The following is a 230,686-nucleotide window of genomic DNA, read 5'->3' on the forward strand; positions in this document are numbered from 1 at the left end:
GTTCATCCATAAGCGCTACTTTGGCTGGTAAACAGGGGCCGTCTTTTAGCACTATGCCTTTACGCAAGGGCTCTAAATCAGCATCCTTAGGCGCACCTTCAACTTGCACCCAGTAGGTTTTTGCGGTTTTAGCTTTAGGGTTGGCAAGTTTATGTTGCAGTTTTCCGTCGTTTGTTAACAGCAATAAACCTTCACTATCTCTGTCTAACCGGCCGGCAGCATATACATCGGGAATGTCGACATAGTCTTTTAAGGTAGCTCTACCTTGCCCATCGGTAAACTGGCTAAGTACGTCAAAGGGTTTGTTGAACAGAACTAAACGGCGCGGGCCATTAAGTGGTTTAACTGATTTGGCCTGAGGCTTTCGTTTAAAACGTCGCGACTGTTGGGGTTTTGCAAACTTATTCATGGCGGCAATTGTAACATCTAATGGATGTACCACTAGTAAAACAATGTTAAAGCGTTTGTAAATGGTTTATTATTTTGGCCGAATTATTGGACGGTGAGTAGATAAGTAAACAAACTTTGTAGTTTTTTATTGCTTGCTAACCACCTCGCAGACTCGATCATTTGTATAAAAATGGCAGCCATTGCGAGAGCAACCACAACTTTTAGGGACCGACATGACGTCAAAGATTATTTATACCTTAACGGACGAAGCGCCAGCCTTAGCCACTTACTCACTGTTACCTATTGTACAAGCGTTTACTAATGCTGCTGGTGTTGATGTAGAAACCCGTGATATTTCTTTAGCTGCTCGTATTATTGCTAGCTTTCCTGAATGTTTAACCGAGCAACAACAAATCTCTGATGCCTTAGCCGAGCTAGGCGAATTGGCTAAAAAGCCAGAAGCTAACATTATTAAGCTTCCAAACATCAGCGCCTCGGTTCCGCAATTAAAAGCGGCGATTAAAGAGTTGCAAGCCCAAGGTTACGCTTTACCTGATTACCCAGAAGAGCCAAGTAACGATCAAGAGCGTGACGCCAAAGCCAAATACGATAAAGTAAAAGGCAGCGCGGTAAACCCAGTATTGCGTGAAGGTAACTCTGACCGCCGTGCACCTGGTTCAGTTAAACAATATGCTCGCAACAACCCACACTCTATGGGTGCTTGGTCGAAAGATTCATTAAGCCACGTTGCTAGCATGAGCCAAGGTGATTTTTACGGCAGTGAAGTATCAGCTACTATCCAAGATGCTGGTTCAGTATCAATTCAGTTAAAAACTGTAGCTGGCGAAACCATCACCTTAAAAGAAGCATTCCCTGTACTAGCCGGCGAAGTAATCGACGCGGCTGCGCTAAACGTGGCTGAACTTTCTGCCTTTATAGAAGCAGAAATTGAAGATGCTAAAGCTAAAGGCATTTTGTTCTCGCTACATATGAAAGCCACCATGATGAAGGTGTCTGACCCAATTATCTTTGGCCACGTAGTAAAAGTATTCTTTAAAGATGTATTTGCTAAATATGGCGAGCTATTTGAAGAGCTAGGTGTTGATGTAAGCAACGGCTTAGGTGACGTTTACGCAAAAATTCAACAGTTAGACGCTGCCAAGCAAGAAGAAATTAAAGCTGCAATCGACGCGGTATACGCTCAGCGCCCTGGTTTAGCCATGGTAGATTCAGACAAAGGCATTACTAACTTGCACGTACCAAGCGATGTAATTATTGATGCGTCTATGCCTGCAATGATCCGCGCTTCTGGTCAAATGTGGAATGCAGAAGGCAAGCAACAGGATACTAAAGCGGTGATCCCAGATCGCAGCTACGCAAGCATTTACCAACAAACCATCGATTTCTGTAAAGAGAACGGCGCGTTTAACCCAACAACTATGGGTTCGGTAGCTAACGTTGGTTTAATGGCGCAAAAAGCCGAAGAGTATGGTTCACACGATAAAACCTTTACCGCACCAGCTGCTGGTACGGTAGAAGTAGTTGACCAAAATGGCCAAGTAGTACTTAGCCAAGCGGTTAAGCAAGGCGACATTTTCAGAATGTGCCAAGTAAAAGATGCGCCAATCCGTGATTGGGTAAAACTAGCGGTTAACCGTGCTCGCTTAACCAATACTCCAGCAGTATTCTGGTTAGATGCAAATCGTGCTCACGATGCACAACTCATTAGCAAAGTAGAGCAGTACTTAGGTGAACATGACACTAGCCGTTTAGAAATTAAAATACTTGCACCAAGCGACGCGACTCAGTTCTCTCTAGAGCGTGTTAAGCAAGGCTTAGACACTATTTCTGTTACGGGTAACGTATTACGTGACTACCTAACCGACTTATTCCCAATTCTTGAGCTAGGTACTTCAGCTAAAATGCTGTCAATTGTACCGCTTATGAATGGCGGTGGTTTATTCGAAACTGGTGCCGGCGGTTCTGCACCTAAGCACGTTCAGCAATTCGAAAAAGAAAACCACTTACGTTGGGATTCTTTAGGTGAGTTCTTAGCGCTATCTGCTTCTTTAGAGCACCTAGGGCAAGTAACTAACAACGCTAAAGCTGCGGTACTAGCCAGTACGCTTGATAAAGCTACAGGTACTTTCTTAGATGAAAACAAATCGCCTTCTCGTAAAGTAAAAGAGCTAGATAACCGTGGTAGTCACTTTTACCTATGTTTGTATTGGGCACAGTGCTTAGCAGAGCAAAGCGAAGACCAAGAGCTAAACGCTATTTTTGCTGACGTCGCGCAAAAGCTTGCTAGCCAAGAAGCTCAAATTGTAGAGCAGTTAAACTCAGCTCAGGGACCAGCCGTTGACTTAGTTGGGTACTACCAACCAGACAGTGCTAAAGTGGCCGCAGCAATGCGCCCAAGCCCTTTGTTTAACGCCGTTATCGATAGCCTTCGTTAATTATTTACAAGATGTAAACAAAAGCCGATGCGTGAGCATCGGCTTTTTTGTTTTTAAGGCCTTGCTGAAAAGCGGCCAATAAAAAACCAGTCACGTAGACTGGCTTTTTGTTTAGCTGCTGCAGCGAGCGCTAGTTTTGACTGTCATCGAAAACAATGCTTACTGCGTGGCTACCTTTGGGGCCTTGCTGTGTTTCAAATTGAACTGGCTGACCAGCTTTAAGGGTGCGATACCCTTCCATTTGAATCGTCGAATAGTGAGCGAAGATATCTTCTCCACCTGTATCCGGGCAAATAAAACCAAATCCTTTTGCGTTGTTAAACCACTTAACTGTTCCGCTTGGCATACGACATATCCCTATTAAATTTATCTACCAAACTGACCGAGTTGGTCACTTTTGACGCAACTTTGAGTCAGCTGTTTAACAATTTAGTAAAATATTTACTACAGTCAAGTTTTCAAGGTACTTTTCTACTAGCCTTGTTAACTCAAAGCGGTTATGTTGAGAAACAGAGACGCGTTTTTACTACTATAGTTTTTATGAGCAAATTATCTGATTGGTTAGATGTTGAAGAAATAACCAAACAAGCAAAAAGTGAGACAGCACCGCCACCAATGTATAAGGTGGTTTTAAATAATGATGACTATACTCCTATGGAGTTCGTTATTGAGGTGTTGCAGTTGTATTTTAATATGGATTTGGACAAAGCAACCCAAATAATGCTTACCATTCACTACAAAGGTAAAGGAGTTTGTGGGGTTTTCACGGCCGAAGTAGCTGAAACCAAAGCTGCACAAGTAAATAGTTATGCTAAACAAAATGACCATCCCTTGATGTGCACTATGGAGAAAGCATAGCTAAGTAGTATTGATTGTCTTTAGGGGGCCTATGCATGCTAAATAAAGAGTTGGAACAAACTTTAAACCAGGCGTTTAAAGAAGCAAGACAGCAACAACACGAATTCATGACGGTAGAGCACTTGTTGTTGGGTTTATTAGAAAACTCTGCCGCCAAGGAAGCTCTAGTCGCTTGTGGGGCTAACCTCAACCAGCTTAACCAAGAGTTAAGCAGTTTCATTGAACAAACCACCCCTGTTATCCCAGAGGACGATGGAGAGCGCGAGACGCAACCTACTCTTGGTTTTCAACGGGTTCTCCAACGTGCAGTTTTCCATGTTCAATCTTCTGGCAATAGTGAAGTAAGTGGCGCCAATGTATTGGTAGCTATATTTAGCGAACAAGAAAGCCAAGCCGTTTATTTCCTCAAAAAAGCAGATATTAGCCGTTTAGACGTGGTTAACTTCATCTCTCATGGCATTCGTAAAGATGAAGAACCTAGTGCTGAGCAAGGCCCTGCTGAAACAGAAGCTCAATCTGAAGAGACTAAGCAGCTAGAAAGCTTTGCTAGCAACCTTAATCATTTGGTGCTTAAAGGCAAAATTGACCCGCTTATTGGCCGAGATAAAGAGTTGTCTCGCACCATTCAAGTATTGTGTCGTCGCCGCAAAAACAATCCATTGTTAGTAGGTGAAGCCGGCGTGGGTAAAACTGCAATAGCCGAAGGTTTGGCTTACCGTATTGTGCACGAAGATGTGCCAGATGTGATTAAAGACGCCACTATCTACTCTTTAGATATTGGCTCGTTGCTAGCGGGAACCAAATACCGTGGTGACTTTGAGAAACGTTTCAAATCTTTATTAAAGCAGCTTGAAAACGCCGAGAATGCGATTTTGTTTATCGATGAAATCCACACCATTATTGGCGCAGGCGCGGCTTCTGGTGGTCAACTAGATGCGGCCAACCTAATTAAACCTTTACTAAGTAATGGTTTATTGCGCTGCGTAGGCTCTACAACCTATCAAGAATACAATCAAATATTCGAGAAAGACCGTGCTTTGGCTCGTCGTTTCCAAAAAATTGATGTAGTAGAGCCAACGGTTGAAGATACCACCAAGATTTTGTTGGGCTTGAAAAGCCGGTACGAAGCGCACCACGACGTTCGTTACACCAAACAAGCAATGCGCAGTGCGGCAGAGCTTGCAGCTAAGTACATTAACGAGCGCCACCTTCCCGATAAAGCGATTGATGTAATTGACGAAGCTGGCGCCAGTATGCGCATGTTGCCAGTGAGTCGTCGCAAAAAAACTATTGGGGCAGGGGATATTGAAGCGATTGTTGCAAAAATTGCTCGTATTCCAGAGGCGAAAGTATCTTCTTCAGACAGAGAAACACTGCGCAGCTTAAATGAAATATTGAAGATGGTGGTATTTGGCCAAGATCCAGCCATTGATGTATTGGTTGATGCCATTCGTTTAAACCGCTCTGGCTTGGGTGCAGAGGAAAAACCGGTTGGTTCATTCCTATTTGCTGGCCCTACGGGTGTAGGTAAAACCGAGGTAACCCAGCAGTTAGCTAAGGCCTTAGGTGTTGAACTTATTCGTTTTGACATGTCTGAATACATGGAGCGCCATGCCGTTTCACGCTTGATTGGTGCGCCTCCAGGCTATGTAGGTTTTGACCAAGGTGGCTTACTGACTGATGCAGTGCTTAAGCACCCGCATTGTGTGGTATTGCTCGATGAGATTGAAAAAGCCCATGAAGATGTATTTAACTTGTTATTGCAAGTGATGGATCACGGCACGCTAACCGATAACAACGGTCGCCATGCTGATTTTCGTAATGTGATATTGGTTATGACTAGTAACGCAGGGGTTAAAGAGACCGAGCGCTCTGCCATTGGCTTTAAAGAGCAGGATATGAGCTTTGATGCAATGGATGAGATTAAGCGCATATTTGCCCCCGAATTTAGAAACCGCTTGGACAACATCATTTGGTTTAACCATTTAGATGAAAACATTATTGAACAGGTGGTCGATAAATTTATTGTGGAGCTGCAAGCTCAGCTTGACGCTAATGGCGTGTCTATGGAGGTCAATACAGAAGCGCGCTTATGGTTGTCTGAACAGGGTTATGACAAAGCAATGGGCGCAAGGCCAATGTCTCGAGTCATTCGTGAGCAACTTCGTAAGCCACTGGCTAACGAAATTCTATTTGGCCGCCTAAATGATGGTGGGCACGTAGATGTTGGAATTAAAGACGGCAAGTTAGATTTTCAATACGAAGATGAAGTTGCTGAAGTGTAATTACTAATGCTAAATACGATCAAAAAAGCCAGCTACTAGCTGGCTTTTTTTAAATTGTTTTAAAACAATTGCGGATTAGCGCGCGCGGAAAACAATGCGCCCTTTTGACAAGTCGTACGGTGTTAATTGAACCGTAACTTTATCCCCGGTTAAAATGCGGATGTAGTTTTTACGCATTTTTCCAGAAATGTGGGCAGTAACAACATGTCCGTTTTCTAGTTCTACACGGAACATTGTGTTAGGCAAGGTGTCTAACACTGTGCCTTGCATTTCAATATTGTCTTCTTTCGCCATTGAGTCCTCTGTTTGACACGCACTTATAAAAACGCAGGGAGAATGCCAGATTTACTGCCTTGTGTAAAGTTTATCCTCTAAATCTATTGCCATTTACTGTTAATAAATCGTTGATGTGGCAAATAGTTCCGTTTGTAGTTCATTTTTCTGCACTCATCCACCTGATAACCCAAATATAACCAGTCCTTGCCTTGCTGTTTGGCTTGGTTAATTTGCATTAACACTGCCAAATTTCCCAATGAAAATTTATCTAAGTCTGGGTCGAAGAATGTGTAAACAGCGCTAAATGACTTTGAGAAAACGTCAGTAACGCACACCGCGACTAATTGTTCATCATCAAATAGCTTTAGGTATTGGGTGCTAGACCAATGACACTGCAAAAACTCAAAGAAAGCTTTTTCATTAGGAGGATACATGCTGCCATCTTTGTGTCGCGCTTCGATGTAGCGGGCATAAAGTAGATAGTCGTCTTGGTCTGGTTGATGATGCCAACGAAATTTAAGCTGCTTAGTTTTGTTAAGAATCCGTTTTTGCGATTTGCTAGGGCTAAAGTCTGCCACCTTAACTCTTAATGATTGGCATTGATTACAAGCGCTGCAAGCTGGGCGGTATATCTCACTGCCGCTGCGGCGAAAACCGAGCTCCAATAACTGTGAGTAGTAGGCTGACTTTTGTTCGTTATTACACAATAAAAAACACAGTTGCTCTTGTTGGTCTTCTAAATATGGACAAGTATTTACTTGGCTTAAACCCAGCGGCAACTGCATTAAAAAATAACCTGCTGTTGCCAACAGTTCGTATCGACTTTGTTGTCTTTGTGTTTGTTAAGCAGATTTAAAAAGCTCGTTCTTTCAATCGCTTCCATTCCTAAGCTCAACAAGTGAGGGTTCTCAACTTGCCCATCGATGTATACGCCACCATGTTGTTTAAAGTGCTGGCAAAAGCGGTGAAAAGCGAGCTTTGATGCGTTAGTTTCGGTATGAAACATCGACTCACCACAAAAGATTTCCCCAACCAGAACACCGTAAAGCCCGCCTACTAATTCCTCGCTCTTCCATACCTCTACCGAGTGAGCTCGGCCTAGTTGATGTAAGGCCATATAGGCTTTAATCATGTCTTGATTTATCCATGTTTCATCGGTGCGCAAGGCTGCGCAACGTTTAATAACCTTTGAAAAATCATGATTCACCGTAACCTTTAAGGTGGTTTTACGCATAAATTTTTGCATGCTTTTGTTTACGGTATGCACGCTTAGGTCTAAGCCGATTCTAGGGTTGGGGCTCCACCATAAAACCGGTTGGTCATCACTAAACCAAGGAAAAATGCCATTGTCATAGGCTGCGATTAACCTTCGCGGACTAAGATCTGCGCCAATTGCTAACAAACCATTAGGCTCGTCTAAGGCATTATTTGGAGAGGGGAATGGGCGATTGAATTCTAAGAATACTGGATGCACTGGCACTTATAGCTTTTACAATATCTCTAACAAGTATATCAATAATAAACGAATTGTAGGCATAAAAAAGCCGGTTATTAAACCGGCTTATAAGATGCTTAGTCGTTTATGCTATCTAAGTATCGCTCTGCGTCTAGCGCTGCCATACAACCTGCACCAGCTGAGGTGATGGCTTGACGGTAAATGTGGTCTGCCACATCGCCCGCTGCATAAATACCAGGGATGCTGGTTTGAGTTGCATTGCCTTCAGTACCCGATTGAATAGTGAGGTAACCATCTTTCATCTCTAACTGGCCTTCAAAGATGCCGGTGTTAGGTTGGTGACCAATGGCAATAAAGGCACCCATTACTTCAATATCTTGGCTAGTAGCATCTTGAACGTTCTTAATACGTACTCCAGTTACACCCATTTCATCACCTAACACTTCATCAAGGGTTTGGTTTAAGTGCAGCACAATATTACCGTTAGCGACTTTATCCATTAAGCGTTTAGTTAAGATCTTTTCGCTTCGAAACTCTTCGCGGCGGTGAATTAGGTGCACTTCAGATGCAATATTCGATAAGTACAAGGCCTCTTCAACGGCAGTGTTTCCACCACCAACAACCGCAACTTTTTGGTTACGGTAGAAGAAACCATCACAAGTAGCACAAGCAGAAACACCTTTACCTTTGAATGCTTCTTCCGAAGGTAGGCCCAAGTACTTAGCCGATGCACCTGTGGCAATAATCAGCGCGTCACAAGTGTACTCGCCGCTATCACCTTTCAGTTTGTATGGCTTCTCTTTGAAGTCAACTTCGTTAATATGGTCGAATACGATCTCAGTTTCAAATTTTTCGGCATGAGCTTGCATACGTTCCATTAGGGCAGGGCCCGTTAAACCTTCAGCATCACCCGGCCAGTTTTCAACTTCAGTAGTGGTGGTTAATTGACCACCTTGCTGAATGCCAGTGATAAGCACTGGGTTTAAGTTGGCGCGTGCCGCATATACTGCTGCAGTGTAACCCGCTGGGCCGGAGCCTAGAATAATTAGTTTGTGGTGTTTTGCATTGCTCATGATTGCTAAAATTCCTTAAAGTTCTTGCTTGATATATGAGGGTACAAAATCCGAAATCAAGCACTATAAAGCGAAATAATTGTGCTTTATACAAAGTAGAAGTTTGTTGGACACAGCATAATAGGCTTCGTTATTCCTACCAAATAATAAAACTTTATATGGATATGCGTATTTATCTAGCCTTTAATTCGGCTTTTTACTTGATAGTCCGTGCATTTTGTGGAATAAATAATGCCTAGGGATAAGACAAAAGTTTAAAAAAGTCTGTTGGCTTGGGTTTTAGCTCTGCATCTCGCTTGGAATGACTTATTTATGTGTGAAAGGACATCCACATAATTTATGCAAAGACTACAAGTATTAATGCATAAAAAGTCAGCACAACTTGGTGTACTTAGGGACAACAATCGTATCACCATTAATGGAAGCAAAAGGTCGACCAATGAAGGAACTGGATCGTATTGATCGCAACATACTTAATGAGTTGCAAAAAGATGGCCGCATATCGAATGTGGAACTTTCAAAACGTGTAGGCCTTAGCCCTACACCTTGTCTAGAAAGGGTTAGACGTTTAGAGCGCCAAGGTTACATTACTGGTTACACTGCTATTCTAAACCCTCAATACTTAGACGCTTCGCTACTGGTTTTTGTTGAAATCACGTTGAATCGCGGTGCTCCTGACGTATTCGAACAATTTAATCATGCTGTGCAACAGCTTGAAGAAATTCAAGAATGTCATTTAGTGTCAGGTGATTTTGATTATCTATTAAAGACTCGCGTAGCAGATATGTCTGCTTACCGTAAGTTATTAGGTGAAACCTTGTTACGCCTACCTGGTGTTAACGACACCCGTACTTACGTAGTGATGGAAGAAGTGAAGCAGAGTAATCGACTAGTTATCAAAAACTAACGGAGTCGTTTCCCCCTCCAATTCATTTTTGATAAAGTTAAACAAGCGGCTATAGCCGCTTGTTTTGTTTTTAGCCAAACAGAATAATTATTGGATATTTTTAGTTCAAGGGAACGCTTGTGACAGATACTACAGACAGCAAATTGTCTGGCTTTGCTCGAATTGCGGAAGTTGGTGCCATCGCAATGGGCGCTTTAGGTGTTTACCTAATGGTAGCCTTATTAAGTTTTAATCCGAGCGATCCTAGTTGGTCGCAAACTGCTGGCCAGCAAAGCATTGCTAACGCTGCGGGAAGCTCCGGTGCTTGGTTCGCTGACTTATTGTTGTTTAGCTTTGGCTTTATGGCTTATAGCATGCCGTTTATTTGTGGTTTGTTGGCTTGGGCCTTGTTTTGGCGACCCTGCCCAATTGCCCAAGTCAACTTCTTCACTTTAGGTCTTAGGCTTATTGGCTTTGTTTTCACCTTCGTTAGCTTAACCACGCTAGCGAGCATTCATATTGACGATTTCCATTTCTTTTCTTCAGGAGGCTTAGTGGGAGATATCTTCACTCAGCTAATGATTCCGGTGTTTGGATTACTCGGCACCAGCATTATTTTATTAGCCGTGTTTGCCGGCGGTATTACTTTGTTTACCGGCCAATCTTGGGTTCAATTTGTAGAGCAGCTCGGTGGTGGGCTTAATTCTACCTATCGCGCAGTTGTTGGTTTTCCAGAGCGTTTACGAAATAAAAAACAGCATGAGTTAGAGCAAGATGTATTAATGCGAGACTTTGCGGCAGAGCCCGCTCAGCAAGCATCGGAGCAAAGCCCGCTTAGTGAGGGAGACGCAGAGCTTCAAACTGATTTTGTTGAAGAGCAAAATACATATCAAGAGCCAACGCTCGATCAAATTGTTTACTCAGAGCCAGAAACCTCTGTTGCTGCTGAGCTTAGTTTCTCTATGGACAGTCACTTTGAGGCAGAGTTGTCACAGGCAAAAGAAGATATTGAATTTGCTTACGAAGACGAAGCGATTGATCCACCGAGTGTGATTATCGATGATACCGCTCCTGAGCCCATGCCAGATATTCCCTTTGGCGGTGAAACTGTTGCAGTGGCTAAACCGCCTGCAGCTAAACCCGCAGCGCCGGTAAAACCCGCTCAACCAAGGTTAAGCCGTTTACCTGATATGAATTTGTTAGATAGGCCCGACAAAAAAGCTAACCCAATTTCACCAGAAGAATTAGAGCAAGTTTCTCGTTTGGTTGAAGCAAAGCTACTTGATTTTAATATTCAAGCATCGGTAGTTGCCGTTCATCCAGGACCAGTAATTACCCGTTTTGAGCTCGATTTAGCGCCAGGGGTTAAAGTTAGCAAAATTACTAACTTGTCTAAAGATTTAGCACGCGCGCTGTCTGCTATTAGTGTGCGGGTAGTGGAAGTGATACCTGGTAAGTCTGTGATTGGATTAGAATTACCTAACCGTTATCGTGAGATTGTTTATCTTAGCGAAGTGATTGATAGCAGCGTCTTCCATCAATCTAAATCGCCTTTGGCGATGGTATTAGGTAAAGACATTGCTGGCCAGCCAGTGGTGGCTGATTTAGCTAAAATGCCTCACTTATTGGTTGCCGGTACTACGGGTTCGGGTAAGTCTGTTGGCGTAAACGTAATGATTGTCAGTCTTCTGTATAAATCCACGCCAGAAGACGTTCGGATGATTATGATTGACCCCAAAATGTTGGAGCTGTCGGTCTACGAGGGCATTCCTCATCTATTGTCTGAAGTTGTTACCGACATGAAGGAAGCCGCCAATGCACTTCGTTGGTGTGTTGGAGAAATGGAAAGGCGTTATAAGCTTATGTCTGCCATGGGCGTGAGAAACCTTAAAGGCTTCAATCAAAAAGTGGTCGATGCTATTGAGTCAGGCAACCCTATTGTTGACCCATTGTGGAAGCCTGAAGACAGCATGGCTGAAACAGCCCCTACCTTAGAAAAACTGCCTCACATTGTGGTTATCATCGACGAATTTGCCGACATGATGATGATTGTGGGTAAAAAGGTTGAAGAGTTAATTGCGCGTATCGCTCAGAAAGCTCGCGCCGCTGGTATTCATTTGGTGCTTGCTACACAGCGTCCATCGGTAGATGTTATTACCGGCTTGATTAAGGCGAATATTCCTACACGGATGGCCTTCCAAGTATCTAGCCGTATTGATTCACGTACTATTCTTGACCAGCAGGGTGCAGAAACCCTATTGGGCATGGGTGACATGCTTTACCTGCCAGCGGGAACGGGTGTACCAACACGTGTTCACGGAGCATTTGTTGATGACCACGAAGTACACGCTGTAGTATCGGCTTGGAAAGAACGTGGTGAACCAGATTACATTGATGAAATTCTAAATGGCGAAGCGGGGCCAGATGCGATGTTGCCGGGTGAAGTGGCAGAGTCTGATGAAGAGCTCGATGCTTTGTTCGATCAAGCTGTTATGCATGTTACCGAAACCCGACGTGGTTCTGTATCTGGAGTACAACGTAAGTTTAAAATTGGTTATAACCGCGCCGCTCGTATTGTTGAGCAAATGGAAGCTCAGGGCATTGTTAGTGCACCAGGTCATAACGGTAACCGGGAAGTTATCGCTCCACCGCCGGTGAAAATTGATTAAGAGAAAAGATGAAAAAATTACTGAGTATAAGTTTTGCTGCTTTGTTGTCTGCCCAAGCGTTTGCTAATGAGGCGGCCGACGAGTTACGCACCCATCTTGCAGATTTAAAGGGGTTTCAGGCACAGTTTAAGCAAACGGTGATAGATGCCGATGGTGTAAGCATTCACCAAGCCGAAGGAAAGCTAAGCTTAGCTAGGCCTGCAAAGTTAAACTGGCAACAGGTAATACCCGAACAAGACATGATAGTGTCTGATGGGTCAACCATTTGGTACTACAGCCCGTTTGTTGAGCAAGTGACCATTATGGATGCGAGTGAGGCAATCAACCAATCCCCCTTTATTTTGCTTGCCGATGATCGCAGCGAGAGCTGGCAAAATTATCAGGTTGAAAAACAACAGCAGGGCTTTTTAGTAAAGTCGAAAGACGATCCTCTGCAAGCTGCCTTTTGGGTAAAGCTTAATTCAGATAACAGCATTTCTCGTTTTGATATCATCGAAAGCACTGGCCAACGTAGCCAGTTCGACCTAGAGGGGTTTAAAGCTAACCCAAGCTTTAGCGATAAGTTGTTTAGCTTTGAAATCCCCAAAAACACCATGATTGATGACCAGCGCTAATGAGCCTTGAGCTAAACTTTGAGGCCGACTTTCGGCCTCTTGCTGCGAGAATGCGGCCCAGCAAACTAGAGCATTATGTCGGCCAGCAACATATTTTGGCCGCAGATAAACCTCTGCATAAAGCCATTTCATCTGGGCAGTTGCACTCGATGATTCTTTGGGGGCCTCCTGGTACAGGAAAAACCACCATTGCAGAATTAGCCGCCTTGTATGCCGATGCGGAAGTAGAAAAGATCTCAGCCGTAACCGGGGGGATAAAAGAAGTACGCGCCGCTATTGAGCGCGCTCTGCAAAACAAACAGGTTAGTCGTCGCACCATTTTGTTTGTTGATGAGGTTCATCGCTTTAACAAAAGCCAACAAGATGCGTTTTTACCGTATGTTGAGAACGGCACTGTTATCTTTATTGGCGCAACTACCGAAAATCCGTCTTTCGAACTTAATAACGCCTTATTATCACGGGCCAAAACTTATGTATTACGCGCTTTAGACTGCGAGGCTATTCAACAACTGTTGAATCGGGCTATTAACGAAGATGAGTTGCTAAAGCAACACACACTAAATTTTGAAGAAGGTGTATTAGAAGCGCTTTCCACATTAGTGAGTGGGGATGCACGCCGCGCCTTAAACTTGTTAGAGATGATGAGTGAATTGGCTGAGGGCGAAGGTCAGCAGAAACAGCTAAGTTTTGATCTTCTCAAGCAAGTTGCCGGAGAACGCTATAGTCATATAGATAAAGGCGGCGATAAGTTTTACGATTTGTTATCAGCCCTACATAAATCTATCCGTGGTTCATCGCCGGATGCGGCATTGTTCTGGTACTGTCGAATTTTAGAAGCTAGTGGTGACCCTCTATCGGTTGCGCGACGATGTTTGGCTATTGCCTCTGAAGACGTGGGTAATGCCGATCCCCGCGCGATGCAAATTGCTGTAAGCGCCTGGGACTGCTTTACCCGAGTTGGCGCCGCCGAAGGGGAGCGGGCGATAGCTCAAGCTGTGGTTTATTTGGCCTGTGCGCCTAAAAGTAACGCGGTGTATACCGCTTTTAAAGCGGCTAGGCTTGCAGCAAAAGAGTTCGGCGATGCCGAGGTGCCGGTACACTTGAGAAATGCGCCAACTAAGTTAATGGCAGAACTAGGTTATGGTGCAGAATACCGCTATTCTCACGATGAACCTAATGCATACTCTGCTGGTCAGCAATACCTGCCAGACCCTTTATTAGGCCATCAGTTCTATCATCCTGAGCCCCGTGGTTTAGAAAAGCAGATTGCTGAAAAGCTTGAATACTTGCGTAACTTAGACCAACAAGCGCAATAGCCAACAATAAACAACACTATTTTCAGTTTATTACTCAATCCAGCCTACAGCCCGATTGTGTCTGTAAGTAGTTGCTTTATAATAAGCGAGTTTTGGAAACCAAATAATTAGCAAAGCTTATTTTGCCTTCACTACAGTAGGTTAAATTGGAGCTTTGCCTTTAATTAACGACAAGAATTGGAAGTAGGTTATTGAATGTTAGACGCTAATTTGTTGCGCGGCGAAATAGAAACCACCGCAGAGCGCTTAAAGACTCGTGGATTTGAACTAGATGTAGCACGATTGACAGAGCTAGAGAGTCGTCGTAAAGAGCTGCAAGTTCGTACCCAAGAACTACAAAATGAGCGTAATACCCGTTCCAAATCTATCGGCCAAGCTAAAGGTCGTGGTGAAGATATAGCGCCACTTTTGGCAGAAGTAGGGCAGCTTGGCGAAAAGCTAGACGCTGCTAAAGCCGAACTCAATGACCTGCTAGAAGAAATTAAAGATTACGCTTTAACTTTACCTAATCTTCCTCATCCGAGTGCACCTATTGGTAAAGACGAAGAAGAAAACGTTGAATTACATACTTGGGGCGAGCTGCCAAGCTTTGATTTTGAGGTTAAAGACCACGTAGATGTAGGTAGTGACTTACAAGGGCTAGATTTTGCTAATGCAGTTAAAATTAGTGGTTCACGCTTCATTGTAATGAAAGGCAAGATTGCCAAGTTACACCGTGCAATCGCTCAGTTTATGTTAGATACGCATACCGAGGAGCATGGTTATCAAGAAATGTACGTGCCTTACTTGGTTAACTCAGACTCTTTATATGGTACTGGTCAAATGCCTAAATTTGGCAAGGATTTGTTCCATACTCAGCCAGCGACCGAAGAAGGCATTGGTATGAGCTTAATACCAACTGCTGAAGTACCGCTAACAAACATGTTACGTGACAGCATTGTGGAAGAGGCTGAATTGCCGATTCGAATGACTGCCCATACGCCGTGTTTTCGCAGTGAAGCAGGCTCTTACGGCCGTGATACCCGTGGTTTGATCCGCCAACACCAGTTCGACAAAGTGGAAATGGTGCAACTGGTTCAACCAGAGAAGTCTTACGAAGCATTAGAAGAGATGCGCCAACATGCTGAAAATATCCTTCAAAAGCTTAAACTTCCTTACCGCGTTGTAACGCTGTGTACAGGTGACATGGGCTTTGGTGCAACAAAAACCTACGATTTGGAAGTGTGGGTTCCGGCTCAGAAGGCTTACCGCGAAATCTCTTCAGTATCTAACTGTGAAGATTTCCAGGCTCGTCGCATGCAAGCACGTTTTCGTGCTGCTGGCGCTAAAAAGCCTGAGTTACTGCACTCACTAAATGGTTCTGGTTTGGCAGTAGGCCGTACTTTGGTGGCAATATTAGAGAACTACCAAAACGCCGATGGCAGCATCAAGGTTCCAGAAGTATTGCAGTCTTATATGGGCGGTTTAGAAACCATTACGGTTTAAGTAATGCTTAAAAGAAAAAAGCGCCTTTAGGCGCTTTTTTTATATGTAAATCAAGTGCTAAATACACTTTACTGGTTTAGGCAACCCGGCTACTTTAGTGGCTTGTTTTGCTGGGCCTTGCGGAAATAGTTTATACAAGTAACGGCTATTACCTTTTTCTGGACCAAACTTTTTGGCCATCGCTTTAACTAAGGCTCGCATGGCCGGGGAAGTATTAAACTCTAAGTAGAAGTTGCGAACAAACCTTACAACCTCCCAATGAGCCTCACTCATTTCAATCTCTTCAAGTTTGGCGATATGGGCTGCCAAATCTTCTGACCAACTGTCTATGTTGATCAAGTAGCCGTTTTTATCGGTTTCGTATTGCTGACCGTTAAATTCAATCATTATATCTTTCGTATCTATCTTTAACTTGTGCCTAGTCTACCACTTACCATTTACTAGTAGTTGACGAATTTTCTTTAAGTCTTTGCCGATTAACTGCAGTTGGTAAGCAATCAATAGCTCGTTGCCGACTAACTGGGGAAGAAGTTGGTTAATTGCTCGGGTAAATGCATCATTGTTTGCTTGCACTATGGGTCGGTTTGGCCCTTTAAGTAATAAGTAATCGTGCATTAACTGCAATTCGTCTTGAATTAGCTCACCTAAACTAGCCAAGCGCTCAGCCGCTTGATTTGATTGCAGTTGGGTGCGGTGAGTTGACAGTGCGGAGAGATGCGATAACAAGTGATGGCTTAAGCCAACGAGCTGATATAAGTCTGGTGATAAGCGTTGCTTGCGGCTGGGCTCTGCAAGCATGTATTGCCAATGTCGAACTAGTTCAGCCTCGCTTTGATAAGCGTGGTAGCGACTCAGCCTAAAATCAGTGGTCTCTTCAACATCAGCATTAAAATACTGGTTGAAAATAGCGGTTTGGTAGTTAGCTATATTAGCAAACAACTGACTGATAATTTTGCGGCTTTGCTTGTGTTGCCAATCTGGCCACAAATAGCGAAGCGCCGCCATTGCCATTAGAGCACCTATCACTGTGACTAAGGCTCGAACTACCAAGGCTTCGTTAGCGGGGTACCCTTGAAGGTCGAGAGATATGGCAACAAACACCGTAATCATCGCCACCGATATTGCGTAATTAAAGTGAAAGAACAAAAAGAATAGCATGACAAGGCCGGGTATCAGTGAGGTAAGAGCGATGTCGGGCAGTTGCAGGTAACTTAGTGCGGCTGCAACACCAACCCCAGCAATAGTGCCATATACCCTTTTATCGACGCGCTTTTTGGTGTCGTGATAATTAGGTTTCACCACAAGCAAACAACTTAACATTAGCCAATATGCATGTTCGTCGCCCGATAGTTGAATGAGGCCGTAGGCGAGCAGCATAAGCGTAGCCATTCGTAAGGCGTGGCGATTAACGCTCATGCTGAGATCGACGGCTTGTGACAGGTATTGTTTAACTGATATTCGAGTAAAAGGTGAAAAGCTTTGTTCAGGCTCGGGGAAATGTTGTTCGTGAAAACACAGGGCTACTACCTTATGTAGGTTTTTTAGCATGTAGGCAAAACGTGGTGGTACATCTTTAAGGTTTGCACGCGCTGTTTCTAAACTATCTACCGCGGTAATTAACTCTTGTTCTGCACTTTGATCAAGATGTTTTGCGCCAATCATCCGCGCTATTCGAACTAAAACTGCGCGCGTGTCAGCGAGTAAAGTTCTTGGTAATACGCGTTGCAAACGTTGGTAGTCTAGGTGTGAAGAGCTTAAACGTTCATGCAGTAGTTGAGCTTTGAAGAATCGGTCCATTTGGCTGGACCCCACATGCTGTTTGTTGCGCTGTTGGTAAACATAAAGACCATGGCGAATCACACCTAATTGCTCAGCAATATCGGCGCTTTGAGCTGTTAACTTTACTTGTATGTCAGTGATGTTGGCTTCACGTTGAAACAAGCGGGTTTTAGTTAATTGATAAAGACTAATTTGTTTAAATACTTGGTCTAGTTGTTTGTCTAGCCAACGCGTTGGGTAAAGTGCATTGATTAACAGCGAGAGTAGGGCGTAGCTTAATGCGCCAACCACTAACCAAAACGGTTGTAACCAAGGGTTGTCGTAGGTGTTGTACCCCAGCATGGTGTAAATAGCGATGATTAACGAACAGAGGGAAATGGCACCGTACTTTTGCCCTAGTACCGGCATTCGCATAAACAAATAGGTAGAGCAAAATAAACCTATGGCGAACAGCCAAGGCCAGGGAAATAACAAGGTAACTGAGATACTGGCTAGGGAAAAGCTACCCATCATCAATAGCGTGCTTTGAACGCGATGTTGATAAAAATCTGGGCTGTCGGCTAAGCCTGCAGCAACTACGCCAAGTGTTGCAGTTAAGGCAATATCTAAATTAAACACTAAGCCCAAGCTAAGAATAAACATAGCTAAGCCAGCTGCTTTGCAGGCTATGGTCCAATTAAGTTTGGAAGGGTCTAGTTTAAGATTAAGTACCATAAATAAAAACGCCCTGTAAGAACAGGGCGTGATAGTCCTTTAGCAGTATCGCTTAGTCGTCGTTTAAGAAACCTAAGATATGTAATAAGTTTACGAAAATATTAAATACATTCAAGTACATAGAGATAGTTGCTCGAATATAGTTGGTTTCGGTACCGTTTAGGATATTGCTGGTATCATAAAGAATAAATCCAGAAAACAGCATTACTGCTGCACCACTAATAGCTAGGCTAAACATTGGTATTTGTAAGAACAAGTTAAGTAACATGCTCACTACAACCACAATTAGACCTGCCATTAAAAAGCCGCTCATAAAAGAGAAGTCTTTTTTGGTGGTGAGTACATAGCCTGACAAACCGAAGAAAATAAGACCGGTCATGCCTAAGGCTTGCATTACAATTGCACCACCTTGAGGGAACTGCAGGTAATGGCTAAGGATAGGTCCTAGAGAGCCACCCATTAAGGTTGTAAATACAAAAGTCCAAACCAAACCCATTGATGAGTTAATGCTTTTAGGTAGAACGAAGAATACGATTACCATGGCGGCAACCATCATACCAATAGATGCTAAGTGGCCAATTCCGGCTACTACTGCAAAGAATGCTGCAATGGCACTGGTAAACAAGGTCATCGAAAGTAAGGCGTAGGTGTTACGCAATACCTTATTTGTTTCCAGTTTCGATGCAGCGCTATAGTTTATCGTGCTCGGCTGATTCATTATTTCACTCCGTTTTGACTGAGTTAATTCGTTAAGTTATGTAAAACGAAATTCTAGTATAACGAGTTTTTTAACAAATAAAATCAAATCTGCCATCTAAAAGTGCGTTTAGCCTCACCAAATCATCATCAAATAATTTCCTAAGACGCTCAACTACTTAACAAAATTGCCTTGGCTAAGTGAAAAAATCAATCGCCTTAAAACCTCGGTAGTATTGCACTCCGAATCACATATCCCTATGATCAGCGTATTAACAGGGCAGTTTGCCTAAACCATTCAGCGAATAAGAGAGACGGATAACAGATGTTAGTTTTAGGACATACTAATCCAGACTGCGACAGTATTGCGGGTGCAATATCGTTAGCAGAATTATTAACCAAGCAAGGCACACCAGCAACAGCGATTGCTCAAGGTGAGCCTAACCCTGAAGCCAAATTTCTCTTAGACAAAATTGGTTTTGCTGCACCTGAAGTGCGTAACGAAATTGCCGGCGAAGATGTATGGCTAATTGACTACTCTGATTGGGGGCAAGCGCCCAAAGACGCGAAAAAAGCTAACATTCGCGGAATTGTCGATCACCATAAGCTAGGTGATATCACTACTGCTGAGCCTTTAGAGTGTTGGATCCGCCCAGTAGGATGTAGCTGTACAATTGTTTATAGCATGTACCAAGCGTCTAACATCACGCCAAGTAAAGAAGCTGCAACCTTAATGTTAGGTGCTATCTTAAGTGATACGGTCAAGTTTAATTCTCCTACATTTACTCCAGTAGATCGCGAAGCGGCAGAAGCGTTGGCCAAGTTAGCCGGTGTTGCTGACATCGAAGCATTTGCCGACGAGCAATTTGCGGCTAAATCAGACGTTGCGTCTGTACCCGCAGATGAGTTGGTACTTAGAGACCAAAAAGTCTATGAGATTAACGGTAAGCAATTTGCTATTGCTCAACTAGAACTTACTTCAGTTAAGCCAGTGCTTGCGCGTTTGGATGAACTAGAAGCAGCCTTAGTGGCGCTTAAGCAAGCAAATAACTACCATACAGCTCTGGTACTGTTAACTGACATTACTAGCCTAAACTCTACGGGCTTAATCTGTAGTGACGAAGCCGCTCTAGTTGCGTCTACCTTAGGTGGGACTATAGAAGGTTCGGTTATTGATTTACCTGGCGTAGTAAGCCGTAAGAAACAGGTTATGCCACCGCTTCAACGTGAGTTTGATGTAGTCTAAAAGCTATTTAACTCGCTAAAAGCCAGCGTCTATCGCTGGCTTTTTTGTAAGTAAATGTAGGTGGGCTTAATTTTGTAACTCTCGGTAGCGTTTTCAGTAACAAGACATCTCATTTTGGTTTACGAATTACGTTATTTTATTACACTTAGTTCTACTCAGCGAAAATTTATCAAGGGATAGTGAATTTTTCTGCACTATTTGTGAGAAAAAACGCGCTTTTTTAGTCTGTTACGCATTTTTGTAAAAAAAAATCGTGTTTAATTTCAAGTCAAGTCTGAAATTCAATTTATATCTGTGGTAGCATTTCCTTTACTTTCGTGACGAATGGACTAGCTCCTGCGTTATTGAATGCTGTTGTTTTGGAGGTTTAAAGAATAATTATCTGTGAAAGGTAGTTGTTCACACATCATCGATAGATGATGGGGCTCCTCTTTAAATGAAAATACTATTGATGTCTAAGGTCCTGTCGGTCTGAATAACATTAATATAGCAGTAAATAGGAATTACTGGATGACAAACATAACTCAACACAATAAGAGCCTTTATAGGCCAGAATTCGAACACGATAGCTGTGGTATCGGATTCGTTGCCCATTTAAAAGGGCGTAAAAGTCATGATGTGATCGAAAACGCATTAACCATGCTTACTTGCATGGAGCATCGTGGTGGTACTGGTTGTGACGTAGATAGTGGAGACGGCGCCGGTATTCTCATTCAGCTTCCTCATGAGTTTTTTAACGAAGAAGTAACAAAATTGGGCTTCAGCTTACCTAAACCAGGTGAGTATGGCGTGGGTATGGTTTACTTCCCTGCTGGTGAAGCTATTCGTCGCGAATGTCGCGAGATACTAAACCGTAACATTGAAAAACTAGGCCTAACCTTATTAGGTTACCGCGTAGTTCCAAAAGACAACTCTAGTCTAGGTCAAGCATCTCTAGATAATGAGCCGCAAATTGAACAAGTTTTCATTGCGCGTCCAGCTGACTTAGACCAGCAAGTTTTCGAACGTAAGCTATTTGTTTTACGTAAATACACTCTGCACATCGCTGACGCGACTGTTGCCGGTGTAGACGAAGATTTCTATATGGCGTCTATGTCGTCACGTACCATTGTGTATAAGGGTCAGTTAACTACGGCTCAAGTTCGCAAGTATTACTTAGATCTTCAAGACTCTCGTGTGGTTTCGGCAATTGCCATGTTCCACTCGCGTTTCTCTACTAACACCTTCCCAGCATGGCGCTTAGCACAGCCGTTCCGTTACATTGCACATAATGGTGAAATTAACACTGTTAAAGGTAACGTAAACTGGATGCGCGCACGTGAGTCTTTGCTTGCGAGTGTAAACTTCAGCAAAGAAGAACTGGATATGATCAATCCAGTTTGTGATATCTCTCGCTCAGACTCTGCAAACCTAGACATGTGTGTAGAGCTACTTGTATTAAGTGGTCGTCCGCTTGAACAAGTAATGATGATGGTTGTGCCAGAAGCATGGCAAACTCAAGATGACATGGACCCGGTGAAGCGTGCCTTCTACGAGTACTACTCTTGCATCATGGAACCATGGGATGGCCCAGCTTCAATTTCATTTACCGATGGTAAAGTAATTGGCGCAACACTTGACCGTAACGGCTTACGTCCTTCTCGTTACCTAGTAACCGATGATGGTTTAGTGGTAATGGGCTCTGAAACCGGTGCATTGGTTGTAGATCAATCTAAAGTGGTTCAAAAAGGCCGCTTGCAACCAGGTAAAATCTTCATCGCCGATCTTGAACAAGGTCGCATTGTTGCTGATGATGAAGTTAAACACACAGTGTGTTCTAGCCAGCCTTATGGCAAATGGGTAGAAGAAAACAAGATTGTTTTAGATGATCTTCCTTTACCAGAAGGTTACGACCGTTTTGCTACGCAGCACAGCCTAGAGAAACGTCAAAAAGCATTTGGCTACAGCCAAGAAGATATTAACGCGGTATTAAAGCCGATGGTTGGTACTTCTAAAGAACCACTTGGTGCAATGGGAACAGATACGCCGCTAGCGATTTTATCTGATAAAAACCCACACTTATCGCATTACTTTAAGCAATTGTTTGCTCAGGTAACTAACCCGCCAATCGACCCAATTCGTGAAGAAATGGTAATGTCACTACGTACATACGTAGGTGCGGACTTAAACTTACTTGAAGAAACGCCGCTGCATTGTCGTAAAGTTGAGATTAAGCAACCAGTATTAACTAACGACCAGTTAGCTAAGCTACGTAGCATTGATCACAATCACTTCCAAGCTGCGACTATTCATACTACTTTCCACGCCTCTGGTGCAGAAAATGAGTTAGAAAAAGCGCTTGAGCGTATTTGTCGTCATGCTAAAGATGCGGTAGATGATGGTTTCTCAATTCTAATCTTGAGTGACCGTAAAGTAGATAGTGACCACGCCGCAGTGCCGTCAGTACTTGCTACAGCAGCAGTTCACCACTACTTAATTCGTGAAGGCATTCGTGCTCACGCAGACCTCATTGTTGAGTCTGGCGATATTCGCGAAACCCACCATTTAGCAACTGTATTAGGTTATGGCGCAGCAGCGGTTAACCCATACCTAGCAATTGAAACGCTTCTTGATATGCGCGACCAAGCAATTATCGAAAGCAGCCTAAGTAACGATGAAGTTGTTGAGCGCTACACTAAAGCAGTGAATAGCGGTTTGCTAAAAATCTTCTCGAAGATGGGTATTTCTACACTTCAGTCTTACCAAGGTGCGCAAATCTTTGAAGCGCTAGGTATTAACTCTGAAGTAGTGAAAAAATACTTCACCGGTACAGTGACCCGTATCGAAGGTTTAAGCTTAGACGGCATCGCTACAGAAGCACTAAACCGTCACCGTGAAGGTTTCCCTGCAGACGACAACCCATTCAGTGATCTAATCCTGAAAACGGGTGGTGAGTACGCTTGGCGTAAAGAGGGTGAACGTCACCTATTTAACCCAACAACGATTCGTTTGCTACAAAATGCTTCGTCGACTAACGACTACAAGGTGTTTAAAGAATACGCTGCAAACGTAGATAACCAAGCTAAAGAAGCGTTCACGCTACGTGGTTTACTGAAGTTTAAATCAGACCGTGAAAGTGTACCGCTAAGCGAAGTTGAATCAGCAGAAACAATTCTTAAGCGTTTTGCTACTGGTGCAATGAGCTTTGGTTCTATTTCTTGGGAAGCACACACCACACTAGCAATTGCTATGAACCGCATTGGCGGTAAGAGTAACTCTGGTGAGGGCGGTGAAGACCCAATTCGCTTTAAGCCTATGGAAAATGGCGACTCAATGATCTCTAAGATCAAACAGGTTGCTTCTGGTCGCTTTGGTGTAACTAGCCATTACTTGGCCAATGCTGAAGAGCTTCAGATCAAGATGGCGCAGGGTGCTAAACCAGGCGAGGGTGGTCAGTTACCAGGTGATAAAGTTGATGCTTGGATCGGTAAAACTCGTGGTTCAACGCCAGGTGTTGGTCTAATTTCACCACCTCCACACCACGATATTTACTCAATCGAAGATTTAGCCCAGCTAATCTACGATTTGAAAAATGCTAACCGCGATGCACGTATTAACGTTAAGTTAGTATCAGAAGCGGGTGTAGGTACAATTGCTTCTGGTGTATGTAAAGGCTACGCCGACGTAGTACTTATCGCAGGTTATGACGGTGGTACTGGTGCTTCTCCACTTAGCTCAATTAAACACGCGGGTCTACCGTGGGAGTTAGGTCTAGCAGAAACGCATCAAACGCTAATTCAAAATAAACTACGTAGCCGTATTACTGTACAGGCCGATGGTCAACTTAAAACACCACGCGATTTAGCTGTAGCAACTTTGCTAGGTGCTGAAGAGTGGGGCGTTGCAACTGCAGCTCTAGTAGTAGAAGGTTGTACCATGATGCGTAAGTGTCACTTGAACACTTGTCCGGTAGGTATTGCTACTCAGGACCGTCGTTTACGCGAGCGTTACGCAGGTCAAGTTGACCACGTTGTTAACTTCTTCAAGATGATGGTTGAAGGCTTACGTGAGATTATGGCTGAGCTAGGCTTCCGCTCAATTAATGAGATGGTAGGTCAAAGCCAATGTCTAACGCCACGTACCGATGTAGACCATTGGAAATACAAAGGTGTGGACTTATCGCCAATCCTTTATAAAGCTGATGATAGCGGTAACGAAACACTTTACTGCAGCCAAGAGCAGAAACACTTAATTCACGACATCGTGGATCGTCAATTGATTAAAGACGCTGCTAAGGCGCTTGAGAGTGGCGAAGAAGTATCTCTGAAATCAGAGATCATCAATACCAACCGTAGTGTTGGTACTATGTTGTCGAACGAAATATCTAAGCGTTATGGCGCTGAAGGCCTACCAGAAGACACGATTAAAGTGAAATTCAACGGTAGTGCAGGTCAAAGCTTCGGTACTTTTGCCGCTAAAGGTATTAAGTTTGAACTTGAAGGCGATGCCAACGATTACTTCGGTAAAGGTTTATCTGGCGCCAAATTAGTGGTTTATCCAGATGCAAGCGCACCGTTCGAAGCACGTAAAAACATCATTGTTGGTAACGTAGCCTTCTTTGGTGGTACTTCTGGTGAAGCTTATATTCGCGGTATAGCTGGCGAGCGTTTCTGTGTTCGTAACTCTGGTGTAACAGCTATTGTTGAAGGCGTAGGTGACCACGGTTGTGAATACATGACCGGTGGTAAAGCGGTAATTCTTGGTGAAACGGGTCGTAACTTCGCAGCTGGTATGTCTGGCGGTGTAGCGTACGTATTAGACCGTAACAAGCAATTTGCCTCACGTTGTAACATGGAAATGGTTAAGCTAGGCGGCGTTGAAGACGGAGCTGAAGCAGCCGAGCTAAAAGCATTAATCGAGAATCACTTAGAGCAAACTGGCTCTGATGTAGCAAAAGAATTGCTAGGTGATTGGGATAACGCACTTAGCATGTTCGTTCGTGTAATGCCTACCGATTACGAGCGTATGCAGAACTACATGAAAGAAGCTAAAGCTACTGGTGAGCATGAAACGGATTACGATGTAGCTGTAGCTGCATTCGATATGCACCTTGATAGCGTAGCGCAAGCGAAAAAAGCCAAGGCTGAACAAGCCAAACAAAAAGCTGAAGCGGTTTAGGAGAGAGACATGGCAAATCCAACGGGATTTATGGAAATAGACAGGAAGCTATCGACAGACCGCGACCCAGCAGAGCGTTTGATAGATTGGCTAGAAGTTAAAACGCCTATGAGCGAAGAAGCGGTTAAAGACCAAGCTTCTCGCTGTATGGATTGTGGTATTCCTTTTTGTCATTCTGGTGACTCAGACTACGCACCACGCGTAGCTGGGTGTCCAATTAACAACTTGATTCCAGAGTGGAATGACCTGGTATACCGTGGTCGCTGGAAGGATGCGATTGACCGTTTACACAAAACCAATAACTTCCCGGAGTTTACTGGGCGAGTATGTCCAGCTCCATGTGAAGACTCTTGTGTACTAGGTATTAATGCTCCACCAGTAACCATTAAGAGCCAAGAAGTTAACATTATTGAGCGTGCATTTAAGGAAGGTTGGGTTAAACCTAACATTCCAGCTAAACGCAGCGGCAAAACAGTCGCCATTGTAGGCTCTGGCCCTGCTGGCTTAGCAGCGGCTGCTCAGTTAAATTCTGCTGGTCATAAAGTAACAGTGTTTGAACGTGCTGACCGAGTTGGTGGCTTATTAATGTACGGTATTCCGAACATGAAGCTGCAAAAAGAAATCGTTGAGCGTCGTATCGAAATCATGCGTGAAGAAGGCATCGTATTTAAAACCTCAGTAGAAGTGGGTAAAGACATTTCTATTAACCGTTTGAACGAAGACTTCGATGCATTATTGCTAGCTACTGGCGCAACGGTTCCACGTGACCTGCCTGTAGAGGGTCGCCAGTTAAACGGCGTTCACTTTGCGATGGAGTTCTTAGGTAAAAATACTAAGAGCTTGCTAGATAGCAACCTAGAAGACGGCCGTTACATTAGCGCCAAAGATAAGCACGTTGTGGTTATTGGTGGTGGTGATACAGGTACTGACTGTGTGGGTACTTCACTGCGTCACGGTTGTAAGAACGTCATGCAGCTTGAGATTATGCCTCAGCCTCCGCAAGAACGTGCTCAAGACAACCCTTGGCCAGAATTTAAGCGCACCTTAAAGCGTGACTACGGTCAAGACGAAGCGATTGCCATTCAAGGTGAAGATCCGCGTCGTTACCTAGTTATGACCCAGAAAATGGTGGGTGATGAGCAAGGTAACGTGACGGAAGTTCATACTACCAAGATCAACTGGACGAAAAACGCTAACGGCCAAATGATTCCTGAACCAGTGAAAGGCAGTGAAGAAGTCATTAAAGCAGACTTAGTGTTGCTAGCTATGGGCTTCATGGGACCAGAAGCAGGTATTATTGACGAACTAGGTGTTGAAAAAGACGCTCGTTCAAATGCTAAAGCAACCTACGGTGAATACGCCACAAATGTTAAAGGTGTGTTTGCAGCTGGTGATGCGCGTCGTGGTCAAAGTTTGATTGTTTGGGCAATCAACGAAGGTCGTGGTGCAGCACAAGCCGTTGATACCTTCTTAATGGGTAAGAGCTACTTACCTAAGTAAGTTAGCGACAAACTGCTAAAAAGCCCGGCTTATGCTGGGCTTTTTTATAGCCAAAATTTGCCTAGCATTTAGTCAATTGTTAGACATTTCCAAAAAATTCAAAGATGACGGTTTACAAGCTGAAAAATGCTAGGTAATATGCGCCCCGTTGCTGCGGAGGGGTGGCAGAGTGGTCGAATGCACCGGTCTTGAAAACCGGCAAGGGTTAATAGCCCTTCGAGAGTTCAAATCTCTCCTCCTCCGCCATTATTTAGAAAAACGCCAGCATTACGCTGGCGTTTTTCGTTTCTGCATTCCCATAATTCTAATCTTGATAAATTGCTAGTTTATTGCACAAACTGCCAATAATCTTAGTTCTACTCTAAACTTATATCGCTTAATCCTTTAAATTATTATCCTGATGGGATATAAAGTTTGCTGCGCAGACGATGCAAGGTCTGGCAACCCGCCCAATTAGTAGATTGATGTTTTAGTTACAGCGGAGAAAACGCTTGATAAACGTATTTCTGGTTGATGATCATGAACTAGTGCGTACAGGGATCCGTCGCATTTTAGAAGACGTTCGAGGATTTAAAGTGGTTGGTGAAGCCGAGAGCGGAGAGAAAGCCGTTCAGTGGTGCAGAAACAACCAAGCCAACGTAATCTTAATGGATATGAATATGCCTGGAATCGGCGGCTTAGAGGCTACCCGCAAGATATTGCGCTACGATCCAGATGCTAAGATTATCGTATTAACCATTCATACCGAAAATCCATTTCCTACCAAGGTTATGCAGGCTGGTGCGTGTGGCTATTTAACGAAAAGCGCCGGCCCAGACGAAATGCTACAAGCGATTCGTGCGGTGAATGTAGGCCAGCGTTACCTATCGCCAGAAATCGCCCAACAAATGGCCTTGAGTCAGTTTAATCCTGCTGAAGATAATCCGTTTCAAAGTCTCTCAGAGCGTGAGCTACAGATAATGTTAATGATTACCAAAGGCGAAAAGGTTACCGACATTTCTGATCAGTTAAGCTTAAGTCCTAAAACGGTTAACTCTTATCGTTACCGCTTGTTCAGCAAGCTTAATATTAGCGGTGATGTAGAGTTAACTCACTTAGCCATTCGCCACGGCATGATTGATACCGACAAGCTGTAATTTTGCTCGACGATAGCGCTCCATTCGATAGTAAAAAATTCCTAAGCCAGGTTACTGAAGCTAGCGGCATATACATGATGTATAACGCCGCTAATGAAGTGATCTATGTAGGCAAAGCTAAATCGCTAAAAAAGCGTTTAAGCAGCTATTTTCGTAAAAACGTAGATAGCAATAAAACCCGCGCCCTGGTTTCAAACATCGCCAATGTTGAGGTCACGGTTACTCACACCGAAACCGAAGCGCTGATTCTTGAACACAACCTGATCAAAAAACACCTGCCTAAATACAATGTGTTGCTGCGTGACGATAAGTCTTATCCCTACATTTTACTTAGTAAACACAAGCATCCGCGGATATCGATGCACCGCGGCGCTAAACGCAATAAAGGTGATTACTTTGGCCCTTACCCTAATGGCAATGCGGTACGAGAAAGCCTGCATTTGATGCAGAAGTTATTTCCTATTCGCCAGTGTAGCGATAGTGAATACGCCAACCGTCAACGCCCTTGTTTGCAATATCAACTTAAGCGTTGTTCCGGCCCATGTGTGAATTTGATTAGTGATGAGGACTACCAGCAACAAGTAGACCTTGCCAGCATGTTCCTAAAAGGCAAAAGCCAACAGGTAATCAATCAACTAGCCGAAAAAATGACCAAGGCTAGCGATAGCTTAGATTTTGAAGCCGCCGCGGGTTTTAGAGACCAAATTCAAGCCTTACGTAAGGTTCAAGAGCAACAGTTTGTGAGTGGCAATACCGAGCATAGTGACGTATTGGGTTTTGCTTTTAGAAATGGCATTGCCGTTATTCATTTGTTGCTGATCCGTGATGGTCAAGTACTAGGTAGTCGTTCGTATTACCCTAAAGTGCCTAAACAGGCCGATTTACCTGAAGTACTGCGCAGTTTTGTGATGCAGTATTACCTGTCTGAACAACGTAAGGGCAACCAACCTAATGAAGTGCTGTTGCCCGATATCGAAGGCGATTGGCCAGAGATAGAAGCTGCAATCGAAAGTGAACTCGATTGCAAGGTGAAACTTTCCCAACCTAAACGTGGAGAGAAACTGCGGTTTGTGGCGCTAGCAAATACCAATGCAGAAAATGCCCTGTTAACCAAACTAAACCAAGAAGCCACCATTCACCATCGGGTCACCGAACTTGAAGCGCTGCTCAAGCAAGAACAGCCAATTAAGCGCATGGAGTGTTTTGATATCAGCCATACCCAAGGCGAGCGCACGGTGGCTTCATGCGTGGTGTTTGACAGGCAAGGGCCAAACAAATCTGAGTATCGTCGCTTTAACATCGATGGCATTACCGGTGGCGATGACTATGCCGCAATGGCGCAAGCGTTAACGCGGCGCTATCAAAAAGCCCAATTAGCAGAAAAAATTCCAGACGTACTGTTTATTGACGGCGGTAAAGGGCAATTGTCCGCGGCTTTTTCTAGCATAGAACCGCTTAACCTATCGCCAATGCCGCTGTTGGTTGGGGTAGCTAAAGGCACAACTCGTAAGCCAGGTTTAGAAACACTGCTTATCGGTAAAGCAATGACAGAGATACACCTGCCTAGTGACTCCCCAGCATTACACTTGATTCAACACATTCGGGACGAAAGTCACCGCTTTGCCATTACCGGTCATCGTAATCGACGAGACAAGGCGCGTAAGACCAGTGTACTGGAAGATATTGATGGAGTAGGGGCAAAACGGCGTCAAGCATTGCTAACGCATTTAGGTGGAATGCAACAGCTCAAAAGCGCTAGTGTTGACGAAATTAAAAAAGTTCCCGGAATTAGCCCTACTTTAGCGCAAAAAATTTATGATTCGTTGCATCACTAGGCAAGATTAGGCAACATAGCCGCAGTAGTTTTATAAATGAAAAATAATGATAAATATTCCAAATATACTAACCGCGTTTAGAATTGTATTAATTCCGTTTTTCTTAATAGCTTTTTACCTTCCCGTAGAGTGGGGCATGCTAGCGGCTGCTTTCATTTTTGGTTTAGCCGCTGCAACAGATTATCTAGACGGATATCTTGCTCGCCGTTTAGGTCAAACTACGCCATTTGGCGCTTTTTTGGACCCCGTAGCGGACAAAGCGATGGTGGTGGCTGCGCTGGTATTATTGGTAGAGCATTATCAAACATTCTGGATAACCGTACCTGCAGTAATAATGATCTCTCGTGAAATTATCATTTCAGCGCTCAGAGAGTGGATGGCTGAATTAGGCAAGCGCTCGAGTGTAGCGGTATCTTGGATCGGTAAATATAAAACCGCAGCTCAAATGGCGGCGATTACAGGTTTAACCGCACAAATAGACCCTTTGGTAACACAAGCTAGTTATGGTTTATTTTATGTAGCTACCATTTTAACGCTGTGGTCCATGGTGAGTTACCTAGCTTTAGCTTGGCCAGAATTAAAGCAGAATGACAAATAAATAGCGGCTTTAGCCTAAAAATCCAACGAACAGTTAGAAACTTACCAAAAGACAGTTGACGTAGGGATTTTGGCCGCTAAAATGCACAGCACATTCAGCGGCAACGCTGAAGTGTTAAAGGAAATACAGCAGCACTAGCTTAGTGTGGATATAAAATGTAGCGCAACCTAGTTGACTATCTATCCACGTTAGAAAGTAAAGCGTATGAAGCAGCACTAGTTCAGTGTGGGTATCAAGAGTAGCGCAACCTTGTTGTCTATTTGTCCATACTAGAAAGTAAAGCGTATGAAGCGGCACTAGCTCAGTTGGTAGAGCGCAACCTTGCCAAGGTTGAGGTCATCAGTTCGAACCTGATGTGCCGCTCCAATTTAACACATATAGTATGGCGGGTTGGCAGAGTGGCTATGCAGCGGATTGCAAATCCGTGGACCTCGGTTCGACTCCGGGACCCGCCTCCATACTATAAAAATTGTGTCGCCCGGGTGGTGAAATTGGTAGACACAAGGGATTTAAAATCCCTCGTCTGAAAGGACGTGCCGGTTCAAGTCCGGCCCCGGGCACCAACTCTTCTTTTTAGTCTTAGTTCCAATCTCCCTAATAAACATAAACTCACTGTTATTAAATTATTCTGTTTAGCTACCTAAGCTGTTTACCATCTAATCAATCCTGTCTTTATATTTGGCATATTTATAGCTGGAATCGACGTTGTTTAAACCGCTAACAGAGTGAAAAGGCAGCTGCTAGATCGCTTTTTAAGCACTTGAATCAACTCCCTTAAAAAATCCGTTGACTCATTTCTGTAATACGTTAAAGTACAACTCGTTTTCAGGGGCTAGCCTCTAGATAACAGCAAAACGTGTCGCCCGGGTGGTGAAATTGGTAGACACAAGGGATTTAAAATCCCTCGTCTGAAAGGACGTGCCGGTTCAAGTCCGGCCCCGGGCACCAATTTGTTTGAAGATTTAAGCAGCACTAGCTTAGTGTGAGTATATAGAGTAGCGCAACCTAGTTGTTAACTCGCACACACTAAATAGTGATAAAGAATTAAGCGGCACTAGCTCAGTGTGGATATATAGAGTAGCGCAACCTAGTTGTTAACTCGCATACACTAAATAGTGATAAAGAATTAAGCGGCACTAGCTCAGTGTGGATATATAGAGTAGCGCAACCTAGTTGTTAACTCGCATACACTAAATAGTGATAAAGAATTAAGCGGCACTAGCTCAGTGTGGATATATAGAGTAGCGCAACCTAGTTGTTAACTCGCATACACTAAATGGTGATAAAGAATTAAGCGGCACTAGCTCAGTGTGGGTATAAAGAGTAGCGCAACCTAGTTGTTTACTCACATGCACTAAATAGTGATAAAGAATAAAGCGGCACTAGCTCAGTTGGTAGAGCGCAACCTTGCCAAGGTTGAGGTCATCGGTTCGAACCCGATGTGCCGCTCCAAAATTTGTAATGCCTTTTGGCGGGTTGGCAGAGTGGCTATGCAGCGGATTGCAAATCCGTGGACCTCGGTTCGACTCCGGGACCCGCCTCCATTACAAAGAAGAGTTTTGCCCGGGTGGTGAAATTGGTAGACACAAGGGATTTAAAATCCCTCGTTTGAAAGGACGTGCCGGTTCAAGTCCGGCCCCGGGCACCAATTAGAAAAGCCAGTAGCATTTGCTACTGGCTTTTTTGTTTACAAAACCTAAAACACCCTATTAGTCAGCCATATCTTTAGAAATATTGTAGTAATGTGAAATCACATGGTGCATTGGTTCGCCTTAATCAGTTACTGTATTTGCAAGCATTTGAATCGTCATAGGAAAGTCGCTTGTCCACCATTAAAGATGTTTGTAGGCTGGCTAAGGTTTCAAAGTCCACCGTTTCTCGCGTACTCAATGATCATCCTCGTGTTGCCAAAGCTACTAAAGAGAGAGTGCTAGAGGTAATAGAAGCAATCGGCTACAAGCCTAACTCCTCCGCACAAGCGCTTGCTTCAAAACGAACTAATAGCATTGGAATGCTAGTAGGTACACTTGCAGGCCCCTATTTTTCCTCCTTGGTGAGTTCAACTGAAGAAACTGTCCGAAAAAAAGGCGTTCATCTAATTGCCACCAGTGGGCAAGGCACAAAAGACAACGAGTTAGACGCTATACAGTTTCTTATGTCAAAACAGGTTGATGGTCTAATTATTCATGCAGGGGCTCTGTCGGAAGAAGATTTACTCGAGATTGTGAATAAAGCACCAGCAAGCATCATTTTGAATCAGCATATATCGGCAATCGCCGACCATTGTATAGGGCTAGATGACCGTCTAGGAGGGTACTTAGCAACTAAACACATTATTGAGCAGGGCCATTCTAATATCGCTTGTATCACAGGGCCTAAACATCAGTTTGCAAGCCAAGACCGTTTACGAGGATATCTACAAGCTCTCGAAGAGTTTGGTATTGAATATAATAGTGATTTTGTAATTGAAGGCCGTTTTGATCTAAAAGAAAACCGTAAAGCACCGCAACAATTGTTGACTCAACACCCTCAAGTAACAGCAGTGTTTTGCTTTAGTGATCATATTGCCTTAGGCCTGTACGAAGAAATTAGAGCACAAGGCCTAATAGTCGGGGAGGATATTTCGGTGGTCGGCTTTGATAACAGCTTACCAAGCGAGCATGTTACGCCAAAACTCACTAGCGTTAACTTCCCAACAATAAAAATGGGGACTTTGGCCGCTAACAAAGTGTTGTCTTTGATTAACGGTACCGATTTTCCAACTCCTCAGTTGCTTACACCAGATCTGGTCATTAGAGGATCGGTTAAGAAGCTCAACTAACAGTAATATTGCAACACTCTCAATAAGCTTCCTATTTTGGTTGTTACTCCGATTACTGCCTATCGTGAGTTAAGGCGATTAAGTTTGCTGAGCCTAATTGATCACTTAGTTTGTGGGAGCGGTTTCATTAATGGGATTTTGATCTCGTTAAACAGTAGCTAATCAGTATTAAAATCGTTGTGAAAACAAAACTAATAACACGTTTTTAACAGTCGCTATCGTTCAGCTTATTTAAATTTCTCTATAGTGATTTTGATTCACTTAAATGTGGGAGCGGTTCCATAGCTTGAGCCATCTATTTAACCCTATTTGTGTTGAATGGGTTGCTGATGTCTCTCTAGCCACCGCTTTTTTAACTATTTGAAATATTGAAAAATTGAACAGGATTAATATATGTATCTCAAGAAAACAGCGATATCTTGCTTAGTTGCAGCTGCTTTCCTATCAGCTTGTAATAGCTCTAGCGATCTCGTTACAAGGCCTGAGGTGTCAACATCGTTGCCATACTTTGCAGAGTGGCCACAAATTAACAGTGCAGTCTTAAAAGATGAGGCAATAGAAGCAGAAGTGGTTGCGATTCTTGCGCAAATGACTCTGGAAGAAAAAGTAGGGCAAATGATTCAGCCCAATTTATTAGAAGTAACACCCGCAGAAGCGAAACAGTATAAGCTTGGTTCCTTGCTTAACGGTGGGGGAGCATGGCCAAACAATAACAAACATTCGACTGCCCAAGATTGGGTAAATGCTGCAGATGATTATTGGAAAGCGTTAGAAGAAGCGTATGAAGGACGAGGGTTTAGAATTCCGTTTATGTGGGCAACTGATGCAGTTCACGGGCATAATAACGTCTACCGCGCGACGGTGTTCCCCCACAACATTGGTCTGGGAGCAGCCAATAACCCCGAGTTAATTAAACGAATTGGTCAAGCCACTGCCGAAGAAGTCTCGGTCACCGGATTAGATTGGACCTTTGCGCCTACTGTTGCGTCTCCTCGCGATTATCGTTGGGGCAGGGTTTACGAAGGCTACTCGGAAGATCCAGAAATTATTTATTCGTTCGCAGGAAAAATGGTTGAGGGCTTACAAGGTGGGAGCACTGGCCTAAAAGGGCAGCGCAACGTTATATCTAATGTTAAGCACTGGGTAGGCGATGGTGGAACCTTAGAAGGGGAAGATCGCGGAGAAAATCATTACTCAGAAGAGTACTTACGTAACATTCATGCGACAGGTTATTTTTCTGGGTTAGATGCCGGTGCTCAAGTGGTGATGAGTTCGTTTAACTCATGGCATGACGAAGCCAATTACGACCTGAACGAAGACAGTGGCGCAGCGGTTTACAACTATAAACTACATGGCAGCAAATACCTGCTTAACGATATTCTAAAAGACAGAATGGGCTTTGATGGCTTAATCGTTACCGACTGGAATGGGCAAGGAGAGCTTGATGGATGTACTGCCGCTAACTGCCCAGAAGCGGTTAATGCGGGTAACGATGTCTTCATGGTAACTTCGCGTAGTGATTGGCAAGCGTTTTACCATAACGTTATTAGCCAAGTGAATAATGGCACCATATCGATGGCGCGTATCGACGATGCGGTCACGCGTATCTTGCGGGTTAAAATGCGCGCGAATCTTTGGGAAAAACCCAAACCTTCTATGCGAGAGCTAGCGGGTAACGACAGCATCTTGGGTTCAGATGCTCACCGAGCGATTGCCAGACAAGCGGTGAGCGAGTCCTTGGTATTACTAAAAAATGAAGAGGGCATATTACCCTTAAGTAACAATAAGTCCTACCTGGTCCTTGGAAGCGCAGCTAATAGCATTCAAAAGCAAACCGGTGGTTGGAGTTTAACTTGGCAAGGTGATGGAAACACCATCGGCGCCGACTTTCCAGGTGCTAGCACCTTCCTGATGGCGATAAGAGAGCAAGTTGGTACAGAAAATGTTTACACCGACGCCTCATCTGCACCTGATGATACCATTGCTATTGTTGTGATTGGTGAAGATCCTTATGCCGAAATGTTTGGCGATATAAAAGCAAACCAGACCTTAGAGTTCGCATCCTTAAAGTCATCTTATGCCAGTGACTCTTCGATAGTTCAAACCATGAAAAATGCAGGGCGAGAAGTTGTTACTATCTTCTATTCAGGTCGCCCTTTGTATGTAAACGAAGAAATCAATAACTCCAACGCCTTTGTTGCAGCTTGGCTACCAGGTACAGAGGCTGGCGGTATAACCGATGTTCTATTTGCAAAATCTGGTGCTGATTTTAAAGGGCGCTTGTCTTACTCTTGGCCAATGAAGAAGTGTTCAACCACAATTAACCGACATGCTCCTAATATTGAAGGCTATGTTACACCTGCAATGGAACAAGACATCGAAGGCGAACATAAGCCTTTGTTCCCCTACGGCTATGGTTTGGCTTACTTATCTAGTGATACACAAGGAGTTGAATATAACCTTGATGACCTACCTTTAGATGAGCGCAATTTAGGCTGCGGTGTTGATGAACCGGACACTGGTGTAGCAGCCATCAACTTAGAAATATTTGGACCATCGGAGAGTGGTGAGTTTGACCCACGTATTGCAGGTGAGGCTAATAATTGGACGGCTTTTGAAGTAGACCGTGGTTCAGTAACATCTATTGATGCTCTCACGGTTACACCAATTAACTACTTACATCAGCAAGATGCTGTAAAGCTTGAGTTTGGTAATTCTTTGGCAGAAATCTTTTTTGAAACAATTGATGGCGGCCCAAGTGATCAAAACGCTTATCTAAATGCTGATTCGACACTGCAATTTGATATTCAATTACTGTCTGCAGCGCCAAGCTCTATGCGCTTAAGAGCAGATTGTGAGTATCCATGTACTGGTGAAGTTGATATCTCAACTGCCTTACCAAGCGTAAGGGTTGAGGGAGATGCAGAGTGGGATACCATAAAAGTGCCCCTTAGCTGTCTGGCTGAAAATGGCACCGAGTTCTCATTAGTCGATAAAGTTTTTCTGTTACAAAGCGCGGATCCTGTCAGCTTAAATCTAGGTAACGTCCGTTATGTTCCGCGTTCTTTAGATGAGGCAGCTGACGCATTATCTTGTGAGGATATTTAAGTCTAATAGGCTTAACGAGTACCTTTAACTAACCAAGAGCCACTACCTTGTAGATGGCTCTTGTTTTTATAGTGTACTCTTTTTACCGTATGTTGTAGAAACTCAAAGTTATTTAACTTAGCTTACAGTTGATACTTATTAACTATCTGCTGCAACTTATCTACTTCTTGTCCAATGCTGCCACTGGCTTGGCTCGCTTCATCTGCAAGAAGCAGCGCGGCATTGGCACCATCAGATATTTGCACGATATTGAGTTCCACTTCGTCCATTACTTTACTTTGTTCTTCAATCGCGCTGGCGATGTTAGTGTTCAAATCAACAACTTCGTCTACACGTTGAGTAATATTGGTAAAAGAGCCACCAGCTTCTTCGGCTTGTTCAACACCGCTAAGTGCGCGGCTGCTAGCATTTGCCATGGCATTAACTGAACTCGACGATCCAGATTGTAAACCTTCGATCATTTTCTGAATTTCATCAGTTGAGGTTTGGGTTCTGTTGGCAAGGGTTCTCACTTCATCAGCAACCACCGCAAAGCCACGACCTTGTTCTCCAGCTCGAGCCGCTTCAATAGCTGCGTTTAATGCTAAAAGATTGGTTTGTTCGGCGATGTTCCTAATGACATCGATAACACCACCTATTGCGCTTGTTTGCTCTTGTAGCTGATTGAGTGAGGTAGAGGTGGTAAGTACTTCTTCATTTATTAGACCAATCGTTGAAATGGTTTCGCTGACAATCGTTTGGCCGTTAACAACTGCTTGTTGGGAGGCTAGGGTAGAGTCTGCGGCTTTATTCGCATCTTCAGCCATGTTGTTAACAGTGGCATTCATTTCTGCAACAGCAGTGGCTACTTGCTGTGTTTCTAGTTGCTGCTGATTAATCGCATCCCTCACTTCTTGCGATTTGCCATCAATTTGTTGGGTAGCAATTAACATTTCTTGGGAGCCGCTCTTAACTTGTTCTAACAACGATCGTAAGGCTTCTAAGGTGGTTTTATAGTCATGGGCAATGTCAGCAAGTTCGTCAGAACCATATACCGTTAAATCTTGGCTTAGGTCACCTTGATTAACCCTACCTGCTACATAGCGAATTTGTTTAACGGTGCGTCTAATGGATAGATAAGCACCAATCATGAAATAGCAACATGCTAGTAGCACCCCGAGTAGGGCAAACAGCATAACGGCTCGTTTTTGTTCGGCATTGGCTTTACGCTTACCTAACTCTTCGCCAAAGTAGCTAAGCGAGGCAGCGGTAAAATCTTCGATTTGGCTTAAGCTGTTATTGGCAAACTGAAAAACAGTATCGGTATTGGTTTTAACTTGTTGGTCTTTAAGAATTTCATCGCGAATCAAATTAACGATTTGCTTTATGCTTTCGGTAGTTTGCTGTGCTTGTTTACCCAGTTTATTTTCAAATTGTTTATCGTAAGATACCAGTTGTGCCAAGGCTTTATCCATATCGTTAAGCACTTCGATGGCATTATCGGTTCTAAACTGAAGATCAGCATTACCTTCAGCGTCGAGAATGCCAAAGTCAGCAATGTCGCCTCCTTTATCTCTTAGCCTAGCTATGTTGCTTTGTAATATAGGTAAACGGGCGGTAGCTATGTCTATTAGGTAATAACTGCTTACTTCTGGATCTCTAGTTAATCCACTATTTGCGGCTACGCTATAGGTGATGGCTCTAACTTGTCTAAGGAAGGCTTCATGCTCAATGAGCAGCTTACCTAAAGAGCTTTTACTTTCAGCCAGGGCCTGCCAGCTCTGTTGGGCTTGTTCCATCGACGTTTTATTATCGCCAGAAAGTTGTGAGCTTAGTTGTTGCAGGGTGCTGTTTAAATCTTGCTGAATAGAGCTGAGTTCATCTTTGTCGTAATCTGCGCCCATCGTTCTTAGCGTGTTTAAATGCTGGTGCCTCACTACCGAATTGGAGATACCGGGCAGTTGGCTAACAATCTCGTATCCTGCTAACTCATTCCCGGTAAATGTTATTTCTTTATTCATGGTGAGGATTATTGACCCAAAACCATAAACGATTGGCATTAAAAACAAGCAAGTCCACATTATGAACTTGTATTTAAAACCTACTCTGTCACTTAAATAAACGGCAGGGGAAAAAATACTACTCATGCATAACTCCTTTTTGCTGAGTGCCAATCAAGAACGCTTAATTCATCACGCTAATGTAATTAGTTATTCGAGTATAAATATAAAAAATCAAATAGGTATAGCCAAAAGCAATAAGTGATCTACTTAGGCCTAGTTAGTTTCACTTGTTAACTTAAGTTGTTGATGAATATAAGTCTTTGAAACATCTCAGTAGATTGCTCGTTGCTTATCTTTATATTGTAGCCACAATATTGTTTTCTTCTCACACGGCGTAACACGCCCTTGTTTTATTAAGTTTTGGTGCAAAAATCACATATTTGCACCGTTGTGGTGCTTTAGGGTGGCAATTGCTGGGGCTTCATTTAGTGATTTATACCTAAATGGAGGGATGTGTTAGCGTTGGCATAGCCATTGCTACTTTAACTATGCGACATGAGAGATGTATGGCTCTGCCTCATCAAGAGCCGCTTAAAATTTGCAATAGACATCTAGGGTTCCGGCTGCAACGCAGTGTCTGGACCGAGAGTTGTCAACCTCATAGAGGTTACACGGAGGGATAAAAGCCCGGGAGATGACAATAAATACGTCTCTCATGTTTTTATTTTAAAGTGCATAACCACATTGAGGTGACCATGTTAAAACTAATTAAATCTCCACTCCGTACTTTGGCCGTAGCAGCCACCATCGTTAGCGCCAGCGCGCTTAGTATTGTATCTGCACAAGCAGACGATAAACCAACTTATAAACTCGCTTGGACTATCTATGTTGGTTGGATGCCATGGGATTATGGTGCAGCCTCGGGCATTGTTGATAAATGGGCCGACAAATACGATATCAATATCGAAGTAGTGCAGGTGAATGACTACATCGAGTCAATTAACCAATACACCGCCGGTGGTTTTGATGCCACAGTAATGACCAACATGGACGCACTAACTATTCCTGCTGCCAGTGGCGTGGATTCAACAGCGCTAATTGTTGGTGACTTTTCAAATGGTAACGACGGTGTAGTACTTAAAGGTGATAAAGCTCTTGCCGACATTAAAGGCGAAAAAGTTAACTTAGTAGAGTTAAGTGTTTCGCATTATTTGTTAGCTCGCGCCTTAGAATCAGTAGACTTGAAAGAGCGTGATATCAAAGTTGAAAACACCTCCGACGCCGATTTAGTTGCCGCATTCACTACCAAAGATGTAACAGCTGTTACCACTTGGAACCCGCTACTAAGCGAAATTGTGGCAATGCCAGATACCAACATGGTGTTCGATTCATCTAAGATCCCTGGTGAAATCATCGACTTGCTAGTAGTGAATACCGATACGCTTAAGCAAGACCCTAAGCTAGGTAAAGCCCTAACCGGCGCATGGTACGAGATTATGGCAACTATGTCGGGTGATGATGAAGCAGCAATGAAAGCTCGTGCATTTATGGCTGAAGCATCAGGTACCGATTTGGCCGGGTATGATGCGCAATTGGCGTCTACTAAAATGTTCTACCAACCTCAAGACGCGGTTGATTTTACCAATAGCGCAACCCTTAAAAGCACCATGGCTAAAGTAGCCGAGTTTTCGCACCATCACGGTTTGTTAGGTGAAGGCGCACCAGATGCTAGCTTTATCGGTATCGAAACTCCATCAGGTGTTTATGGCGATTCAAGCAACGTAAAACTTCGCTTTACAGCCGAGTACATGGATATGGCTGCTGAAGGCAAATTATAAGGCTCTGCCTATGACTCGCATAATTAATAAAAAACCTAGCCGCTTTGTGCGGCTGATGTTGGGCCTACTACCGTTTTTGCTGCTAATTGCTTTATACATGGCTGCATCACAGACGCGTTTAGCAGACAATCCAAACGATAAGTTATTGCCTGCTATGTCGAGTTTTGTGGAAGCAATTAACCGCATGGCGTTTGAGCCTAGCAAGCGTAGCGGCGAATACTTAATGCTGGCAGATACGGTAGCTAGCTTAACTCGCTTGGCGCTTGGGGTAGGGATCAGCGCCTTAGTGGCCTTAATGGTGGGAGTTGCTAATGGCATGGTGCCATTTGTACGTGCACCTCTATCGCCATTGGTTACTGCCATCTCGCTCATTCCGCCCATGGCAATTTTGCCGATTCTGTTCATTGTGTTTGGCTTGGGGGAGTTATCTAAAGTGATGCTGATCATCATTGGGATCTGCCCAATTATGATTAGAGACCTGCAGCTGCGTACCGATGCACTGCCTAATGAACAGATCTTAAAAGCGCAAACTTTAGGTGCGTCTAGTTGGCAGACCATTATTGCGGTAGTCATTCCGCAAATTCTGCCAAAGCTAATCGAAGCGGTTCGTTTAACCTTGGGCAGTGCTTGGCTATTTTTGATTGCTGCAGAGGCAATTGCTGCCACAGAAGGCTTGGGTTATCGCATCTTCCTTATTCGCCGGTATTTGGCGATGGACGTGATTTTACCTTACGTGCTGTGGATTAGTGTGTTGGCCTTTGTAATGGATTGGCTGCTGCGCAAGTTGTCGGTGCATGCTTTTTCTTGGTATCACAAAACACAAGGAGACGCATAATGAGCACTCCAATCATTCAAGCCATAGACGTTTGGAAAGAGTACGGCGACAACGTAGTGCTAGAGCGCTTAAACCTAAGTGTTGAAGAAGGCGAGTTTGTTAGCATTGTAGGCGCCTCTGGCTGCGGTAAATCTACTTTTCTCAACTTGCTACTAGGGAATGAAACTGCCAGCCGTGGCAAGCTTTTGTTAAATGGCGAACCGTTGCCTAATGAACCAGGGCCAGAGCGTGGCATTGTGTTTCAAAAGTACTCAGTGTTTCCCCACTTAACGGCAGTGCAAAACGTTATGCTAAGTGATGTATTTGCTAAAGCACCAGTGCTTGCGAGTCTATTTGGTAAAGCCAAGCAACAGGCATACAGCCAAGCAATGGCAATGTTAGATAAAGTAGGTTTAACGGAAGCCGCGCATAAATACCCAACAGAGATGTCTGGTGGTATGCAGCAACGCTTGGCAATTGCTCAAGCCTTGATGAAAAAGCCAAAGATATTGCTACTAGACGAACCCTTTGGCGCGCTTGATCCCGGCATTCGTAAAGACATGCACAAGCTAGTTCATCAGTTGTGGCAAGAGCACAAACTTACCATTTTTATGATTACCCACGATCTCTCCGAAGGTTTTAGCTTAGGCAATCGCCTATGGGTGTTTGACAAGCATCGTCATGATGCACAGCACCCCGAGCGCTTTGGCGCGCAAGTCACCTTCGATATTCCTATTAGCAAAGACAGCGATGCTGCTCGCTTTAGTGAAGAGATGAAGCCGATTATTGATAAGTCGGTGGCCTAATAAGGACAATCTATGAACTCTACTATTTCCCAAGAACCTATTTACCAAGAAGTGATAAACGGTGCCGCGCATTGGTCGGTAACGGTACCCGCCGGCAAAACCTTGCGTTTTACTAACCCAGAAGGGGCTTCTAACGTGAGCCTATTGTTTTATAACCCAAAGGATTTGTTAGAGCGTTATAACGCGCCCGATACCCTTAAATGTCAGCACACCTTTAAACTAACCAAAGGTAATTGTTTGTACTCCGATATGGGGCGAGTGTTTTGCTCTATTACCCGAGACGATACCGGCTGGATAGACAGCGTAGGTGGCTTAGCAAACAAACATAAGGTCGCCGAGAAATGGGGCGAGCGTAGCTATCAAACTCAAGGTAATTTGTGGTTACAAAATGGCTACGACGCCATGCTGGTTGAATTAGCTAAATATGGTTTAGGCAAGCGAGATATGGCAGCTAACATTAACCTATTTAGTAAAGTAGCCGCCGATGCAGAAGGCAATTTGCAGTTTGAGCAAAACGCCAGTAAAGCAGGAGATGTAATCGAACTGCGTTTTGAAATGGACACCTTAGTGCTGATGACAACTTGCCCTCATCCAATGAACCCTGCTAGTGAATACCCCAACCATGGTGTTGAAGTTGCGATGGTGGAAGCTGATCCCGTGAGCGAAGACGACTACTGTCGAAACTTTAGACCAGAGAATGGTCGTGGCTTCGAAAATACCGAACGCTACCGTTGTGTTAGCCAAGCTAGCACTTGTTGTGAAGCTTAGTTGTAAGCGCTAAACAAGGAATAATATTCATGATCAAAGAAAGTGATTTACAAGCAGAACAAGCCAGCCAGCGAGAAGTGGTTCCAGCCGGAGACTACTACATGCAGGAGCTAAAAGCCGGTCAAACGCTGCGAATTTTAGACTTAGAAGGTAACCAAGCAGCAGACACATTGTTTTACAGTGCAGCCGATCCCAGCGAGCGATACAGTGCAATGGATACCATTCGTGAACAAGGCAATGTTTACTTAACCGCTGGTACAAAACTGTTATCCAACCTAGGTCGCGAAATGCTCACCATTACTGCCGATACCTGTGGTCGCCACGATACTTTAGGCGGTGCCTGTGCCACCGAAAGCAACACAGTGCGTTATTCATTGGATAAAAAATGCATGCACGCTTGTCGTGATAGTTGGTTGTTGGCGGTTGCCGAGAACGAACAGTACGGCTTAACCAAGCGCGATATTACCCACAACATTAACTTCTTTATGAACGTGCCAATTACCGCAGCCGGTGGTTTAACCTTTGAAGACGGCATTAGCGGTGCTGGAAAATATGTAGAAATGCGCGCCGAGATGGACGTGATTGTTCTAATGTCTAACTGCCCGCAGTTAAACAACCCTTGTAATGGCTACAACCCAACCCCAGTAGAAATGTTGATTTGGGATGCAGCTTAAGCACAAGTAATAACTCTTTAGATTAAGGCTAGGGACGACCCTAAACACGCCTTGTTATTAGCCGGGACGACCCGCAGCTCTCAGGTGACACTATGTTCGATAAAGTATTGATAGCCAACCGTGGCGCGATAGCTTGCCGGATCATTCGAACCCTTAACAAAATGAACATTGCCAGCGTGGCTATTTACAGCGACGCCGACGCAGATAGCCTGCACATTAGCCAAGCCAGCGAAGCCTATAGCTTGGGTGAAGGTTCAGCCAGTCAAACTTACTTAAACATCGACAAGATCTTTGCCATTGCCAAACAAACTGGCGCGCAAGCCATTCATCCTGGTTATGGTTTTTTAAGTGAAAACCAAGACTTTGCCAAACGTTGTGAGCAACAAGGTTTAGTGTTTTTAGGCCCCACGGCAGAGCAAATGAATGCCTTTGGCCTTAAACATTGTGCTCGTGAGTTAGCCGAACAAGCGCAAGTGCCTTTATTACCGGGCAGTGGTCTATTAGAAGATCAACAACAAGCCTTAAGCTGCGCCGAACAACTGGGTTACCCGGTTATGCTAAAAAGCACTGCTGGTGGCGGCGGTATTGGTATGCAACGTTGCGACACCGCAGAGCAGTTGAGCCAAGCCTTTGATAGTGTAAAACGCCTTAGTGAAAACAACTTTAGCAATGCGGGCTTATTCCTCGAGAAGTTTATTACCCAAGCTCGCCACATCGAAGTACAAGTATTTGGTAATGGTGCTGGTGAGGTATTAACCTTAGGCGAGCGTGATTGTTCAGCGCAGCGCCGCAATCAAAAAGTGATTGAAGAAACCCCAGCACCCAACTTAAGCCCAGCGATTCGTCAGCAATTACAACAAACCGCTAAGCAGCTTACCGAAAGTGTTAATTACCGCAGTGCAGGCACCGTAGAGTTTGTATTTGATCAGCAAAGCCAAGCTTTTTATTTTTTAGAAGTGAATACCCGTTTACAGGTGGAACACGGCGTAACCGAGATGGTGTTTGGCGTCGATTTAGTGCAATGGATGGTAGAGCTGGGCTATGCACAGTTCTCTCAACAAACGTATCCATTGGTTGATAAAGCCAGCAATTTACAGGCTTTTGGTCACGCTATTCAAGTCCGTTTATATGCCGAAGATCCTAACAAAGATTTCCAACCAAACGCTGGTTTACTTAGCCATGTTGCATGGCCAACCGAAGCCGAACTGGCTTTGCCAACAGCTGAGCAACTACGTATCGACCATTGGATAGAAAGTGGGGTAGAAGTCTCTCCGTTTTTCGACCCGATGCTGGCTAAAGTGCAATACCACGCAGCAGATAGAGACTCTGCCATTGCCGGTTTAGCCAAGGCGCTGCAGGCTTGCCAAGTGTATGGTATCGAGCATAACCTAGCCTACCTTAAACAGTTGCTTACTTTGCCTGCCTTAGAGCAAGGCACCTTGCTAACTTCAAGTTTAAATAGTTTTGCTTACCGCCCAAGTACTATGGATGTACTAAGCGCCGGCACACAAACTACTATTCAAGATTACCCGGCACGAAAGGGCTACTGGGATATTGGCGTTCCTCCTTCTGGGCCAATGGATGCACAAAGTTTTCAGCTTCTTAATCAGCTATTAGGTAATCCAAGTGATGCCGCTGGTTTAGAGATTACCCTGCAAGGGCCAACCCTCAAGTTTAATCAAGACAGCTTGGTAGCAGTAGGTGGCGCAGATATAGAGATTAACTTAGATGGTCAAAGCCGCGCGATGTGGCAAGTATTTAAAGTAAGCGCCGGCCAAAGCTTAGCATTAGGCAAAGTGAGCGATGCCGGTGCTCGCGCTTATTTAGCGGTAGGTGGCGGCATTCAATGTCCTGAGTATTTAGGCAGTAAATCTACCTTCACTTTAGGTCAGTTTGGCGGCCACGCAGGGCGTGCGCTAAGAACCGGCGATGTGTTGCAACTGCCAGATGCAAAACAAGTAAATGCCATTGACGATTTCTTACTAGGCCGAGAGTTACAGCAAAAGCCGCAAATTACTCAACAGTGGAATATTCACGTTATCTACGGCCCGCATGGTGCGCCAGACTTTTTTACCGACCAAGACATCGAGCAGTTTTTTGCAGCAACTTGGAAAGTGCATTTTAATTCTAGCCGAACCGGCGTGCGCCTTATTGGGCCAAAGCCTGAGTGGGCACGTAGTGATGGCGGCGAAGCGGGTTTGCACCCATCTAACATTCACGATAACGCTTACGCTGTAGGCAGTATCGATTTTACTGGCGATATGCCAGTGATCCTTGGCCCAGATGGCCCAAGTTTAGGCGGCTTTGTTTGCCCAGCAACCATTATTAAAGCCGACCTATGGAAAATGGGACAGCTTAAAGCGGGCGATGAAATTAACTTTATTCCAGTAAGTATTAAGCAAGCAGAGCAGGCAGAGCGAGAGCAATTAGCAAGCTTAGCGCTAGGCAACGCCTACAATAGCGAAATTAGCGCTGCGCCCATTACTACGCCAATTGTAAAAACCTTAGCGGGTGATGTTTATGGTGAAAAGGTGGTATATCGCCCAGCGGGTGAAGACTATTTGTTAATTGAGTATGGTCCGCAGCGTTTAGACATTGCGCTGCGCTTTAGAGTGCATGCCTTAATGCTTAACTTGCAAGCGCAAAACATTGCCGGCATTGAAGAGCTTACTCCGGGTATTCGTTCACTACAGGTTCACTACAACAACCTAGAGCTACCGCTAGAGCGTTTATTGGCAATACTAGAGCAAGCAGAAGCAAGCCTTGGTGATATTGACCAACTTAGTGTGCCAGCACGAGTTGTGCATCTACCGCTATCTTGGGACGATGAAGCCACTCGTTTAGCTATTCAAAAGTATAACGATGTAGTGCGCAAAGACGCGCCATGGTGCCCCGATAATATCGAGTTTATTCGCCGCATTAACGGCTTAGACACCGCTGAGCAAGTGAAAGACATTGTGTTTAACGCTAACTATTTAGTGATGGGCTTAGGCGATGTGTACTTAGGCGCACCGGTTGCTACACCTATAGACCCTCGCCATCGTTTAGTCACCACTAAATACAACCCAGCACGTACCTGGACACCAGAAAATGCTGTAGGCATTGGCGGCGCTTACTTATGTGTGTATGGCATGGAAGGGCCGGGTGGTTATCAGTTTGTAGGCCGTACTCTACAGATGTGGAATCGCTACCGTAGCACTACAGAGTTTACTAAACCTTGGTTATTGCGCTTTTTTGATCAAATTAAATTTTACCCAGTGAGTGCGGAAGAGCTTAAGCAAATCCGTAAAGAGTTCCCTCGTGGAGATTACCCGCTAAAAATTGAGCAAACCGAATTCAGCTTAAAAGGCTATCAAGCTCTGTTAGACGAGCAACAAGAGAGCATTCAAACTTTTAAGCTTAAGCAACAACAAGCCTTCGAAGCCGAGCGCCAACGCTGGGAAGAAAGCGGCCAAGCCCACTTCTCGGTAGAAGAGCAAAGCCAACAAAGCGCTACTGAAGACGCTTTAGCAGATTCAGAACTGGCGATAGAAAGCCACGTAGCCGGCAACCTTTGGCAAGTAATGGTAGAGCCGGGGCAAAGCGTTAAATCTGGCCAGGTGGTGGCAGTGTTAGAAGCAATGAAAATGGAATTAGAAGTGACTGCGCCTTCAAACGGAGTAATAAAACAGTTGAACCAAATTCAAGGCTCCCAAGTTCACGCAGGGCAGCGCCTAATGGTTATGGAGACCGAATAACATGACAACAAGTACCTACACTATTTCGCAGTTGCGCGAAGCTTACCTAAGCAAACAGTTTAGCGCTAAGCAATATTTAGAGCAGCAGTTAGCAGCAGTGAAAAGCGACATCAACAACTGTTGGATATCTACAATTAGTGAGCAACAATTAGCCGACTATTTGGCCGCGCTAGAGCAGCAAGGTATTGCCGAGCTACCTTTGTATGGCGTGCCTTTTGCGATTAAAGACAATATTGATCTAGCAGCATTGCCAACTACCGCAGGCTGTAAGGAATACAGCTACCAACCCAGTGACAGCGCCTTTGTGGTGAAACAACTTATTGCAGCTGGTGCGGTGCCTTTGGGTAAAACCAACTTAGACCAGTTTGCTACAGGTTTAGTGGGTACTCGCAGCCCTTGGGGAGCAGTTAAAAACAGCTTTGATCCAAGCATGATTTCTGGTGGCTCTAGCTCAGGCAGTGCGGTAAGTGTTGCCTTGGGCCAAGTGTGTTTCTCTTTGGGGACCGATACCGCAGGCTCTGGCCGAGTGCCCGCAGCGCTTAATAATATTCTTGGCTTAAAAGCCACCAAAGGTTTGCTTAGTTGCAGCGGTGTAGTACCAGCCTGTAAAAGCCTCGATTGTGTCACCTTGTTCGCCCATACCAGTGATGATTTAAACTTGCTGCTGGACGTAGCTGGCCAATACGACGCCGATGATTGCTACGCAAGGCCAAACCAACAAGCTAATCAAAGCCAGTACTATCAGCCTTTGCAGGAGTTAACTTCACTTAAAATTGGTGTGCCCAAAGCTAGTAACCTAGCGTTTTTTGATAACCCAGAAACAGAAAAGTTGTTTGGGCAAAGTCTCAAACAGATACAGCGCTTAGGCGCAGAGTTAGTAGAGATTGATTTTGAACCATTCTTAGCAGCCGCTAAATTACTTTACGAAGGCCCATGGGTGGCCGAGCGTTATGCCGCTATTCAAGAATTTTTTGAAAAAGACTCAAGCCAATGTTTACCAGTTATTCAAACCATTATTGGCGGCGCTACAAAACACAATGCGGTAGATGCCTTTAAGGCCTTTTATCAACTGCAAGCCTATAAAGTGGTCTGTGACGAGCTAGTTAAACAAGTAGATGCAATTGTTACCCCAACAGCGGGCAGTAGTTATAGCTTTGCCCAATTACAAGAAGATCCCATTCAACTTAACTCCAACATGGGCTACTACACTAACTTTATGAACCTGCTGGACTACAGCGCGATATCGGTACCTGCCGGTTTCTACCAAAACAAGCAAGGTAATACTCAAAGCTTTGGTATTACCCTGTTTAGCGATGCTTATAATGACAGAAAGATCCTCAGCATGGCTGCGCTTGTCCAACAAGATAATGGCTTTAACTTAGGTGCAAGCAAACAAGCCTTACCGGCACTGCAAACCTCAGAAAGCATAGATGATGATTATATGGAGCTGGCAGTGTGTGGTGCTCACTTGTCAGGCTTACCTCTTAACTTTCAGCTTACCGAGCGAGCAGGGCAATTAGTTAAAGCGACTCAAAGCGCCAGCGCCTACAAGTTATATGCCTTAGCTGGTGGTCCGCCCGCGCGCCCCGGTATGATTCGTGATGAAGAATATGGCGTAGCGATAGAAGTAGAAGTATGGCGCTTACCCAAACAACACCTGGGTAGCTTCTTGCAAGGCATTCCGCACCCTCTAGGTTTAGGCAAAATTGAGTTAGCCGATGGAAGCTGGGTAAATAGCTTTATCTGCGAAGGCTACGCAACGACCACAGCCAAAGATGTTAGCGAATTTGGCGGCTGGCGAGCGTACATGGCTAGCTTGTAATAAGCAGTAGTTAAAACGCTCAACCAACAAAAAAGCACTGGCTACTCACCCAGTGCTTTTTACTTTCCTTCTTTCCCCAACTGCTTGCATACTTTCGTCATGAGTTTTTTATCAATGTGTTGGCTAGTTTACTGAATTGAGTAGGGTTTAGTGATAATCTTCATTGCAATGAATGTGTGATAAAAGGAAAAATTCCTTGTTTAAACAAGGAATTTTTCCTTTTAATAAGATGTTAGATTTTTCAAGGAAGATTTGTGAAGCTTTCACATAAACATCATTATGTACCAGAGTGGTACCAAAAAAGATTCATGCTTGAAGAGCAGAAGGCTTATTTCAGACTTGATCTCTTTCCTGAAATCATCAAAAGACCCGACGGTAAAATTATAAAAAAAGGAGAAATCCTGACTAAAGGTCCGGGAAAATTTTTTTATGAAATTGATCTATATACGACTAATTATTTTGGGCATAAAAATGATGATATCGAGCGCCACCTCTTTGGCAAAATAGATACTGAAGGAGCAGCCGCTATTTCTGCAATGGCTTCTCCTGATTGGATGCGCTTAATTCACCCTCACATATTAAAGTATTTTGAATATTTAGATGCTCAAAGGTTAAGAACACCTAAAGGTCTAAACTGGCTCGTAAAAGTGACGAAACCAAAAAGTTACAATGATCTTTTAATGAAGATGCAGGAAGTCAGAAGGATGCATTGCACTATGTGGGCAGAAGCATCAATGGAGGTTGTGAGCGCAAATAACTCAGGTACTAAATTTATTGTAAGTGATTCACCCGTAACATTTTATAACTCTGTATTTTACCCTGCCAATGCTAAATGCGTATTCCCATCTGATCCAGAAATTTACTTAAAGGGTACTAGAACAATTTTTCCCTTAGATATGAATCATTGTGCAATTTTAACAAACGTTGAGTACGCGAGAAGTCCAGGTAAGTTAAAAGCCCCTAAACCAAGAACAAACCCACGATATTTTGATGAAACAATCATTAACTATAGCGATATCATTAGGGAGCGGGAGTTAACTGAGCAACAAGTACTCTCGATCAACTATATTCTTAAAAAACGAGCTACTAAATATATTGCGGCGGCTAAGAAAGATTGGTTATTTCCTGAAAATTACCTAAGAAAAACAGATTGGAGATCACTTGACTCTGTATTTGTTTCCAATAGTACTAAGCTTTTTGGTATTAACAGAGAAACATTTATTGGCGGTAAAGACGGTAAGTTAATCGCAACTCAAGATGAATTTGGTCGTAAGCCTAAATCTAAAGAAGAATGGTTAGAGAAAGAAAAACAATCTAAAGCCATGCAAGAGCATGTTATGAAGTTATTAGCTAAAGAAAAATCTAACAAGTCATTTCAGCAGGACAAATAACAGTTGGCTTTGCTCCTGCTTCGCTATTTTAGCCAACAATTATTTGCCTCTGAATGAGGCGTTATAACTCAAAACGAATATGAAGAGACAACTAAAAAATTTCACTTTTGCACTTATAGGTTTTTCAGTGTTTTTCTTGGCTATATACTTTAAAGCTACGTCACAAGGTGCGGAATCTTTTTCGGAAAGTGATATGCCATTTTGGAAATCTGTACTTGGTGTTACTATTGCCATTACCTACTTTTCGGTGTGGCTCACTTTATTAATTCATTGTTTTAAAACTAATTACATTAAAAAAAGAGCCGGCTGGGTTTTATCTTTATTTTTTCTACAATGGTTAGCTGCAATACCATACATTTTAGCGGTCTACATCCCCAGTCTTAGAGACCAAAAGAATGTGTTATAACAAGTGGGTAATATGACTCCAAAAAGCTGCGCTTTTTTCCGCATATTACTCAAGCGTTAAGTTTCAAGGAGAGATAATGAGTAGCTTCCTAAATCCCACTTTTCAATGGAATGAGTTTTTCTGGGAAACAGAAGTAAGCTTACCTGATTGGGCTGGTTTCCAAGAGCGGAATGGACCTTATGGAGCCTTATCATCAATCAAACCTTCAATTGGTAAGACCAAAATAGTTTTCGCTCCAGAAGGTCGCGATGAAAGCCCAATCAATCCTGAAGAAATGGAACTAATAAATTGGTTTCTTTCTAATCAAAGCGCTGTCATTGAATCTATAATAAATACTTTGTTTTCAAACTACTCATCTATCAGAGACAACACCATAAAAGAGCTTGGTGAGGAGATGTCCGAGTTTTTTCCACCTGTAAAAACACCTGATGATATAAAAGGTGTTGTTGGCGTTGTATCAGTAAATATTCATCAAGTGGCTAAAAACAGCATACCGTTTATCGGGGTTGAAATGGGATGCAACTGGGAAGAAGAACACGGATTTGGTTTTCTATTACATGGCAACAGAATTGTTGAAATAGGTGGTGCCGATACAGCGATTCTTCTCTGGTTAGCGAATCAACATGCAAATGAAACTTAACAAATTGAAGCACCCGCCCCTACCGGGCTATGGACAAAAAACTAACTGGCGTTCATTTTTTTGCCGGTGTTCAAAGACGTTATGTTTTTGAGCATAAGTAAAAGCGTGATCTATGAAAATTGATGTCCGGAAAGAAATCTCTGCTGAAAAGGAATGGCGAACACTAGCTTTGGCATTTTATTCATTGGCCCATAACGATCAAAGTGAATGGGATAACTTGCCAAGTAACCTAAAGCAAAGTGACATAGGTCAGTTGTGTCAAAAATACATTGATACAAAAGATAGCAAATATATTGAAGAGGCAGGAGTGGCGCTAGCAGGCAAACATTGGCATGTCGCGTTAGGGCGAACATTCTAGCCAAAACATAACAATCACAGGCAGTTGACGCTATAAAGCCCGCGCCACTACCACAAACGTTACAGAACAAAGGTAATTATCCAGATCTAATATCAATAGTGCATTTAGGTTCAAAGTGTTTTTCTTAACCATTTGATAGATTTGTATTTCAATGTGCATGGGGGATTGAAAATGGGAATGATAATAGGTTTGGTTATTCTGGCTGCTATAGATTGGTATCTTGTTCGTAAGACAGGGCTACATATTCCTCAATTGATTACTAAGTATCTGGCGGATAGGGAAAACAATAAATAGTATTCGCTTAAATTATAGACCAAACTTGGCATTAAATTCGCAATGAAACAGTGGGTTAGTTTTCGCTTCGCCACTCATTATAATCCACTATTTTAGTCCGCTTATTGCGGTGTTATCTATCAGTCGTGTTCTGCTATTTCGGGCGAAACTACAAGGTTAAAAATGAAATCTACACAAGAGCAAGACGAGCAAATAGCCAACATGGTCTTTTCAAAAATCTATCCTCTTTACCTTACCAAGGTTGAGAAAAAAGCGCGTACAAGTAACGAACTTAATCAGGTTATTAGCTGGCTTACCGGCTATAGCGAGGCTGTTCTTCAAAAGCATATTAATGGCTCTGCCACATTCAAAGAGTTCTTCGCTGACGCCACTATTAACCCAAACGCTAAGTTAATAACCGGAAAGATTTGTGGCTATAAAGTGGAAGAAATTGACAACCCTTTGACCCAACAAGTTCGCTACCTTGATAAGTTAGTTGATGAACTTGCAAAAGGGCATGAATTGAAAAAGATCTTTAGAGGCGCTTAAGCTAATCAGATAACAAGCTAAACATGCTTTTAAAGAAGCTGAGAGCGTGGTGACTAAAAGGCCAAAGCAAGGTTTGCTTTGGCCTTTTAGGTTCTTGGAGCTAAGTTTTAAGGCTTAAGCCTTAGTAGCCTGTTTGTCGGCAGTGATCTGCTGGTTAAGTTGCTCGCCAACATGGCCTGGAGAGTGAGTTGAGCGCGCTAATAGCTGATACATTGCTGGTATCACCAGTAAGCTAACAACCGACGCAAAGGCCATGCCGAACAATACCACTGTACCTACTGAGATACGGCTTTCTGCTCCCGCGCCAGTAGAGACAATTAAGGGGATTGCTCCGGCTACCGTGGTAAAGGCTGTCATGGTAATTGGGCGTAAGCGCCTTGATGCTGCTTGCACAATCGCTTGGTTAAACTCAATACCTCGGTCGCGAAGTTGGTTGGCGTACTCAACAATGAGAATGCCATTTTTGGTTACCATGCCAATGAGCATGATCATGGCTATTTGGCTGTAAATATTGAGGCTTTCGCCCATTAAATACATGCCTGCTAGGCCACCAAATATTCCCATCGGTACGGTAAGCATCACCACCATTGGGTTGATAAAGCTTTCAAATTGGGCGGCAAGCACTAAATAAGCAACTAATATGGCTAAGCAGAAAATAATAAAGGTACTGCTTTGATTTTCTTTGTAGTCTTTTGATTCTCCACTGTAGGCAATAGATATGTCGCTAGGCAGCTGCTCAATGGCAAACTGTTCTAGGTAATCTAGTGCTTCTCCCATAGTATGGCCTTGATTAAGCGTACCCGAAACAGTCACCGCTCGCTGTTTGTCTAAGCGGCTTAGTCGGCTGGCAGAGGCTATTTCTTCTAGTTGGGTTACGCTATCTAGCGTTACCAAACTACCGTTTGCTGCACGTAGGTAAATTTTGCTTAAATCGCTGGCGCTGTTAAAGCCTTCTTCGCCTCCACGTAGGTAAACGTCGTACTCTTCGCCTCTGTCTACAAAGGTTGTTTCGCTGCGACCTCCTAACATTACCTCTAATGTGTCGGAAATGTCGCTCACACTTACGCCTAATTCAGCGGCGCGTTGGCGGTCAATTTTTACAATAAGCTCTGGGGTTTTTTCAGAATAGTTAATATCTACCGTACTAATCGCAGGATGTGCTTCGGCGGCTTGCATAACTACTTGGCCCCAATGATTTAGCTCCTCAAAGCTTGAACCCGCCAATACAAATTGAATAGGGTCGTTTGATTTTCCTCTAAAGCCTGGCTGCATGGGTCGAATAGAAATGTCGGCAATATTAGACAGTGTTTTACGCAGTAGGTTAACCACGTCGCCAGCGTTTTGTTCACGCTCTGCCCAGTCTTCTAGTTGAACAATGATAAAGGCAGTATTGTCGCCGGCGCGGCCACCAAAGGCTGGCGTTTGCATGTTGAATGACTTAATCACGCCATTGCCAACCAAGGGCATAATTTGCTGCTCTACTTGGTCCATGTTGGTGGTCATACGATCATAGCTAGTACCTTCGGCACCCTTGATCATGATGAATACCACACCTCTGTCTTCAACCGGCGCAAGTTGCGAGGGGATAGCTTGCATAAACGCAACACTGCCAAGCACACACAATACAATGGCGGTAGGCCCGGCAGTGCGAGTAGCAGTAATCTTGTTTAGCAGAGTTTGATAAGCAGGGATCAGTTTTGCGAATGCTGCGTCCATCATTTTGCTTATACGGCTAGGTTTAGCATTGTGGCGTAACAGTTTGCTGCTGAGCACGGGGGTAAGAGTTAGTGCAATAAACGAAGAGAAAATAACGGCTACCGATAGCAATACCGAAAACTCGGTAAACATCTTACCTACCATGCCGTCCATGTAGGCAATGGGCAAAAACACCATAACTAAAACCAAAGTGGTTGCAATAACGGCAAAACCAACTTCACGGGTACCGCGATAAGCTGCTAGCAAGGGCGGGGTGCCTTGCTCGATGTGGTGGTAAATATTTTCTACTACCACAATTGCATCATCCACCACTAAACCAATAGCAAGAATAAGCGCCATTAAAGTAATTAGGTTGATGGAAAAGCCAAAGCTTTGTGCGGCGATAAAGGTGGCAATTAGCGATACGGGAACGGTAATCGCCGGAATAATGGTTACTCGTGCTTGGCCTAGGAAAATATATAGCACTAACACAACTAAGCCACCGGTGATCATTAAGGTTTGGTAGACCTCGTCGATGGCTTGGTCGATAAATACCGTGGCATCGTAATCTACTTTTAGCTCGGTGCCCTCGGGTACAAAACGTTGTAAACGCTCAACCTCGTTTGCAACCATGGTGGCTACATTAAGTGGGTTAGCATCTAATTGCGTAACTATGCCTAGGCTTAGGTTTAAGATGCCATCACTTTTAAAGGTGGAGTTTTCGTTCTCGGCACCAACAAATACGCTGGCGACATCTTTTAGATAAACGTGAGTGCCGTCTTCACTGGTTCGAATTCGCAGGTAGTCAAAATCTTCAGGCTCGGCATAGAGTCGCTCGGTGCGTACCGACATCACCGTGGTATCGTTTCTTATTTCACCGCCGGGTAACTCGAGGTTTTCACTTTTTAATGCAGTAACAATGTCGCTAGGAGTAACTTGTCGGCCGGCCATTAAGGTGGGGTCGAGTTTTACATACATTACTTTGTATAATGCACCGGTAAGTTCTACCGAGCTTACTCCGCTAATAAGGTTAAAACGATCTACCAATACGCGCTCTGCGTAGTCGGTTAGCTCGGTGCGATCCATCTTATTGGAGTTTAGGTTGATATAGATAGAGGCTTCGCCGCTGCCGTTATCTTTAGACACAACTGGATCAGTAATATCATCGGGCAAACTACGCTTGGCTCGCTCTACGGCATCACGCACATCGCTTACACCCTCGGTTAAGGACCAACCCAGTAAAAATGTTACGGTTACCCGCGACATACCATTTCGGGACACGGAATCAATTTGATCAATACCACTAATACCCGATAATTGGTCTTCAATTACCGAGGTTATTTGGCTGTCGATTATGGTGGCAGACACGCCCTCGTAGCGGGTGCTAATGGTAACAACTGGGTTTTCTACATCTGGCATTTCTCGCACAGCCAATTGGCTAAACGAAGCAATACCAAAAACACACAGCAACAAGCTTAATACAATGGCAACAACAGGGCGTTTTACCGAAATGTCAGACAGCAGCATTAAATTGGCTCCTGAGTGGCTTTTTCATCGGCGAGTTGTTTCGATTTGGCGACTTTGGTGTCTACTTGTTTAATCCGAGCGCCGTCGCGAATATTCACCAGGCCTTGTACTACGATGTTGTCGTTTAATGCTAAACCTTGGTCGATTAGCACGTAGTTATTGATACGTGCACCTAGATGAACTTCGGTGCGATGAGCAATATTGTTTTCTCCAACCACATACACAAACCGTTTGGTGCCAGAGTATTCAATAGCCTGCACAGGGATCATTGCTTGAGTGGCTGCTGGTAAGGTGAGCTTAGCGCGCATCATCATGCCCGGTTTTAGTTGTTTACTGGTGTTGTCGAAGTTAACTCGCACAGTGAGGTTAAGGGTATTGCTGTCTACTCGTGGGTCTATGGCGTCGATGGTGCCTTCAAAGATCTGCTGTGGCCAAGCCGGGGTTGTGGCTTGTATAGGCATGCCTTTGGATAATAGAGACAAATATTGGTCGGGCACATTTAGGTCGAGTTGCAGACTTGATAGGTTGTCTAAGCTGAGTAGCGATTGATTTGCGTTAATCAGTTCACCGTTACTGATATTGATTAATCCAGTAACCCCAGTAAAAGGCGCGGTAAGAGTGTGATCATCAAACTCGGATTGCGCTGACTGCAATCGTGCTTTGGCAATCGTTACGCTGGCCAGTTGTGCATCAAAACTGGTTTGCGAAACAGCTTTACGTTTTAGCAGTTGTTCAAATTCATACAGTTTTCGTTGCTCGTCGGCCAAGTAAGCTTTTGCTTCGGCTAATGCTGCACTGGCTTTTAAATCGTTTAGCTTAACTAATACGTCGCCTGCTTGAACTCGTTGATTAGAACGCACATTGATTTGATTAATCTTGCCGCTGACTTCTGCTGCAATAGCCACCGACTGTTCGGCATCTAGGGTGCCAATTAAGCTTAGGTTTTGAGCTAGGCTATGTTGTTGCACTTGCTCTGTTGTTACCAAAGTGGGGGCAAGGCTACGCGCTGGGTTGCCATTTGTAGACTGCTGATTGATCACTATTAGAGCGATCATGCAAATAATGAGAACTGGCGGTAAAACATAACGTAAGTACATGGGAGTCCATCGAGCTTAAAAATGAATAGCTATTTTACGTTGTTTAGGTTTCTGTTTAGGTAAACTAATGTAAAGATATGCAAAGGTTTTCCTTTCTATGTGCTGTGTAATTAACGCGGCTTATTTATTTATGCTTTAGTGTTGATGTAATGTAGATTTTTACGTGGCAATGTGAGCTTAAACTAGTGAGTAAGCTTAAGTGATTTGGAGGAACAATGATGAAAGCAAGCAAGATTAAGTGATTTGGAGGAACAATGATGAAAGCAAGCAAGATGGGTTATAACCCAGAGTACCAAGAAGAAGCGCCTAGCAGCGAGGATTTAGCAGCATTAAGTGGATATGCAGTATTAGAGTTTGGTGCGCCTTGGTGTGGCCATTGTAAAGCTGCTGCCAGTGCGGTTGAGTCGGTGTTATCTTCAAAAAATTTACCACACATCAAAGTGTTTGACGGCAAAGGTAAGCGCTTAGGGCGAGCATTTCAGGTTAAGCTTTGGCCAACTTTAATATTGCTTGAGTCCGGTAAGGAAGTGGCACGAGTTGTAAGGCCAGTTGCTGTCGGCGATGTACAGGCGCTATTCGCAACACTAGAAAACTAAGCTTTTACTACAGCTTTACAGTTAACTTAAGTAAAATGCTCAAGCTAATTTTTAGCCAGGCTATTTTGATAAGCCAACACCCTATAGGCTTATAGTCGCTTTGGTGTTAATCCTCCTCCCAATTATTAAGTGTTGTTATGCAAGCTTTTAAAACGCAGTTTACGCTGTCACGCCAATACCTCGCCGAATGTTTTGATCAAACATCGCCCTTTGAAAAGAAGTCCGCTATAAAGAAGTGGTTTCCTGCTTTATTGCTATTAGTAGGCTTAGCGCTGTTGATGTTTACCGAGCAGCCCAAAGTAGCGGGTAGCATGCTAATTGGTTTGGCGGTATTAGAGTTAATTCATATTCGCTTTAAACGTGCGTGGTGGCTCACTCGACAAATGTGGGGGCGCAGCGCTAATAGTGAGATAAAACTTAGCATTAACAATGAAGGTATAGAGACACAAAATCCTTACACCAAAACCAGCCTAGCTTGGGACAATGTAGAGACGGTTATTGAAACGGAGCTTGGCATTATTTTGGTGGCTAAAACAGGCGGTAGACAGTATTTGTCGAAGTCTTTGTTTCCAGAAGAGCTGGTGGCAGAAATAATTGTTAAGTTTAAAGCGGTTGAAGAAGACTAGTTGTTTGTGCAAGGTAGTTAGTTTTAGTTGAGTGATTTAGTAGCGGTTTGCGAATAATAGAGAGTAAACAGTAAGATCATTCTATATCTTGGTTGCTTGGAATTTTAAGCTGATTGCAGTTTGTTTTATAAACTAAAGGGCAAAGTATGTTTAGCCACGTAATGATTGGTACCAACGATTTAGCACGTTCAAAAGCATTTTATGACCAGATTATGCAAGTGCTTGGGTATAACGAAGGTGTGATGGATGCTAAAGGTCGCTGTATGTATGCCACTGCATCGGGAGTGTTGGGCTTAACTAAGCCAATTAATGGTGAAGACGCCACTAATGGCAATGGGATGACAGTGGGGTTTTTAGCTAGCAACCCAGAGATGGTGGATACGTGGCACGCGGTGGGGCTTGCTAATGGTGGAACTGGAATCGAAGAGCCACCAGGCATAAGAGGTAAAGCGCCACGAAAACTTTATATGGCTTATTTGCGCGACCCCGATGGCAATAAGATATGCGCAACCCATTTTGTGCTCGATTAGCGTTATGCACTTAACGAAATAAAAACCAGCGACTTTAGCCGCTGGTTTTTTTGTTTAGGCCGGGTTAAAAACACACTTTAGTGTATTCGCTAAATAGCGGGTTATCGCCCGACACGTAAGCACAGCCTTGCTTAGTATCAAAAATCATTGATTCAACAGTAACAAAGTCTTTGTCGTAAAGGGTAATGTTGATTGGCTTTTGCTTAAGAATGTATTTCATCCCTTGCACTGTTTTTTCTTTACTAAAGTCTACGAAGTTTTGCGCTGCTTGTTCGCGAGCAAAGCTATCGACAAAAGTTTCGTTTGCCTCTGTCATGCTCATGGTTTCAAGCATTGTTTGTTTCATTTTTGCATTGTGGTTAGCGTGGCCAATGCCACCGTCCCCACGTACTAGAACAGTAGCATCTACCGACATTTCTATAGCACCATGGTCGCCAGAATCATCAGCAACGGTAAAGTTCATGGCTACCGGTGTGGTGTAATGCTTAAGTTTGTTAAAGGCATCTTCAACACTGGTTGATGAAGTAATCGCTGCAAACACAGCATCTATGGTTACAATATTTTTGGTGTTTATATCTGCTGTGGTGCCGCTAGGCTCGCCCATAATATTTAGCACCACGCCAACGTGTTTACCCATTCCTTGAAAATGACTCCCGTCGGTGGGTATAAAGATAGTATCGTCGGTCTTGATCACACGGGTAGGGTAGTTAAGTAAGTGGTCGATCCCTAGGTCATTGTTTTGCGCAACAATGCCGGTATCTGCAAAGGCAAGTGTTGTGCAACCGCGCATTTTAGTGGCTGCGTCAGAAAGAGTTTGCTTAGTGCTGGCCTGCATAATCGACTTGTTTACTGACCAGTCCATTTGCAATGCTGCGGCATATAACTCGTGTACTTCTACTCCTCGAATCTCTGCTTGGCGTTCCATCATAGCGGCATACTTAGGGGCTATTGCTTGGTTGTTTGCTACTGCATTTTTAGCTAGCGTGAGTACTTCGGCATCCGGCGTTAGGCGGTCAAACTTAGCAAGTGTTTGTGCTAAGGCTTCTGCGCTTTGGCCGCTTAAGTCGATAAGCTCTGCGCCGTTTTGATGGGCTGCACGTTGAGGCTGGTAATAATCTAACTTATCGCCAGCTTTCATGTCGGCTAAAGCATGCGTTGAGAGCAATGCGAGTGTAACAACAGTTAATATAGATTTTTTCATAGTTCGCACCAAGTGGTTAAGAATGTTTGGTGAGATCAGATTATCAACTGCTGCTTCTAAAGTTTGTAACGATAAAGTACCAGTATTCCAATATTTGGAAAGCCCATGAATTGAATATCTTGGAAAATTTAGCGTCGACTAGTTATGGTCATTTACCCGTAGTCGCTTACCTTTTGCTGCTAGCGCGCAGAATACCGTACAAGCCACGCCAAACAGAGCAATGATTAAGAGTGGTAAGCTCCAAGTCCCCGTTGAGGTATGGATAAAACCTATAAGCGAAGGGCCGGTTGCCGCTAAAGCATAACCAAAGCTTTGCGACATGCCCGACAGTGCGGCTGCTTGTTGAGTATTTGTTGTTTTATGGCCAATAAAACTTAGCGCTACAATAAACGTAGCGCAGTTGCTTAGGCCAAATAATCCTACCCATAATATGGCTAAACCGGGTGCTAATATCATCCCCAGCAAACTAAATACTACGCTAGATGCACACAGTGTTATTAGCAAAGTATGGTTTCTTAGCTTGGCCAAAATGGGCATCAACACTAGGCCTGGCACCATGGTAGAAAACTGCAAAAATCCATATATATAACCAGCATCTAATTCGCTGTAGCCAACATCGTTCAGTATTTTTGGCAGCCATCCAGCAAAGGCGTAAAAGGTAAAAGAGTTGATGCCAAGTGCTAAGGTAACAAACCAAGCTACCGGTAAACGCAGCAGTGAAGTAATGGACACAGACTCGCTATGTTGCTCTGCTTGGTGCTGCTGTCTCGATTTTGTTGTAAGTTTTGGTAGCCAGAATAGTAGGGCGGCTAAGGGAAAGATAAGGTTAAAGGCTAGCGCAAATTGCCAACCAAATAGCTGTTCTGGCGCTTGTTGCGATAAGGGCACCATCACACTTGCCGCCAAGGTTGAACCCACACCCATTACAAAAATGTACAGCGATGAAACCTCAGAAATACGCTCTGGGAAAAACTTTTTAACTACCGCTGGCAATAGTACATTACCAAAAGCGATGCCTGCGCCCATTACAACGGTACCCAAATATAAGGGCGAAACTAAACCCATCGAGCGAACCGCTACACCTAGGGCCACGCAAAATAACGAAATTACCAAGGCTTTTTCTAAGCCAAGGTTTTGCGCTAGTTTAGGCGCTAAAGATGAAAAAACCGCCAAGGATATTAACGGAAGCGCAGTCACAAACCCCGCCTGAGCAGCAGACAGTGAAAGGCTTTCCATAATTTGCTCTAGCACTGGGGCTAAGCTGGTAAACGGTGCTCTTAAATTAAGGGCCACTAAAAACACGCCTAACAGCGTGAGCAGTGTAACGGGTGATAAGCGAGGCATCTTGAGTACTACTAAGATAAAACTAGATTTTACATCAAACTAGCGAATTTGTATTACATATTTGTGGCTTACGAAATAGTAAAGTTTTGTTGGAGCTTAAGCTTGGCGATTGCTAAAAGCTGGGTGTAGAGTAAATAACAGATTAATAGATTACATTGTTGGTTTCAGCTAAGCCTTGGAGAGGTGTATGTCTTACGAAATATTAGTGGGTTTGCAAGTAATAGATGATGCTAAGTACGCAGAGTATCGAGCTGCAATGAAGCCAATATTGGCTGATTATCAGGGCCACTTTGTTTATGACTTTAAAGTGTCGGAGGTGCTCAAGACCGAGCAGCTAGATTCGCTCGAACAAAGTAACATTAATCGCGTTTTCACCATTAACTTTAGTAGCGAAGAAAATAAGGACAGTTTTTTTGCCGACCCAAATTATCAGCTAGTTAAAGATCAGTATTTTGTTAGTTCTGTAGCAAGCACAACGATTATCTCTGCCTACCATAAAGCTGATTAGACTAATGTAAATGTATAAAGCTCGCAGCGTGTGCGAGCTTTATATTTTTAGCACCTACTTGAAAGTGAACTGTTGATTGTCGCCGTTGTAACACGCCCACTGTAATAGACGAGTTCCATTAGCGGTTGATTTGCCTTCTGCGTCTAGGCATTTATCACTTTTCCTTGCGATTAACTCAAAATTACCATTGTCTTTGGGGTTAATCTTCCAATGTTGATTCTGATTATTGGGCATGCACGTCCATTGATGAACAGTTGTACCATCGGCCGTGGAACCATTGTTTAAATCAACACACTTTTCGCTGCGTTGCGACTGAATTAGGTACCAACCATCATTTGATGTAGTTGTTCTCACTAGGTAACCAATTAAAAAAAGCGCCACTCAGGGGAAGTGGCGCTTTTGCTTACGGTCTTGGTGCTAGGGCCAAGAACTTGCTAAGGCATTAGCGTTGTGGCGGGGCGGAGAAGTCCCAAACCACTATGCTGGCAACCGTTAGCTCACCGTTATGTTTGAAATCAACATCTACGGTGTTGTTAGTAGAGAGGTACTCTACCGGTACAGGAATTTCTAACGTTGCGAAGTAACGGTCAGAAGAGTACTTAGCGGGACCGCGCCAATCGATAGGTGTAGTTACGTCGTTACCATTAACCGTTAGTGAGTTAATAGTAAGCAATCCGCCTTCTTTATCATCTTGGTCTGGGAACAAGGCTACAGTTAAACGTAGCATTGCTTCTGCAGCGCCATTTGGTACTACAAGGTTGTTAACCTTAACGGTTTTAGCACCACCATTTACACTTATGCGATGTGGTACCGAGCCGCCACTAACACTTTCGCCAAAGTATTTGTGTTCAGTTACTTTTTGGTTAACGGCAACGTTGTTGCTTAAGGTGTAGCGCAGAACTGCGGTTCCATCAGCTGCTAAGGTTAGGCTAGAAGGAAGCTGTTTCTTATGGCGGCGTTCAAGCTTAGTATGCTCTACACCGTCAAAGTACATTTGACGTAGTTCAACATTGCTAACATTTAGGCCAGTTAAACCTGCAACGTTTAGGTTAACGGTAGTGTCGTAATCTTCTAGGTTGTTGATGATTACAAACAACTCTTTTCCGTCTACATAAGCATTAACTTGAACATCTGGATCGCTTGAGTGAGCGTCAACACGTGTTCCATCTACGTCTGCCCAAAGTTCAAAGAACTTAATGTAAGAAGACCACTGCCAATCACCGTTATTTAGCTCTGACTCCATCATCATTGAGTAGTGGTAAGGTGCAGTACAGTTAACAGTTGCATCGTAACCACAACCTGCAGGCTTGTAGCCCCACAATGGTTTAGCTGGCGTAAACGGCATAGACTTAATCACGTAGTCTGGACGTTGTAAGAACTGCATTAACATGCCGTTAAAGGCTTTTAAGTTCTCGATGTCGTAACGTTCTTCGTGAGGAAGTTCGTCCCAAGCACCTTGTACAGCGCCGTACTCAGACATAACAATTGGTTTACGGTTTTCTAAACCACCAAGGTTAACGTCAGACCACTCCATCATGTCTAACATGGCTTGCACATGGCCGCCACGGCGAACCGTACCAGCTTGTCCATTTAGGTCTTTACTTGGCCAGTCGTAGATATGTACAGCGTAGAAGTCCATATCTGCACCCGCTTCTTCCATAAAGCCACGCCACATAACATCCCACTGATACCAATCGCTTTCGCGAGTATCGTCTACTGTGGTTTGCATTGCTTCGGTGAACATTGCACAGGCTTCTTCGTCTACCCAAGCACATAGGTAGTCGTCTTGGTGACGAGAGATACCATCACGACGATAGAAGTCGTGTTGACCCCAGGTCATACCGCCAATCATCGGTGCTTCGTCACCCAGTGCTTGTCTGATTTCTTGAGCAACCAAAGAGTGGTAACGCCAAATGTCTTCTTGGTTGGTAACCATGAATTGACCGGTTTTCATCAACATGTCTGGTTCGTTAATTACTTCCCAGAACTTAGGCATTGGCTCACCAACATTTCCGTTTTGAGAGTTAGCGTAGTAGTTGGCTAGGTAATGACCCATCCATTTTGCTGAGGTCTCAATAGTTTTTGGCTGCCAACCGGTAGATGTCATACCGTTGTCGTACCAGCTTAAGGTGGGGTAGGTAGGGTGCGGGTTAGTACCAGCAATTAACTCGGTTTTTTCTGGCGCAAAACGCTTGTAGAACTCGTTGTTAGCGTAATCTTCGCGCAGTACTTTACCGCGATTAACCATCCAGTCCATATCTGGCGTATTAGCAACATTTGGATCTTGAGCGGTTTCTTTGAAGCGCCAAGTTGCTGTTCCGTTGTCACGGCCCATGTATACGTCTAGGGTATTTAGGATGTAGTTCAAACGGTCGCTGTGGCCATTCCAATCTTGCTCAAAGATGGTACTGTGCATTGTCATATGGCGGCTACGGCCAAAGTCAGATACACCGTTCACTTCATGCATGATATTGGCGTTTACACTTACTGATACAGTTTCGCCGTTGCTTAGTTGCGAACTTGAGCAACCTTCTGCGTTAGCAAACTCGTCGATAGGTGTATTGGGGCAAATATCCACACTGTCGGCTACGCCATCTTCGTCGGCATCACTGCCTGCAACGGGACAACCTGTTGGTGTTACATTTTGACCAAATGGTGTGTTTGGACATTGATCAATGGTGTTTGGTACTCCATCAAAATCATCGTCGTCGCCGCCAGTGCTAGTACAGCCAATGTCATCTACAAAGGCGCCTGGTGGTGTGTTAGGGCATTGATCTATGCGATCATTGATGCCGTCTTCGTCGCTATCTTTTTGTGATGGCGTACAACCGTTTGCATCTGCAACTTCGTCACTAGGGCTGCTAGCACAAAGGTCATCTACGTCGGGAACACCGTCATTGTCACCGTCGATAGCTAGGTCAACATTGCCTACTCGGCTAAAGCTAATGCTATCGATGTTGAACTGAAAGTCAGCTGAACCAGCGCCGTAAATGCGGATAGTGTTAGTGCCACTAAAGATGTTGAATCTACCATTACCTGGTTGGGTGTAGAACACGTCCCAGTCGCCGCCAACACTATTAACGGTTGTTACATTTTTAACTGCTAATTGGCCATTGTGATCAGTAAGCATTAGGCCTACCGCTGTATCACTTAAAGTGCCTGTGGCAACTCGGTAACTGGCGTCGTATAAACCACCGGTTTCAAGTTTGACGTAAAACTCTAAGTAATCACCAGAGTTGAAGTAATTAACGGCTTTACCGTTATTGATATCATAAATACCAACTTCGCCACCTACTGCTTGGTAGTTTTCTGCTTCTAAAGTGAAGCTTCCTTCTATTTCAACAGGGTCGGTGCCATTGCTTGGTGGTATCACTACAGGCGGATCGGTTGGGTCTGCAGGATCGGTTGGGTCCGTAGGATCAGTTGGGTCTGTAGGATCGGTTGGGTCTGTAGGATCAGTTGGGTCCGTAGGATCAGTTGGCTCTGTATAATCACCTTCACGTAATAAGGCGAAGCTGGCTAAATTCCACTGCCAGTCATTGGTCCCTGAAGCATTTAAGCGCAATTGCACTGAACCACTAGGAATCGACAATAAATAACTTGGTTTGAGAGACTGGAAGTTGTCCCAGCCACCTGCAGCCACCGAAGACTTACCTACAGACGCCCAACCGTTACCAGTATTTAGCAATACTTCAATTTCTACGCCTGCATCTAGCGCTGTAGCAATTAAGTATTCAATGCTGTAATCACCAGACTCTGCAATGTTTAGGTCGAAATCTACGTAGTCGCCCTTGTTAATGTAATTAATCGCGCCTACACCATTAGCGGTATAAGTACTTACAGGAGAAGGTTGACCATCGGCAAAAGTACCACCGCTACCTGTAAAGCTGGTGGCTTGGGTAATCAGTGCTGCTGGTGGCAACACCACTGGCGGTTCAGGATCTACCGGTTCATCGCCAACTTTTTGCAGCGTGAAGTAGTCTAAGTTCCATTGCCAGTCATTGACGCCAGAGGCGGCAATTCTTATATCCACCTGGCCACTCGGTAGCTCTACGGTATGAGTAGGGGCGAGTAATTGAAAATTGTCCCAGCCAGCTGCTGGCACTGTCGTTCTTCCTTGAGAAACCCAAGCGGCACCACTTTTTACTAATACTTCAATTTCTGCACCGTTTGCTATATCGGTGCCAATTAAGTATTCAATGTTGTAGGTACCGGCTTCAGCGATGTTTACCTGATAGTCTAGGTAGTCGCCTTTGTTTACAAAGTTTATTGCAGTCGCACCATTTACTGTATAGGTGCTTACTGCTGCAATTTGGCCGTCATCGAAGGTTCCGCCAATCATCACGAAATCTTCGGCCTCTACTCGTATTGCTTCGCCAGCTGCTGCTGAACATACACCTATGCTCAGTATTGAACTGACAGCAAAGCAGAGCGGAGCCATTTTCTTTGCCTTGATAGTCATAAAACTTCCTATGTTTATATCCTAGTTATGTATTTGCGTTTGTTACTTCTCGATTATCTAAACGCGATATGCTCAAAATTTGGTATACCAATTTTGGTTGCCTTAATAAGTTGTTCTGTGCTTAAACGAATGAAGTGGTTTACTTGGTAGTACTTGATAGCACCCAAGTACTCAAGCCGTTGAGCTTAAATAATATGATTGCGCTATTTTTGATACTGACCACTTGTTGCCACTCCCTTGGTTAAGCGATTCAAGAAATACCGACCTCCTTGTGGTTAATTGGTTTCCCTAAATAACGCCAATAGGTTGACCAGTAATTGGGTTGGTAGGCAAATAAATAGCATTATTGGTTATCCAAAATTTAGAGCTTGATCACAATTGGTTGATCAATATTTATTTCGAGAGGGTGAATAAATACTTGCTTTGGTGATTTGTGCGGCAGCTCAAAAATTGTACTGATGTTGTTTCATGGCAGGATTTAACTAAAAGTCGTGCGCTATACTGGTCGGATTTGTCTTTCTTTTAACTCATTGTTTCATATTATTTAAATGTATCTTATTGATAGTGGTAGCGATAAAATTAACAGTGTGTCCACTAATGACTAAATTATTTTATTGTTCGATATTTATACTTACCGCCATTGTTGATTCATTTAAAAGTATGCAGTTGGTTTGCATGGGGAGTTTGATATTTAACCAGTGTTTTTAAAGGCTTATCAACAAGCTTGTTAATGATTTAAACTATGCAGCGGCGACACTGCATAGGTGTAAGGTAGAGAAAAAGGAGAGAAGTAGGGTGACTATTGTATTTCGAGTGGTTTTGGCCACGTTTCTCTTGGTAAGCCTATTTTCTTGCTCAAATCGCACTGCGCAATACCCTAATCAAACGATGCAGGGTTACTGGATATACGGCTTCGAAACCTCTTTGTTCGAAAACTGCCAAGGTGAACTGTTTTGGATGTGGTCTAGTGCTGATGTACAAGGCCAATACCAGCTCGACGGGTACCGAAACCCAGTAGTTGTTCAGGGCTACGTTTTACCACCCAGCCCAGAGCAAAACATGCAGTCCTATTTACCAGAATTTAAGGTAGTTAAAATGCAGTTGCTCGAGCAGGTTTGCGATTAGCTCTGTTTAACTATTTTTGCCAGTGAAGCGGATTTTTTCAGCTTGGATTAACGCATCATGGAAGCCTTTAGTGGTAAAGCTAGCATTGTTAAAGCTTACTGTTTTTAGGCGGTTAAACGAGGAGTTTACAATTGCCTTATCTTTAATCTTTTTAGGGATTAATGAACAGTGCTTGTTATGTTGCTTTAACTCAAAAGTGACCAACTTACCGGCCACATGATGTTGCTGTTGGGTGCTGGTACAACTGCCATTAATGGTGCTAGATATAATAACGCCGCCATCAGCGAAGCTAAACTCTGCGATGTAACCTTGATCTTGGCTTAATACAGCGGCGTTGTTGTTGCTAGCTACTTGCCAATGTTCAGCTAAGTTTTCAATGTTGGCAAAAGCGCTGGTTGATACTAGCAGGCCAATAATGGCTAATTGATATCTGTTCATCTTAATCACGCTCGCAGTTAAAGATTTTGCCTGTATCGGTATCTTGTAGGCACTCATATTCAATACCATCTTTGTAGATGTCGATTTCTACGATATGTGCACTAGCAGTTTGGCTAAGCATTAAGGTGCAAATAAACGCAGATAGTAAGGCTGTTTTATAGGTTTTCATGGTGATTGTCTCGCTGCTAATAGGTAATGAGACAATTTTGCGGTGAAGGCTAAAATATAGCCAATTAGCACCTTTAAGTTTACCTAATAGCAAACGCAATACAGATGTGTGATGTCGAAAATCTTCAATAATTGGAAGTAAGGTTTAATTAAGCTGGCTTTTCATTATTGAAGAGAGGTTAAGCATGACTAAAGTTAATTACTTTGCAGAAGCACCAAAGGCTATGCAAATTTTGTTCGAGCAAGAAGAGTATCTAAAAAGCCAGTTTGCAGAGCAGCAAGCGCTTGGCATGAAGCTATTCGAGCTGGTTAAGTTGCGGGTATCACAAATTAACCAATGCGCATTTTGTATTGATATGCATAGTAAAGATGCCGAGAGTGCAGGCGAAAGTTGGCAGCGTTTAATTAGCTTAAGTGCATGGCGAGAAGCCCCGTATTACTCGGTAAATGAACGGCTGGCTTTAGAATGTGCCGAACGCTTAACGGCATGTACAGAGTTAGACGATGAGCTTTACCAAAAAGCGCTAAACGCCTTTGGCGCAAAGGCATTGGTGGATTTAAGCATTGCAATTAATGCCATCAACAGTTGGAATAGAATTGCAATCACCTTTAAACCCGAGGTAGGCAGTTATAAACCCAGCTAAGCAAATTATTCACCAGTTAGAGCAACAGTTTCTGTTTAGTTTATTTAAGCCAAAAGGACAGTTAGCTCAAGCCATACAAGGCCTGTGGTCTGCTTCCGTTGAGGCGCAGCAGCGAGCACCGCTTACCCGTTGGCTGCATGCCGACGGCTGTAGCGGGGTGCTGTTTAACTTAGGCCCACCAATAAGGCTTGAAGATAAGTCTTATCCTTCTGGGGTGATTGTGCTGCCAGTGAACACCACTGCGCGAAGCATCACCTTGTCAGCGGATACCCAGCTAGCGGGTTTTCGCTTTAATCCTGGTGTAAGTGTTGGGTTCTTTGGCAAACTAGTTAAACGTGACGCCGAGGATATCGACGCTTCATTGCTGAAAAAATTGCAGCAACTACATCAAAGCTTGATGACAACTAGCGGCCATAACGCACGGATAGTATTAATGTATAAGTGGTTACAGCAGCACCTCGGCATACATAATTGCCCACCACAATTGTTTAAAGACGCCATTGAGTTGGTAGAAGATGCTCAAGAGATCGGCTTGGTGTCTGATGAATTGGCGCTTAGCCAGCGGCAACTAGAACGTCAGTTTAAAGCGTTAACCGGTATGACACCGAAACAATGGCAGCGAACCATGAGAGTAAGAAATACTTTTATGGCTTTAAAAACGCAGCCAGATATCGAGCTGGCTGCGCTTGCTGTTAATCAGGGCTTTTCCGACCAAGCGCATATGACACGAGAGTGTAAAACCATTGGCAAAATCACCCCAAAACAGTATCTAAAACTGTTGTAAAAAATGCTTATTAAGGCGTAATGATCCCACGTTCTTCAAAAACTTGTTTTGCGACTAACATGCCGTTAATCGCGGCTGGAAACCCAGCATATACTGCCATTTGTAAAATCACTTCAGTTACCTCTTTTGGGCTACAGCCTACATTAAGAGCGCCATGGATATGTACCGCCAGTTGGGGGGCACAATTGCCCATTGCGGTTAGTGCTGATACCGTTGCTATCTCTCGTGATTTAAGGTCTAGATCCTCGCGGCTGTATATGTCGCCAAAGGGAAACTCTATGATGAATTTGGCCAGATCTGGGCAAATACTGGCGAGGCTATCGATCACATTGTGGCCTGCTTCGCCGTCTATCTCGCTTAGCTTATCAAAGCCACGTTGGTATCTTGTTTGTTCCATTGATCACTCCATTAATCTAAGGCTAAGTCTCAAGCCTAGACCTTGGAGCTAGCTCCAAGTCAAGCCGTAACTTACAAGTTTAACCGAGGTTTAATAAAATCAATGAATGCGGTGATACGTCGGGCGACTTTAGATGAACGGTAGTAAACAGCATTAATTTGTCGCTGGTTAGTTTCTTCCACCAACAAGGCCGGGAACAAACTCACTAGCGTTCCTTGCTCGATATCGTGATTAACCATAAATCCCGACAAACACGCAATGCCGTTGCCACTTAACGCTAATTGGCGAATGGTTTCTCCGCTACTAGCAGTAATAGCAGGTTTCATCGATTTAAACCCTTTTAATGGCCAATGGTTTAGCACCTTAGCTCCGCTAAAGCCGATTAACTCATGTTCGTGTAATTGCGCAACGTGCCGGGGCGCGCCGCGTTTATCGAGATAAGCTGGAGAGGCGACAATATACAAATTACTCACGCCGATGGGCCGAGCATGCAGGGTGGAGTCTGCTAATGTGCCTATGCGGATCGCTAAATCGGTTTTCTTCTCCAGTAAGTCTACAAAGCCGTCGTTGGTATTTAGCTCTAGTTCTATATTGGGGAAGGCGAGTTTAAAATCATTTATCAGGGGAACGAGTTGATGAATTACAAACGGGCTTGCCGCATCAACTCGCAGCCTACCTTGAGGCAATTCACCCTTACTAATAATATCTTCTTCAGCTTGTTGAATTTGGCTTAAACCTACACGTACTGCTTCTATAAACTGGCGGCCTTCGTCGGTTTGTACCACCCGTCTGGTGGTTCGGTTAAGGATTGTAATGCCTAGTTGCTTTTCTATTTTGCTAACCGCTCTAGATACCTTAGCAACTTGTATATCTAAGGCGTCTGCGGCAGCTGAGAAGCCTCCGCTATCAACTACAGCCAACAAAATTTCAAGATCATCAGAACGATTTTTTAGGTTAAACATCAGCAACTCTTTGCGAAGAAATCAACAAAAGTGAATGCTTAATACTAGTGTTTATTACAAAAGTTTTCTTAGATTTGTTGCTTTTTTACTTACATTTTCTACAAAAGAATTTTGTTGATACTGCTATTTCTGACAAAAGTTAATTAACTAATAATGCTTGCCATCAACTGTTGCGCAGTGCAACAACCTAATCGATGACGAGAGATTACTGTTATGCCTTTAGCTCTATTTGCACTTACTTTAAGTGCCTTTGCCATTGGAACCACCGAGTTTGTGATAGTGGGGTTGATTCCTACTATGGCCCAAGACTTAGCGGTTTCTTTACCTTCTGCAGGATTGTTAGTGAGCTTGTATGCCTTAGGTGTTGCGGTGGGCGCGCCCGTGTTAACCGCCTTAACTGGTAAGTGGCCACGCAAACAAGTGCTGCTTGCGGTGATGAGTTTATTTGTCGCGGGCAACTTATTAGCTTGGCAGGCCCCGAGTTACGAAACCCTAGTGGGTGCGCGAATTCTTACAGGTTTAGCCCATGGAGTGTTCTTTTCTATAGGTTCGACCATCGCAACGGGTTTAGTAGCAAAAGAAAAAGCCGCTAGCGCAATAGCCATAATGTTTACCGGACTAACGGTAGCGCTTGTTACCGGTGTGCCTTTGGGTACCTACATTGGCCAACATTTTGGTTGGGAAACCACATTTTTAGTAGTAGCGATTTTAGGCTTAATTGCACTTATTGGCAGCGCTGTTTTGGTACCTAGTAATTTAAAGCAAGCGCCAGCCACCAAAATATCAGAGCAAGTTAAAGTATTAACAGAGCCTCGATTGTTGTTGGTATATGCAATAACCGCTATAGGTTACGGTGGTTCGTTTACTGCGTTTACCTTTTTAGCGTCTATTTTGCAGGACGTAAGTGGATTTAACGCCAGCGCTATTAGCTTGATTATGTTGGTGTATGGTGTGTCGGTCGCCTTTGGCAACATCTGGGGTGGCAAAATGGCTGACCGTTTAGGCCCAACTAAAGCACTAAGTTGGATATTCTTAGGTTTAGCCTCGGTACTGTTGGTATTCAACTTTACCGCGGTTAACCCTATTACCGCTGTATTAACCATTCTAGTGTGGGGGGCTTTTGCTTTTGGTAATGTACCGGGCTTACAGGTTTATGTGGTGAAGTTAGCCGAGCAATATACGCCCAATGCGGTGGATGTAGCCTCCGGTTTAAACATTGCCGCATTTAACGTAGGCATTGCTATAGGCGCTTGGGGCGGCGGAATGATAGTTGCCAATGCTGGGGTAGAACACACTCCTTGGGCTGGTGCATTGATTGTTGTTGGCGCCTTATTACTAACCCGTTTAAGTGCAGCCTTGGATAACAAACAAAAGCAATCTACTAAATCTCGGCTTTGCCAAGCGGCATAAGCCATTTTTGAATCCTAAGGAGCCTATTGGCTCCTTTTTTTGTTGTTTCACCCGGTGGTTTTGACTAGCCATTGTGTAGGGGAAAAGCTTTAAGCAAAACTGATAGGTGCTAATTCTATTTGTTAACGATAGCGGTTTACCATAAGCAAACAAGGATGACTAACCAATTGCAAAAACGCTAAGGACAAAACAACGAATAAGGGCAAAACATGAAAATAAGACTAGTTAGTTTGTTATTGGCCAGTGTATTTATCAGTGCTTGCGACTCATCTAACACATCAGACGCTAAGCCAAGTCAAACCACTGCTACTGTTGCCGTAGATCTCGCCAATGCTGCTCAACAGCAACTTACCTTTGAAGAAGTGTACACAACCACAGTATTGGCAAATGAAGAAGTAAGGGTGATATCCAGAGTTACCTCAACCTTACTTGATAAGCATTTTCAAGCTGGGGATTTTGTCGAACAAGGCCAATTATTATTTAGTCTAGACCCCTTGGAATTTGAGCTTAACCTAGCCAGTTTGCAAGCTAATTTGGTTAACGTTTCCGCTAAATACAATTCTGCCCTTAAAAGCCTACAACGCGCTAAGCAACTAGGCGATGCCATTTCCAAGCAAGAACTAGAAGATATCGAAACTAAATTTTTGGTTAATCAAGCCAGCCTTAAAGCCATTGCAAAGCAAGTAGACGATGCAGAGCTTTTGTTAAGCAGAACCGAGATTAAAGCTACGCGATCTGGGCGGATTAGCCAAACTCAATTTAGCCCTGGCGATACGGTTGGGGTAGGCCAAGTGTTAGCTTCTATCGTTGATGACAGTAACTTTAAAGTCACTGTGAGTATTGATGAGAAAACAGTTTTAAAAGCTATTCAGCAATACCGCGATGGTAGCTCCCAGTTTGAAGTGTTGGCGAGATTTTTAGATGGCAGCAAATACCCATTAGCTGGTGAACTTGATTTTATCGACAATCAAATTAACCCGGCTACTGGCGCACTAGCAGTAGGTTTTAAATTTGCCAATGACGACAGTGTATTTGTTGGGCAATTTGTTGAAGTGGTATTGCGTGAAATGAAACAAGCGATTGTGATCCCCAGCAGAGCATTAGTGCAGACCGCTAACGGGCCTGCTGTCTATAAGGTAAGCGGAGGCAAGGCAAAACTTCAATCAGTAGAGCTGGGCTTTCAGTTGGGTAATCAAACTGAAGTATTAACGGGCTTAGAAGATGGCAATGTTGTGGTCTCTAGAGGCCAACAAAAGCTAAGTGATGGCAGCCTAGTAAGACAGCGAGGTTAGTATGGTTAAGTTCTTTATTTCGCGCCCTAAAACCGCCATCGTTCTATCGGTGATCATGAGCGTGTTAGGCGCCTTAGCGGCTTACACCATGCCGGTAGGGCAGTATCCCGATGTTGCACCGCCTATGATCAACGTATTCACCCAATACAACGGCGCTAATTCTAGTGTTGTGAACGATACCGTTGCCTCGGTAATAGAGAAAGAAGTGAACGGGGTTGAAGGAATGATTTACATGAAATCAACTTCTTCCAATGACGGTTCATACAATTTGAACGTAACCTTTGAGACTGGTTTTGACGCAGACAGAGCGGCTACCTTGGTACAAAATCGGGTAAATGCAGCTCAGCCTTTACTACCCGATGAGGTTAAGCGCAGTGGTATTTATGTTGAAAAGCTGAGCCCTTCGATGCTAATGATAGCAAGCCTAAACTCTCAGACCGGTGCTCACAACACCTTAGAGTTAAGCTATTACTTAACTGGCATTGTGCGTGAAACTTTATCCAGAATTAAAGGCGTAAGTAAAGTAACGCCTCTAGGTGAAAAAGAATATGCTATGCGAGTATGGCTTGAGCCAGAGCGTTTACAGGCTTTAGATTTAACTGTTAATGATATTTCTGCTGCTATTGCCGACCAAAATGCTGTGCGTGGCGCGGGCAGTGTAGGCGCCGAGCCGGTAACAGGAAATAATGATTGGCAATACACTGTGCAAGTTCGAGGGCGACTAGCTAATGAACAAGCCTTTGGTAACATTCGAGTTAAAGCCTATCCCGATGGCACTTTAGTACGCTTAAAAGATGTTGCTCGTATTGAGCTGGGCGCACAAAAGTATTTGGTCGATACCTATCTAAACAACCAAGAGTCGGTTGCTATGATGATCTACCAAGATCCAACTGCCAACGCCATGCAAGTAGCCGAAGATGTACGAGCCGCAATGGCTAAACTTGAGCAAAGTTTGCCAAATGGCATGGTGTTTTCCTTGCCTTATGATGCTACCGAATTTATCGATGTTTCCATCTACAACGTACAAGAAACACTGGTTATTGCTTTAATCCTAGTGACCTTGGTGACCTATTTATTCTTGCAAACTTGGCAAGCTACATTGATTCCTGCGATTGCCATTCCTGTTTCCCTTATAGCAACGTTTGCAGTGATGAAAGCATTTGGCTCAACCATCAACACCATTAGCTTATTTGGTTTAGTGTTAGCCATTGGTGTGGTGGTTGACGCTGCCATTGTGGTGATTGAAAACGTAGAGCGCCTGCTGCACGAAACCACTAAACCAGTTAAAGAGTGTGTAGAAATAGCCATGAAAGAAGTGATTGGTCCATGTATTGCCGCAGCTGCTGTGCTGTTAGCGGTGTTTGGCCCAACGCTTGTAATGCCTGGCATGGTGGGGATTATTTATGCTGAATTTGGCATCGCCATTTCAGTCTCTGTAGTTATCTCCACCCTGGTTGCGATGACCTTAACGCCAGCACTATGCGTGATGCTAATGAATCGCGATCTTAAACCAAATCGTTTCTTTCAAGCATTTAACCGCGGTTTTGAACGTTTTACCGAATTGTTTGGCAAAGGCGTAACAGTGTTGTGTCACCGAATAGGTATTGCGGTGTTGTTGTTCTCGGTGTTTTTGGGGGCTAGCGCTTATTTAGGTGCTAGTTTACCCGGGGGCTTCTTGCCCGATGAAGACCAAGGAACCTTTTTTGCGGTGGTTGATTTACCGGAAGGGGCTGCGCTTAATCGCACGCGCGACATGACAAAATTGTTGGTGGAGTCATTAGCAGATGATCCCGATATTGAGATGGCGTTTTCTGCCGCTGGTTACAGCTTATTAAACGAGTCGAGTAACTCAAACTCTGCTTTGTTGGTGTTCAGTCTAAAACACTGGGACCAGCGCTCAGATATACAACAACATCAAGATCAGGTTATTGCACGAGTACAAGCTGCCATAGATGCTTTACCGGAAGGTGTGGGTTTTGCATTTGGCTTACCGGCCATTCCTGCACTAGGTATGGTAAATGGTTTTGAGTTTGTGCTTAAAGATGAAATGGGCAAGGGACCAGAAAAAACTGCTGAGGTACTCGAACAGTTACTCGAAAAAGCTAATCAGCGTGAAGAGATTGCCTCGGCCTTTTCTACTTTTAGCATCAGTATGCCTAACTTGTACCTCGACATTAACGAAGAGCGGGCTGCTGCTATGGGTGTTGCCTTTGGTGACATAGTAAATACCCTTAACGTGCAATACGGTGGAAGTTATATTAACGACTTTACAAAAGGTGGAAGAAACTACCGAGTAATGCTGCAGGCCGAAGCAGACTCTAGACAACAAATCGATGATTTATCGAATCTTTATGTTCGCTCTAGCCAAGGTGAAATGGTGCGATTAAGCAACTTGGTATCGGTTCGTACGGTGCTTAACCCTAGTTCTTTGGTTCGCTACAACGTATCAGGCAGCACCACAATTAATGGTATTACCATGCCGGGCTATAGTTCAGGTCAAGCCATTGCAGCAATGGAACAGCTTGCTAATGAGGTTTTACCTACAGGGTTTAGCTATGAATGGACCGGTTTAACTTTACAAGAACAGCAAGCAGGTAACGCTAGCCTCATTGCGTTTGCTTTTGCCATGTTATTCACTTACTTGTTTTTGGTTGCTCAGTATGAATCTTGGTTAACGCCGTTAGCTATATTACTAGCGGTGCCCACTGCGGTATTTGGTGTTTTGTCAGCGGTGTTACTTAGCGGCACAACCATCAACCTGTACTCGCAAATCGCCATTATGCTGCTTATAGGTATGGCAAGCCGTAACGCTATTCTTATTGTGGAGTTTGCTAAGCAATTACGAGAACAAAAAGGTTATAGCATTGTAGAAGCTGGCGTTGCAGCAGCTAAATTGCGTTTTCGTGCTGTGTTGATGACAGCATTCTCTTTCATACTAGGAGTAGTGCCGTTAATGCTTGCATCTTCTGCAGGGGCTGCGGCGATGCAAGCAATTGGTATGGCGTCGTTTGGTGGAATGCTGGCAGCTACGGTGCTTGGTTGTTTGTTTGTTCCAGCATTTTTTGTGTTGTTCCAAACTTTACGCGAGCGTTTTTCTAGCAAAAAACAACCAGAGCCTGAATTATTAATTGCTACTTTCTCAGCAAGCAATGACTAGTTAAAACTGCAGACTGTTATATACATTTGCCCAACTATTGAAAAATAGTTGGGCTTTGCTGAAATGGAAGCTAGTGAAGGTAGGTCTTTGATTGGCAAGAACAAGCACTAAGGTGCTTAATTCGACTACGCTTAAACAAGATCCTAAATCATGGAGTTAGCTTTGAAAAAGCACATCCCACTCATTCTATCTATTTACGTCGCCTTTGTATTTTTACAATCTCTGTTCTTTAAGTTTGCTGGTTGGTTTGGCAGCCCTGCAGATATTACCGTGTACATATTTGATACCGTGGGACAGTGGTTACGAGATGGTTTAGGACTTAATCTTATTGGCGACCTGTTTGGCCAATACGGCGAAACAGTGATTGGATTAGCAGAGTTAGTGGCAAGCATTTTAATTTTGCGTAAAGCTACTCGTTTCTATGGCGCATTAATTGGCTTAGGGGTTATGTCTGGCGCGATATTTTTTCACATTTTCACCCCGCTTGGGCTATTTCCTTACACCGATTTAAGCTGCTTACAGGATGGTTGCCCCAGAGAATACCCACTGTTTTTTATGGCCATAGGAGTGTGGTTAAGTTGCACATATTTGTTGTATCGAGACAGAAGCAAAATACTTGGCTAAACGGAATAATATCCAGTTATAAAAAAGGCACCTTGTTAGGTGCCTTTTTAGTTAACGGGTGTAACCGTTAAATTCTTTTTCGTGCCCAATGCTCGACATGGGGCCATGTCCGGGTAAAAACTGATAGGCATCATCTAGCGTATAAAGCTGAGTTTTGATGGCATTGATCAGAGTAGGGTGATCGCCTTTGGGGAAATCGGTTCGTCCAATCGAACCGTTAAACAATACGTCTCCCACAATAGCCAATTGATTGTCGTGGTCGACAAACACCACGTGACCAGGCGTATGGCCAGGACAATGGCGTACTTCTAACTTTAATTCACCAACTTCAATCACATCACCATGCTCTAACCATCGGTCAGGGGTAAAGCTAGCAACCTCAGGAAAGCCGAACATTTGGCATTGCATTGCCATTTTGCTGATCCAGAAATCATCATCTTTATGTGGACCAATCAGCGGTACCTGATAGCGCTGCTGAATAATGCTGCTAGCGCCTACGTGGTCTAGGTGGCCATGGGTGAGCAAGATTTTGGTGACCTCCACGCCAGCTTTCTCTACCGCTGCTTGAATCAATTGTGGGTCACCGCCTGGATCGACAATCGCAGCTTGTTTGCTCTTATCACACCAGATAAGGGTGCAATTTTGTTGAAATGGAGTAACGGGAATTATTTGGTAAGCCATCTTTGTTAACTCTTATTAATTACAAGCCTAGGGGCTATTTGTCTTTCGCGGTTAAAATCAGCTCGAAAGATGAATAGCCCTAGTGTACGGATGTAGATGAAATTTTCTATAGTTTGTAATAACTAAGCCACCAATTAAAGTGGCTTATGTTTATAATGGAATTAAGCCCAACAGATTGGAGAATCACTTGAATATCAAAGATATTATGCAAACTCGAGTTGTTACCGTAGGCATGGATCAGCGGCTATTCGATATAAAGGACATTTTTGATAATGTGAGTTTTCATCACTTGGTGGTACTTGATGATGAAGACGCCGTGGTTGGCGTTCTTACTGAATCAGATTTGTTAGCCTCACTCAGCCCTTATTTGGGAAAAGCAGCTGAAAGCCAACGTGACGTGCATACCTTAACCCAGCGAGTTCACCATGTGATGACTCGCCAACCTTTGTGTTGTGACGCAAATACCAGCATTAGCGATGCCGGTCGTAACTTAGTGGATAAAGGCATTAGCTGTTTGCCGGTGATTGATGAGCACAATAAGTTGCTGGGGCTTGTGACTTGGCGTGATGTATTAGCCTGTTTGCTAGTGAACAACGATAACTAATGCAAAACACTACCATGAACCAGTCTCCAATCATGTTTATGGGCTGCACCAGCGATGCGGGTAAATCCTTGGTATGCGCACTGGTTTGTCGCCATTTAACTAATCTTGGTAGCAACGTTGCGCCTTTTAAAGCACAAAACATGAGTAACAATGCCGCGGTGACTCAAGAAGGCGGAGAAATTGGCCGCGCCCAATATCTACAGGCGATAGCTGCAAAGCAGACGCCCAGCATAGATATGAACCCGGTGTTGTTAAAACCACATAGCGAAAAAGGCGCTCAGGTGGTGGTGAATGGCGAAGTAAGCCATGAGCTGTTAGCGAAAGATTGGCACCAACGAAAATCGGTACTTTGGCCTGCAGTAACCGCTAGCTTGGCTCGCTTGCAACAGGGTTTCTCTCAACTTGTTATTGAAGGAGCTGGAAGTCCTGCTGAAGTTAATTTGCGTAAAAGTGATATTGTAAATATGGAAGTGGCCTTGCATTGTAAGGCATCGGTTTATCTTATTGCTGATATCGACCGCGGCGGAGCTTACGCGCACCTACTAGGAACATGGATGTGTTTAAGCGCAGAAGAGCAGAGCCTTGTTAAAGGTTTTGTGCTAAACAAGTTTCGAGGTGAACAGGCTTTATTACACGATGCCAATGTGTGGTTAGAAGAAAATACCGGCATACCAATAGTGGCAGTGATCCCATGGACTGAGCATCAATTACCGGAAGAAGACAACTTTTTTCATCGAAGCGTTTGGCAAGCCAATTGTTTGAACATTGCCTTAATTGTTTATCCCTATGCCAGCAACCTAGATGAGTTTGACCCTTTGGTGTATCAACCCGGGGTTAATGTTGTGCCAATGCGTGACAACCAGGACCTAAGCCATTTTGACGCCATTGTCTTACCTGGTTCTAAACACGTGGCTGCTAGCCGAAAGCATTTAGCAAAAACAGGTTTAGACAAGCAAATTGTTAATGCGGCTAAACAAGGCGTTCGGGTAACTGGCATTTGTGGTGGTTTACAGATTTTGGGTGAGCGCAACCTCGATCCTAGTTCTGTAGAAGGAGAAACGTTTGATGGTTTAGCCTTACTGCCACTAACCACTGTTTATTCAAATGTAAAAACGACAATTCAACGAAGCATTAACTACTGTGATGAAACAATAGCTTGTTATGAAATTCATCATGGGCAAACCCAATGTTCAGTTCAGGTAGATAGCTTTGTTGAACAAGCAACGGGGTGGCAGCTAAATAACATCCAAGGCTCTTATCTGCATGATTTGTTTACTAATCGAAAGTTGTGCCAAGACTGGCTAGAAAGCCTTGGTTGGCAAGGGCAATGCGAAGACTGGAATCTGGTAGTAGACAATGAATTAGATAGGCTATGTGGCAAGTTGGACTTGCCACTTAGCCAGATATCGGAGCATGCTGGGATAACTAAGGCTTAGTTTACCCAACCTTGTTCACGATAATAACGTAGCGCGCCAGGGTGAAGTGGTGCACTTAAGTTGGTATTGATCATTTGCTCTACGTTCAGCTCTAAAAGAGCGGGGTGCAGAGAGCGCAGGGTATTTAAGTTTTCAAATATCGCTGCAACAAAGTTATAAACCGTTTGCTCCGAGAGTTGTTTATCGGCCACTAGCGTTGCACTTACGCCAATTGACGATACATCGTTTGGGTTTCCGTGGTAGGTTCCACCTTTAATGGTTACTGGGGAGAAGTATTCGTACTTTTCTGCCAGCGCCATAATAGTCTTTTTCGACAAACTTAATAAGTTTGACTCACACATAGTGGTAGCACGGGTTATCGAAGTATTTGGGTGGCCAACAACATAAAAAATGGCATCGGTTTTCTTTCCACATAAGGCGCGACTTTGCTCGTCTGGTTTAAGATTGGTAATTTTAGAGAAGTCGGACTCTTGCCAGTTTAACTGCTGCATAACCACCTGCATGGTGGAATATTGACCAGAACCCACCGGACCAAGGTTTAGAGCATGGCCTTTAAGCTCATCAATTTGGCTAACATTTAGATCGGCGTTAACCAATACAGTTAAGGCTTCTGAGTAGAGTGAGAGCAGTGAACGTAATTCACTATAAGCACCTTCTTCAGTGAATTCACCAGCACCTTGGTAGGCTTGCCAATGAACGTCGGATTGAACAATGGCTAAATCAATGTCGCCGGCTTTTAGCGCTTCAATGTTATCACTAGAACCACCCGAGCTTTCGGCGGTACAACTTAATTTTCGGTGTTCGTTGCTTTGTTCAAGAAGTCGGCATAATGCATTGCCAGTTGGGTAGTAAACACCACTTACGTTGCCAGTGCCTACAAATAAGTATTCATTGCTATGCGCTAAATTTGCGTTGATCGCCAATGCAGCAGTCAACAAATATAGAGAAAATCGTGTCATTGTTTCACCCGAAAATGTTTTCTTTCCTTAGAATAACTTAGCCAATATACACAGTTATTTAGTAAAACGCTTGTTTGGGCGACTAAGTTGTGAGCTGGAAAACCTTCGATTTTTCTGGCTGTTAATCTATTCAGGGGTAAAAGTGACTGGCATTAGAGTAAAAGCACAGTTATTTTGGCTGATTATTTTTGATCTAGTTAAACAAAGCGCCGTTTATGTTTCGCATAGTGACTCGTTGCTAAACAATAATCCGTTATAATCAAACCAGTATTTTTTTAAGTGGTTAGCTGTTTGGTTTCTTCAGACTCTTCTGGTTATACGCTGGAAATTTGTTGTTATAGTGAAAATGACATTATTAGTGCCATCAAAGGTGGTGCTACGCGCATAGAGTTATGTGCAGGACAGCGTGATGGAGGTACTACACCGAGTTACGGCGCATTGCTGCAAGCCCGCCAATATCTACCAAAAATTGACATTGTGGTAATGATTCGTCCACGTGGTGGAGACTTTTGTTATAGCCACAGTGAACTACAACAAATGGTCGAAGACATTAAGTTTGTTAAGCAGCTAGGGTTTAACGGAGTGGTGTTTGGTGCGTTAACTCACCAAGCTGCGGTTGATCTTGATGCCTGCAAGCGGCTTATTGCAGCTTCTACTAATTTAGCTAGCACTTTTCATCGCGCTTTTGACTGCATTGCTAATCCTAAAGTTGCAGCGACGCAACTTAGCGAATTAGGCATAAATAGGGTGTTGAGTTCAGGACAACAGAATTACATCGAGCAGGGATTATCATTGCTAATAGCCTTACAGCAACAACATCAAAATATCGAATGGATAGTGGCTGGGGGCGTTCGTGCTCACAACTTAGCTATGCTAAAAAAGCAGGGAATAGAGCATTTTCATAGTGCCGCCTCGGAGCCTTTGTTAAGCCAGTTTGATTCTCGTTATGTTTTAGCAATGGCTGCTGATAAGGATCCAAAATTAGAACTACAACGCGCCCAAGTTTCTCAACGAGAAGTGAGCTCCATGGCCTTAGCTCTAGAGCGTAATTAGTATGTTGCCAAACTTACTGCATCGTATTCGCCATTTTGTTTATTACTTGGCGAGCTCATTAAAGAATCGCGGCATAGCCATGTTTGGTGCTTACCTACTGGTGCAAGCTAGCTGGCTTGCTATATTTGCGCCTTTGTCGATAGTGGTGAGTGAAGCGTTGATGTCTTGGTATGGGCTAAAGGGAGTTGCCAATCAAGAGCTATTGGCTTTCTTCTTATCGCCCAGCGGCTACTTGTTCGCTATATGGCTAGTCGCGATGGCCTTATTCAACTTCTTCTTGCAGCAGGGTGCTTTAACCTTATTGCTTGCGCAGCACGAAGTGAACAAACGTTCGGTGTCGCAGGCGATTCGTTTACTGGTTAATCGTGCTTGGACAATCGCTAGGTTAGCGTTTTTGCAATCTGCTTTGCTGATTAGCATTAGCTGTACGCTGTTGTTTATTGGCCGTTGGCTGTTTGGCTTAATGTTAGCCGACTGGGATATTAACTATTATTTAGACCAGCAACGAAATCAGCTTTGGTTTTATTTTGCCGCCTTAAGTATTGGCGGCTTACCCTTAGCTGTTTGGCTTGGCGCTAAATGGCTTAACTGGTGGTTTGCCTTGCCATTTTGCATGTTGCAGAAAAAGCCGCTGCTGGCTCAGCTCAAGGATTCCACCCAATTAAGCATTGGCCAACGTAAGTTAATTTTGTGTTTGAACCTTGCTTGGTTTGCATTACGCACCTCTGTATTTATTGCTGTGATCGCTGGCTTTATTTGGTTACTTCGCATTAGTTTAAATTGGTGGGCGCCTGAAGACGTCACTCCCTTAGTATTATTTCTTTTCAGTGCAACAGTGCTGGCGGGTGGCTCTGTTCTTAGCTTTTTAGACACTTGGCTGTACGCAAGTATTCAGTTCTATCTATTTAAGGTACTGCTAAAACAACACAAAGAAAGCGTAAGCAAACAGCACCAACAGGTTCTTAATGAAAATCACCGTGTTCACTTAGGCTTACGCCTGATGTTTATTGCTGTTTTGTTGTTGGGCGCTAGTGAAATGAAAGAGGAAATTGGCGCCTTTAGTCAGCGTTTTAGCGAGCCAAGCTCAATGCTGGTGATGGGGCATCGGGCTGGAGGCTGGTTGGCTTTAGAAAACAGTTTAGAAGGTTTACAAAAGTCGATAAACCTGGAATTGCCGGTGACCGAGGTTGATGTGCAGTTAACGGCTGATGGTCAAATTGCTGTGGTTCACGATCGCGATTTACGTCGCTTAACGGGTAGCGATTTAGTGGTGCCAGAAAGCTCCTTTGCGCAGATCCAACAGGCCTTTGTTGACGCTGGGTTTAGCCAACCGCAGGCCTTACCTTATTGGTTAGAAAAGAGCGCCAACAAGATTACTTTAAACATTGAGCTTAAACGCTACAACAATTCTCTAGCCTTGGTTCCGGCGCTACTAGAGTCTTTAAAAGAATATCCATACCCGGTCATCATAAGTAGTTTAGACATTGAACTGCTTGAAGAACTAAAGCTGCAAATAAGCGGTACCGAATTGGCAAATAGGATTAGCACTGCCTTTATAGCTGCAGCCAGTTTTGGTGAGTCGGCGGTTCAACAAAATGTTGATATGTTGATTGTGAACCAGCAATGGGTGAACGCTTGGCGACTTTTTAGCGCCCAGCAGCGTGGCCAAGAAGTACATGTTTGGACAGTTAACAATGCTGCAGACGTTGAGCGACTTTATTATTTACGGGTAAATGGGGTGGTTACTGACTCGCCAATAATGGCTTTAGAAACCCTAGAACGATTAAACGGTTTAAGCGACGTTGATCATATAGTAAATAGTTTGCGCTATTGGTTAGCACTCTAACTTCTGCTTACTTAGGAGCTAGGCCCAGTTCGTCCAGCTTGAACAAAATCTCAGTTTTATGCTGTTGTTTAATCTCTTGCCAATGGCGATCTTCTCTTGCGCCGATTATCGCGTAGATAGAGTTTAAACCAGTGCCTTTTACTTGTGCTTTTAAACGCCCGTAGAGTTGGTAAGGATCGATGGCCATAAAATCTTCGACGGAGTGAATATCTACCTCTGCCAATATTTCTTCGCTGCGTGGACCAAAGCCTTTTAAGTCCCTTAGTCGCTTTGGATTAGCTGGTGATCTGCTCATAATGGGTAGTCTTTTAGCTGACTTAGTTGAAGAAGTTTTCAAAGGCTAGCCAGCGCTGTCGTTGTTCCTCAGCACTGCTTAAGTAAAAGCTTATGCTTTGCTTTGGATGCCGCTGATTTAAAGCAAATAAGTCTAGCCGAGAGATACAACCCAATTTGGGGTAACCACCAATGGTTTGCCTATCAACAGACAGTATTATTGGTAAGCCGTTAGGCGGGATTTGCACAGCACCTAAAGCTATTGCCTCTGATTCTTTAGTTCGGGGAACATTGTCTAATGCAATGCCTTTCAATCTAACCCCCATGCGGTCGCTTAACTCGCTGAGTTGATATTCCTGTTGCAAAATTTGCTGCCGTTGTTGAGTACTAAATGCATGGAATTGATAACCGGGAATAAGCGCGAGTTTTAAGTGTTCTTTATAGTTTGGAATAAACTGATACGGTGTTTGTTGCACTGGAGTGGAGGCAAGCTGCTTAGCACTTTTTATACAATAATGGAGTTTGTCATTTTGCTGTAAAGCCCGCCCATTGAAGGGACCTAAAGCCTGTTTCGGTGAACTGCTTACACTATTTAGCTCGCTGTCGAGTAAAAAGCCGCCTTGTATCGCCAAATAAGCTCTTAGTCCTGAGCGACTAGCGCCTATGCTCAAAGTTTGACCGGCTTCCACATCAATACTTTGCCAAGTAGTAATTGGTTTGTTGTTTGCTTTATTTATTTCAAAGGTAAGCGGCACCTCAGCGCCACATACTGCAATCTGGCAGGCTTGCTCAAAATGCAGCTTAGCGCCACCAAAGGTGATTTCTAGGGCAGGGCTGTTAACGTGATTTGCTAGCAAGCGGTTAGCCCAATTAAAGGCATGCTTGTCTGCAGGACCACCTGGGCTAACGCCAATGTGCTGAAAGCCAATACGCCCTTGATCAACAACTAACATCTGCGGACCGCTACGAAGTACCGTGAGTGAGGCTGCTTTAGTCACTGCTGTCTCCGTAGCTGAGAAATTCTTCATAACTGAGCTCTATAAAACGCACTTGATCACCTACCGTTAACGGGCACATAAGATCGAGGTGTTTATCAAATAGCTTTATGGGGCTTTGGCCAATGATGTGCCAGCCACCAGGGCTATCGCTGGGATATACTGCGCTCATCTCTTCGGCAATTGCTAGGCTGCCAGCTGGTACTTTGCTTACGGGAGTGGACTTGCGAGGCAGTTTTAGTTGCGGGTTTAGTCCGCTTAAGTAAGTAAAGCCAGGCATAAAGCCAATCATCTTTACTTTATAAACACTTTGTTTATGCAGCTCAATAACTTGATTAACACTGAGCTGTAGTTGCTGAGCGACTGCTGTTAAATCGGGCGCTAACTGTTCTGCATAGCAAACTGGAATATCAAATACTTGGTGACTAGTACGTTTACTTAATTGCACTTCAAACTGCTGAACTGCAATGCTTATCGATTCGAACTGCGTTTGGCTATTGCCGATGCAAAGTAAAGTATCGCTGGCCACGATAATATCAGTGATGTTAGTAAGCTGGTGTTTCAGAAAATTTGCTAAATCAGGCAGTGCTTGGCAGTGGACTGCTGATTGGCTGCTTACTAGTACGCTATCCTCGTTAACATAGTCGATGCAGTACATACTGACTAATCTTTCTTTGAGCGTTGGATTTGCTGCTTGATGGCTTGCACCAGCTTAACGGCTGCTTGATTGTCGCCATGAACACACAGGGTATCGGCCTCTACACCCAATAAGCTGCCGTCAGCGCAGCGTAAGCTTTGTTGCGTGAGTAACAAATCTACTTGTTCTAATATGTGCTCTTTAGTGGAGAGTACCGCTCCAGTTTGACTGCGTGCTTGTAAACTCCCATCACTTAAGTAGCGTCTATCACAAAAGGCTTCTTTAATTAGCGATAGTTGGTATTTTTCTGCTAGTTCGCTGATAAAGCCATGGCATTGGGTGGCATGTACCATTAGCTGAGGAGCCTTATTGAGGCCGGCTAGCGCTTTGCATACTGCTTCGAATATTGCCGGCTGTTTATGCATGTCGTTATATAAAGCGCCATGTGGTTTTACATAACTTAAGTTAAGCTCATGAAACTGGCATAAAGCATCTAAAGCGCCTATTTGCGTGAGCAGTAGGTGGGTGAGCTCATCAGCTTGATATGGGATAGAACGCCGGCCAAAGCCAGCTATGTCTGCGTAACTTGGATGCGCGCCTATTGTGACAGCATGTTGCTTGGCTAGCGCTAAGGTACGACTCATTACATTGGGATCAGAAGCATGCCCACCACAAGCAATATTAGCGAGATCAATATGGGGCATGAGCTGCTCATCAACCCCCATTTCCCATACGCCGAAACTTTCTCCCATATCGCAATTTAGTAACATCTACCTTCCTTAACGTAGCGTTTTACAATGTTGAATCAGCAGCTTTGAAAAATGCTGGCCGGCTGGGCCTAGCAGTTCTGGGCGTGGCACTACTAGGTAGGTAACCAATGACTTGGCCGCACCGCCACTTACATTAAGTTCAACCAGACTGTCATCTTCGAAATGCGGTTGAGCGATATGTAGCGGCAGCCATGCAAAGCCTAAACCCTGCTTAAGTACTTCTACTACGCGATGAAAACTACTAAAGGTCCAGCGCTGTTCGGCGCGTAACCAACCTCTGTCTTGTTGAGGGTTTTTACCTGTATCACGGATCACCAGTTGAACGTGTTGTATCACTTCGTCTATCGAGACTGGCTGTGGCATTTTGGCCAAAGGGTGATTGCGATGAACAACTGGGACTAAGGTGACAACACCGAGGCGTTCACCCAAAACACCCTTAGGCAAGTGAGCGGTGATCACCAAGTCGAATTCACCTTCAGCTATTGCATCATCAGCGCCACTTACTACGGTATCAATAACTTCGACTCGAGTGCCTCTACTTTCCGGTAAAAAAGCTTTAAGTGCTTTAATAACAGGAGCCTGAGGCTGAATGATTTCACAAGCTAAGCTTAATTGTGGTTCCCAACCTTGCTCTAGACTTGCAGCGAGTAATTCTAGCTCTTGGATATTTTGGCTAAGCAATTTACTGCGTCTTAGCATTACTTCGCCCATTGGGGTTAAGTAGGCTTTGCGACCTTTCACTTCAAGCAGCTGAATGCCAAGTAAGTTTTGTAACTTACTGACAGCGTGGTTCAGTGAGGATTGGCTTTTGTTTAGCTGACTGGCGGCTTGTGCGTAGCCACCATAATCCACAACGGCCTGAAAAATTCGCCACTGCTCTAAGGTGCTTTTGGCGCGAAATGGCTTGCTCATCGTTCGCTATCCTAACTAGTTACTTAGGTTGCGCATCTAAGCTAGTGCCTGTTACCCCAATGCTAGCGTCACTCATTAGGTATAAGTAATTAGGCATAATATCGAGCGGGGTTTTTAGTGTTTTTGGATCTTCGCCGGGATATGCGGTTGCGCGCATTAAAGTACGGGTTGCACCTGGGTTTATACAATTACTGCGTAAACCGGTTTTATCAAATTCGTCTGCAATGACCTGCGACATACCTTCTATCGCAAATTTAGACACCGAATAACCACCCCAATAAGCACGGCCTTTTTTACCGACACTTGAAGAAGTGAAAACCAAAGAGGCATGGTCACTTTTAAGCATTAACGGAACTAAAGCTTGGCTAAGTAAGAACTGTGATTTTACATTTACCTGAATAAGTTGATCCCAAAGATCTTCTTCTATTTGCACGTATTGGCTTAACACCCCCAAATGCGCCGCATTAAGAAGGGCGCCATCTAATCTGCCAAATTGGTTTTCGATGGTGGCCGCCATATCAAGATAGTTTTGTTGAGTCGCACCTTTTAAATCAAGGGGAATAATGGCTGGTTGTGGTGCGCCCAAGGCTTCAATTTCATCATATACAGCTTCAAGCTTTTTAACTGTTCTTCCTAGCAAGATCACTGTTGCACCGCATTGTGCAAAGGATAGAGCGGCTTGGCGGCCAATGCCGTCGCCTGCTCCAGTTACTAGGATGACTTTGTTTTGTAGCTCATCACTAGCTGCTTGGAAGTGTTGAGGAGAGGTTTCCGTGCTCATTTTTCGTTCCTGTAGATGTGCGTTGGTGCACAAATATTTGATTAACAATTAAACAAGTGTTTAACGCCTGGTTAGACCTGTTGCAAAAATGTAAACAAATGTTTAAGGTTTCTTTGAAGAAACATACTATAAAAAAAGGAATTAGCTAATATGCGTCTGTCCCGAATAGCTACAGCAGTCACTCTATTTGCATCAGTTACTATAGCGGGTTGTGGTAGTAGCAACTCGCCATTTGATTTTGGTAATGATATCACGCCAAATGAGCCAAACTCAGTAAAAATTCGCTTCAATCCTCTTACTGGTGATGTATCTACACCAAATAACTTGTTGTTTAACGGTAGCTTAGACGGGACGATTAACCTACCAAGTGAAGCCGCTATTGCGCTTACTCAGCAGTATCAAGATATCACCAACGTATTAGGAGCCTTAGACGGTTGGCAAACCAGTGTGCCGTTTTCAATTCCTTTAGCCTACGGCGATGATGACGCGGAATACAATGAAGAAATTGATACAAAGTTAGATGCAAGTTCTTTCCCAGCTGGCGTGTTGTTATATAAAGTTCGCGCTTCCGGTTTTACAGATACTTGTGCTGACGTTACCGAAAATGGTGGCAGTTTTGTGGCAGGGCAAACTTGCCGCGTTGATGAGCAGCTTGTTTACGGTGAAGACTACATTGCTACCTTTAGCGATGGCAGCTTAATTGTTACTCCTTTAGTACCGTTTGCTCCTGCTACGTCTTATATGGTGGCAATTACAGATCAACTATTAGATGAAAATGGTCGAGGTGTTGCCGCCGGTGAGGCCTACCAGTTATTGAGTTCTCCAATCACTGCTGATGATGATGCTACGTTGCAAAGCCTGAAAGGCTTAACAGCGTTTAATAATGGCTTGTTGGCCGCTGAAGGTGTAACTGCAAATGTTAGCTACTCTGCAGTGTTTACCACTCAATCGGTAGGAAGCGTGTTAACTACTTTGCAGCAGATTTATGGTGGTATGGCACTAAATAGCTTATTACCAATGAGTGCACTTGTTGATACGGGCACTACAGCGCAAGACGTTGCCAATGCTGCTCTTGGTACTAGCCAACCAGGCTTTGTAGCCGCTAAATACTTTAAGTCTACCTTGGCAGTACCTTATTATTTATCAGACCTTGATAATCCTGATCTTACAGGTGCGGATGTAAATAAATGGGCACAAGCTAAGACAGATAGCCCGGTAGCTATTTTGCAATTGCTGCAAACCAATGCGGATTTTGCTGACCAAGGCAGTGCAACAAGTTTTTGGGCCCAGGCCGGCGCAAAAGGTTTTGACGTTGCTACATTTGGTGGCTTAGTGGCAGGCGGTGATAAAACAACCGCTGGACAAATGCTTGCTCAGGCAGATTTAGCAGGACTTACCTATATGCAAGACGGTGAAGCGATGCCAGTTGACTCACATCGCCATCTTACGGCTTATAACCCTGTTCCAGAAACAAAAAGCACCGCGTTTTTAGACTTAGATATTTATTTACCTGATGAAACCTTAACTGGCAATGCCATGCCGGCCGAAGGCTGGCCAGTAGTGATCTTCCAACATGGTATTGGGTCCGTTAAAGAAACCGCAGCGGCTATTGCCGCTAGCTATGCAGCGCAAGGTTACGCAGTTTTGGCTATGGACTTGCCTTATCACGGTAGTCGAGGTTTGGATTTGACCGGTGATGGTAATGCAGAAATCAGTGCCAATGACGATCCTCAAGTATTCGCTAACTTGGGTAGCTTTTTAAGCATTCGAGAAAACCTACGTCAATCAACAGCCGATTTACTTGCGGTGCGGGCTGCCTTACAAGCTGCTGGTGCGCCTGCTGAACTGGACGGCAGTAAAGTACATTATGCAGGTCAGTCATTAGGAGCAATTGTCGGTGTTGGTCCAGCATCGGTTGCTGATACAGTAAACGTAAGCGGTTTTGATATTGATTACAGCCTACAAAGTGTTTCGCTTAGCGCACCTGCTGGCGGTTTAGCTGGAGTATTCCAGTACTCACCTAGTTTTGGCCCAACCGTAGAAGCAGGGTTAAAATCTAATCCTGGTTACTTAGCGCTGGTTGCTGCTGGCCTTGGCTTTGAAGACAATGACACTGCAACAGCCTTAGAGCAGTTTGCAGTATATCAAGCCACTTACCCAGAAGCAGCACAGCTGGTGATTGACTCTAATTATCCTGCATTTGCGTCAATTTTTGGGTCGTTAGCGCAAACAGTGGTAGATGGAGTAGACCCACTTAACTATGCGCAATCCGGTTTTGCTATGCCAGTACTAGTGCATGAGATTGTGGGTGACGGTAGTGAAGGTAGCGGTGATCAAGTTATTCCAAATAGCCTTGCAACGTTGCCGCTAGTTGGCACCGAGCCGCTGATTGCTTCAATGGGTCTAGAGGGTACCGAAGTTACCTCAGCAGGTAGTTATGCGGTGCGCTTTAGCCAAGGCTCGCATAGCTCACTGATTTCGCCTGCGGCTAGTTTGGCTGCTACGGTTGAAATGCAAACCCAGTTTGTTAGTTATGCAGTAAGTGCAGATGCTGGTAATGCTAGTGTTGTGGTGAGTGATAGTTCGGTAATCGCCTCGGCTCAATAAGCACTAAGTTATCGGTTCTAAGGCCTGCATCGCGCAGGCCTTTTTTGTTACTTGGTTCGGTGTACAAGCTATGGTACTAATAGCAGCTCGAAAATATGAGGGCAGAAGTTTGGATTTTTTGATTGAGTTTGGATTGTTTTTTGCGAAGGCCTTAACGATTGTTATCGCTATTATTGCTGTAGTTGTGGTTGTGATTGCCGCTTCTTCTAAGACTAAACACAAAAGTGGCGAGCTTGAAGTCACGGATTTAAGTGAGCAACACAATGAGGTTGAGGAAAAGCTTAATCATAACCTCATGAGCAAAGAGCAACTTAAACAGCATAAGAAGCAACTAAAGCAACAACAAAAAGAAGAGAAGAAAAAAGGCGAAGAACAAACTAAACCACGATTGTTTGTTATCGACTTTAAAGGCAGCATCGACGCCAAAGAAGTAGCCAGTTTACGTGAAGAAGTTTCTGCGGTACTTATCGCAGCGAAGCCAAAAGATGAAGTATTAGTTCGTTTAGAAAGCGGCGGCGGCATGGTTCACGGATATGGTTTAGCGGCTTCTCAGTTAAAACGGATTAAAGCAAAAGGTATCACACTTACTATCGCAGTTGATAAAGTTGCCGCAAGTGGTGGTTATATGATGGCTTGTATCGCTGATAAGATTATCGCAGCACCGTTTTCCATCGTTGGTTCAATTGGCGTGATTGCCCAGTTGCCAAACTTTAATAAAGTATTGAAGAAAAACGACATCGATTTTGAACAGGTAACTGCCGGTGAGTTTAAACGCACCCTGACTATGTTTGGCGAAAACACCGATGAAGCACGCAAGAAGTTTCAATCTGAACTAGAAGAGACTCACGTTCTATTTAAAGAGTTTGTTCAAGAGTTTCGTCCGCAATTGGATATTGCAAAAGTAGCCACTGGTGAGCATTGGTACGGCACTCAAGCATTTGCTTTGGAATTGGTTGATGAAGTATCTACCAGTGACGATTACTTGATGCAGCAATTTGAGGAAAAACAAGTTATCCAGTTCAAGTACCATACTAAGAAGAAATTAGCAGAAAAGCTCAGCCAAGCGGCAAGCATTGGAGTGGAGCGTGGCGTAATGAAAATTATGCAGTCTCAATCTTGGGATTGGACCAAGTAATATCAAGCTAACAAACAGCAACGGAAAGCCTGACCTTAGTCAGGCTTTTTAATCTGCTCAGTTAAGCTTGTTGGAAAGGGTAAACAGACCCTAAGTGTAAGATTTGGGTTAGCTCATCCAATGCGGTATTCACTTCGGTGATTAACTGAGGGTCACGTAAATCATCAAAAACCAAGCTATCTCTGTAGTGCTTATCAACCCACTGGTTTAGCGTGCTAAATAGTTGTTCATTCATGATAGTGTGTTGGTTTACTGCAGCTAATTCCATGTCGTTTAATGCCACTCGTAAGCGCAAGCAAGCTGGGCCACCACCGTTGCTCATACTCTGCTTAACATCAAAGTAATGCACTTGCTTAATCGGAGTATTTCGGCTTACTAAGTCTTCTAAATAAGCACTCACTTGGGCCGATTCTTGACAGTTTGTTGGTGCAATAATAGCCATTTCACCAGGTGTAGTGGTAACGATCTGGGTATTGAATAAATAGGTTTTAACTGCTTCAGAAACACTCACTTCATTGTCGCTAACTTCTATGAAATGTAGCTTATTATCGCCGAAACGCTGCTGAATATGCTGAAGTTGCTGCTGAGTGTTTAAAAAAGCTTGTTGATGATAAAACAGCACATTTTGGTTGCCCACCGCTATCACATCGTTATGGAAAACCCCTTGGTCAATTACTCCAGGGTTTTGCTGAATGAAAATCGCGGTATCTTGGTCTAAACCATGTAAGCGAGCTACGGCTTGGCTCGCTTCTAGGGTTTGCCTTGCGGGAAATTTTTTAGGAGCAATTACGCTGGCATCTGCAGCTGAGCGGCCATAAACAAATAGTTCTAAGCCAGCTTCGCCGTAATTTGAACACAATCGGGTATGGTTAGCCGCACCTTCGTCGCCATAGTAGTCGTTTTCTGGCAAGTGTTGATGGTGTTCAAAATATTTACTATCGGAAAATACCGCCTTCAAAATATTACCGGTAACTTGTGGCTCAATAGAGCGATGCAGCTTATTAGTTAAGTTTGCTGGGGTGAAATGTACTTTGCCATTTTCGGTGTCTGCGCTAGGCGATACGGTGGCTGCATTAGCAGTCCACATGCTTGATGCCGAATAACTAGCGAGTAGGGCATCAGGCGCTTTTTTTGCCGCTTGTTGTAAAACTTGACTATCGTTACCGGTAAAACCGATACGACGAAGAAGATTGAGATCGGGACGTTGTTGCGGCGCCAACACGCCTTGAGTAAGCCCTAGGTCGTGCAAGGCTTTCATTTTTAATAAGCCTTGCTTGGCGGCTTCTTTGGGGTTTGAGGCATTTTGGGCATTGGATAAAGAGGCAACGTTGCCAAATGAAAGACCCGCATAATTGTGGGTTGGGCCAACTAAGCCGTCGAAGTTGACTTCAAAATGTTTCATAGTCTTCCTTTTACTACGCTCACTTAAAAAATGAGTTATCTTTTATTGAAAAATTTGACACCAATGGTTATTTATATTGGCAGAAAAAGAAAATCAAGCGTATAACACTACGCTTTACTGGGATTTTCAGATGTTATCAGTTTGTATCTTGGTGGTCGAGTGCTTAATTATTCGCCCAATAAACCAAAGATGCAAAAAAGTTATTGACCTATGCTAAGTCTCGAGCAATATAAAAAAGAACAAATATCTATTACTTTCCGTCAATAGGCCAAGTTGGTGGACACAATGGTAAAAAGAAAAATATGAGCAAATCCCTGGTAATTGTAGAGTCACCAGCAAAAGCAAAAACGATTAATAAGTACTTGGGTCGCCAATATGTGGTGAAATCAAGTGTCGGTCATATTCGTGATCTGCCTAGCAGTGGTAGTGCAACTAATAAAAAGAAAGCTGCGCCTGTATCAACTAAAGGATTAAGCGCAGAAGAAAAAGCCAAACTTAAGAAGGCTAAAGATAAAAAAGCGCTAGTAGCTCGAATGGGAGTGGATCCCGAGAAGGACTGGAAAGCGAATTACCAAATTCTTCCTGGCAAGGAAAAAGTAGTTAACGAGCTTAAAACTCTTGCAGAAAATGCCGACACCATCTATCTCGCAACCGATTTGGACCGCGAAGGAGAGGCCATTGCTTGGCACTTAAAAGAAATTATTGGCGGCGATGACAGTCGTTTTAAGCGAGTAGTATTTAACGAGATTACTAAATCAGCAATTAAAGACGCGTTCTCGCAGCCAAGCGAATTAAACATGGCTCGAGTGAATGCTCAGCAAGCCCGTCGATTCTTAGACCGAGTTGTGGGTTACATGGTATCGCCACTGCTTTGGAAAAAAATTGCTCGCGGATTGTCTGCTGGACGAGTTCAATCAGTAGCGGTTCGACTAGTGGTTGAAAAAGAGCGAGAAATTAAAGCTTTTGTGCCTGAAGAGTACTGGGATATTCATGCTGATCTTGCAACACAATTAGGCGAAGGCTTTCGCTTAGAAGTTGCTAAAGAAAACGGTCAGGCCTTTAAGCCTGTTAACAAACAACAATCAGAAGCGGCGGTAGCGACTTTAAAAAGCGCCAACTATCAAGTTGTTAAACGTGAAGATAAACCGACACGCTCAAAGCCAAAAGCACCTTATATTACTTCTACCTTGCAGCAAGCAGCTAGCACCCGTTTAAGTTTTGGCGTTAAACGCACCATGATGTTAGCTCAAAGGCTCTATGAAGCAGGCTACATCACCTATATGCGTACTGACTCAACAAACTTGAGTAACGACGCTGTAGAGGCTGCTAGAGGCTATATCGGCGACAATTTTGGTGATAAGTATCTACCAGACAACCCTTTACGTTATTCAAGCAAAGAAGGTGCACAAGAAGCGCACGAAGCTATTCGACCTTCAGACGTTAATGTAACCAGCACACAATTAGCCGGTGTAGATGCTGATGCGGCTAGGTTATACGATTTGATTTGGCGCCAGTTTGTGGCCTGTCAAATGACCGATGCGCAATACGATGCCACTACCGTAACGGTAAGCGCCGCTCAATTTGAATTACGCGCTAAAGGTAAAATTTTACGTTTTGATGGTTGGACAAAAGTACAACCAGTGGGTAAAGCAAGTAAAGCCGACGATGGCGTACTGCCTGCCGTTAGCCAAGGTGACAAACTTAACTTGGTTGAGCTTGATGCTAAGCAGCACTTTACCAAGCCACCGGCACGATTCAATGAAGCGTCTTTAGTTCGTGAGCTAGAGAAACGTGGCATTGGTCGTCCGTCTACTTATGCATCAATCATTTCAACCATTCAGGATCGCGGATATGTTCGCACTGAAAGCCGTCGTTTCTACGCGGAGAAGATGGGTGAAATTGTTGCTGAGCGTTTAACTGAAAGCTTCCAAGACTTAATGAACTATGACTTCACCGCCGAGATGGAAGAGCGGCTCGATGAAGTAGCTGATGGCAACATTGAGTGGAAGCAAACACTTAACGAGTTCTATAAAAACTTTAAGAAGCAGTTAACGGTTGCCGATGATGACGAAAAGGGGATGCGTAGCAATACTCCTGTTCTGACTAACATCGAGTGTCCAGATTGTGGCCGACCAATGGGTATCCGTACTGCGAGTACTGGTGTATTCCTTGGTTGTTCAGGTTATGCCTTACCACCGAAAGAACGTTGTAAGTGCACCATTAACTTGATTCCAGGTGAAGAAGCTGTAGCTGCCGATGCCGAAGAGCAAGAAACCGAAGCATTACGCGCTAAAGAACGTTGCCCAGTCTGTGGTACTGCCATGGACAGCTACCTTATTGACGAAACCCGCAAGCTGCACGTGTGTGGTAATAACCCCGATTGTGAAGGGTATGTGGTTGAGCAAGGTAGCTTTAAGATTAAAGGCTACGATGGGCCTATCGTTGAGTGTGAAAAGTGTGGCAGTGATATGCAGCTACGCACTGGCCGTTTTGGCAAGTATATGGCTTGTACTGGCGAAGACTGTAGCAACACCCGCAAGATTCTGAAAAATGGTGAAGTGGCTCCGCCGCGAGAAGATCCGGTTCACTTACCGGAATTGCCTTGTGTAAATAGCGATGCCTATTTTGTGCTTCGCGATGGTGCTTCTGGCATCTTTATGGCAGCGAGTAATTTCCCACGTTCACGTGAGACGCGAGCGCCTTTAGTGGAAGAATTGAAGCGCTTCAGAGACCGCTTACCAGAGAAGTTTTATTACTTAGCTGATGGACCAACAGAAGACCCTGATGGAGTTAAATCTTTGGTTCGATACAGCCGTAAGACTAAAGAGCAATACTTAAGCACTGAAGTTGACGGTAAACCTACCGGTTGGAGAGCGTACTTTGGCGATGGTAAATGGACCATTGAAGATAAGCGCAAAAAGCCTAAAGCCAAGAAAAAGGCTTAAGTAGATAGAACTAAAAAAAGGAAGCACTTAGCTTCCTTTTTTATTGGCTATTTTTCGATGATTAGCTGTTTAATTGTAACTGAGCCAGCTTTTTGTCCATGGTGGCTTTTAGTAGCTTATACAGCAAAATAGCGGCATCAATTTCTTCTTTACGATTGGTAAGGCTTTCTATGTTTAGCCCTAAGGGGATCCCAAGTGGCAAAACGGCTTCTAAAATCTGCACTAAGTTGTTGTAACAAATTAGGATTGATTCTTTTAGAGGTTTGTCTGCATTGAGAATGCGTAGGCTAGTAGCTTCTGGTACTGATATTCCCAGCCATTCAATAAATTCTAAGGTTTTAGCACTACCACATGGCGAGAATGTAAGAATGATGCGTTGAGGCTGTTGATTGTTTTCAGTACACTCGTGTGCGTATCGAGTTAGCATGTCGATAGTGGCTTGTGCGTTGTAAACTGCTTGGGTAACAAAGTACTGACAACCTTGAGTGGTTTTGTGAATCAACCTAGCGTGTTCATCACCTTTTTTAGCATGGCGCTCAGCGATGGTGACGCCACCTAAATAAAACTCTGGTGCATGATTTTCGATGGCTTTATAGGCATCAGCCAAACTGAGCTTAATATCGTTAGTGGCTGCTGGGCTGCCAACTAAAACTAGATCTCGGATCTCAAATTGATGCCAAGCTTCTTTTAGCCAGGCGACAAAATCTTGTTCGTTTCTTTGTGAAACACTTTTGTAAGTAATGACCGAACGTTCGCTTTTATGCATTAGTAGCTGCGCATACAAGCGTGGATCATGGGTCTGCATATAGGGAAATGGACGCGGTTTGTCGATCCGGCTGCTCTCGTCTTGAATGTCGTAAACAATTAGACCGTCGTACTCAATTTCATCTAAACGAGACAGTAATTTGTCAGCTATATCACTAACTTTTTCAATGTCGGTATTTTGTTTTGGTGGGGTGGTACCTATGAAATAAACCCCATGGAAGGGGTCGCTAGAAATCTGCTCAAGTGTTTTACGCATGTTGTGTTTGCTTTATTTATTTAGTTAGCGATATTTTCGCATAGCTTTGAGTCGCAGGTCTAACTTTCTACTTAGGCCGCGAGTTCAAAACAAATCAGTTTATGAAGGGTTTTACCACTTTTTCTTGGGCTGAAACAATACATCCAATTCGTCAGTTTCTTTCTCGGCAAGATCTTCGGCTTCTTGCTTACTAGCAGATTTGAGTTTATCGCTCATTTCTTGGTTCATACGACGCATGTCTTGTAGTTTTTGCTCTAGGTAGGCGTCACGGTCTGAAATATTGCTTAAGGCTGAGATACCTTTATTAAGCAATTGGCGAGCCGTGCCCCATTGGCGCAGCGCTTGTGCTTCTACGGCGCGTTTAAGTGCATTTTCAATGTTCACTTTTAGCTGCATTAATTCCAGTCGACGATCTTCTAGTACAAACACTTGGGTATTCAAGCGGCCTTTGGCGTGCTCTGAACGCACTACTGCGCGTATTTTTTTTATGATCTGCAACATTTGCAAAGCATCTTTATCTGTATCAGGCGCTCGAAAGGCACTGTCGCTGATGTCGCTGGCATTTTTTATCTGGGTGAGCTGGCCTTTGGTAGCGCGAATACGGTTATTTAATCCTTTAACGCTAGGATCGGTGGTTCTAATTTGATTGAGGGCCTCTAACATACGTTTGTGCAGAAGCTCTACCAATTCTTTGCTATAGGGCAAAATAGAGGAATGCAGCAGCAACTCTTCCGTTTCGTTAATAATTGCCTTTTGTTTGGCAATTGCTAAACGGCGTTCGGTTTCTTGCTTTTGTTTAAATTGTTGAACCATGTTGTAAGCGATTACTAAAAACAATAACGCGCCTACGCCAAGCAATACTAAAGTAAATACCATACTTAAACCGAAAAAATATCCTAAGTGTTTGTGCTACGGGAGATATAAACTAAAACGGCTACCACCTAAAGAGCTGCCATTTTCTAGTTTTATTTTACCTTCCTTGCCCGAATTTATATGTGCTTTAGCGATCAATTTTGCGAAAAATAAACCTAAACCGCTACGATTTTTAACAAAATTTATTTGCGAAGCTACTTCTATATTTGCCAAGTCGATAATGTCTTGTGGAAATCCATCACCATCATCATCAATTTGGATGCATAAATAGTTATCGGCTTGTTTTGCAGATATTTTAATTTGTTTTTTTGAATAGCGAAGTGCATTCACCACAATATCATTAAGTAGGTAGTCCACAAGTACGCCATCAAAGTACCAACTTAATGAAGATTCTACATCTATTTCAACATTCATTTCTGCTTGTTCGATGAATGTTTGGTTCTTGAAATAGATATCGTTGAGCAAGTCTTCTAGGTATTGCTCTTCAATGGTCATTGGCATTTGTTCTTTTTCGAAACGATAAAGCGCCAATAACTGCATCAAGCTTCCGTTTAAGCGTGACACTTCGTAATGCAAGCGCGACAGTTCTTCACTGTCTTCTCTGCCCATTTGCTTAGAGCGTAAGGCGATGGATTCTGTTGACTGAGTCAGCATACACAGCGAATTTTTCATATCGTGAACTGCAGTGGCTAAAACTGATGAAAAATCTAGCTTGTCGTTTACTGGCATGTGAAGTCCTTATAAGCACGTTGTTGCAGTGTAACCGAAGCCCAGCTTTGTCGCAAAATCAACTACTTCCAAAATACTATTAAGATTACATCGTGAGCTGGTAATAAATCTGTCATGGCATTTTGCTAGTTGTAACTTGCCAATTATAGCAAGCGAGGACGCGATGCAAGGCCTGAGTGAATTCCCGGAGATGGATCAACTGCTGAGCATCATTAAGCAGTTTCCAAATAAGCTAAAAGTAGAGTTGCTGTGCGAAGTTAAAGGCAACACAGATGCCTCTTATCCAGTTCATGCAATTAGTCTAGGTAAAGCTTCAATTGATAAACCTGGAGTGCTGTTTGTAGGTGGGGTTCACGGCGTTGAACGTATTGGTAGCCAAGTGGTATTGTCTTTTTTAGCTAGCTTGTTAAACCGTCTTGATTGGGATCTGCAATTGCAGCAGCTACTTGATGAATGCTATTTAGCTTTTATCCCAATTGTTAACCCCGGTGGCATGGTCATGCAGCGAAGATCCAATGCTAAGGGGGTTGATTTAATGCGTAACTCACCAAGTATCGCAAAAGATGGTGCGAGCTTTATGGTTGGTGGGCAACAGATAAGCAGCAAGCTACCTTGGTTTCGTGGTAACAAAGGTGAAGCCATGGAAACGGAAAACAGGGCGCTTGTAGAGTTTGTAAAAACCAAGTTGTTTCCCAGGCCCTTTAGTTTAGTGCTTGATTGCCATAGTGGCTTTGGTCACAGTGACCGCCTTTGGTTTCCTTATGCAAACTCCGCCTCACAAGCAATAGTTGATCTTGGTGTGGTCTATCGCTTACGTAAGGCTTTTTTTACTGGCTTCCCACATCAAAACTACTTGTTTGAGCCACAAACCAAACACTATGTTTGTCATGGCGACCTTTGGGACTACTGTTACGATCAATCACTAAATCATTCGGGTACTTTTGTCCCTTTAACGCTGGAGATGGGCTCGTGGCGTTGGTTAAAGAAAAACCCGCTGCAAGTGTTCAATAGCTTAGGTTTATATCATCCGATGAAACCGCACCGAGTACAGCGCGTATTAAGGCGGCATTTGGTATTAATGGAATTTTTAATGGACGCGACTTATTCATGGCAAACCTTGTTCAATGATCCACAATTGGAATTAGATAAATTGGCAGCCATTAAAAAGTGGTATTCATGAAAAAAGCTCAAAGGCCAATTGTACTGATTCGTGGTTTAGTCAGGGAGCAACGCCATTGGGGGGACTTTTCTAAGTGTCTCGAGCAAGCATTCCCAGAGCGCTCAATATTGAGTTTTGATACCCCGGGTAATGGTCAATTGTGTCACTTAAGTAGTGCCGACACGATTGCCGAAATGCGGCAAAGCTTACGCATTCAACTTAGGCTCAAAAACGCTAACATTGATTCGGTTGATATTGTTGCTATATCTTTAGGTGGCATGCTGGCGTTAGATTGGGCAACAAATTTTAGTCGTGAAGTTAATTCTTTGGTATTGATCAACTCTTCCAATGCGCAGTTCTCGCCGTTCTATAAACGCTTAAATTGGCGTATTTATCCGCATTTTTTCAGTGCAGTTTGGTCTAGAACATCCATTGAGCGTCAAACAAAAATTTTGCAATTAACCAGTAGCTTCCCTTTAAAGCACCAGCGCGTGCTGGACTCTTGGTTTAAGTGGGCAGAGCAATGCCCTGTGAGCTTAAAAAATGCTTACTTACAGCTTAAAGCTGCTGCGGCTTTTAGAGCACCAAATAAGCCCAAACAAGCTTTGCTGATTCTAAATAGCCGTAGAGACAAATTAGTGGATGCCAGTTGCAGTACCGAGCTCGCAAGACGCTGGCAAGCAGATTTTAAGCAGCATCCCACAGCAGGGCACGATCTCCCCTTAGATGCGCCACTATGGACAGTGAAGCAAATTCAGCAATGGCTTGGTGCATAAAGCTGCTAATCTTAAAATCGTAATTGGGGTTTTGGTATTTACTTAAAGGTGGATGTTTATGGCTAAATGGCTGTTTATTTTGAGCTTGTTTTCATGCTCTACGCTAGCGAATCAATTGGCCATTGAAGTTATCGAAGGCGCTTATCCAAAGCTTACTTTTCGCATAGAAGCACTTGAACAGCTTGAACTTAGGGCGCAAAACAAAGCCAGTAAAAATGACCAAGACCAGGTGTTACAGATAACTTTACCTTCAAGCTCTGCATGTATCGCTGATAACTTACAGTTGCTAAAAGGCCGCTTAATTGCTTTAGAGTTTGCTTGGGACCCAAGCATTCAGCAGCAAGTCTCTATATTAAGCCAAGGTCAATTATGGAAAGATTTACCCTATCGAGTACTTATAGCCAGTTCTAGCCCTAGCTGTAAGTTGCCAAATATTGAGCTCGACCTTCCCAGTTTGTCAGTGTTTAACGAAGGTTGGGGTAGGGTAAATGTTAGCGAGGTATCAGGCGTCGACTCTCATAACTTTTTTGTGGTGCAGCAAATTGGCAATAGTTATCAGTTTAATTTAGTTAGCCCCAATCACACTAAAGCGCAGCACTACTGGTTAAAGTTCTACGCTCAATAGCGCTGCTTTCAGCGTTTCATCAAATTGTCATATTAAATTGTGAACACTATGTTTCAATATACAACCAAAATTGCTTAGGTAGCTTTGTTTGAACCAACCGCTAATTCAAGAGCCCATCGCCAAACTAAAGAAGTTAAAACGTTATCAATATGAACGTTATGCGGTGTTGTGTCGCTTAGCTTATCCTTCGGCCATGGAAGGCATGACAGAACAACTTGATAAGTATTTGTATAAGGATGTGTTTGATCGTTGGGGACGTTCTACTACGCGCGTTCTTTGGAAGGAAAACAAAGACGAAGTAATAGTGGTGTTTCGCGGTTCAATGAATATCTTTGATTGGCTGGTGAATTTAGCCTTTATTCCACGTAAGTATCGAGTAGGGAAAGAGCATTACCATGTACATTGGGGCTATTTGCAGCTTCTCGAGCAATTAAGTTGCGATCCCAATCGAAGCAAACACAAATATACGGTTTATCAGCGTCTTGAATCTATATTGTTGCCATTGATGGAGCAGGGCAAGCGCATCTCCCTTACGGGTCATTCTTCGGGCGGTTGTATGGCAGTGCTGGTGGCCGATAGGTTAGAGAGGCAATACCCTAAAAAGGTAAAACGGGTTGTAACTTTTGGCCAGCCCGCTACGGGCCTGTGGAATTTTAAGAAACATTACAAATTACACCGTAAAACTTACCGGATATGCTGTGACTTAGATATTGTAACTTTCCTACCACCTCTGCCATTTGTATATTGGCATGTGGGCAGAATGCTGTGGTTACATGATGAAAAAATTTACGAAAACACGCCTACTTGGTATCGCTTGAGTAAATCGTTGGTAAGTTGGTTATTACTGCCGTTTACCTATCACTACATGCGTAAATATATTCGCAATAAAGATTACTTCGACGAACACTAAAGCGGGTTAATTAAGAGCCAGCGGCACTGCGATAAGACTGAACGGCGCGAATGCCTTTTTTACTCACGTTAACCACTTCTGTTCTTGGCCAGCGTCCACAGAGCAGAGTGATAAACTGCTCGTCTTCTTTGTAGTAAACATAGCGCTGACCTTGACCCAAGCTGCAGCACACGGGTTTGTCATCTAAATAACTAATGCTAACAAAACCACCTTGTGAACTGACATTGGGACACCAATCTTTTGTGGTACCACCATGGTGATTAGGTTGTTGGGCACGCAATACGGAGAGTACGTCTACGGTGTTGGCTGGGTGTGTAGAAAACCAGTTAAGGTAATCTGAAAAGCTCAAATCTTTGTCGTAAAACTTTGCCAAGGTTACCTTTTGCATTTGCAATATCGCTAAAATCATAACTAACAAAGCGATGATGAAAGGAAAAAGTATTCTATAGAACAAAGTTTGAAACATTGTGCCTGCCGTAAGTTTTGTGACCGCGGACGATTCTAACAAAAATGTGATGTATGTCTAATTATATATGTGAACAACAAAGATTCTTTATAAGCGACGGTACTAGCTTATAGACAAACTGAATTTGCAGAAGACCTTTAGTTAGTTACAGTTTTGCTAACTGGAGAGCGCAGATGTTACGCAAAATTTTGTTAATAGTTATTGTTCTAAGTCTACTAATCGCATGGTTTAGCCATGACTTAGTCCGAGCGGTATTCGAAGCAACGGCATTTGTAGCAGTGCTTGTCATGTTGGGGTGTTCCTTATTTGGAAAAGACCAAGATACTCAAAACTAAAAACTCGAGCTTAATTTCATCTAGGCCTTCTAGTAGAAAGCTTTAATGATAAGCAATGAACCTATGGCAATGCAGATCCAGAGGCTCACACCAAGTAACAATGGTTTACAACCAGCTTGCTGCAAATTTTTAGCGGTTAAGCCATAACCAATCAAAAATAAACACACACCCAACAATTGCTTCGAAATCTCAAATAAGCCTTTATATACAGCTTCAAACATTGGCACATAGTTGCTGATGAGCATGGCTATTATGTAAAAGAGAATGAAGTAGGGTATCGAAATCTTGCCATCTTTCTCTTTGAATATTACCGCGCTTAATAACGCAACGGGTATAATCCATAGAGCTCTAGCAAGCTTTACAGTAGTCGCTACACTTAGCGCTTCATCGCCATAACTAGCTGCTGCGCCCACCACTGAAGAAGTGTCATGAATAGCGATGGCTGCCCAGTAGCCAAATTGACTTTGGCTTAAATCAAATAAGTGACCGAGTAGTGGGAAAATAAAGAGGCCGCAAGCATTTAAAATGAACACAGTGGCTAAAGCCAAAGAGATTTGTTTGCTGCTGGCTTTAATCGCTGGTGAAACTGCGGCAATAGCACTACCGCCACAAATGGCGGTACCTACCGAGATTAAATAACCAGTTTTGCGCTCAATACCCAGAAGCTTAGTAGCGACTAAGCCGAGAATTAGAGTGAAAGCGATAGAACCAACGATTAAACCAAAACCATGCTGGGTGTATTCTATGGCTTGAGTGATAGAGATGCCAAAACCTAAGCCTACAACGGATATTGCCAATAAACGTTTAGTGAGCGCGCCTACATCTATGCTTTTTGGTGTTAAACCAAAGCTGGCTAAGCAAGCACCAATCACCAGCGCGCCCGGACCATTAATCAGTGGCGTGATGATGATTGAACAGAAGACAATGCACAATACATCGGCTTTGCTCATTTGTTTTAGTTTTTCTAACATTCTAAGCCCTCGGCAACTGGAGTAAGTATACGCCTTGAAAGGACTCGCTGCATGGTGATTATTTGGCGACTAAAATTAAACTTATGCCATTATCTTATTGTTTTATAGATACTATTAATTCTTATATAACTAATATTGATTATTTTAATCGATAATATTCATCAGCCTGAAAAGGCAAATTATCGGTAAAACAACTCTTCTTCTATCTGTGGTCTCATCAGTACTGTCACTCTTTTCCCTTCGGCTATCGCTTCCTCGGCGCGATGAAAATCCATGATCCCTATGTCTCCCAGTTTAGGAGAGAGCAAAATATCGGGTGGATCACCCGCCATTCGAGTCCGGGTTAAACGTTCTTGCATAATGTTAATCGAGGTAGACATTACCCCAATCATACCTGGGGAGCGATTATTGTTTGGTTGCTTAAGGTTACTAAGCATTGAATTAAGGAAATCTTTGCCGCCACCTAATAAGCGCCAAAATGGTTGCTCGTTAGCGTTGCTATCTTGCTCATTCAATTCTAACGGATGGTCTGTTAGCGCTATTCTTGATTTATCATTATTAAGGTTTACCGCAATAACGATGTCGGCACCCATTGCTCGACACAGCGAAACCGGTACCGGATTGACCACTGCGCCATCTACCAGCCATTGGTCTTTCAATCGATAGGGAGCCATTAGCCCCGGCATAGCGCACGAAGCTCTTACTGCGTCACGAACCTTGCCTTTTTGCAGCCATATCTCTTTACCTGACTCTAGCTCGGTAGCAACCGCACCAAAGGGGATAGTAAGTTGTTCAATCATATCGCTACCGATGTATTTTTCTGCGGCGTTAAACACTTTTTCTCCGGTGAGCAAACCGCCACGATAGAGGGAAAAGTCCATCAAGTTAAAAACCTGCCAACTGGAAAGGCTTAAGGCCCATTCATGTAATTTGTCTATTCGTTGGCAAGCATACGCAGCGCCAACCAATGCGCCGATGGAGCAGCCAGACACAATATGGGGGCGGATCCCCATATCTTGCAGTGCCATAATCACACCGAGGTGTGACCAACCTCTTGCTGCGCCACTTCCAAGCGCTAAACCAATTTTTAACTCACTTTTGCCAGTCATTAGCACTCCGTTCGAAGAACCTTATTTGATTAGCATTGTTGCTTAAACTTATTCAAGATCCTAGAGACTTCTAAGCTCAAATTGAGGAAGTTATCATTTTATTGATATTGCTATCTTAAAGTACATTAAGCCAAATAATAATTGCTGGTAAGTCGCTGTTTGTATTGTAAATCAAGGTAAAATTCATTGAAAACTAGCTAGTGAAGAATTTAACTAGGCGCAGCAAACTCAGTTATGTCTTATTATTAATTCTACATCTGATGAATAATTCAAAAGTTTATGAGCCCAAAGAACCCTGTTGGACGACCAAAAGGCGATAGTAAAGCCAGAGAAAAGTTGCTGGAAGCGGCAACCCAGCTCTTCGCAAAACTTGATTACGACAAAGTATCGATACGCATGATAGCTAATAAAGCGGCAGTTGATGCTGCGCTAATTCGTTATTACTTTGGCTCTAAAGCCCAGTTATTTGGAGAGATGTTAAAAAATGTCTCTAATCCGGTGTTTAATGCTTTACAGCAGGGCAAGCAAAATACCGATATAAGTGATTTAGGCAAGGTAATGCGCGGCTACTACACCACCATGGTGGAAAACCCATATTTTCCTAAACTCATATACAAATTGTCGGGCTTACCTAGAGAGCACGAAAGTGCTCAGCAACTAGAACTTATGATAAGCAACATGGGGCGGTTTAAAAGCAAAGCATTGTTTGAACAGTTGGTAAACAAAAAGGCTTTAATAGAAGGCATAGACCCAGAGATGGCGCAAATTAGCTTTCTTAGTTTGATGGTGTTTCCATTCTTAATGCCTGAGCGTTTATTGGAAGCTAATCAAATTGAATTATCGAAACAAAAATTTTTAAAACTTGCCGATCACAACGTTCAGTTGCTTGAGCGTGGATTGTTTAAATCAAAGGAACAACGTAATGCAGCTCAATAAACCTTGGTTGATTTTCCCAGGCATTGCTATTGGTATTTTTTTTCTAGTTCTCGCCATTACGACTAAAGAAGTGGCGCCATTAAATGCTCAGCATCAGTCGTCTCGATTGGTTGAAGTGACGGAACTAAAGCAACAAGCTGCAGCACCTTTGGCCATTGCTTACGGTAGAGTGGAGCCTAAAACGAGCTGGGAAGCTGTTGCAGAAGTGAGTGGCAACCTAGTTTATCGCCATCCCTTGTTAGAAGAAGGGAGATTTTTACCCAAGGGTACGCTGTTACTTAAAATTGACCCTCTTGAGTACAGCTTAAAAATGGTGCAAGCAGAGGCCAATTTAAACGCAAGCATGACTCAGCTGGCTCGTTTAACTCAAGAAGAAACCAACTTAAAAACCAGCTTAGATATTGAGCGCCAACGCGCTTTGTTGGTAGATGAAGAGTTCAAACGTAAACAAAAGCTTAAGGATCAGAACCTGATTTCTAGCTCGGAGCTAGAAAACCAAAAGCAAAATGTATTAATTCAAAATAACGTGGTTCAAGAGCTTGAGAATGCCTTGCAACTCATCCCCGATGATAAGCGAGTTGCTGAAGCACAACTCGCAGTAGAAAAAGCCAAGTTTGAAGATGCCCAGCGTCAACTTAGTAAAACGGAGATTGTGCTGCCTTTTGACGCCAAAATTGCTGAAGTAAATATTGAAACCGAACAAGTAGTTAATTTGCAATCGGTAATGGTGGTAGCGCAAAAGCTGGATGTGATGGTGGCAGACGTGCAGTTGTCACTCAATGATATGCGCCATCTAGTGAGCAGTGTACAGCATTATCAAAACGCCTTGGGCTTGCCATCTATTGACGAATTAGAATTTGAAGCATCGATAAGCCTAGTGGCTTCGGGAATAGAATATCGTTGGCCAGCCAAAGTAACCCGTGTAGCTGAGTCAGTAAGTGTTGAACAAGCCACCGTTGGCATGTTCTTAGAAGTCGCACAAGACATTGCCAGCATGGATTTAGCTCAACAAATCCCATTGACTAAGGGCATGTATGTACAAGCGACGATAAAGGGCTATCCGCAGCAACACTTTGTGGTGCCAGAAAGAGCGTTGCACGGCAGCAATATTTACCTGATGGACAGCGAAGACAAGCTGAACATTGTTCCAGTGACTGTGATATTTAGAACTGAGCAGGGTGTGGCAATCAGCGGAGATATTAGCAGTGGTGAGCAGCTGATTCTTAATGATCTTATTCCAGCGGTAGAGGGGATGAGCCTGCGAGTAGAGGAAGCGCCAAATGCTTAATTTCTTTATTCGCCATCCTACCTTAGCAAACTTGGTTATGGTGAGTTTTCTGCTGCTTGGCTTCAGTAGTTTAGGCACCTTGAAGCGAGAAACCTTTCCTGAATTTACTAACCCTTTCATTATCGCAACTGTGGTTTATCCCGGCGCTTCACCCAGTGAAGTAGAGGAAAGCTTATGTATGCGTATGGAAGATGCTGTAGATGGTTTATCGAGCATCGAAGAAACCCGTTGTGAAGCGGTTGAAGGGCTAGGCTCACTAGTAGTGAAACTTGACGGTAACGCCGACGTTGGCCGAATGTTGGTGGATATTCAAACTGAAATCAACGCCATTAAGGATTTTCCTGAGCAAATTGAACCGCCAGTGGTTAAAGAAATGGACTGGGCGGAACCCGTTGTAGATATTGCCATTAGCGCGCCAGCGTCTTGGCCTGATTTGAAAGCCTACGCCGAAGAGCTTAAACAAAGCCTAAAGGTAGATTACGGCGTGGCCATGGTGAGCGTGAGTGGTTTCTCAGATCATCAGTTGCGGGTTGAATTAGATCAAACAGCGCTGCGCAGGTTAAACCTAAGCGTTAATGACGTTGCCAATACCATTAGCCAGCAAAACATTAATTTGCCGGCCGGGACCATAGAGCTTACAGATAAAAACTTATTGATTCGTTTTGATCAACGTAAGCGTGATCCTCTTGCCTTAGCTAAAACGGTAATTGCATCAGATAACAATGGCAGCGTGGTGTACTTGGGAGATATCGCCAGCATCAGCGACAGGTTTGAATTAGATGAAGAGAAAATACTGTTCAACAACCTTCCTTCTGCAGTACTCAAAATTAGCAAAAATAAAGCCGATGATGCCTTGCGCATCAAACAATCGGTACAGCAGTTTGTCGACGACCAAAGGCTTATTAGCCCTGAGGGGGTGAGCTTAACCCTCACCAATGACATGTCTTCGCTATTAAGCGATCGCTTAAACATGATGCTTAAGAATGGTTGGCAAGGGATTATCTTGGTGTTTTTGAGTATGTGGCTGTTTTTCTCGTTGCGATACTCGTTCTGGATAGCTGCAGGCTTACCGGTTGCCTTTATGGGTGGTTTGTTCCTGATGTCGGTATTTGGGCTGTCGATAAATATTATGACGCTGGTAGGCCTACTTATGGCTATTGGCATCATGATGGATGATGCGATTGTTATTGCGGAATCGATTGCCGCTCACCTAGAGCGAGGGCTAAGCGCCGACCAAGCAGTGGTTAAAGGGGTTAAAAAAGCTGCGCCTGGGGTTATCTCGTCGTTCTTCACCACAATTTTTGTATTGGGTAGTTTAATGTGGTTAGACGGGCAAATGGGTGCAGTATTAAGCGTGGTGCCCATGGCTTTGTTATTAGTACTTTGCATTAGCTTGGTAGAAGCGTTTTTGATCCTGCCTAACCACCTTCGTCATACCTTGCAGCATCAGGGTATTGAAAGGCCCACAAGTGGCTTTAAAGCAAAATTTCTAAATGCTTTCGAAAGTTTTCGACTAAATAAACTTGTTCCAGCCGTTACCTTCATAGTGAAGTGGCGTTACATTTCACTTGGTGCAACTTTGGGCTTGTTGCTGTTGTCGTTCTCTTTGGTGATTAGCGGATTGGTAAAATTCACCGCCTTTCCAGAATTAGACGGTGACATCGCAGAAGCCAGAATTATTCTGCCGCCAGGCTCAAGTTTAAGCCAAACCGAAGCCTTAGTGACGGAAATTGTTAATGCAGCGCAGCTGGTTGGGAAAGAGTTCACCAACAATAACAACGAGCCGCAAACGCTGATCCACGATATAACCGCGCAATACAATTTTAATGCTGATGCCGGAGAGTCAGGCCCTCACGTGGCTACCGTGCGCCTAGATCTGCTTTCTGCAGAGGTCCGCAATAGTTACATAGAAGATTTCATTGCTGCTTGGCGGGAACAGGTAGGTGATCAAGCATTACCTTTAGCTTTAGCTTTTACCCAACCGACAATGGGCCCAGCTGGGCGGGCGATTGAAGTGCGTTTACAACACTCCAATCTTGATACTTTAAAATCTGCATCGGTTGAGCTGCAGGCTTACCTAGGTAAGTTCCAAGGTGTGAACAGCATTCTAGATGACATGCGCCCTGGTAAAGAAGAGGTAGTGATTTCACTTCGAGGAGGGGCGGAGTCGTTTATGGTTAACGGCCAAATGGTGGCGGAACAACTTCGTGCTTCTTACCAAGGTACCATAGCTGATGAGTTTCAGATTGGCCCAGAGAATATGCAAATTGATGTAAGGTTAAACAAGCAACAGTCCGGAAGCTTACAAGCATTAGCTAACTTTCCGATTGTGCTGGCCGATGGCCAACAAGTACCTTTATCGTCCATCGCAAACATTGAGTATCAACGGGCTTATGTGCGTATCCAGCGCATTAATAGCTTGCGTACAGTAACGGTAATGGCTGATGTCGATACCCGGGTAGCGAATACCAATGAAGTGATGCAATTGGTACAAGGGAGTTATCTGCCTGAGCTTCAGAAGCAGTTTCCTGGTTTGCGTGTTGATTTTGAAGGAGAGGCTAAAGAAAGTGCCAAAGTAGGGGCTTCATTAAGTAAAAGTTTTGCCATTGGTATTTTTGGGGTTTTTGCTATTTTGAGCTTCCAGTTTAGAAGTTATTTAGAGCCAGTGGTGGTGCTTACGGTTATTCCCATGGCCTTAATAGGCGTATTGTGGGGCCACTTTTTGTTAGGCCATAACTTAAGCATGCCGTCTATTTTGGGCTTTATTTCCTTAGCGGGCATTGTAACAAATGACTCTATATTGCTGGTGCAGTATATCCGGCACCACTTGGATGAAGGGGATGACGTTTATCAGGCTGTTGTTAACGCAAGCAAAGAGCGTTTTAGAGCGGTGTTTTTAACCTCCTTAACCACTGCTGCCGGCTTGCTTCCGCTTTTACTCGAAACCAGCTTACAGGCTCAAGTTGTGCAGCCTATCGTGGTGTCGATAGTGTTTGGTATTATTGCTTCTACCATGATGGTGTTGTTTATTATTCCAGCAGCCTATGCGGTACTGGCCGATTGGAATTTAGTACACAAACATCAATCGTTGTAGAGGGACTAAGGCTTAAAACGGGTGAGCTATTAATAAGCTGTTTGCAGCCAATTGTTAGCGAATTCTCAGACAAATTAACTGTAAAAGACTGGATGTATATCCAGTCTTTAGGTTAAGCTAAGCGCAGTTAGTTTAGGAGTCTATGCAGTGATCGCTACCATTAAAGGTACCTTAGAAGAAAAAGTCCCACCGTTTGTTTTAATTGACGTAGCCGGAGTAGGCTACGAGATTCAATTACCCATGAACTGTTTTTATCAATTACCTGAACTGGGTGAGTCTGTGCGCTTGTTAACTCACTTTATTGTGCGAGAAGATGCCCAGTTGCTTTATGGTTTTCATGATAAGGCTTCTCGCTCCTTATTTAGAGAATTGATCAAGGTAAATGGTATTGGTCCTAAAGTAGCCTTAGCCATACTATCGGGCTTAAGTTGTGAGCAGTTTGTGTTTGCCGTTAAACATGAAGACTTATCAAGCTTAGTAAAAGTGCCTGGCATCGGTAAGAAAACTGCTGAACGCTTGCTAGTCGAAATGAAAGACCGCTTGAAAAACTGGAACGTAGAACTTCCAGAAACGCCAATAAGTGATAGCCTAAGTAGCCATGGAGATTTACCCTTACACGCAAGTGTAGATCCTAAAGATGAAGCTACCGCAGCGCTAGAGTCTTTGGGTTACAAAGGTAACCAAGCAGATAAGTTGGTTAAACTAGTGTGGACCAATGGCATGAGCAGTGAAGAGCTGATCAGAGAAGCCTTAAAAGCGGCACTGTAACAAAGGTATTTTAGATGATTGAAGCTGACCGTTTAGTAGCAGCCACGCCAATAGTAGAAGAAGAAACAGTTGATCGCGCGATTAGGCCCAAAAAGCTTGAAGATTACACTGGTCAACAAGCGGTTGTAGAACAGTTAGAAATATTTATTGAAGCCGCTCGCCGTCGTGATGATGCCCTAGACCATTTACTTATATTTGGCCCGCCCGGCTTAGGTAAAACTACTTTGGCTAACATTGTGGCCAACGAGCTAGACGTAAATATTAAAACTACTTCTGGACCGGTGTTAGAAAAAGCCGGTGATTTAGCGGCGCTACTAACCAATCTAGAACCAGGCGATGTATTGTTTATTGATGAGATCCACCGTTTAAGTGCCGTGGTAGAAGAAGTGCTTTACCCTGCCATGGAAGATTATCAGTTGGATATTATGATAGGCGAGGGCCCTGCGGCGCGGTCAATTAAGCTAGACTTACCACCGTTTACCCTTATCGGTGCAACCACCCGCGCAGGTATGCTTACTTCTCCTTTACGTGACCGTTTTGGCATTGTGCAACGCTTAGAGTTTTACAAAACTAAGGACTTAGCCGATATCGTTAAACGAAGTGCCCATTATCTTAATTTAGACTTAGATGAAGAAGGCGCTTGGGAAGTAGCAAAACGTTCCCGAGGCACTCCTCGTATTGCAAATCGTTTGTTACGTAGGGTACGCGATTTTGCAGATGTTAAGTTCGACGGAAAGGTGACTCAGAAGATTGCAGCCCAAGCTCTTGATTTGCTTAGTGTAGACAGTGCAGGCTTTGACTACATGGATACCAAGTTGCTTAAAGCGATTACCGAGACTTTTGCTGGTGGCCCGGTGGGTTTAGACAACTTGGCAGCTGCAATTGGCGAAGATAAAGAAACCATAGAAGATGTGCTTGAACCATTCTTAATTCAACAGGGTTTTTTGCAACGCACTCCTCGTGGGCGTATCGCTAGTGATAAAGCCTATTTACACCTCGGTTTAGACCTTCCTAAACGATAAAAACGCTGTCGTTTAATAACGACAGCATTGCTAAAAAATAGGCTTAAAGTGTTTAATTTTAAGCCGTTATCTCAGTTTTCTTTGTCAATTATCTAAATTAAGTGTTTAGAGTCTTAACCTTGGGCACCAGCCTGTGTATAGTAATTTGTAATTATATATTTGGGATAGATGTAATGTCGGTTTTAGCTGTTCGGGTTTACTACGAAGATACCGATGCTGGCGGGGTTGTTTATCATGCCAACCACATAAAGTACTTCGAACGGGGCCGTACAGAGTGGCTTCGTGACTTAGGCTATGATCAAGACGTACTAATGAAACAAGATTTATGTTTTGTGGTGCGTTCGCTAAATATTGACTACAAACTTCCTGCTTTATTCAATCAAATGCTCTCGGTGGAAACCACCATCGAAAAAATGAAGAGAGCCAGTTTGGTGTTTGAACAAACCATTAGAAATGCTGATCAACAAGTCATCGCCCACGGAACGGTCACTGTAGCTTGTGTCACATTGTCATCAATGAAGGCCACGGCCATTCCTGAAACATTAAAAGAGGATTTACTCGGTGCACTCTGATATGTCATTTATCGGCTTGTTTTGGCAGGCGAGTCTATTAGTTAAGTTTGTAATGTTATTGCTAGTGAGTATGTCTGTTTATTCGTGGGCAATGATCATTAACCGTAATCGAGTATTAAAAGCAGCTAAAACCGCCAGTGATGCTTTTGAACAAAAGTTTTGGTCCGGTGTCGACCTTAACAAGCTTTATCAAGAGAGCAATGCCCGCGCAGACCACCTGCAAGGAATGGAGCAAATTTTCCATTCAGGCTTTCGTGAGTATGTGCGTTTACATAAAACCAGTGGCCGCAGCGCCGACGCGGTAATGGATGGTACGTATCGTAGTATGCGTGTGTCGCTATCTCGCGAAGTTGAATCCTTAGAAAACCAATTGCCTATGCTGGCCACCATTGGTTCGATTAGCCCATACATTGGCTTATTTGGTACCGTATGGGGGATTATGAATGCCTTTATCGCTCTAGGTGAAGTGCAGCAGGCCAGCTTAAACATGGTTGCTCCAGGTATTGCAGAAGCCTTAATTGCAACAGCGATGGGATTATTTGCAGCTATTCCAGCGGTAATTGCCTTTAACCGCTTTTCAACGGGTGTTGCTAAGCTTGAGCATGGTTACGCCAACTTCATGGAAGAATTCTCTAGCATTTTACACCGCCAAACTCATAGCGGTAGTAACTAAGAGGAGCTAGCGTGAATCATTATCAACGTCCTAAACGACGTTTAGTTGCCGAGATTAACGTAGTACCGTACATCGATGTGATGTTGGTATTGCTGATCATATTTATGGTAACAGCGCCGCTTATTACCCAAGGGGTAAAAGTTGACCTTCCGCAAGCCAGCGCAGAAGCAATGCCAGAAGACAGTAAACCGCCTTTAGTTGCCACCGTGACAGAAAGTGGCCAGTACTATCTAGATACTGGCGAAGATAACAACTCTACTAATCAATCTCTTTCGGGTGATGACTTAAAAGCAGTGGTGATGGCGCATTTGCAATTAGATCCAGACTTACCGGTGGTTGTGCGTGGTGATAAAAACGTGCGCTACGAGCAAGTGATTAACTTGATGGTATTACTGCAAAGTGCCGGTGTGCCTTCTGTGGGTTTAATGACTCAGCCAGACGAAAATTAAAATAGGAATAGCATTGAAGTCGCCTTTTAGCTTATCCATTGTAATTTCAATACTGTTGCATGCAGTGCTATTTGTCGCCTTGGTTTGGTCGGTTGATTTTGAGCGCGTTAAATTAGAACCAACTCCTAGTGCTCCTATTATCAATGCTACTGCTGTAGATATTAACCAGGTGACAAAGCAAGTTGAACGGATTAAACAGCAACAGAAAGATAAAGCCAAACAAGAACAACAACGGATTGCTAAAGCTGAAAAAGAAGCCGAGCAAGCACGCAAAAAGCGTTTAGCTGAAGAGAAGCGCATTAAGCAGTTAGAGCTAGAAAAACGTCAACAAGAAGATGCTAAACGTAAAGCCGATGAACAAGCGCGCCGAGCTAAAGAAAAACAAAAGCTTGAGCAACAAAAAGCCGCTAAAGCCGAAGCAGAACGTATAAAGAAAGAAGAACAACGCAAAGTAGCGGAAGCTGCTGCAGTGGCTGCTGAAGCTGAGCGAGTACGTAAACTTGAAGAGCAACGCAAAGCAGAGCAAGCGGCTAAAGAAGCCGAAGAAGCTGCTCGTAAGGCTGAAGAGCTACGTAAACGTAAAGAAGAAGAAGCCCGAATTGCAAAAGAGAAAGCAGCCAAAGCGGAAGCAGAGCGCAAACGCCAAGCTGAAATTGCTCGCCAAGAGGCTGAGTTTGAACGCTCAATGCAGGCAGAAATGGCAGCAGAAGCAAACTCTCGTCATCAACGCCAAGTGCTAAGTGAAGTTGATAAATATCGAGCCTTGATTATGTCGACAATTCAACGAAACTGGTTGATAGAACCAAGTATGCTTGGTAAACAGTGCCAAATACAATTAACCTTGGCATCTAGTGGATTTGTTACCAATATTGGCAATGGTAAAGGGGACGCAGCCGTTTGTGACTCGGCACGCAGAGCAATCAAAAAGGCTGTATCTTTACCCGTTTCAAAAGATCCTGATGTATTCGAAAAAATGAAAAATATTACTTTAACTCTTAAACCGGAATAGCTGTGATGATTAAAAAATTCTTAGTGAGTGTGGGCTTATTGTTTGCATTTATGAATGTTGCTCAAGCTAACCTAGAAATTGTAATCACGGAAGGCGTAGATAGTGCACGGCCTGTTGGTGTTGTGCCATTTGTTTGGAAGGGACATGGAAACGTTCCGCTAGATTTAGCAAAAGTGGTGGCTGATGACTTACGTCGTTCGGGTAAATTTAACCCGGTGACCGTTAGCGAGATGCCGCAAACACCTCAAACAGCCGAACAAGTAGATTATGAAGCTTGGGCTGCCTTAGGTGTAGAAGCCGTGTTACTTGGCAATGTAGAAGCTTTAGATGGCGGAAAGTATAAAGTCAGCTATTCACTTGTAGATGTGCTGCGCGGTCAGGTAACTGCGGGCAACAAGCAAGAGTTAAAAGACGGCCAGTTAGTCACTAGCCAAGATCATGTGCTGTTAGACCGTTTTAAAAGTGTCGCTAAAGCGCAGCTTCGTCAAATGGCGCACTTAATCTCGGACGGTGTTTATCAAGCTTTAACTGGTGAGCGTGGTGCATTTTTAACCCGTATTGCTTATGTAGTGGTTAATAACGAAGCCAATTACCCTTATCAATTAAGAATTGCAGACTACGATGGGCATAATGAAAAAACCTTGCTACGTTCACAAGAGCCATTAATGTCGCCTTCTTGGTCGCCAGATGGTCGCCAACTAGCTTACGTAAGTTTTGAAAACCGCACAGCAGAGATTTACATACAAGATATTTATACGTCGCAGCGAACAAAGCTAACTTCATTTACTGGTATTAACGGCGCTCCTGAGTGGTCTCCTGACGGTAAACGTATCGCTTTAGTGTTGTCTAAAGACGGTCAACCTGACATTTACGTAATCGATGTAGAAACTAAAAAGTTACAACGCATTACCAAAAATCGCCGTATTGATACCGAGCCAACGTGGTTGCCAAATGGTAACAATGAGCTGTTATTCTCTTCGGAGCGCGGTGGTAAACCACAAATTTACAAAGTGAATATCGATACCAATAAAGTTAACCGAGTAACCTGGGAAGGGGAAATGAACTTGGGTGGCTCTGTCACCCCCGATGGTTCGGCCTTGGTAATGGTTAGCAGAGTTAATGGGCAATACCGAATTGCTCGACAAGATTTTGATACTGGCTACGTGCAAGTATTGACTAGGACTCAACTGGACGAGTCTCCTACTATTGCACCCAATGGCAGTATGATTATGTACAGTACGGTAGCAGGTGGGCGCCAAGTTTTAGCATTGGTATCCATGGATGGAAGATTTAAAGCGACTTTACCAGCTAAAGAGGGCAGTGTAAGAGCCCCTGCTTGGTCACCCTTCTTAAACTAACAAAAACTATGTGATCATAAGGAATCCATAATGCAATTCGAAAGAGTAGTAAAAACCGTATTTTTAGGACTAGCGTTTGCAGGCTTAGCCGCTTGTAGTTCAAACAACACCAGCGATAGTGATGTGAGCGAGCAAGATAAAGCAGGCGGTGTTGTTATTGAAGATAGCACCACTGGCGAAGGCCAAACAAATGGCGGTGTTGAAGTGGGTGCAGTAGACCCTGTACTAAGTGCTGAAGAAGAAGAGCGTCAGAAAGCCGCTGAACTTCGTCAAAGCCAAGTGGTTTACTTCGAATTCGACCGTTCAGACATTCGTGATGAGTTTGCTGAAATTTTAGAAGCGCATGCGAGTTACTTACGTGACAACCCATCAGTTACAGTACTTATCGAAGGCCATACCGATGAAAAAGGCACGCCTGAGTACAACATCGCTTTGGGTGAGCGTCGTGGTAAAGCTGTATCAAAGTACCTACAAAGTTTAGGTGTGTTGGCGTCGCAGATTTCTATTGTTAGCTACGGTGAAGAAAAGCCAGTAGATAACTCTCATACCGACGCAGCTATGGCTAAGAATCGTCGCGCTGTGTTAGTTTATTAATACGCTTGATTGTGTAGAGTAATTTATGAAACTTAATATGATTACGGCTACTTCTGTAGCCGTTTTATTTTCAGCCCAAATCCACGCCGCTGCGCCAGTAGAAGAAGCGGGTGCAAGCTCCGCTAACACCGTTGCAAACAACTCTGTGGCTCTGTCTTCGAGTAATCTTACTATGGAGCAGCGCATAGAGCGTTTAGAACGTATGTTACAGGCGCGTAACCAGGTTCAATTAGACTTGCAAAACCAGGTTGAAGATATGTCGGATAGCATGTCGACAATGGTAGGGCAGTTAGAGCAAAGTAATTATCAGATAGAGCAGTTGATCGAGCGTCAGCGTGAAATTTACCAAGAGTTAGATCGTCGCTTTGCCCAACTGCAAGCTTCACCAATTACTGCTAAAGCCGCCACTGAGGCTGCTCCTGTGGCAGCAGGTGAAGACCAAGCCTACGATGCGGCTGTTGCATTAGTGATGCAAGATAAAGACTACGATGCAGCTATTCCTGCATTTCAAAGCTTCATCAAGGATTATCCAAAATCTAGTTACGCACCAAATGCGCATTATTGGCTAGGCCAGCTACAATATACTCGTGGACAGCGTGATCAAGCGTCTGAGCAGTTTAATAAAGTTGTTAACGATTATCCCGATTCTAATAAGGTGGCTGAGTCATTGTTAAAATTAGGTATCATTGCCCAATTTCAAAATAACAATGCTGAAGCAAAATCACTGTTTACTCGGGTAGTTAAAGAGCATCCAAACACTGCAGCTGCGGGTTTGGCGCAAACGCGTTTAGCTAAGTTGTAGTCTAAGTTTTAGCAAATAAAGTTCAGTAAATTCAAAATTCTGTACAAACAAGAAGCTGGTTGCTTATTTGCTGAACGCTTAGAAAAAAAGATTCAAATTACTGTTGCACAACAGTCTTAAATCCGTATCATAGGCCGCCGTTGAGTCAGGCCAATTACGCAAGAAAATTGAAGCGGATTTGACAGAAGTTCAGAGCGGGTTGTTAGCTCAGTTGGTAGAGCAGTTGACTTTTAATCAATTGGTCGAAGGTTCAAATCCTTCACAACCCACCACTTTGATACTTCGCTGTAATAGAATTTATGGGTTGTTAGCTCAGTTGGTAGAGCAGTTGACTTTTAATCAATTGGTCGAAGGTTCAAATCCTTCACAACCCACCACTTCTATTACCACTTTAGTGGGTCGTTAGCTCAGTTGGTAGAGCAGTTGACTTTTAATCAATTGGTCGAAGGTTCAAATCCTTCACGACCCACCACTATTTTGAAATGTTATGGGTTGTTAGCTCAGTTGGTAGAGCAGTTGACTTTTAATCAATTGGTCGAAGGTTCAAATCCTTCACAACCCACCACTTCTTCGTTTCAAAATAAGCATTAACAGTAATGGGTTGTTAGCTCAGTTGGTAGAGCAGTTGACTTTTAATCAATTGGTCGAAGGTTCAAATCCTTCACAACCCACCACTGCTGTTGTTGCGAATCTTATCTACGGGTTGTTAGCTCAGTTGGTAGAGCAGTTGACTTTTAATCAATTGGTCGAAGGTTCAAATCCTTCACAACCCACCATTTTCTGTTGTTGTTCGCTAATATCTCATCTAATTCTTTAGTCCAATAGCTGCCATTAGCCTACATCGCAGTGTATAATACTCGAACTATTTTTATCTCAGATGTAGTTATGCAACAGCTCGAATATTTTAACGAATCAATTTACCCATTTCCTCCTAAGCCTGCTCCACTTGATGCTAAGCAGCGCGCGGTGCATAAAGAGCGCATTAAGCAGTTGCTAATAGAGCAGGACGCGGTGTTGGTTGCTCATTATTATACTGATCCTGAGATCCAAGCTCTGGCAGAAGAGACAGGAGGCTGTGTAGCCGATTCTTTAGAAATGGCTCGCTTTGGTAATAACCATCCTGCTAAGACTCTGCTAGTAGCTGGTGTGCGCTTTATGGGCGAAACCGCTAAGATCTTAACCCCAGAAAAAAAGGTCATTATGCCTACACTGGAAGCGACCTGTTCGCTAGACCTAGGCTGTCCTGAAAAAGAGTTTTCTGAGTTTTGTGATGCTCACCCTGACCACACTGTTGTGGTTTATGCCAACACTTCAGCAGCAGTTAAAGCCAGAGCTGACTGGGTGGTAACCTCGAGCATTGCGGTAGATGTGGTAGAGCATTTAGATGCCGAAGGTCATAAAATAATCTGGGCTCCAGATAAGCACCTAGGTGGTTATGTGGCGAAACAAACTGGTGCCGATATGTTGTTGTGGCAGGGGGCTTGTATTGTTCACGATGAGTTTAAATCCAAGGCCTTGCAGCAACTTAAACAACAATATCCAGACGCTGCTGTACTGGTTCACCCTGAGTCACCAGAAAGCGTTGTGGCGATGGCTGATGCGGTGGGTTCAACTAGCCAACTAATTGCTTCAGCGCAAAGCCTACCGCATAAAAAGCTAATTGTTGCAACCGACAAAGGCATCTTCTATAAGATGCAGCAAGCTTGCCCGGATAAAGAAATGATTGAAGCACCTACCGGTGGCAATGGCGCTACCTGTCGTTCATGTGCCCATTGCCCGTGGATGGCGATGAATGGTCTAAAGGCTATTGAAGAAGCTTTGGTTGATGCCAGTGGTAAAGAAGTATTTGTAGATGAGGCGCTAGTAGATAAAGCGCTAATACCGCTAAATCGTATGCTTGGTTTTGCCAAGAATAACAAGATAAAGGTTAAAGGCAACGCATAAGCTTTGTCACTATTACTAAAGCCAGCACTTGTTGCTGGTTTTTTTGTGTCTGACAGATACCCATATAAAAATATCTATTAATGTTTTTATCATCAATAATGGTTTGCTATAATCTTTGGGTTTTGTGCCTAATAACTAGCAGAGAAGTAGATGAGAGTTGAAACAGATATAAAGCTGGGTTTTAAAGACGTTTTAATCAAACCCAAGCGCTCTACCTTAAAGAGCCGTTCTCAGGTTGTACTAGATCGGAAGTTTACCTTTAAACACACAGGCAGTCAATGGGAAGGTGTGCCTGTTATTGCGGCTAACATGGATACCGTAGGGACTTTCGGTTTAGCCAAAGCCTTAGCCGAACATCGAATGATGACTGCAGTTCATAAGCATTACACCATTGAGCAATGGGCGCAGTTTTTAGCCAGCATGTCTGCTGATAAGATTAAATACTTGATGGTAAGTTGCGGCACGTCGGATGCGGATTTTGAGAAAACCAAACAAATCTTGGCATTAAATAGTAATTTGCAATTTATATGTGTTGATGTTGCTAATGGATACTCAGAGCACTTTGTTGGTTATGTACGCAAGATGCGTGATACTTTTACCGATAAGGTTATCGTAGCGGGTAACGTTGTAACTGGTGAAATGGTTGAAGAACTTATTCTAAGCGGTGCTGACATTGTTAAAGTAGGCATTGGTCCAGGCAGTGTATGTACTACACGTGTGAAAACGGGTGTTGGTTACCCACAACTTTCTGCGATTATTGAGTGTGCCGATGCTGCTCATGGCCTTGGTGGTCAAATTGTTGGTGACGGTGGCTGTACTCAAGCTGGCGACGTAGCCAAAGCGTTTGGTGGCGGTGCTGATTTCGTTATGCTGGGCGGAATGTTAGCTGCTCACGAAGAAAATGGCGGTGAAGTTGTAGAAGAAAATGGCAGTAAATTCATGAAGTTTTACGGCATGAGTTCACAAACGGCTATGGACAAACACACTGGCGGTGTTGCGGAATACCGTGCGTCGGAAGGTAAAACAGTATTGCTGCCGTATAAAGGCAGCGTACAACTTACCGTTCAAGATATTCTTGGCGGCGTTCGTTCTGCATGTACTTATGTAGGAGCGTCTGAGCTTAAAGAGCTGACTAAGCGCACTACCTTTATCCGTGTGCAAGAGCAAGAAAACCAAGTGTTTGGCATTACTAAAGTGTAGTTCTTAAACGCTGAAAAATTTAAAGCCCTAGGTGTAATGCTTAGGGCTTTTTTGTTAAGTAATGGTTTGCTGTAAGCAATGAGAATGGCTGGGAGCCAGACGGATAGGCGATTGAGTAATGGCCGTTTCTACACAAATAAACTGGCGGTAGTCGCTAACATCATCCATTTGATTGGCTAACTGTTCACCTGGGTTCCAAACAACTACGCTGTCATTACCGCTGTGATGAATGTTTAAGGAATGTTCACCATTAGAGATCAAGTTGCTATTTGCTGACTGTAAATAAATACGATCCGTTTCTTCACTAAGCTTAAAACCATCAGATTCTGTCGAAACTTTTTGGCTTAAAGCATCAAAATATTGGGTTCCAAGTGATCCGATGTGTAGTTTTTTTACATCTGTAATGAAATAACTGTGCAAGGCACCAGTAAATTCAAAATCGTGTTGGCTGTTATTTTGGGTGTCTAAATCTATACAAAGTTCGTTCGTAAAGTTAAACAAGCAAGTCAATATAATGCCTGGAACAGAGCTGTGGTTTAGGCTTAAACGAACGGAGCAGTTATCTTCGCTGGTATTAATTTCATCTAAAGACCAAAGGCTGGTTCTGGCAAAACCGTGCTTAGGAAGGCTTTCATCGCCTAGATTGCCAAAGCGAGGCCAACAGATGGGAACTCCGCCTCTAATAGCTTTTCCTAACGTAAACTGACTATCATCACTTAACCAAAGCGTTTCTTTACCTGGGTTGGGGCGGTAGGAAACAAGATGAGCGCCTTGCTGGGCGATGAGTGCTTTCGCTTTGGGGTGATCAATCCAATAAAATACCATGCCTTCGGCATTGCTAACTTCAAACACTGCGTTATCTATTTGCTTAACAACTTTAAGCTTCAGCTTTTCTAAGATCATGATTTTTACCTATAAAAAAAGCGACCCTAAGGTCGCTTTATTATTCTAGCTAGTAGCTACATATCTTATTTAGAGATGTGAGCGATTAGGTCTAGAACTTTGTTTGAGTAACCGATTTCGTTGTCGTACCAAGATACAACTTTAACGAATTTGTCAGTTAGTGCTACACCAGCTTTTGCATCAAATACAGATGTTTGAGTTTCGCCGATGAAATCTTGAGAAACAACTTGGTCTTCAGTGTAACCAAGTACGCCAGCCATTTCGCCTGCAGAAGCGGCTTTCATAGCAGCACAGATTTCTTCGTAGCTAGCAGCTTCTTTTAGGTTAACGGTTAGGTCAACTACAGAAACGTTAGCAGTAGGTACGCGGAAAGCCATACCAGTTAGTTTGCCGTTTAGCTCAGGAAGTACAACACCTACAGCTTTAGCAGCACCAGTTGAAGAAGGGATGATGTTTTGAGAAGCACCACGACCACCGCGCCAGTCTTTAGCAGAAGGACCGTCAACAGTCTTCTGAGTAGCAGTAGTAGCGTGAACAGTAGTCATAAGACCAGATTCAATGCCCCACTTGTCGTTTAGTACTTTAGCGATAGGCGCTAAACAGTTAGTAGTACAAGAAGCGTTAGAAACGATATCTTGACCCGCGTAAGACTCTTGGTTTACGCCCATAACGAACATAGGAGTAGCGTCTTTAGAAGGACCAGTTAGAACTACTTTTTTCGCGCCAGCAGTGATGTGCTTACGAGCAGTCTCGTCAGTTAGGAAGATACCAGTTGCTTCAGCAACTACATCAACGCCAATTGCGTCCCACTTAAGGTCTTCTGGGTTACGCTCAGCAGTAACGCGTACAACGTTACCGTTTACTACCAAGTTACCGTCAACTACTTCTACGCTGCCGTTGAAGCGACCGTGAGTTGAGTCATACTTAAGCATGTAAGCCATGTATTCAACGTCGATTAAGTCGTTGATGCCTACTACTTCAATGTCGCTGCGCTCAACAGAAGCACGGAATACGAAACGTCCAATACGGCCAAAACCGTTAATACCAACTTTAATTGTCATAGTGATACCTAATGTTCCAAGTGTTAACAGATGTAGAAATTGGTTGTAAACTTACAACATTTTTAAAATTGGTCAAGTTCAATCGCCAATTAATTTGCGCGATATCAATTAATGGTTTAAAAATGAGCAAGCTAACATTTGCAGAAAGAAGTATTAGCTCAGAAGTAAAAAAAAACAATCAATATCACTCAATCTCAGATAAAATTAATTTAGCGAAATTTGTGCTAGATCGATAAATCGAGCGGTAGGATGAGTACAATACACGCGCTAAAAAAACAATAATTAGTTAGATAAAAGCAATAACTCGGGAAATGTTATGTCAGATCAAATCATTGAACAGTTGGTAAAGCTTCGCGGCATTGAAACCAGCTACGTAGATGCTTGGGGAAGTCCGGCGCAAGTCGTACCTGAAAGCAAATCGAAACTGTTAAGAGCGTTAGGTTACCCTGTAGACGATGCAGAGCAACTAGCACAACGCTATGAAGAAGATGTACTAAATTACTGGCAAAAAGTTATGCCAGTAGTAAAAGTAGTACGTGTAGCTTCTGAATATCCATTAGAGATCCGTGTTCCTATCGAGTTAGCTAATAAAGCATTTACTTGGAAGTTAAAAACAGAGCAGGGTGAAGAATTCAAAGGGCAGATTACTCCAGTAGATGGCGAGTTAATCGAAGCCCACGCTATTAATGATGTTGAGTACCAAGCTTACATTGTTAACTTATGCTTAGAGTTACCTATCGGTTACCATAGCTTGAGCATCTCTCTTAAAGGCGGCCGCAAAGTATTAGCAGAAACGCGCTACATTGTTGCTCCTCAAGCTGCTTATATTCAGCCAAAAATTGCTAACGGCAAAAAAGTATGGGGCCCAAGTGTACAGTTATACTGCCTACGTACAGAAACTAACTGGGGTATCGGCGACTTCTCAGACTTACAGGTACTAGTTAAAAACATTGCCGAGCGCGGTGGTGATTTTGTAGGTCTAAACCCGATTCACTCTCTATACCCAGCTAACCCAGAAGCGGCTAGCCCCTACAGCCCGTCTTCACGTCGTTGGTTGAACATTGTTTACATAGATGTTGAAGCTATCACAGAGTTTGCTAACTCAGACGCTGCAGCTTTAGTGGCTAGCGGTGCTTTCCAAAACCGCTTGGAACAGTTACGCAGCAGTGAGTGGGTAGACTACACCGGTGTAACGGAAGCAAAACTTGAAGCACTTAAACTTGTATTCAAGCAGTTCCAAACTATTCAGAAAGGTCGCACTAAACGCGCCAACGCTTTCCGCAGCTTTATTAAAGAGGGCGGTGAAAGCTTACAAGCTCAAGCAACTTACGATGCGCTACAAGCTCACTTGTACGATAGCATTGGTAATGCTTGGGGTTGGCCAGCATGGCCTGACGAGTACAAAGAGTACCACCTACCAGCGGTTGCTGAGTGGGTAAAAGCTAACCAAGACGCTGTAGATTTCTACTTATGGTTACAGTGGATTGCCGACGAGCAACTAGCAGCAGTAGATGCAGTAGCCAAAGAATCTGGTATGGCAATGGGCTTATACCGCGATTTAGCAGTAGGTGTGAGCGAAGGCAGCGTTGAGATTTGGGCAAATGGTGATTTGTATTCTCTTGATGCAAGTGTTGGTGCTCCGCCAGATATTCTAGGTCCACTTGGTCAGAAGTGGGGCTTGCCTCCAATGGACCCTGCAGTGCTAGAAGAGCAACAATACCAACCAATGGTTGATTTGTTCCGTTCTAACATGCGCTCATGTGGTTCTTTACGTATCGACCACGCAATGGCGCTATTGCGCTTATGGCTAGTGCCGGTTGAAGATTCTGCTGATAAAGGTGCTTACCTTTACTACCCAATTCAAGATCTGCTAGGCATTTTGGTGCTAGAAAGTCACCGTAACCAATGTTTAATTATTGGCGAAGACTTGGGTACTGTACCTGACGGCATCTTTGAAGTTCTTCAAGAAAACGGTGTTCACTCTTACCGTATTTTCTTCTTTGAACAAGCTGAAGATGGTGGCTTTATCTCACCAGCGCATTACCCAGAGCAAGCAATGTCTGCGGTAACCACTCACGATATGCCAACCTTACGCGGTTTCTGGCATTGTGATGATTTAGCGCTAGGTCGCGAGTTAGGCATTTATCCAGACGAAGAAGTGCTGCAAAGCCTTTACCAAGATCGTCATGAGAACAAGCAGAAGCTGCTAGATACCTTGCACGGTCACCAAAGTATCCCAGAATACATCTCTCGCGATGTAAACTGGGTAGGAATGGATAAAGGCCTTAATTACGGTATTCAAGTTCACATGGCAAAAGGTAGCTGTAACTTGTTATCTGTTCAGTTAGAAGACTGGATGGAAATGGACAAGCCAGTTAATGTACCTGGTACGTCAAGCGAATATCCAAACTGGCGTCGTAAGTTAACTTGGAACTTAAGTGACTTGTTTAACAACCATGACGTACAGCATTTAATGCACTCACTAACTGATGCTCGCAACAAAGTAAGCAAGTAAATTTGATGCATTTATAAACAAGCGCTCTTCGGAGCGCTTTTTTTTGCCTATGAAAATGTTTTCTATCTCACTTTACTACTGATTAATTGAGAAAAGCTCGAAGAGTTGCGCTAACCTAAGCATTAATGACCAAATCCCCTTATTCTCAGGACGTTAAGGTAAGTAAATAATGAAACAATCTTTGTCTTCTCAGGTTTCTAAATTAGTTCAACAATTGTCCAGCGTGCGTTTAGGTGAACCATTTAATGCTCTAGGTTTAAACGCAAAAGCCAAAGGTAAAGGCTTAGTGTTAAGGGCTTGGCAACCTGATGCAAAAGCGATAACTGTGATGTCGCTAAATGGCGAAGTTTTGGGAACAATGGGCCAGTTATCTCCGCAAGGTCTTTTCGAATTAGAGTTTGATGCTGAAGAACATTTCTCTTACCAGTTAGAAGTTGAATACGCCGACAGCAAACTAACAGTAATAGACCCTTATCAGTTTACCGATGTAGCTTACGATGGCTTAGCCACTATGACTCACGCGCCGCAAAACCTTTATCAGGTATTAGGTGCGCAGGTTAAATCCATAGAAGTGGATGGTGTACAAGTAAAGGGTGTGCGCTTTGGCGTATATGCTCCTAGTGCATCAAGTGTGAGTTTAATTGGTGATTTTAACCATTGGGATGGTCGACGCCTGCCGATGCAGCGTTCTTTGGATGGTCATTGGGTATTATTTGTACCGGGCTTAGATTCGGGCACAAAGTACAAGTATGAGTTAAAAGATCGTCACGGTCATTCCTTACCACATAAAACTGACCCAGTAGGCTTTAGTTCAGAACAATACCCATCTTTTGCCTCAGTGGTTTGGGATCATGACCAATACCACTGGAACGACGAAGAGTGGATACGCTCGCAGAATAACGATAAACGTCATCAACCAATGAGCGTTTATGAAGTGCACTTAGGTTCTTGGCGTCGCAAGATTGAAGACACTGGGAATAACTACCTAAGCTACCGTGAGTTAGCGGTTGAGTTAGTGCAATATGTAAAAGAAATGGGCTATACCCATATAGAAGTATTACCAGTTTCAGAGTTCCCATTTGATGGTTCTTGGGGTTACCAGCCTATCGGTTTGTTCGCGCCTACTAGCAGATTTGGTAATCCTGATGATTTCAAATTCTTAGTCGATCAATGTCACCAGAATGGCATAGGCGTTATTGTTGATTGGGTTCCTGCCCACTTCCCAAGTGACTCTCATGGTTTGGCACAATTCGACGGTACTCATTTATACGAGTATGAAGATCCGCGCCGTGGTTGGCACAACGATTGGAATTCATACATCTATGACTTTGGCCGCGATAATGTACGCCAATTCTTAGTTGCCAGTGCGTTAATCTGGTTAGACAAATTCCACGTTGATGGTTTGCGTGTAGATGCTGTTGCTTCAATGCTCTACTGGGATTACTCACGAGAAGAAGGTGAGTGGGTACCAAACGTAGATGGTGGAAATCATAACTACGAAGCCATTAGTTTACTTAAGTGGTTTAACGAAGAAGTGTATAGACAATATCCTCATGCTATGACCATTGCTGAAGAATCTACGGCATTTGCTGGAGTTTCTCGCCCAACCTTTACTGGCGGCTTAGGTTTTGGTTTTAAGTGGAATATGGGATGGATGCATGACTCATTAGACTATATGCAAAAAGACCCAGCGTTTAGAAAGTACCACCATAACGAAATTACCTTTGCCATGGTTTATAACTATGACGAGAATTTCGTTTTGCCTATCTCTCATGATGAAGTTGTTCACGGAAAAGGTTCGTTACTAGGGAAAATGCCAGGTGATGAATGGCAACAAGCCGCTAACTTGCGCGCTTACACCGCATTTATGTACGCGCACCCAGGCAAAAAACTTAACTTTATGGGGAATGAGATAGCCCAGGCGAGTGAGTGGAATCATGACTCAAGCCTTGAGTGGAACGTATTGGAGTTTCCAAAACACAAAGGGCAGCAGGAGTTAGTTAAACAACTAAACAAAGTGTATCGCGAGCACCCAGCAATGTTTGAAGGTGATTATGATACTCAAGGTTTCGAGTGGATTGATCACGACGACTGGGAAAAAAGCGTGTTGGTATTTCAGCGTAACGCTTTAAATAGTCAACAAAAAGTGATTGTAGTGAGTAACTTTACCCCAGTTCCTCGTAACAATTATCGTTTGGCAGTACCAGAGCAAGGTCGTTACCGAATCATTTTGAACTCAGATTCAGAAATGTACTGGGGCGGTAACTACGATGCTGGTATTGAATTTCAATCTGAGGCTATTGCTAGCCACGGACGCGAAAATTCTGTGATTTTAAACTTGCCACCGCTATCAACATTGTATTTAATCAAAGTAGATTAAATACATTGTTTATAACCCCTCGCTGGAGCGAGGGGTTAATAAGGTTTGCATGTCTACAAAAAGTCAATTAAAGCCTTTGCCTTTTAGCCTGAGCCAATTTCAGGTTTCCCCTGGAAGCGACTATCCTCTCGGCGCTACTCTCGACGAAAACGGATGTAATTTTGCCATTCATGCCAGTGATGCTAAGCATATTGAGTTGTGCTTATTCGACGAACATGAAAATGAAGTTTCACGCCTAGTTTTACCTGGTAAGCAAGGCGGTATCCGATTTGGTTACGTGAAGGGTATCAAGGCCAATCAATATTACGGCTATCGTGTTTTTGGTGCTTATCAACCAGAGCATGGCAGTTGGTTCGATCCAAGAAAACTCATTTTGGACCCCTACGCAAAAGCTATTTCCCGGCCACTGATATGGGATAGCAAAGCCTACCAAGAAGATAATGCAGACTTAATACCTAAGTGTATTGTCTGTGATGATCATTTTGATTGGCAGGGAGTGACTAAACCCAATGTAGACCGCCAAGATATGGTGTTATATGAAACTCACGTTAGAGGGTTTAGTAAGCTAAATACGCAAGTTGCCGAGCAACATCGTGGTAGCTATTTAGGTGTATCAGATTCTGCCAGCATTAAGCACTTAAAAGCCTTAGGCATTACCTCCGTTCAACTGTTGCCTACTGCAGCGTTTATGTCTGAGCCTAGATTGAAGGGCCTAGGTTTAAGTAACTATTGGGGGTATAACCCAATATTATTTATGGCGCCTGAGCCTCGTTACGCAAAATCAAACGCCTTAAAAGAATTCAAAACCATGGTGCGAGAGTTACATCGCAATGGGATTGAAGTGATCTTGGATGTAGTGTTTAACCATACTGCAGAGTCTGGCGATGATGGTCCAACCCTGTGTTATAGAGGGCTCGACAATAAGCACTATTACCTATTCGAACGAATTGGTGATAGCCCTGATTATAGCCAATACGCTAACAATACCGGCTGTGGCAATAGTGTTAGCTTAGATCACCCGGTTAGCTTGAGGTTAGTACTCGACAGTTTACGTTACTGGGTAGAAGAAATGCAGATTGATGGTTTTAGGTTTGACTTAGCCGTAAGCCTTGGCCGTGAGAACAATCATTACACTAACCAAGCAGCATTTTTCAAAGCGGTGGCTCAAGACCCTATTTTGTCGCGGGCGAAGATGATCGCAGAACCATGGGATATTGGGCCTAACGGTTACCAACTAGGTCACTTTCCAGAACGCTGGATGGAATGTAATGACCGGTTTAGAGACACTAGCCGAGGATTTTGGAAAGGTGAGCATGGCTTACTGGGCGAAATGGCGACCCGCATTATGGGTTCACGTGACCTGTTTTTAGCCAGTCGTCGGAGTATCCATACCAGTGTTAACTATATTTGCTATCACGATGGTTTCACTCTAGAAGACCTAGTTAGCTATGAGCAGCGCCATAACAATGCAAATGGTGAAGAGAACCGTGATGGTCATGGACATAATATTTCAGCCAACTACGGTGAAGAAGGGCGAACTAAAGACAAAAAGATTTTAGCTTTACGTCGTAAACAAAAGCGTAATTTACTCGCAACGCTAATGTTATCTCAAGGTGTACCGCATTTTCTGGGTGGTGATGAACTTAGCCGAACTCAGCAAGGCAATAACAATGCATATTGTCAAAACAATGAAATAAGTTGGTTTGACTGGAACCTAGACCGTGATCAGAAACAGTTCTTAAACTTTTGTCAGCAACTTATGGCACTTCGTAAACGTTCTCGTGTTTTTCATTATTTACAGTTAGAAAATGACAGTTACGAGAAATGTCATTCACAGTTGCATGGAGTGCGTTGGTATCGCCACGATGGTGAAAATATGCACCAAGAAGATTGGCATCAATCTCATGGTTGGGCTGTGGCAGTAGAAGTAAGAAATCTTCGAGAAGCTAAAGAACGCTGGTTATGGATTATCAATGCCAGCGCTCATGACATTGATTTTGTCATTCCAACTGTTGAGGGTAAAACAATTTGGTGTCAACAAATGGATACCGCACATGAACAAGCCATATTCGAAAAGAAACTTCGAGGTGTAAGTAGTGTCAAACTTAAAGCAAAATCAATGTTATTGTTGGAACAAGTAAAATCGTGAGTAAGATTGTAAAAGACGAACAAGAATGGCATGCCTTGTTAGGTGAAATGGCCTTCCAAGTAACCCGAAAAGGGGCCACAGAGCGACCATTTTCTGGAACTTTGTTACACAATAAACAGCAAGGTGTTTATCATTGTGTTTGTTGTAATCAGCCGTTGTTTAGCTCTGAATCAAAATTTGACTCGGGCTGTGGCTGGCCGAGTTTCGATAAAATAGCTGAGAGTAGGGTTGTCACCTTTGTAAGAGACCAAAGCCATAATATGGAGCGTATTGAGGTACGCTGTAGCCAATGTGATGCTCATTTAGGGCATGTATTTAATGATGGTCCAACAGAAACTGGCGAGCGCTACTGTATCAATTCAGTAGCGCTTGATTTTACCGCAGAATAAAACTCAATTATAAACGGTATTGTCTTTTTTCTATTTGTTCAAAGATAATACCGGCTTCTTCTTTCAATACCTTTTGTTGCTCTTCCGTTAGCTTTAACTTGTGGTTTAGACCGGAGTAGTCTTGTTTACTGTGGTCTTCAAATAACGCTGCTACTTGAGCCCACAAATAGGCATGGCGGTAATCTTTTAGCGTCATGTATTGAGAAGTAATCGCTTCAGCATATTTAGCAGGTATGGTTTGTTCTTCCTTGAAGAGCTTAAAGGTATTTTGCAGTATGTTGATGGTCTTTTTCGCGTCTTTACCACTGTAGTAAATAGCCAATGTCCACTGTAGGTCCGGATGCTGAAGTTGACCTGAGCCCTCTAAAGCTAGAAAACGTTGTTGAGCTGCTTCGTCTCGAAATTGAGTCCAGTGATACATAGACAAAAAAGGATAGTCCGAATCTTTAGTTTCAGCTTCTAAGCGTTCAAGCTCTTCAATTGAAGTTAACAAACCTATAACGCGTTGAGTTTTACGAGACTTGTCGTATTTGGGTTCTATGCTGGCTGCTAGCTCTATGCAAAAATTGTAGTCTCGGTAGTTTTTAATCAGTTGGTATTGGTTGATTTCACTCACTTCGTTCATTTCATTGAAGCGACTAATGATCACCCCATTACGTTCTTTTTTACACCAGCCATCGCGGTTTAAGTCTTCACACAATTCTGGGTTACTTTTACAAATGCTTTTAACTGAGCGACTACCAAAGCCGAATAAATCAAATCCTGTGTCGCAACCACTTAGTACCAGAGGTAACACTAAAAAAAAGCTATAGCCAAATGGCTTTACTAAAGACAAATCATTTCCCTGAATTCAATTTATACAATGCTTTATACGGCTAAGACTACCATAATTATTTTCCATATAGCTTCTCCTAATTTTCCCGATTAAGCTAAGTGCTCAGAATATAGCTTGGCAGTGTTGTGCCGGTTTGTTAGTGTTTCCATAACATTATAGGAGTGATAAATGGATGTAGATAAATTGTTGGCCGCAATTAGCCCAGAGATATACCAAAATATGCTAACGGCGGTTGAAACGGGGCGCTGGCCTGATGGCAAGCTGGTAAGTGATGAGCAGCGAGACCATACCCAGCAAATGGTTATCTTGTATCAGTCTAAACACAATCATCAGCCCCAACATTTTACCGTGGGAACTGATGGCGAGTTAGTGATGAAATCCAAGCAAGAGTTAAAACGTCAGTACAAAGAGGAGCAAACTATTATTAGTGTTCCCCAAAACGAAAGTTAGATAGTAATCTCGCCTCGAATATCTTGACTCAGCAATTCCCGGATCCGCTGGCTAGGTAGATTTTTACTTAGCAAGTAATGCAATTTAGCCAGTGCTGCTTCGGTTGTCATATCACCTCCACTTACCACTCCAGCTTTTGCTAACGCGTTACCAGTTGCATAACCGCCCATATTTACTTTACCGGTTAAACATTGGCTAAGGTTAATAACGATAATGCCCCTATCACTGGCATTCTGTAACTGCTCTAACATAGTTTGATGTTGCGGAGCATTACCTACACCATAACTCAGCAGTATTAACGCTTTAACGGGTTGAAGTAACAAATTGCCTATTACTTCCGTTGATATACCAGGGTAGAGACTAACCACCCCTACAGGCTGTGGCACGATGGGACTGATTTGCAGTGCGCTTATACCTGTTGGGCGAACTTGTCCGGTGACGACTTCAATGTCAATTCCCGCTTTTAATAGAGGCGGGAAGTTTGGCGACATAAAGGCATCGAAGCCATCCGCATGCGCCTTGGTGCTTCTGTTTCCCCGCAGCAACTTGTTGTTAAAGAACAAGCACACCTCATGAACTGGGTAATAAGCCGCAAGATACAAAGCGTTTAGTAGGTTGGTTTGACCATCTGAACGCAATTCACTGAGTGGTATTTGCGAACCGGTAACAATTACGGGTTTGCTTAAGTTTTCCAGCATAAAGGAAAGGGCTGAGGCTGTGTAAGCCATGGTATCGGTGCCATGTAGTACCACAAAGCCATCGTATTTTTCGTAGTTCGCTTGAATATCCTCAGCAATTAGTTGCCAATGCTGTGGATCCATATCTGCGGAGTCTATAAGAGGAGAAAATTCGTGTACCGTGAATTCTGGCATTTCATCGCGCTTGAACTCAGGCATTGCTTCTAGACAATCGCTCATGAAACCGGCAACGGGAACGTAGCCTCTTTCGCTACGTTGCATACCTATGGTGCCGCCAGTATAGGCGATATATATTGATTTTCGATTCATCAGACTATAATTCAAAGAATTTTTGAAATTATAGTCTGATGTTTCCCTAAAGTAATTAGCCGTTTATCTTTATTTGGTTTTGCTTAGTATTGTTCGCACACCGCACAAAAGCTGTATTGACCAAGTGGATCGTTAAATTTTTCGATTTCTGGTGCTTGTTCCGCGAATTGACTGATTAAATGCCAATTGGGGATATTCTTGGTAAGCGCTGCGTTTAGCTGACTATCAAAAAACTGAGCAATTATGCGCTCCCTCGGGTTAAGCGGTGGGCTTAGAGTTTTAACTTGGTAACTCTCAAGTTGGTTTAGTTCAGCGGCATATTCGATAGCGTCATTCAAATCGCCCAGTTGATCAACTAAGCCATTGTCTAAGGCATCTTGTCCAGTCCAGATTCGACCTTCTGCAATGTTTTCCATTTTAGGCATTTCTATTCCCCGGCCTGCTGAAACTAAAGACAAGAAATCGTGGTAACCGTGCTCTACGTTCAGCTGAATGATTTCTGCCAGTTCCTCAGGTAAAGCTTGAAATGGGCTAATTTCTGCAAGTGGGCTCGTTGCATAGCCATCGCTATTAATTCCTAGTTTTGCTAAGGCATTTTCTAAAGTCGCAAACATGCCAAAAATACCAATTGAACCGGTAATTGTTGTTGGGCTAGCAAAAATTTGATCAGCCGTTGACGATATCCAATAGCCACCACTTGCAGCAACACTGCCCATAGAAACAACGACTGGAATGCCTTTCTCTTGAAGTTGCTGTAATTTGTCACGGATAAGCTCAGAAGCAAATGCGCTACCGCCAGGGCTATCAACACGCATAACTACCGCTTTTATCTGCTCATCGTCAAAAGCTTGATTGAGTTGAGCCAGCACGGTATCGGCAGCAATTACTTTTTCCTGCCCTCTACCACCTACAATGGCGCCTTGTGCCACAATCAATGCAATTTTGTTTTCACTTGTCGGTTCATCTGGCAAGGTGTGTAGGTATTCGGCATAGTGGCGCGCTTGATAGCTGTCACCTTCATCATTGTCACCGAAAGTATCAATTAGTATTTGTTTCGCTTCAGCGCGAGTCGCTAGTTGGTCTACTAAGCCAAACTTTTCTGCATATCTTGCGCCGTCGCCATCAACGGTTTTTAAACGTTCCAGTAAAGCACTAGGCTCTGGCATCAAGTGCTGAGCGGCTAACTGACGGTTATCTGCCACAGTATCGAGATAAGCCGACCAAAGTTGCTCCATCCAGCGAGCTAAATCCTGTTTGGCTTCAGCTGACATGTCGTTACGCAAGTAGGGTTCAACAAAAGACTTGTGAGTGCCTACACGAAATACATGAGTGGTAATGTCTAATTTGTCGATGGCATCTTTAAAGAACAAGCGGCGCGAATTCATGCCGCGCATCAGTACTGCACCTTTGGGGTTCAAAAGCAGCTGATCAGCATAGCTCGCCAAGTAGTATTGGTGTTGATCATAGTAATCTGCATAAGCAATAACTGGCTTGTCACTGTCTTTAAACCTTTCTAATGCTTTACCAATAATTGCTAGCTTGGTCTGACTAGTATTTGGCATTGCACCAAGCTCTAGTACTAAACCTGTGATGTTGCTGTCTATTCTTGCTTCATCTATGGCCTTCACCACATTGTGTAGGTCGATTTCTTTTTCAGTAGTGTTTCCAAGTAGTTCGTTACTTAGCTCTGCCATAGGGTTTACCCGCTGGCGTTGCTCGACTATTTGACCATCTAATACCAGTCTAAGTGCTGCAGCACTTGGTGGTTCCACGGGTTCTTGACTGACACTGCTTAACGCAAAGATGACCATCACAACCATAAACAATAGAAACAAATTAACTAATAGAGAACGTATGAAATTTAACGTACGCCAGAAAAAGCGAAATATGTTTTTAATTAATTTAAACACTGTGGGTCACTTAATAATGTCAACAATAACTAAACGTTACCATAGTCATATAAAACAGGCACCTGCAAATATTTAAACAAATGTTTGAAACAAAGGTTTGGTTTGTATACTCTATTAACAGTTTCATAACATCAACAATGGATTGAGGTTACACAGATGACCAAGTACCCACATTTATTAGCGCCATTAGATCTCGGTTTTACACAACTACAAAGCCGGGTATTAATGGGGTCAATGCATACCGGTTTGGAAGAAGAGAAGGGTGGTTTTGAAAAGCTGGCTGAATTTTATGCTTTAAGAGCAAAAGGTGGGGTTGGGCTAATTGTTACTGGCGGCATTGCGCCAAACTTTAGAGGCCGTTTAGCACCAAATGGTTGCCAGTTAAGCTTTCCTTGGCAAGTAAAAAAGCACCGAACTATTACCGAAGCCGTGCATAAAGAGGGCGGAAAAATTGCGCTACAAATATTGCATGCAGGCCGTTATGGCTACCATCCATTTAATGTTAGTGCCAGTAAAATCAAAGCGCCCATTTCGCCATTTAAACCCAAGGCGATGAGCGAAAGACAAATTAACAACACCATTAAGGATTTTGCTAATAGCGCTAAATTGGCTAAACGCGCTGGTTATGATGGTGTCGAGATCATGGGCTCGGAAGGCTATTTAATTAACCAGTTTATTTGTGCAAGAACTAATCAAAGAACTGACGCCTGGGGTGGTAGTTACCAAAATCGCATTAAACTTCCGCTAGAAATAGTTAAGAAAACGCGCGCCATGGTTGGCGAGGATTTCATCATTGTATTTCGTTTATCGATGTTAGATTTGGTTGAAAAGGGAAGTACTTACGAAGAAGTAGTTACCTTGGCAAAAGCGCTAGAGAAAGCTGGCGTTACAATTCTCAACACCGGTATTGGCTGGCACGAAGCAAGGGTACCTACTATCGCAACCAGCGTTCCACGGGCCGCATTTGCCTGGGTGACTGAACAAATCAAACAACACGTTAGCATCCCTATGGTTGCTGTTAACCGAATAAATACACCGGATGTGGCTGAAAATATCCTGCGCTCAGGTCAAGCAGACATGGTGTCTATGGCGAGACCCTTATTGGCTGACCCAATGTTTGTTGAAAAAGCCAAAAATAACCAAGCTGCCCTTATCAATACTTGTATTGGTTGTAACCAAGCCTGCTTAGATCACGTATTTAAACAGCAGCGAGCTAGCTGTCTAGTTAACCCGCAAGCGTGTTACGAAACAGAGCTCACTTTTGATAAACAGGCAGCAAGCAAAACTATTGCGGTAGTTGGCGCGGGTCCGGCTGGCTTAGCATTCTCTTGTTATGCAGCTGAGCGAGGTCACAAGGTCACTATCTATGATCAAGGCTCACAAATCGGCGGGCAGTTTAACTACGCAAAACAAATACCGGGTAAAGAGGAATTTTACGAAACTCTACGTTATTTTGCTAATCGGATAGAACAATTGGGCATTAGCCTCAAACTAGAAACCAAAGTTGATGCGCCAATGCTGGCAGCATTAGATGTGGAAGAAGTAGTCATAGCTACCGGGATCTCTCCACGAACTCCTCCTATTGAGGGTATTGAGCATAGCAAAGTTTATAATTACTTAGATGTGTTAAGAGATCATAAAGAAGTCGGGGATAAAGTCGCTATTATTGGTGCCGGCGGAATTGGTTTTGATGTTGCTGAGTATTTGGTAGAGCAAAAGCCTTCTTTATCAACCAACGTAGGACGATGGCTCGACAATTGGGGTATTGATAGCAGCATGGCAGAAGCTGGCGGACTAAAAGAGCACAATAATCACCCAGCTATGCGCAAAGTATATTTGTGCCAACGTAAGGCTAGTAAAGTGGGTAAAAACCTAGGTAAAACGACCGGTTGGATCCACCGTGAAACTTTGAAGAAAAACCAAGTAGAAATGCTTGCTGGTGTCGAGTACAAAAAGGTTGATGATCAAGGCTTACATATTTCGGTAAACGGAAAGGATTCAGTTCTTGAAGTAGACCATGTAGTGGTGTGTGCTGGTCAAGAACCACTTCGGGTTTTACATGATGATCTCACCGCGCTTGGGGTAAATTCTCACCTTATCGGCGGCGCAGACGTCGCAGCCGAGTTAGATGCAAAACGAGCGATTCGTCAAGGGGCTGAGCTAGCCGCGCTTATTTAGCCTAAGCCATTGTTGAACTAAAGCTGCTGTTTGCTTGGGGTTTTTCTTAACCCAATCTTGCAGTTGTTTTAGTTGTTGCTGACGTATTTTGCTTAAATGTTGATGCCGCTCTAAAACCATTTCAAAAGCACCTAAACCGACTATTACACTGCTTTACTTTTAACATAAATGGCGCACAATGGCGCTATATTTACGTGGTTAAGGAAAACAATGAAAGCCTTAGATTTATTACTAAATCGTCACTCTTGCGCACGCTTAGCTGCACCTGCACCAGAAGGTGCAGAGTTAGAAACCATTTGGAACGCAGGTCTTAGAGCACCGGATCATGGGGGCTTAAGCCCTTGGCGATTTATACATGTTAGTGGTGAAGGTTTATCGAAACTTGCTGGAATTTTTGAACAAGCAGCCTTAGCAGAAGGCGGTGATGCAGAAAAAGCTAAAATAATGCCGTTTCGCGCTCCCTTAATTACCATTGTTATTGCTTCTCCGAAAACCCATTCAAAAGTACCAGAAATAGAGCAGGTATTATCAGCAGGGTGTGCGGTACATGCGATGCAAATGGCGGCTTACGCCCAGGGATATAACGGTATTTGGCGCACCGGTCCTATGGCTTATAGCTCGATCGTAAATCACGAGTTAGGTCTAGCAGAACACGAGTCTATTGTTGGGTTTTTGTATCTAGGTAGCCCACAAACTAAGGTGAGTAAAACTCGTGAACTACCATTCAAAGACTATGTAAGCTGGTTATAAGACCTTATGGTAGCAGCGCGCTTATACTACGTTCATGACCCAATGTGCTCTTGGTGTTGGGGCTATAAATCTACTTTGATTGAACTTGAGCGCTTGTTGCCTGAGAACATCTCGCTAGTTTATCTTTTGGGTGGCTTGGCTGTAGATTCAGATATAGAAATGCCAGCAGAGATGCAGGCATTTTTGCAGCAAACTTGGCGAAAGATAGCTAATCAGTTGGGGACTCAATTCAATTATCAGTTTTGGGAGCTAAATACACCTAGGCGTTCTACCTATCCCGCCAATCGAGCAGTTCTTGCGGCAAAACAGCAGGGCGCTGAGAAAGCGATGATAAATGCGATTCAACAGGCCTATTACTTAGATGCGAAAAACCCTTCAGATTTATCTGTGTTATGTAACTTGGCTGAAAGCTTACATTTAGATCTGGAAAGATTTACGGCTGATATTGGCAGTGAAAAACTCAATGCTGATTTACTCAACGAAATTCAGTTCTCTCGAAGTATGCCGATCCAAGGATTCCCGTCTTTAGTATTGGAGAAGGGGGGTCACTATTATCCGGTAGGTTTAGATTATAAAAATGCCCAAGCTAGCCTTGAGCATATTCAACAGTTACTGGCTTAAATACCTAGTTCGTCAAGTAAATCTTGATCAATGGTTTGCGCAACGTCTTTAGGCTCTTGCTCTGCTTTCTTCTGCGAGGCGGCTTGCTCAATAAGATCATCCGGGTCAACATCGTCTTCTGTTTCAAACTCATGAAGTTTAATAAATTCGGTTTTATCCATGGCGAGCTCAAGATAGAAGATGTTGTTCTTGGCAGTTGTGAAGGTTACTCGTCTTGCTTGAGGGCGGTCCAAGTTAGTATCAATTGAGATTAATACTTGCTTGTTTAAAGCTAACATTTTGGGTTGGTTTTGAGTAAGCGAGGTTTGTAACTCTTTACCTACAACACCAGTAAAATAACCCACCATCTGATTCATTAATTCACCCATTACATTACCCACTTCGTCGGCGGTATGTTGCTGAGCGAGTTCTGATTCTGGAATGCCCATGTGCAGCATGTAATTACGGTAAATTTCCATTGCAGCATCTGCAGTAAAGTTAATCACCACTAAACCAGAGAAGCCACCATCAAACAGAACAAAACAGCCAATGTCGGGCTTTAAACAGGTCTTGTTTATCTTTTGCACCATGGCAGAGTATTTAATGTCGCTGGCGGTTGCTTTGCTTAATACGTTAGTTACCGAATTACACAATGTAAGCAATACGTCTTCGGTGGTAACAACTTTTAATTTTTTCATGTAAATCCTTTTTAACTACTTCGCGGCAATGCCGTGGTAATGGGCTTAAGTATGGATGAGGAATACAATGCTGTATAGCTTTGATTGCTATGGGATATGCGGTAAAGAGTTCGAGTGTGAGGACGATCGAGAAATAAAAAAGCCTCAATAAATTGAGGCTTTAATTAGTAATTCAACTAAATACTAGTATTCAGCATTCTTCGGCGCACGCGGGAAAGGTATTACGTCACGGATGTTAGTGACACCAGTTACGTAAGACACTAAACGCTCAAAGCCTAAGCCGAAACCAGAGTGAGGTACAGTGCCGTAACGACGTAAGTCGCGGTACCAAGAGTAATCATCTTTATCGAGATCAAGTTCTAGCAAGCGCGCGTCTAATACCTCTAAACGTTCTTCACGTTGACTACCACCGATAATCTCACCAATACCCGGTGCTAATACGTCCATTGCCGCTACGGTTTTACCGTCGTCATTTTGGCGCATGTAGAACGCTTTAATGTCTTTCGGGTAATTTTTAACTACAACAGGTGCTTTAAAGTGTTCTTCAGCTAAGTAACGCTCGTGCTCTGAAGACATATCAATGCCCCATTCAACATCATACTCAAACTTTTTACCGCTATCTTTTAGAATCTGAATAGCATCGGTGTAATCAACTTGAGCAAAGTCAGTACTTACAAAGTTTTCTAAGCGGCTGATTGCTTCTTTGTTAATCCGTTGAGCGAAGAAGTTCATGTCGTCCATGCGCTCATCAAGTACTGCTTTAAATACATACTTCAACATGTCTTCAGCTAATTTAGCTACGTCTTCCAAATCTGCAAAGGCCACTTCAGGTTCAACCATCCAAAATTCAGCCAAGTGGCGGCTAGTATTTGAGTTTTCAGCACGGAAGGTTGGGCCAAAAGTATAGACTTTAGACAATGCACAGGCGTAGGTTTCGGCATTCAACTGGCCAGAAACCGTTAAGAATGTTTCTTTACCAAAGAAGTCTTGCTGGTAGTCAATCTCACCTTTATCACCTAATGGCAGGTTGTTCATGTCTAGGGTTGATACACGGAACATCTCACCCGCGCCTTCGGTGTCGCTACCGGTGATAATTGGCGTGCTTACCCAAACGTATCCCTGCTCGTGATAAAAACGGTGAATAGCTTGAGACAAGCAGTTTCGCACACGGGTAACCGCTCCAATTACGTTGGTACGTGGGCGTAGGTGGGCGTGTTCACGTAAATACTCAATGCTATGGCGTTTTGCTGACATTGGGTAGCTGTCAGGGTTTTCTACCCAACCAACAACTTCAACCTCGGTAGCTTGAATTTCGAATGACTGGCCTTTACCCGGTGATTCAACAACTTCACCAGTGACTACAACCGAACAACCGGCAGTTAGTTTAACGACATCATTCTCATAATTGGCTAGGGTATTAGGTGCCACCGCTTGAACGGCGTCGAAACATGAACCGTCATGAATGGCTAAGAAAGAAAGACCTGCTTTTGAATCGCGACGAGTACGGATCCAACCCTTAATAGTTACTTGTTGACCAACGCTGAACTTACCGCTCATAACGTCTGTCACTGAAGAATGCGTCATAGCAAACAACTGCTCCGATTTGATAGTGCTAATATTGTAAGGTGACCAATGTTACTTCTTAGGGCTAAAGACTCAAGTAAAAATTGATAAAACTCCGGAAATCGATAACTTATGTTAATGAAATGCATGAGTTGGAATAAAGGTGAGTTGCTAAATGCGGCAAAATAGAAAAGAACGTCGAAAAGGGCCAGATGGTTTACAACGCTTATTTGTGATTATTTCTTTGGTGGCCTGGACCATGTTTATTGGTTCTTTGGTGGTGTATCACTACGCAAGGCCAGAAATTGCCTACAGTGCCTTTCAATCGAACGATGGCCAAGGGTATCGAGATCATTGGATTGAAGACTTAAGGCAAGTCTTTGTACTTTTACTCTGGGCTTGTTGCGGCATTACTTTAGCTGGAATTTTTGTTAATTGGAGTCGTTCTCGCCGCAAAACAGACTATTTCAAAATGAATATGGGTCTGTTAGCAGCGATTGTTATAGCGATTTTGTTGTTCTATTACCTTAAGTTGTTCAGCGCTTAGATAGAACGGTGTAAATCGCCTTAGTTAGCTTTTGTAATTGTTCATCGGTGATGGTGTAAGGCGGCATAATATACACCAACTTTCCAAAAGGTCTTATCCATACACCTAAGTCGACAAACTTCGCTTGAATATCAGCTAGATTGACCGGGTTTTTAGTTTCGACTACGCCAATTGCGCCCAACACCCTAACATCAGCGACGGAATCTAATACCAAACATGCTTTAAGTTGGCCCTTAAGTGACTGCTCTATGTTCTGTACCTTAGTTTGCCATTCTGAAGCAATCAGCAAATCTATGCTGGCGTTGGCTACAGCGCAGGCGAGAGGGTTACCCATAAAGGTAGGGCCATGCATAAATACACCAGCTTCACCGCTACAAATGGTGTCCGCTATCGCTTTACTGGTTAATGTAGCGGCTAGGCTCATATAGCCTCCAGTTAGACCTTTGCCTAAGCACAATATATCGGGTTCTATTTCGGCGTGTTCACAGGCAAACAGTTTACCGGTGCGGCCAAATCCAGTAGCAATTTCGTCTGCAATCAACAGTAGCTGATACTTATCACAAAGCTGTCGAAGCTGTTTCAAATACTCTGGGTGATAGATACGCATTCCACCCGCGCCTTGAACAATGGGCTCTATAATTACTGCAGCTATTGATTGGTGGTGTTGTTCAAGCATTTGCTGCATTGGTTTGATATCTTGCGGATCCCAGCTTTGTTCGAAGCGGGATTGCGGCGCATCGCAAAACAAGTGTTCTGGTAAGAATCCTTGATAAAGCTGATGCATTCCTCCATTGGGATCACACACCGACATAGCGCCAAAGGTATCGCCGTGATAACCATTTCTTACCGTGGCAAATTTAGCGCGTTTTTCACCTTTAGCATGCCAGTACTGCAAGGCCATTTTTAGTGCGACCTCTACAGCTACCGAACCAGAGTCACTAATAAATACTTGCTGCAAACTTTTGGGGGTTAAATCAACCAACTTTTTAGCAAGGTTAACGGCAGGTTGGTGAGTTAAGCCACCAAACATCACATGCGACATATTGGCTAACTGCTTGTGAGCGGCATCATCTAGCTCGGCTACCTTATAACCGTGAATACAAGCCCACCAAGATGCCATGCCGTCTACCAAGCGCTTACCGTTTTCAAGAATGATTTCACAGCCTTCAGCAGCTGCAACTGGATAGCAGGGCAATGGGTTAACCGACGAGGTATAAGGGTGCCATAGATGTTGTTGGTCGTAATCTAAATCAATGCTCATTTAATAACCGTTAGTAAAGTTGAGGGTTTTTTAAAGTTGACAGCGGCTCGGCTGTCGCTAGACTAGCGGATTATTATTTCTAAAGAAAGCTTCACAAATGACTCAAACACTCCGCCACGATTGGACCGTACAGGAAGTAAACGATTTGTTTGCTTTGCCGTTTAACGATTTGCTGTTTCAGGCCCAGTGCGCGCATCGCGCTAATTTTGACCCGAATCAAGTACAGGTTTCGACCTTGTTATCGATTAAAACTGGCGCGTGTCCTGAGGATTGCAAGTATTGCCCGCAAAGTGCTCACCATAAAACTGACCTTAAAACAGAGCGTTTGTTAGAAGTTGAGCATGTGCTTACTGAAGCTAAAAAGGCCAAGGAGAATGGCTCAACCCGTTTTTGTATGGGGGCTGCTTGGAAAAATCCTAAACAACGCGATATGCCGTACTTGGTTAAGATGGTTGAAGGCGTGAAAGAAATGGGTATGGAAACTTGTATGACTTTGGGTATGCTTGAGAAGCAGCAAGCCGAAGAGCTCGCAGACGCTGGTTTAGATTATTACAACCATAACCTAGATACTTCGCGTGAGTATTACCAAGAAATTATTACTACTCGTACCTATGACCAACGCTTAGACACTTTAGATAATGTTCGCTCTGCGGGTATGAAGGTTTGTTCTGGCGGTATTATGGGCATGGGCGAAACGGCTACCGACAGAAGTGGCTTGTTGGTTCAACTAGCTAATCTTCCACGTCACCCAGAAAGTGTACCGATTAACATGCTAGTTAAAGTGAAAGGCACTTTACTAGAAGGTGTTGATGATATGGACCAATTTGAGTTTATTCGCTGTATTGCGGTAGCTCGAATCATGATGCCGCGCTCCCACGTGCGTTTATCAGCTGGTCGTGAAGAAATGAATGAACAAGTTCAAGCGCTTTGTTTTATGGCGGGTGCAAACTCTATATTTTATGGATGTAAGCTCTTAACAACGCCTAATCCTGATGAAAACCAAGACATGCAGTTGTTTAAAAAGCTTGGGATACGTCCGGAGCCTGCAGCGCTTAAAAATGGCACCGAAGAACAAGAAGAAGACCTCTATAAAACCTTGGTTAAACAGCAGCAAAAAAACAGCCCATCTCAGTTTTACGATGCTTCATAAATGGCATTTGAGTTTGTAAAGCAGCAAGTCGAACAACGTAAACAGCAGCAGCTGTTTCGTCAGAGGCGCTGTCAATCGAGCGCTCAAGGGCGTTTGATTGAGATTGATAAACAAGGCTTTGTTAATTTTTCAAGTAACGATTACCTTGGTTTATCTCACCATGCAAAAGTAATTGAAGCTTGGAAAAAAGGTGCTGAGCGTTACGGCGTGGGCAGTGGTGGCTCGCCACTAGTTACCGGCTTTCAGCAAGCCCATCATGAGCTTGAAGAAACGCTGTGTGATTGGCAGGGGCGTGACGGAGCTTTGTTGTTTAACAGCGGCTTTTCCGCTAACCAAAGCGTGATCAAGGCTTTGCTCTCCAAAAATGATGTATTAATCCAAGATAAACTTAATCATGCATCTTTAATGGAAGCTGGCGTATTGTGTGATGCCAGCTTCATGCGTTTTAAGCATAACTCGATGCAGCAACTGGCTAAAAAGTTGGTTAGCCAAAATAGTGATAACTGTTTGGTGATCACTGAAGGTGTATTTAGCATGGATGGTGATCAAGCCCCGCTACAATCAATCAGCGACTTATGCAAACAACATCAAGCTTGGTTAATGGTAGATGACGCTCACGGAGTGGGGTGTTTAGGAGATCAAGGCGCTGGTTCGTTAAATCACCAAGGCCTTAGTCCCGATGATGTGCAGATCCAGATGATAACCTTTGGCAAAGCTTTGGGGGTTTCCGGTGCAGCCATTCTGTGTGACCAAGAGCTTAAAGACTACCTTATTAACTTTGATAAAAGCTATGTTTACTCCACTGCAATGCCGGCTGCACAAGCTTGCGCTATCACAGAATCTATTAAGGTGCTGCAAACAGAGCCTGAACTACAACAAAAGCTAGTAAGCAATATAACGTTGTTTAAAGGCTTAGCTAAGGAAAACGGTATAGCGCTCACTGATTCTAATACAGCTATACAACCGATAATTGTTGGTCAGGCTGAAAAAGCCTTGCTAATGGCTCAATCCCTGCAAAACAAGGGCTTTTGGGTGTCAGCTATTCGGCCACCAACGGTACCAGCCAATACTGCTCGGTTACGGGTTACCTTAAGTAGCCATCATCAAGAACAAGATATTGTTGGTCTTATAAAAGCCATTTTTGAAGTAAACAAAGATAACTATGATCATCGATAAACAGCAGGTTGCTCGTCATTTTTCCAAGGCTGCTGACTCATATAATGACTACGCCGAACTACAACGAAACATCGGCCACCAACTGCTGAGATACTTGCCAGCTAAAGACTATTCGTTGGCTGTTGATTTGGGCTGCGGTACTGGATACTTTGCTACAGCCCTAAAAGCTCAAGCGGATAAGGTAATTGCTTTAGACCTGTCTTTGGCGATGGCAAACAAAGCTAAGCATTCTGCCAAACCATTTGCTGCAATGGTGAGTGATGCAGAGCAACTAGCACTAGCAGATTGCAGTGTTGACTTGGTCTATTCAAGCTTGGCTTTACAATGGTGTAACGACCTTACTACCGCCTTGAGGGAAGTTAGACGCGTGCTTAAGCCTAATGGCATTTTGTTATTTTCTACCCTTAATCAAGGCACTTTGTTTGAGCTAGAAGATGCCTGGGCAGATGTAGACAAGCATCGTCATGTAAATCGATTTCTTACCAATGCAGAGATTGAAGAAGCTGCCTATAATGCCGGTTTTACCGATACCGAGTTTTATCAGGAAAAACGAACACTTTGGTATGAGCATGCCTTTCTGTTGTTAGCTGACTTAAAAGGAATTGGCGCTAACTATGTAGTTGGCGGTGAACCCAACGCTACAAATCGCAGTCAACTTAAAACCATGGCTAAAAACTACAAGGCTAAATACAGTTCGGCAGATAGAAACAACTGCATTAGTGCAACATATAAGGTGAGCTACGGAGTATTAATTAATGCTTAAGTCCATTTTTATCACCGGTACAGATACCGAAGTAGGTAAAACTGTAGTGAGTTGTGGCTTGGTGAAGGCCTTGCAAGACAAATTTTCTATAGTCAATGGATATAAACCAATAGCAGCTGGAACCGAAATATTTGCTTTAGGTGAGGGCAACGAAGACGCCTTCGCGCTGATGGGTGTAAATTCTAGTGAACTTAGCTATTCAGACGTTAACCCGGTCATGTTAAAACATGCCATTGCTCCTCACATAGCTGCAAATATAGAAAACACGCCGGTTAATACTGAGCTAATGACCAGTGGCTTACAAAACCTCTCTAGTAAATCTGACTTCGTTGTTGTTGAAGGAGCTGGGGGGTGGCATGTTCCTCTTAACGATAATGGCTTGATGATGTCTAACTGGGTCGCAGATCAAAAGCTGCCGGTTGTGTTGGTGGTTGGTGTTAAGTTGGGATGCCTTAATCATGCCCTGCTTACGGTTGAAGCGATAAAAGCCAGCGGTTGCACGTTGGTTGCTTGGGTTGCTAATAACTTGAATGAAACTTCAGATATATCAAAACTGAATATCAGCTATTTGCAAGCAGCCATTGAGGCGCCTTGTATTGCTGAACTTCCCTATAATACTAGCTTGAATGCGGATACTGCAGCTGAATGCTTTGAGCTTGAAGCGCTAGTCAGCCAAACCTAAAGGGTTTAGTCCTGTTTAGGCCATTGAAAATTGTGAGCTATCCCCCATATATAAGGGTAGTTGGGTTATTCCATCATAATTGAGGAAGACGATGAAACGTATATTGTTGTTTTTAGGCACAAACTTAGCGGTTGTTTTGGTGCTTGGTATAGTAATGAACATAGTGTTCTCTGCCTTGGGGATTTCTACCCAAAGCATTGGCGGTTTGTTGATATTCTGTGCCATTTTCGGCTTTGGTGGCTCTATCATTTCTTTGCTGATTTCTAAATGGATGGCAAAGCGTTCTACCGGCGCACAAGTAATCACTACTCCAAGAAACCAAACTGAAGCTTGGCTAGTAGATACTGTAGCGCGACAAGCTAAAGCGGCTGGTATTGGTATGCCCGAGGTCGCCATTTACAATGCACCAGATATGAATGCTTTTGCCACTGGAGCTAAACGTGACGACGCCTTAGTTGCAGTAAGTACTGGCCTGCTGGATAACATGAGCCGAGATGAAGTAGAAGCAGTACTCGCTCATGAAGTTAGCCATATTGCCAATGGCGACATGGTAACGCTCACCTTAATTCAGGGTGTAGTGAATACTTTTGTGATGTTCCTAGCTCGAATTATCGCTAACCTTATCAGCTCAGCGATGAGCAACAATAACGAAAACGGCCAGGGCATGGGCACCCTTGCTTACATTGCCACAGTGTTTGTACTTGAAATGGTATTTGGCATTCTTGCTAGCATTATTGTTATGTGGTTTTCGCGTCAGCGCGAGTACCGCGCTGATGCGGGTTCTGCCAAGTTAGTTGGCAAAGACAAGATGATTAATGCCCTCCAACGTTTAGGTGGAAGTAGAGAGCCAGAAATGGAAGGTTCTATGATGGCCTTTGGTATTAACGGCAAACGCGCAATGAGCGAGCTGTTTTTAAGCCATCCTCCCTTGGAAAAGCGAATCGCAGCTTTGCGAGCGCGTTAAGTTCGGTCAACCGACCAAAAACTTTAATAAAAGTGCCGCTTTGTCGGCACTTTTTTGATCTTGCGCTTAATTTTTGAGCGTAAACTTTTAAGTTTGTAATATCTACTTAATTTTTTAAACTGTTTGCTTTCTTTTTGCGCCTAGCGCAAGCAGAATGGTTAGCTAGTTTTAGTTGTATGCTCAGGAAGAGTTAAGAACTATCAGGGATATGAAATTTACCTTTTTATCAATCAACGCCAGTAAGATTGGAATACTACTATTTATTAGTAGTGTCTTACTCGCATGTCAAAACCAAACTCAAGCTCTGCGTGTAGCCGTGTCTCCTTGGTTGGGTTTTGAGCCTATATTCCTGTCTAAGCAACTTTCTTTTGAAGGTTCAAACGCCTATATCGTTAATGAACTAACCACGCCCAGCCATGTAATGCACGCACTTAAAAGTGGCCAAGTGGATGCCGGTTTCTTAAGCCTCACCGAAACAATTAGCCTATTAGCTGAGCGAGTCGATCTAACCGTAGTAGCGGTTATCGATCGCAGCGTAGGTGGCGATGCCTTGGTCACACGCCAAGACATCAATAATATTGAACAACTGAAAGGCGAACGCATTGGCTATGAGAGCTTATCAGTAGCTTCTCTTGTTATGGACGACTGGTTACAAGATACCAAGGTTAATGCCGACGATTTTGTTTTAGTGGAAGCCAAGCTTGATGAACAACTGGCGTTATTTCGCAAAGGTGAAATTAGCGCGGTGATGACCTCAGGCCCAATTCAAAGCCGTTTGGTAGATAACCTATCTGCCAACGTACTTTATAAAAGCGCTGCGCAAGGCCAAGCTTATTACCGGGTGATGGTAGTAAGAACTGAGGTCTTACAAGAAAAGCGAAATGGCGTATCGAATCTATTAAAAAACTTTTATAAAGCGAACACTTGGTTAGAAGAGCATTCGAGAGAAGGCTACAAGTTAATCGCTAAGCGAACTCAGCTATACAGTAAAGAAGTTCGCCAAGCTTATGGAAATATTCAAATGCTTAATGCTCAGCAGAGCATTGCACTTTTCACTGGTAATTTTATTTTGGGACTTGCGCAGGAAAAAGCGCAACGTATGGCTGAGTTGGAATTGATCCACCGAGCACCTGATTTGTCGCGAAGTTTTACCAGCGAGTGGTTATTGGAGTTGAACGGTGTATAGGTTTAAGCGGATTTCATTGAGTGTAGTTATACCTATTTTGGCTTTGGTATTGTTAGTTATTGCTCAAAGTTTATTGTTGTTAGGTACGCTGCATGAACAACGCAATAAAATGGCAGAACATACTAGCCAACGTTTGCTGCATATTGGCTATCAGCTTCAACAAAGCCTTTCAGACAGTTTATCTCGTCATCAGTGGGATATTGCCGAACGCCAGTTAACCTTAGTGGCCCTAAATCAACAACTGGATTCACTGCAGGTTATTGATCCTCAAGGTTTGGTTCAAATATCCAACAAACGCGCAGAAAAGAGCCTGTTTGCTGCAGATAATGCAAATTACTTTAATACCGAATTGTTCAATCAGGTAAAAACCAAGCGCTCACCGATATCACAAGTATTGCCCGAACATTGGCAAGTAAACTTGTATTTGCCTTTAGACATGGGGCCAAGAGAAGACAGCTTGCGAAGAGCTGAACAGGGCGCAATATTTGTCAGCTATAACCTACAAAATACGTGGCTAGCTAAGCGTCAGATGATCATAGATGAAGCGATAAAAACCTTCATCTACATGTCGGTGGCTATGTTGCTACTGGTATTAATGCTTAACCGACTATTAGTCGCGCCTATTAATAAGCTTGTAGGGCGCACTAAGCAAATTCAAACCCATCGAAATGCCAATATTGCAGCAAAAAGCCAAGGTGAAATTGGTGCCTTAGAACATGCCATTGGCAAAATGGCTAACGGTATTCATAGTAGCTTCGCCCAACTACAGCGCAGTGAGCAACGCTGGCAGTTTGCCTTAAGTGGCTCTGGAGACGGTATTTGGGATTGGAACCTAATTACTAATACGGTGTATTACTCTCCACAATGGAAAGCCATGTTGGGTTACCAAGAAGGTGGGATAGGTGAAAAGATAGAAGAGTGGGAGTCTAGGATCCATCCTGAAGACTTAGACAAAACTCTCAATGAGCTACGCAAGCACCTTAAAAAGAAAAACAAAGTTTATGAGTCAATGCATCGGGTTAAACATAAAGATGGTCACTATTTGTGGGTATTATCTCGAGGCATGGTGGTAGAGCGCAGTGAGCGAGGTTTACCTTCTCGAGTGATCAGCACCCAGACAAACATATCTGAAGTTCGCTCTGCCCAGGAGTTGGTGCGTTTTCAGTCTTCACATGATGACATTACGCGATTGTCTAATCGTAGAAAACTTCTAGAAAATCTGGATTTGGAAATTGAAAGAGGACGTAAGTCCAACAAAGTTGGTGCGCTAATTTATCTCGATATTGACCACTTTAAAAACGTTAACGACATGCTTGGTCACGCCGCCGGTGATTTATTGCTTCGATTAATCGCTCACCGACTTAGAGAAGGGCGAAGCAGTACTGAAACGGTTGCTCGTCTTGGCGGTGATGAATTCGCCTTGTTAGTACCTAATCTATCTACCGACCGCGAAGAAGCGAAGCAACTTGCTGCCAATATGGCTGAGCATTTAGGGCGGGTTATTCACAAAGAGTTTGTGATCAAGGGTAATCAAATTTCCTTGAACCTCACCACCGGTGTTGCTCTGTTTCCTAATCACGATAGCAATGCCACTGAGATTTTGCGCCAAGCAGATATTGCGCTTTACCACGGTAAAGATAATGAGCGCTCAAGCGTTCATGTTTTCTCTGACCAAATGGCCGATGAGATCCAAGAGCGCCATCAGTTGACGAAGATGATGCGAGAAGCGCTAGAAAACGAAGATATGGTAGCGTACTTCCAGCCTCGTTATAACGCTAACTTTGAGATGGTTGGAGCCGAAACCCTATTGCGTTGGTTTGATACCAAACTTGGTTGGATTTCACCTGGTCGTTTTATTCCATTAGCGGAAGAAACAGGGTTAATTCTTACAATTGGCCAATGGGTAATGCGAAGTGCCTGCGAGACCTTAAAAACTTGGGAAGAGCGCGGCTTACCTGAAAACTTCAAAACCTTGTCGATTAACGTAAGTCCTAACCAGTTCCACCGTGATACCTTTGTCCAAGAGACCTTGGCTACTATCCAACAAGCGGGTTGTGATCCTAAACTTATTGAATTGGAAATTACCGAAGGCGTATTGGTAGATAACGTTCAAGATACGGTCGAGAAAATCCAAGCCTTGAGGGATATCGGGGTTCGTTTCTCAGTGGACGATTTTGGTACGGGTTACTCGTCACTTGCTTATTTAAACAAGTTACCGATTAACTGCTTGAAGATTGATAAGTCTTTTGTGAGCGAGTTACAAAGTGGTGGTAGTGAATGTGCCATTATTACTACCATTATCTCCATGGCTGAGAATTTAGACTTAGAAGTTATTGCAGAAGGTGTGGAGACTGAGTATCAATTAGAATTCTTAAAGTACCGTCGTTGTACTGTGTATCAAGGCTTTTATTTTAGTGAAGCTCTTGAGCCTGAAATCTTTGAGGAACGTTTGTTTATTGGCCAGGCTGAAATAGCCTGACCAATAAGGTTAGTTAAGCTTTTCTCGTCCAAGTGTGGAACTTCTCAAGATAGGATAGGATTTTCTCGGGAGCGTGATTACGCTTCCATTCACCTGCTACATATTTGTTTGCTTCCATCATGGTTGGGTAGGCATGTATGGTTCCTAAGATTTTATTTAAACCTAAGCCATGTTTCATTGCTAAGGTGAACTCTGCTAATAATTCTCCAGCATGCTCACCAACAATGGTTGCACCAAGTATTTTGTCTTTTCCTGGTACGGTAAGCACTTTAATGAAGCCTTTAGTTGCACCTTCAGCAATTGCGCGGTCTAGTTCTTCTAGCTCAAACTTAGTCACTTCGTAACCAATATCCTGTTGCTTAGCTTCTTGCTCATTTAAACCTACACGAGCAACCTCGGGATAGGTGTAGGTTGCGGCTGGAATTACCGAGTAATCGGCTTTAAATTTTTTGAATCGACCAAACAGCGCGTTTACAGCGGCATACCAAGCTTGATGAGCTGCAAAGTGGGTAAATTGATAAGGCCCAGCCACATCGCCAACAGCATAAATATTGGGGAAATTGGTTTGCAAATGTTCATTTACAGCAATCGTGCCGCGCTCTGAGTTTTCAATACCAAGCTCTTCTAATCCAAAGCCCTTAGTATTTGCAACGCGGCCTAATGCGAGTATCACTTTATCAAAAATAACTTCTTTTTCTTGCTCGCCTTTAATCAGTTTTACACTTTGCTGGCCGTTTTGATTATGAAAGCTAACCGCTTTCCAACCCAATAATAGATTGATACCTTCATTGGTAAACTGTTCTTCTAACAACTTACTCACCTCTAGGTCTTCTCGGATTAATAAGTGGTCGGCCATTTCTATTTGGGTCACTTCGGCACCTAATCGAGCAAAACTTTGGGTTAATTCACAACCAATTGGACCACCACCTAACACGAGCAGCTTTTCTGGGAGTTGTTTTAGCTGCCAAAGCGTATCAGAGGTTAAATATTCGACCTCTTGTAAACCGGGGATGCCGGGTACAAGTGGCCGAGCACCAGTAGCAACTACAATGTTTTGGGTAGTCACTGATTTACCGTCTATTTCGACTTCCCAAGGGCTAATGATTTTTGCGGTGCCTTGAACGCAGTTAACCCCTAATTTGGTATAGCGCTCTACCGAGTCATGTGGTTCAACTTGTTGAATAACATCGTGTACTCGTTGCATTACCTTGGCAAAATTTGCTTGTGCATCGACTTTCTCATAACCAAATTTTTCTGCATTACTCGCTTCATAGGCAAACTTTGCGCTGCGTATTAACGCTTTAGAGGGGACACATCCAGTATTTAAACAGTCGCCGCCCATTAGGTGCTTTTCAACTAAGGTGACTTTTGCTTTAACAGCCGCAGCGATGTATGAACTCACTAAGCCACCAGCACCCGCTCCAATAACTAACATGTTGTTATCAAATGAACTTGGCTTTTGGTAGGGGGCGTAGACTTTGCGTTGCTTAATGCCATTTAAGATTGCCTTGCTAATGTAAGGAAGAATACCCAATAGGGTGAAGGCAATAAGAAGAGACGGTGACAATATTCCCGATAAGCTATCTAACTTTGCTAACTCGGTGCCTGCGTTCACATACACTACGGTTGCGGGGAACATGCCTATTTGGCTTACCCAATAAAAGGTTTTAAGAGGCAGTTTGGTTAATGCCATTACAAGGTTGATTAAAAAGAATGGAAAGACTGGTATTAGCCTTAAACTTAAAAGATAAAAAGCACCTTCTTTTTCTATACCTTTGTTAATGCTCTTTAGTTTGTCGGCATAGCGCTGTTCTAAGCTGTCTCTAACTAAGTAGCGAGCTACTATAAACGCTAAACTCGCGCCGATAGTACTGGCAAAAGAAACCATTATTACGCCGTTCACTACACCAAATAATGCGCCGGCCAGCAAAGTAAGAAGGGCGGCGCCTGGTATCGAAAATGCGGTTACAAAAACATACAAAAAGAAATAAGCAACAATAGACACCAAGAAGTGATTTTCTACAGTGCTTTGTAAATCAGCTTGGCTTTGTTTAATGGTTTCGAAGTTAAGCCATTGGCCTAAGTCGAACCACAGGATAAGACCGACAATAACAGCGAGCACTGCTACAACAATCAGTTTATTTGGTTTCATATTTTGTTCTCTAAACAGTAGTGACAGTTTATAGACCGATAAGCTTATGATTCTATTTCACAATTTTTACGTTGTTAGTATAGGCTAATATGAAATCACTGATTAGCTTAGGCTTATTTAAATCTAACAAAGGTAAGTCTGTATTAAGCTTATCAGGGCTAGCCACAGCGATGACGTGCTTGTCATTTGGGAACAGCAAAGGCTTACCAAGATCGCTTCGATGAATTTCTATTTTTGCCACTTCGCTATGTCGATAGCCTTCAACGACCACTAAATCGCATAGTTGCCAGTTTATCCAAGACAACTGTTCGTTTAAGTCGTCATGTTGCTGCTGAAGACTAAAGTGGTAACGTTTATGAGGGCATGAAAGTATCACCTGTTCTGCGCCAGCCTCTGCAAACTTATGGCTGTCTTTACCCGGTTTATCCAGCTCTATTGCGTGATGGCTATGTTTTATAACCGCAACACTTAAACCCCGTGCCTTTAGCAAAGGAATAAGTTGGCTTAGTAAGGTGGTTTTTCCGCTGCCGCTATAGCCAGCCAAGGCGATGATTGGTTTTGGCCAGTTTCTAGTCATTTTATCTCCAAGTTAGTTATTTTTTACCAATTTAACAAAGCCTAAGCAGATAAGTGGTTTTAAACTTACAAAAAAACATTAAACTGAGCGCTTAAAGGATTTTCTAAGGATTTGTGCATTTGTTTTTTCGCTTGTGGCCGATGTTGCTTGTTTTGTTTACCACTTCGGTAGCAGCGATAGATTTTGATTACCAAGGCATTTCTGGTGAGTCAAAAGATAATGTAAAGGTCTACCTAGAAGCGCAAACCTTTCCTGATAACAGCAGTGCCCGCCGTATAATCAGCGCCAGTAGTGAACAAACCAAACGCGCGCTGCGTGCCCTAGGCTATTACCAAAGTGAAATTACCATAACAGAAACCGCTGAGAAAAAGTTCCTGGTAGATGTAGAGCTAGGTGAGCGGCTGCGGGTAAACAAGTTTGAACTGGATTTTGTTGGCGCAGCAACTAAAGACAGTCGTTATACTGGCGCTATAGCTCGCAGTGGCTTAGCAGAAGGACAAGTTTTTACCCATGCCGCCTACGACGGCCTTAAATCAGAATTCGACCGCTTAGCTTCTCGTTATGGCTACTTCGATGCGGTTTACCATAAAGCAGAAGTTCAGATCAGTATTGTAAATAATACCGCCGACATCTATTTGAGTTATGACTCTGGTGAGCGTTATCGTTTTGGCGACATCGTGTTTACAAATCCAGAATTACCCAGAACCATGTTTGCTAATTTGGCTGAGTTTAATAAGCAAGATCGTTACGATTCACAAAAGGTAGGCGAGTTTAACCAACGACTGGGTGAAACGGACTACTTCCAAGTGATTTCTGTACGACCGGATATTGGTAACCGACATGACGGTGAAATTGATTTACTGGTTGGTTTGCAATTAAAGCCGCGTGATACCTTTGAGGTGGGTGGCGGTATCACTACCGATATTGGCCCTAGAGTTAGGTTAAAATGGACCCGACCGTGGGTGAACGAAAACGGCCATAGTATTACTTTTGAGATTGAAGCCGCAGAGCCAAAGCAAAGCGCTCAGTTTGTTTACCGGATCCCCATAGATAATCCAGTAGACGATTACGTGGATATTCAAACCGGTTATATTCGAGAAAAAACCAATGACACTGAAAGTGAAAAGACTATTTTGTCTACCACTCGTCAATGGCGTTTAGATAACGAATGGAAGCCTTCTTTGTTTTTAAAGTGGCAACACGAAGAATACCGCCAGGCTGATCAGTATTCGGTATCTGATTTGGTGTTACCCGGTGCTAACTTCGCTCGTTTGCGTACTCGTGGTGGTCTAGACCCATACTGGGGAGATAACTTACAAGCTAGCTTAGAAGTGGGTCATCCTTATTGGGGTTCAGATGTAGAAATGTTGCGCTTAGCGGGTTTGGGTAAATGGTTACGTTCTTATCAAAATCATCGCATTTTACTTAGGGCCGATCTTGGTGGCATTCTAGTTGATGATATTACCGACGTACCTGCATCTATGCGTTTCTTTGCCGGTGGTGACCAAAGTATTCGTGGATATGATTATAAAACCATTGGCCCAAAAAACGACGACGGCCAATTGATTGGTGGTAAATATCTCACTGTGGGCAGTGTCGAGTATAACTATCAATTTGCTGAAAAGTGGCGCTGGGCTACCTTCGTAGATGCCGGTACCGCAACTAATGATTTTTCTGAGCCTGTTTCTGTTGGTGTTGGTATGGGTATTCGTTGGCTAACGCTAATTGGTCCATTACGTTTAGATGTTGCGAAGGGCTTGCAAAATGAGTCTGATCCGTGGCGTATTCACTTTTCTCTAGGGCCTGATTTATGATTTTTCGGGCTGTTAAATACACGCTAATTTCTTTAAGCGCTTTACTATTTTGTTTGATACTTGCGTTCTCGTATACGCCAAGTACCCAATGGATATTAACTAAGGTTAGTGATTTAGTTGATGGTCTAAGCATCATTGAGCCCGATGGTAATCTGTATAAGGGCATAAAGGCGCAACAGCTGAGCTGGCAGCAAGCTGGCTTGTTGGTTGAGTTAAATGATTTAGAGCTTGCTTTAAACTGGGTGTGTATTAGTCAAACGAAACTCTGTGTCGAAAAACTGGTCAGCTCAACGCTTACTGTTGAGGTAGATACTCAAGCTATGGCCCAAGCCTCAACAAGCGAGCCAGAACCTCTTGAGCAAGAAGAAGACACCGGCCCTTGGCAGCCTCCATTTCCATTTGTGGTTAATCTACTCAATGTGAGTAACGCTTCTATCATCATTGATGGGATAGATATTTCATGGAAAGAAGTAGTTATTCAAGCCCATTGGGCAGAAGACAATATTCGAGTAGAGCAGTTGCATTTAAACAACTGGCAAGTTGCGCTACCAGCAGGTAGTGAGCAAGAAGAGCAAGCCAAGACAAGCAGCGAAGAATCCAAGCCACTATTACCACTGCTCATCGAAGTACCACAGATCACCATGCCATATCGGGTAGATATTGGCGATCTTCAATTAAGTGAAGGTAAGTTAAAGCTTGATACTCAAGAGCTAGAATTTCCTGTAGCTAAATTAAATGGGGTCTTGGGTTTTGTAGAACTAGAGTTAGCGAATCTATACGTAGAAAGCCCATGGGGAAATCTGCAACTTAGTGGTAAGCAGGCATTTCAAAACCGGTATGCGTCTCTGCTAGAAGGTGCTTGGGATATGCCGCTGGCTGACCAACAATTGCGCACTAACTTTCGTTTAAACGGCGATGGCGACGAGCTAAATGCCGAAATTACCACATCCGGATTGATTGAAAGCCAATTAGATAGCCAAATTGCTTGGCTACAAACAAACCTGCCTTTTGAATTAAGATCTGACCTAAACAAAGCATTTACCTTGGTTGATGAACAGCTCACGTTGACCAGTCTAAGTCTTAACACCAGTGGTGACCTAACTGGTTATCAATTACAACTGCAAAGTGACTTAGCCGGTGTTCAAGATCTTTGGTTAAACGCACAACTACAAGGTGACTTGAACGAGCTACAAGCATTTGACATTCAAGGTGAATTACTTGAAAAACTAGTCATAGATGAAAGCAGCGAAGATCAATTGCTCGATCAGAATAAGCTAAATGGTACTGAATTTGATGAGTCAACTCGTAACGTGGTTGGCGGATTTCAATTTAGCGGCGTTGCTGCTTGGGCGCCTACCTTAAGTGCCCAACTGCTTGCAAATATAGATAATTTGCAGCTTAGTCATTGGCTAGATCTCGGCGAAGATATGGCCCTGCCGGACTTAGATGGCAAACTTGTTGCTAGCATCGAAGACCAAGTGTGGTCGCTAGAAAACGCGGATATTACAGGTGAGTGGTTAAAGCTTCCTTTAAGTATTCAGGCATCAGCAAGTGGAGACTTAGCAAAACAAACTAATCAAGTTGATGCATTAATCGCTCTAGCAAATACTCAAATTGATAGCAGTGTGCAGTTAAACGAACAAACCATTTCAGTAAATGCCAATTTAACAGCAACTCAATTAGCAGAGTTACCTTGGTTAGAAAGTGGGGCAGTAACAGCGCAAGTTAAAGTAACTGGCGAGCTCAACCAGCCCGCGGTCAATTGGCAAATTAAAGCCGAGCAGATTGCAAACAAGCAAATAGCACTTGATGAGGTAACCAGTAAAGGAAACCTGAGCTTAGACGAAAGCTTTTCTGGTCAGCTTGATCTTGCTCTAGCTAATCTTAAAGTCGCTGGTGAAACTATAAACGAAGCAACGCTTAAGTATGTGAGTAAGAATCAAAATCAATCGCTGAATCTAGCGGTTGAACAGTCTACTCGTAATCTACATTTGGATTTAACCGGTGGAGGCACCTTTTCTTCTTGGCAAGGTCAGTTATTAAAGGCTGATTTAACTGCAGAATTGGGCACTTGGTACTTATCAAATCCTATCGATCTTGCTTATCAAGATTCGGTAGCAAGTGTTGGGGAGCACTGCTGGTCTCGCGATGACAGTGAGTTGTGTTTGTTGTCGCCATTTTCTACTAATGGCAATAGTAAGCTGGACTTGCGGGTAAAAGACTTTGATTTTCTGGTATTAAATCACCTTCTGCCAGAAGGAACCGAGTTGCAGGGGCAAGCATCTGCAGAAGTTAACGCGAAGTTTAGTCAATGGGTTCCAGAAACAGCAAAAATAAACTTACATCTAAATCCGGGTTCAGTTATACAAAAAACCGAACTCAATGAAGTAACCTTAACTTATCAAGTATTAACCCTAGACGCTGATCTAGAAGGCGAGACATTGCAGTGGCAAGCCTTATTTGAGTCAGAAGAGTTAGGTGCCTTACGCTCATCGGGAGTAACTTCGATTGATAAAGAAGGACAAATAGACGGCAAGTTAGATATCGACAATATTCGTCTCTCACCTTTGCTTCCATTTGTAACGGTTCTCGATAACCTTGAAGGTCGAATAGACGGTGAAGTTGTGGTTAAAGGGCAGGTAATTTCACCTAAGTTAGATGGAGAAATTAATCTAATAGAAGGATATGTATCTGGTCCCGATGTCCCCTTGAGTATTGAACAACTAGAAACGCAAATCTTGCTAGACAACCAGCAAGCCAATATCGCTGGTAAATTTAATAGTGAGGGAAGAACAGCTCAATGGCAGGGCGAATTTGCGTGGCCCAATAATAACTTAGAGGGCGAGTTAGATATTAATGCCAAGTTACTTCCAATTATTGTTGATCCTTACGCTACCTTAGCTGTTTCGCCAGATATTAAAATTAAGTTAATCGACGACCTTATCGACATTGGCGGCACGGTCGCAGTCGAAGAGGGCGCGATTAAAGTTAAATCTTTGCCAGAGTCAGCAGTCTCAGAATCTTCGGATGCGATTGTAATTGAAGAGCAAAGCGAAGCTGTTGCTTCTCAACGTACAAAAATAGATATAACAGTGACCTTAGCCGAGGAGATTACCCTAGAGGCCTTAGGCTTGAATACTAACTTAAAAGGTCATTTAAACTTAAAACAACAACCTAGCGAGCCCTTGCTAGCAGATGGACGCATTGAGTTAGTCGATGGCCGCTTTAGAGCTTACGGGCAAAACCTACTTATTGAGAAAGGTTGGATCATGTTTACTGGTCCTTTAGAGCAACCTTATCTTGATATTCAAGCTGTACGTAATCCAGATACGATTTCAGACGATGTCACCGTTGGGGTGCAAGTTGTTGGTTTAGCCGATGCGCCGCAGGTTAGTTTGTTTTCCGAGCCATCAATGTCGCAAAATGAAATGTTATCTTACCTACTACGGGGGCGGGCATTAAGTGATAGCGAGCAAGATGACAATGCCTTGTCTTCAATGTTACTTAGTGCCGGTCTCGGCAGAGCAGAAGGGCTAGTGGGTAATGTAGGTAATACACTCGGCTTAAATGATTTGTCACTAAGTACTGCTGGTTCTGGCAGCTCCACTCAAGTAGAAGTGAGTGCCTATGTATTACCTGGGGTTCAAGTAAGATATGGCATGGGAGTTTTTGACCCGGTTAATGAACTCACCATTAAATATGAGATCTTGCCCAAATTGTTTATTGAGGCATTCTCTGGCTTAAATAGCGCACTAGATGTTTATTACGAGTTTTACCTAGAATAAACCAGGTGTTTGGTTTGCAATGTATAGATAAGGATCATTATGAATAAACAAATCATAGCAAGAGCTATAGTTGTTGCTGTCATCGTTGGTTCGATCTTAAACCTAATAAACCAATGGGATATTGTTAACGGTGCGAGCCCTAAGTGGGGCGCGATATTATTCACCTACTGTGTTCCGTTTTTAGTATCTTATTTTAGTGGTGCGATGGCTAACGGCAATAAGTCAGCTAGCAATAGCAATGATGAGTTAATCGAACGGCTTAACCAAGAGGTACTAAGTCTAGAATCAACATTAGAACCACTCGCTCCATTACCTTCAAGCACTAAACAAAGCCTGCTTAGCATTAAATCGCTGTTAAAAACTAACGCTTAATTGTCTATAAATAGCCCACTAAGTTTGATTGTTGTTTAACATCTCACTAATTCCACTCGTTACAAAATTACGTTTTAGTGTTTAGTTATATATGTTGCTTATGAGCTATGTCGCATATGATGGATATCGTAAATAAGGTTAACTATAAAATAATAGCCTGGGTAAACTTGTTGAACCAAAATTGTTTCCGAAAAATATAAGATGATTTCGGAGATCAAATGAGCACAATTAACCTAACGGTTAAGGAAAAAGTAGCCTACGGTTTGGGCGACATGGGATGTAATTTTGTTTGGCAAACGGTGATGCTGTTCTTAGCTTACTATTACACCGACGTATATGGCCTATCCCCGGTACACATGGGTACCATGTTTTTGTTAGTTCGTTTTATCGATGCGATAACCGACCCAATAATGGGCTCGTTAGTAGACAGAACACGGACTAAGCATGGTCAATTTAGACCTTATATTTTATGGATGGCCATTCCGTTTGGTATCGCCTGTATGGTGACATTCTATACTCCCGATTTAGGTTCTACTGGCAAGGTAATTTATGCTTATGCTTCATACATTCTGCTAACACTAATGTATACCGCCATAAACGTACCTTATTGTGCGATGGCAAATGCCATGACCAATGATCCTAAACAACGTGTGTCCTTGCAATCTTATCGTTTTGCTTTAAGCACCGCAGGCGGTTTAGTGGTAGCTCTGGTAGCTCTTCCTTTGGTTCAATACATCGGACAAGGTGATGAACAAAAAGGTTATCTTGGTGCGATGGTTGTGATGGGTATTGGCGCAATGTTGTTGTTCTTTTATTGTTTCGCAAATACCAAAGAGCACCATACTGCTGAGCTGAGCCCAAGCAAAAAAGGTTCTACCTTTAGTGATGTGAAGTTACTGTGGAAAAACACCCAGTGGCGGGTATTGTTTATCCTAAATATTGTTTTGCTCACTGGTGTTGTTTTAAAAGCAGCTTCGACCATGTATTACGTAAACACAGTGATGGGGCGCGCCGATCTAGCCACTATGATGATGGTGGCAGGAATGCTGGCTAATATTGTTGGTGCAATGGCGTCTTCGCCAGTTCTTGGCCGTTTTGACAAGATTAAAACCTATAAAGTGCTGATTGGCATTTCTGGAATACTCTCAGCTGCAATGTTTTTTATTGATCCTAGCAATGTGATTTTAGTGTTTGTTGTAATGATAGTGCTAAGCGTTGTGCAAATGAGCACTACGCCTTTGTTATGGAGCATGATGAGCGACGTGGTTGATTATGAACAATCACGCAGCGGTCGTTCGTTAAGTGGCATGGTGTTTTCTACCAACTTGTTTGCAATTAAAGCTGGCATCGCGATTGGTGGCGCCATGGTGGGGTGGATTTTAGCTGGTGCAGGTTATGTTGGTGGTGCAGAACTCCAATCAACCCAGGCAACTACGTGGATTAACCTATTGTACACCTTTATCCCAGGTGTGTTCTTCTTCTCTTTGGTATTTGTAATGCATTTCTATCGCTTAGATGCGAATACTTTAGAGCTGGCAAAACAACAAAGTCCAGAGCAAGCTAACAAGTTAGCTGCCGATGCAGTGTAAGCCAAATAGCATTTAATAAAAAAGCCGACATCATCGATGTTGGCTTTTTTGTATTAGGCTTTAGCTTTACTGCTAGTACAAAAGGCTGAAGTACTTTCTGCGGTACTGAGATGATAAAGGGTCGCCATTTAGTGTGGCTAACATGTCTAAGAAGTTCTTTTTAATCTGGCCGTCTAGGCACTCTAAGTCTTTTTGAAGTATCGCTAGCAGCAGTTCAAGAGCTTCTTGATTACGACCTGCTTGAGAATACTGAATAGCTAAGCTTAAGCGCAGCTCAGCGCTATCTTCAGCTGTGTTCAGTTTGCTTTCAAGTGCTTTAATCTCAGGGCTTTCGGCTGCTGCTTTTAGAAGTTCCAGCTGGCTTTTTAACTCATGAAAATCGGCTTGTTGGTCCTCAAGTGGTAAGCCGTTTAACAGTGTTTCGGCCTCGTCTGCGATTTGGTTATTAAGCAAGGCTCTAATCAATACCAAGATAATGTCGTTACGTTGAGGGGCTAGATTATGAGCTTCACGTATCACGTTTAATGCTTCTACCGATTGGTCTTCTGCTAGTAGCTCTTTAGCTTTTGCTAACAGTTGCTCCTCAGGTGCAGGTAAATGACGAACAATGGTTTCTGTAACTTGCTCCGGAGAAGGAATGTCGGCAAAACCATCAACTGGGCGACCTTCTTTTAGGATTACTACAGCTGGGGCTTGAGCAACACCAAGTTGCTGAGCAAGCGGCGCTAACTCATCCATATTAACCCGAGCTAAAGTAAAGCTTCCGCCAGTTTGTTGATGGATTTGTTGTAGTAAAGAAAACAGTGGCTCGCACTGAGGGCTAGAAGGCGACCAAAAATGCACCACTACTGGCAGGTTCATTGAACCTTCAATTAACACTTGTTGGGCGTTCTCAAAACTAATATCGATAACAGACGTTGTGGGCTGCATAGCGTTTTCCGTTGGTTGTTTAGCCTTAATTTGGTGACTAAAAGCATGTTTTTCAAGTAAGAATGCTAGATTAGCAAATTAGCGATAAAAATGGATAGCTTAAAGCGGTACTATGGACATTCCTATTGTTAGTGAAACAGGATGTTATGGATACACTGTCGTTAGCTGATCTTACGATCTTATTAGTAGAACCTTCAAATATGCAACGCAACATCATTCGTACGCGATTGCATGAAGCGGGTATTGATAATTTTTTAATGGCAGAGAACTGTCAACTGGCCCTGGACCTCGCAATTAAAACTGCACCAGATTTGGTGGTTAGCTCTATGTATTTCAGCGACGGTACTGCTACCGATTTAGTGCAACAGTTACGAGCTAATGATTTAAGCCGTGATGTGGCCTTTATGCTGATTTCTAGTGAAGCCTGTCACCACACCTTAGACGCTATTAAGCAAGCGGGTGTTATTGCTATTTTGCCTAAGCCTTTCGAATTCACACACTTATTGTCTGCGCTGCAAGCAACCATTAGTTATATAGAGCCAGATAGTGAAGTTATCGATAACTTAGATTTTTCTGATAAAACGGTACTGGTTGTAGATGACAGCCAAACGGCTCGCCGTCATATTTCAAAAGTATTAGAAAACATAGGGTTAACTAAACTGATTTTGGCAGAAAATGGTCAGGAAGCTTTATCGTTGATGGTAAACAACCAAGTAGATTTGGTGATTACCGATTACAACATGCCGATAATGGATGGGGCGGCATTAATTGAAGCGTTGCGCCAACATCCAACCTTTTGTGAGATCCCAGCTCTAATGGTGACGTCTGAAAATAATTGCGCCAAGCTTGATGGTGTAAGGCAAAGCGGCGTATCAGCTTTAGTCGACAAGCCGTTTGATATAGACGCGGTTAAACAGGTGCTAACCCGGCTGTTTGATTAGCACCGCTGTTGCTTAATCGAAAATTTGATCACCCATTTGATCAATAAACGTTTTACATTTGTGCATGGCTAGTTCGGCGGCGTCGTCAGAGCTAGCGCATGTATCAGAGCGGATAAACATGTGCTCTTTCAATTCACCATTTACAGTTTTACTGATTTGAGCCGCCACACGGTATTGCCCATTTGCAGATTGTGGCTGAGGGGCAATGGTGAACTCATTGTAAACTTCCGCTGGATAGCTTTTGGGGGTAACTGGCGCAGCTTGGAACATTTTCTTTAAAGCTGAAAAGATACTCATCTTAATGATTTTCCTAAATTTAAGCTAAAACATGTACTACAGCTTTAAGATTGGCGAGCTGCATACTGTATGATGCATGATAACGAGCAATTCAACATAATCGCAATGGATTTACTGTGAACTTAGAGACTATTTTTTCTCAATTTAACCAAATGAGTGCCGCTATTACTTTTTCCTTACTTTTTTTGCTAATTGTAAGCCTGTTAGTAAATAGCATAAAAGGTAGAGCTTTTTCCAAAAAGAGCGATGAGTTTACGCTGTTAAAACAACAGCTAGAAACTGAATTACTAGAGCAAAACCAAGCTAATCAACAATTACAGCAGCAAGGCCACGACAAAGACATCTCACTAGCCGAGTTGCATACCGAACTGCAGCACCTGCGAGAGCTTAAACAAGACTTAGATAGCTGCCAGCAATTGTTACAACGAGAACAGCAACGCTGTGCTTTACTGCAACAAAAAGACATTGCGCTACAAGAACGAATCAGCTATTTAGAAAAAAGCGAAGAGCGAGTCAACAACCAGTTTGAGCTGTTAGCTAATCGAATATTTTCAGAGAAAGGCCTAGAACTACAACAACAAAGTAAACAGAGTATTGAGTCGGTACTACAGCCTTTAAAGCAGCAACTGGATGGTTTTAAGCAGCAGGTTCAACAAAGCTACGAAAACGAAGCCAAGCAGCGCCATTCTTTAAAAGACCAAATTGTTACTTTGCAATCGCTTAATCAGCAGATTAGTGAAGATGCAGTGCGCTTAACTAAAGCGTTAAAAGGCGATAATAAACAACAAGGTGACTGGGGAGAGCTGATATTAGAGCAAATTTTGCAATCTTCAGGTCTTAGAGCAGGGCACGAGTATCAAACTCAGGTAGTAGGGGTTAACCAACATGGTCAAACCATTAAACCCGATGTTGTAGTGAAACTGCCGGACAATAAGTCAGTTATTGTTGACTCAAAAGTAAACCTTGTTGCTTATGAGCGTTATTACAACAGCGAAGATAGTGAAGCTCAGCAAGCTGCGTTAAAAGAGCATGCTAAAAGCTTACGCCAGCAAATTATTGGTTTATCCAAAAAGGATTACCATACCTTGTATCAACTACCATCCTTAGATTATGTATTGCTATTCATCCCAATTGAAGGCGCTTACCTTAGCGCTTTAGAGCAAGATCCTTCGCTAATTAACTTTGCGCTAGAGTCCAATATATTACTGGTGAGCCCAAGTAGTTTGATGGTGGCGCTTAGAACAATTCAGAACTTATGGAAAACTGAGCACCAACAACAAAATGCCCAAGTGATCGCACAACGGGCAGGCAAGTTATTCGATAAGTTTGTTGCGTTCACGGAAGATTTAAAAAGTCATGGTCAACAACTGCAACGTTCAAACGATAGCTATCAGAATGCCATGAATAAACTCAGCACTGGTAAAGGAAACTTGGTAAGGCAAGCCCAGCAACTAAAAGACTTGCAGGTAAACGCTAGCAAGTCTTTAGATGCGAAATTACTGACAGATAGCCAGTATGAGGAATAAGCCTATTGGCTAATTATTACCATGGAAGATTGAGCAGCTAGTGATAGTGCCAATTTTCCATCTGAATCAGCAACCAACTCTTCGCTGCTATCAAATACTTTGTAAGGAACCTTGTCTTGTAGGTGGGCTAGGTTTAAGTCTAGCTCTTGAGACTCTCCTCGGTTAATCACCACAATACTATGTTGCTCTGGAAGCCAACGCATAAACACCCATACGTCGTCATTCTCAAGCAGGCTTATAAGGTCACCTTGCTGTAACTCACTACGCTGTTTGCGCAGCGAAATTAGTTGCTGGTAATGCTTGAGCAAAGCTTGTTTCCATTGCTTCTCATCCCAAGGGAAGCAACGGCGACAGTCTGGATCATTAGCGCCAGTTAAGCCTACTTCATCACCGTAGTAGATTGACGGTACACCGATATATGTGAGCAGCATGGTAGCTGCAATTTTTGCAAGTTCTTCACTTTCGTTCACTAAGTGAGAAAAACGCGGCGTGTCATGGCTATCTAAAAGGTTGTATTGCGCTAACTGATTGGCGAAGGGGATAGAACCGCGCGCTTCGGCCAGCCAGGTGGCTAAATCAGCTGCGTTAAGTTTAAGAGGTACGTAGCGCGGAACATCAACACCCGCCAAGAATGCAACTATGGGTTGGTTAAAACCGTAGTAGTTCATGGCTGCGTCTTCCTGGTCACCTTGCAGCCACTGTGTTGCCTCTGCAAAGTGTTCTCCTATCATGTAGGCTTCGCTGTTTGTTTGCTTGATAGACTCTCTAAACTTAGCCACATAATGGGCATTGTTTTGTGCGCTATTATGTTCACCAAGCATGTGAATGACATCGAAGCGCCAAGCGTCGATAGAGAAGGGCGGCTTTAACCAGTGTTTTAGTACTGATTGCTCGCCTTCATAGATAGCTTGTTGTACCTCTACATTGGCAAAGTTTAACTTGGGTAAGGTTTCAACGCCTTTCCATGACCAATAGTTGCCGCTTTCATCAAAGTGATACCAATCTTTAAACAGTGAATCTTGGTTATGGTAGGCGCCGCCTTGATGCTGCTGATAGTAATCCATCCAGTGATGTTGATTAGACGTATGGTTAACTACCGCATCTAGCATTAGCTTCATACCACGGCCTTTCATATTTTCTGATAGGCTTATTAAAGCCTTGTCTCCACCAAAGTGGGGTTCAACCTTAAAGTAATTGGTACAGTCGTACTTATGGTTACTTGGAGAACAAAAAATGGGATTAAGGTAGAGAGCTGTTATTCCCAGCTCTTGCAGGTAATCTAGCTTCTGTTCAATACCAATTAAATCGCCGCCATAAAACTCTGTAGCGCCGGTACCAGAATGAGATTTAGCGACCGGCTCTCCCCATTGTTTTTGAACAACTTTTCTACCATCTTCTTGGTAACTATAATTGTCTTTGTTTGGCGTCAAACTTGGGTTGCCATTAGCAAAGCGTTCCGGGAATATCTGATAAAAAACTTGCTGCTTCGCCCACTCTGGTGGCTTAGCTTGGCTGTTAATTCTAAAGTGAAAATGTTTTTGTGGTAGACGAGAGGATTCACCTGCTGCATGTAAATAGCATTGGTTGTCTTTGCTTAAAAACTTAAAGCAATAAAGTGTTAGCGAAGAGTGCGGGCTAACAGGAATGTTGATCTGCCACTTAAGCCAATTACCTTCAATGCTCGGCTTAGTCATTTCCATTAACCATTCTTCGTGGTCTGGTTCTACTCGCACAAACACTTTGTGGTAGTTGTGATTAATGGCGGTGTAGAGAGTAATTAAATAGCTGTCTTGCTGCTGTATAACCTGACTTTGTGGATGAAAGCGAAAATCAGTCATGTATTTACCTTTTTGTTTTTTGCTAAGTATCCTAGCAGCAGGGCAAGCATTCAAGTATGAATATTGAATTTCACATTATTTGATTTAGCCTTTGCTTTTTTAACTTTATCTCCAGTTTTAAAGAGCAAAAACGCTTCAGTTGTTTAATAATAGTTTGTATCTAAATAGATTTTAAAGTGCGCAATTGAATTCACGTTTTCTTAAAAACAACATTTCTTGGCAAAAAAAGGCAGGCTTTTGGGCGCTGTTGGTCACCTTATTGTTCGCTGCGGTGCTTTCTCATCGCTACCAAACCATAAAGCATCAAATAGTTGAAGAAGTTGAATTGTCTTTTGGTGGTTTTAAGACAGCTAACAAACACTTAATAAGCCTGTTGTCTCAACGACTGTCACTGTTAACCCGAACGCTAGGCCTACTTAACTACGTTAATGATGAATCTGAGTTAACACTGGTCACGCTCGCTACCGAGTGGCAGCGAATTGCTCGCGATGTGAATTTAGAGGGTAACTTTTACTACGTTCACCGTGATGGGCGCGTAGACCTTGCTCTAAACCAAAGCAAAGAAGGCCACACTTTGGAGTGGAGCTCTGGTATTAACCCAATCATTAAAAACTATTTTAAAGGACTCTCATGGAGAGATGAGGGTGTGATATCCACCAAGGTTATTTACGATAAGTCTAACCAACAAACGTACTATGTTTTGTATATACCGGTATTTGATAAGTGGTCAAAACTGGTGGGTTGGATGGTTAATGAGTACGATCAGCAGGCGATTAATCAAACTGTACACTTCGTTGGTCGCCCGATGTTAGTCGAGCGCGCAGTTATTGTAACTAGCGACGATATCGTCATTGAAGGTGACTTTAGCCAAGATACCTCCAAGAAGTTGTTAAACTTGGTTGGTAAACTAGATTACTCGTCACTTAGTGATTATTTCGATGACAAGCCTTATCGAGATGCTGCTTCGCCCTATGATGTAGGCAGCGGCTTAATGTTTACCTCAGTACTTGATGAATACGAAGATTCGAACCCTAACACTGCCTTCTTGTATATCTCTTATAAAGACTTAGCCACAGACAGCCGACACTGGTTAATATTCATCGCAATTGTCTACCTGGTATCAATTGTTGGATGCTTCTTTGCCGCTTACTTAACTGAGATGATTCGCCGTGAAAAAGCGGTGGTTGAAGAACTAAACGCGCTGCGAGAAGCTGCTTTTGAAGGAGAGTTTTCACAAGTTATTATTAACCCTACGGGGAAGGTAATGCAGGTGAATCAATACTTAGCAAAAAAAGTGGGTGTAGATGCGGAACAAATGATTGGCACTAAGCTTACGGATTTTGGTCAATCTGACCCTGGATTTGATGAAGTACTTAAAATTGCTGCTGAAAAAGGCAGTTGGTTGGGAGAGGTTTCTATACTCGGTAACAATGGCCACAATACTATTCAGCAAATGACAGTAACCGCTGTTTATTGGCAAGGTAAACTACATAACTTTGTTTGCTCTAGTATTGATATTAGCGCTCAGAAAACGCTTGAAGACAAGCTTATGCAGCTGGCCAATACTGATCCTTTAACCGGTGCAGCAAATCGTCGTCATTTTGAAGACAGTGTATTCTTGGAGCAGAGCCGTAGCGATCGCAATGGTTGTCGTTTTTCAATATTGATGATTGATGTGGACCACTTTAAACAGCTCAATGATCAATATGGCCACGATACTGGTGATTTGTGTTTGATTCGTTTAGTAGAAACGATTACTAAGTTAAAACGAGAAACTGACTTACTCGCCCGTTGGGGTGGAGAAGAGTTTATTATGTTACTGCCCGAAACCGACCTTACACAGGCAATAAATTTAGCTGAACGACTGCGTCTTGCCTTCGAGCAAGATAAAGCTGTTCCTAGCTTTACTTGTAGTTTTGGTATTACTCAAAGCGAAAAAGACAGTAGCTTTGCTAAACTATACAAGCAAGCAGATAAGGCTCTGTACACGGCTAAAAATAACGGGCGAAATCAGGTAGTTGAGTATGCATCTATGATGGAAACTGATTAGTTGAAGCTCGCTATTTCTGTTTCTGTTAGCTCTCGATACTCACCAGCTTGTAATTCATTATCTAGCATTACGTCACCAATTTTCTCCCGGTGTAAGGCGATAACTTTATTGCCTATCGCCGCGCACATTCGCTTAACCTGATGGTAACGCCCTTCACTAATACTCAGAATGAACTGCTTTTCATTGATACGTTTAGTTACGGCGGGGAGAGTAGGTTTATCTTCACCTCGCAACAAAAGGCTTTTTTCTAGTAGCTGAAGGTCATTGTCGCTAACCGCATCAGCAAGGCTAACTCTGTAATCCTTAAACTTTTTGCTATTGGGGCTTGTGACTTTATGTGACCATTGGCCATCACTGGTCAAAAGCAATAAACCTGATGTGTCTACATCCAAGCGTCCGGCAGCATGTATTTTAAGTGGTGAGTCTATTAAGGACATGGCGCTGGGGTGGTTAGCTTCAGCTTCAGTGCTTAAATAGCCTATTGGTTTATTTAACATGAAATACTGATGTTCGATTAGCTTCAATTCTTTGCTATCTAAACCAACGTTGTCACTTTCACCAATAGCAAATTGTGCATTTGTTTGAATTTGACTATTCACAGTCACACGTTTGTTTTTGATATACTTTTTAGCATCGCTTCGTGATATGTGCCCAGCTTTAGATAGGAATTTGTCTAATCGGCAAGGGTATTTCATAATGGAGTTCTGTTGCTACTTTGCTGTAGCACAAGTTTACTAAACAATGCCGTTAAAGGCTTTAAGTGGAGAAAAGTTTTTGCAAGTAATCTGTCGCTCATCGGTAGAGATTCTAGGTAACATTGTGTCTAAGGGCATTACCCTACGCTACTTTAGTGATGGCACTGCCATTACCCAGTTTGAAGTGTTGTTCAAGCGAAAGCCTAAAGGAAGTGGAAAGGAGCAAGTAGAAGTATTTCAGCTTAATGCTCGAGGAGAGCAGGCGGAAAGAATTAAACAGTATGCAAAAGCGGGCGATGGAGTGGTGATCAGTGGCCACCTAAAAAACCAAAAAGACAGCAAAGGTGCTATCTCTAGTGCCATTGAGGTTGAACAAGTGAGCTTCGTTGGCGCACCTTCTCAACTCTATTGGAATAAAGTTACTTTGGTTGGTGAAATTGTCGAAAAGTCATCTTTGCGAAAGAGTATAAACAATCAAAGCTATTTAAAGTTGCAAGTTTCTACTGATCAATCTGATCAACAACATGTAGTTAATTGCAATCTGTGGGCTTATCCCGCAGAACTAATTGATAAACAGGCAGAAGTAGGTGATAAGTTAGTACTTGAGGGTTCGCTCAAAAATGCTTTTGCAGAAGACAAAGTAATCTCACCGATCTTGGTAGACGGGCATACATGTCTTCATTTAAAAGCCTAATTTAAAGCTTTAAAATTGCTTGCTTAGAATGGGCTCAATATTTTTTTAACGCGCTGGTGGAGTAGTTATTGGCATCGATGCTTAGGTTAAACTGCTCAGCTTGCTGCTCTAGTTTGTTCTCTGAAGTAGTTAACTCGTTGAGCATAAGAGTATTGTCGTCTAACTCCCAAATTTGACGACTACCTAAATACGAAAACTTAACGATCTCAAAAGCCGTTCCATCTCCTTTATTCATGGCTTTGACTAAAGATGACATTTTGCGATTAATTTTGTTGAGTTCTTGTTTTAAGCGCCAAACATACATGACCTCATAAAACCATTCTCTGTCTTTCAGCGTTAATACCACAGGGACAATGCTAACAACTGCTGCTACCACGCCCAATAGGTTGAGATAGAAATTATCGGAACCCTTTGAAAACAGCGTGATAAATAGGCTCGACCAAAACAGGGTGAACAAAATCAACAAACCAGAAATACCGATATAGGTATAGCGAGAACGTTGTTGATAAACGGTTTTGTCAATTTTTTGAAACTGCATGTTTAAGCCAAAGAGTTTATTTTGGTTTAGATGGTATCAAAATTAGGCTTTTTCGGGAAATAGAAAGCTAGGCAGAGCATAAAGTAAGCTGTTGTTTAATATTTAGAAAAATGTTGGTTAAAAGTCACAGCTTTAGTTCTCATGCTCCCACTTTAGGGCTATGATTAGTTATGGATTACTCGGTACACAAAAATATACAAGGAATGTTTATGAACCGCACACCCGTTGTAGCTCGTGTGGCAAAATCTTTGGGCTTAACACTTGCCTCACTTTCATTATTAAGTGCGTGTGACACTGCACCACCACCTCCGCCGGTTGTTAAAGCAAATGTAAAAGTACTTGAAGTTGCAATGAAAGAAGTAACGCCAAGTAACGATTTTGTTGGCAGAACAGAAGCGACTCAAGACATAAAAATTAAGTCTAAAGTACGTGGCAACTTGTTAAAAACCAACTTTGAAGAAGGTAGCATTGTTGAAAAGGGCGCTTTGCTGTTTGAAATTGACCCGGCTCAGTACGATGCAGCAGTTAAAGCGTCTAAAGCCTTAGTTGCTCAAGCCAAAGCTGCTTACGATACCGCTGTTTTGAACTTCAAGCGTGGTGAAGGCCTTATTAAGGACAACTTCATCAGTCAGTCTGATTATGACAACTTATTGTCTCGTAAACTGCAAACTGCGGCCTCTTTACAAAGCGCTAATGCCGAGCTAGATAACGCAAAACTTGAGCTTGGTTACACTAAGATCTACGCGCCATTTACTGGCCGCATTAGCCGAGCATCGGTATTTACTGGTGATTTAATTTCGCCAGACCAAACCGAACTAGCCGATCTTGTTCAAATGGAGCCGGTGTGGGTTAACTTCCAGCTTCCGGAAAAAGTACTTATTGAAGCACAACGTGCGCATAAGTCTGTTACCACTCCATTTAAGCTTAGTGATTTCCCGGTTAAAATTAAGTTCCCTGATGGCACCATGTTTGAAGAAATTGGCAAAATGGATTTTGTTGATAACCGAGTTGATGCAACAACAGGTACTCTTGCTATTCGTGCAGAGTTTCCAAACGAAGAACATATCATTGTCCCCGGCTTATATGTGACCGTCATTATTGAATCGCCGGAAGTTCAAGAAGTAATGCTAATTCCTCAACGTGCTGTTCAAGAAGACCAACAAGGCCGCTACGTACTTACTGTTGATAAAAAAAACATGGTGGGTCGTAGAAATGTTGAACTTGGTCAGCGTTATGGTATCGACTGGGAAGTAGAAAAAGGTTTAGAAAAAGGCGATTTGGTTATCACCGAAGGTTTACAAAAAGCCCGTGTTGGCGCTGAAGTAGATCACGAAATGGATACCGTTCAACCATTCTCTGATAGCCAATCTTAAGGAGTCGGTGATGATTAGTAAGTTTTTTATTCATCGACCCAAGTTCGCCTTTGTTATTTCAATTGTTTTAACTTTGGCAGGCTTTTTGTCGATACCGGTATTGCCGGTTGCGGAATTTCCAAACATCTCGCCACCTATGGTGTCGGTTACCACAAGTTATCCAGGCGCAAGCGCTGAGGTTGTTGCCGATACCGTAGCTAAAGTTATCGAAGCCGAAGTTAACGGCGTCGAAAACATGATCTACATGGAATCAAAGGGCGCCAATGATGGTAGTTATAGCCTCAATGTCACTTTTGAAGTAGGTAGCGACGTTAATATGGCGCAGGTGAACGTACAAAACCGCGTTCAACAAGCGATGCCTAGGCTTCCTTCTGAAGTTCAGCGAAATGGTGTAAAAGTAGAGAAACAAGACCCAAGTATTTTAATGATGCTTAACCTTGTTTCGCCTAATGAGTCTTTAGATAACTTGTTCCTAAACAACTACATGGGAATCAATATTAAAGATAACCTGGCTAGGGTTAACGGAGTATCTAAAGTAAGCATTATTGGTGGCATGGACTACTCAATGCGTATTTGGCTAAACCCAGACCGCATGGCCAGTTTAGGTGTAACCGTTGATGATGCGATTGCATCTATTCAAGAGCAGAATATTCAAGTTGCTGCAGGACGAATTGGTGCCGCTCCTGTGCCGCGCGATCAGCAGTTCCAATATACCCTGTCTACTAAAGGTCGTTTAAGCCACCCTGAAGAGTTTGAAGAGATTATTATTCGTTCAAACCCTGATGGCAGTGCGGTATACCTGAAAGACATTTCCAGAGTAGAGCTTGGTGCAGCTAGTTATGACGCAGAGGCGATGTTAGATAATAAAGCTTCTGCGTTGTTATTTATCTACCAAGCTAGTGGTGCAAACGCCTTAGAAGTTGCTAAAGGTGTACGTGAAGAGCTATCTCGCTTAGAGGAGCAATTCCCGGAAGATATGGACTACAAAGTGTTGTACGACACTACCCAGTTCGTAGAAACTTCGATTGACGAAATGCTTGAAACACTGCTTATCGCTATCGCGCTGGTAATCTTTGTTGTTTATATCTTCTTGCAAGATGTGAGGCAAACTTTGATTCCTGCTATTGCTATTCCGGTATCCCTTGTAGGAACCTTTGCGTTCTTGCTCGCTACAGGTATGAGCATTAACACGGTATCACTGTTCGCTTTGATTTTAGCGATTGGTATTGTGGTAGATGACGCCATTGTTGTAGTAGAAAACACCACACGTTTAATGCAAGACGAAGGTTTGAATGCTGTTGACGCTACCACCAAGTCGATGCAAGAGGTTACTGGTCCAGTTGTTGCCACCACCTTGGTGCTATTAGCTGTATTTGCGCCTACGGCAGTAATGCCAGGTATTACAGGTCAAATGTATGCTCAGTTCTCTATTACCATTTGTATATCGGTACTTATTTCTTCAATCAATGCACTAACACTAAGTCCAGCTTTGTGTGCATCTCTATTGAAGACACCCAAAGTTCATGAAAAAGGATTTCATGCCTTTTTCAATAAACACTTTGATAAAGTAACCGGTAAGTACACTGGTTTTGTTACCGGAATGGTTAGAAAACTGTCTATCGTAGGCATTGTTTACGTGCTGCTGATCGGCGCTACCGGATACTTAGCTACTTCTTTGCCGTCTGGATTTGTACCAACAGAAGATAAAAAAGCATTCTTTATCGATGTGCAATTGCCAAATGGCGCCTCCATCAACCGCACTAAAGAAGTCGTATCTAGAATGGTTGAAGAGTTAAATGAGCTTGAAGGAGTAACAAATGTTATTTCAGCTAGCGGTTATTCCATTATCTCAGGAGCTGTATCTTCGAATGCCGGCTTGATGGTGGTGATCCTCTCACATTGGGATGAACGTAAAGACCCAGCTCTAGTTGAATCTAATATCGTTCAGCGAGCTAACGGGGTGTTAGCTAGTTATAACGAGGCTCAAGCTGTTGGTTTCTCGCTACCGGCTCTTCCTGGTGTAGGTACAGTAGCAGGTGTTGAATTCTTTATTCAAGACACCCTAGGGCGAACACCAGCTAACCTTGCCAGTGTGATGCGTGCGACTGCAGTGGAAGCCGGTAGTGCACCAGAGTTAGCTGCTGCGTTTAGTACTTATCGTGCTGATGTACCGCAACTGTTTGTAGATGTTGACCGCCAGAAAGCTAAGGTTCAAGGTGTACAATTAAGTAGCATCTTTATGACCTTACAGACTATGTTAGGCTCAATGTATGTGAATGACTTTAACCGCTTTGGTAAAGTTTTCCGGGTAAACATGCAAGCTGAAACTGAGTTTCGTAATTCAGAGCAAGATATTGCTCGATTCTATATTCGAAATAAATTTGATGAAATGGTTCCTCTCAATACTTTAGTTCAAGTAGAGCCAAAGCTAGGTCCAGAGTACATCAACCAGTTCAACTTGTATGGCGCAGTTAAGATGAACGCTTTCCCTGCACCTGGGTTTAGCTCTGGTCAAGCCATTGATGCGGTTAAGCGGATTGCTGAAACCACATTCCCTGCAGGCTATACCTATGAGTGGTCGGGTCAGACATACCAAGAACTGAAAGCGGGTAACTTAGCGCCATTTATTTTTAGTTTGGCTTTAATTTTCACCTATTTGTTCTTGGTTGCTCAGTATGAAAGCTGGACTGTTCCAATTTCAGTAATGTTGGCCGTTCCTATCGCCATCTTAGGTGCGTTTGTATACATTTGGATTATGGGTTCTGACGTAAACTTGTATACCCAAATTGGTTTGGTATTGTTAATTGGCTTGGCCTGTAAGAACGCTATTCTTATCGTGGAATTTGCTAAGCAGTTGCGAGAAGGAGGAATGAGTATTCGCGATGCTGCTGTTAAAGCTGCTCGCTTGCGCTTCCGAGCGGTATTGATGACCGCGTTCTCGTTTATCCTAGGTGTTATACCTTTAGTCATTGCTACTGGTGCTGGTGCTGCTAGTCGTATTTCTTTAGGTTACGCAGTAATGGGTGGAATGATAGCCGCAACTATTGTTGGTACCTGTTTAGTGCCTGTTTTCTACGTGATGCTTCAAGGCTTACGTGAGAAGGTTAAAGGTATTAAGGATGCTGAAGACAAGTAACAATTAGCCTAGTGAAACGAAATAGCCCGATTTATCGGGCTTTTTTATGTCTGTTAATTTAATTTAGCTTATTGTTCTGGGTCGAAAAAGTAGCAACAACGCAATTTAGGGTCAAAGTTCTTCACCAAGGCGGCTGGTACATCTTCCCACTTAACCGTTTTGTTGATTTTTAAGTCTTCTTTATTTAGGTCTAGTAGGTTGGCGTTTGTGAAGTTTTTACCTTTTTCTAGTAGCAGCACTCTAGGTTTTAGTTTTTCCTTAGGGTTACTAGACATCACCATCGCAAAGCCATTGTTGGATAAGCTAACTATAGAACCTGGCGGGTATATACCAAGGGTGTTCATCAATTGTTCTAAGTAGAGCTTGTTAAATTTGGTACCGGCGCTTTTATAAAGAGAAGCGAAGGCTTCTTGAGGTGTCATTCGCTTTTGGTTAGGCAGCGGAGAACACAAATGTTCAAAGGCATCTACAATCGCCAACAATTGTGTAGCCTTGTTCAGATCTTTGGCTTTTAAGCCTTGAGGGTAGCCAGAACCGTCAAGACGTTCATGATGGTTGACCACTATGGGCAATACTTCTTCAGGAAAAGAGCCTGCCTTTTTTATAAGTTCAGCGCCAAATTTAGGGTGAGTCTGATAAAAGTTTTGCTCAGCCTGGCTCCATTCTGTTGGTTTTCTGCGTATTTGCTGAGGAACCTTTAACTCGCCAATATCGTGAATCATCGCCGCAATGCATAAATGCTGGCTTTCCTTCTCAGTAAAACCGAGGTTTTTTGCAACTAAAATAGAGAGCACTGCTACGTTAACGCTATGAAAGAAAATATCTTCATCACTACTCGGTTCCAAACTTACATAAACGCTATGAGCCGAAGAGGACTTAAACATTAATTGTAAGGTGATATTCACTTGCTCAAATATGCTGTAATAAGCTTCTTCGGGCTTACTGGTAAATTTGGTTAAGGCTAAACGGAAATTCTCAGCATTTTGTAAATAGGCTTTGTTTGCTCGTTTTTGTCCATTTCGAAGCTCATCTAGCCATGCTTGGTCTGGATCAATTTCAGCAACCTCAGATTGTTTCTCCTCAGTGCCATCATCTTGGCTGAGCTCGGGCGTAGAGACTTTGGACTTACTGGGAACGACTTCTATTAACTCTAAACCCAGTGACTTTACTACAGTGAGTTGCTCATTGTTTTTTATGAGGAAGTTGTTGCGCATGAAAGGGTGCGCAGTCCAACCCAAGGGAAGGCTGATGTAGTGTCCTACTTGCAAGGACTGTGTAGGTATTTCCGTTTTAGACATAGGCCTAGATTAATTAATCCTTTGAGTAATTGTAGTTAATAGTCACAAATTTATAAATGCTTGATTGTTCATAACAAGTCGCTAAGCACACTTATTGTCGCTACAATCGTGCTTTATGAGTATTGGTTAAGGCCATTTAATCAATTTGTTACTGGTAATAATGGGCGATATGCCAATAAAACTATGAAAAATAAAGATATTACTTTAGCTATTACTGGCGCCTCTGGAGCACCATACGCCCTGTGTCTATTAGAACAGCTGATTAGAAATGAGTTTACTGTACATTTACTGGTATCTAGTGCCGCAAAAGTAGTGTTAGCTACAGAAGTAGAAGAACAATGGCCTAGTAACCCAGAAAAGGCCCAGGTTTTCCTGCAAGAGAGGTTTAATGCTAAGCCAGGACAAATTGTTGTGCCAGGTAAAAACGATTGGTTTTCTCCTGTAGCATCCGGCTCTGCAGCCCCTAAAACGATGGTGGTTTGTCCATGCAGTATGGGCACATTAGCTTCTATTGCTATGGGGCTTTCAGATAACCTTATTGAAAGAGCAGCCGATGTTGTAATTAAAGAGAAAGGTAACTTGATAATGGTGCCTAGAGAAATGCCTTTCTCGGCGATCCATTTAGAAAACATGCTCAAGTTGGCTAAATTAGGTGTAGATATAATGCCAGCTAACCCTGGTTTTTATCATAAGCCAGAGACTATTCAAGATTTAGTTGAACATGTCACCGCACGGATTCTTGATCATATAGGTATTGATAATGACTTAGTAGCGCGTTGGGGATACTCAGGAAAGTAACTAAGGGAAAGCAAATACAGGTGATTAGATCACCTGTATTTATAGAAACTAGTCTTCGCGGCTTTCGCAGTCTGCTTTGGTGCAGTTGCCGTACAAGTACAAGCTATGGTTAGTCAGTTTGATATTGTTTTCTACGGCGATATCTTTTTGTCTTTGCTCAATCATATCGTCATTAAATTCAATCACTTTGCCGCAGTCTAAACACACTAGGTGGTCATGGTGATGTTGGCTATTTAGTTCAAATACCGATTTTCCGCCTTCAAAGTGATGACGAGTAACTATGCCAGCATCATCAAACTGATTAAGTACTCGGTAAACGGTTGCTAAACCAATCTCTTCGCCTTGATCTATTAAGAGCTTGTATAAGTCTTCAGCACTAATGTGCTGGTTAGTAGGCGTTTGCAGCAGCTCTAGAATTTTCATTCTTGGCAAGGTCACTTTAAGGCCCGCTTTTTTTAGAGCTAGATTATTATCAGACATAGGTGAAATTTTTTCCCTTGCTGTTATTCATTCCATAACTGGGCAGTAGTATACGGATTTAGATGACAAACAGAAAGCTTGATAAGAAAACTTGTAGCACAGTTAAATATTTATTAACCTATTCTTAACAAGTCTGACCAGTTGAGCTTATGGATATTTTACTAAAAAAAGCAGCCGTCGCGAAATCTGTCCTTAATCTTTGGCCGCCGTTTTGGGGTTCTGGGATTAAGATCACCCATCTCAGTAAGGATTTTCACCTATGCCAGGTTCGATTAGCATTTAGATGGTGGAATAAAAATGCTAACCGTTCGCAATTTGGCGGAGCCATGTTTGCGATGACCGATCCTATTTATCCACTAATGCTAATGGCGGTTTTAGGTAATCGCTATCATATATGGGATAGCGAAGCGTCAATTAAATTCGTGACCCCAGGGCGTGGCAAAGTGTTTGCTAAGTTTCAACTGGATAAAGCGTTTATTGAAACCATTCTTATTGCTGCTGCTTCCGGTGAAAAGTTTGAACCTGAGGTTACTACCGAAGTATTGGATGAAAAGGGTAAAGTTGTAGCAGTAATTAAACGCAAGTTGTATATCCGTCTTAAGCGGCAGTATCGACCGCAACTAAAGCAGGTAGCCTAGTGAGTTACTGGATGAGGCTTAAGTTTTTCTTATAGCGTTCTATAACTTTAGTAACGTAGTTTTGTGTTTCTTTGTAAGGTGGAATTTTATAGCCATATCGCTTAACTGTGTTTTCACCTGAGTTGTAAGCGGCTAGCGCAAGTTGCAAAGACTCAAACTCGTCTAGTAACCAGCGTAAGTAGCGGCTGCCAGCTTCTATATTTTGCTCTGGTATGAAAGGGTCAGTAACAGAAAAACGCTCTGCAGTGGCGGGCATTAACTGCATTAAGCCCATGGCGCCGGCACGAGATACCGCATTGTGTTTGTAATTTGACTCTGTTGCCACAACAGCGTGTACTAATGCGGGGTCAAGTTTATGACGTTTAGCACTGTCTACAATGAGTTGATGGTAGGGGCGTTCGCTAGGAGAGCGTAGCGGAATAGATTTAGCTTTTGGTGGATCAAGCGATTTAGGCGTTCGCATTAATAAACGCCATTTAGATCCTTTCTTTTCTTGGGCAAAGTGCATGACACCATGTTGGTCTTCATAAAACCAAACATCGGCTCTAGCTATACTTGATATCCCAATAAGAATTAGTAATAAGTATTTAAACAAGTTGTTCTCCCTCTGAACCAAGTTAAGCATAAACTTGGCCAACTATACGAGGGCCAGATACAATAACTGGGCTTTCGCCCAGTTATTTTAGTCGGCTAATTCAGCTAAGCACATTTCTTCGTAAACTTGTTTACACCAGCCTTTAACACGTTCTTGGGTTAACTCTGGTTGGCGGTCTTCATCAATACCTAAACCTACAAAGTGAGCGTCATCAGCTAGTGCTTTAGACTCTTCAAAGTCGTAGCCTTCGGTCGGCCAATGACCCACAACAGTAGCGCCTTTATTTACTACAATGTCGTTGATAGTGCCCATTGCGTCTAAAAAGTACTCAGCGTAGTCTTCTTGATCACCACAGCCAAATATTGCTACCAATTTCTCAGAAAAATCAATTTGTTCTAGGTCTGGGAAAAAGTCATCCCAATCACATTGAGCTTCACCGTAATACCAAGTTGGGATACCTAATAGAATAAGTGAAAAATCATCGATGTCTTCTTTAGAAGACTTGGCAATGTCTTTTACTTCAACTAGTTTTTTACCTAGCTCTTTTTGAATCATTTGCGCAACAGCTTCGGTGTTACCGGTGTCGCTACCAAAAAATATTCCTACACTCGCCATAAATGTTACCTGTAATACAAACTATTGATTTGTTGAAAATTGACTAACTTGTTTGTTTAGCATCTTTTCGATTAACTCACTGCGGCTTATGCCGGACTCAGTAGCCAATTGATTTAACTGTTCGAAGAGAGCCAGCTCTACTTTCAACTCGATTCTTTTAAGACCATTTGCACGATCGCGTTTCAGCTGGTTGCGCTTATTGGTTTTTAACTGATCTTTTCGCTCTAAAGGGTTAGTTCTTGGTCGCCCAACTCTTTTTTCACTGGCGAATAGATCAATAGTGGTTCGATCTGTATTTTGTTTTGCCATTAATTATAAAACAACCGTCTAAGCTAAGCCGCTGCCTTCCCAGGTTAGCTGAATTAGCCCTTTTGCAATAAAGCCTGCACACCCCAAAAATAATACTAGCCATACAATTGCGCGGCCGAAAGGAGGTACATTGCCTTTTTTTAATACGTCTTGAATAGCCATGCCGATAAAGAAAAATAGAACAGCGAAGCCAATATTTAGCGCTAGGCTCTCTATAAGATCTATATGCTTTGCGAACATCACTATCCTTCAGATAAAAATTCGACGCGCACTATACCATAAAGCGCCACCAGGTGTTAAATATGCTTGGCTAAAAACTGCTCAGTTAAACGGTTGAAAATAGCTGGTTTTTCAGCGTGTAACCAATGTCCGGTTCCGGCAATCATTTTCAGCTCAGCTTTAGGAAATTGCTGGCCCACTGATTGCTGATATTTACTCACAATATAGTCTGAGTTTTCACCTTTTATAAACAAACAAGCGTGCTCAAATTGACCAAATTGTTCCCAGCCAATGATGCTGTTGTAGCATAGTGCCAGTTGCTCAATGTTGAATAGCCATTGCCAACCTTGCTTTGTGTTAGCCAATGACTTGAGCAAAAACTGGCGTACGCCAGCTTCTTGAATATGCTCCGCCAATAAGCTTTCTGCGTCTGAACGCGATTTTATGTCTTTTGGATCAAAGCTCTTTAAGCCAGAAAATACCGCCGTGTGGTTGTGTTGATAAGCTACCGGCGCGATGTCGCCAACAACTAAGGCGCTTACTAAATCGGGGTAAAGTTGCGCAGTAGCCATGGCTATTTTTCCACCCATAGAGTGGCCAACAATGGCACATTGTGAAATGTCTAACTTTTCACATAAAGTCTTAACTGCTTTCGCCTGGAGTTGATAGTTCATAGATTCTGACCGTGGCGACAAACCATGATTCAGCGTATCTACACTTATCACCCGATAGGATAAACCAGCCAAGTGTTTAGCTAAAATGCCTAAATTGGATAAGCTTCCAAATAATCCATGAATGAGCAGGATAGGGTAGCCTTGTCCTTGTTCTTTATAATGCAGGTTCAACAATCTGGCTCCACAAATGTCACAAAATTGTTAGTCTGCCTTTGCAGCTCTATTACTACAAGTATTTGAAAGTCATTTCTTTGTTCATAAAATGGCCTTTCAAAAGATCAAATTAGGATTGTTGGTGAGTTATTAGCGCTGCTATGTATAATAAATAGCTATGTTAAGAGCTTTGCAATCCTAGAAAGAAACGATGAAAACGATAGAAATTGAAGAAGATTTGTATTTATACATTGCCAGCCAAACTAAACACATTGGTGAAAGTGCCTCAGATATTCTAAGGCGACTGCTAGAAGTTGATGGTCAAGAATTACCAGAAGAGCAGGCAGTTATTGTTGTTGAGAACAAAGATGAGGACAACATAGAGCAAGAGTTAGTAGTTGAAGCTGCACATACTGCAACTGTAGCAGAAGCCGATGTGTCTGATAGTGACCCTTTAGATTATTTCAATTTTGCCGAAATAACTGAAGCTGGCAGTTCAACAAAACGTTTCTTATCATTGCTGTCAGGCCTTTACGCCATAAGCGGCGAGCAGTTTGCTAAAGCTTGTGTATTAAAAGGAAGTAAACGCGAATACTTCTCGCAAGATAAAGACTTATTACTGGCCTCTGGAAAAACCAGCAAACCTCAAGCTATACCAAATAGTCCTTATTGGGTGATCACCAATACCAACACTGCGCGCAAACGCCATATTCTTCAGCATGTCGCCAGTGAAATGGGTTTACAAGAATTTCAAATTGAACGCTTATGTGAAGCGGTCTAACTATTTATCTTAAACTTAAGCATCGGAGAAGCTATTAATGGCTATTCACCCTTTAGCAGGTACGCCAGCTCAGGCTGAGCATCTTGCAAACATTCCACGATTAGTGGCTGACTATTACTTACTAGAACCAGACGTATCAATTAGAGAGCAGCAAGTTGCATTTGGTACTTCAGGTCACCGTGGTAGTTCTAGCAAAAAAGCGTTTAACGAAAACCACATTTTGGCAGTTAGCCAAGCTATTGCAGAGTATCGTTTAGCTCAAGGTACCACTGGCCCCTTATATATAGGTAAAGATACACACGCTTTATCTGAGCCTGCTTTTTGTTCAGCAATCGAAGTGTTTGCAGCAAATGGGGTAGAGGTTCGTTATCAAGAAGGTCTTGGTTACACGCCAACTCCCGTTATTTCTCACGCAATTTTGGCTTATAACCGCTTGGGTAAAGAACAAGCTGATGGCGTAGTGATTACTCCATCACACAATCCGCCGGAAGACGGTGGCTTTAAATACAACCCACCTAATGGTGGCCCAGCCGATGGCGACGTGACTAAAGTTGTTCAAGATAGAGCCAATGAAATATTAGCTAACGGCTTAAAAGACGTTAAGCGTATTGCATATGATGATGCTATTACTAAACCTTCAATTGTCGCTATTGACTACATTAAGCCTTATGTTGACGATCTAGCAAACGTATTAGATATAGATGCGATTGCTAAAGCCAAAGTAAAAATTGGCGTAGACCCATTAGGCGGCAGTGGTATTGCTTACTGGTCGGTAATTGCAGAAACCTATGGTTTAGACATTGAAGTTGTTAACGATCGTGTTGACCCTACTTTCTCGTTTATGACCTTAGATAAAGACGGCAAGATCCGTATGGACTGTTCATCTCCTTATGCGATGGCCAGCTTAATTGCACTTAAAGACAAATTTGATGTCGCTGTAGCCAATGACCCAGACTATGACCGTCATGGCATTGTTACAAAGAGCAGTGGTCTACTAAATCCAAACCACTACTTGGCAGTGGCGATTAACTACTTGTACTCGCACCGCAGCCAATGGGGCGCAGATGCAGCAATTGGTAAAACATTAGTTTCAAGCTCAATGATTGACCGCGTAGCTACAAGCTTAGGCCGTGAACTAAAGGAAGTACCTGTTGGCTTCAAGTGGTTTGTTGACGGTTTGTTTGATGGAAGTATCGCTTTTGGCGGCGAAGAAAGTGCAGGTGCTTCTTTCCTTCGTAAAGATGGTGGCGTATGGAGTACCGATAAAGACGGTATTATTCTAGCCTTACTTGCAGCGGAAATTATTGCCGTTACTGGCAAAGATCCAGGCGAGCACTACCAAGGGTTTGTTGAGCAGTTTGGCGAGCCTTGCTACAAGCGTATCGATGCGCCAGCAAGCATCGAGCAAAAAGCAGTACTTAGCGCATTGGACCCAGCCATGGTAGAAGCCGAAACCTTAGCTGGTGAGACTATTACAGCCAAACTAACTGCTGCACCAGGCAATGGCGCTGCTATTGGTGGCTTAAAAGTTGTAACCGAAAACGGTTGGTTCGCTGCTCGTCCATCGGGTACTGAAGCTATCTATAAGATTTACATGGAAAGTTTCAAAGGTGAGCAACATTTAGCTCTAATTGAACAAGAAGCTCAAACCATTGTTTCTGCAGCATTGGCAAAAGCTGGTCTATAATCTATAAGCACCGGATGAAGGGTATTGAATAAATACCCTTTTTTTGTGCATAAATTCCGCCTGAAAACGTATGCCAACTGCTTCAAATTGCAAGTTCTGTAATAGTTTTGTTACAAAAGCGCATTACAATGGTATAGGTCTATAATTTGAACGATTTGAATCAAAAGCCCCGTATTAATTGATTCCGATCAAGATTGCTTCCGATTTACTTATGAAAGCATTTTCAAATGCTGGGCTTTTGGCGGGTTTTCTTTACACTTCATTTCGGTTCTTTGAGTGAAAAAGCATTTTTTCCAAAAAATGCATAAAAATTTAGTCTTGAGAGAGGCTTTTTTACCTAAATGTGATGTAGAACGTATATAATATCGTTCCGCATCGGTAACATGAGCTCGGATTTTTGAGCACATACAGTCTTTTGTAGCATTTGTTGTTCGGTTAACCATCGAATGCTACGTTGGAAGATGTCACCACAAAGGTTAGATACAAAGGAAATTCACATGGCCGCTAAAAAGGCAAAAGCAACAAACACAGTAGCGTTATCTAAAGATCAGTTTAAAGATGCTATCGTTAAACATCTTCGTAGTACCTGTGGTACTGACGAAGCTCGCGCTAACAATCAAGCTTGGTGGAAAGCCACTTGTGCAGCAGTAAACGAGTTAGTTTTCGAACGCTTAACTGAAACTTCTAAAGCGAATGCAGATAAAGATTCTCGTGCAGTTCACTACTTATCACTAGAATTCTTGATGGGTCGTTTGACAGTGAACAACATGCACAACGTAGGCGTTTTTGGCGCTGCACGTGATGCATTGGCAGATCTTGGTAAAGACGTTAACGACATCTGTGACGAAGAGCCTGATATGGCACTTGGTAACGGTGGTTTAGGTCGTCTAGCTGCTTGTTTCATCGATTCTTTGGCTACTCTTAACTACCCAGCGGTAGGTTACGGTATCCATTACGAGCATGGTTTATTCCGTCAAGAAATTCAAGGCGGTCGTCAAATCGAGCGTCCTGATAGCTGGCGCGAGTACGGTAACCCTTGGGAAATCTGCCGTCCAGAATCAGTTCAAGAAGTTCCTCTATACGGTTACGTTGAAACTGTATTTGGCGAAGATGGCAAAATGCGCAAAGTTTGGCATGCTGGTCGTCAAATCAAAGGTGTGCCATGGGATATCCCAGTAGTTGGTTACGAAGCTAAAACTGTAAACGTACTACGTTTGTGGGAATCTAAAGCTGCTGACTTCTTTGATTGGGACGTTTTCAATGCCGGTGGTTACATCGATTCTCAATCTGAGAAATCTCAAGCTGAAGCAGTTTCTAAAGTATTGTATCCAAACGACGAGTCAGAAGCTGGTAAAGAGCTTCGTCTAATCCAACAATACTTCTTCTGTGCTTGTTCACTAAAAGATATTATTCGTCGTTACAAGCGTAACCACAGTGACTTCTCTCAGTTCTCTAAGCAAGCTGTTATTCAGTTGAACGATACTCACCCAACTGTTGCTATTCCTGAGTTGATGCGCATTCTTATCGACGAAGAAGGTCTAGTTTGGGATGACGCTTGGAAGATCTGTAAAGAAACTTTCGCTTACACAAACCACACTCTATTGCCAGAAGCACTAGAAAAATGGGCTGTGTACTTGTTCGAGAAAGTACTTCCACGTCACCTAGAAATCATTTATGAAATCAACCGTCGTTTCCTTGAAGACGAAGTTGAAGCTAAATGGCCTGGCAACGATGAAATGAAACGTCACCTTTCTATTATTGAAGAAGGTGAAACTCGCATGGTTCGCATGGCGTTCCTATGTGTTGTTACTTGTTTCAAAACTAACGGTGTTGCAGCAATGCACTCAGAGTTGGTTAAAGAAGATCTGTTCCCTGAGTTCTACGAACTATGGCCAGAGCGTTTCGTAAACGTAACAAACGGTGTAACTCCTCGTCGTTGGTTGCTTGCTTGTAACGAACAGCTAGCTAACATGTACAACGAAACCGTTGGTACTGATTGGCCGCGTAAGTTAGACGAGCTAAAAGGCGCTGCTAAGTTTGCAGACGATGCTAAGTTCCAGAAAAACTTCATGGCGATTAAACGCGAGAAGAAAGTAGAACTAGCTGACAAGATCGAAGAACTATGTGGCATCAAAGTAAGCCCTGATGCAATGTTCAACGTTCTTATTAAGCGTCTACACGAGTACAAGCGTCAACACCTAGCACTGCTACACATCCTAGCACTTTACCGTCGTCTACTTGAAAACCCAGATTACGATATGGGCCCACAAGTATTCATCTTCGGTTCTAAAGCTGCTCCTGGTTACAAGTTAGCTAAAGACATTATCTACGCAATCAACAAAGTTGCAGATAAAGTGAACAACGACCCACGCATTAAAGACAAGCTGAAAGTTGTGTTCATGCCTAACTACCGTGTAACTCTTGCTGAGAAACTATTCCCAGCAGGTGACGTATCTCTACAGATTTCTACTGCAGGTTACGAAGCATCTGGTACTGGTAACATGAAGTTTGCCCTAAACGGTGCACTAACTCTTGGTACTATGGACGGTGCAAACGTAGAAATCCGCGAAGAAGTTGGTGACGAGAACATCTTCATCTTCGGTATGGATTGTGACGAAGTTAAAGCGCTTAAAGCTGCTGGTTACAACCCATGGGATTACTACTACGGAAACCCTGAGCTGAAAGCTGTTCTAGATTGGTTAGAAACAGACTTCTTCACTCCTGGTGCACCTGGTGAGCTAGCTTCAATCAAGCACAGCTTGTTAGAAGGTGGTGACCCGTACCTAGTATTGGCTGACTTCGAGTCCTTCACTACTCAGTACACTGCTGTTGACCTAGCTTACCGCGACCAGAAGAAGTGGGCTAAGATGGCTATCATCAACTCTGCTTCAGTAGGTAAGTTCAACTCAGACCGTTCTATTGAAGATTACGTAGACCGCATCTGGAAACTTGAAAAAGTTATGCCTAACTAAGAACCTTAGTTTTTAGCTAAAAAAGGGAGACAATGTCTCCCTTTTTTTATGCGTGAAAAACTAGCATACTATTGGCCACTTCTAAGATATCTAAGGACAAGATGTGGCGAAAACAGCTTTAATCCAACAGGGTCTGCTAGCGTTCACCTTAAACTCTCCGCAAAACGCCGACACCTTTGAGTTTGAATTAGCTAATAATACCAAGGTGAAGTTATTAGCATCTGGTGTACTGCAATTCGAACCTAAAGAGTCAACATCTAGTCGAGCAATTGTGTTGTCTGCCGGAATACATGGCAACGAAACAGCACCCATTGAATGCTTAGATAAATTAGTTTCTGATATTTTTTCCTTGGAGATAAAGTTAGACCAACCCTTGCTGGTCATTCTTGGTAACCCTCCAGCGATGATTGAGGCTAAAAGAGAGTTAAGTGTAAACTTAAATCGTTTGTTTATAGGTAAGCATAAAAATTACGAGCGCAGCTATGAAGTAGAGCGCGCTAATCAATTGGAAACTCTCTTAGACTGTTTCTACAAAGCCTATCAGCATTTACCCGCCTATCACTTAGATCTACATACTGCGATTAGAAGTTCCAAACACGAAAAGTTTGCTGTTTATCCCTTTACCCATGGTAAGCCATGGAAAAAATCGAGTTTAGCGCTGTTGCAATCTTGTGGAGTGGACTGTGTACTTTTTTCAAACGAGCCAGCATCAACATTTAGCTACCATTCAAGTGCCAAATACGGTGTGGTAGCTTTTACCGTTGAACTAGGCAAAGTACATGCTTTTGGTCAAAACGACTTAAGTAAACTAGATCAACTCACTACCACGCTGAAACAGCTACTTAGCGCTAGCAACCTCAAGTCATTAGACTTTAAGCCTAAGCGAGCAGTCTTGTTTGAAGTGAGTGATGTGGTAGACAAGCATCAAGATGATTTTTGCTTTAGCTTCAATCAAAGCCAAGCCAACTTTACTGAATACCAAACTGGTTATGAGCTCGCCAAAGAGGGTAGTGAACGAGTAGTTATTAGTAACGGTCCTAAAGCCATTGTATTTCCTAATGACAAGGTAGCAATTGGTCAACGAGCAGTATTGTTAGTAAAAAGAATGACTCAATCAGATATTGTCCAAGCAGAAAAAAAACATAGGCTGATATAAGAATATAAAGCTAGTGATTCTAAATTCACGATGCATCACTAGCTTATAATCTGTTATTCAGGTCATTAACTTTGCGTTCACGCTAGCTAGTAAACAAAATGCAGTACAACACATTGTTACAATCAAAGACGTATTGAAGCACTAGATCCCGTGATATAATCCTTCCAATTTTTAATACCTTAGAGTGGGACAACGGATTTATGATCCCTAAGTTAAGCCCTCAGCATTCTCTTGAGGCTCTTTATTTAGATTATTTAGCGAAGCTTGAACAATCGGCTTTTTCTGGTGAAATTCAAACTTCTTACGCCAGTCGTTTAGCGGTCGCTACCGATAATTCTGTTTATCAATATTTGCCACAAGCAGTCGTTTTCCCAAAAACAAGCAACGACATAAGGCAGATCTGCCGTTTAGCGTCCGCTTCAACTTTCCAGTCAATTAAACTTAGCCCTCGAGGCGGTGGTACTGGAACCAATGGCCAGTCTTTAACCGAAGGTATCGTTGTCGATTTATCTAAGTTTATGAACAAGGTCATCGAACTTAATGTTGAAGAGCGTTGGGTTAGGGTGGAAACGGGTATTGTAAAAGACCAACTAAACAGCGTGTTAAAAGAGCACGGTTTGTTTTTCTCCCCCGATTTATCCACCAGTAATCGCGCTACCTTGGGGGGTATGATCAATACCGATGCATCAGGTCAGGGTTCAATGGTCTACGGTAAAACCAGCGACCATGTTATCGGCTTAAAAGCAGTATTAGCTAGCGGTGAAGAAATTGATACCGACCCAGTTCGTGTTGATCAGCTAGATCAGCAGCGTGAGTCGTTAACTGATATTTACACTGCGGTTAAACATGCCTGTGTTGATATGCGCTCGCTGGTTGAAGAGAAATTCCCACAACTTAATCGTTTTCTAACAGGTTATGATCTAAAAAATGCCTATTCACCTGAGCGAGATAGCCTAGATTTAACCCGGATTTTGTGTGGCTCAGAAGGCTCATTGGCGTTTATCACTGAAGCCAAGCTAGATCTTACTCCCATTCCCAAATATCGAACTTTGGTTACGGTTAAGTATGATTCTTTCCAATCGGCCTTACGTCATGCGCCTAGTTTAGTAGACGCTCAGGCTTTATCTGTTGAGACCATTGATTCCAAGGTTCTTAACCTGGCCCAGCAAGACGTCGTTTGGGATAGCGTTAGAGAGTTAATTAGTGATGTACCCGAGCAAGAAATGCAGGGCATTAACATTGTTGAATTTGCTGAAAATGACGAAGCACTTCAACAGCAAAAGATAAACAATCTTGTCGAGATTTTATCGCAGACAGCGGTTACCGAACTCGGTGTTATTGGTTTTCAATGTTGTGATGACTTAACCTGCATTAATGCCATCTACAACATGCGTAAGAAAGCGGTTGGTTTATTAGGCAATACAGCTGGTAGTGCTAAGCCGGTAGCCTTTGCCGAAGACACCTGTGTACCACCAGAGAATTTGGCTGACTTTATCGTAGAGTTTAGAGAGTTACTTGATGGTAAAGGTTTGCATTACGGTATGTTTGGCCATGTAGACTCAGGCGTATTACATGTTCGTCCAGCCTTAGACTTGTGTGACCCTGAACAAGAAATCCTTATGCGCGAGATCTCGGATCAAGTAGTAGCACTTACCGCCAAGTACAAAGGATTAATGTGGGGCGAGCACGGAAAGGGCTTTCGCTCTGAATACGGGCCTGAGTTTTTTGGTCAAGAACTGTTCGCTGAGCTTCGGAAAATAAAAGCTGCTTTCGATCCTTACAACCAAATAAACCCGGGCAAGATTTGCACGCCTTTGCATAGCGAAGAGCAGCTAGTCTCAGTTGATGGCACAAAACGCGGCGCTTATGACCGTGAAATAGCCATTGAGGTACGTGACAGCTTTAAAAATGCCATGGAATGTAATGGCAACGGACTTTGCTTTAACTATGATACCAGTAGTCCAATGTGCCCTTCATTTAAAGCTACCGGAGACCGCAGATACTCACCAAAAGGCCGGGCTGGCTTAATGCGCGAATGGTTACGCCAATTAGCCGCTTTAAAAGTTGACCCACTAGCGCAAGAAGAAAAGTTAAACGCTAGGTTTATTTCACCAGACAGTATTCTGCTTAAAATTAGAAATAGCATTGCTAAGTCTAAAGGCGAGTATGACTATAGCCACGAAGTTTATGATGCGATGCAAACCTGTCTCGCCTGTAAAGCATGTACTACTGGCTGTCCAATTAAAGTAGATGTACCTACCTTCCGCTCACGATTTTTGAATGTGTATCATGGTCGTTATTTACGTCCACTTAAAGATTACTTCGTTGCTTATGTAGAGAGCTATGCGCCATTAATGGCAAAAGCGCCCCGTTTGTTCAATTTTGCTATGTCACCAAACTGGGCAAGCCTAGCCGTAGAGAAAACCATTGGAATGGTAGACATTCCCACTCTTAGTTTCCCGACGCTCGCTCAGCGCATCCCAGAAAGTTTAAGTAGCAAGTATGACTACAATGCTTTGCAAAACTTGAGTGATGAAGAAAAGCAGAACACAGTGTTGGTCGTTCAAGACCCCTTCACTAGCTTTTATGAGGCAGAGTTGGTCGAAGACTTCGTTAAGTTAGCGAAAAAGCTTGGACTAAATCCTGTGCTATTACCGTTTAAACCTAACGGAAAGCCGCAACACATTAAGGGCTTCTTGAGCAAGTTTAATAAGTCTGCTCAAACTAGTGCGGCATTTTTGAATCAGGTGAGTGAGCTTGGAATTAAAATGGTCGGTGTAGAACCCGCACTGGTGCTTTGTTACCGCGACGAATATAAACACGCGCTTGGCGATACTAGGGGCGACTTTAATGTTCTAGTAGTACAGGAGTGGCTTGATTCAATAGATGCTAGTGTTTATGAAGCTCAACAAGTGAGTGATAAACAAGCTTGGTATTTGTTTGGTCACTGCACAGAAAAAGCGCTTAAAGCAGATGCATTCAAGCAGTGGCAGCAGGTATTTAATCGCTTTGGTGCTAATTTGCAGGATGTGGCCGTAGGCTGTTGTGGCATGGCGGGTACTTACGGGCACGACGCCAAGCAATTAGCGACTTCTAAAGCTATCTATGAGTTGAGCTGGAAGCAAAAAATGGCAAGTTTACCTAAAGAGCGCTGTATGGTTACTGGTTACTCATGTAGAAGCCAAGTTAAACGCTTAGAAGGTGAAAAGCCAAAGCACCCATTACAAATTCTGTTGAGCTTAATGTCTTGAGCATCTGGAATTTGCCAATGAGCTTGGCAACCTTAAATAAGATGGGCGAGGGCAATATGCTCGCCTATCTTGATATAGAGTTCACTGAAATCGGCGAAGACTATTTAGTGGCTAAAATGCCGGTAACTGAAAAAGTTAAGCAGCCAATGGGTTTGCTGCATGGTGGAGCAAATGTCGTTCTTGCCGAAAGCTTAGCCAGTTGTGCTGCTTATTGTGTTGCAGGTGATAAATCTATGGTGGTTGGTGTTGAAATTAACGCCAATCATTTAAAAGCAGTTAGGCATGGCGAGGTCACTGCCAAGGCTAGCCCTATTAAGCTGGGTAATTCTCTGCAAGTATGGCAAATCAATATTGAACAAAGCAACGAAATGGTGTGTAGTTCTCGGCTAACCGTGATGGTTAAATCTAAATAGCTGCCAAGTTGTTAAAACTTTCCCTTTTTTTCACTAATTTATTACATCTAACAAACTGAACTTTATAGGATTTCGAAGTCTAATTTAGCGCAAATATTTTGATGATTGGCGGTTATACGTCTAACGTTGAATATGTATTGGTAAATTAACTTAGGGATCCTTATGTCGCGTCAAACCTATCGTGGTCTTGGAATAGTCGCTTTTAGCAGTTTACTGCTATTAGGCTGTAACAAAGACCCTGTTGAATCTGTAAAAACCTACCCCAGACCTGTAAAAGTAGAACTGGTCGAAATCGGAGACGGAACACGAATTAGAACCCTGCCAGGAGAAACCTTTGCATCTGACACTGCCATTCTTTCTTTCCAAGTTGCAGGGCGCTTAGACGAGATCTTGGTTAAACCGGGTGACGCTGTGGTGGCAGGTCAGCCCCTTGCTAACTTAGACCCTGCAATGTACAACCAAGAGCTAGAGGTAGCCGAAGCCAACTACTACTTAGCCAAAGTACTTTTTGACCGAGCTACTCAGTTGGTAGACCGAGGCGTTATCTCTAGAAGCGATTATGACCGCTCCAAAAGCCAATTTTCGATTAGCCAAGCGGCCTTAGATAAGGCAAAAGTTAACTTAAGTTATACCAAACTCTTAGCTCCATACGATGGTTTAATCGCTAGCAAATATGCAGACCAATACGAATATGTATATCAGAAACAGCAAGTACTTAGCTTGCAAACAGAATCAAGCGTAGATGTGAATTTTCAGCTGCCAGAGCGTCTCATCGGTATTTTCCAAGCTTCTCGAATTAATGGCGATGCAGCTCCAAACTTAAGGGTGCAATTTCAAGGGCGTGAGCAATGGTATGATGCCTCGCTAAAAGAGCTGAGCACTGTTGCCGACCCCTCTACAGCCAGCTATACCATTGTGCTTAGTCTACCTATACCAGATGAGCTAAATATCTTTCCGGGTATGGCTACCCAAGTTCAAATTGAGTCAACTACCCAAAGTTCAAGTTCTAGCGTAAAAGCTCCTTTAGGAAGTGTCGTTAATGAGGATAATCAAGATTTTGTATTTGTTTGGGATCCTAATTCAAACAAAGTCATCAAAACCAAAATTGAGCTTGCTAATGGCATGATTACCTCGGGGCTAATCGATGGAGATTGGTTAGTGATAGCTGGCGCTACCGAACTCAACGATGGTCAAGCCGCTGTTAAATGGGTTAAGGAGAGAGGATTATAATGATGCCTTTTAAACAAATACTAATAAGCTCGGTGATGCTCTCTTTGCTAGCTGCTTGTGGTAAAGAGTCAAACATCGTAGAGCAACAGCAAGTTGTAGAAGTGTATAACTTACCAGAAACCAGTAACACAGTAGACCGTGACTTCAACGGTATTGCTCGAGCGCACGACTTAGCCGATTTGTCTTTTAGAGTAGACGGTGAAATTCGCCAAATATTGGTGAATAAAGGCCAAAAAGTAAATAAAGGCGATTTGTTAGCTGAACTTGACAAAAGAGATTATCAAATTGTCGTTAACGATCGTGAAGCGCGCTTAACCTTAACCAAACAGCAATTTGAACGAGCCAAAGCCTTACTTGATCAAAAGCTTCTGTCGCAAAGCGAATACGACAAAATGCGTGCAGAGTATTTAGTTGCATCGGCTGAATATAAAAAAGCCCTACTAATGTTGAAATACACTGAACTACGCGCCCCCTTTGAGGGAATTGTAGGTGATGTATTTGCCGACCCATTTGTAAATGTACAACCTGGATCTGCGGTTCTAAGCATGCACAAGGTGGACTTTGTTGAAGTGGATGTACAGTTACCCGATATGATTATCGCGGTGGCCAAATTAGGCAAAGACCGAATTAACCGCATGGAAATAGACGTAAATTTTGAAGCCTTTCCAGATCGCACATTTCGCGGCATACCTTATGAGCTTAACCTTGAAAAAGACCAATCTACCCGAAGTTATATCGCGACCATATTGGTACCTTTCGACAAGAAATTTGCGGTGTTAGAAGGCATGCAAGCTAAGGTGTCAATTGACCTATCTGATGTGACCTACACCTATAGTCGCGACTTCCTGGTGCCTGTAGCCGCGGTTGTAATGCCGGACGGTTTAAATATAAGCCAGCAGCGGCCGGTTGTTTGGCGTTATAAAGACGATGCCACTGTAGAAAAGCAGGAAGTAACAATTGGTACACTTTCTGGCGACTTTATCGAAATCAATCAGGGTTTAAATGACGGAGACGTGATTGTATCTGTTGGTGCGAATCGTTTAGTTGATGGTCAATCGGTGGTTTTAAAGAAGGATAAGCAATGAGCATTGCAGGATATTTTGTAAAAAATTCAATCATTAGTTGGATGTTTACCCTGATCTTGTTGATTGGCGGAATCCTATCATTTAGCGGATTGGGACAACTAGAAGATCCCCCATTTACTATTAAAGATGCTGTGGTTGTTACCATGTACCCAGGAGCCACCTCTACCGAAGTAGAAGAAGAGGTGACTTACCCAGTAGAGAAAGCGCTTCAAGCGCTTCCTTATGTTGATGATATTGTCTCTCTGAGTACTCCGGGTATGTCTCAGATTACGGTTACCATGAAAAACATTTATGGTCCCGATGAACTACCGCAAATATGGGATGAACTTCGTCGAAAAGTAGGGGACATGACATCGCAATTACCGCCTGGCGTATCAACTCCCTTGGTTAACGATGATTTTGGTGACGTATACGGCATCATGTATATGGTATCTGGTGAAAACTACGACTACAAAGACTTACAAGATTACGTTGACTATGTAAGACGAGAAATTGAGTTGGTGCCAGGAGTCGGTAAAGTAACGCTTGCTGGTGCGCAAACTGAACAAGTTTTTATAGAAATTTCGATTCAGAAACTAGCAACCTTTAACCTCGATCCGGCTTTAATAACCAGTTTGCTCAATTCTCAAAATATGGTGACTTCTGCTGGTAACATCCAGATTGCTGGGGACCAATTAACTATCCGCCCAACCGGTGCATTTAAATCTGTTGCTGAGTTAGGTGATTTAATCATCCCTGGCACAACAGGCGACAAACTAATTTACCTAAAAGACGTTGCTACTATCTCTAGAGGATATGAGGAAATCCCGAGTAACTTGGTTAGCTTTAATCAAAACCAAGCCATTAATATTGGTGTTTCATTTACTAGCGGGGTAAATGTGGTTGAGGTGGGCAAAGCAATAGAACAACGTTTACAGGAAATTGATTACGCCAGACCCGCTGGCATGACTATCGATTCGATGTACAACCAGCCTCAGGAAGTTGACAAGTCGGTAAGTTCTTTTGTGTGGAACTTAATCATGGCTGTGGTGATTGTAATTGTAGTTCTGCTGATATTTATGGGGCTTAAAAGCGGCATACTCATTGGCTTGATACTATTCCTAACCTGTTTAGGCACCTTCATTTTAATGAAGCAGGCGGAGATTGAACTGCAGCGAATCTCTCTAGGCGCGCTTATCATCGCCTTAGGTATGCTTGTTGATAACGCCATTGTGGTGGTTGAAGGGATATTAATGGGCCGCAAAAAAGGCCTAAGTACCTTGGAGTCTGCCCAAGAAATTGTTGGGCAAACCATGTGGCCGTTACTTGGCGCAACCGTAATTGCTATTACTGCGTTTGCTCCAATTGGATTGTCTCCCGATTCTACCGGTGAGTTTGCTGGCTCACTGTTTTGGGTATTGTTGTTTTCACTGTTTTTGTCTTGGATTACAGCAATCACCATTACTCCGTTTTTTGCTCAATTATTTTTTGGCAAAGAGGGCGAAAAACAAGTTGAAGGTGAAGACAACGACCCATATAAAGGCGCATTCTTTAATGCTTACAAAGCCCTATTAGACTTCTGTTTGCGCTTTAAATGGCCAACAGTGATTGTGGTAGTGGCTTTGTTTGCTTTATCTGTTGTGGGTTTTGGTTACGTAAAACAATCATTTTTCCCACCATCTTCTACGCCTATTTTCTTGGTTGATGTTTGGATGCCAGAAGGTACTGACATTCGCGAAACTCAGAAATCGGTACAAGAAATGGAAAACATGGCGCGTGAAACAGACGCTGTAACTTTTGTGTCTTCGTCAGTAGGCAAGGGTTTCCAACGCTTTATGTTAACCTATTCACCAGAGAAAAGTTATGGAGCTTATGCCCAAATAGCAGTGAGAACCACCGATGCCGAGACCTCAGAAGCTGCGATGTCTTCGCTGCGTAAAGGTGTAGAGCAAGGCTTTCCTCAAGCTCAGTTTAAGTTTAAGAAACTAGAAATTGGGCCTTCGACTGACGCCAAAATTGAGGCGAGAATTCAAGGCGCAGATCCCGATGTACTGCGCGCTATTGCTGCCGACATTCAAAAAATATTTAACAATACTCCTGGTACTGTTAATGTGCGCCACGACTGGCGTGACCGCGTTAAATACATTGAACCTAACTTTAATGAAACTCAAGCTCGACGCCTTGGCATTAATAAAGCAGACATAGACCAAACTCTTGAATTTGCCTTCGCCGGTTTAAGTTTGGGTTTGTATCGAGAAGGAACTACGCTACTGCCTATAGTTGGTCGTTTGCCTGAGCAAGAGCGTATTGATATCGATTCTTTAGAAAGCTTGCGCATTTGGAGCCCGAGTTTAAAAAGCTATATTCCAATTCAACAAGTGGTAAATGGTTTCAGTGTTAAGTTCGAAGATCCGATTATTCAACGACGCGACAAAAAGCGTACCCTAACGGTATTTGCCGATGCGGATTTTGAAAACGATATATTACCAGCAGAGTTGTTCGCCAAAGTTAAACCACAAGTTGAGGCTCTGGAACTTCCATCTGGTTATGAGTTGCAATGGGGCGGTGAATACGAGTCGTCAGGTGATGCTCAAGAAGCATTGTTTGCATCATTGCCTATGGGTTACTTAATCATGTTTTTGATTACAGTATTCTTGTTTAACTCAGTTAAAAAGCCCTTGGTTATTTGGTGCTGTGTGCCTTTAGCTATGATAGGTATTACTTCTGGATTGTTGTTCCTAGGCAAACCCTTTGGTTTTATGGCTTTATTAGGAATGCTGAGTTTATCGGGCATGCTGCTTAAAAACGGTATTGTATTACTCGATCAAATCAGTGCTGATATAGCAGCCGGTAAAGAGGTCTACCAAGCGGTATTTGATTCTACCGTTAGTCGTGTTAGACCAGTTTGTATGGCAGCTGTAACTACCATTTTAGGCGTAGCTCCATTGATCTCGGATGTGTTCTTCGAGTCTATGGCTGCGGTGGTGATGTTTGGTTTAGGTGTAGCAACCGTGCTTACTTTGCTAATCGTTCCGGTATTGTACGTTATCTTCTTTAACGTGAAGTATCGAGACTATAAAGAGTTTTAAAGCAATTAGATGTAACATAATAAAGAGTTGCCTTGGCAACTCTTTTTTTAACCGCACAATCCCATCACATATCTAACAAAGGGTTTTGCTTCTTCTAAATCAAAGTAACCATCTTTTTTGCGTGTTGTCCTTAGGTATTGATAAGTGGCAACAATCACCTTCATTACTTTTTCATTTTCTACACTTAAATCGTGTTGCTCTGCTGCCGCTAAAGTAAGTTCAACGGCTTTTTCAAGGGCTTCCATGTCAACCACTTCTGCTTTTCGGTATTGATAGCCTTCACCGGTAGCTAACCATTCTAGTGAACAGTTGGCTTTTTGCGCTATTTGATTAGCTTTAGACAAACTTGGCTCTGAGCCTTTTAGATACTTCCTGATTAAACTTTCGTTCAGCTCTACTTTTCGGGCAAAGCCACTAACACTTTGTTCACCCATTAATTCTTTTAGGCGGTTGGAGAAATCGTTCAATCGAATACCCTTGCTTGCTCGTACCAAAGTACGACAAAATTAGCACTATAGTATTGATTGTGTCCAGCAAACTTGCAGAATACTCACTTCAATTAGTCGAATTAAGGTAAGTAAATGGAAAGCGTGAATGGCAAGGCCGCTATAGTAACAGGTGGTGGCAGTGGTATCGGTTTGGCAATTGCTAAAGCCTTAGCTGAGCAGGGCGCTAGAGTTGTTATTAGCTCTAGAGACTTAGCAAAACTAGAGCATACAGCTAGCCAGCTACAAAAAGAATTTGGCATTAGGGTAGATTGCTATGCTGCTGATATCCGCATCAAACAACAAGTACAGGCGCTAAAAGACTTCGTAATAGCTCAGTTTGGCCGTGTAGATATATTGGTAAACAATAGTGGACTAGGTGTTGGCGAAACTATTGAACACTGTAGTGAAGAAGACTGGGACCTGGTTGTAAACACCTGTACCAAAGGCACCTTTTTGATGAGCCAAGCAGTATTGCCAAGCATGAAATCTAATCAAGGTGGCTTTATCCTTAATATTGCTTCGCAAGCAGCTAAAAATGGCTATGCCAACGCTGGACCATATTGTGCCGCTAAATTTGCGGTACTCGGCCTCGCAGCAGCATTACAAGAAGAAGTAAGAGAGTACGGCATCAGAGTACATAGTTTGTGTCCAGGCTTGGTACAGGTACCCGCACCAACGTGTGCATCCGATATAAAGCCAGGTTGGCTGCAAGTGAGTGATCTAGCTGAGGCAGCAATGTTTGTGCTTAAACAACCAGCAAGAGTTCAATTAGAAAATATTGGCTTGTATGGATTTTAGTTAGGAGTGGCAGCTGTTTAAGCGGCTGCTAGCTTGAACAGAATAGAGAAGAGTAAGAATTGGTTGCGGGAGCCGGATTTGAACCAACGACCTTCGGGTTATGAGCCCGACGAGCTACCAGACTGCTCCATCCCGCGTCCGGTCTTAACTGAATAAGTTAAGTGATTTGAATAGTTACTTGGCTTAGCTATTCGAACTAAGCAATTCTTAAATAAAGAATTGGTTGCGGGAGCCGGATTTGAACCAACGACCTTCGGGTTATGAGCCCGACGAGCTACCAGACTGCTCCATCCCGCGTCCGGTCTTAACTGAATAAGTTAAGTGATTTGAATAGTTACTTGGCTTAGCTATTCGAACTAAGCAATTCTTATATAAAGAATTGGTTGCGGGAGCCGGATTTGAACCAACGACCTTCGGGTTATGAGCCCGACGAGCTACCAGACTGCTCCATCCCGCGTCCGGTCTTAACTGAATAAGTTAAGTGATTTGAATAGTTACTTGGCTTAGCTATTCGAACTAAGCAATTCTTAAATAAAGAATTGGTTGCGGGAGCCGGATTTGAACCAACGACCTTCGGGTTATGAGCCCGACGAGCTACCAGACTGCTCCATCCCGCGTCCGGTCTTAACTGAATAAGTTAAGTGATTTGAATAGTTACTTGGCTTAGCTATTCGAACTAAGCAATTCTTAAATAAAGAATTGGTTGCGGGAGCCGGATTTGAACCAACGACCTTCGGGTTATGAGCCCGACGAGCTACCAGACTGCTCCATCCCGCGTCCGGTCTTAACTGAATAAGTTAAGTGATTTGAATAGTTACTTGGCTTAGCTATTCGAACTAAGCAATTCTTATATAAAGAATTGGTTGCGGGAGCCGGATTTGAACCAACGACCTTCGGGTTATGAGCCCGACGAGCTACCAGACTGCTCCATCCCGCGTCCGTTATTGCGGAGCGCATAGTACGCAGAGAGTAGTGATAATACAAGAGATTATTTGTAATAATCCCTCAAGTGCCGATTATTTATCCGAATGAGGCTTTTACTACTGATCCTTAGCAAAACAGGTATAATCCACGGGTTAAATAAATAGAGTATCGTAATGGCAGATTTTTTCGCTTCGACCGCTAAAGGTTTAGAAAGCTTATGTTTAGATGAATTAAAGGCCTTAGGTGCACATGAGTGCAAACAAACAGTTGCCGGTGTAAGTTTCACCTGTGATTGGCCAACGGCTTATAAGATTTGTATGTGGTCACGCGTTGCATCGCGTATTTTGTTACGTTTGGTTGAAACACAAGCTGACAACGTAGATGAACTCTACCAAGCCGCATATTCGATACCTTGGAATAAGTATTTCAACGTCGATCAAACTTTTTCAGTGCATTGTAGCGGAACCAACCACTATATCGACAATAGTCAATTTGGCGCGTTAAAAGTAAAAGACGCTATAGTTGATCAGTTTAATAAAACAGAGGGCTCTCGTCCTAACGTTGCTAAAACTGATGAAGATGCACGGGTTGTGGTGCGCTTGGCTAGCAAGTATTTAGCTATTTCCATCGATTTATCTGGCGCATCTTTACATCGCCGAGGTTATAGAACAGAACAAGGCGAAGCGCCTGTGCGAGAAAACTTAGCTTCAGCTTTAGTGACCAGAAGTAATTGGCGAGAAAAGTACCTTATCGACCCTATGTGTGGTTCGGGCACTATTCTTATAGAAGCAGCGATGCAAGCAGCTGATATTGCGCCAGGCCTTAATCGTAGTTTTGGTTTTGAACGTTTAAGCAATTTCGCAAAATTTGCTTGGCGAGATATTCAGGCTGATGCAAATACTCGAGCAGAAACAGGCTTGGCAAATTGTAAGCAGCGTTTGATTGGCTACGATATTGACAAGCGCATGGTAGCAGTAGCTAAAGCTAACATTGAACGCGCAGGCTTAAGCGATATTATCTCTGTTCATGTTCATGATGCTGCAAATTTACCGGCCGCACCTAGTGAACCAGGGCTTATTTTGTCTAACCCTCCTTATGGCGAGCGATTAGGTGAACTAACTAAACTCATCGGCTTATTCTTATCCTTTGGTGCTAGCGTACGCGAAAACTATCCTGGCTGGCGCTTGTCGCTGTTTACTGCTGCTCCAGAGTTATTAGACTATCTGCGCTTACGCAGTGACAAGCAGTATAAGTTCCTGAATGGTGCACTTAATTGTGTGCTCAAAATCTACCAAATTGGTGAAGGTGGGCAGGGTACCCAGCGTAAGTATGCTGAAGACTTTGTAAATCGTTTATTAAAGAATAAGAAAAAGCTGCAAAAATGGATTAAACGCGACAACATCACTTGTTACCGCTTATATGATGCAGACTTACCCGAATACAATGTTGCTGTAGATTGCTACGACGACTACGTTATCGTTCAAGAATACCGCGCCCCTAAGAGTATTGAGCCTGCCAAAGCGCGTCGTCGCTTAATGGATCTACTCACCGGACTATTGCAAAGTGATTTGGTTGCTAACGACAAGCTAGTCATTAAGCAGCGTGCTCAACAAAAAGGGCGTCAACAATACGAACGTAATAGCGACGAAAAAGAGCGCTTTGCTGTTCAAGAGTATGGGGCCAAGTTTTACGTTAACCTCACTGATTATCTCGATACAGGGCTGTTTCTAGACCATCGCAACATGCGTCACTATATTCAGCAGAATAGTCACGATAAAAAAATACTTAACCTTTTTGCTTATACGGGGTCTGCGTCGGTGCATGCTGCACTAGGTGGAGCGTCAAAAGTGACCACGGTAGATATGTCTAATACCTATCTAAACTGGGCAAAAGACAACTTTAGATTAAACCAGCTCCCTATAAGTAAACATGAGTTTATCCGAGCCGATTGTATGGCTTGGTTAAAAACTCAGATATCACAACGCTGGGACCTTATCTTTCTTGATCCACCTACTTTTTCTAACTCGAAAAAAATGGATGAAGTATTTGATATTCAAAAAGATCATGTTGATTTGTTAAGCTCAGTTTCACGTTTGCTCAATCCTGGCGGTCAGTTGATTTTCTCAAACAACAAACGCCAATTTAAAATGGATATTGAAGCACTCGATAAACTGGGACTTAAAGTAAAAAATATTTCAAGTCAGTCCTTATCTCCTGACTTTGAGCGTAACAAACAAATTCATAATTGTTGGATGATACACAAGGATTAGTGGTATGACTTGGGTTTTATATAGTACTGATGGTTGTCACCTTTGCGAAGATGCTCGCGCGTTGATTTTAGCTAATCCCAATATTCATGAGCTAAAAGAGCAAGATATAATTGAAGATGAGTCTTTGGTTGAACAATACCGTTACAGTATCCCTGTGTTGTGCCATGAACCCAGCCAACAAAGAATTAACTGGCCCTTTGATGCTAGCCAGTTAGAACAATTTATAGAGAGTTGTACGTGTTAGTAAATCTACAAGACGCTTATTTGGCTTATGGCGATACGCCACTGCTAAACAAAGCCAGTGTACAAATAAATAAAGCCGAACGGGTATGTTTAGTTGGCCGTAATGGCGCAGGAAAAAGTACCTTATTGCAAGTGATAGAAGGTGCTATTCAACTAGATTCTGGGCAACGTCAGCTGGTTAATGATGTGGTAATAACCCGCTTGCAACAAGACCCGCCAGAAGCTAGCGAGCAGCGCATTTTTGATTATGTTGCCGAAGGTAAGCCACACATTGGCAAGTTGCTTAGTGAATTCCATCACCTCACTTCCAACATCAGTGAGCATTCGAGCGAAAAAGAACTGAAAAGAATGCAGCAAATACAGCATGAAATAGATGTTGTAGACGGCTGGAAGTTTGACAACGAAATCCAGCAAGTGCTTACCACCATGAAGCTTGATGGTGACGCTCCTTTACAAGGTTTATCTGGCGGTTGGCTGAGAAAGGTTGCGCTAGCAAAAGCCTTGGCCGGCGACCCAGATATATTGCTGCTTGATGAACCCACCAACCATTTGGATATTACTACCATCAAATGGCTGGAGGAGTTTTTGGTTAACTTTAAAGGCACAATCGTATTTATTAGTCACGATAGGGCCTTCATTCGCAAAATTGCTACCCGAATTATCGATATCGACCGGGGCGTACTTACATCTTGGCCTGGTAACTATGATGCCTACTTAGAAGGTAAGGCAGAATGGTTAAGGGTTGAAGAAGAACAGAATGCTCTGTTTGATAAACGCCTAGCCGAAGAAGAAACCTGGATCCGCCAAGGGATTAAAGCTCGCCGAACCCGTAATGAAGGGCGAGTTAGAGCTTTAAAGGCTATGCGAAATGAACGTAGCGAACGGGTTAATCGTCAAGGCACCAGCAATATGCAAATCGATGATGGTTTGCGTTCAGGTAAAATCGTTTTTGAAGCAGAGCAATTAAGCTTTAGTTACGCAGATGAGGCTTATCCGATTATTTCGCCGCTCGATTTGCTAGTTATGCGAGGGGACAAAATTGCGCTGGTAGGAGGCAATGGTTGTGGTAAATCAACGTTAATTAAACTGCTGCTCGAGCAACTAGAGCCAAGCTCTGGCAAACTCAAAGTCGGCACCAAGCTAAATGTGGCTTACTTTGACCAATACCGCCAAGAGTTGGATCCCGATAAAACACTGCTTGATAACCTTGCTGGCGGCAAACAAGAAATTGAAATCAATGGTAATAAGCGCCATGTAATGGGTTACCTGCAAGACTTCTTGTTTCATCCTAAACGCGCATTTACTCCGGTTAAAGCCTTATCAGGCGGCGAGAAAAATCGCTTAATGCTGGCCAAGTTATTTTTGAAACCAGCCAATTTGTTAGTTCTTGATGAACCAACCAACGATTTGGATGTCGAAACGCTGGAGCTATTAGAAGAGTTGGTAAGCCAATATCCAGGTACCGTGTTATTGGTGAGCCATGATCGAAGCTTTATTGACAATACCGCAAGCCACGTTTGGTTTTTTGATGGCAAAAGCAATGTAGATAGTTATGTCGGTGGATATTCTGAAGTCGCAAGCTACATTGAGAATCGGCAGAAAGCCCCTGCACCAAAACCAATTGAAAAAGCGGAAGAAAATTCACGTGGTCAAAAACAAACTAAGAAGTTGTCATATAAATTGAAACTTGAACTTGACCAGCTACCCGAAAAATTGGAAGCTGCCGAGGCGCAAGTTGAAGAACTACAAAGTAAAGTAAATGAACCAGAGTTCTTTAATTTAGAACAGGATCGAGTTCAAGACACTTTAAATAACTTAGCCGAGGCTGAACAGAAATTAGAAGATCTGTTTATGCGTTGGGAAGAACTGGAAGAACTAAAAAATTCATGAAGAAGTCTATGATGAAACGCTCTTTAGCAATGGCATTCGCGCCTTTAGTATTGTCTGCTAGTTTTGCTCAAGCAGCACAAACCGAATCCTATTATCTTATAGAAGAAATCCCACTAGAAACCAGTAACGGACTTGTCGAAGCTAATGGTGACCTAGTTGTTACTGCCGCAAGTAATGATGGGGAGTATGTAGCGGGTAGTGCTCAAACTTTTAGAAGTGCTTTTCGCTTTTACGATTTTTCCGACAGAACTACTTTTGATTATGGTTGCCAGTACGCTAGTGAAGTATGTGACTTGTTCTTCTACGGAGATAATAGCTTTTACGATACCTATCGTAAACGCTTAAGAGAACAAAGAACCGTTTTGTATCAATCTAATGTGCTCTCTTTCTTAGCCAATCGAAATATTAGTGGCATGCATACCGATGGCAAGAACCTGCCGCCGTTGCCTACTTGGGATACCATTAACGAAAAACTTTATGTTTTCGATGATATTGCTAACAGCGACTACACAACTGATACACGAGTGAATGACGTCAATAGTGAATTGGGTTGGGCTGTAGGCTATGACTCAGCGCCATTTAGCAATCCTGATGGTGGAAATTATACAAGGGACTTTATTCAACGTGGGTTTGCTTTGCGCTTAAGCGACCAAGCTAAAGTTACTTTGCTACCCACAGCCTTTAACAGTAGTGGCGAGCTAGAAGATGATAAAGGTGGCTTATCATCAGGCTTACAAATTATCGAAAAAGATGGCCGTACTCTTGTTATTGGTATAGGTAGTGTCAGTTATTCCAACAGCGACAGTTTTGATGAGTGCCAATTTGGCAACCAGGAAAATTACTACCGTTGTTCGGGCTTTCATACACAGGCTTGGGTTTGGGATATTACTGATGCTGCTGATGGTGATCAAATCTCCGGAGAGCAATTAGTCGATGGCTATGTTCGTTCACGATATGGTAATGCGCCGAACTATAATCTAGTTAAGGACGCAAATAGCGAAATCCTTGTAGGACTTTCTTCTGATGATGTCTATGACAGCACTAACGGTTCACGCGGCCGCGCAACTTACTATACTGATAATGGTGATGGCACTTATAGCTTAAATAAAATCCCAAATATTAGAATTGATGGTGATAACGACAAGTTTGACGATTCGGTATCCCACACTTGGGCAAATGCAATAAACGACGCCAGTTTAATTGTTGGTAATTTGCGATACGTAGAAGTTAAGTCACGTAACCGCCCGGTAGAAGCTTTTGTATATGATGGTGATCAAAATTCAGAAACATACCAAGAAGTAAATTGGCCACTACGTAATAGGCCGTTTTCTGGTGCTAACAGCGAGTTCAGCGATATAAATAATGAAGGATTAATTGTTGGTTGGCGTGACGGAGATGGCGAAGAACACCCCGCTTATAATGGTACAACTCGCCGTCAAACAGGTTTTTTACTTGATTACAACCGCTATTTAGAAGGCAACCCAAACTACACCTGGACGCTTAATCAATTAACCTGTTATGAGCAAGATGGAGCTCCCCAGATCCCACTCTATCGGATTGAGTTCGCTACACATATAAACGATGACGGCGATATATTTGCTAATGGCTATCACTATCAAAGTGCTGAAGAATTTGTTAATGGAGTAAATCCTCGTGCAGTGTTACTAAAATTAGTAAGAAACCCTGCGGTGACAGATATAGATGACTTGGCAATTTGCCCACAAATTGAAGAAGTGAATTATGAGCGTAAAGGGGCTTCTAGCTTGTGGTTAGGCTTACTGCTCTTACCTGTTGTTTTTGTGAGGCGTTTCATAAAAAGATAAAATGTCTTTAAAGTGCAACAAAAATATCAACTAGTTAGCGAATACTTAAAAATTTAGTTTTTGATCTTTTAAAAACGATAGGCGATAGTAGATCAGGAGTCCAAGTGGGCTCCTGATTTGTTTTCTGATCTTGATGAGGAAGAAGTCTATGAAAAGACAAAAACGCGATCGTTTAGAAAGAGCGCATGCCAAAGGTTATCAAGCAGGTTTATCAGGAAGGTCTAAAGAGACCTGTCCGTATGGTGGAGCAGACGCAAGAGGGCATTGGTACGGCGGGTGGCGTGAGGCTGTTGAAGAACGCGTTTCAGGATTAGACAATAACTAATATAAAAAAGCCCTATAAATAGGGCTTTTTAATGTCAGAGTATTAGCAATACTAGAAAGTAGAGGTGTCGGTAAATAAACCCACTTTTAGATCATTGGCAGAATAAATCTGGCGACCATCTACTTCTACTACACCATCAGCAATACCCATAACCAGTTTGCGCATAATTACACGCTTCATCTGAATACGGTAAGTGACTTTCTTTGCTGTTGGCAATACTTGGCCAGTAAACTTAACCTCACCTACACCCAACGCTCGCCCTTTGCCTGGGCCACCGCTCCAACCTAAGAAAAAGCCCACAAGTTGCCACATTGCATCTAAACCTAAGCAACCAGGCATTACTGGGTCGCCAGGGAAATGACAATCAAAAAACCATAAATCAGGAGTAATGTCTAACTCAGCAACGATTTCGCCGTTTCCAAATTCACCACCCTCGTGGGTGATTTTTAGAATGCGGTCCATCATTAGCATGTTTGGCGCCGGTAACTTACTGTTTCCTTCACCAAATAAGAGGCCTTGGCTGCAATCAAGCAATTCTTGGCGTTCATAGCTAGTTTTACCTAGTTCTTTTTGCGAAACCTGAGTCATGGATTATACCTTTAAAAAATTTGCCGATACTTTAGCGAACACGTGTACGCTAAACAAGTCCGATGTCCGAAAAATTCGTTAAAACTTGAATAAGTCAGATATTTTCCTCAAAAGCCAACGAATCAAACTAGGGTCATCGTTGGGTAGATTGATTAATTTGTAGATTTTTCCATAAACGCTCTCTTCGTCGAGCAATTCACCAGCAGGTTGTTTGAACAAATAAGGTATTGCTTGATGAATAGTCGAAACAACAAAAATACTCAGTTGTTTGTTTTCAACGGCGCTTAAAACCTCTTGCGAAAGATTAAGTTGATTTAGGTTAGCCTCTGGGATTACAACAGAAATAGGCTGTTGGCTATTAACAATTCGCGCAACCCTAAAGTAACCCTCAATCTTTTCATTTATTCCACCTACGGCTAATACATTGCCTTTTTGATCTAAAGCGCCTGTTACTGCAGTGTTTTGCTGAATAGGAAGCTTTGAGATAGCACTTAGTAAAGCCAAGGCTGATGCGAGAGAAGCGCTATCGCCGTCTATCTCATGATAAGACTGTTCAAAAACTACGTTGCCGGAGTAGGGGAAATGATGTTCAGTGGCAAACAATTGATTTAGAAAGCCGTGGATGATCATCATCGATTTAGCGTGAACATTTCCTGCTAGCTCCGCCTTTCTTTCTATATCGTTGAAGTCGCCGTCACCCTGAAACACATTTGCTGTTATTCTGATGGGCTCACCAAATGACAAACCTAATCCCGTAAAGTCGATAACCGATAAACCGTTAATTTGACCAACTTGTTCACCGCTTAAGCAAATATTGGTTTGCTTATCTCTATAGGAAAGATCACTAAACTTTTGCTGATTGTTAACGTTGTTGCTTAAAAGCTCCAGTGCTTGATTAAATCCCTGACTATTAGCTTTGAATTGGTTGAGTGCTAGTGACTGGAGTGGGGCAATCAACTCTTGCACATCCAAACTTAAATACTGTTGATGCTCACAAAGCTTAGCCCCATAGTTCAACACGCATTCATAGAGTTCAGCTGTTAAGCTAGATAACTCAAGTTTCTCTAGTTCACCATTAATGTGGCTTAAATATAAATCAATATTGTTTGAAGTAGCTTCTACTTCTAGTGGCAGTTCTGTTTCTAAAAGCCCTAGGCTTCTTATAGCTGGGTCGAGCTCATATAAATCGGCGATAGCATTGGCATTACCAATAAGCACTAACTTTGTGTTTATCGACAAGTTTTGTGGTTGGCTACTTATTTTGTCGCCTTGTAGTTTATCCCAGGAAAGTATTGAAGTAGCTAAACAAGCCTTTAATTCAAACCAAAGCTTCGCTTCTGCAAGAATGTCTTCTGCATTGATTACCAATATCCCGGAAGCCGAGTGATGTATAGCCCCTAAATTTACTTCCACTAACTCTGCGCTATTTGTTGCAGCTTGAGCAAGGTACTGACCAAAAATCGTTGTTCTAGTGAATTCGTGACAATAGTTTAGTGTTGGCTTACTAAGCCATGTTTTATAGAAATTTTGAATGGTCGAAAAAGAAGGCAGCTCAACAAGGTATTCAAATAGCTGTTTGACCAGCGTTAATACCTGCTCTGAAACCTGCGCTTGATTAAGTCTTTCTAGAATTTTGCTTAAAGAGTTAGCTTGAGACTCTTCAATAAACACCAATTCTTCACCGAACTCTTTAGCTAAAAGCTCTGAGCCAAAATCTTTATTTAACAAATCTTCTATCTGCTGCATGGCTTGCTCAAAAGCCTTTTGGCCTTCTTGAGTAAGCTCAACACAATAGGGACGCTGCGCTTGGATAGGGTTGAATATTAAAGCGTAAGCTTGTTGTTCTATATTAAGGTCTTGAGCAAAGTCTGCGAGTACTGAATGCAAGTTGAAAAAGCTAGGGCCCTGGCACACCATGACTTGCTGGTGATTATTGGCTTGAGTAAAGTAGTCAAAACTAGATTTCGCTACAGGTAATAAACTAGACCACTGAATGTCGTTAGTTGGGTTTATGTTCTCTAGCGAAAACTTAGGTTTTAGTTTTTCAATGCTTAGGGCTGATTCAGTCAATTCGTATTCCGGTGTTAAACGTGCAATGTGTAATTAAAACAGTTTGTTAGCTCTATAGAACAATAGCTGCTATCCAACCAAAAACCAACAGTGGTAGGTTGAAGTGCAAAAATGTGGGTACAACGGTGTCCCATATGTGATCATGCTGGCCATCGCTATTTAAGCCGGCAGTAGGGCCTAGTGTAGAGTCTGAAGCTGGCGAGCCTGCATCTCCAAGCGCCGCAGATGTTCCAACCAAGGCAACCGTTGCTAACTCGGAGAAACCGAGGGAGAGAGCTAGTGGAACGTATATAGCGGCAATAATGGGAATGGTTGAAAATGACGAACCTATTCCCATAGTAATTAGTAATCCCATTAGCAACAACATTGCAGCGGCAAAAGCTTTGTTATCACCAAGTATACTTTGTGCGCTATTCACTAACTCTGGAACGCCACCTGTTGCCTTCATAACCCCAGCAAAGCCATTTGCAGCGATCATAATGAATCCAATTAAGGCCATCAACTTAACGCCTTCAACAAACAAGTCTTGGCTATTTTGGGGCTTTAAGCCAGACGCGGTGGTGAGCAGAAGGAATCCTGCTAGAGCGCCCATAATGATTGAGTCAGTATAAACGTTTACTGCTAAGGCAACTAATATAATGGCGATGTTTAAAACGGTCTTTATAGGGCTTAGTTGTAATTGGCTTGTGCTTTGCTCTCTAATAGTAGTTGCTGTTTGGTAAGTTCTTGGCTGCCGATAAGAGAAAAGTATTGCTGTAGCTAGTCCTAATACCATTCCCAGCGCTGGGATAGTCATAGCAATGGGTAACTGGCTTTTATCAATAGTTAAACCCGCTGATGAAATGTTGCCATGTAGTAGTTGGTTTAAGAATATGCTGCCAAAGCCATAGGGTAGCCACATATAAGTAGTGACCAAGCCAAAAGTGATACAGCAAGCTATGATTCGGCGGTCAAGATTAAGCTGATTAAATACCGCCAGCAAAGGAGGGATTAAAATTGGGATAAAGGCTATGTGCACTGGCACCAAGTTTTGCGAACTTACCGCCATCAAAATAATAGCGCCAAGCATTAGCCATTTAACTAATGAAAGATGGTTTTCTTTATGAAGTTTAACCGCGCTTACTATTTTGCCGGCGATAATATCCGTTAAGCCACTTCTGGCAATGGCCACTGCAAAAGCACCTAGCAGAGCATAACTTAGGGCAATTTTTGCTCCATCGCCTAAGCCAGCTTCAAAAGCTGCTATGGTTTCAGTTAAGCTGAGATCAGACAAAAGCCCACCAATAATGCCACTTAGCGATAAAGCTAATACAACGTTTACACGCAGTAAACTTAGTATCAGCATTAAGCACACCGACAATACAACTGGATTAACAATCATCGCTTATTGATTCTCATCTTGGTCTGGTGTTGGTAGCGGCCAACCGCCAAGGGTTTTCCACTTGTTAACGATTAGACAAAACAGTTCTGCTGTTTTTTGCGCGTCGTATAGTGCCGAATGAGCTTCTTCATTGCTAAATTCTAAGCCCGCTTCTTTACATGCCTTGGCTAAAACCGTTTGGCCTAAAGCTAGGGCACTTATGCTGGTAGTATCAAAGCTCACAAAAGGGTGGAATGGATTACGCTTTATATTACAACGTTCTACCGCTGCGTTAAAAAATCCCATGTCAAAGGCCGCATTGTGAGCCACCATTACTGCTCGGTTACAACCATGGGCTTTTAATGCCTTACGTATTGGTTTGAACATCTCTTTCAGCGCAAAGTCTTCGCTTACTGCGCCACGCAAAGGGTTATTTGGATCTATCCCGGTAAACTCTAAGGCGGCTTGTTCTAGGTTAGCGCCTTCGAAAGGCTCAACATTAAACTGTATCGTTTCCAGTACATGCAATTCGCCTTGTTGGTTAAAACTTAGCAAAACGGCTGCAATCTCTAATAAGGCATCTGTTTTAGCGTTAAAGCCAGCTGTTTCTATGTCGATAACTACAGGGTAGTAGCCGCGAAATCGACTAGACATTAATTCGGTCGTGAGTTCAGTAATGGTCATAATGTGGGTAAGTAATATTTGAAGCGCGCATTATTACAAAAGCTGCAAAGAATCGCTAATTTGCTTTAAAGATTATCGCTTAGATGCCGATAATTTATGGAGAAGAGAGGATTTCTGCTAATGAAACATTACTTATTGCTGCCTTTGGCATTAAGCGTCATGTCTGCTCATGCAAACGTGCGCAACTATTCAGCATCGTTAGATGACTCAACTTGGGTGGTATCAAACAAAACACCTATTGAATGTAGAATGGATCATTTCATTCCATCTTTTGGTGTTGCGAGTTTCATTAGTCGCTCTTCGAAAAACGTAAATCTAGATTTTTATTTGGATATGTACAAGATTTCAGCGGAGACTCACCAAGTCTCATTACGCAGTGTTCCGCCCCAATGGAAACCCGGCGCAAGCTCTAAGCGTATTAGCGAGTTGTCTTTCTATCAGCAATTCGACGGTTACGTAAATGCTCAACCAGCTTGGCAGATGCTGAGTGAGCTAGAAGACGGTAATGTCCCTACTTTTTACTTTAACGACTGGTACGCTAGCAATAATACAACTGCGGTTGGGATATCCTCGATTAACTTCAAAACTCAATACAACGACTTTTTAAAGTGCGTAGGGCGCTTATTACCTTATTCTTTTGAAGACATCGCTTTTACAGTTTTAACCTACCAATCAAACAGCAATGAGTTAACAGCTCGCTCGAAGAAACGCTTACAGTTAATTGGAGACTACGTTAAGCATGACCCAGAGATAGATGTAGTGTTGGTAGACGCCTATACCGATAGCTACGGCGGAAAGTGGATTAACCAAGAACTCTCAGAAAAGCGCGCTAACATGGTAAGAGACTACTTTAAGTCTGGCGGCTTAGATGAAAGCGTCATTGAAGTATCCGGTCATGGAGAGCGCAAGCATGTTGCTCGTAACGACAATACCATGGGACGAGAGCGAAACCGAAGAGTGGTGATCTCACTAGGTAAAGACTTGTTATAAAGAAAAAAGGTAGAGCAACTAGCTCTACCTTTTTCATTTATCTTTAGAACGGCGCACTTCTGTCACGCACCCCAGAAGGTATACTCCAACGCTCCCTAGCAGAAACTGGATTTTGTTGCTTGCTGGCATACGGCGTTTGCATTTGGTCGCCATATAACCAAAGCACTATGTTAGAACGTTCACCACTTCGTATTGCTTGTGATGCATGCGCAACGTTGCCCCGATGAATCATTGCTGTACCCGGCTCGAAAGAAAGTCTTTTAACACTTCCGGTAATAGGATCATAAAAATCAACTTCTGAGCCAGTAATCTTTTCATCGGACAAGTTCATATTAATATTCATTGTTACCGACGAAGCATCGGTATGAAGCCTCAACGAAGTGTCCATTCCTGCTTGCCACTGAATAGAAAAACCAAATGTTTGGCTGTCATATCCGTATACTTCTGGGAACAACAGGCGTGCGATTGGACGCATATATTTGTCGAGTAGTTTGCGGTAAAACGCCTTAAAGTTGGGGCAGCAAGGTAGCCTTCAGAGCGTTCGTCAAGCATCGCCCCATGTCTATTTAACACGATTCCATAAGGTGGCTTTAAAGGAATGCCTGCTGTAGCTACGCCATCTAGGTAGTGGCGTAATTCAATAAGCTTTCCTGGTTTTAAAAACTGTGCGGTGTATACACCTGGGGCAGCTTCTTGCCACAAATCTTTAACTTGGTTTTCCGTTGATGGGTCATCCCAAGCTGAATTTACTGCGCTTCATCTATTAGAGTTTTACTAGCCTCTAGTAATCCGCCATTGCTAGAGGCTTCCCACTCTTTCCATGCACTAACTAGTAGTTGTTGGTTACTATTCCAGAAGGTGTTCACAGAAGGGGGAACGTGCAAGCATTTCTTGTCTAGAGGGTAGGGTTAAAGCTTGGGCTTGGGCTTGTTCAAGTTCACTGCTTCGGTTTACTGCTGCATTTTTCATTTATGCTCTCCTGATCTTGTAATCGGGAATTCCCGAGTTGCTTGAGAGCAAATCTATTATGTTTAATTACCTAGATAAATGGGCATTCAATTGAATCAGAATTTATTTTTTATTAAGAGTCGTAGCGGACATTGGCGTAAACAGCAGCTTAAGTGGCTCTCCTGAATTATCTAAGAGACTGATATTTAGCCGATATAACTCAGACACTTCATTTAATCGACTTTATCTTTAAACTCACATAAATCTTCAATAATGCATGAGCCGCAACGCGGCTTACGGGCAACGCAAGTATAGCGACCATGCAAAATTAGCCAGTGATGAACATCTACTTTGAATTCTGCAGGTACTACTTTAAGGAGCTTCTGTTCAACTTCAACGACGTTTTTACCCATGGCAAATTTAGTGCGGTTAGAAACGCGATCTATGTGGGTGTCTACAGCTATGGTTGGCCAACCAAAGGCCGTGTTTAACACAACATTGGCAGTTTTTCTGCCCACGCCAGGCAGTGCTTCTAAGGCTTCTCGGCTTTCTGGAACTTCTCCGCCGTGCTGTTCGATTAAAATTTTGCAGGTTTTTATTAAGTTCTCTGCTTTAGAGTTAAACAAGCCAATAGTTTTTATGTAGCTTTTTAGCTCATCTACCCCTAAATCAAAAATAGCTTGAGGCGTATTCGCAACCGGGTAGAGTTTATCGGTTGCTTTGTTTACCGACACGTCAGTGGCTTGTGCTGATAACAACACCGCAGCGAGCAGTTCAAAAGGGCTGGAGAAGTTTAGCTCAGTTGTTGGGTGAGGGTTGTTGTCTCTTAGACGAGTAAGTATTTCTAAACGTTTTTGTTTGTTCATGCGCTTTGAGTACTATCTGAAAGTGGTTCTGCTGATGCTTGTTTGGCTCGAGCTTTGTTATCAATCACATTTTTTAGGGCAATGATAAAACCCATTACCAAAAATGCGCCAGGAGGAAGAATCGCAACTAAAAAGTGCTCGTTAAAATCGACGATTTGAACATATAAGAAGGATGACCATTCGCCCAGCAGCAGCTCAATTCCGTAAAAAAAACTGCCATTTCCTAGCAACTCACGAATGGCGCCAACTACTACTAGCACAAGTCCAAAGCCAAGCCCCATCATTAGCCCGTCAAACGCGGCTGGCTTAACACTGTTACGTGCTGCAAATGCCTCGGCTCTGCCGATTATGATGCAGTTGGTTACAATGAGAGGAATGAATATCCCGAGGTTTTGATACAAGCCATAAGTATAAGCATTCATCAACAATTGAATGCAGGTAACAAAGGAGGCAATCACCATAACAAATACCGGAATGCGGATTTCTTTAGCTACCCATTTACGAATCAGGGATACCGTTGTGTTTGAGGCAATCAGTACCAGCATGGTGGCAACACCCAATCCAAGCGCATTGGTAACCGTAGAGGTAACCGCAAGAAGAGGGCACAAGCCTAGTAACTGAACTAATCCAGGATTGTTTTTCCAAAGGCCTTGCCAAGCTAATTGTTTATATTCGCTCATCAAATATTCCTTTTAACAATCTGTCGCATTGTCATTAATGTTTTGCTGATTTTTGGTGTGGTAAATCAACACGTTTTTAACTGCTTTTACTACTGCGCGCGGTGTAATTGTTGCGCCGGTAAAGGCGTCAAACTGTCCGCCGTCCTTTTTTACTGCCCAACGAGGATCTTTATCATCCATCAAACGTTGCCCGTTAAACTGGTAAATCCAGTCAGACTTTCTAGTTTCTACTTTATCACCTAAACCCGGTGTTTCATTGTGTTGTACAACGCGCACACCACTAATTGTTGAGTCAGCATTTAAGCCTACTAACAGACGAATTTGACCGCTGTATCCATCTGGAGCAATGGTTTGGTAAACATATGCTGCATTTCTTTGGTTTAACTCAATAAGTCGGATGATTTGGTCTTTATCACTACCTAAAAACTGAGGTTCGTTAACGATTAAACACCGTTGCTGATAATCGCTATCCGCTAATTTGTTTGACAAGACCTCATTGGTTGATCTAATCAATTGTGCTTTAACTTGTTGTTCAATTCTTGGCTCTGTAAAGTAATTAACGATGACCACTAACAAGGTGCATGCAAAGGCGAATAAGGCCAACATCGCCGCGTTTTTAGTCATTGATTGGCGCTTAGTTGTCATTACTATTTCCCTCGCCGTAACCATATACTCGGGGCTTGGTGAAGTGATCTATCATAGGCACAGCCATATTAGCGAGTAATACAGCAAAGGCGATTGCGTCTGGGTAGCCGCCATAATTTCGAATAACAAATACCAATAACGCAACCAAGCTTGCGTAAATAATTCTACCTAGGTTACTCGTTGCTGCACTTACCGGGTCGGTCAAAATGAAAAATGCGCCGAGCATGGTTGCACCAGAAAACAGCTGCAGCAGCAATGGAATTGAATGATCAGGGTTTATAGCGGCTGAAAGTAGACTCAATACAAATAAAGTGCCTAAAAAAGCCAAGGGGATATGCCAGCGAATCACCTTTAAGTAGATTAGCGCCAGACCACCTGCTAAGTAGGCTAAATTAATCCATTGCCAACCGATTCCAGCAAAATTGCTGTAAATTTCATGACTTGATATTTCCGTAGATGTGAAACCTAAAGTGAGTTGAGTTTTCATTTCATCAAGAGGAGTCGCGATGGTGTGTCCATCGATGCTGGCAATTTGTTTTATGCTAAAACCATCTACGGTAAAGCCACTAAAAATTAGCGAAAAGCCATCGATGCTAGACAAGCTTTCAACTAACAAGCTTTGTGGGGGCATCCAGCTTGTCATTGTCACTGGAAAAGATACAAGCAACAGCACGTAAGCAGCCATAGCTGGGTTAAAAATATTGTGCCCAAGGCCACCATACAAATGCTTCACTACAACAATCGCAAAGAAAGTACCGATAAGTGCTATCCACCAGGGGGCATAGGCTGGAAGCGCTAATCCAATTAAAATTCCGGTAACTAGAGCGCTGTTGTCACTTAAGGTTGGCCACACTGGGCGCTTACGTAAGATAAGCACCAAGGTTTCACTAAGTACTGCGACAGTAGATGCCAACATTACTTGTATTAAGGTACCTATTCCAAAATGAAAGCTTTGCACTAGCAAACCTGGCAATAGACAAAGAATCACCCAAAACATTAATGTTTTTGTTTTTAAGGGCTTTCTAACGAAAGGAGAACTTTTTAAGTTAGTGCTAATCATTTGTGTCTTTCTCATCGCGCTGTTGTTCTGCGAGTTTTTTGGCTTTAGCGCGAGCAACCGCCGCCACAACCGCGGGGTTAACTTTTTTGGCTGGCTTTTCTGGAGTTGAAAGCGTGTCGGCTTCGGCATCAGTTATATCAGACGTTTTGGCCGTAGCTGAGGCAAGCGCTGCTGTTGTAGCCTCAGCCTTGTTGTCGTTAGCAAGAGCTACTTCAAGGGCTTCGCTATCACTATCGCTAGCTTCTTTTCCTACTGCTTCAGTTTCAGCTAACGCTGCTTTTTTGGCTTTAGCTCTGGCAATCGCTGCGGCAACAGCAGGGTTTGCTGAAGATTTAGCCGCAGGCTTATTCAATTTGTTATCCGCTTGGTCTACGTTTGCCTCCTGGTTAGCTTGTTTTTTAGCTTTCGCTCGGGCTACCGCAGCGGCCACGGCTGGGTTAGTAGTCGCAGAGGGTTCTGATTGTTGTTGAGCTTCGGCTTTCTTCGCTTTAGCCCTAGCGATGGCTGCAGCCACCGCAGGATTACTTGATTTGCTATTTTCGCCTTCAGCAGCAATGGCTTCAGAATTTTGGTTTTGCTGCTTCTTGGCTTTCGCGCGTTCGATAGCCGCTGCAACCGCAGGGTTTTGGCTCGCTTTGGGCTCGCTTATAGACTCACTATTATCGGTTTGTTTTTTGGCTTTAGCACGCGCAATGGCAGCCGCTACTGCTGGATTAGCGCTAGTTTTACTTTCATTGGCTTTTTCTTGAGCTCTTCGCTCAGCTTTACGAGCCTCACGAGCTGCAATGGCTGCTTGGTTATCTGGCACCCATTCGCCGGTTTCATCTTGTTTGGCCGCTGGATTGGCAGCTTGTTTGTTTTTCACTCTTGCTAATGCTGCAGCAACGGGATCAGGTTTATTTTGCTTAGCACTGTCTTCTGCTTGAGCTTGTCGACGTAAAGCTGCTTGTTGATGTTTCGCTTTGCGTTCTAACTTGTCCTTTTCTAAACGCGCTTGGCGAGCATCAAAGCGTTGTTTGGCTATATCTGCTTCTTTTTGTGCAATGTCTTCGCTGCGTATTTTGGCTTTTGCTGTTCGGTAGTGCTGAACCAATGAAATTTCGCTTGGGCAAACAAAGGCGCAGGCTCCACATTCAATGCAGTCCATCATATTGAAGTCACGCGCTTTGTTCAGTTCATCGCCCTTGGCATACCAATACAACTGCTGAGGTAGTAAGCCCATTGGGCAGGCTTGAGCACATTCGCCACAACGAATACATGGTGATTCATTGTCAGCTGCCATTGGATTATTAACAATTAAGCAGTTGGTTGTTTTAACTACTGGAGCTTGGTTGTTAGGCAGCATGAAGCCCATCATTGAGCCGCCCATGATGGTAGGTGCGTTATGTTCACCCTGCAGCTTTTTACTGATCACATCATTTACTGCTGTGCCAATTGGTACCCAGTAATTGCTCGGGCTTGTTACAAGATCACCTGCGAGTGTGACTATTCGGGATATTAGCGGTTCGCCGAGTGTGACTGCGCGATGTACAGCGTAAGCAGTACCTACATTTTGCACCAGCATGCCCAAGTCAATAGGTAGCTGGTTAGCCTTAACTTCTTTTCCAGTAAGTACTTGGATTAGTTGTTTTTCGCCACCAGAAGGGTATTTGGTGGGAATGCTTCGAATGATGATATCTTGCTTACTAGCTGTTTCTAAGGCTTTAATGGCTTTAGGCTTATCATCTTCGACTGCAACAATGGTAAGCGCTGGCTTGAGTACTTTTTGCAGTAAAGCAACACCACCAATAATTTCAGCGGCATAGTTCTGCATCAAACAATCGTCTGCTGATATATAGGGCTCGCATTCGGCTCCGTTTATAATCAGTACATCCAAAGGTTTGTGCGGTGTAATTTTTAAAGCAGTAGGGAAGCCTGCGCCACCCATACCGGATATTCCTGATAAATGAACGCGTTGACAAATGGCTTCAGGGCTTAACTCTTCACCTAGCAGAGGATTTGGCCATTGGGCATCTTGTTGCTCTGCATCTACGCGGATCACAACACTTAATTCGGGAATGGCTGAAGCATGCGCTGATACTCTTGGCTCAATCGCGATGATCTCTCCGGAAAGCGAGGCGTGAACTGGTGGCGCTTGAAAGAACTGAGATTCAGTCAAGGCTTGCCCACGTAATACCTTATCGCCAACTTCTACGAGTAACTTGCCCGCGCTGCCGATGTGTTGCTGAACGGGTATACTTAACTCTTTAGGCAAGTTGATAAGTTCAGGTTTATCACAGTTGATATCCTGTTTATTGGTTTCTGGGTGAACACCGCCTTGGTAGTTCCAAGTAAAACCCTGCTTAATTTTGTCTAACCACGCCACCATCTATTTTTGTTCCTCGATGATTGCGACATCAATTTGGTTCAATTTCCAATCCCAGTTCTTGGTTGTTGTAGGTATCGGGCGCATTTCAATACAGTCGGTTGGGCAGGGGGCTACACAAAGCTCACATCCGGTACACTCTTTAGTAATAACGGTGTGCATGTGTTTATTAGCGCCCATAATGGCATCAACAGGGCAGGCTTGAATACACTTGGTACAACCGATACATGCATCTTCTACGATGTAGGCAACTTTTTTTCGGTCATCTTCTTTAACGGCTGATTCATCCAGAGGGATCGCTTCAACCCCTAGCAATTCTGCTAGTTTTACTACAGTCTCTTCGCCACCTGGTGGGCATTTATTTATAGCTTCACCATTAGCAATGGCTTCGGCATAAGGGCGACAACCAGGGTGACCACATTGACCACACTGTGTTTGTGGCAGCAATGCCTCCACTTGATCGGCAATTGGATTACCTTCAACTTTATACTTGATAGCTGCATAACCCAGTATTCCACCAAAGACTAAGGCTAACAGGGTGATTGCAATGAGTGCTTCTAACATCTAAATATACTACTTAATTAGTCCAGTAAAACCGACAAAGGCTAAAGACATAAGCCCCGCTGTGATCATGGCGATCGCTGCGCCCTTAAACGGTAGTGGTATATCAGCTACCACTAAGCGCTCACGCATTGCTGAGAACAAAATCAACACTAGAGAGAAACCCGCTGCTGCGCCAAAACCATAGATAATTGATTCAAATAGATCATGCTGCTCATTAATGTTTAATAGCGCCACACCTAATACTGCACAGTTAGAGGTGATAAGCGGTAGGTAAATGCCTAATACACGGTGTAGTGCAGGGCTGGCTTTTTGCACAAACATTTCAGTGAACTGAACCACAACAGCAATTACCAAAATAAAACTCATGGTACGCAGATACACTATATCTAGTGGCAACAATATGTATTGTTCTACTAAATAGGAGCTCATTGACGCAAGGGTAAGCACAAAAGTGGTTGCTAGTGCCATGCCTATGGCGGTTTCTACTTTGCTGGACACGCCCATAAATGGGCATAAACCCAAGAACTTAACCAGTACAAAATTGTTAACCAGTACGGTACTGATTAATAACAACAAATATTCAGTCATTTAAATAAGATGCAGCGGAACGAGCCGCTATTATCCTTGTTTGTGGTGCGTATAACAACCGTGACTTCAATGTGGAAAAGGCGCTAAAAATTTGCTGTGAGTTGTGAATCATTTTTGAGCGATTAAATCTACTTTTTACCCCTCGGTTGATCTCGATCATTTGTATTTGCTTTATCCTTAAAATCTCTCGACTACTATATCTAGTGGGATCTAAAATCCTTAACCACAATATATGGATAACCATCACATTGGGCGCATTTTTGAGCAGTTCATTGTTAGAAGCCTTTAGCGGCGCGGGTTCCACAGTTTTTTTATTTAATGAGTGAGTGAAATTGGAGCGTAAATCGTGAAAACAGTCGTGATAAAACGAGACGGAAGCCGTGTACCTTACGACGCAAAGCGGATTGTTGATGCAGTACTTAAAGCAGCAGAAGCTTTAGGCGTTAAGGATAACCTAGTTGCATTACAAATTACCCAAAAAGTAACCGAACAGTTTTTGAACTTACCTGAAGTAGATATCAATGATATCCAATCTTCGGTAGAAAACTACTTGATGGAAAGTGACAATAAAACATTAGCCAGAGCCTACATTGAGTATCGTCACGACCGTGATGTTGCGCGCGAAAAGCGTAGTGTACTGAACGCTGAAATCCGCGGTTTGGTTGAGCAAAGTAACGCAGCGCTATTAAATGAAAATGCTAACAAAGACAGCAAGGTTATCCCAACTCAGCGCGATTTATTAGCGGGCATTGTAGCAAAACACTACGCAAAAACTCACTTACTTCCGCGTGACGTTGTAAAAGCGCACGAAACAGGCGAAATCCATTTTCACGATTTAGATTACGCACCATTTTTCCCAATGTTTAACTGTATGCTTATCGACTTAGAAGGCATGTTAACGGGTGGGTTCAAAATGGGTAACGCTGAAATTGAAACGCCAAAATCAATTTCAACAGCGACTGCCGTAACTGCCCAAATCATCGCTCAGGTTGCCAGTCATATTTATGGTGGCACAACAATTAATCGCATCGATGAGATTTTGTCGCCTTACGTAACTAAAAGCCACGAAAAGCACTTAGCTACTGCCAAAAAATGGCAAATAGCGGATGCCGAAGCTTACGCTAAAGCACAAACAGAAAAAGAATGTCATGATGCATTCCAGTCTTTAGAGTACGAAGTAAACACCCTACACACTGCGAATGGGCAAACACCATTTGTTACTTTTGGTTTTGGTTTAGGTTCTTGCTGGGCTTCGCGACTCATTCAACGTTCAATCCTAGATAATCGTATTGCTGGGTTAGGCAAAAATGCAAAAACAGCGGTGTTTCCTAAACTGGTATTTGCAATTAAAGATGGCTTAAACCATAAGAAAACCGACCCAAGCTACGATATTAAGCAGTTGGCTTTGGAATGTGCTTCTAAACGCATGTATCCGGATATCCTAAACTACGACAAAGTTGTCGAAGTAACGGGCTCATTTAAAACCCCAATGGGTTGTCGTAGTTTCTTAGGTCACTACCAAGAAGAAGGTAAAGACATTCACGATGGTCGCAATAACCTTGGTGTGGTCAGCTTAAACCTACCGCGCATCGCCATCGAGGCCAAAGGTGATGAACAACGCTTCTTCGAACTACTCGATCAACGCTTAAGTGTTGCTAAACATGGTTTAGACAGCCGTATTTCTCGCCTAAAAGGTGTGAAAGCTAAGGTTGCTCCTATCCTATATATGGAAGGCGCTTGTGGTGTGCGTTTAAATGCCGAAGACGATGTATCTAAAATCTTCGAAAATGGTCGTGCGTCAATTTCTTTAGGCTATATCGGTTTGCATGAGACAGTGAACGCGCTATACGGAAATAGTGACCACGTTTACGATAATAAACAGCTACAACAAAAAGCTATCGGCATTGTTACTGCACTAAAACAAGCCACTTTACGGTGGGAAAAAGAAAGTGGTTATGCCTTTAGTTTATACAGTACTCCAAGTGAAAACCTATGTGATCGCTTCTGTCGCTTAGACGCCAAAAAATTTGGTGTAATAGAAGGCGTAACCGATAAAGGTTACTACACCAATAGCTTCCACTTAGATGTAGAAAAGAAGGTAAACCCCTTCGACAAAATAGATTTTGAACAGCCTTATCCTTCGGTAACCAGTGGCGGCTTTATTTGTTACGGAGAATATCCGAACATGCAGCACAATACTGAAGCCTTAGAAGATGTTTGGGATTACAGCTATAGTCGTGTTCCGTATTACGGCACTAATACGCCTATTGATGAATGTTACGAATGTGACTTTACTGGTGAGTTTAACTGCACCAGTAAAGGCTTTGAGTGTCCTTCTTGTGGCAATACCGAGTCGAGTAAGGTGTCTGTTACTCGTCGAGTATGTGGCTATTTAGGTAGCCCCGATGCAAGGCCATTTAACTATGGCAAACAAGAAGAAGTTAAGCGCCGAGTGAAACACCTGTAAATGAACTATTTGAGTTACCATTCAATAGATGTAGTTAACGGACAAGGTACACGCTGTACCTTGTTTGTGGCTGGCTGTGAGCACCAATGTCGCGGTTGTTATAACCAAAAATCTTGGCGCTGTGATTCAGGCCACCCCTATACTGATGACTTAGAACAACAGATTATCAATGATTTGAATGATACTAGGATTCGACGTAAAGGCCTTAGCTTAAGTGGTGGGGATCCGCTGCATCCAAATAATCTAGATGCTGTACAACGATTGGTAGAGCGAGTTAGAAAAGAGTGTGCAGGCAAAGATATTTGGATGTGGACGGGTTACCAACTAGAAGAACTAAATCAGCAACAGCAGGCAATTGTTAAGCAAGTAGATACCTTAATTGATGGTAAATTTGAGCAAGAGTTAGCCGATCCCAAATTACAATGGCGTGGCAGTAGCAACCAAATCATCCACTGCCAACCCCTTCAGTAGTTAAGCAATAAGCTCAGGGCGAGATATTAAGTAGCCTTGCAAGCTATCCACATACATTGATTCAAGTAGCTGTTTTTGCTCTAAGGTTTCAACACCTTGAGCAATTACTTGGCAACCTAAGCGATGAGAAACTTCTACCAGCATGCTTACGAATTGCTGATTGGCTTTATCACTTTCTAGCGCTTGTACTAAATCACTACTGATTTTCACGTAGTTAGGTTTTAGTTCTTTAAAGAGTTTAAACGACCCAATACCATTGCCAAAATCAGAAATCGCAGTATGGCAACTGTTTCGGCGTAGCACTTCAAACAATTTTCTGGCGTTGCTTAAGTGCATATCTAATATTTCTTCTTCTAACTCAAAAACGACCCGAGATTTTAAATTAGGGTAGGTGAGTAATTGTTGGGTTAGCCAAGAGCAAAAATCTGGGTCGGTTAAGATTAGTTTACTTAGATTTATTCCCCAGCGGTATTCAGCGTTTTGGCTAGAGATAGTATGCAGAATGTACCCAATAGTTGCTTTTTCAAGCTCTAAAATCATGCCCAAGCGTTGTGCCATTACTATGGTAGTTTCTGTTGGAAGCTGCTGATTACTGTCGCTGAGAAAGCGAATAAACACTTCATGGTATGCCGGCATGGTGCGATGCAATGACTGGATGGCTTGCGAAGCTAAGCGGAAGTTATTTTTGTTTATGAGTGAACTAATGGTTGAGTGCCACTGTAGTTCACTACTTTCTAATGTTTCGTCATCTTCGAGTACAATTTCCCAGCCATTGGGAGATAGGCTTTGGGCAATAGCTAAAGCAGCATCAGCGCGAGCGATAACTCGTTCTATAGAGTCACCGGCTTTAAGCTCTGTTACGCCTGTGTAAGCGGCACTTTGCATTTGTTTACCGTTACTGTATTCGTTTAATGAGCTCTTTAAAGATTGCGCTACTTGGCTGACTCTACTGGCAGGAAACTTTGGTAATACCAGTGCAAACTCAGCTCCCAAAAGTCTGAATAAAGAGCTTGATGAATAGTCTTTACGGTTGATATCGATGATCTTAGCGATATCTCTAATGTAGTCATCACCCGCTTGGTGGCCACGCGCTTTGTTTATTTCTTCAAGTTGCGAGGCTCTTACAAGAAACAAGACCGTATCTGTCGGTGTTGTTTTTAACATTTCATGCATTTTTTGACGGAAAGAGTGTCGATTAAATTGACCGGTTAGTGGGTCTAAGGCAACTTGCTTTTCAAGTTGTTGAATGGCGTGTTTTTGTTGGCGAATTTGCTGAGTAAACTGCTGTTTTTGATCTTTGATTAACTCGCCTACCACTCCAAGTACTGGCTTTTCATCAACTAAGCGATCGGCGTTTACTAATTTTTTCAGTTTGCTCTTAACACGTGACATAGCCCGTATATATAGAAGACTGGTAAGCAAATAGCCCATTGCACATAGCGCGGCTATGGTGAGATACAAACGCAAATAGCCGTCGCTGACAAACTCGAATGACGGTTTAAAGTTTACTTGGAACTTATCTACTCCAAGGGTTTGCATTACTGTTTTACTAGGTTCGGCTAAGTCAACTAACCAATGTTGAGTCGCACCTACCAGGGCCAAAGTATTATCAACTGCTAACTGAGTAGATATAAAGCTAAGTTGGTGTTGGTCGCGTAAAGTCGCTAAATATTCTTGATTGAGTTGGCCAACTTCAGTCAATTGCAATGAGAGTAGGGTATTTATCTGTTGGTTCTCACGTGCTAAATCCAGTTTAAACAACTGTACATGAACGCCCACCAGCGCAATCCATAGCGCGATAAACAAAAAAGCATTTACAACAAAAAATGTTCTAAGCCCTTTCATATCCTACCTGTTTAATAAATCAGCAATCTCTTACAATAATACATGCAAACTTTAGACTTATCTATCAGATGCTTAGGATCAAGCGATATATTTTACCGATTAATAATTTTCGAAAAGAGGATAACAGCAAGCGACGAGAAAATGTGGCTCCCCAGGTTGGGTTTGAACCAACGACACATGGATTAACAGTCCACCGCTCTACCAACTGAGCTACTGGGGAATAATAAGGTTTACTAGATAAAAGGAGTGGCTCCCCAAGTTGGGCTTGAACCAACGACACATGGATTAACAGTCCACCGCTCTACCAACTGAGCTATTGGGGAATCGTAAGGTATATCTAGTTTTATATGATTGGCTCCCCAAGTTGGGCTTGAACCAACGACACATGGATTAACAGTCCACCGCTCTACCAACTGAGCTATTGGGGAATCATATAAGGTATTGACCTATTGTTATCAAGATTGGCTCCCCAAGTTGGGCTTGAACCAACGACACATGGATTAACAGTCCACCGCTCTACCAACTGAGCTATTGGGGAATCTTGATTTCGACTTAGCAAAGGAGATTTGGCTCCCCAAGTTGGGCTTGAACCAACGACACATGGATTAACAGTCCACCGCTCTACCAACTGAGCTATTGGGGAATCGCTTTGCTTAAGTGCGGGGCGCATAGTAATAATTGCCCCTATAAGTGTCAACTAATTCTACGTCAAAAATGACAATTTCTGTTTGTTTGCTCAACTTACATCCAGTTGTTGCAAACTACAGATCGAAACTTGCTCAGCTGGTATAAAAAATGCGCAGATAGTTAAGAATCATAAAAACACATTTATTTATAGCTAAGGATGATTGCGGGAAAATTATACACATATTGTAAAAGCCTTTGGTGCTGGTAGCTAGCGAGACTTATCCACTGATTTTGTGGATAACTGTGTGCATTAAAAGTCGTTTAAGCGCTACAGCCCAATGGTTGTCTAGTATAGGCGTAAATTTGATCTACATCGGTTTTTGTATTAAATATCGTATATTCAATAACTTAACTAAATATTGGTATAAAAGCTCAATTTTTAACCTGCGAAAAAAGTTGTTGCTTTTACAAAATATTTGTTGTGCATTACTTTTCGTTACAATCATCTTACTGTGCACAATTTAGGGTTATCTGCTATCGATTTTCTGTTGGCGATATTCTCTGCTAAACAATGCTAATTTTCTGTAGAAGACTAATACGCCTTTTTGTTCTGTGTTGGTTTTGCGTAGAATAAGTGGATGATAAAACTTTCTAATAATTGGTAGTAGAGAAGTGAAAAAACCATTTGAGCTAGTATCTGATTACAAACCAGCTGGTGATCAACCCACAGCAATCTCCAGCTTGCTTGAAGGATTAGAAGACGGGTTAGCTCATCAAACTCTGTTAGGGGTTACCGGTTCCGGTAAAACATTTACTGTTGCGAATGTTGTTGCAGAGCTAAATCGACCTACTATTGTGTTGGCGCCTAACAAAACCTTGGCTGCTCAACTATATAGTGAAATGAAGGAGTTCTTTCCTAATAACGCAGTAGAGTTTTTTGTTTCTTACTATGACTACTATCAACCAGAAGCGTATGTGCCTACTACCGATACCTTCATTGAGAAAGACGCATCAGTTAACTCCCACATCGAACAAATGCGCCTATCCGCGACTAAAGCCTTATTAGAGCGACGTGACGTTGTATTGGTTGCCTCTGTGTCGGCTATATACGGCTTAGGTGATCCACAGTCTTATTTACAAATGATGTTGCACTTAAGTGTTGGCGACATGATTGACCAACGCGCCATTTTACGTCGCTTAGCCGAATTACAATATTCCCGTAACGATGCAGCTTTTCAACGTTCAACCTTTAGAGTGCGCGGAGACGTTATTGATGTATTCCCCGCTGAGTCTGATAAGAATGCGGTGCGCATTGAGTTATTTGATGGGGAAGTGGAGCGGCTTAGCAGCTTTGATCCATTAACTGGGGCTGAAGAAGCCGTAATGGCTAGGGTAACCATTTTCCCTAAAACTCACTACGTCACACCTCGTGAAACAATTCTAAATGCTATCTCTTCTATAAAAGAAGAGTTAAACGAGCGTAAGAAACAGTTGTTAGATGCCAACAAGTTAATTGAAGAGCAGCGAATTTCACAACGTACCTTGTTCGATATAGAAATGATGAATGAGCTGGGATATTGCTCTGGCATTGAAAACTATTCACGCTATCTGTCTACTCGCGCACCTGGCGAGCCACCACCAACATTATTGGACTACTTGCCAGCTGACGGCATCCTGATCATTGACGAGTCTCACGTGACGGTTCCGCAAATAGGTGCGATGTATAAGGGTGACCGTTCACGTAAAGAAAACTTGGTAAATTATGGTTTTCGTTTGCCATCGGCTTTAGATAACAGACCGCTAAAGTTTGAAGAGTTTGAGCAAATTGCACCACAAACAATTTTTGTGTCGGCAACGCCAAGTAATTATGAGCTAGAAAAAACCAATCAAGAATTTGTTGAACAAGTTGTTAGACCCACCGGTTTACTCGATCCTGAAATAGAAGTTCGCCCAGTAAATACTCAGGTCGACGACTTACTCTCTGAGATTCGCTTGCGTACTGCCATTGATGAACGAGTGCTGGTAACCACACTAACAAAAAGAATGGCAGAAGATCTGAGTGAGTACTTAACAGAGCATCAGGTAAAAGTGCGTTACTTGCACTCAGATATCGATACCGTAGAACGGGTGGAGATCATCCGTGATTTACGCATGGGAGTATTTGATGTACTGGTCGGTATTAACTTGCTTCGAGAAGGCCTAGACATGCCTGAGGTATCGCTAGTCGCCATTTTAGATGCCGACAAAGAAGGTTTTCTTCGCTCGGAGCGTTCTTTAATCCAAACTATTGGTCGTGCAGCTCGTCACCCTCAAGGTAAAGCTATTCTTTACGGCGACAAGATTACTGGTTCGATGGAACGGGCGATAGGGGAGACCAACCGTCGTAGAGAGATCCAACACCAGTTTAATCTTGATAACGGGATTGTACCGAAAAAGCTAAACAAAAAAGTCGTGGATATTAGTAACTTTGGCAAAAGCAAAGTGCTTCAAGCTGCTGAACCTAAAGCTAAGTATGCAGCACTTACGCCAGAAATCATGCTGAAGAATATTGCCCAATTAGAAAAGCAAATGATCAATCATGCCAAAGAACTGGAATTTGAGCAGGCTGCCGCGGTGCGTGATGAAATCAACGAACTACAAGAACAACTAGTGAAAATGAGCTAGCTAAAAAAAGAACAAAAAAAGCCGCTGTAAATACAGCGGCTTTTTTAATGAAACCGTATTAGTTTGCAGCAGTGATAATCGCGCCAAACTCTTCAGCCATTAGAGAAGCACCGCCAACTAGCGCGCCATCAATGTCAGCTTGAGAGAAAAGTTCTTTAGCTGTAGCTGCTTTAACACTGCCACCGTAAAGAATTTGTACTTTTTCAGCAACAGTTGCACTTTGTGCAGCTAACCAACCACGGATGTGAGCGTGAATAGCTTGCGCTTGCTCAGAAGTAGCAGATTTACCAGTACCGATAGCCCAAACTGGCTCGTATGCGATAACAGCATTTTCTAGTGCTTCAACACCACAAAGATCGATAACAGCTTTAAGTTGAGTTTCAACTACAGCTTCAGTTTTACCTGCTTCGTTCTCTTCTAGTGTTTCACCAATACATAGTACTGGTACTAGTTGGTTTTCTTGAATTGCTTTGAACTTAGCAGCTACAACAGCATCAGTTTCGTTGTGGTACTGACGACGCTCACTGTGGCCAACTAGGTTGTAAGTACAACCGAATTCTTTCAACATTACTGGAGAGTTTTCACCAGTAAATGCACCTGAAGTGTTTACGCTTGCATCTTGTGCACCGTAAGCAATAGGAGCATCACCCACTAAGGCTTCAACTTGACCTAAGAATACTACTGGTGGGCAAATTGCGGTTTGCACGTTAGTAGCTGCTTTAGCTGGTTCGATTAAGCCATTTACTAATGCGGTAACAGAATCTTTAGTACCGTTTAGTTTCCAGTTACCCATTACTAGAGGTGTTCTCATTGTGCGTCTCTCCTTTAAATAAACTGGCTCGATTATAGTGAATAAATTACAAAAACGTAGTGTTTAAAGAAAATTATCTCTCTAAAACTGTAAATAGCTGATCTAAAACAAACGATTAAGAAAAATAAGTACGTAATTTTTGCCACCAAATACCCAGTTTTTCATGCCACAACGCGTCATATCGGTGGATAAAGCGAGCATCGGGCAAAAACTCATAAAGCCGTTGTTCTCCCTGAACTTCTTTGCCTAAATAGTCGGTAGGTACAGGGCTGATATTACTTGAGTACTTATTAAAGTGCTGTAAAGCCCGTTTCATGTGGGTTGCACTTGTCACTAATGCAGTAGGACGCTGTCCTATATATGTAGCGATGACTGCCGCCTCCTGCTCAGTATCTTTGGCTTTTGGAATAGTAATAATATTGGCTGGCGGAATATTGGCTTGCCGAGCCACTTTCTCCATCAGCTCGGCATTGCTGTTGGGATCGCTACCACCGTAGCCAGAAACGATTAAACGGCTTTGCGGATTAACCAAACTTAACTCAATACCTTTTGTGATTCGCGCAAACGAAGAGCGGCTAAGCTGTTCAGTAGGCGAAAGCATTGGATCACTGATATGACCACCACCTAATACCACGACAAAATCGAAGCTATCAACAAGCTGGTTTGGTGCCAGCAACTCCCGCTCGTTTTCTAGTAACTGTTGATTTACCCACCAAGGGTTGCTGGTCACCAACAATATGGCTAAAGCTGGGACTAAAGTTGCGGCAGCGCGGTAGGGGCGTTTTGTTATGCCAAAATAAAAAGAGAGCAACAAAAAGAACAACGAAATGTTAAGCGGCATAAGTAGCGAGCCTAACCATTTTTTTACGATAAAACCTAAACTTAAATCCATATAGTGGTTTCTCTCATAAGCCTTATAGGCATCTTAATTGATTGCACTCGTCGGTGGAATCTCAGACCTCAAAAATTACCAAAAATAGCGGCTTAAGCCAAATTAATGCGTTAAATCAAAATTTTCCCGATATTTTTTTCTGTCACTAAAGACAGGTTTAGCGACTTAAGGTAATCTTCGCACAATACAGGTATGTAATTAGCAGTGAGGAAAATATGTTTGAGCGCGTATCCGCAGCCCCCGCAGATCCAATCTTAGGGTTAACAGAAGCTTTTAAAGCTGACGACCGTCCCAATAAAATCAATCTTGGTGTTGGTATATACAAGAATGAAGCAGGTCAAACCCCGGTTTTAGCTACCGTTAAAATCGCCGAAAAGCGACTTTTAGAAAACGAAGCCACCAAATCTTACCTTAGCATTGAAGGTAATCCAGCTTACGGCAAAGAAGTTCAAAAATTGCTGTTCGGCGCAGACAGTGAAATCGTAGCTAGCCAACGCGGATTTACCGCTCAATCTCCTGGTGGAACAGGTGCTCTTCATAACGCAGCTGAATTTGCTTACAACCATTTGGGTGTGCGTACAGTTTGGGTAAGCAATCCAACCTGGGCCAATCACGGCAACATCTTTAAAGCGCTTGGTTTAGAAGTCAAAGCATACGACTACTACAACGCTGAAACTAAAGATCTCGACTTTGATGCAATGTTGACGTCATTAGAGCAAGTAGCAGAAGGCGAGTTGGTGCTGTTCCACGGTTGTTGTCATAACCCAACGGGTATTGATCCAACTCAAGCACAATGGGAACAATTAGCTAGCTTAACGGCTGCTAAGAAAGCTCTTCCTTTATTCGACTTTGCTTACCAAGGTTTTGCTACAGGCGTTGAAGAAGATGCCGCAGGCCTACGCATTTTTGCTAAGCAAATTAAAGAGCTGCTTGTTGCGAGCTCTTTCTCTAAAAACTTTGGTTTATACAACGAGCGAGTTGGTGCATTTACCTTAGTTGCTACAGATAAAGAACAAGGCGCCACTGCATTTAGTCAAGTTAAAGCCGGTATTCGTGCAAACTACTCAAACCCACCTTCACACGGTGCTGCAGTGGTAACAACTATTCTGCAAGATGCTGAGTTAAAAGCACAGTGGGTTGCTGAAGTGGCTGAAATGCGTGAGCGTATTAAAGAAATGCGCGACTTGTTCGTAGCAACGTTAGCCGCTAAAGGCGCAACTGGCGATTACAGCTTTATTCAACGTCAAAACGGCATGTTCTCGTTCTCTGGTTTAAGCAAAGAGCAAGTACAAATCTTAAAAGAACAACACGGTGTGTACATCGTAGGTTCTGGCCGTATCAGCGTAGCGGGCATGACTAAAGACAACATGGAAGCGCTTTGTGCAGCTATTGCTGCAGTAGTTTAAGCACTCTTAGATATAAGAAGGGGTTAAACGTTTATCGTTTAACCCCTTCTTATTTGGCTTTCTGGTTTATCACTTAACCAACAACGATATTCCTACCTTTGTTCTTCGCCTTATAAAGCGCGTTGTCCGCTTCTTTAATGACTTCCTCGGCGCTAGCGTGACGACTCGCTTTCTCGGCTACCCCAATACTTACCGTAATTTGAACAGTGTTTTTAGGTTTAGCTTCTTCGTTCCGCGTGGTTTTATCACCCTTTTCGCGGCTGGTTTTATCCCTAATTGCAAAGGGAGTTTCAGAAATAATGTCGCGAATGTCATCCAAAAAGGCGATAGCATGATCAAGCTTTTTGCCTCTAAATAGTACCGTGAATTCTTCGCCGCCGTAGCGGAAAACTTGGCCGCCGCCTTCAATCTGATCAAGTTTAGATGCCACCATGGCTAACACATCATCTCCAACGTCATGACCATAGGTGTCGTTAAACTTTTTAAAATGATCAATGTCTACCATCGCTAAACTGTAGTTTTTAGACATGCCTGCAAGTTTTTCAAAAAGCATTCTTCTGCCAAGTAATCCGGTTAACTCATCACGATATGCCAACTCATGAGAGGCTCTAAAACCGGCATAAAGCATGATCAGCATAGAAGCGGTGAAAAACACTGAGGAGATAGCTTCACGGTCCAAAAACATCAGCGGGAATAAACTGGCTACAAAACTAAAAAATAAGCCAATGGTTAAGCTGGTAGATTTATACGCCCAGCGAAAAAAGGCAGCGACGATACAAATAGCCGACAAGCCCAGTGCTGCTAAGCTCATTACTAAACCTTCTCTAGGTCTAGGCTCAAACCATTCGGTAATAAACTCTGCGGTGTCGGCAACAAAAAAGTTTAGCGCTAGCGTAATACCGGCCATTTGTACTAACAAAAATCCATAAATCGTTAGAGCTCGAGGCGTGGTACTGCCATTTTCATTAATAAACTGGTTCAGCACTAAGTTGACAGGGATGAACAAACACACAGCGGTATAAGCAAACTGTGCTTGCGGAATAGTCAAAGGTTGCTGCAAGTAAGTGGCGATAAGCCAATAGCTAAAGGTGTTTACAATCACCACTACAATAAGTTGTCGGCGATTAAATTGCAGCGCTAACATTGCGGTAATTGCTGCTAAACCGTAAGGCATCCAATAAATAATATCTTGAGTATTCGCCGATAAAGATGAATGCCAAATAAGCAATGCACTCGCTATCGATAAGATGATTACTGGAGGCAGTATGTTTTGGCTTGTAAGTCTACTTTC

185 protein-coding genes, 25 tRNA genes, 1 pseudogene and 1 riboswitch (2 of these 212 only partly in view) are annotated in these 230,686 nt (G+C 43.1%); of the genes and pseudogenes, 126 read left to right on the top strand and 85 right to left on the bottom strand.

Features of this window, described 5'->3' with window-relative positions; genetic code table 11:
- A protein-coding gene (locus tag K5609_RS09670) for a pseudouridine synthase (protein WP_221076977.1) crosses the window boundary here: on the bottom strand, window positions 1–409 show its 5' portion. It extends 224 nt beyond the left edge of the window; only the first 409 of its 633 coding nucleotides appear in the window; the start codon lies at window positions 407–409; its stop codon lies off the left edge, out of view.
- A 214-nt stretch (window positions 410–623) separates the two neighbouring features.
- Here K5609_RS09670 and K5609_RS09675 point away from each other — a divergent pair, with 214 nt between their 5' ends.
- A complete protein-coding gene (locus K5609_RS09675; protein WP_221076978.1) occupies window positions 624–2,846 on the top strand; it encodes an NADP-dependent isocitrate dehydrogenase in 2,223 nt (740 codons plus the stop codon).
- A gap of 130 nt (window positions 2,847–2,976) precedes the next feature.
- On the opposite strand, the gene cspD is transcribed toward K5609_RS09675, so the two are convergent.
- Window positions 2,977–3,192, bottom strand: a complete 216-nt coding sequence (gene cspD / locus K5609_RS09680; protein WP_016401033.1) for a cold shock domain-containing protein CspD — start codon at window positions 3,190–3,192, stop codon at window positions 2,977–2,979.
- 194 nt (window positions 3,193–3,386) lie between these two features.
- Here cspD and clpS point away from each other — a divergent pair, with 194 nt between their 5' ends.
- Together clpS and clpA are read left to right on the top strand one after the other, a co-directional pair.
- A complete protein-coding gene (clpS, locus tag K5609_RS09685; RefSeq protein WP_016401032.1) occupies window positions 3,387–3,704 on the top strand; it encodes an ATP-dependent Clp protease adapter ClpS in 318 nt (105 codons plus the stop codon).
- A gap of 35 nt (window positions 3,705–3,739) precedes the next feature.
- Complete coding sequence (gene clpA / locus K5609_RS09690) at window positions 3,740–5,989, top strand: ATP-dependent Clp protease ATP-binding subunit ClpA (protein ID WP_221076979.1); 2,250 nt, start codon at window positions 3,740–3,742, stop codon at window positions 5,987–5,989.
- A gap of 75 nt (window positions 5,990–6,064) precedes the next feature.
- On the opposite strand, the gene infA is transcribed toward clpA, so the two are convergent.
- The 4 genes from infA to trxB form a co-directional block, all read right to left on the bottom strand.
- A complete protein-coding gene (infA, locus tag K5609_RS09695) occupies window positions 6,065–6,283 on the bottom strand; it encodes a translation initiation factor IF-1 (protein WP_016401030.1) in 219 nt (72 codons plus the stop codon).
- 83 nt (window positions 6,284–6,366) lie between these two features.
- Window positions 6,367–7,050, bottom strand: coding sequence for an arginyltransferase (locus tag K5609_RS09700; RefSeq protein WP_221076980.1), 684 nt, complete (start codon window positions 7,048–7,050; stop codon window positions 6,367–6,369).
- On the bottom strand, window positions 7,050–7,739 hold the full coding sequence (gene aat, locus K5609_RS09705) for a leucyl/phenylalanyl-tRNA--protein transferase (RefSeq protein WP_221077240.1): 690 nt from the start codon (window positions 7,737–7,739) through the stop codon (window positions 7,050–7,052). The genes K5609_RS09700 and aat overlap by 1 nt, the downstream gene beginning before the upstream one ends.
- Before the next feature lie 98 nt (window positions 7,740–7,837).
- Complete coding sequence (gene trxB / locus K5609_RS09710; protein ID WP_221076981.1) at window positions 7,838–8,794, bottom strand: thioredoxin-disulfide reductase; 957 nt, start codon at window positions 8,792–8,794, stop codon at window positions 7,838–7,840.
- 418 nt (window positions 8,795–9,212) lie between these two features.
- On the opposite strand from trxB, the gene lrp reads away from it, so the two are divergent.
- From lrp to serS, 5 genes are all read left to right on the top strand, one after another.
- Window positions 9,213–9,701, top strand: a complete 489-nt coding sequence (lrp, locus tag K5609_RS09715; RefSeq protein ID WP_040306996.1) for a leucine-responsive transcriptional regulator Lrp — start codon at window positions 9,213–9,215, stop codon at window positions 9,699–9,701.
- Window positions 9,702–9,820: 119 nt separating this feature from the next.
- Complete coding sequence (locus tag K5609_RS21885) at window positions 9,821–12,349, top strand: DNA translocase FtsK (RefSeq protein ID WP_221076982.1); 2,529 nt, start codon at window positions 9,821–9,823, stop codon at window positions 12,347–12,349.
- 8 nt (window positions 12,350–12,357) lie between these two features.
- Window positions 12,358–12,963, top strand: coding sequence for an outer membrane lipoprotein periplasmic chaperone LolA (gene lolA / locus K5609_RS09725; RefSeq protein WP_221076983.1), 606 nt, complete (start codon window positions 12,358–12,360; stop codon window positions 12,961–12,963).
- Window positions 12,963–14,279: a replication-associated recombination protein A gene (locus K5609_RS09730; RefSeq protein WP_221076984.1), complete on the top strand. Its 1,317-nt coding sequence runs from the start codon at window positions 12,963–12,965 to the stop codon at window positions 14,277–14,279. Before lolA ends, K5609_RS09730 begins: the two co-directional genes overlap by 1 nt.
- Before the next feature lie 195 nt (window positions 14,280–14,474).
- The gene (gene serS, locus K5609_RS09735) at window positions 14,475–15,764 is read left to right on the top strand and encodes a serine--tRNA ligase (protein ID WP_221076985.1); all 1,290 of its coding nucleotides are present in this window, start codon (window positions 14,475–14,477) and stop codon (window positions 15,762–15,764) included.
- A gap of 57 nt (window positions 15,765–15,821) precedes the next feature.
- Here the strand turns inward: serS and K5609_RS09740 are convergent, their stop codons facing one another.
- Genes K5609_RS09740 through K5609_RS09750 form a run of 3 tightly spaced genes read right to left on the bottom strand, consistent with a single transcriptional unit; the run spans window position 15,822 to window position 18,975 of the window.
- The gene (locus K5609_RS09740) at window positions 15,822–16,151 is read right to left on the bottom strand and encodes a TusE/DsrC/DsvC family sulfur relay protein (protein WP_221076986.1); all 330 of its coding nucleotides are present in this window, start codon (window positions 16,149–16,151) and stop codon (window positions 15,822–15,824) included.
- 36 nt (window positions 16,152–16,187) lie between these two features.
- Window positions 16,188–18,257 carry an FUSC family membrane protein gene (locus K5609_RS09745; protein WP_221076987.1) on the bottom strand — a complete coding sequence of 690 codons (2,070 nt, stop codon included), beginning with the start codon at window positions 18,255–18,257 and terminating at the stop codon, window positions 16,188–16,190.
- 52 nt (window positions 18,258–18,309) lie between these two features.
- Window positions 18,310–18,975 (bottom strand): Bax inhibitor-1/YccA family protein, encoded by a 666-nt coding sequence (locus tag K5609_RS09750; RefSeq protein WP_221076988.1) that lies wholly within the window; start codon window positions 18,973–18,975, stop codon window positions 18,310–18,312.
- 303 nt (window positions 18,976–19,278) lie between these two features.
- Between K5609_RS09750 and K5609_RS09755 the strand changes: the two genes are divergently transcribed.
- The 16 genes from K5609_RS09755 to K5609_RS09830 all read left to right on the top strand — a co-directional run bounded on the left by K5609_RS09755 (window position 19,279) and on the right by K5609_RS09830 (window position 36,354).
- Window positions 19,279–20,199, top strand: coding sequence for a manganese-dependent inorganic pyrophosphatase (locus tag K5609_RS09755; protein ID WP_221076989.1), 921 nt, complete (start codon window positions 19,279–19,281; stop codon window positions 20,197–20,199).
- Window positions 20,200–20,709: 510 nt separating this feature from the next.
- Window positions 20,710–25,356 (top strand): glutamate synthase large subunit, encoded by a 4,647-nt coding sequence (gltB, locus tag K5609_RS09760; RefSeq protein ID WP_221076990.1) that lies wholly within the window; start codon window positions 20,710–20,712, stop codon window positions 25,354–25,356.
- Window positions 25,357–25,365: 9 nt separating this feature from the next.
- A complete protein-coding gene (locus K5609_RS09765) occupies window positions 25,366–26,856 on the top strand; it encodes a glutamate synthase subunit beta (RefSeq protein ID WP_152782604.1) in 1,491 nt (496 codons plus the stop codon).
- 155 nt (window positions 26,857–27,011) lie between these two features.
- Window positions 27,012–27,102: transfer RNA gene (locus K5609_RS09770), tRNA-Ser, on the top strand.
- A 245-nt stretch (window positions 27,103–27,347) separates the two neighbouring features.
- Window positions 27,348–27,992 (top strand): UvrY/SirA/GacA family response regulator transcription factor, encoded by a 645-nt coding sequence (gene uvrY, locus K5609_RS09775; protein ID WP_221076991.1) that lies wholly within the window; start codon window positions 27,348–27,350, stop codon window positions 27,990–27,992.
- 2 nt (window positions 27,993–27,994) lie between these two features.
- Entirely contained in the window at window positions 27,995–29,827 is a 1,833-nt protein-coding gene (gene uvrC, locus K5609_RS09780) for an excinuclease ABC subunit UvrC (protein WP_221076992.1), read from the top strand.
- A 43-nt stretch (window positions 29,828–29,870) separates the two neighbouring features.
- The gene (pgsA, locus tag K5609_RS09785; protein ID WP_221077241.1) at window positions 29,871–30,425 is read left to right on the top strand and encodes a CDP-diacylglycerol--glycerol-3-phosphate 3-phosphatidyltransferase; all 555 of its coding nucleotides are present in this window, start codon (window positions 29,871–29,873) and stop codon (window positions 30,423–30,425) included.
- A gap of 290 nt (window positions 30,426–30,715) precedes the next feature.
- Window positions 30,716–30,791, top strand: a tRNA-Gly gene (locus K5609_RS09790).
- An 18-nt stretch (window positions 30,792–30,809) separates the two neighbouring features.
- Window positions 30,810–30,883, top strand: a tRNA-Cys gene (locus K5609_RS09795).
- Between the two features lie 18 nt (window positions 30,884–30,901).
- Window positions 30,902–30,988: transfer RNA gene (locus K5609_RS09800), tRNA-Leu, on the top strand.
- A gap of 298 nt (window positions 30,989–31,286) precedes the next feature.
- A tRNA-Leu gene (locus K5609_RS09805) sits at window positions 31,287–31,373 on the top strand.
- 428 nt (window positions 31,374–31,801) lie between these two features.
- A tRNA-Gly gene (locus tag K5609_RS09810) sits at window positions 31,802–31,877 on the top strand.
- Window positions 31,878–31,895: 18 nt separating this feature from the next.
- A tRNA-Cys gene (locus K5609_RS09815) sits at window positions 31,896–31,969 on the top strand.
- Window positions 31,970–31,986: 17 nt separating this feature from the next.
- Window positions 31,987–32,073 (top strand) — tRNA-Leu (locus tag K5609_RS09820).
- A 174-nt stretch (window positions 32,074–32,247) separates the two neighbouring features.
- Window positions 32,248–33,246, top strand: a complete 999-nt coding sequence (locus K5609_RS09825; protein ID WP_221076993.1) for a LacI family DNA-binding transcriptional regulator — start codon at window positions 32,248–32,250, stop codon at window positions 33,244–33,246.
- Window positions 33,247–33,732: 486 nt separating this feature from the next.
- Entirely contained in the window at window positions 33,733–36,354 is a 2,622-nt protein-coding gene (locus tag K5609_RS09830) for a glycoside hydrolase family 3 protein (RefSeq protein WP_246611974.1), read from the top strand.
- A gap of 122 nt (window positions 36,355–36,476) precedes the next feature.
- Here K5609_RS09830 and K5609_RS09835 read toward each other — a convergent pair whose 3' ends face one another.
- Entirely contained in the window at window positions 36,477–38,480 is a 2,004-nt protein-coding gene (locus K5609_RS09835) for a methyl-accepting chemotaxis protein (protein WP_221076995.1), read from the bottom strand.
- A gap of 456 nt (window positions 38,481–38,936) precedes the next feature.
- Window positions 38,937–39,032: riboswitch (guanidine-I (ykkC/yxkD leader) on the top strand.
- Window positions 39,033–39,091: 59 nt separating this feature from the next.
- Here K5609_RS09835 and K5609_RS09840 point away from each other — a divergent pair.
- The 11 genes from K5609_RS09840 to K5609_RS09890 all read left to right on the top strand — a co-directional run bounded on the left by K5609_RS09840 (window position 39,092) and on the right by K5609_RS09890 (window position 52,412).
- Window positions 39,092–40,174, top strand: coding sequence for a putative urea ABC transporter substrate-binding protein (locus K5609_RS09840; RefSeq protein WP_221076996.1), 1,083 nt, complete (start codon window positions 39,092–39,094; stop codon window positions 40,172–40,174).
- A gap of 10 nt (window positions 40,175–40,184) precedes the next feature.
- Entirely contained in the window at window positions 40,185–41,009 is an 825-nt protein-coding gene (locus K5609_RS09845; protein ID WP_221076997.1) for an ABC transporter permease, read from the top strand.
- Window positions 41,009–41,794, top strand: coding sequence for an ABC transporter ATP-binding protein (locus K5609_RS09850; RefSeq protein WP_016403083.1), 786 nt, complete (start codon window positions 41,009–41,011; stop codon window positions 41,792–41,794). The genes K5609_RS09845 and K5609_RS09850 overlap by 1 nt, the downstream gene beginning before the upstream one ends.
- 12 nt (window positions 41,795–41,806) lie before the next feature.
- Window positions 41,807–42,562: an urea amidolyase associated protein UAAP1 gene (locus K5609_RS09855; RefSeq protein ID WP_221076998.1), complete on the top strand. Its 756-nt coding sequence runs from the start codon at window positions 41,807–41,809 to the stop codon at window positions 42,560–42,562.
- A gap of 29 nt (window positions 42,563–42,591) precedes the next feature.
- Window positions 42,592–43,236: an urea amidolyase associated protein UAAP2 gene (locus K5609_RS09860; RefSeq protein ID WP_221076999.1), complete on the top strand. Its 645-nt coding sequence runs from the start codon at window positions 42,592–42,594 to the stop codon at window positions 43,234–43,236.
- 92 nt (window positions 43,237–43,328) lie between these two features.
- Window positions 43,329–46,973, top strand: a complete 3,645-nt coding sequence (gene uca, locus K5609_RS09865; protein ID WP_221077000.1) for an urea carboxylase — start codon at window positions 43,329–43,331, stop codon at window positions 46,971–46,973.
- Window position 46,974: 1 nt separating this feature from the next.
- Window positions 46,975–48,795 carry an allophanate hydrolase gene (atzF, locus tag K5609_RS09870; protein WP_221077001.1) on the top strand — a complete coding sequence of 607 codons (1,821 nt, stop codon included), beginning with the start codon at window positions 46,975–46,977 and terminating at the stop codon, window positions 48,793–48,795.
- 254 nt (window positions 48,796–49,049) lie between these two features.
- A complete protein-coding gene (locus K5609_RS09875) occupies window positions 49,050–50,186 on the top strand; it encodes a DUF4238 domain-containing protein (RefSeq protein WP_221077002.1) in 1,137 nt (378 codons plus the stop codon).
- A gap of 482 nt (window positions 50,187–50,668) precedes the next feature.
- A complete protein-coding gene (locus K5609_RS09880) occupies window positions 50,669–51,232 on the top strand; it encodes a DUF6985 domain-containing protein (RefSeq protein WP_221077003.1) in 564 nt (187 codons plus the stop codon).
- Window positions 51,233–51,344: 112 nt separating this feature from the next.
- Window positions 51,345–51,590 carry a hypothetical protein gene (locus K5609_RS09885; protein ID WP_221077004.1) on the top strand — a complete coding sequence of 82 codons (246 nt, stop codon included), beginning with the start codon at window positions 51,345–51,347 and terminating at the stop codon, window positions 51,588–51,590.
- Window positions 51,591–52,046: 456 nt separating this feature from the next.
- Window positions 52,047–52,412 carry a DUF2200 domain-containing protein gene (locus tag K5609_RS09890; protein ID WP_221077005.1) on the top strand — a complete coding sequence of 122 codons (366 nt, stop codon included), beginning with the start codon at window positions 52,047–52,049 and terminating at the stop codon, window positions 52,410–52,412.
- Between the two features lie 114 nt (window positions 52,413–52,526).
- Here the strand turns inward: K5609_RS09890 and K5609_RS09895 are convergent, their stop codons facing one another.
- Together K5609_RS09895 and K5609_RS09900 are read right to left on the bottom strand one after the other, a co-directional pair.
- Complete coding sequence (locus tag K5609_RS09895; RefSeq protein WP_221077006.1) at window positions 52,527–55,634, bottom strand: efflux RND transporter permease subunit; 3,108 nt, start codon at window positions 55,632–55,634, stop codon at window positions 52,527–52,529.
- On the bottom strand, window positions 55,634–56,731 hold the full coding sequence (locus tag K5609_RS09900; protein ID WP_221077007.1) for an efflux RND transporter periplasmic adaptor subunit: 1,098 nt from the start codon (window positions 56,729–56,731) through the stop codon (window positions 55,634–55,636). The genes K5609_RS09895 and K5609_RS09900 overlap by 1 nt, the downstream gene beginning before the upstream one ends.
- Before the next feature lie 257 nt (window positions 56,732–56,988).
- Between K5609_RS09900 and K5609_RS09905 the strand changes: the two genes are divergently transcribed.
- From K5609_RS09905 to K5609_RS09915, 3 genes are all read left to right on the top strand, one after another.
- Entirely contained in the window at window positions 56,989–57,327 is a 339-nt protein-coding gene (locus K5609_RS09905) for a thioredoxin family protein (RefSeq protein ID WP_221077242.1), read from the top strand.
- A gap of 137 nt (window positions 57,328–57,464) precedes the next feature.
- Window positions 57,465–57,953 carry a YcxB family protein gene (locus K5609_RS09910; protein WP_221077008.1) on the top strand — a complete coding sequence of 163 codons (489 nt, stop codon included), beginning with the start codon at window positions 57,465–57,467 and terminating at the stop codon, window positions 57,951–57,953.
- Window positions 57,954–58,099: 146 nt separating this feature from the next.
- Window positions 58,100–58,483 (top strand): VOC family protein, encoded by a 384-nt coding sequence (locus K5609_RS09915; RefSeq protein WP_221077009.1) that lies wholly within the window; start codon window positions 58,100–58,102, stop codon window positions 58,481–58,483.
- Window positions 58,484–58,547: 64 nt separating this feature from the next.
- Here the strand turns inward: K5609_RS09915 and K5609_RS09920 are convergent, their stop codons facing one another.
- Window positions 58,548–59,684 (bottom strand): C45 family autoproteolytic acyltransferase/hydrolase, encoded by a 1,137-nt coding sequence (locus K5609_RS09920; RefSeq protein ID WP_221077010.1) that lies wholly within the window; start codon window positions 59,682–59,684, stop codon window positions 58,548–58,550.
- Window positions 59,685–59,822: 138 nt separating this feature from the next.
- A complete protein-coding gene (locus K5609_RS09925) occupies window positions 59,823–61,028 on the bottom strand; it encodes an MFS transporter (protein WP_221077011.1) in 1,206 nt (401 codons plus the stop codon).
- Between the two features lie 187 nt (window positions 61,029–61,215).
- Here K5609_RS09925 and K5609_RS09930 point away from each other — a divergent pair, with 187 nt between their 5' ends.
- Window positions 61,216–61,536, top strand: coding sequence for a DUF1330 domain-containing protein (locus K5609_RS09930; protein WP_221077012.1), 321 nt, complete (start codon window positions 61,216–61,218; stop codon window positions 61,534–61,536).
- Window positions 61,537–61,590: 54 nt separating this feature from the next.
- Here the strand turns inward: K5609_RS09930 and K5609_RS09935 are convergent, their stop codons facing one another.
- Window positions 61,591–61,890 (bottom strand): RICIN domain-containing protein, encoded by a 300-nt coding sequence (locus K5609_RS09935; RefSeq protein ID WP_221077013.1) that lies wholly within the window; start codon window positions 61,888–61,890, stop codon window positions 61,591–61,593.
- Between the two features lie 88 nt (window positions 61,891–61,978).
- The gene (locus tag K5609_RS09940; RefSeq protein WP_221077014.1) at window positions 61,979–65,998 is read right to left on the bottom strand and encodes a carbohydrate-binding protein; all 4,020 of its coding nucleotides are present in this window, start codon (window positions 65,996–65,998) and stop codon (window positions 61,979–61,981) included.
- Between the two features lie 795 nt (window positions 65,999–66,793).
- Between K5609_RS09940 and K5609_RS09945 the strand changes: the two genes are divergently transcribed.
- The gene (locus K5609_RS09945; RefSeq protein ID WP_221077015.1) at window positions 66,794–67,123 is read left to right on the top strand and encodes a hypothetical protein; all 330 of its coding nucleotides are present in this window, start codon (window positions 66,794–66,796) and stop codon (window positions 67,121–67,123) included.
- Window positions 67,124–67,129: 6 nt separating this feature from the next.
- On the opposite strand, the gene K5609_RS09950 is transcribed toward K5609_RS09945, so the two are convergent.
- Together K5609_RS09950 and K5609_RS09955 are read right to left on the bottom strand one after the other, a co-directional pair.
- On the bottom strand, window positions 67,130–67,561 hold the full coding sequence (locus tag K5609_RS09950) for a hypothetical protein (protein ID WP_221077016.1): 432 nt from the start codon (window positions 67,559–67,561) through the stop codon (window positions 67,130–67,132).
- A 1-nt stretch (window position 67,562) separates the two neighbouring features.
- The gene (locus tag K5609_RS09955; RefSeq protein WP_016403059.1) at window positions 67,563–67,730 is read right to left on the bottom strand and encodes a hypothetical protein; all 168 of its coding nucleotides are present in this window, start codon (window positions 67,728–67,730) and stop codon (window positions 67,563–67,565) included.
- A gap of 184 nt (window positions 67,731–67,914) precedes the next feature.
- Here K5609_RS09955 and K5609_RS09960 point away from each other — a divergent pair, with 184 nt between their 5' ends.
- Window positions 67,915–68,373: a carboxymuconolactone decarboxylase family protein gene (locus K5609_RS09960; RefSeq protein ID WP_221077017.1), complete on the top strand. Its 459-nt coding sequence runs from the start codon at window positions 67,915–67,917 to the stop codon at window positions 68,371–68,373.
- A gap of 31 nt (window positions 68,374–68,404) precedes the next feature.
- The gene (locus K5609_RS09965; RefSeq protein WP_343212513.1) at window positions 68,405–69,157 is read left to right on the top strand and encodes a helix-turn-helix domain-containing protein; all 753 of its coding nucleotides are present in this window, start codon (window positions 68,405–68,407) and stop codon (window positions 69,155–69,157) included.
- 10 nt (window positions 69,158–69,167) lie between these two features.
- On the opposite strand, the gene K5609_RS09970 is transcribed toward K5609_RS09965, so the two are convergent.
- The gene (locus K5609_RS09970; protein ID WP_221077019.1) at window positions 69,168–69,554 is read right to left on the bottom strand and encodes a carboxymuconolactone decarboxylase family protein; all 387 of its coding nucleotides are present in this window, start codon (window positions 69,552–69,554) and stop codon (window positions 69,168–69,170) included.
- Window positions 69,555–69,625: 71 nt separating this feature from the next.
- Window positions 69,626–70,516, bottom strand: a complete 891-nt coding sequence (locus tag K5609_RS09975) for a LysR family transcriptional regulator (protein WP_221077020.1) — start codon at window positions 70,514–70,516, stop codon at window positions 69,626–69,628.
- A 213-nt stretch (window positions 70,517–70,729) separates the two neighbouring features.
- On the opposite strand from K5609_RS09975, the gene K5609_RS09980 reads away from it, so the two are divergent.
- From K5609_RS09980 to K5609_RS09995, 4 genes are all read left to right on the top strand, one after another.
- Window positions 70,730–71,926 (top strand): MFS transporter, encoded by a 1,197-nt coding sequence (locus K5609_RS09980; RefSeq protein WP_221077021.1) that lies wholly within the window; start codon window positions 70,730–70,732, stop codon window positions 71,924–71,926.
- A 209-nt stretch (window positions 71,927–72,135) separates the two neighbouring features.
- On the top strand, window positions 72,136–73,218 hold the full coding sequence (locus tag K5609_RS09985) for an efflux RND transporter periplasmic adaptor subunit (RefSeq protein WP_221077022.1): 1,083 nt from the start codon (window positions 72,136–72,138) through the stop codon (window positions 73,216–73,218).
- Window position 73,219: 1 nt separating this feature from the next.
- The gene (locus tag K5609_RS09990) at window positions 73,220–76,375 is read left to right on the top strand and encodes an efflux RND transporter permease subunit (RefSeq protein WP_221077023.1); all 3,156 of its coding nucleotides are present in this window, start codon (window positions 73,220–73,222) and stop codon (window positions 76,373–76,375) included.
- Between the two features lie 162 nt (window positions 76,376–76,537).
- A complete protein-coding gene (locus K5609_RS09995) occupies window positions 76,538–76,999 on the top strand; it encodes a hypothetical protein (RefSeq protein ID WP_221077024.1) in 462 nt (153 codons plus the stop codon).
- Between the two features lie 51 nt (window positions 77,000–77,050).
- On the opposite strand, the gene K5609_RS10000 is transcribed toward K5609_RS09995, so the two are convergent.
- Entirely contained in the window at window positions 77,051–77,680 is a 630-nt protein-coding gene (locus tag K5609_RS10000; protein WP_221077025.1) for an MBL fold metallo-hydrolase, read from the bottom strand.
- A gap of 187 nt (window positions 77,681–77,867) precedes the next feature.
- Here K5609_RS10000 and K5609_RS10005 point away from each other — a divergent pair, with 187 nt between their 5' ends.
- Window positions 77,868–78,284, top strand: a complete 417-nt coding sequence (locus tag K5609_RS10005) for a CBS domain-containing protein (protein ID WP_246611975.1) — start codon at window positions 77,868–77,870, stop codon at window positions 78,282–78,284.
- Entirely contained in the window at window positions 78,284–79,720 is a 1,437-nt protein-coding gene (locus K5609_RS10010; protein ID WP_246611976.1) for a cobyric acid synthase, read from the top strand. Before K5609_RS10005 ends, K5609_RS10010 begins: the two co-directional genes overlap by 1 nt.
- Here the strand turns inward: K5609_RS10010 and K5609_RS10015 are convergent.
- The gene (locus tag K5609_RS10015) at window positions 79,717–80,679 is read right to left on the bottom strand and encodes a TAXI family TRAP transporter solute-binding subunit (protein ID WP_221077026.1); all 963 of its coding nucleotides are present in this window, start codon (window positions 80,677–80,679) and stop codon (window positions 79,717–79,719) included. The genes K5609_RS10010 and K5609_RS10015 overlap by 4 nt on opposite strands.
- A gap of 291 nt (window positions 80,680–80,970) precedes the next feature.
- On the opposite strand from K5609_RS10015, the gene K5609_RS10020 reads away from it, so the two are divergent.
- Together K5609_RS10020 and K5609_RS10025 are read left to right on the top strand one after the other, a co-directional pair.
- On the top strand, window positions 80,971–81,732 hold the full coding sequence (locus K5609_RS10020) for a copper homeostasis protein CutC (RefSeq protein ID WP_221077027.1): 762 nt from the start codon (window positions 80,971–80,973) through the stop codon (window positions 81,730–81,732).
- Window position 81,733: 1 nt separating this feature from the next.
- Complete coding sequence (locus K5609_RS10025) at window positions 81,734–83,578, top strand: glycerophosphodiester phosphodiesterase (protein ID WP_221077028.1); 1,845 nt, start codon at window positions 81,734–81,736, stop codon at window positions 83,576–83,578.
- A 7-nt stretch (window positions 83,579–83,585) separates the two neighbouring features.
- On the opposite strand, the gene K5609_RS10030 is transcribed toward K5609_RS10025, so the two are convergent.
- From K5609_RS10030 to K5609_RS10055, 6 genes are read right to left on the bottom strand one after another with little or no spacing between them, the layout of a single operon-like run.
- Window positions 83,586–83,873, bottom strand: coding sequence for a TfoX/Sxy family DNA transformation protein (locus tag K5609_RS10030; protein ID WP_221077029.1), 288 nt, complete (start codon window positions 83,871–83,873; stop codon window positions 83,586–83,588).
- 22 nt (window positions 83,874–83,895) lie between these two features.
- Window positions 83,896–84,849 (bottom strand): 5-oxoprolinase subunit C family protein, encoded by a 954-nt coding sequence (locus tag K5609_RS10035; RefSeq protein ID WP_221077030.1) that lies wholly within the window; start codon window positions 84,847–84,849, stop codon window positions 83,896–83,898.
- Window positions 84,842–85,504 carry a 5-oxoprolinase subunit B family protein gene (locus tag K5609_RS10040; RefSeq protein ID WP_221077031.1) on the bottom strand — a complete coding sequence of 221 codons (663 nt, stop codon included), beginning with the start codon at window positions 85,502–85,504 and terminating at the stop codon, window positions 84,842–84,844. The genes K5609_RS10035 and K5609_RS10040 overlap by 8 nt, the downstream gene beginning before the upstream one ends.
- 5 nt (window positions 85,505–85,509) lie before the next feature.
- The gene (locus K5609_RS10045; protein WP_221077032.1) at window positions 85,510–86,253 is read right to left on the bottom strand and encodes a 5-oxoprolinase subunit PxpA; all 744 of its coding nucleotides are present in this window, start codon (window positions 86,251–86,253) and stop codon (window positions 85,510–85,512) included.
- Between the two features lie 9 nt (window positions 86,254–86,262).
- Window positions 86,263–87,165 carry a LysR family transcriptional regulator gene (locus tag K5609_RS10050; protein ID WP_016403038.1) on the bottom strand — a complete coding sequence of 301 codons (903 nt, stop codon included), beginning with the start codon at window positions 87,163–87,165 and terminating at the stop codon, window positions 86,263–86,265.
- A gap of 19 nt (window positions 87,166–87,184) precedes the next feature.
- Window positions 87,185–87,946: a YciK family oxidoreductase gene (locus K5609_RS10055; RefSeq protein ID WP_152782720.1), complete on the bottom strand. Its 762-nt coding sequence runs from the start codon at window positions 87,944–87,946 to the stop codon at window positions 87,185–87,187.
- A 150-nt stretch (window positions 87,947–88,096) separates the two neighbouring features.
- On the opposite strand from K5609_RS10055, the gene K5609_RS10060 reads away from it, so the two are divergent.
- A complete protein-coding gene (locus K5609_RS10060; protein WP_221077033.1) occupies window positions 88,097–90,553 on the top strand; it encodes a VolA/Pla-1 family phospholipase in 2,457 nt (818 codons plus the stop codon).
- Window positions 90,554–90,662: 109 nt separating this feature from the next.
- Window positions 90,663–91,688, top strand: coding sequence for a protease SohB (gene sohB / locus K5609_RS10065; RefSeq protein ID WP_221077034.1), 1,026 nt, complete (start codon window positions 90,663–90,665; stop codon window positions 91,686–91,688).
- A gap of 61 nt (window positions 91,689–91,749) precedes the next feature.
- Here the strand turns inward: sohB and astB are convergent, their stop codons facing one another.
- Complete coding sequence (astB, locus tag K5609_RS10070) at window positions 91,750–93,090, bottom strand: N-succinylarginine dihydrolase (protein ID WP_221077035.1); 1,341 nt, start codon at window positions 93,088–93,090, stop codon at window positions 91,750–91,752.
- A gap of 302 nt (window positions 93,091–93,392) precedes the next feature.
- Between astB and topA the strand changes: the two genes are divergently transcribed.
- On the top strand, window positions 93,393–96,035 hold the full coding sequence (gene topA, locus K5609_RS10075) for a type I DNA topoisomerase (protein ID WP_221077036.1): 2,643 nt from the start codon (window positions 93,393–93,395) through the stop codon (window positions 96,033–96,035).
- 61 nt (window positions 96,036–96,096) lie between these two features.
- Here the strand turns inward: topA and K5609_RS10080 are convergent, their stop codons facing one another.
- From K5609_RS10080 to K5609_RS10090, 3 genes are all read right to left on the bottom strand, one after another.
- Entirely contained in the window at window positions 96,097–97,056 is a 960-nt protein-coding gene (locus K5609_RS10080) for a methylenetetrahydrofolate reductase (RefSeq protein WP_221077037.1), read from the bottom strand.
- Window positions 97,057–97,167: 111 nt separating this feature from the next.
- Window positions 97,168–97,932, bottom strand: a complete 765-nt coding sequence (locus tag K5609_RS10085) for a DNA repair protein (RefSeq protein WP_221077038.1) — start codon at window positions 97,930–97,932, stop codon at window positions 97,168–97,170.
- Between the two features lie 33 nt (window positions 97,933–97,965).
- Window positions 97,966–98,658 (bottom strand): sensor histidine kinase, encoded by a 693-nt coding sequence (locus tag K5609_RS10090; RefSeq protein WP_221077039.1) that lies wholly within the window; start codon window positions 98,656–98,658, stop codon window positions 97,966–97,968.
- A gap of 163 nt (window positions 98,659–98,821) precedes the next feature.
- Between K5609_RS10090 and K5609_RS10095 the strand changes: the two genes are divergently transcribed.
- From K5609_RS10095 to K5609_RS10110, 4 genes are all read left to right on the top strand, one after another.
- A complete protein-coding gene (locus K5609_RS10095) occupies window positions 98,822–99,838 on the top strand; it encodes a DUF2817 domain-containing protein (protein ID WP_221077040.1) in 1,017 nt (338 codons plus the stop codon).
- Window positions 99,835–100,593, top strand: coding sequence for an alpha/beta fold hydrolase (locus K5609_RS10100; RefSeq protein ID WP_221077041.1), 759 nt, complete (start codon window positions 99,835–99,837; stop codon window positions 100,591–100,593). The genes K5609_RS10095 and K5609_RS10100 overlap by 4 nt, the downstream gene beginning before the upstream one ends.
- A gap of 58 nt (window positions 100,594–100,651) precedes the next feature.
- Window positions 100,652–101,218 carry a hypothetical protein gene (locus K5609_RS10105; RefSeq protein ID WP_221077042.1) on the top strand — a complete coding sequence of 189 codons (567 nt, stop codon included), beginning with the start codon at window positions 100,652–100,654 and terminating at the stop codon, window positions 101,216–101,218.
- An 88-nt stretch (window positions 101,219–101,306) separates the two neighbouring features.
- On the top strand, window positions 101,307–102,128 hold the full coding sequence (locus tag K5609_RS10110) for a lipase family protein (RefSeq protein ID WP_221077043.1): 822 nt from the start codon (window positions 101,307–101,309) through the stop codon (window positions 102,126–102,128).
- A gap of 10 nt (window positions 102,129–102,138) precedes the next feature.
- Here the strand turns inward: K5609_RS10110 and K5609_RS10115 are convergent, their stop codons facing one another.
- A complete protein-coding gene (locus K5609_RS10115) occupies window positions 102,139–102,516 on the bottom strand; it encodes a hypothetical protein (protein ID WP_221077044.1) in 378 nt (125 codons plus the stop codon).
- A 251-nt stretch (window positions 102,517–102,767) separates the two neighbouring features.
- Between K5609_RS10115 and K5609_RS10120 the strand changes: the two genes are divergently transcribed.
- A complete protein-coding gene (locus K5609_RS10120) occupies window positions 102,768–102,929 on the top strand; it encodes a hypothetical protein (RefSeq protein ID WP_221077045.1) in 162 nt (53 codons plus the stop codon).
- 29 nt (window positions 102,930–102,958) lie between these two features.
- On the opposite strand, the gene K5609_RS10125 is transcribed toward K5609_RS10120, so the two are convergent.
- Window positions 102,959–103,900: a YeiH family protein gene (locus K5609_RS10125; RefSeq protein WP_221077046.1), complete on the bottom strand. Its 942-nt coding sequence runs from the start codon at window positions 103,898–103,900 to the stop codon at window positions 102,959–102,961.
- A 179-nt stretch (window positions 103,901–104,079) separates the two neighbouring features.
- Window positions 104,080–105,009, bottom strand: a complete 930-nt coding sequence (gene rssA / locus K5609_RS10130; RefSeq protein WP_221077047.1) for a patatin-like phospholipase RssA — start codon at window positions 105,007–105,009, stop codon at window positions 104,080–104,082.
- Window positions 105,010–105,288: 279 nt separating this feature from the next.
- Between rssA and K5609_RS10135 the strand changes: the two genes are divergently transcribed.
- From K5609_RS10135 to K5609_RS10230, 20 genes are all read left to right on the top strand, one after another.
- Window positions 105,289–105,945, top strand: coding sequence for a TetR/AcrR family transcriptional regulator (locus K5609_RS10135; RefSeq protein ID WP_221077048.1), 657 nt, complete (start codon window positions 105,289–105,291; stop codon window positions 105,943–105,945).
- Window positions 105,932–107,233: an efflux RND transporter periplasmic adaptor subunit gene (locus tag K5609_RS10140; RefSeq protein ID WP_221077049.1), complete on the top strand. Its 1,302-nt coding sequence runs from the start codon at window positions 105,932–105,934 to the stop codon at window positions 107,231–107,233. Before K5609_RS10135 ends, K5609_RS10140 begins: the two co-directional genes overlap by 14 nt.
- Window positions 107,226–110,327 carry an efflux RND transporter permease subunit gene (locus K5609_RS10145; RefSeq protein WP_221077050.1) on the top strand — a complete coding sequence of 1,034 codons (3,102 nt, stop codon included), beginning with the start codon at window positions 107,226–107,228 and terminating at the stop codon, window positions 110,325–110,327. The genes K5609_RS10140 and K5609_RS10145 overlap by 8 nt, the downstream gene beginning before the upstream one ends.
- Before the next feature lie 147 nt (window positions 110,328–110,474).
- Window positions 110,475–111,095, top strand: a complete 621-nt coding sequence (ruvA, locus tag K5609_RS10150) for a Holliday junction branch migration protein RuvA (RefSeq protein WP_221077051.1) — start codon at window positions 110,475–110,477, stop codon at window positions 111,093–111,095.
- A gap of 14 nt (window positions 111,096–111,109) precedes the next feature.
- The gene (ruvB, locus tag K5609_RS10155) at window positions 111,110–112,117 is read left to right on the top strand and encodes a Holliday junction branch migration DNA helicase RuvB (protein ID WP_221077052.1); all 1,008 of its coding nucleotides are present in this window, start codon (window positions 111,110–111,112) and stop codon (window positions 112,115–112,117) included.
- Window positions 112,118–112,290: 173 nt separating this feature from the next.
- The gene (gene ybgC / locus K5609_RS10160) at window positions 112,291–112,689 is read left to right on the top strand and encodes a tol-pal system-associated acyl-CoA thioesterase (RefSeq protein WP_163134960.1); all 399 of its coding nucleotides are present in this window, start codon (window positions 112,291–112,293) and stop codon (window positions 112,687–112,689) included.
- The gene (gene tolQ / locus K5609_RS10165; protein WP_016403012.1) at window positions 112,679–113,362 is read left to right on the top strand and encodes a protein TolQ; all 684 of its coding nucleotides are present in this window, start codon (window positions 112,679–112,681) and stop codon (window positions 113,360–113,362) included. Before ybgC ends, tolQ begins: the two co-directional genes overlap by 11 nt.
- 11 nt (window positions 113,363–113,373) lie before the next feature.
- Complete coding sequence (tolR, locus tag K5609_RS10170) at window positions 113,374–113,811, top strand: protein TolR (RefSeq protein WP_221077053.1); 438 nt, start codon at window positions 113,374–113,376, stop codon at window positions 113,809–113,811.
- A 13-nt stretch (window positions 113,812–113,824) separates the two neighbouring features.
- Complete coding sequence (gene tolA, locus K5609_RS10175) at window positions 113,825–114,820, top strand: cell envelope integrity protein TolA (protein ID WP_221077054.1); 996 nt, start codon at window positions 113,825–113,827, stop codon at window positions 114,818–114,820.
- An 8-nt stretch (window positions 114,821–114,828) separates the two neighbouring features.
- Window positions 114,829–116,178: a Tol-Pal system beta propeller repeat protein TolB gene (tolB, locus tag K5609_RS10180; protein WP_425514836.1), complete on the top strand. Its 1,350-nt coding sequence runs from the start codon at window positions 114,829–114,831 to the stop codon at window positions 116,176–116,178.
- Between the two features lie 30 nt (window positions 116,179–116,208).
- A complete protein-coding gene (pal, locus tag K5609_RS10185; protein WP_016403008.1) occupies window positions 116,209–116,772 on the top strand; it encodes a peptidoglycan-associated lipoprotein Pal in 564 nt (187 codons plus the stop codon).
- Window positions 116,773–116,797: 25 nt separating this feature from the next.
- Window positions 116,798–117,574, top strand: a complete 777-nt coding sequence (gene ybgF, locus K5609_RS10190) for a tol-pal system protein YbgF (protein WP_016403007.1) — start codon at window positions 116,798–116,800, stop codon at window positions 117,572–117,574.
- 196 nt (window positions 117,575–117,770) lie between these two features.
- A tRNA-Lys gene (locus tag K5609_RS10195) sits at window positions 117,771–117,846 on the top strand.
- A gap of 29 nt (window positions 117,847–117,875) precedes the next feature.
- Window positions 117,876–117,951 (top strand) — tRNA-Lys (locus K5609_RS10200).
- A 19-nt stretch (window positions 117,952–117,970) separates the two neighbouring features.
- Window positions 117,971–118,046 (top strand) — tRNA-Lys (locus tag K5609_RS10205).
- A 17-nt stretch (window positions 118,047–118,063) separates the two neighbouring features.
- Window positions 118,064–118,139, top strand: a tRNA-Lys gene (locus tag K5609_RS10210).
- A 33-nt stretch (window positions 118,140–118,172) separates the two neighbouring features.
- A tRNA-Lys gene (locus tag K5609_RS10215) sits at window positions 118,173–118,248 on the top strand.
- A gap of 26 nt (window positions 118,249–118,274) precedes the next feature.
- A tRNA-Lys gene (locus K5609_RS10220) sits at window positions 118,275–118,350 on the top strand.
- A gap of 109 nt (window positions 118,351–118,459) precedes the next feature.
- Entirely contained in the window at window positions 118,460–119,518 is a 1,059-nt protein-coding gene (gene nadA / locus K5609_RS10225) for a quinolinate synthase NadA (RefSeq protein WP_221077055.1), read from the top strand.
- 150 nt (window positions 119,519–119,668) lie between these two features.
- Complete coding sequence (locus K5609_RS10230) at window positions 119,669–120,718, top strand: GMP reductase (protein WP_221077056.1); 1,050 nt, start codon at window positions 119,669–119,671, stop codon at window positions 120,716–120,718.
- Between the two features lie 54 nt (window positions 120,719–120,772).
- Here the strand turns inward: K5609_RS10230 and K5609_RS10235 are convergent, their stop codons facing one another.
- Both K5609_RS10235 and gap read right to left on the bottom strand, forming a co-directional pair.
- On the bottom strand, window positions 120,773–121,621 hold the full coding sequence (locus K5609_RS10235; protein ID WP_221077057.1) for a D-hexose-6-phosphate mutarotase: 849 nt from the start codon (window positions 121,619–121,621) through the stop codon (window positions 120,773–120,775).
- Between the two features lie 65 nt (window positions 121,622–121,686).
- Window positions 121,687–122,682, bottom strand: coding sequence for a type I glyceraldehyde-3-phosphate dehydrogenase (gene gap / locus K5609_RS10240; protein ID WP_221077058.1), 996 nt, complete (start codon window positions 122,680–122,682; stop codon window positions 121,687–121,689).
- A 316-nt stretch (window positions 122,683–122,998) separates the two neighbouring features.
- Between gap and malQ the strand changes: the two genes are divergently transcribed.
- The 4 genes from malQ (at window position 122,999) to msrB (ending at window position 130,115) form a co-directional block, all read left to right on the top strand.
- Complete coding sequence (gene malQ, locus K5609_RS10245; RefSeq protein WP_221077059.1) at window positions 122,999–125,197, top strand: 4-alpha-glucanotransferase; 2,199 nt, start codon at window positions 122,999–123,001, stop codon at window positions 125,195–125,197.
- Window positions 125,198–125,366: 169 nt separating this feature from the next.
- Window positions 125,367–127,577, top strand: coding sequence for a 1,4-alpha-glucan branching protein GlgB (gene glgB / locus K5609_RS10250; RefSeq protein WP_221077060.1), 2,211 nt, complete (start codon window positions 125,367–125,369; stop codon window positions 127,575–127,577).
- 49 nt (window positions 127,578–127,626) lie between these two features.
- On the top strand, window positions 127,627–129,726 hold the full coding sequence (glgX, locus tag K5609_RS10255; RefSeq protein WP_221077061.1) for a glycogen debranching protein GlgX: 2,100 nt from the start codon (window positions 127,627–127,629) through the stop codon (window positions 129,724–129,726).
- Window positions 129,723–130,115, top strand: coding sequence for a peptide-methionine (R)-S-oxide reductase MsrB (gene msrB / locus K5609_RS10260; RefSeq protein ID WP_221077062.1), 393 nt, complete (start codon window positions 129,723–129,725; stop codon window positions 130,113–130,115). The genes glgX and msrB overlap by 4 nt, the downstream gene beginning before the upstream one ends.
- A gap of 7 nt (window positions 130,116–130,122) precedes the next feature.
- Here the strand turns inward: msrB and K5609_RS10265 are convergent, their stop codons facing one another.
- The gene (locus K5609_RS10265; protein ID WP_221077063.1) at window positions 130,123–130,950 is read right to left on the bottom strand and encodes a DUF2989 domain-containing protein; all 828 of its coding nucleotides are present in this window, start codon (window positions 130,948–130,950) and stop codon (window positions 130,123–130,125) included.
- 168 nt (window positions 130,951–131,118) lie between these two features.
- Here K5609_RS10265 and K5609_RS10270 point away from each other — a divergent pair, with 168 nt between their 5' ends.
- Complete coding sequence (locus tag K5609_RS10270; RefSeq protein WP_221077064.1) at window positions 131,119–131,400, top strand: YeaC family protein; 282 nt, start codon at window positions 131,119–131,121, stop codon at window positions 131,398–131,400.
- Here K5609_RS10270 and ansA read toward each other — a convergent pair.
- Together ansA and sppA are read right to left on the bottom strand one after the other, a co-directional pair.
- Window positions 131,397–132,407, bottom strand: coding sequence for an asparaginase (gene ansA, locus K5609_RS10275; RefSeq protein WP_221077065.1), 1,011 nt, complete (start codon window positions 132,405–132,407; stop codon window positions 131,397–131,399). The genes K5609_RS10270 and ansA overlap by 4 nt on opposite strands.
- Before the next feature lie 83 nt (window positions 132,408–132,490).
- Window positions 132,491–134,317: a signal peptide peptidase SppA gene (gene sppA / locus K5609_RS10280; RefSeq protein WP_221077066.1), complete on the bottom strand. Its 1,827-nt coding sequence runs from the start codon at window positions 134,315–134,317 to the stop codon at window positions 132,491–132,493.
- Between the two features lie 156 nt (window positions 134,318–134,473).
- Between sppA and K5609_RS10285 the strand changes: the two genes are divergently transcribed.
- The 3 genes from K5609_RS10285 to K5609_RS10295 all read left to right on the top strand — a co-directional run bounded on the left by K5609_RS10285 (window position 134,474) and on the right by K5609_RS10295 (window position 137,866).
- Window positions 134,474–136,495: an oxidoreductase gene (locus K5609_RS10285; RefSeq protein ID WP_221077067.1), complete on the top strand. Its 2,022-nt coding sequence runs from the start codon at window positions 134,474–134,476 to the stop codon at window positions 136,493–136,495.
- 210 nt (window positions 136,496–136,705) lie between these two features.
- On the top strand, window positions 136,706–137,245 hold the full coding sequence (locus K5609_RS10290; RefSeq protein WP_221077068.1) for an NAD(P)H nitroreductase: 540 nt from the start codon (window positions 136,706–136,708) through the stop codon (window positions 137,243–137,245).
- A 6-nt stretch (window positions 137,246–137,251) separates the two neighbouring features.
- Window positions 137,252–137,866, top strand: a complete 615-nt coding sequence (locus K5609_RS10295) for a DsbA family protein (protein ID WP_221077069.1) — start codon at window positions 137,252–137,254, stop codon at window positions 137,864–137,866.
- Here the strand turns inward: K5609_RS10295 and K5609_RS10300 are convergent.
- A complete protein-coding gene (locus tag K5609_RS10300) occupies window positions 137,863–138,543 on the bottom strand; it encodes a DUF3334 family protein (protein WP_163134998.1) in 681 nt (226 codons plus the stop codon). The two genes, K5609_RS10295 and K5609_RS10300, sit on opposite strands and share 4 nt — an antisense overlap.
- Before the next feature lie 183 nt (window positions 138,544–138,726).
- Window positions 138,727–140,127, bottom strand: a complete 1,401-nt coding sequence (gene asnS / locus K5609_RS10305; RefSeq protein ID WP_221077070.1) for an asparagine--tRNA ligase — start codon at window positions 140,125–140,127, stop codon at window positions 138,727–138,729.
- Window positions 140,128–140,281: 154 nt separating this feature from the next.
- Here asnS and K5609_RS10310 point away from each other — a divergent pair, with 154 nt between their 5' ends.
- Entirely contained in the window at window positions 140,282–140,653 is a 372-nt protein-coding gene (locus K5609_RS10310; RefSeq protein WP_221077071.1) for a hypothetical protein, read from the top strand.
- Here the strand turns inward: K5609_RS10310 and bioA are convergent.
- Entirely contained in the window at window positions 140,643–141,914 is a 1,272-nt protein-coding gene (gene bioA / locus K5609_RS10315; RefSeq protein WP_221077072.1) for an adenosylmethionine--8-amino-7-oxononanoate transaminase, read from the bottom strand. The two genes, K5609_RS10310 and bioA, sit on opposite strands and share 11 nt — an antisense overlap.
- 97 nt (window positions 141,915–142,011) lie before the next feature.
- Between bioA and bioB the strand changes: the two genes are divergently transcribed.
- The 7 genes from bioB (at window position 142,012) to K5609_RS10350 (ending at window position 150,314) form a co-directional block, all read left to right on the top strand.
- Window positions 142,012–143,064, top strand: a complete 1,053-nt coding sequence (gene bioB / locus K5609_RS10320) for a biotin synthase BioB (protein ID WP_221077073.1) — start codon at window positions 142,012–142,014, stop codon at window positions 143,062–143,064.
- Entirely contained in the window at window positions 143,065–144,240 is a 1,176-nt protein-coding gene (gene bioF, locus K5609_RS10325; protein WP_221077074.1) for an 8-amino-7-oxononanoate synthase, read from the top strand.
- Window positions 144,227–145,003: a malonyl-ACP O-methyltransferase BioC gene (bioC, locus tag K5609_RS10330; protein WP_221077075.1), complete on the top strand. Its 777-nt coding sequence runs from the start codon at window positions 144,227–144,229 to the stop codon at window positions 145,001–145,003. Before bioF ends, bioC begins: the two co-directional genes overlap by 14 nt.
- Complete coding sequence (bioD, locus tag K5609_RS10335; RefSeq protein ID WP_221077076.1) at window positions 144,996–145,685, top strand: dethiobiotin synthase; 690 nt, start codon at window positions 144,996–144,998, stop codon at window positions 145,683–145,685. Before bioC ends, bioD begins: the two co-directional genes overlap by 8 nt.
- 91 nt (window positions 145,686–145,776) lie before the next feature.
- Entirely contained in the window at window positions 145,777–146,649 is an 873-nt protein-coding gene (gene htpX / locus K5609_RS10340) for a protease HtpX (RefSeq protein WP_221077077.1), read from the top strand.
- Window positions 146,650–146,857: 208 nt separating this feature from the next.
- On the top strand, window positions 146,858–147,835 hold the full coding sequence (locus K5609_RS10345; protein WP_221077078.1) for an ABC transporter substrate-binding protein: 978 nt from the start codon (window positions 146,858–146,860) through the stop codon (window positions 147,833–147,835).
- 16 nt (window positions 147,836–147,851) lie between these two features.
- Window positions 147,852–150,314 carry a putative bifunctional diguanylate cyclase/phosphodiesterase gene (locus K5609_RS10350; RefSeq protein ID WP_221077079.1) on the top strand — a complete coding sequence of 821 codons (2,463 nt, stop codon included), beginning with the start codon at window positions 147,852–147,854 and terminating at the stop codon, window positions 150,312–150,314.
- A gap of 13 nt (window positions 150,315–150,327) precedes the next feature.
- On the opposite strand, the gene K5609_RS10355 is transcribed toward K5609_RS10350, so the two are convergent.
- Both K5609_RS10355 and mobB read right to left on the bottom strand, forming a co-directional pair.
- Window positions 150,328–152,466 carry an FAD-dependent oxidoreductase gene (locus K5609_RS10355; protein WP_221077080.1) on the bottom strand — a complete coding sequence of 713 codons (2,139 nt, stop codon included), beginning with the start codon at window positions 152,464–152,466 and terminating at the stop codon, window positions 150,328–150,330.
- 52 nt (window positions 152,467–152,518) lie between these two features.
- Window positions 152,519–153,043 carry a molybdopterin-guanine dinucleotide biosynthesis protein B gene (mobB, locus tag K5609_RS10360; RefSeq protein WP_221077081.1) on the bottom strand — a complete coding sequence of 175 codons (525 nt, stop codon included), beginning with the start codon at window positions 153,041–153,043 and terminating at the stop codon, window positions 152,519–152,521.
- Window positions 153,044–153,162: 119 nt separating this feature from the next.
- Here mobB and K5609_RS10365 point away from each other — a divergent pair, with 119 nt between their 5' ends.
- The 4 genes from K5609_RS10365 (at window position 153,163) to K5609_RS10380 (ending at window position 160,603) form a co-directional block, all read left to right on the top strand.
- Complete coding sequence (locus K5609_RS10365; protein WP_221077082.1) at window positions 153,163–154,857, top strand: autotransporter assembly complex protein TamA; 1,695 nt, start codon at window positions 153,163–153,165, stop codon at window positions 154,855–154,857.
- The gene (gene tamB, locus K5609_RS10370; protein ID WP_221077083.1) at window positions 154,854–158,642 is read left to right on the top strand and encodes an autotransporter assembly complex protein TamB; all 3,789 of its coding nucleotides are present in this window, start codon (window positions 154,854–154,856) and stop codon (window positions 158,640–158,642) included. Before K5609_RS10365 ends, tamB begins: the two co-directional genes overlap by 4 nt.
- 39 nt (window positions 158,643–158,681) lie before the next feature.
- On the top strand, window positions 158,682–159,014 hold the full coding sequence (gene nrtS / locus K5609_RS10375) for a nitrate/nitrite transporter NrtS (RefSeq protein ID WP_152785006.1): 333 nt from the start codon (window positions 158,682–158,684) through the stop codon (window positions 159,012–159,014).
- Window positions 159,015–159,232: 218 nt separating this feature from the next.
- Window positions 159,233–160,603, top strand: coding sequence for a glycoside-pentoside-hexuronide (GPH):cation symporter (locus K5609_RS10380; RefSeq protein ID WP_221077084.1), 1,371 nt, complete (start codon window positions 159,233–159,235; stop codon window positions 160,601–160,603).
- Between the two features lie 72 nt (window positions 160,604–160,675).
- Here the strand turns inward: K5609_RS10380 and K5609_RS10385 are convergent, their stop codons facing one another.
- On the bottom strand, window positions 160,676–161,533 hold the full coding sequence (locus K5609_RS10385; RefSeq protein ID WP_221077085.1) for a tetratricopeptide repeat protein: 858 nt from the start codon (window positions 161,531–161,533) through the stop codon (window positions 160,676–160,678).
- A 146-nt stretch (window positions 161,534–161,679) separates the two neighbouring features.
- Between K5609_RS10385 and K5609_RS10390 the strand changes: the two genes are divergently transcribed.
- Window positions 161,680–162,474: a response regulator gene (locus tag K5609_RS10390; protein ID WP_221077086.1), complete on the top strand. Its 795-nt coding sequence runs from the start codon at window positions 161,680–161,682 to the stop codon at window positions 162,472–162,474.
- 12 nt (window positions 162,475–162,486) lie between these two features.
- On the opposite strand, the gene K5609_RS10395 is transcribed toward K5609_RS10390, so the two are convergent.
- Window positions 162,487–162,771 carry an HlyU family transcriptional regulator gene (locus tag K5609_RS10395; protein WP_016403255.1) on the bottom strand — a complete coding sequence of 95 codons (285 nt, stop codon included), beginning with the start codon at window positions 162,769–162,771 and terminating at the stop codon, window positions 162,487–162,489.
- A gap of 116 nt (window positions 162,772–162,887) precedes the next feature.
- Between K5609_RS10395 and K5609_RS10400 the strand changes: the two genes are divergently transcribed.
- Window positions 162,888–164,297: a DNA recombination protein RmuC gene (locus tag K5609_RS10400; RefSeq protein WP_221077087.1), complete on the top strand. Its 1,410-nt coding sequence runs from the start codon at window positions 162,888–162,890 to the stop codon at window positions 164,295–164,297.
- Between the two features lie 2 nt (window positions 164,298–164,299).
- Here K5609_RS10400 and malZ read toward each other — a convergent pair whose 3' ends face one another.
- A complete protein-coding gene (malZ, locus tag K5609_RS10405; RefSeq protein ID WP_221077088.1) occupies window positions 164,300–166,135 on the bottom strand; it encodes a maltodextrin glucosidase in 1,836 nt (611 codons plus the stop codon).
- 184 nt (window positions 166,136–166,319) lie between these two features.
- Here malZ and K5609_RS10410 point away from each other — a divergent pair, with 184 nt between their 5' ends.
- Entirely contained in the window at window positions 166,320–168,185 is a 1,866-nt protein-coding gene (locus K5609_RS10410) for a sensor domain-containing diguanylate cyclase (RefSeq protein WP_221077089.1), read from the top strand.
- Here the strand turns inward: K5609_RS10410 and K5609_RS10415 are convergent.
- Window positions 168,182–168,880 carry a pseudouridine synthase gene (locus K5609_RS10415; RefSeq protein ID WP_221077090.1) on the bottom strand — a complete coding sequence of 233 codons (699 nt, stop codon included), beginning with the start codon at window positions 168,878–168,880 and terminating at the stop codon, window positions 168,182–168,184. The genes K5609_RS10410 and K5609_RS10415 overlap by 4 nt on opposite strands.
- A gap of 79 nt (window positions 168,881–168,959) precedes the next feature.
- Here K5609_RS10415 and K5609_RS10420 point away from each other — a divergent pair, with 79 nt between their 5' ends.
- Window positions 168,960–169,574, top strand: a complete 615-nt coding sequence (locus K5609_RS10420; protein WP_221077091.1) for a single-stranded DNA-binding protein — start codon at window positions 168,960–168,962, stop codon at window positions 169,572–169,574.
- Window positions 169,575–169,608: 34 nt separating this feature from the next.
- Here K5609_RS10420 and K5609_RS10425 read toward each other — a convergent pair whose 3' ends face one another.
- Window positions 169,609–170,112: a DUF3087 family protein gene (locus K5609_RS10425; protein WP_221077092.1), complete on the bottom strand. Its 504-nt coding sequence runs from the start codon at window positions 170,110–170,112 to the stop codon at window positions 169,609–169,611.
- Between the two features lie 209 nt (window positions 170,113–170,321).
- On the opposite strand from K5609_RS10425, the gene K5609_RS10430 reads away from it, so the two are divergent.
- Both K5609_RS10430 and K5609_RS10435 read left to right on the top strand, forming a co-directional pair.
- Window positions 170,322–171,485 carry an efflux RND transporter periplasmic adaptor subunit gene (locus tag K5609_RS10430; RefSeq protein WP_221077093.1) on the top strand — a complete coding sequence of 388 codons (1,164 nt, stop codon included), beginning with the start codon at window positions 170,322–170,324 and terminating at the stop codon, window positions 171,483–171,485.
- Window positions 171,486–171,495: 10 nt separating this feature from the next.
- Window positions 171,496–174,621 (top strand): efflux RND transporter permease subunit, encoded by a 3,126-nt coding sequence (locus K5609_RS10435; protein WP_221077094.1) that lies wholly within the window; start codon window positions 171,496–171,498, stop codon window positions 174,619–174,621.
- A 68-nt stretch (window positions 174,622–174,689) separates the two neighbouring features.
- Here K5609_RS10435 and K5609_RS10440 read toward each other — a convergent pair whose 3' ends face one another.
- Entirely contained in the window at window positions 174,690–175,919 is a 1,230-nt protein-coding gene (locus K5609_RS10440; protein ID WP_221077095.1) for a cyclic di-GMP phosphodiesterase, read from the bottom strand.
- A gap of 183 nt (window positions 175,920–176,102) precedes the next feature.
- Here K5609_RS10440 and K5609_RS10445 point away from each other — a divergent pair, with 183 nt between their 5' ends.
- A complete protein-coding gene (locus K5609_RS10445) occupies window positions 176,103–176,717 on the top strand; it encodes a flavin prenyltransferase UbiX (RefSeq protein ID WP_221077096.1) in 615 nt (204 codons plus the stop codon).
- A gap of 48 nt (window positions 176,718–176,765) precedes the next feature.
- Here K5609_RS10445 and fur read toward each other — a convergent pair whose 3' ends face one another.
- Window positions 176,766–177,197 carry a ferric iron uptake transcriptional regulator gene (gene fur, locus K5609_RS10450; protein ID WP_221077097.1) on the bottom strand — a complete coding sequence of 144 codons (432 nt, stop codon included), beginning with the start codon at window positions 177,195–177,197 and terminating at the stop codon, window positions 176,766–176,768.
- 149 nt (window positions 177,198–177,346) lie between these two features.
- Here fur and K5609_RS10455 point away from each other — a divergent pair, with 149 nt between their 5' ends.
- A complete protein-coding gene (locus K5609_RS10455; RefSeq protein ID WP_221077098.1) occupies window positions 177,347–177,835 on the top strand; it encodes a DUF4442 domain-containing protein in 489 nt (162 codons plus the stop codon).
- Between the two features lie 4 nt (window positions 177,836–177,839).
- Here the strand turns inward: K5609_RS10455 and K5609_RS10460 are convergent, their stop codons facing one another.
- The 5 genes from K5609_RS10460 to K5609_RS10480 form a co-directional block, all read right to left on the bottom strand.
- Window positions 177,840–178,430 carry a lytic transglycosylase domain-containing protein gene (locus tag K5609_RS10460; protein WP_221077099.1) on the bottom strand — a complete coding sequence of 197 codons (591 nt, stop codon included), beginning with the start codon at window positions 178,428–178,430 and terminating at the stop codon, window positions 177,840–177,842.
- Between the two features lie 87 nt (window positions 178,431–178,517).
- A complete protein-coding gene (gene fldA / locus K5609_RS10465) occupies window positions 178,518–179,045 on the bottom strand; it encodes a flavodoxin FldA (protein ID WP_221077100.1) in 528 nt (175 codons plus the stop codon).
- Window positions 179,046–179,066: 21 nt separating this feature from the next.
- Entirely contained in the window at window positions 179,067–179,354 is a 288-nt protein-coding gene (gene ybfE / locus K5609_RS10470) for a LexA regulated protein (RefSeq protein WP_016403239.1), read from the bottom strand.
- Between the two features lie 18 nt (window positions 179,355–179,372).
- Window positions 179,373–179,594 (bottom strand): DUF2788 domain-containing protein, encoded by a 222-nt coding sequence (locus K5609_RS10475; protein WP_163135060.1) that lies wholly within the window; start codon window positions 179,592–179,594, stop codon window positions 179,373–179,375.
- Window positions 179,595–179,650: 56 nt separating this feature from the next.
- A complete protein-coding gene (locus K5609_RS10480; protein ID WP_343212508.1) occupies window positions 179,651–180,421 on the bottom strand; it encodes an alpha/beta fold hydrolase in 771 nt (256 codons plus the stop codon).
- Window positions 180,422–180,611: 190 nt separating this feature from the next.
- Between K5609_RS10480 and seqA the strand changes: the two genes are divergently transcribed.
- The 9 genes from seqA to K5609_RS10525 all read left to right on the top strand — a co-directional run bounded on the left by seqA (window position 180,612) and on the right by K5609_RS10525 (window position 196,043).
- The gene (seqA, locus tag K5609_RS10485; RefSeq protein WP_221077101.1) at window positions 180,612–181,181 is read left to right on the top strand and encodes a replication initiation negative regulator SeqA; all 570 of its coding nucleotides are present in this window, start codon (window positions 180,612–180,614) and stop codon (window positions 181,179–181,181) included.
- 37 nt (window positions 181,182–181,218) lie between these two features.
- Window positions 181,219–182,868 carry a phosphoglucomutase (alpha-D-glucose-1,6-bisphosphate-dependent) gene (gene pgm, locus K5609_RS10490; RefSeq protein ID WP_221077102.1) on the top strand — a complete coding sequence of 550 codons (1,650 nt, stop codon included), beginning with the start codon at window positions 181,219–181,221 and terminating at the stop codon, window positions 182,866–182,868.
- A 497-nt stretch (window positions 182,869–183,365) separates the two neighbouring features.
- On the top strand, window positions 183,366–185,840 hold the full coding sequence (locus tag K5609_RS10495) for a glycogen/starch/alpha-glucan phosphorylase (protein ID WP_221077103.1): 2,475 nt from the start codon (window positions 183,366–183,368) through the stop codon (window positions 185,838–185,840).
- 103 nt (window positions 185,841–185,943) lie between these two features.
- Window positions 185,944–186,996: a succinylglutamate desuccinylase gene (gene astE / locus K5609_RS10500; protein WP_221077104.1), complete on the top strand. Its 1,053-nt coding sequence runs from the start codon at window positions 185,944–185,946 to the stop codon at window positions 186,994–186,996.
- 200 nt (window positions 186,997–187,196) lie between these two features.
- Window positions 187,197–190,247 (top strand): D-2-hydroxyglutarate dehydrogenase YdiJ, encoded by a 3,051-nt coding sequence (gene ydiJ / locus K5609_RS10505; protein ID WP_221077105.1) that lies wholly within the window; start codon window positions 187,197–187,199, stop codon window positions 190,245–190,247.
- Window positions 190,248–190,264: 17 nt separating this feature from the next.
- Window positions 190,265–190,660: a hotdog fold thioesterase gene (locus K5609_RS10510; protein WP_221077106.1), complete on the top strand. Its 396-nt coding sequence runs from the start codon at window positions 190,265–190,267 to the stop codon at window positions 190,658–190,660.
- Between the two features lie 162 nt (window positions 190,661–190,822).
- On the top strand, window positions 190,823–191,890 hold the full coding sequence (locus K5609_RS10515; RefSeq protein WP_221077107.1) for an efflux RND transporter periplasmic adaptor subunit: 1,068 nt from the start codon (window positions 190,823–190,825) through the stop codon (window positions 191,888–191,890).
- On the top strand, window positions 191,890–192,975 hold the full coding sequence (locus K5609_RS10520) for an efflux RND transporter periplasmic adaptor subunit (RefSeq protein ID WP_246611977.1): 1,086 nt from the start codon (window positions 191,890–191,892) through the stop codon (window positions 192,973–192,975). The genes K5609_RS10515 and K5609_RS10520 overlap by 1 nt, the downstream gene beginning before the upstream one ends.
- Window positions 192,972–196,043 (top strand): efflux RND transporter permease subunit, encoded by a 3,072-nt coding sequence (locus K5609_RS10525; protein WP_221077108.1) that lies wholly within the window; start codon window positions 192,972–192,974, stop codon window positions 196,041–196,043. The genes K5609_RS10520 and K5609_RS10525 overlap by 4 nt, the downstream gene beginning before the upstream one ends.
- A gap of 47 nt (window positions 196,044–196,090) precedes the next feature.
- On the opposite strand, the gene K5609_RS10530 is transcribed toward K5609_RS10525, so the two are convergent.
- A complete protein-coding gene (locus K5609_RS10530) occupies window positions 196,091–196,510 on the bottom strand; it encodes a helix-turn-helix domain-containing protein (RefSeq protein WP_246611978.1) in 420 nt (139 codons plus the stop codon).
- Window positions 196,511–196,624: 114 nt separating this feature from the next.
- On the opposite strand from K5609_RS10530, the gene K5609_RS10535 reads away from it, so the two are divergent.
- Entirely contained in the window at window positions 196,625–197,329 is a 705-nt protein-coding gene (locus K5609_RS10535; RefSeq protein ID WP_221077109.1) for an SDR family oxidoreductase, read from the top strand.
- A 60-nt stretch (window positions 197,330–197,389) separates the two neighbouring features.
- Here the strand turns inward: K5609_RS10535 and K5609_RS10540 are convergent.
- From K5609_RS10540 to K5609_RS10565, 6 genes are all read right to left on the bottom strand, one after another.
- Window positions 197,390–197,466: transfer RNA gene (locus K5609_RS10540), tRNA-Met, on the bottom strand.
- Window positions 197,467–197,549: 83 nt separating this feature from the next.
- Window positions 197,550–197,626 (bottom strand) — tRNA-Met (locus K5609_RS10545).
- A gap of 83 nt (window positions 197,627–197,709) precedes the next feature.
- Window positions 197,710–197,786 (bottom strand) — tRNA-Met (locus K5609_RS10550).
- 83 nt (window positions 197,787–197,869) lie between these two features.
- Window positions 197,870–197,946 (bottom strand) — tRNA-Met (locus K5609_RS10555).
- Window positions 197,947–198,029: 83 nt separating this feature from the next.
- Window positions 198,030–198,106: transfer RNA gene (locus tag K5609_RS10560), tRNA-Met, on the bottom strand.
- 83 nt (window positions 198,107–198,189) lie between these two features.
- Window positions 198,190–198,266, bottom strand: a tRNA-Met gene (locus K5609_RS10565).
- 160 nt (window positions 198,267–198,426) lie between these two features.
- Here K5609_RS10565 and rlmKL point away from each other — a divergent pair.
- From rlmKL to rmf, 5 genes are all read left to right on the top strand, one after another.
- Window positions 198,427–200,523 (top strand): bifunctional 23S rRNA (guanine(2069)-N(7))-methyltransferase RlmK/23S rRNA (guanine(2445)-N(2))-methyltransferase RlmL, encoded by a 2,097-nt coding sequence (rlmKL, locus tag K5609_RS10570; RefSeq protein ID WP_221077110.1) that lies wholly within the window; start codon window positions 198,427–198,429, stop codon window positions 200,521–200,523.
- Window positions 200,524–200,527: 4 nt separating this feature from the next.
- Window positions 200,528–200,767, top strand: a complete 240-nt coding sequence (locus tag K5609_RS10575; RefSeq protein WP_163135085.1) for a glutaredoxin family protein — start codon at window positions 200,528–200,530, stop codon at window positions 200,765–200,767.
- Window positions 200,761–202,656: an ATP-binding cassette ATPase Uup gene (uup, locus tag K5609_RS10580; RefSeq protein ID WP_221077111.1), complete on the top strand. Its 1,896-nt coding sequence runs from the start codon at window positions 200,761–200,763 to the stop codon at window positions 202,654–202,656. Before K5609_RS10575 ends, uup begins: the two co-directional genes overlap by 7 nt.
- The gene (locus K5609_RS10585) at window positions 202,653–204,479 is read left to right on the top strand and encodes a DUF3466 family protein (RefSeq protein ID WP_221077112.1); all 1,827 of its coding nucleotides are present in this window, start codon (window positions 202,653–202,655) and stop codon (window positions 204,477–204,479) included. The genes uup and K5609_RS10585 overlap by 4 nt, the downstream gene beginning before the upstream one ends.
- Window positions 204,480–204,627: 148 nt before the next feature.
- Window positions 204,628–204,804 (top strand): ribosome modulation factor, encoded by a 177-nt coding sequence (rmf, locus tag K5609_RS10590; RefSeq protein ID WP_084681792.1) that lies wholly within the window; start codon window positions 204,628–204,630, stop codon window positions 204,802–204,804.
- A 51-nt stretch (window positions 204,805–204,855) separates the two neighbouring features.
- Here the strand turns inward: rmf and fabA are convergent, their stop codons facing one another.
- The 4 genes from fabA to rnt form a co-directional block, all read right to left on the bottom strand.
- Window positions 204,856–205,392: a bifunctional 3-hydroxydecanoyl-ACP dehydratase/trans-2-decenoyl-ACP isomerase gene (fabA, locus tag K5609_RS10595; protein WP_163134513.1), complete on the bottom strand. Its 537-nt coding sequence runs from the start codon at window positions 205,390–205,392 to the stop codon at window positions 204,856–204,858.
- Between the two features lie 78 nt (window positions 205,393–205,470).
- Window positions 205,471–207,462, bottom strand: coding sequence for an AAA family ATPase (locus K5609_RS10600; RefSeq protein WP_221077113.1), 1,992 nt, complete (start codon window positions 207,460–207,462; stop codon window positions 205,471–205,473).
- Between the two features lie 52 nt (window positions 207,463–207,514).
- Complete coding sequence (locus K5609_RS10605; RefSeq protein ID WP_221077114.1) at window positions 207,515–208,843, bottom strand: Na+/H+ antiporter family protein; 1,329 nt, start codon at window positions 208,841–208,843, stop codon at window positions 207,515–207,517.
- Between the two features lie 3 nt (window positions 208,844–208,846).
- The gene (rnt, locus tag K5609_RS10610; protein WP_221077115.1) at window positions 208,847–209,506 is read right to left on the bottom strand and encodes a ribonuclease T; all 660 of its coding nucleotides are present in this window, start codon (window positions 209,504–209,506) and stop codon (window positions 208,847–208,849) included.
- Window positions 209,507–209,626: 120 nt separating this feature from the next.
- On the opposite strand from rnt, the gene K5609_RS10615 reads away from it, so the two are divergent.
- The gene (locus K5609_RS10615) at window positions 209,627–210,496 is read left to right on the top strand and encodes a flagellar protein MotY (protein WP_221077116.1); all 870 of its coding nucleotides are present in this window, start codon (window positions 209,627–209,629) and stop codon (window positions 210,494–210,496) included.
- Between the two features lie 43 nt (window positions 210,497–210,539).
- On the opposite strand, the pseudogene K5609_RS21910 reads toward K5609_RS10615, so the two are convergent.
- The 8 genes and pseudogenes from K5609_RS21910 to rsxA form a co-directional block, all read right to left on the bottom strand.
- A pseudogene (locus K5609_RS21910) lies at window positions 210,540–211,465 on the bottom strand (2OG-Fe(II) oxygenase).
- A gap of 212 nt (window positions 211,466–211,677) precedes the next feature.
- A complete protein-coding gene (gene nth / locus K5609_RS10625) occupies window positions 211,678–212,310 on the bottom strand; it encodes an endonuclease III (RefSeq protein WP_221077117.1) in 633 nt (210 codons plus the stop codon).
- The gene (locus K5609_RS10630; RefSeq protein WP_221077118.1) at window positions 212,307–212,990 is read right to left on the bottom strand and encodes an electron transport complex subunit E; all 684 of its coding nucleotides are present in this window, start codon (window positions 212,988–212,990) and stop codon (window positions 212,307–212,309) included. The genes nth and K5609_RS10630 overlap by 4 nt, the downstream gene beginning before the upstream one ends.
- A gap of 12 nt (window positions 212,991–213,002) precedes the next feature.
- Entirely contained in the window at window positions 213,003–213,635 is a 633-nt protein-coding gene (rsxG, locus tag K5609_RS10635) for an electron transport complex subunit RsxG (RefSeq protein ID WP_221077119.1), read from the bottom strand.
- Entirely contained in the window at window positions 213,625–214,692 is a 1,068-nt protein-coding gene (gene rsxD, locus K5609_RS10640) for an electron transport complex subunit RsxD (protein WP_221077248.1), read from the bottom strand. The genes rsxG and rsxD overlap by 11 nt, the downstream gene beginning before the upstream one ends.
- Window positions 214,688–217,063, bottom strand: a complete 2,376-nt coding sequence (rsxC, locus tag K5609_RS10645) for an electron transport complex subunit RsxC (RefSeq protein ID WP_221077120.1) — start codon at window positions 217,061–217,063, stop codon at window positions 214,688–214,690. Before rsxC ends, rsxD begins: the two co-directional genes overlap by 5 nt.
- On the bottom strand, window positions 217,064–217,624 hold the full coding sequence (gene rsxB, locus K5609_RS10650; RefSeq protein WP_016401450.1) for an electron transport complex subunit RsxB: 561 nt from the start codon (window positions 217,622–217,624) through the stop codon (window positions 217,064–217,066). It abuts the gene before it with no gap.
- A gap of 9 nt (window positions 217,625–217,633) precedes the next feature.
- The gene (gene rsxA / locus K5609_RS10655; protein ID WP_016401451.1) at window positions 217,634–218,212 is read right to left on the bottom strand and encodes an electron transport complex subunit RsxA; all 579 of its coding nucleotides are present in this window, start codon (window positions 218,210–218,212) and stop codon (window positions 217,634–217,636) included.
- A 346-nt stretch (window positions 218,213–218,558) separates the two neighbouring features.
- On the opposite strand from rsxA, the gene nrdD reads away from it, so the two are divergent.
- Window positions 218,559–220,679 carry an anaerobic ribonucleoside-triphosphate reductase gene (nrdD, locus tag K5609_RS10660; RefSeq protein WP_221077121.1) on the top strand — a complete coding sequence of 707 codons (2,121 nt, stop codon included), beginning with the start codon at window positions 218,559–218,561 and terminating at the stop codon, window positions 220,677–220,679.
- Entirely contained in the window at window positions 220,680–221,150 is a 471-nt protein-coding gene (nrdG, locus tag K5609_RS10665; RefSeq protein WP_221077122.1) for an anaerobic ribonucleoside-triphosphate reductase-activating protein, read from the top strand. It abuts the gene before it with no gap.
- On the opposite strand, the gene K5609_RS10670 is transcribed toward nrdG, so the two are convergent.
- From K5609_RS10670 to K5609_RS10695, 6 genes are all read right to left on the bottom strand, one after another.
- Window positions 221,151–222,995: an EAL domain-containing protein gene (locus K5609_RS10670; protein ID WP_221077123.1), complete on the bottom strand. Its 1,845-nt coding sequence runs from the start codon at window positions 222,993–222,995 to the stop codon at window positions 221,151–221,153.
- A gap of 144 nt (window positions 222,996–223,139) precedes the next feature.
- Window positions 223,140–223,215: transfer RNA gene (locus tag K5609_RS10675), tRNA-Asn, on the bottom strand.
- Between the two features lie 27 nt (window positions 223,216–223,242).
- A tRNA-Asn gene (locus K5609_RS10680) sits at window positions 223,243–223,318 on the bottom strand.
- A gap of 29 nt (window positions 223,319–223,347) precedes the next feature.
- A tRNA-Asn gene (locus K5609_RS10685) sits at window positions 223,348–223,423 on the bottom strand.
- 34 nt (window positions 223,424–223,457) lie between these two features.
- Window positions 223,458–223,533: transfer RNA gene (locus K5609_RS10690), tRNA-Asn, on the bottom strand.
- 29 nt (window positions 223,534–223,562) lie between these two features.
- A tRNA-Asn gene (locus K5609_RS10695) sits at window positions 223,563–223,638 on the bottom strand.
- Window positions 223,639–224,294: 656 nt separating this feature from the next.
- Between K5609_RS10695 and uvrB the strand changes: the two genes are divergently transcribed.
- A complete protein-coding gene (gene uvrB / locus K5609_RS10700) occupies window positions 224,295–226,286 on the top strand; it encodes an excinuclease ABC subunit UvrB (RefSeq protein ID WP_221077124.1) in 1,992 nt (663 codons plus the stop codon).
- Window positions 226,287–226,344: 58 nt separating this feature from the next.
- Here the strand turns inward: uvrB and tpiA are convergent, their stop codons facing one another.
- Both tpiA and K5609_RS10710 read right to left on the bottom strand, forming a co-directional pair.
- On the bottom strand, window positions 226,345–227,097 hold the full coding sequence (tpiA, locus tag K5609_RS10705) for a triose-phosphate isomerase (RefSeq protein WP_221077125.1): 753 nt from the start codon (window positions 227,095–227,097) through the stop codon (window positions 226,345–226,347).
- A 115-nt stretch (window positions 227,098–227,212) separates the two neighbouring features.
- Window positions 227,213–227,989, bottom strand: coding sequence for an ElyC/SanA/YdcF family protein (locus K5609_RS10710; RefSeq protein ID WP_221077126.1), 777 nt, complete (start codon window positions 227,987–227,989; stop codon window positions 227,213–227,215).
- Between the two features lie 215 nt (window positions 227,990–228,204).
- Here K5609_RS10710 and K5609_RS10715 point away from each other — a divergent pair, with 215 nt between their 5' ends.
- Window positions 228,205–229,395 (top strand): amino acid aminotransferase, encoded by a 1,191-nt coding sequence (locus K5609_RS10715; protein ID WP_221077127.1) that lies wholly within the window; start codon window positions 228,205–228,207, stop codon window positions 229,393–229,395.
- A 73-nt stretch (window positions 229,396–229,468) separates the two neighbouring features.
- Here the strand turns inward: K5609_RS10715 and K5609_RS10720 are convergent, their stop codons facing one another.
- Window positions 229,469–230,686, bottom strand: partial view of a GGDEF domain-containing protein gene (locus K5609_RS10720; protein WP_221077128.1) — the 3' portion only. It continues 3 nt past the right edge of the window; the window shows 1,218 of its 1,221 coding nt (coding positions 4–1,221); its start codon lies beyond the right edge, outside the window; its stop codon occupies window positions 229,469–229,471.

The sequence above is a fragment of the Agarivorans aestuarii genome (assembly GCF_019670125.1).
Classification (GTDB): domain Bacteria; phylum Pseudomonadota; class Gammaproteobacteria; order Enterobacterales; family Celerinatantimonadaceae; genus Agarivorans; species Agarivorans aestuarii.

What these genes read in the sequence shown, in the direction of transcription:
- K5609_RS09675 (WP_221076978.1), top strand. Translation starts at nt 624, where the DNA reads ATGACGTCAAAGATTATTTATACCTTAACGGACGAAGCGCCAGCCTTA.
- cspD (WP_016401033.1), bottom strand. Translation starts at nt 3,192, where the DNA reads ATGCCAAGCGGAACAGTTAAGTGGTTTAACAACGCAAAAGGATTTGGT.
- clpS (WP_016401032.1), top strand. Translation starts at nt 3,387, where the DNA reads ATGAGCAAATTATCTGATTGGTTAGATGTTGAAGAAATAACCAAACAA.
- clpA (WP_221076979.1), top strand. Translation starts at nt 3,740, where the DNA reads ATGCTAAATAAAGAGTTGGAACAAACTTTAAACCAGGCGTTTAAAGAA.
- infA (WP_016401030.1), bottom strand. Translation starts at nt 6,283, where the DNA reads ATGGCGAAAGAAGACAATATTGAAATGCAAGGCACAGTGTTAGACACC.
- K5609_RS09700 (WP_221076980.1), bottom strand. Translation starts at nt 7,050, where the DNA reads ATGCAGTTGCCGCTGGGTTTAAGCCAAGTAAATACTTGTCCATATTTA.
- trxB (WP_221076981.1), bottom strand. Translation starts at nt 8,794, where the DNA reads ATGAGCAATGCAAAACACCACAAACTAATTATTCTAGGCTCCGGCCCA.
- lrp (WP_040306996.1), top strand. Translation starts at nt 9,213, where the DNA reads ATGGAAGCAAAAGGTCGACCAATGAAGGAACTGGATCGTATTGATCGC.
- lolA (WP_221076983.1), top strand. Translation starts at nt 12,358, where the DNA reads ATGAAAAAATTACTGAGTATAAGTTTTGCTGCTTTGTTGTCTGCCCAA.
- K5609_RS09730 (WP_221076984.1), top strand. Translation starts at nt 12,963, where the DNA reads ATGAGCCTTGAGCTAAACTTTGAGGCCGACTTTCGGCCTCTTGCTGCG.
- serS (WP_221076985.1), top strand. Translation starts at nt 14,475, where the DNA reads ATGTTAGACGCTAATTTGTTGCGCGGCGAAATAGAAACCACCGCAGAG.
- K5609_RS09740 (WP_221076986.1), bottom strand. Translation starts at nt 16,151, where the DNA reads ATGATTGAATTTAACGGTCAGCAATACGAAACCGATAAAAACGGCTAC.
- K5609_RS09745 (WP_221076987.1), bottom strand. Translation starts at nt 18,257, where the DNA reads ATGGTACTTAATCTTAAACTAGACCCTTCCAAACTTAATTGGACCATA.
- K5609_RS09750 (WP_221076988.1), bottom strand. Translation starts at nt 18,975, where the DNA reads ATGAATCAGCCGAGCACGATAAACTATAGCGCTGCATCGAAACTGGAA.
- K5609_RS09755 (WP_221076989.1), top strand. Translation starts at nt 19,279, where the DNA reads ATGTTAGTTTTAGGACATACTAATCCAGACTGCGACAGTATTGCGGGT.
- gltB (WP_221076990.1), top strand. Translation starts at nt 20,710, where the DNA reads ATGACAAACATAACTCAACACAATAAGAGCCTTTATAGGCCAGAATTC.
- K5609_RS09765 (WP_152782604.1), top strand. Translation starts at nt 25,366, where the DNA reads ATGGCAAATCCAACGGGATTTATGGAAATAGACAGGAAGCTATCGACA.
- K5609_RS09835 (WP_221076995.1), bottom strand. Translation starts at nt 38,480, where the DNA reads ATGAGTAGTATTTTTTCCCCTGCCGTTTATTTAAGTGACAGAGTAGGT.
- K5609_RS09840 (WP_221076996.1), top strand. Translation starts at nt 39,092, where the DNA reads ATGTTAAAACTAATTAAATCTCCACTCCGTACTTTGGCCGTAGCAGCC.
- K5609_RS09845 (WP_221076997.1), top strand. Translation starts at nt 40,185, where the DNA reads ATGACTCGCATAATTAATAAAAAACCTAGCCGCTTTGTGCGGCTGATG.
- K5609_RS09850 (WP_016403083.1), top strand. Translation starts at nt 41,009, where the DNA reads ATGAGCACTCCAATCATTCAAGCCATAGACGTTTGGAAAGAGTACGGC.
- K5609_RS09855 (WP_221076998.1), top strand. Translation starts at nt 41,807, where the DNA reads ATGAACTCTACTATTTCCCAAGAACCTATTTACCAAGAAGTGATAAAC.
- K5609_RS09860 (WP_221076999.1), top strand. Translation starts at nt 42,592, where the DNA reads ATGATCAAAGAAAGTGATTTACAAGCAGAACAAGCCAGCCAGCGAGAA.
- uca (WP_221077000.1), top strand. Translation starts at nt 43,329, where the DNA reads ATGTTCGATAAAGTATTGATAGCCAACCGTGGCGCGATAGCTTGCCGG.
- atzF (WP_221077001.1), top strand. Translation starts at nt 46,975, where the DNA reads ATGACAACAAGTACCTACACTATTTCGCAGTTGCGCGAAGCTTACCTA.
- K5609_RS09880 (WP_221077003.1), top strand. Translation starts at nt 50,669, where the DNA reads ATGAGTAGCTTCCTAAATCCCACTTTTCAATGGAATGAGTTTTTCTGG.
- K5609_RS09885 (WP_221077004.1), top strand. Translation starts at nt 51,345, where the DNA reads ATGAAAATTGATGTCCGGAAAGAAATCTCTGCTGAAAAGGAATGGCGA.
- K5609_RS09890 (WP_221077005.1), top strand. Translation starts at nt 52,047, where the DNA reads ATGAAATCTACACAAGAGCAAGACGAGCAAATAGCCAACATGGTCTTT.
- K5609_RS09895 (WP_221077006.1), bottom strand. Translation starts at nt 55,634, where the DNA reads ATGCTGCTGTCTGACATTTCGGTAAAACGCCCTGTTGTTGCCATTGTA.
- K5609_RS09900 (WP_221077007.1), bottom strand. Translation starts at nt 56,731, where the DNA reads ATGTACTTACGTTATGTTTTACCGCCAGTTCTCATTATTTGCATGATC.
- K5609_RS09905 (WP_221077242.1), top strand. Translation starts at nt 56,989, where the DNA reads ATGAAAGCAAGCAAGATGGGTTATAACCCAGAGTACCAAGAAGAAGCG.
- K5609_RS09910 (WP_221077008.1), top strand. Translation starts at nt 57,465, where the DNA reads ATGCAAGCTTTTAAAACGCAGTTTACGCTGTCACGCCAATACCTCGCC.
- K5609_RS09915 (WP_221077009.1), top strand. Translation starts at nt 58,100, where the DNA reads ATGTTTAGCCACGTAATGATTGGTACCAACGATTTAGCACGTTCAAAA.
- K5609_RS09920 (WP_221077010.1), bottom strand. Translation starts at nt 59,684, where the DNA reads ATGAAAAAATCTATATTAACTGTTGTTACACTCGCATTGCTCTCAACG.
- K5609_RS09925 (WP_221077011.1), bottom strand. Translation starts at nt 61,028, where the DNA reads ATGCCTCGCTTATCACCCGTTACACTGCTCACGCTGTTAGGCGTGTTT.
- K5609_RS09930 (WP_221077012.1), top strand. Translation starts at nt 61,216, where the DNA reads ATGTCTTACGAAATATTAGTGGGTTTGCAAGTAATAGATGATGCTAAG.
- K5609_RS09940 (WP_221077014.1), bottom strand. Translation starts at nt 65,998, where the DNA reads ATGACTATCAAGGCAAAGAAAATGGCTCCGCTCTGCTTTGCTGTCAGT.
- K5609_RS09950 (WP_221077016.1), bottom strand. Translation starts at nt 67,561, where the DNA reads ATGAACAGATATCAATTAGCCATTATTGGCCTGCTAGTATCAACCAGC.
- K5609_RS09955 (WP_016403059.1), bottom strand. Translation starts at nt 67,730, where the DNA reads ATGAAAACCTATAAAACAGCCTTACTATCTGCGTTTATTTGCACCTTA.
- K5609_RS09960 (WP_221077017.1), top strand. Translation starts at nt 67,915, where the DNA reads ATGACTAAAGTTAATTACTTTGCAGAAGCACCAAAGGCTATGCAAATT.
- K5609_RS09970 (WP_221077019.1), bottom strand. Translation starts at nt 69,554, where the DNA reads ATGGAACAAACAAGATACCAACGTGGCTTTGATAAGCTAAGCGAGATA.
- K5609_RS09975 (WP_221077020.1), bottom strand. Translation starts at nt 70,516, where the DNA reads ATGTTTAACCTAAAAAATCGTTCTGATGATCTTGAAATTTTGTTGGCT.
- K5609_RS09980 (WP_221077021.1), top strand. Translation starts at nt 70,730, where the DNA reads ATGCCTTTAGCTCTATTTGCACTTACTTTAAGTGCCTTTGCCATTGGA.
- K5609_RS09985 (WP_221077022.1), top strand. Translation starts at nt 72,136, where the DNA reads ATGAAAATAAGACTAGTTAGTTTGTTATTGGCCAGTGTATTTATCAGT.
- K5609_RS09990 (WP_221077023.1), top strand. Translation starts at nt 73,220, where the DNA reads ATGGTTAAGTTCTTTATTTCGCGCCCTAAAACCGCCATCGTTCTATCG.
- K5609_RS10000 (WP_221077025.1), bottom strand. Translation starts at nt 77,680, where the DNA reads ATGGCTTACCAAATAATTCCCGTTACTCCATTTCAACAAAATTGCACC.
- K5609_RS10010 (WP_246611976.1), top strand. Translation starts at nt 78,284, where the DNA reads ATGCAAAACACTACCATGAACCAGTCTCCAATCATGTTTATGGGCTGC.
- K5609_RS10015 (WP_221077026.1), bottom strand. Translation starts at nt 80,679, where the DNA reads ATGACACGATTTTCTCTATATTTGTTGACTGCTGCATTGGCGATCAAC.
- K5609_RS10025 (WP_221077028.1), top strand. Translation starts at nt 81,734, where the DNA reads ATGTTGCCAAACTTACTGCATCGTATTCGCCATTTTGTTTATTACTTG.
- K5609_RS10030 (WP_221077029.1), bottom strand. Translation starts at nt 83,873, where the DNA reads ATGAGCAGATCACCAGCTAATCCAAAGCGACTAAGGGACTTAAAAGGC.
- K5609_RS10040 (WP_221077031.1), bottom strand. Translation starts at nt 85,504, where the DNA reads ATGTACTGCATCGACTATGTTAACGAGGATAGCGTACTAGTAAGCAGC.
- K5609_RS10045 (WP_221077032.1), bottom strand. Translation starts at nt 86,253, where the DNA reads ATGTTACTAAATTGCGATATGGGAGAAAGTTTCGGCGTATGGGAAATG.
- K5609_RS10050 (WP_016403038.1), bottom strand. Translation starts at nt 87,165, where the DNA reads ATGAGCAAGCCATTTCGCGCCAAAAGCACCTTAGAGCAGTGGCGAATT.
- K5609_RS10055 (WP_152782720.1), bottom strand. Translation starts at nt 87,946, where the DNA reads ATGAGCACGGAAACCTCTCCTCAACACTTCCAAGCAGCTAGTGATGAG.
- K5609_RS10060 (WP_221077033.1), top strand. Translation starts at nt 88,097, where the DNA reads ATGCGTCTGTCCCGAATAGCTACAGCAGTCACTCTATTTGCATCAGTT.
- astB (WP_221077035.1), bottom strand. Translation starts at nt 93,090, where the DNA reads ATGAAACATTTTGAAGTCAACTTCGACGGCTTAGTTGGCCCAACCCAC.
- topA (WP_221077036.1), top strand. Translation starts at nt 93,393, where the DNA reads ATGAGCAAATCCCTGGTAATTGTAGAGTCACCAGCAAAAGCAAAAACG.
- K5609_RS10080 (WP_221077037.1), bottom strand. Translation starts at nt 97,056, where the DNA reads ATGCGTAAAACACTTGAGCAGATTTCTAGCGACCCCTTCCATGGGGTT.
- K5609_RS10085 (WP_221077038.1), bottom strand. Translation starts at nt 97,932, where the DNA reads ATGGTATTTACTTTAGTATTGCTTGGCGTAGGCGCGTTATTGTTTTTA.
- K5609_RS10090 (WP_221077039.1), bottom strand. Translation starts at nt 98,658, where the DNA reads ATGCCAGTAAACGACAAGCTAGATTTTTCATCAGTTTTAGCCACTGCA.
- K5609_RS10095 (WP_221077040.1), top strand. Translation starts at nt 98,822, where the DNA reads ATGCAAGGCCTGAGTGAATTCCCGGAGATGGATCAACTGCTGAGCATC.
- K5609_RS10100 (WP_221077041.1), top strand. Translation starts at nt 99,835, where the DNA reads ATGAAAAAAGCTCAAAGGCCAATTGTACTGATTCGTGGTTTAGTCAGG.
- K5609_RS10105 (WP_221077042.1), top strand. Translation starts at nt 100,652, where the DNA reads ATGGCTAAATGGCTGTTTATTTTGAGCTTGTTTTCATGCTCTACGCTA.
- K5609_RS10115 (WP_221077044.1), bottom strand. Translation starts at nt 102,516, where the DNA reads ATGCAAAAGGTAACCTTGGCAAAGTTTTACGACAAAGATTTGAGCTTT.
- K5609_RS10120 (WP_221077045.1), top strand. Translation starts at nt 102,768, where the DNA reads ATGTTACGCAAAATTTTGTTAATAGTTATTGTTCTAAGTCTACTAATC.
- K5609_RS10125 (WP_221077046.1), bottom strand. Translation starts at nt 103,900, where the DNA reads ATGTTAGAAAAACTAAAACAAATGAGCAAAGCCGATGTATTGTGCATT.
- rssA (WP_221077047.1), bottom strand. Translation starts at nt 105,009, where the DNA reads ATGACTGGCAAAAGTGAGTTAAAAATTGGTTTAGCGCTTGGAAGTGGC.
- K5609_RS10135 (WP_221077048.1), top strand. Translation starts at nt 105,289, where the DNA reads ATGAGCCCAAAGAACCCTGTTGGACGACCAAAAGGCGATAGTAAAGCC.
- K5609_RS10140 (WP_221077049.1), top strand. Translation starts at nt 105,932, where the DNA reads ATGCAGCTCAATAAACCTTGGTTGATTTTCCCAGGCATTGCTATTGGT.
- K5609_RS10145 (WP_221077050.1), top strand. Translation starts at nt 107,226, where the DNA reads ATGCTTAATTTCTTTATTCGCCATCCTACCTTAGCAAACTTGGTTATG.
- ruvB (WP_221077052.1), top strand. Translation starts at nt 111,110, where the DNA reads ATGATTGAAGCTGACCGTTTAGTAGCAGCCACGCCAATAGTAGAAGAA.
- ybgC (WP_163134960.1), top strand. Translation starts at nt 112,291, where the DNA reads ATGTCGGTTTTAGCTGTTCGGGTTTACTACGAAGATACCGATGCTGGC.
- pal (WP_016403008.1), top strand. Translation starts at nt 116,209, where the DNA reads ATGCAATTCGAAAGAGTAGTAAAAACCGTATTTTTAGGACTAGCGTTT.
- ybgF (WP_016403007.1), top strand. Translation starts at nt 116,798, where the DNA reads ATGAAACTTAATATGATTACGGCTACTTCTGTAGCCGTTTTATTTTCA.
- nadA (WP_221077055.1), top strand. Translation starts at nt 118,460, where the DNA reads ATGCAACAGCTCGAATATTTTAACGAATCAATTTACCCATTTCCTCCT.
- K5609_RS10230 (WP_221077056.1), top strand. Translation starts at nt 119,669, where the DNA reads ATGAGAGTTGAAACAGATATAAAGCTGGGTTTTAAAGACGTTTTAATC.
- K5609_RS10235 (WP_221077057.1), bottom strand. Translation starts at nt 121,621, where the DNA reads ATGATCTTAGAAAAGCTGAAGCTTAAAGTTGTTAAGCAAATAGATAAC.
- gap (WP_221077058.1), bottom strand. Translation starts at nt 122,682, where the DNA reads ATGACAATTAAAGTTGGTATTAACGGTTTTGGCCGTATTGGACGTTTC.
- malQ (WP_221077059.1), top strand. Translation starts at nt 122,999, where the DNA reads ATGTCAGATCAAATCATTGAACAGTTGGTAAAGCTTCGCGGCATTGAA.
- glgB (WP_221077060.1), top strand. Translation starts at nt 125,367, where the DNA reads ATGAAACAATCTTTGTCTTCTCAGGTTTCTAAATTAGTTCAACAATTG.
- glgX (WP_221077061.1), top strand. Translation starts at nt 127,627, where the DNA reads ATGTCTACAAAAAGTCAATTAAAGCCTTTGCCTTTTAGCCTGAGCCAA.
- K5609_RS10270 (WP_221077064.1), top strand. Translation starts at nt 131,119, where the DNA reads ATGGATGTAGATAAATTGTTGGCCGCAATTAGCCCAGAGATATACCAA.
- ansA (WP_221077065.1), bottom strand. Translation starts at nt 132,407, where the DNA reads ATGAATCGAAAATCAATATATATCGCCTATACTGGCGGCACCATAGGT.
- K5609_RS10285 (WP_221077067.1), top strand. Translation starts at nt 134,474, where the DNA reads ATGACCAAGTACCCACATTTATTAGCGCCATTAGATCTCGGTTTTACA.
- K5609_RS10290 (WP_221077068.1), top strand. Translation starts at nt 136,706, where the DNA reads ATGAAAGCCTTAGATTTATTACTAAATCGTCACTCTTGCGCACGCTTA.
- K5609_RS10295 (WP_221077069.1), top strand. Translation starts at nt 137,252, where the DNA reads ATGGTAGCAGCGCGCTTATACTACGTTCATGACCCAATGTGCTCTTGG.
- K5609_RS10300 (WP_163134998.1), bottom strand. Translation starts at nt 138,543, where the DNA reads ATGAAAAAATTAAAAGTTGTTACCACCGAAGACGTATTGCTTACATTG.
- asnS (WP_221077070.1), bottom strand. Translation starts at nt 140,127, where the DNA reads ATGACGCATTCTTCAGTGACAGACGTTATGAGCGGTAAGTTCAGCGTT.
- K5609_RS10310 (WP_221077071.1), top strand. Translation starts at nt 140,282, where the DNA reads ATGCGGCAAAATAGAAAAGAACGTCGAAAAGGGCCAGATGGTTTACAA.
- bioA (WP_221077072.1), bottom strand. Translation starts at nt 141,914, where the DNA reads ATGAGCATTGATTTAGATTACGACCAACAACATCTATGGCACCCTTAT.
- bioB (WP_221077073.1), top strand. Translation starts at nt 142,012, where the DNA reads ATGACTCAAACACTCCGCCACGATTGGACCGTACAGGAAGTAAACGAT.
- bioF (WP_221077074.1), top strand. Translation starts at nt 143,065, where the DNA reads ATGGCATTTGAGTTTGTAAAGCAGCAAGTCGAACAACGTAAACAGCAG.
- bioC (WP_221077075.1), top strand. Translation starts at nt 144,227, where the DNA reads ATGATCATCGATAAACAGCAGGTTGCTCGTCATTTTTCCAAGGCTGCT.
- bioD (WP_221077076.1), top strand. Translation starts at nt 144,996, where the DNA reads ATGCTTAAGTCCATTTTTATCACCGGTACAGATACCGAAGTAGGTAAA.
- htpX (WP_221077077.1), top strand. Translation starts at nt 145,777, where the DNA reads ATGAAACGTATATTGTTGTTTTTAGGCACAAACTTAGCGGTTGTTTTG.
- K5609_RS10345 (WP_221077078.1), top strand. Translation starts at nt 146,858, where the DNA reads ATGAAATTTACCTTTTTATCAATCAACGCCAGTAAGATTGGAATACTA.
- K5609_RS10355 (WP_221077080.1), bottom strand. Translation starts at nt 152,466, where the DNA reads ATGAAACCAAATAAACTGATTGTTGTAGCAGTGCTCGCTGTTATTGTC.
- mobB (WP_221077081.1), bottom strand. Translation starts at nt 153,043, where the DNA reads ATGACTAGAAACTGGCCAAAACCAATCATCGCCTTGGCTGGCTATAGC.
- tamB (WP_221077083.1), top strand. Translation starts at nt 154,854, where the DNA reads ATGATTTTTCGGGCTGTTAAATACACGCTAATTTCTTTAAGCGCTTTA.
- nrtS (WP_152785006.1), top strand. Translation starts at nt 158,682, where the DNA reads ATGAATAAACAAATCATAGCAAGAGCTATAGTTGTTGCTGTCATCGTT.
- K5609_RS10380 (WP_221077084.1), top strand. Translation starts at nt 159,233, where the DNA reads ATGAGCACAATTAACCTAACGGTTAAGGAAAAAGTAGCCTACGGTTTG.
- K5609_RS10385 (WP_221077085.1), bottom strand. Translation starts at nt 161,533, where the DNA reads ATGCAGCCCACAACGTCTGTTATCGATATTAGTTTTGAGAACGCCCAA.
- K5609_RS10390 (WP_221077086.1), top strand. Translation starts at nt 161,680, where the DNA reads ATGGATACACTGTCGTTAGCTGATCTTACGATCTTATTAGTAGAACCT.
- K5609_RS10395 (WP_016403255.1), bottom strand. Translation starts at nt 162,771, where the DNA reads ATGAGTATCTTTTCAGCTTTAAAGAAAATGTTCCAAGCTGCGCCAGTT.
- malZ (WP_221077088.1), bottom strand. Translation starts at nt 166,135, where the DNA reads ATGACTGATTTTCGCTTTCATCCACAAAGTCAGGTTATACAGCAGCAA.
- K5609_RS10415 (WP_221077090.1), bottom strand. Translation starts at nt 168,880, where the DNA reads ATGAAATACCCTTGCCGATTAGACAAATTCCTATCTAAAGCTGGGCAC.
- K5609_RS10425 (WP_221077092.1), bottom strand. Translation starts at nt 170,112, where the DNA reads ATGCAGTTTCAAAAAATTGACAAAACCGTTTATCAACAACGTTCTCGC.
- K5609_RS10430 (WP_221077093.1), top strand. Translation starts at nt 170,322, where the DNA reads ATGAACCGCACACCCGTTGTAGCTCGTGTGGCAAAATCTTTGGGCTTA.
- K5609_RS10435 (WP_221077094.1), top strand. Translation starts at nt 171,496, where the DNA reads ATGATTAGTAAGTTTTTTATTCATCGACCCAAGTTCGCCTTTGTTATT.
- K5609_RS10440 (WP_221077095.1), bottom strand. Translation starts at nt 175,919, where the DNA reads ATGTCTAAAACGGAAATACCTACACAGTCCTTGCAAGTAGGACACTAC.
- K5609_RS10445 (WP_221077096.1), top strand. Translation starts at nt 176,103, where the DNA reads ATGAAAAATAAAGATATTACTTTAGCTATTACTGGCGCCTCTGGAGCA.
- fur (WP_221077097.1), bottom strand. Translation starts at nt 177,197, where the DNA reads ATGTCTGATAATAATCTAGCTCTAAAAAAAGCGGGCCTTAAAGTGACC.
- K5609_RS10455 (WP_221077098.1), top strand. Translation starts at nt 177,347, where the DNA reads ATGGATATTTTACTAAAAAAAGCAGCCGTCGCGAAATCTGTCCTTAAT.
- fldA (WP_221077100.1), bottom strand. Translation starts at nt 179,045, where the DNA reads ATGGCGAGTGTAGGAATATTTTTTGGTAGCGACACCGGTAACACCGAA.
- ybfE (WP_016403239.1), bottom strand. Translation starts at nt 179,354, where the DNA reads ATGGCAAAACAAAATACAGATCGAACCACTATTGATCTATTCGCCAGT.
- K5609_RS10475 (WP_163135060.1), bottom strand. Translation starts at nt 179,594, where the DNA reads ATGTTCGCAAAGCATATAGATCTTATAGAGAGCCTAGCGCTAAATATT.
- seqA (WP_221077101.1), top strand. Translation starts at nt 180,612, where the DNA reads ATGAAAACGATAGAAATTGAAGAAGATTTGTATTTATACATTGCCAGC.
- pgm (WP_221077102.1), top strand. Translation starts at nt 181,219, where the DNA reads ATGGCTATTCACCCTTTAGCAGGTACGCCAGCTCAGGCTGAGCATCTT.
- K5609_RS10495 (WP_221077103.1), top strand. Translation starts at nt 183,366, where the DNA reads ATGGCCGCTAAAAAGGCAAAAGCAACAAACACAGTAGCGTTATCTAAA.
- ydiJ (WP_221077105.1), top strand. Translation starts at nt 187,197, where the DNA reads ATGATCCCTAAGTTAAGCCCTCAGCATTCTCTTGAGGCTCTTTATTTA.
- K5609_RS10510 (WP_221077106.1), top strand. Translation starts at nt 190,265, where the DNA reads ATGAGCTTGGCAACCTTAAATAAGATGGGCGAGGGCAATATGCTCGCC.
- K5609_RS10515 (WP_221077107.1), top strand. Translation starts at nt 190,823, where the DNA reads ATGTCGCGTCAAACCTATCGTGGTCTTGGAATAGTCGCTTTTAGCAGT.
- K5609_RS10520 (WP_246611977.1), top strand. Translation starts at nt 191,890, where the DNA reads ATGATGCCTTTTAAACAAATACTAATAAGCTCGGTGATGCTCTCTTTG.
- K5609_RS10525 (WP_221077108.1), top strand. Translation starts at nt 192,972, where the DNA reads ATGAGCATTGCAGGATATTTTGTAAAAAATTCAATCATTAGTTGGATG.
- K5609_RS10535 (WP_221077109.1), top strand. Translation starts at nt 196,625, where the DNA reads ATGGAAAGCGTGAATGGCAAGGCCGCTATAGTAACAGGTGGTGGCAGT.
- rlmKL (WP_221077110.1), top strand. Translation starts at nt 198,427, where the DNA reads ATGGCAGATTTTTTCGCTTCGACCGCTAAAGGTTTAGAAAGCTTATGT.
- K5609_RS10575 (WP_163135085.1), top strand. Translation starts at nt 200,528, where the DNA reads ATGACTTGGGTTTTATATAGTACTGATGGTTGTCACCTTTGCGAAGAT.
- K5609_RS10585 (WP_221077112.1), top strand. Translation starts at nt 202,653, where the DNA reads ATGAAGAAGTCTATGATGAAACGCTCTTTAGCAATGGCATTCGCGCCT.
- rmf (WP_084681792.1), top strand. Translation starts at nt 204,628, where the DNA reads ATGAAAAGACAAAAACGCGATCGTTTAGAAAGAGCGCATGCCAAAGGT.
- fabA (WP_163134513.1), bottom strand. Translation starts at nt 205,392, where the DNA reads ATGACTCAGGTTTCGCAAAAAGAACTAGGTAAAACTAGCTATGAACGC.
- K5609_RS10605 (WP_221077114.1), bottom strand. Translation starts at nt 208,843, where the DNA reads ATGATTGTTAATCCAGTTGTATTGTCGGTGTGCTTAATGCTGATACTA.
- rnt (WP_221077115.1), bottom strand. Translation starts at nt 209,506, where the DNA reads ATGACCATTACTGAACTCACGACCGAATTAATGTCTAGTCGATTTCGC.
- K5609_RS10615 (WP_221077116.1), top strand. Translation starts at nt 209,627, where the DNA reads ATGAAACATTACTTATTGCTGCCTTTGGCATTAAGCGTCATGTCTGCT.
- nth (WP_221077117.1), bottom strand. Translation starts at nt 212,310, where the DNA reads ATGAACAAACAAAAACGTTTAGAAATACTTACTCGTCTAAGAGACAAC.
- K5609_RS10630 (WP_221077118.1), bottom strand. Translation starts at nt 212,990, where the DNA reads ATGAGCGAATATAAACAATTAGCTTGGCAAGGCCTTTGGAAAAACAAT.
- rsxG (WP_221077119.1), bottom strand. Translation starts at nt 213,635, where the DNA reads ATGACAACTAAGCGCCAATCAATGACTAAAAACGCGGCGATGTTGGCC.
- rsxC (WP_221077120.1), bottom strand. Translation starts at nt 217,063, where the DNA reads ATGGTGGCGTGGTTAGACAAAATTAAGCAGGGTTTTACTTGGAACTAC.
- rsxB (WP_016401450.1), bottom strand. Translation starts at nt 217,624, where the DNA reads ATGTTAGAAGCACTCATTGCAATCACCCTGTTAGCCTTAGTCTTTGGT.
- rsxA (WP_016401451.1), bottom strand. Translation starts at nt 218,212, where the DNA reads ATGACTGAATATTTGTTGTTATTAATCAGTACCGTACTGGTTAACAAT.
- nrdG (WP_221077122.1), top strand. Translation starts at nt 220,680, where the DNA reads ATGAACTATTTGAGTTACCATTCAATAGATGTAGTTAACGGACAAGGT.
- K5609_RS10670 (WP_221077123.1), bottom strand. Translation starts at nt 222,995, where the DNA reads ATGAAAGGGCTTAGAACATTTTTTGTTGTAAATGCTTTTTTGTTTATC.
- tpiA (WP_221077125.1), bottom strand. Translation starts at nt 227,097, where the DNA reads ATGAGAACACCTCTAGTAATGGGTAACTGGAAACTAAACGGTACTAAA.
- K5609_RS10710 (WP_221077126.1), bottom strand. Translation starts at nt 227,989, where the DNA reads ATGGATTTAAGTTTAGGTTTTATCGTAAAAAAATGGTTAGGCTCGCTA.
- K5609_RS10715 (WP_221077127.1), top strand. Translation starts at nt 228,205, where the DNA reads ATGTTTGAGCGCGTATCCGCAGCCCCCGCAGATCCAATCTTAGGGTTA.